The organism is Halopiger goleimassiliensis, assembly GCF_000455345.1.
GTDB classification, from domain to species: Archaea; Halobacteriota; Halobacteria; order Halobacteriales; family Natrialbaceae; genus Halopiger_A; species Halopiger_A goleimassiliensis.
In genome coordinates this window covers 444,217-669,855 of the sequence record NZ_HG315691.1, presented here as the reverse complement: position 1 = coordinate 669,855, position 225,639 = coordinate 444,217, and the positions used below count along the sequence as shown (strand labels likewise).

The window sequence follows — 225,639 nt, the reverse complement described above, 5'->3', positions numbered from 1 at the left end:
GTACAGCGTCGCGATTCAGGACCAATTAAGTAGCTTCCCGCAATATTCGCCAGCATGCACACGCTTCTTCTGGACGACGAGGACGTCGACGAGTACGCCGTTCTCGCGGACGTCATCGACGCCGTCGAGGAGGCCTTCGGCGCGTTCGAACGCGGAGACACCCAGATGCCGGTCAAATCCTACATCGAGTTGCCCCAGTACAACGGGGACTTCCGCTCGATGCCCGCCTACCTCGATACGGGCGAGTGGGACGCCGCGGGGCTAAAGTGGGTCAACGTCCACCCCGATAACCCCGCCGAGTACGACCTGCCGACCGTCCTCGGGACGATGATCTACTCCGATCCCGAGACCGCCTTCCCGCTCGCGATCATGGACGGGACGACGCTGACGATGAAACGAACCGGGGCGGCGGCCGCGGTGGCGACCGACTACCTCGCGGTCGAGGACGCCACCTCGATGGGACTGGTCGGGGCCGGCGTCCAGTCGTACACCCAACTCGAGGCGATCAGCGAGGTCCGCCCGATCGAGGAGGTCGTCGTCGCCGATCAGGACGACGAACGCCTCGAGGCGTTCGTCGACGCCTACGACGACGAGTTCGACGTCCGCGGCGGGTCCATCTCGGAGGCCGGCCACTGCGACGTGCTCTCGACGGTGACGCCGGTCAGAGAGCCGATCGTCGGCCGCGACGACGTCGCCGACCACACGCACGTCAACGCCATCGGTGCCGACGCGAAAGGCAAACACGAACTGACGGACGCCCTGCTCGAGGCGGCGACGATCGTCATCGACGACCACGACCAGTGTACCCACTCCGGCGAGATCAACGTCCCCTACCACGAGGGACGGCTCACCGACGAGGACATCTACGGCGAGATCGGCGAACTCGTCGTCGGCAGCCTCTCCGGACGGACCGACGACACCGGCATCACGGTCTTCGACTCGACGGGACTGGCGATCCAGGACGTCGCCGCGGCCCACGTGGTCTACGACCGGGCCCGCGAGAACGACGACGGGTACGCGTTCGACCTCGTCGGCGTGGGCGACGCGTAGCCGAATCGTCCCCCTGGTGGGGCTCAGACGCGACGCGGTATCGACCCCGTCATCGGCAACTCGCTGCAATAGTGGACGACCGGATCGTCCACCGGTGACGGCAGCCCGTTGACCTCGAGCATGGTGTTTTCGTAGATCGTCACGTCGGCCGGCTGGAGCGGCCACGGTTCGTGAGCGATCTCGCCCGCCAGGACGTGGCCGTCTCCGGGCGCGTAGAAGCGTCGCCGCTCGACCAGCCAGTGAGCGAGCGAGTCCGGGTCGGGCCGGAACGTCTCGCCGACAGGTTCGTAGGTCGCCTCGAACCGGGCCTGCGGACCGGCCCCCGATCGGCGTTCGTCGTCCGCGGATCGGGAGAACGGCTGTAGCGGCCGGTCGCACGAGAAGGCGACGTGATCCTCGAGCGCGCTGACCCGAATGCTGGCAGGGGAAACGGGCAGTCGCGTCGCGCGTGCGATCATCGTCGCGAACAGGCGGCGTCCGAGGTCGATACTGAAGAAATAGAGGCCGGGATCGCCCCGATACCGGACGTAGGTCCGGACGTTAAGTTCGGGGACCGCCAGTCGGGTGAACGACGGCGACCCCCGAATGCCGACGTCCACGAGGACGAACGGCACCACGCTCACCCACGCCCTACCCTCGCGCGTCTCGAGCGTCAGTTCCGGCGGGACGCGTGACGCGAGCGCGTCAGCATCGACCGGCCAGTGGACGAACAGTCCGTGTCGCCACGTCATCGACGCGGGGTGGGGCGCAGTCGGCGACGATCCGCCGCGAAATCGCCACCGATACGGATCGGAACGGGATCGAGTCATCGAGCGGGTCTCGCCGCAGTCGTACGTCGAGTGGGGGGATAAAACGGCCCACCAACTATCGGATCCGATGGTGAAATCGCGGGTCGATCACTCCGAAATCCAGCGGAGACCGACGCTACACATTAGTTACTTTTCCAACAGTTTAAATACAATAGCGAGTGAAGAGACAATCGAGAAGTAATTACCAATGGCAGAGAAGGGCTCGTCCGCAATCTGTCCCGAATGCAACGGCAACCTTCGCCAGGAAGGAACCGAAACGGTCTGTGAGGAGTGTGGGCTCGTTGCAGGCGAAACCGAGATCGATCACGGACCCGAGTGGCGATCGTTCGACGACGAGGGCGACACCGACCGTCGGCGGACCGGCGCGCCGCTGACGCGGTCCCGACACGATCGAGGACTCTCGACCGAGATCGGGTACGGGACCGACTCCAACGCGAACTACGACGTCCGAATGACCGGACGGAAGCGTCGACGGATCGCGAGACTCCGCCGCGAACACAACCGGAGCCGTATCGCCTCGAAAGCCGAGAGCAACCAAGTGTACGGGTTCACGGAAATCGGGCGCATCACGACGGCGCTGTCACTTCCCGAGTCGCTGGCCGAACGGGCGTGTGCCCTGTTCGACTCCGCCCAGTCGGAGGACCTCCTCCCGGGGCGCTCGATCGAGGGGTTCGCCGCCGCCACCGTGTACGCGACCTGTCGCACGAGTTCGAACCCACGAACCATCGGGGAGATCACGCACGTGGCCCGGGCCGACGAGAACGAACTCAAGGCGGCCTACGACGCCCTGAATCGGGAACTCGGGCTGCCGACGGGACCGATCGACCCCGGCCAGTACCTGCCCCGGTACGCCTCGAACCTCGAGGTCGGCCCCGACGTCGAACGCCGCGCCCGCGAACACGTCGAGCGCCTCCACGAGACGAACTCGATCGGCGGCCACAACCCGAGCGGCGTCGCCGCGGCCTGTCTCTACTACGCCGCCGGCGAACGCGAAGAGTGGCCGACGGTCACGCAGGCAGCGGCGGCCGAGATCGCAGACGTCGCCCCGGTGACGATCCGCTCGACGGTCACCACGCTGCGCGAACTCGAGACCAGCGGGTCGACGTCCTGACGGCGCTCCGAGCGAGTGAGAACGCCGCTATCCGCGCTCTACGACCGGGTCGTACTGCAACCGAGCGAGACACCCGCCGAATCGAATCCGAGAACCACTCACGATCGGGAACGGGGTAATAGCGGGGGTGTGTTGCCGGTCAACACGCTCGTCGACTCGTTACGTCGTCCGCAGGTGGTCGGTACTCGGCTCGTAGACCTCGCCTTTCTGCTTGAGTTTGTCGATCTCGTGTTCGGCCTTGGACTGGTCCATGCCGACCTCTTCGGCCCGCTCCAAGACGATGTCGACCGGCGCGCCGTCGTCGTACTCCTCCTCGATGTCCTGAATGAGGCCCTTGAGGTTCTTGATTCGGTCGCGCTGGGATTTGGAGGTGCCGGCCTCGACGATGTCGGCGTCGAACTCGCCGGTCTCGGGATCGACCCCGATGTCCTGCAGGCAGGACCGGACGATCTCGACGGATCGCTCGGCGTCGCGTTGCTCCACCGTGTCCGAGAGCCGAACGCGGGCGCTGGCCTCGGCGAGTCGAACCAGCGCCTCGAGCTTTCGTGCAGTGACCGGAACGGCGGCGTCCTCGTCGGTCCCTCGGGACCGAAGATCGACGTAGAAGTCCCGAATCGTCTCCCGGGCCTCCTCGGTCATCCGCGGGTGGCAGTTCTGCTTCGCGTAGGCGATGTACTTCCGCAGGAGTTCGGCGTCGATCTCGGGATCGACCTGTTCGGTCATCTCCTCGATCTCGCCCTGTTCGACCTCGAGGGAGGTCATCTGCTCGCGCTGTGTGGTCAGCTCCCCCGCGTAGTTGGTCGTAAGGATGTGCTCGGCGAGGTTCTTGTCCTTCTCCTCGTCGGGCTGGTCGGTGACCGTGAAGATGAGGTCGAACCGCGAGATGAGGGCGGGCTCTAAGTCGATCTGCTCGCCGATGGGTTCGTACTGGTCGAACCGGCCGTACTTGGGGTTGGCCGCCCCCAGCAGCGAGCAGCGGGACTTCAGGGTGGCGTTGATGCCCGCTTTGGAGACCGAGATTTTCTGCTGCTCTAAGGCCTCGTGCATGGCGGAGCGGTCCTCGGAGTTGTGAACGACCATGCCGTTGGCGATGAAGTTGTGGGTCCCCTCAACCGTTAGGTCATACACTCGGGGCTGGTTTCGCCGTTCGATCATCTCGAGAAGGTTCGAGATTCGACGGCGTTTCTCGTCGAGTAATTTCTCGCAGACGGATCGAACGGTATCGAAGTTTTCGACGTCGACAGCTCCGGAGAACCATCGCGAGACGGTCGATGCTGCGACATCCATCTCCGAAGCAATCTGCTGGAACGAGATGCCGTATGCCTCGAGCCGACCCCGGAGTTCATCCCACGTTTCGGCTGGTTCGTCATCTTCGAGCAGGGAACGTGCCTGTTTTCGAACCGAATCGACGTTTCCTGTACCGATTTCATCGGCGAGGCGTTGTTCGAGAACCCGAACTCGAGTGTCGTTGTGATCTCGCGAATCGATTTGTCGAACAGTTTCTACCCGCCGCCACTTCACGTCGCTCTCGATCAGTTCTCGAAGTGGGCTGAGATCGACCGATGCCGGTGTCTCGAGGATTTCGCGAAGTCGGTGGCGAACCCGTTCTCGGAGGTCGGCATCGCCTCCCCAGCAAGCCGAGAGTTGCTGCTGGGAAATCGACATCTCTGCGGCTACTTCCCGTTGCGAGATGTGGTACCGTTCACGGAGTTCGGAGAGACGGTCCCAGGACGCCTCTGTTGCAAGTTCGTCGTGATGTTCACTTGCCTCTGCTTTTCGATCCTCGAACCGTTCGAGGATCGTTTTGGAAAGACGAAGTGACGCGTTTGCATCCTCGTTTTCGAGGTTGCAGTACGTTGCATCACTCTCGAGACCGCACTCGGATTGGTGTAGACGGAGCGCTCCACGAGCTTGTTCGAGCAACCCACCACATTCTGGGAGTACATCTACGATGGTCCTGGTTCCCGTCGTCCGTTCACAGGCGCGTTCTAACGAACGCTGTTTCCGGTCGAGAGTGAATCTGATGTGTCGCTTGAACGCTTCGAGCGAGTGATCGGACGTAATCGCGAGCACGTACAGATCGCGCCCTTCATTCCGAGTTCGTGTTTGTATCTGACTCGAGATCCCGAACTCGAGTAATAACATTTTCGTCCCGAGCAGCAACTCGTAGCTCGAAGAAGAGATTCTAACCGCGCGCTCGCCGACAGTCCCCTCCGAATCTGCGAGAGCACGAACGAATGCAGCCTTCGTTTTTCGGGATGCATCAGTCACTTCCTCCGGAAGCCGTTTTCCGTCGTAGTTCTCGAGATTCGTCCCAGACTCGAGAAGTTCATCGACATACTCTTTCCCGTGTACGCGGACCGTTCCAACGCCGTCGTCTCGTTGTTCGCTCGGATGGCGAACCGGTTGTGTATCGAACGCGTCGACACATGCCCTTTCAAAGTCGGCCAACAATTCTTCTTCTTTGTTCGTAAAGCGGAACCCGTAGCAGCCCTCGTCGCGTTCGTAGAAGACGTTCCCATCACCGGCGATGTATCCCAAAATTGCCCCGTGTGAAGGGGTCAACTGTCGGGGTTCTGGTTCTGTATCGTACGAGGGCATTACGCTGACTCCACCATCCGTCACTTCTGATGGGATGTTCTTGGGAACGAATACCCAGTCGCCTTCGTGCAGTTCCTGTGCTTGGCGTTCGTCCCGCTTTCCGCCGTCCAAGACGAAGAATGGATGGTCGGCTGTCGTCGTTAACTGTTCTCCGCTCTCTAACGTGACCTCGTGGAGTTCGTCGGGGGAATCATACTCGTGAATCGCTTGAACGTCACGCTTGACGATGGTTCCGTCTTCGGCCATCGTCCAGACTTCCATATCGACGTCTCGAATCGTTCGTCCGTTTTCGAGTTCTTCGACCGAACCATCTCGTATCGCGCTGTGTGCGAGCTCACGAATTGGTATGATTCCATTACCGGTATGGACTAATGTGTTCCCAGTGACACACCGCATCTTGTCGAGTTCGTCGACCGCAGCGATACCCTGATCCGCGAGAACTAAAGCACCGGCTTCGAGCGTCCACTGCTGTCCATCACCGAAATCATCCCTCACAGCCGCAGCAGTGAGGCCCGCCGACGACGAGCCCTTACCGGAGGTATATACCGACCTAGGTGCAATATTTTGAATATACCCTAGCATCTGACTCTTTCCGGTACCCGGGTCCCCGATCAGGAGCATGTGCAGGTCGCCGCGGATGCGCGACCCGTCGGGGAGTTGCTTCGTCACGCCCGAGAACAGCTGGAGGATCATCGCGAGCTTCTCCTGCTCGTAGCCGTAGATCGAGGGCGCGATGGAGGCGACCATCCGCTCGTAGACGTCGTCCTGATTCGAGATCTCGACGATCTGTTGTTTGTCCTCGTCGGTGATGTCCATGTCCTCGAACTCCTCTTCCTCGATCTGGACGGACATCCCCTCCATGTAGAAGTCGAAGACCGGCGATTTGTCCTGGCCGTCGCCCTGCTGCTCGAGTCGCAACACGCCCGTCGCGGAGACGTGGTCGCCCGGCGTCACCTCGCCAGTAATGTCGTCCTCGACGTGGACGTCCAGCGACTGGGGCGTCTCGCCGCCCCGCAGTCCTTCGGGGCTCTCCTGGATGCGCAGTTTCTGGGAGTCGACGAACTCCGACTGGTCGAAGTTCACGCGGAAGGGACCCTGTCGTTCACAGCCCTGGCACTCGTGGGGTTCCTGGAAGTCGCCGCTGGACTGGGGAACGCGGGTGAGCGTGCCACAGAGTTGACACTCGAAGGCGGCCTCCTCGATCTTCGGGCGGACGTCGGTGGCCTTGCGGACGATGCCCCGGACCTGGACCAGCGTGTTCATGTCGCGGGCGCGGATCTCACGGATCTCCGGGGAGTCGGTATCGGGGAGGTTGTAGACCCGGACGTGGGCCTGTCCGAGGCTGACGTCGATCGGGAGGTCGTACAGCCGGAGCGCTTCCTCGGCGTACTGTTGCAGTTGCTCGGGCTGGTTCAGGAAGTCGTCCGCGAGGTCGGGATCGTAGCGATAGAGGTCCTGCCAGTCGACGCTCAGTGAGCGCTGTTCGTTCGGGTACCGCTGGGCGAGCTGTTTGATCTCGTTGTCGTAGTAGTTGCGGAAGAACTGCTCGAACGAGTCGACGAGTTCAGCGTTACCCGCTTGCGCCATTGCACCCTTCTACGGGAGCCATCGGGTATAAATGGTCGCAAAGCACGGCGAAACTGATCGCGGACAACGTACACAGACTGCCAGAACTGAACGGATCGGTCCGGGCCACGTCGAACCGACCGTTCGACGATCGTCCCCGCCGACCGGCGGGAACGAACACGCCGTATCCTGTATCCCTGTATCCGGCCGCCGTTTGCACGACAGCCGTCGTCGATCACGTGGCCACGACGGAGGTTTACACGCCTTCGCTTATAAAATAGCGGGCCGAAGACGCTCGCAGTCGGGCAGGTTCAGGAGTCGACGGCCCGCGGGACGGACGCGTCGTCGAACCGCGCTAGTCCGCCTGGCTCGCGGATTCGATCTAGAACAGTTCGAGTCCCTCAGCAGGACCACTCGAGCGGGACGTAGGAGTTGGGTTCCGCCTCGGACTCGCCGTCGATCGGCTGTTGCTGGACGAACCGGTGGACCGTGATCTCCTCGACGGCCGCGTCGTGCGTTTCGGCCGCCTGCTCGCAGGCCCACTCGCCGTAGCTTCGGGCGATGATACCGGTTTCGTCGCCCGTACCGGAGTCCCGGACGGACTCGAGGAACTTCCGCTCGCGGAAACTCTCGTACTCCTGGGCGGCGTCGGGCGGTCGATCGAACGTGAGTTCGCCGCCGTCGAAGGCGTCGACGCTCGCGCCGTTCGTCAGTTCGGCCTCGAACACGAACCAGCCGTAGGAGTCGCTGGGATCGGGTGCGTACAGCCCCCACCGCTGTTCGTCCAGGTGGGGAGAGTCCATCGCGTCCGGCACGTCGTACTCCGAGGCGTGGGCCGCGCCGAACAGCAACATCCAGGCGACGACGAGGACGCCGGCGACCGTCAACAACGAGCGGCCGTAGGTCGGCACGAACGACGCGAGCGACTCGTAGCCGCGTTCCCGGAGCGAGGCGAGCACGCGGTGCTCGAGCGGCGGCCGCTCGAGTGGCCCCAGCCACGACCGCTTCGGTCGCCACTGGGTCAGCCGATTCGGGGCGACTCGCTCGAGGGCGTCCCAGAACGGCCGCTGGATGAACGGCAACAGCGAGGCGGCGAGCACGAACGGGAACAGCCCCACGGACATCGAGAGGGCCATCCCCGCGAACGCCCCGAGATAAGCCCCGACGGCCAGCGCGCGCAACCAGCCACGCGTTCCGAGCAGGAACACCACCGATCCCGAGAGGAGGATCACCCAGCCCCAGGTGAGCGCCTCGAGGAGCATCGGGTACTCCGCCAGGTGATTCCCCAGCAGGATCGTCATCTCGTCGTCGGTCAGTGCGATCCCCAGCGCCTCGCCGCTGTACCAGGTCTCGCCCTGGTGTTTCAGGACCGCGTTCTGGGTGAAGACGACGACTGGCTGGAGGAGGACGGCGGCGGTAACGGTCCCGACGACGGTCGTGCGGGCGGTACCCCGGCGGAGCGCGTCGACCGACCACCGCTCCCCGAGCGGCGTCAACAGCGCGACGAACAGGACGACGCGAAGCAGTCGGTCCGCGCCGTTGAGCATCGCGGGGTTGCGGGCGTGCAGCGAAAACAGCAATACGAACGAGATCGCCCCGACGATGCGCGTGCGATAGCCGAGGATCAACGCGACCGCGAACGCGCCGGCGACGACGAACAGGAGTTGCTGGAACCACAGCTCGCCCGACCAGGCGTGGATCGAGAGGCCGGTAAACCGGGAGTACGTCGCCTCGTAGGCCGCCAGCGGGTACGCGCCGGCGTCCGTGTAGTACGTCTCGAGCGAACCCGCGCGGTGGAGCAGATCCGCGAGGATGATCGTCCCGAGCGCGATCCGCATCGCCGCCAGGGCGCGCGTGTCGACCTCGAGGCGGGCGCGAACGCCGCGGCGAACCGGCTCGAGGTGGGTCCACAGTCGCTGTGGCATTTCGGCGAGCCAGTCGGGGTTCCGTCGCTGATCGGTGGCCATGGCTGTCGGGGTCCCCGCGGCGACGGCGACCGATTGACGACGCATCGATCCGCACGGGCACCGATGCCGCGGTTCTGGAGGGCGGGTCGGTACATCGTGGCCACGGTGTCAGTATAAGTCTTGTGTCCTGATACGTTGCTGTGCCGGTCGGTCGCGGATCGGCCCAAGAAGTCCTCGAACGGATCGGTTCTCGAGTCGTTCGGGTACGACCGATCGTCAGTGAACTCGAGGGGAGAGGCCGCTACGGATCAGTCGCGAGCACGGAGTCGTCGCTCCCGGAGGCGAACACGAGGAGAAAGGGATCGCGCGGATTTGAACTACGGCCGAGAACCTGCTCACGCCGTTCGCAGAACCTCGGTCTCATTCAAATCCGCGCTCTTTCCAATTGCTGCTGCTCACGGATTGTTCGCAGCAGCAATATGGGATCGCGCGGATTTGAACCGCGGTCACGGGCACCCAAGGCCCGAAGTATACCAAGCTAACCCACGATCCCGTACCCGACCTTCGGGGCGGATCTCATAAAGGGTTTCGTTCCGGTCCGAACGGTTTTGTTCTCCCTCGAGGTAGGGTCGGCTATGGTTACAGGACTCGAGATCCTGCTGTTGGTCCTCGTGCTCGTCGCCGTCCTGGGTGCCTCCACGCTCATCCAGACGGTCAGGCCCTTCATCGTCAACGCCGCGGTCGGCTTGCTGGTGTTGTTCGTCGTCCAGGCGTTGTTCAACCTCTCGATCGCCGTCACGCCGGTCGCCATCGCCATCGTCGCGCTCGGCGGCGTTCCGGGGGCGGTGCTGGTGTTGCTCCTGTCGATGTTCGGCGTCGGGTTCGTCCCGTAACTGTCGCCTAGTCGGCCGCGTTCTCCCGACAAATCCGATCGAGGGCGGTCGTCCCCTGCTGGACGAATCCGCCGTGGTAACACAGGGTGCGCTCGAACTCGAGCGTCGACAGGGCCTCGATCGACTCGACGGCCCGCTGCTCGTCGCGCGGCCAGCGGGGGCCGTCGAGGTCCCCCTCGGGGGCGTGGAGCGCATCGCCGGACACGAGGAAGTCCGCGTCCTCGAAGTACAGCGAGACGTGTCCGGGCGCGTGACCAGGGGTGAAGAACACGTCCATCGGCCCGGCGGCGGTCTCGAAGGTCGTCCCCTCGGGAATCTCCACGTGGACCGGCGCGGCCGGGTAGCGTTCCTGATCGTCGTCGATCTTCACCGGATGCTTGCGACCGTCGACGTACGGCGCACAATCGGGATGGGCGAAGACGACGGGGTCGGCGCGGTCTATCACCGCAGCCAGCCCGCCGGCGTGGTCGACGTCTTGATGCGTGAGCACGACGCCCCAGACGTCGTCCCAGTCGAAGCCCGCCTCCGTCAGGTGCTCCTCGAGCTGGTCGGCGATCCCCGGACAGCCGGCATCGAGCAGGAGCAGCCCTCGATCGGTTTCCACCGCCGCCGGGTGCAGGACGATGTCTTGGTCCTCGGGTTCGAGCGTTACCGGAAGCTGGTAGACGTGGTCGATACGTGTCATCCGGCCCCTCAATTCAAATGACACCCCGATAACTGTTTTGCCGGTGTGGGTCGCCGTCCCTCGGTGACCGTCTCGAGTTCCGAAACCCCGTGCTCGAGTGCCGATACAGGCACCGACGCCGATTACAGGTCGGCGTCCCGAAGTTCGATGTCCGCGACGAGGTCGTAGGGGTGGGCGTCCTTCCGGATGCCGTCCAGGAGGGTAAAGGCCTCGCCGGGGTCGAGGAAGTGTTCCGTCACCACGCGACCCAGCGGCGTGGGTTCGAAGCCGTCGATGAACTCGTACTCGAGCAGTTTGCCGACGGCGTGTTTCGTGGGAACGTCGCCGATCATGCGGTCGTTGAGCGCCTTCGCGGCCTTGCCGCCGACGGTGACGTTCGCCAGGGTCTCCTCGACGGCCGCCGACTCGTCGTAGTGAGTCATCACCGACTCCATCTCGCCCTTGAGCAGTTTGAAGGCGACTTCGTCCTCGGTGGCCTCCATCGAGTTGTGGTAGGCGCAGTCGGGTTCGACGAGGACGTACACCGTCCCCTTGTCGTGGTAGTCGGGTCGACCCGCGCGGCCGAGCATCTGGTGGAACTCCTGGACGGAGAGCCACTCGATGCCCATCGCCAGCGAGTCGAAGACGACCTGCGAAGCCGGGAAGTCGACCCCGGCGGCCAGCGCCGCGGTCGTCACGACGGCCGCCAGATCCTGGTTGCCGAACTGGCGCTCGACGTTCTTCCGGCGCTTGTAGTCGAGGCCGGCGTGATAGGGTGCGGAGGAGTACTCGAGCTTTCGGGAAATCTCGTGACAGCGTCGCCGTGAGTTGGTGAAGATGATCGTCTGGCCGCGATAGCCCTTCGAGGACTCGGTGTCGAACTCGCGTTTGACGAGTTTGTTCTCGATGCGCATCTTTTCGCGGCCGTCGGCGAACGTGACGTGGCGTTCGATCGGCACCGGCCGTTCCTCGAACTCGATGAGTGTCGACTCGAGGGCCTCGGCCAGGTGCTCGGGGTTGCCGACGGTCGCCGAGAGGTAGATCCACTGCGCACCCTGGTAGTCCTCCCGGCGCTTCGCGCGTTGTTCACAGGTGTACTTGAGCCGCGAGATCAGGCCGTCGAGGCGGTGGCCGCGCTCCTCCTCTTTCAGCGTGTGGACCTCGTCGATGACGACGGTCCCGATGTCGCCCATCTCCTTGCCGGTCCGCAGGGCGTGATCGATCCCCTCGTAGGTGCCGACGATGACGTCGGCGTTGGGGTCGAACCGGTTGCCGTCGTCGTTGATGCGGCTCGCGCCGACGCGGATCGAGACGTCCACGAGGTGGCCGTACTCGTCCTGGAAGTCCTCGTACTTCTGGTTGGCCAGCGCGACGAGGGGCACGAGAAACAGCATCTTCCCCTTGCCGTTTAAGACGCGGTTGATGCCAGCCATCTCCCCTACGAGGGTCTTCCCGGTCGCCGTGGCGGAGACGACCATCTGGTCGTCCCCGTCGAACAGGCCGTTCTCCACCGCGAGGCTCTGGACCGGCAGCAGCGACTCGAAACGGTCCTCGAGCAGCCCCTGTAACCCGGGGTGCAGGTTCAGCGAGTCGACGGGGACGGGATCGATCTCGTCGGTCGTCGCCGAGATGGTATCGAACTTCGTCAGGTCGGGATCGAGCCGTCCCTTGAGCAGGTTGACGATCCGCTGGAGGTCCTGCACCTCGAGCATCAGTTCCTCCAGCCGTTCCTTCGCGGCACCGGTCACCTCGCCGGCACCCGAGTACGAGAGTTGCCGCTCGAGTTCCTGTCGGGCACAGTCCTTGCAGATCCAGTCCTCGTCGTCTTTGACCGCGGTATCGGTCGTAATCGGCGAGTACCGACCCGCGGAGGCGCAGTAGCGACAGGTCCGGACCGTCTTCGCTTTGTCCTCGAGCTGGTAGCCCGCGAGCATCCCCCGCAGTTCCGCCCGCGCCTCGGGGGAGGTCTGCTCGGAGATGCGGATCCGCTTCGCTCGTCGGGCGAGTTCGACGAACTCGTCGGGCTGGCGGGGCTCCTCGCTCGAGCCCTGTTTCAGGCGGAACTTCGCGGGCCGAGGGCCGGCCGACGTCTCCGAGAGGACGAGTCGCGCCCGGAACAGCCGCTTGCCGTCACGCTGGACGACGACGAGGTAGTCGCCGCCCGTCTCGTGACAGAAGATCGTTTCGACGTCCTGGACCTGCTTCGACACGAGACGGGATAGATCGGTCGCGTACTTGAGCGATTCGGACTGCGCTCCGGACGACCGGCGAGAGTGTGGGTACGCATACCATCGTACCGATTGGGTTCGATACGTAGGGATACGGAACCCTCTTACCAACATACATGAGACGGCTGGCGAATTCTCGACGCGATGGGGTTGAATCCGTGGGAGTTCGTTCCGATCGTTCGCCGTCGCTACGCGCTTCGGTTTCTCGTTGCACTCGCCGTCGTCGTGGTGCTCGTGGGGGCCTTCGGCGGGAGCATCTACGCGCACGCCGGAGCGGAACTCCAGTCAGACGTCGAATCGCAACTCGTCTCCGACGCCCAGAAGGACGCGAACCGGCTCGATACCTGGTTCGACTCGACGGAGCGGTACTTCGAGTCGCTCCCCCGGTCGACCGCGTTTCGGAACGACGATCACCTCGTCGTCGCCGACGCGTTACACCGCACGACGGACCGGGCGTCGTTCGCGGGGGCCTACTACGTGAACTACGAAACCGGGGCGGTCGACGCCGACGCCGGCACGGACGGGATCCTCGAGGAGGGCCGGCTGACTGACGCCGTCGACGATCGGCTCGCGACCGCCATCGACGAACCGTCCACGGTCACGTTCTCAGACCCGTTCGAGACGGCCGACGGCCGGCCCGCGATGCTCGTGGTCAGCGAGGTCCCCGGCGACTCCGAGCACGCGGTGGTCGGCCTCGTCGACCTCGAGTCGCTGTCGCGATACATGATCGGCACCGACGCCACCGACGACGTCGTCGTGGTCGACGACGGCGGAACGGTCGTTCTCGCCGGCAACCACTCGCTGTTGCTCGGGGACGACGCGCTCGATCCGGCGGCGTTCGAGAACGTCACCGGGACGACGTCGATCGACGCGAGCGCCGCCGAGAGCGACGACGACACCGTCGTCGGCTACGCCTCGCTCGAGACCGACGACCAGGACTGGACGCTGACCGGCCGCGTGCCGGCGTCGGAGGCGTACTCGCTGCAGTCGGCCATCTCGAACCGGATCCTCGCGATGATCGGCGTCGTCTTCGCCAGCATGCTGTTGCTCGGCGTGACCGTCGGCCGGAACACCGCGGGCTCGCTCCGGCACCTCTCCGAGCGGGCGGCCGCCATCGAGGACGGGAATCTCGAGACACCGGTCGAGTCCGACCGCAGCGACGAACTCGGCGATCTCCACCGTTCGATCGACCGGATGCGCCGCTCGCTGCGCGACCGCCTCGAGGAGGCCGAAACGGCTCGCGCCGAAGCCGAGCGGGAGCGCGAACGGGCCGAACAAGCCCGCGAGGAAGCCGAGCGGGCCCGCGCCGAGTCGGAAGCGTTCTCCCGGCACCTCGAGGAGACGGCCGACGCCTACGGCGAGACGATGCGGGCCTGTGCGGACGGCGACCTGACGCGCCGGCTCGAGCCGGACGACGAGAGCGAGGCGATGGCGACGATCGCGGCCGAGTTCAACGCGATGATCGACGACATCGAGGAGACGGTCGCGGCGACCCGAGCGTTCGCCGAGGCGGTCGACGAGGCGGCCGACGCTACGGCCGACGACGTCGTCGAGGTGCGCTCGGCGTCGGAACAGGTGGCGTCGTCGGTCCAGCAGATCGCCGCCGGGGCCGACCGCCAGAGCGAGCAGCTGTCGACGATCAACGGCCAGCTCGACGACCTCTCGACGACGACCGAGGAGATCGCGACGACTGCCTCCGAAGTCGCGACGCTCGCCGAGCGAACGGCCGAGACCAGTTCGACCGCCCGCGAGTCGGCCTCGAACGCCATCGAGGGGATGAACGCCATCGAGGACGAGGCCGACGCCGCGGTCGACGAGGTCGATCAGCTCGAGGCGGAACTCGAGGCCATCGACGACCTGCTCGCGTTCATCCGGAAGATCACGAACGAGACGAACATGCTCGCGCTGAACGCGAACATCGAGGCCGCGCGCGAGAGCGGCTCCGGGTCCGGGTCGGGCTTCGCCGCCGTCGCCGAGGAGGTCAAATCGCTCTCCGAGGACACCAAAGAGGCCGCAGACGACATCGAAGAACGCCTCGAGCGGGTGAACGAACAGGCCGAGCAGGTCGCCGCCGTCGTCCGCGAGACGGACGCGCGGATCGCGGCACACCGCAGCGAGGTCGAGGACGCGATCAGGTCGCTCGAGGAGATCTCCGAGTTCACCGCGGAGACCAACGTCGGCATCCAGGAGATTTCGTCGGCGACCCAGCAGCAGGCGGCCGCGACCCAACAGATCGTCGCGATGACCGACGACGTGACGGCGATCAGCGAGGAGACCGCCGCCGAGGCGGAGACGGCCGCGACGGCCGCCGAGGAACAGGCGTCGTCGATCCGCGACGTCTCGAGCGCGGCGACGGCGCTCTCGGAGCAGGCGCGGGAGCTCGCCGGGGCCGTGTCGGCCTTCGAGGTGTCGACCGATCTCGAGTCCGCCACCGAGACCGACCGCGAGGATCCGGTCGTGCTCGCTGGCGAGAACGGAACGGAAACGGACGAAAAGCGAGACGCGGATTCGACAGCCGGCGACGACTCGGAGTCGTTCGACCGGGGCGAGTGATCCCCTCGAGTTCGCGCCGAATCGCCGCCCCTCGAGCGCGTGAAACCGAGGGATTCGCCCCGTGATTCCTCGAGCAGGCGGACGCTTCAGACGAGTCCCAGGATGAACGCGAGTCCCATCCCGACGAGCGCGACGGCGGTGATCGTCGGCAGGTAGGGCGTGAGTCGCTCGACGCGTCCGCGGTAGCGCTCGTACCCCGCGATCAACAGCAGCGTCGGGACGACGATGGCGACGACGACCGCAAGCGAGTAGATCAGCATCAACTCGAGGCAAAAGTCGGTGCCGACGCAGATCGCGAGGATCTGGATCGGTTCCTCGTGGGCGAACCCGAGCAACAGGGCCGTCGTCCCCAGGGCCACCAGCCCGCGTTCGGCGTGTTCTTCGCGCAGGTGCTGGTGGCCACCGCCGCCCGGAAGGTGACGGCGAAGCCGTGCCAGCAGGCCGTCGTGGCCGTGATCGTGAGCGCGTTCGGAGTGGGCACCGTGGTCGTGCCCGTGAGTGTGCCCGTGGTCCACCCGGTCGTGATCGTGGCCGTGCGCTCGCTCGTCGTGATCCGCGTGATCGTCGCCGTGGTGGTGGCTCCCGTGTTCGTGGTGCTCGTCGATTCCGTGTCCGTGGCCGCCGTAGCGGTACTCGTGGAGGCCGAGCAGGATCAGGATCGTCCCGGCGACGTACCGCAGCCAGGGGCCTTCGGCGAACGCGGCGAACGTGTTGAACCCGAAGTACGCCAGCACGAGTACGACGCTGCTGATCAGGTGGCCGACGCCGAGGATCACCGCGGCGAGGAAGCCGTAGAACAGGCGTCGCCGCTTGTTCAGCGCGTAGGTCGCGGCGATCGGCCAGCCGTGGTCGGGCAGGACGCCGTGGACGAACCCGATCACGATCACTCCCAGGACGACGCCGACTTCCATACGTGTCGTCCACTACCGGGACGATAAACCGGTTGTTATGACCGGTCTCGGGACGGCGTAATACTGCTGCCAAGCTTTGGTAAGACCCGTTCGGAGAATGCTAGCCGAGCCGGCAGGGTCACCTCAGTTCCCGTTCTGGTACTCGTACTCGGCCTCGGGATCCTCGACGCCCTCGGTCCGGGAGCCGACCCAGGCACCGAGCGAGAGGCCGTAGACGAGGTGGCCAGCGTGAAACAGCGCGAGTTCGTCGCCCTCGAGTCGGATGCCGAGCAGTTCCTTCAGCATGACCTGTGACCCGAACGCGGAGAGGGCCATCCCGTAGACCGAGCCCCAGACGAGGCCGCGCTGTTCGGGCTCGATGGACCGTTCGGCGTCTTGGAGCGCGAACAGGCCGCCGAATATCGCGCCGGCCTGCATCCCGTAGACGAAGTGCAGGACCAGTCCGGCGAGCGGGTGATCGTCCGGATCGCCGCCGGCGACGTACTGGGACCAGAAGTTCGCCGACGGCGGCAGCGAGCGCATGATCGGCAGCCGAAAGGCGGTCATGATGAGGGTCGCGACGAACCCCGCCTGGATTCCGCGGAGGGAGGCGTAGGCGGCGTGCTCGAGCCGCGATCTGTCGTCGCCCGTCTCGGTTCGATCGCCTGGCTCGCCGCTCGGTCGGAGTCGGTCGAGCCGTTCGGATACGGACATGATAGTCGCGGGAACTACCACGAACGGCGGCTTAACGGTCCGGCCCGCGTCTGACTGCACACCGGCAGGCTTTTGCGGGCCTCCTCGAAATCGCGTTACCGAAATGTCAGATGCGTCACCGCTCGACGCCCCGGCCGTCCTGGCCGGCGTCTACTGCGGACTCCTCGCCGTCGGTGCCGCCTGGGCCGTCGGACTCCCACGGCCGGTGCTGGTGGTCGGGGGCCTGCTCGGCTGGTTCGCCGTGGCGCTCGCGCTTTCCGGACGACCGTCGGTGTGGGTCTCGCTGGGACGTCGACGACTCCTCGCGCTTCCGATGTACGTCCCGCTCCTGCCGTTGCTGGTTGCGACCGTCGCCCTCGAGAGCGAGTCGGCACCCGCGGTACCGCTCTCGTGGGTGCTGTGGCTACTCGGCCTCGTGATCGCCGGCTTCGGCCTCTGGACCGCGGGAATGAGCGCGTACGCCGCTCGAGTCGCCGGCGAGCGACGAGCCGCGTGGACGGCGGCCCCCGATCCCGTCGCGCGACGACGGCGGCGGGTCGGGGCAGTCGTCGCCGGACTCGGAGCCGTGGGTGCCGTCGTGGGGATGTTCGTCGGCCTCCCGGCGGTCTTCCTGACGCTGTGTGTCGTCGCGACGGCCCTGCTGTGGGTCTCGAGCGGGCGCTCGCGGTCGTACGAGGCCTGCGACGGCGGACTCCGCGCGACCGATAGCGGGGCGGCCGCCTCCCAGTTCGAACCGTGGACGCGATTCGCAGCCGTGCGCGAGACCGACGGGGCAGTCGTCCTCGAGCGTCGGTGGTGGCTCGACGAGCGGATGGCCGCCGCGGACGTCCCCGACGAGGCGCTGGAGACGCTCGAGGCGCTGATCGAGGGCGCGGGGAGCGGGTCCTGACGGAACCTGCATCGGACTCGAGGGACCACAACGCGGACGAATACCCGGGGACCATACAGTCGCTCGAAGCTAGATTTATAGGACGTCGGACGCGAGATTCGCGGGATGGTCTCGCCCCGTGACGGCTGGGACGACCGCGAGGAGGGCTACCGGCGGGACGACGTCGGCGTCTTCGTCGAACCGACGGTCGTCGACGGCGAGGACGCCAGGCGGGTAACGGAGTACGACGCGGCGAACGCCTTCACCGTCTCGCTGTGCCGCGAGATGGGGACGGAAGCGGAAACCCGGACGCCACTGGTCAGGTTCGACGAGCCACGGACCGCCTGGGAGTACGCCCACCTCGTCACCCACTACGTGTCGGCGTCGTTCGACCCGTCGTTCGCCGAGTCCGAACTGACCGGAACCGACGGTCACGATCCCGACCGCTGGCGACCCGAGGGGGTCGTCTCCGACCTGGACGCGGAGACCGTCCTCCGGAAGACCGTCGACCACCACGTCCACAAGGTCGAAGACGTCCTCGAGGGCGACGCACCCGAGCAGGACTGATCGGCCACCCCCTGGCCCGACGACGCCCCCTCGAGAAACGCAACGCGTTTTTGCCCGTGGACGCCCAATCCCGCGCTATGACATCGCTCGAGGCGAAACTCGAGGCCGCACGCGCGGACCTGGCCGACCGGGACGGCGTGCTCGTGGCCTTCTCCGGCGGGGTCGACTCGAGCGTCGTCGCCGCGCTCGCACACGACGCGCTCGGCGAGGACGCCGTCGCCTGTACCGCACGCAGCGAGACGCTCCCCGAGGCCGAACTCGAGGAGGCCAAGCGAGTGGCCGACGAGATCGGCATCCGCCACGAGATCGTCGCCTTCTCCGAACTCGAGGACGACCGGTTCGTCGAAAACGACGACGACCGCTGCTACCACTGCCGGACGATGCGGCTGGGTGAGATGCTCGAGACCGCCCGTGAGTTCGGCGTCGAGACGGTCTGCGACGGCACCAACGCCGACGATCCGGGTGCCGGCCACCGCCCCGGCCTGCAGGCCGTCGAGGAACTGGACGTCCACTCGCCGCTGCTGGCCCACGACGTCACCAAGGAGGAGGTTCGAGAGATCGCCGAGCGCTACGGCCTCTCGGTGGCCGACAAGCCCTCGATGGCCTGTCTCTCCTCGCGAATCCCGACGGGACTGGAGGTCACCGAAGAACGGCTGACCCGGATCGAACGGGCCGAGGCCCTGCTGCGACAGTGGGGCTTCGACCAGTTCCGCGTCCGCGACCACGACGGCCTCGCCCGGATCGAGGTCTCGGCCGACGAACTCGAGCGGGCGCTCAAGCTCGAGTTCGTCGAGACCGTCCGCGAGGAACTCTCGCAGCTCGGCTTCGACCACGTCACCCTCGACCTCCACGGCTACCGGACCGGTAGCGTCAGCCCGGCGGACGAGAACGAGCCCGCCGAAGACGAATCCGTCGTCGAGAACGTGTTCGCGGCCGAATCCGAAACCGACGACTGACGCTCGACCGCGGCCCCGCAGCCCCCGTCGTCTCGAAACGTTCGGAACGAGCGGGAAGGACCGAACGTTCTTCCAATATATAACCCAATTTCGACCGTCAAACCTCCCAGTAGTTGTATTTCTGCACCAACGTCCGATAATATTGCACAATACGATACGAACGTAGCACTGTAGTAAGTAGGAGTGGTCGATGGATGCGGACGTGCCGCCAGCGTGGAGTACCGAGACGTGTCGGACGTACACCCCCGCCGACACGGATCGAGAGATGCAGTATCGAACGTATCGTCACGAATCCGGCGACGTCCGACTGAAGGTCGCGCCGGCCTCGCTCGACGACGAGGACCACCCCGGGTACGCGCTGACGGCGACGACCTATCCCGGACTCGACTTCTCGGAGACGATCCGCATCAGAACGGTCCTGACGTTCGAACGCTGCGATCGGATCGCGAGGGACTTCATGGAACTGTTCGCCGCACGGTACGACGGCCCCGGATCGATCGAGGACGCCGTCGACTACGCCTACGAACGGACGCGGGAACACCGGTGACCGGTCCCCGCGGGCTCCCTCGAGCGAGGAGTCCCCGGATACTCGTTCACCGACGACCAGTCGGCGACCACTACCGTCGTTCGATCGCGACCGTCGTTTACCCGCGAGAATTCGCGTTTCGGACCGTTTTCCACACCGAGAGACTTTTTACTCGTCTCCGAGTAAGGACTTTCGATGATGTGGCAAGACCTCGTCTTCCTCGCCGGAAGCACCCTCTCGATCGTCTTTCTCGCCCCCACGATCCGCGACGCGACTGCCCAGGTACCGCTCGGCTCGAGCGTCCCCTCGATGACCATCGGCGCGGTCTACGCGCTCACGTACGCGACGATGGGAATGACCTTCTCCGCGCTCGGCTCGCTGGGGGTCGCAGCGATGTGGTCGCTGATCGTCTCGTACCGGGCACCCGGTCCGGAGACAGGGCCGAAAAACGTCCTCCGGTTCGTCAGGAGCACCGTACGGTTGGCGGATCGAACGGCCAAACGGGCCAGCCGACGCGGGCGACGGCTCGCGACCGACCGACAGGAGTCCTCCCACGGGGCTCAGTCCGGACACGGCCAGTCGTCCGACTAAACCCGTCTCGTCGTCGGCCGACCACCGGACGAGACCGTCTCGACGGCGATCAGTCGTCGGACGGCGCGGCGGAGCCGTCGCCGATCGCCGCCGCGGCCGACTCGCTCTCGGCGAAGGGATACCAGGATTGCTTGGCGTCGTCCATGTACGGCGCTTCGAAGTCCGTCTCCTCCGGCTCGCAGAACTCGATCAACTGTTCCTCGCCCGTCGCCTCGACCCACTGGCGGAACGTCTGGCCCTCCGTACGGTGAGCCGCGTAGGCCTCGAGCAGGTTGCGGATCGCGCCGGGGGCTTCGTCGGCCGGCACGCGCTGCTGGATCCACTCGACGAACGACGGCTCCTCGCCGACGCCACCGCCGACGCCGATGTCGAACGCTTCGACCATCTCGCCGTCCTTGCGGGCGCGCATGCCCTGCAGGCCGATGTCGGCGGTCATCGCCTGGCCGCAGTCGGCCGTACAGCCGGAGTAGTGCATCTTGATCTTCCCGACGTCGTCGGGCAGGTCGACGTTCGCGTTCAGCCAGCGCAGCATGCGGGCCATCCGCGCTTTCGTCTCGGTCAGCGCGATCGAGCAGAACTCGGTCCCGGTACAGGCCATCGCGCCGCGTTCGAACGTGCTGGGTTCGGGCGGATACTCGGAGAGTAACGGTTCCTCGAGCAGGTCGTCGACCGCCTCCTCGGGCACGTCGACGATGACGGGGTTCTGCCGGCGGGTCAGCCGGATCTCGCCGGAGCCGTACTCGTCGGCCAGATCGGCCAGTTCGATGGCGTCCTCCGCCGGCAGGCGGCCGACGGGAACGCTCAGGCCGACGTACTTCATGCCCGCTCCCTTCTGGTCGCCGACGCCGACGTGGTCGTGGGGTCCCTCGTCGCGGGGTCGGCCGGCGTTGTAGGTGTACTCCTCGCGGAGGTCCTCGCCGGCGGTGTGCAGTTCGAAGTCGACGTACTCCTCCTGGAGCGTCTCGCGGATCTTCGCCATGCCCCAGTCCTCGGCGAAGAAGCGAGCCCGGTTCTTCGAGCGGTTCTCGCGGTTGCCGTAGTCGTGGTAGAGTTCGACGAAGCCGCGACCGACCTCGTAGGCGTTCTCCGGGCGAACGAAGACGTCCAGCGGCGTCGCCGCACGCGGCTTGCGGCCGCCGAGGCCGCCACCGATGCGCACGTTGAAGCCTCTGACCTCCTCGCCCTCGATCTCCTTGACCGCCGGCTCGAAGCCGATGTCGTTGATCGAATCCTGCGCGCAGCCGACCCGGCAACCGGAGACGCTGATGTTGAACTTCCGGGGCATGTTCGCGAGGGCGTCGTCCCCGCGCAGCTCCTCCTCGAAGCGCTCGAGCAGCGGACCGGACTCGACGAACTCCTCGGCCTTCCCGTGGAGCGGACAGCCCGAGATGTTACGCATGGTGTCGCCGCCCGCCGAGCGCGAGTGGACGCCGACTTCCTCGAGTTGCTCCCAGATCTCGGGGACGTCCTCGAGTTTTAGCCAGTGGAGCTGGATCGACTGGCGGGTCGTCAGATCGATCCAGCCGTTGCCGAACTCGGGATTCTCGACGGGTCCCTTCGCGTACTCCTTGGCGACCTCGCCGATCCGGCGAAGCTGGCCCGGCTCGAGGATGCCGCTGGCGTTGGTCAGCCGCATCATGAAGTACTCCTCCTGGCCGGACCGTTGCTGGAACACGCCCCAGAACTTGAAGCGGGTGGTCCACGTGTCGACCTCGTCGTCGGGAATGGCCTCGAAGCCGCCGTTCGCGGCGAACTCCTCGATGTGCTCGCGAACCTCGTCGCCGTAGCAGTCGGCCTTCTGCTCTTCTTTCTTGTGCACCATCAGCCGACCACCCCGTCTCCGACCGAACGATCCGCGCGGGATTTGCGGAATTCCACTCCGAACATTGCGCGATTCACAGTACAATCGCATGCTCCTAAACCATATAATGCTGACCGTTTACGTATGTCCTATTACCCCCGTGTTTTAGGATTGTGCGTCGAATGTACAACGGAATATAATCTGTACTAGGCTGTATGTTCGAAGGAACGGGTCCGCGAGCGGGCGGTCACCGCCACAGGAGACGAGCGGCCGGCGGCGGAACGGATGGGCAGAACCGTAACGGAGCAGGATCGGCGGAGCCGAGGCGACGCCGGCCGATCAGGCGCTCGCTTCGGAGATCGCCTCCGCGTCGGACTCGCGGGGTGCCGCGAGGCGGACGGCACACTGCTTGTAGTGGGGCTCCTTCGACCGCGGGTCGACGTCGGGGAGGGTCAGTTCGTTGACCACGGGGTGGTGAATCGGGAGCCAGACGACGCCGTCCGGGATCGCGTCGTCGGTCTCGATCCGGACCTCGACCGACGCCCGTCGCGAGACGACCCGCCCCCTGACGTCCGCGTCGTCCTCCGGGATCCCGTCGATGTCGTTCGCGAGCGCGACGGCCGTCGCCGGACTGACCCGGGCGACCGGCGGTTCGTCGTCCCGGGTTCGGACCCCGGTGTTGTAGGCGTCGGGCCGACGTGCGGTCGTCAACGTCAGGGGATACGCCTCGTCGGTCGGCTCGGGCACCGGCTGGGCGTCGGCGCTCGAGAACTGCGCCCGTCCGGACGGCGTGTAGAACGACCACGACTCCGCGGGATCCGAGGCACCCTCGTATGCAGGCGCGTCGTCGCGCCCCTCCGGCCCCTCGTAGTACCGATAGCCGGCCGCGACGTCGGCCGACGGGGCCGGCCAGCGAACCGCGCGCTCGGCCTCGAGGCGGTCGTAGCTGATCCCCGAGAGATCCGCGGGCGTCCCGGCCGTCAGCGCCGCGAGTTCGTCGAAGACGGCCGCCGGCTCGAGCGGCGAGTCGAACAGCCCCGGAACGGTGCGGTCGGCCAGGTGGCGGATCAACTCGAGGTCGGTCCTGACGCCCGTGGGGGTCTCGGTCGCCGCTCGCACCCGCGAGACGGTCCGTTCCATGTTGATCGTCGTCCCCTCGGATTCGCCCCAGGTCGCCGCCGGCAACACGACGTCGGCGAGGTCGACGGTCTCGCTGCGGAAGGCGTCCTGCACCACGAGGAAGGCGTCCGCGAGCCGGTCCCGGACCCGGGTCGCATCGGGCATTCCGGCGACGGGATTGGTGGCGACCGCGTAGACGGCGTCGACCTCGTCGTCGATCGCGTCGACGATCCCGACCGGCCCGGGGCCGGAATTTTCGGGAAGCCGAGACTCGGGCACGTCCCACGCTTCGGCGACCGTCTCGCGGTGGGCAGGATCGGTAAACGGCCGGTGCCCCGGCCAGGTGCCCTTCGAGGAACAGACGCGCGTCCCCATCGAGTTGGCCTGTCCCGTCAGCGAGAACGGCCCCGAACCGGGTCGGAGGTTCCCCGTCGCCAGGCAGAGGTCGATCAGCGCGCCCGCGGCGGCGGTCCCGTTGACGCTCTGGTTGATCCCCATCCCCCAGTAGAGCAGCGTCGGGTCCCCGAACGCGGCCGCGAGTCGGTCGACGTCCGCCATCGAGACGCCGGCGCGGTCGGCGGCCGCCGCGGCGTCGGGCAGTTCGGCGCGCAGCTCCGCGAAGCCCGTCGTTGCCTCGGCGACGAACGACTCGTCGACCCGGTCGGTCTCGACGACCCGGGCGAGTACCGCTCGAGCGAGCGCGAGGTCCCCGCCCGGCTCGAGGGGGACGTGGTGGTCGGCGACCTCGGCGGTCTCGCTCTCGATGGGGTCGACCACGAGCAGTTCGGAATCGTCCTCGTCGGCCGACTGGGTGATCCACCGGAACAGGACGGGGTGGGCCGCGGCCGGATTGGCCCCCCAGACGAGGTGGGTCTCGGCCTCGGGGACGTCGTCGTAGGTCGGCGGCGGTGCGTCGCTGCCGAAGGCGTCGTAGTACGCGGTGACGGCCGAGGCCATACACAGCGTCGTGTTGGCGTCGTAGTAGCGGGTGCCGAAGCCGCCCCGGGCGAGTTTCCCCAGCGCGTAGGCGGCCTCGTTCGTTTGCTGGCCGCTACCCAGTACGGCGACGCCGTCGCCGCCGTCGCCGCTCTCGAGGGCCGCGGAGAGGCCCTCGGCGGCACGCTCGAGGGCGGTCTCCCAGGTCGTCGGCACGAGGTCGCCGTCGCGGCGCACGAGCGGGCGGGCCAACCACTCGCCGTCGGGAGCCGCGGTCTCGCGGATGCCGCGCTGGCAGGCGAGGCCGTTGTTGACCGGATGCGCGGCGTCACCGCGGACGACGTCGAGGCCGTAGCCCCGTTCGACCGGCCGCTGGACGTGCCCGCAGCCGACCGCACACCGCATACACGTCGTCGGAACGGAGTCGGTCACGGGAGCCACCTCCCGGGCCGTCGGGATCGGTTCGAACCCGTTTTACGATCGGACACCACTCCAGAGAATTCCAGGCCCATAGTTCACTGAGTCACGGGTATTGAGAACATATGAGGACACTAAACGTTGATCGTTTTCATATAGGAAGTTTTCAGGTGTGAAAGCACAGGTCCCGACGATATCCGAGGGAATACTAACAATATAATGCCGTAAAGTCGTCGCACGTGGGCGATCGAACGGACGGCTGTCCACGATAGCACCGGCTCCGAAATCCCACCGACGGAAGTAGGAGACTGGTTCGAGGAAGAGCGTCGCTCGAGGGGGCTACTCCCGGCCGACCCACTTGAGGATCGCCAGCGTCCCCTCGAACAGCAGGATCATCGTGATCGCGACGAGGATGGGTGCCATCATCGTCGGGTCCATCGTGAACATGAAGGACAGGCCGAGGAACGCCGCCCAGAAGTACAGTCGCTTCGCGGCGAGCCAGCGGCGGGTCGTCACGCCCATCATGATCGCGAGCATGATGAACAGCGGAATCTGGAAGACGATGGCGAGGAAAGCGGTCAGCGTGATGACGAGGTCGAACGTATCGCCGAGCGCGTACGCGATGCCCGCGCTACCGTCGGCGTAGTACGTGAAGTAGTAGAACAGCGCCGGCAGCACGAGGAAGTACGAGAAGAGCATCCCGATCCCCGCGAGGACGACGCTCGTCGGGACCGCCGCGAGGTAGTACTTGCGTTCGTGGGGGTACAGCCCCGGCTTCATGAACTTGTAACACTCGTAGACGAAGGTCGGGAGCGCGACCATGATCCCGAGCAGGGCGGCGACCTTGATCCGGGTCAGCCACGGCTCGAGCGGGTGGTAGACGTGCGGCGGCGGGATCCGGCCCTCCACCTCCATGTAGGGGACGACGTCGTGCCAGATGAAATCGATCGCTTCCATCGCCCACAGCAGGCCGATGGCGGTCCCGGCTGCGCCGAACAGCAGGACGACCGCCAGCCGGAGGATCATCTCCTCGATGTGATCGGCCAGCGGCATCTCCTCGTCGTCCGGCGGCGTCGAGATGCCCCCGACGTCCTCGTCGGGGTCGGGGTACTCCGGCGACGTCTCCTCGGAGCCGTGGCCGCCGCCGACGACGCCCTCGCCGTCGGTCTCGACGGGCTGATCGCGCAGCGCCGGCGGCCTGTCGATCTCCGGCTCGTCCGCCTCCGCAGCCTCGTCGGCATCAGTCCCGTCGTCCGCCGGTTCGTCCGCCTCCGCCCCGTCGGTTCCTTCGTCCGCGGGCTCCGCGTCACCGTCGGCGTCGCTCGAGTCGGCGGCCGAGACCGTCGACTCCTCGGGTTCGCCCGCCTCCTCGGGGTCCGATGGACCCTCGTCCGGCGCCGACTCGTCCGACATCTAACGCGATATAGATAGGCCGCCAGTTATAGGCCTTTTTCTTACGCGCATCGAACGAGAGGGGTGAGAACACCCGGTCGATCGGGCGAGATTCCGGGTACGGGGTTCGAGGCGACCGTCAGTCGGAGCTGACCGCAGTAGAATACGACACGTTGGCTCCCGTCGGTCAGCCCCCGTCGCGTCGCCCCCCTGGTCCGCTACCGCGAGTCGGTTCGAACCGGTCTTTTCCCTCGAGCGCGCGATGTGCGGCGTTTGTAGCGGACACGAAAGGTTGATAACCGGATATGGGATAACCACAACCAGTCAATGAGTTCTGCCGTCGACGAGGACACCGCTCGAGCGATCAACTCCGGGCGGGAAACCCTCGGCGCGATGTTCTCGACCGCCCAGGATCACCTCCAGAAGGTGTTTATCGTCTTCACGCTGGGCTTCGTCGGTACCTTCTACGCGCTACGGGTCTACATCTGGGACTTCCTCGAGGCGACGGCCAAGACGAATATGGACGGCGACCTCGCCGACGCGACCACCATCATTACGCGAACGCCGTTCGAAGTCATCCTGTTACAGGCGAAGATCGGCGTCTTGATGGGGATCATCCTCGCGATTCCGGCGCTCGTCTACTTCTCCCGCGGCGCGTTGCGCCGACGCGGCGTCGACTCCGTCGTCCCGATCTCGACGCGGTACAAGATCGGGTTCGGGTTCGCCTCCGCGACGCTGTTCGTGCTGGGACTACTCTACGCGTACGTGATCTTCTTCCCCTTCGCGTTCGAGTTCCTCGGGGCCGTCGCCTACGAGGCCGGGGTGAACCCGAGCTGGGGGATCACCGAGTTCACCGAGTTCATCGTCCTGTTGACCATCTCGTTCGGGCTCGCCGCCCAGTTGCCGCTGGCGATGAGCGTGCTCGCGTACACCGAAATCGTCTCCTACGAGACCTTCCGCGACAAGTGGCGACACGCCATCGTCGTCATCACCGTCTTCGGCGCGATGTTCTCCCCGCCGGACCCGTTCACGCTGCTGATGTGGGCCCTGCCGCTGGTCGCCCTCTACGTCTTCAGTCTCGGGCTCGCGAAGGTCGTCACCAACATGCGACGCCGCGGTGCCGCCGAACTCGATACGGGCAGCAAACTCGTCAAACGCCGGGTTCTGCAGTTCGTCGGCGGTATCGTCGTCGTCGCCCTCGGGACGGCCGCGTTCGTCAACCAGGACGGCTTCGACCGGCTCGAGGAGTCGGTCTTCCCGCTGTTTCCCGACTACGCGCGGCCGGACCCGAGCAGCCTGCAGGCCATCGCGACCGAGTACGGCCTCCTCGGTGACGTCGCCGTCGGCCTGATCGTTGCCCTCGTCGTGGCCGTCGTCGCCCTGCTCGTCTACACGCTACAGATCCTCCAGTCGCCGGTCTACCCGCGGGAAGACGACCTCCGTTCGGCGGAGACGCCCGACGACGTCGACTTCGAGACGCTGGCCGCCGACGACATCGAGGAGATTCCCGCGCCGGTGTTCCTCGCGATGGAGGAAGAACAGGCCCTCGAGTACTCCCGGCAGGCGATGTACGACGACAACCGGGAGAAAGCCCAGGCGATCCTCGACCGGTTCGACACCCTCGAGGAGCGGGCCGAAAACGCCGATGAAAGCGCCGACGTCGGGGGCAGCGACGCCGGCGGCGCGCCAGCCGAGGGAGCGGCCGACGAAGACGAGAGCGTCTTCGCCAGCACGGCCGCGGGGATGCTCGATCCGTTCACGGAAGAGGAGACGACCGAGGAGGACATCGGCGGCTACGCCTACGACCTCGCCTTCATCGTCGACAGCCTCACGTCGAAGACCATCTACATCGTGGGCGTCTTCATGGCGGTGCTGGGCGGGACCTTCCTCGCGCTGTACCAGGGCGGGTTCGGCTACGTCCTCGTGCAGTTCATCGATCGGGTGCCGACGGAAGTCCTGGACGAGGTCACCGAGGAGTCGATCCAGGGTCAGGAGATATCGGCGGACCTGATCAGCGATCTCGGGCTGGTCATCGCCTTACACCCCGTCGAGGTGTTGATCTTCATGGTGAAGGTGAGCACCATCCTCGGGATCATCGCCATCCTGCCGATGGTGCTGTACTGGTCGTGGCCGGCCGCCAGGGAACGCGGCCTCGTCAGCGGCGACTCGCGGGTCTTCCTCGTCTGGGGACTCGCGCTCTTCGCCGGGTTCGCGCTGGGCCTGTTCGTCGGCTTCTACTGGATCGCGCCGACGGTCATCTCCTATCTCATCACCGACGCCCTCGTCAACGGAATGGAGGTCACCTACCGGATCAACAGCTTCTCGTGGCTCGTGATCTACACGACCATCGGCGTCGGCTTCCTGCTGAACCTGATCGTCACGATGGCGCTGTTCCACGTCGGCGGCATCGTCCACTACCGGACGATGCTCGAGCGCTGGCGGCCCGTCGTCGTCGCCATCTTCGCGGTCGCCGCCTTCGCCAGCCCGAATGGCATCCTCACGATGTTTCTCGTGGCGATTCCGATCGCGCTGACCTACCTGCTCGGCCTCGCTGTCCTCTACATCCTTACCGCCGGCGGACGGCTCTTCGGCGGTGGTGGCGGCACCACCGCTCCCGAACCCGACCCCGAGGCGGACGCGACCGGGGACTGATTCCCGAACGATCGGCACGCTCGAGGTTGACACAGCCGGTTGGAGCCGAGTAGTGCATAGCCGATACGGCCTCGAGCCGCGGTCCAACCGCTGCAACACGTACCGGGGCTTAAGACCCGGGGCTTCGAACGACGACTACATGCCAAAGATCAGCGTCGAAATCCCGCAGGAACTGCTGGACGATCTCGACGAGCACGTCGGCGACGACGGGAAGTTCGTCAACCGCAGCGACGCGATCCGGGCGTCGGTCCGGAAAACGCTGGACCTCCTGGACGAGATCGACGCCCGTCACGACCGCCTCGAGGACGCCGAGGAGTAACGGCTAGTTCCGATCGAGTCGCTGTGCGAACCCGAAGTTCGGCTTGACATCGTCGACGCGGACCTCGACGACCTCGCCTGCCTCCGTCGCGGGGACGAACAACCGGTAGCCGTCGACGCTCGCGATGCCGTCGCCCTCGCTGCCGACGTCGACGATCTCGACCTCGAGTTCGTCCCCCGGGCGGACGGGGGCCGTGATGTGGTCCTTGCCGACGAAGTAGATCTCGGAGGATTCGTCGCGCGACGCGTCGGGACTGGTCGCTCGAACGTAGCGGAACTCCTCGTCGACCTCCGCGCGGAAGTCGTCGACGTCCGGCCCCTCGAAGACCTTCACCACGAAGTCGCCGCCGGTGTCGAGCAACTCGAGCGCGGTCTCGAACGCCTGGCGCGCGAGGTGCAGCGATCGGGCCTGATCGAGCGAGTACTCGCCGCTCATGTTGGGTGCCATGTCCGACACTACGGCGTCGACCGTCCCGTCGGCGGCGTCGACGACCCGTTCGCGCGTCTTCTCCTCGGTCATGTCGCCCCGAATCGTCTCGACGTGCTCGTTCAGTTCCTCGTCGTCGAACGGCTTGATCCGCTGGAGGTCGACCCCGATGACGGTCCCCTCGGGTCCGACCTCCTCGGCGGCGACCTGCAGCCAGCCGCCGGGGGCCGCGCCGAGGTCGACGACGGTGTCGCCGCGCTCGAGGACGTTCTCGAGGTCGTCCAGCTGTTTGAGCTTGTAGGCCGCTCGAGAACGGTAGCCCTCCTGCTTGGCCTTGTTGTAGTACATGTCGCGTCCCGTCATGGTACTCTCACCGCGGATGGCGACGCGTTGCTGCCCCGAATCGGGCACGTACGTCCGTTCATACGGACAGTGAGGTGGCCGAACGGGAAAGGCTCGTTGGATGGGAGTCGACCGGCGTTGGGTCCGGTTCCCCACAGTCGCTTCACGGTGCAGTTTCCTGCACGGCGCTTACGGACAGCGGTCCCAACGGATCGACCGACCATGGAACCGCCACCGCAGCTGGAAGCCGTCGCCAACGAGACGGACGCGGTCACGATCACGGAACGCGACTACGCGGACGAACACGTCATCGCCGTCGACTTCGGCCAGACGGGCGACAAACCCTCGCTCGACCGCCTCGAGGAGACGGCGATCGTCGTCGTCGACGGCGAACAGTACGAGTTCGACGTTCCGGAGGAGGCGACCGAGGTTACGGTCAACGACGGGATCCTGACGATTCGCTCCGACTCGTAGGCCGACGAACGAACGCAGGACGTGCCTCGCTACCGCCCTTCGTCCAGGTCGTGCTCCTCGCCCTCCGGCTCCTCGTCGTCCTCGACGTCCGGACCGGCTTCGGATTCGGTGGGCATCTCGGCGTCGATCGCGCCCGCGTCTTCGGTCGTCGGTCCCGACGACTCGCGGTCCACCGCAGGCACGTCGGCCCCCTCTCTGTTCGCCACGTCTTCTCGAGGGGAGAGTTCGGCTTCGGGGTCCCCGTCGGTCACTTCGCTCGGATCGACCTCGAGTTCTCGGCTCGCCTCGTCTTCGACCTCGTCGAGTTCGTCGGGATCCACGTCCGGCGGCTCCTCCGCGGGCGACGCCATCTCGTCGTCGGGATCGACGCGAGCGCCGCCCTCCTGGGCGTCGTAGAACTCGTCGTCTTCCATCATCGACTCCGACGCGTCGGCTTCGGTGCCGGCACCGGCTCCGGTCGCGTCTCCGCCCGCCTCCGTCGGGTTCGAGGCGATCGGGTCCCCCGGATCGTGGCCGATATCCTGCCGGTCGGACTCGTCGGGCCGATCCGCTCGCTCGGTTCCCGACTCGGCCTCCGCGGCGTCACCGCCGATGAGACTCTCCTCGGGGAACTCGGCCTCGAGCCGGATCGCGTCGGTCGTGATCTCGGCGACCGCGTCGTCGGTGACCAGGACGGTCGTCTCGAGGCTGCCGTCCCAGTCGAGTGCGGCCTTGATCGAGTCGGTGACGCCGGGATCGGGATCGACGTACGCGGTTTCGTCGTCGACCTCGACGACCGCACCGAGCGCGTCTCCCGCGTCGCTCTCGACGGTCTTGCCGATGTCGTCCGGGGTGAACGTACCCATACCAGTGGGTTACCCCGGTCGTGGGAAGCCCTTCGTGCCTGCACTCCCAGCCCGATCGATCGGGACGTGCCAAAACCGAACGCGGTTGCGTGGACGTCGGGATCTACAGGTCGCCGGTGACGATTTCGCCGACGCGCTCACGATCGAACAACTGCTCGTCGACGTCGTAGAGCTGCTGGGCGGTCCGTTCGGTCACGACGAGGTTGATGATCGGCCCCTGGTGGAGCGGGCCGGCCTGGTAGACGTCGTCGTTCTGGACGGCGGTGAGGTTGCTGGCGATGTTGTGGTTTTTCAGGTCGGCCAGCACCGTCTCCTCGAACTCCGTCGTCGTAAGGTGCTCGTGGCCCCGGAGGAGGAGGACGTCGGGATCGATCTCGAGGACGTCCTCGTAGTCGATTCGACCCCGGGAGTCGTGGAAGTCCGAGATGTTCGCGGCCGCGATCGCGTCGTCGACGCCGAGGTCGTTCAGGTGCTTGAAACTGGTCCCCTCGTCGATCGAGTACGGCAGGAACTCGTCGTCTTCCATCGGCCACAGGACTCCGACTTCGGGTTCCTCGCCGGAGACGTGCTCCGCGAGCCGTGACTGGAACTCGTCGTGAAGGGACTCGAACGCATCGTAACGCGCTTGCTCCTGGAAGACGTCCGCGAGCCGTTCGAACGCCTCGTACAGCGTGTAGTACTCGTATTCGCCGCGCCACTGGTAGTCCCGCGAGAAGATCGTGCTGCCGAAGATCGGACCGAGGTTCTCGATGGCGTCGATGTCGTCCTCGTCGATGGTGTCCGAGTAGCGGTTCTCCATGAAGTTCGGGTCCATGACGTGGACGTCGGCGTCGATCTCGTAGAAGTTCTCGAGGTCGACCCCGTCGTCGTAGAGGTCGATCATCCCGTCCCTGCTGACCTCGAGGCCGGGAATCTCGTCGTAGTACTGGGTGTGGTACCGGCCGGTCAGCCAGAGGCCCTCGGGCGGGTCCTGGCCGAGCGCGACCCCCATGTCGGCCCAGGTGCCGTTGTCGGCGACCCACGTCTCCGGGACCGCGTCGAACTCGACAGTACCGACCGGCTCGATCGACGCCGTGTGTCCGCCAGCGTCGTCCCCGTTTCCGTCGGTGTCTTCGTCGGTCGTGTCGTCGTCGCCGTTTCCGTTTCCGTTCCCGTCGCCGGTACCGTTCCCGGTGGTTTCGTCGCCGTCGCCGTTGCCGTCGCCGTTACCTTCCTCGCTCGTACAGCCGGCGAGTACCCCGGTGCCGGCGACGACAGCGCCGGTTCGCAGGAGTGTTCGCCGCGTGTAGTTCGGATCCGTGACCATATGTTTAGGCCAGCCTAAAAACACAAAAGCGTTCCGAAACGTCGACGACGATTACGTCCGATCCTTCGGCAGTGACCGTTTCGGCAACACCTGGAGTTCGGGGTCCTGAATGACGGTCGCCTCGATACCGAAGACGTCCGCGAGTAGCTCTTCGGTGACGACCTCCTCCGGCGGCCCCCAGTCGTACAGTTCGCCGTCGCGCATCGCCACCAGGTAGTCGGCAAAGCGTACGGCCTGTGAGATGTCGTGTAACACCACGGCGACGGTGATACCCTCGCGCTCGTTGAGTTCGCGGATCGTCTCGAGCACGCGGAACTGGTGGTGGACGTCGAGGAACGTCGTCGGTTCGTCGAGCAACAGGACGTCGGTGTCCTGGGCCAGCACCATCGCGATCCAGGCCAACTGCTTCTGGCCGCCACTCAGTTGGCCGAGTTCCGCGTCGCGCAGGTGTTCGATGCCGGCGAGTTCGATCGCCCGCTCGACGGCCTCCCGGTCCGTCGCGGAGACGCCCTCGAACATCCCCCGGTAGGGATAGCGGCCGTGATAGACGAGGTCCTCGACGCTGATGCTCCCGAGGGAATCGGTCTCCTGCATCAGCACGCCCACGTTGCGCGCGAACTCCTTGCGGTCGAACGAGTCGACGGACCGGCCGTCGAGCATCACCGTGCCCGCGTCGGGTTCCAGGTGTTTCGACAGCGACTTCAACAGCGTACTCTTTCCGCTGCCGTTCGGACCCACGAGCGCGGTGATCTCGGACTTGGGCAGGTCGATGCGTTCGCACTCGACGACCGGCTCGTCGGTCGTCGGATAGCCGACCTCGAGGCTGTCGCCGACGAGTGCGCTCTCGACGGCGACGCCGTCGGCGTCGGTGGCCCGTGTTTCGGCATCGATCCGTGGATCGGTCTCGGAGGGTTGGTTCTGTCGTGACATCAGAGCTCACCCATGGTGTGTTGCTTGCGCATCAGGTAGAGGAAGTAGGGGCCGCCGAGCAGTCCGGTGACGATGCCGACGGGCATCTGGGTTCCCTCGATCGCCAGCCGGGCACCGACGTCTGCAGCGACCATCAGCGCCGGTCCGGCGAACAGACAGCCGATCATCAGCTGTCGGTAGTCGCTGCCGACGACGTTGCGGACGATGTGGGGCACCACGAGTCCGAAGAAGCTGACGATGCCGGCGACGGCGATAGCGGTACTCGCGGCGAGAATGGCGACGCTCGAGAGCAGGAATCGGGTGCGTTCGACGTGCATTCCGAGCGCCTGCGCGGTGTCCTCGCCGAGCATCAGGACGTTGAGTTGCCGTGCGCCGGCGAGGGCGAGAACGATGGCGAAGACGGCGGGCAAAATTGCGATCCGGACCTCGTCCCAGCCGGTGCCCGTCAGCGACCCCGTCAGCCACGCGATGGCCGTCTGGACGACGCCGACGTCGTCGGTGAAGAAGAACAGCCCCTGCTGGAGCGACTGGAAGACCATGTTGACGATGACGCCGGCGAGCACGAGGCGCACCGGGCTGGTCCCGCCTTTCCAGGCGATGAGGTAGACGATCAGGAACGCGATCGAGCCACCCAGGGCGGCGAACAGCGGCAGCAACTGCGCGAAGCCGCTGAAGACGACCAGCGTCGCCAGCACGACGAATCCGGCCCCGGAACTCACCCCGAGGACGAACGGGCTCGCGAGTTCGTTCCGCGTCACCGCCTGGAAGATCGCACCCGAGACGGCCAGGGTGGCCCCGGCGATGATCGCGACGAACACCCGCGGCAGTCGGATGGTCCAGACGACGAGATTTGGAGTATCCATCTCCGGCAGGTCGGTATCGAACGCGAACGCCCGCCAGACGTCCGCGTCGAAGACGATCTCCGGATCGGCGAGTGCTCGCCAGGCCTCGGCAAACGACATCGAGTAGGAACCGAAACTGATCTGGACGAATCCGGCGGCGAGGGTGATCGCCGTACTCGCCAGACAGAACATCGCAAGCGTCCCCGTCAACCACTGCTCGCGCTCCCGAGGCGCGTTCCGACTCCCCGCCGCGTGCGAACCGTCCATATGGGTTTAGGTCTGCCTAAATAGGGTTTAGTAGTTGCGATACGAGGTCGTCGTCGACAACCCACCCCAGGGTCCGAACCCCCAGGCTACCGACGGCGGTCACCGCGCGCCCCCGTCAAGCCAACTCGAGCGCCGTCTCGAGGTCCGCTTCGATCGTCGCGACCTTGCTCCGGTCGTACAGCGCCGCCGCGGGGTGGAAACAGGGGACGATCGTACGCCCATCGGACGAAATTTTCCGCCCGTGCAGGTCGGTGATCGTCTCGTCGGCCTCGAGCAGTTCCTGCGCCGCGAAACTTCCCAGCGGGACGAGGACGGCGGGGTCGACCCGCTCGAGTTCGGCCTCGAGCACCGGCCGCCAGGCCTCGATCTCCGCAACCCGGGGATCGCGGTTTTCCGGCGGGCGCACCTTGACCAGGTTGGTGACGTAGAGGTCGCGCCGGTCGTAGCCGATCGCCTCGAGCGCGCGATCGAGTTGGTGGCCAGCCTGCCCGACGAACGGTTCGCCCTGGTTCACCTCCTGCTCGCCCGGAGCCTCGCCGACGAGCATCGCGTCCGCCGACAGCGGCCCGACGCCGGGGACGAACCGCTCGGGATCGCGGTGCTCGTCGGGCACCGCCTCGAGCGCGTCGGCGAAAACCTCCTCGAACGTCCAGTCGGTCGCCGCGTCGTCCGCGTCGCTCATAGCGGGTACTCCATCCGGCCCAGGAACCAACCTTTCCCTGCGTACGCACGCCGCGTCTCCACACGGTGACGGCGGCAATCGAGTCCGCTACCGGGCGTATTCAAGGTCGTCAGTTACGCGCCCGGCCGCCGGAGGGCGCGTATGGCGGACGCACCAGACGTCCACGCGGTAGAATCGGAGGACGATTACATCCACGTCCGGTTCCGGGACCCCGACCGGTACGACGAGATTCGAACGCCCGACTGGGCGGAGAACCCGGCCGAATCGGTTTCCGCGGGCAGCGAGGTCCGAACCGGCAAACTCGAGGGCGAGGACGACTGGGAGGTGACCAGCGTCCTGCTCCCGAAGACCGTCGGCGAGGAGAAGGCCGAGGAACAGGCCCGCGAGATCGTGGCGAAAATCGAATCGTAGCCGGCTCTTTCTCGGCGGAACGCGCCGGCTGTTGAGCGACCGGCGCGCCGTCGGTTGCGAACTCCGGGCCGGCAGTTATCCCCTCGAAGCGTGGACGGCCGACTATGAGCCAGGAGATCGGCACCGAAGACGGCGGCAAGCGCGTGATCGACAGCAACGGCGACGAGATCGGCGTCGTGATCGACGTCAACGACGAGGAGGGGACGGCCTACGTCGAGCCGAACCAGGAGATCGGCGGCGAACTCAAAAGTCGACTGGGCTGGGGACCAGACGCTCAGAGCGAGTACCCGCTTCGCAACGACGCGATCGGCGAGATTACCGACGAGGAGATCCGATTGCGCGACGAATACTGATCGGCATCGCGGACGACTGAGCAGCATCGGGGGCGGACGACTGAACAACATCGGGACCGGACCGGCAACGGAATCGGATCGGCGGGGTGTAAGCGATCCCTTCCCCCCTCGCGTCGGCCGTAAAGGGTGGCTTTTTAAGCCGACCGTCCGTACGGGAACGCATATGTTCAAGGCCATCGTGAGCGCGGAAACGCTCACCAGTGCGCTCGATTCGGTGAGCGTGCTGGTCGACGAGTGCAAGATCCACCTCGAGCCCGAGGGACTGGAAATTCGGGCCGTCGACCCCGCCAACGTCGGGATGGTCGATCTCTCGCTCGACGCGGCCGCGTTCGAATCCTACGAGGCCGACGGCGGGACGATCGGCGTCGACCTCACCCGACTCGAGGACATCGCCGGCATGGCCGAATCCGGCCAGCTCATCCAGCTCGAACTCGACGAGGAGACCCGCAAACTGCACATCCAGATCGACGGGCTCGAGTACACGCTCGCGCTGATCGACCCAGACTCCATCCGCCAGGAGCCGGACATTCCGGACCTCGATCTCCCCGCGGAAGTCGTCCTCGAGGGCAAGGACGTCAACCGCTCCGTGACGGCCGCGGACATGGTCTCCGATCACATCGCGCTCGGCGTCGAGGAGGGCGACGAGTACTTCTACGTCGACGCGGAGGGGGACACCGACGACGTCCACCTCGAACTCACCCAGGAAGACCTGATCGACCTGCAGGTCGGCCCCGCTCACTCGCTGTTCTCGCTGGATTACCTGAAGGACATGAACAAGGCGATCCCCGGCGACGCCGAGGTGACGCTGGCGCTCGGCGAGGAGTTCCCCGTCAAGATCTACTTCGGCTTCGCCGAGGGACAGGGCCAGGTCACCTACATGCTCGCGCCGCGCATCCAGAGCGACTGATCGATAGTTCGTTTCGGTCCCCTCCGAACCGGACGGAAGCCGACTCTTTTCGTCGTACCGTTTCGTTCCGTTGTGGCGGATACTGGCAGTTCTACCGAGTGATACGTGCGTCCAGATCACACCAGGGTGAGCGGCGTCTCCGGCAACTGAGCGTTCGAATTAACGATAATACACATAATAATATTCAATACGCTAGTATCAGTTGATCACGTATTTCTGCTTGAGGTATCTTTATTAGAGAATAATAGTACAGTTGGACTGTCAGTATTAATGAGAGACAGTCAGTACCTAACAAAGGCACTCGTCGTTACAGTTGCGCTGTTGATTGCGACCTCGTCGGTCGCTCTCGCCGCAGGGGGAACGGCGGGTGCAAATGGGGGGACGGACGTACAGGATTTCACAGTCGACGAACTGGAGACGCAGTCCGGAACGGACGTTCACGTTGAGTCGGAGCTCGAACAGGCGACAGCCCAGACGGACGTCGTCGAGGTATTCGTCCGGATGGACGCTGCCGAGTCGGAGACGTACACCCAGGCGACCGGGGACGTCCAGCCGACGACCGATTCGCAGACGGCACTGAAACAGGAAGCCGAGATCACCCAGTCGCAACTCGAGTTCTACGCCGAGGAACTGGGCGACGACATGGAGATCGTCAACGAGTTCTGGATTATCAACGCCGCGTTAGTCGAGGTCGACGCCGACCATCTTGAGGACCTCACGCGAATCGACGGTGTGACGGAACTGCACCCCAACTACGAGGTCGAGCGAGTCGAACCCGAATCGGCCTCCGGCGGTGAGACCGCGGCATCGGCGGCTGCCGACAGCCAGTACGGCCTCACGACGTATGGCCTCGAGCAGATCAACGCGCCGAAGGTCTGGGACGAGTACGGTACGAAAGGCGAGGGGACGTCGGTCGCCGTCCTCGACACCGGTCTGGACGCCGACCATCAGGAGTTCGACGACTTCGACGCGGAGAACAACTGGGCTCGGTTCGACGAGCACGGCGACCTGATGGAAGGCAGCGAACCGGTCGACTTCGATGGTCACGGGACTCACGTCGCCGGAACGGTACTCGGCGGCGACGACTCCGGAATCAACATCGGCGTCGCACCCGAGGCCGAACTGTACGCCGGGAAGGTCCTCGACGACGGCGGAACGCTGGCTCAGATCGTCGCCGGTATCGAGTGGGCAGTCGAGGAAGACGTCGACGTCGTCAACATGAGTCTCGGGGGTGGCGGCTACGCCGGCATCTACATCGACGTGATCCAGAACGCGGAAGAAGCGGAGACGATCGTCGTGACGTCGACCGGGAACGACGGCCCCACCGCCGAAGGCACGCCCGCGAACGTCTACAACTCGACCGCCGTCGGGGCGAGCGACGTCGACCGTCAGATCGCCGACTTCTCGACGGGTGCTAAAGTCGACACCGCCGAGGACTGGGGGTTCATCGCTCCCGACACCTGGCCCGAGAACTACGTCACGCCCGACGTCTCCGCACCCGGCGTCGACGTCTTGAGTAGCGTCCCGAACGGCCAGTACAGCGACGCGTACAGCGGAACCAGCATGGCAGCACCGCACGTGTCCGGCGTCGTCGCCCTGTTGCGGGCACAGGACGAGAGCCTCGAGCCGACCGAGATCAAGTCCGTTCTCGAGGAGACGGCCACGAAACCGTACCCGGAAGACATCAGCGCCAGCGTTCGAACCGACGCGGGAACGGTGTCGGGCGAGCAGGTGGCGAAGCTGTTCGACGACGACGTTCGCGACGCGCGATACGGATACGGCATCGTCGACGCCTACGCCGCGTCCGCGGCGATCGACGACCAGTCGGCCACGATCACGGGCGACGTCGTCGACGATCAGGGAGACGTCGTGGAGGAGCCGACCCGCGTCACTCTCGAGCAGGCCGACCGAGAAACGACGTACGCGGGTGACGGCTACGCGTTCGAGGTCCCGGCGGGGGCGTACGACCTCACCGCGACCGACGCCTTCGGCTACACCGACAACGCTACGACGGTAACCGTCGAGGAAGGCGACTCGGCGTCGGTAGACATCGGCGTCCAGCGAGAACTCGAGCTGGCGTTCGCGGGCGAGCAACCCGACGAGATCGAAGCCGGCAGCGAGTTCAGCCTGCCGCTCGAGGTCGCACACCTCGAGAGCCTGACCGTCGCGCTCGCCGAGGAGTCGACGGTCGCCGCGGAGAACGTCTCCGTCGCGTTCGACGGAACCGAACTGCCTCTCGACGAATCCCACGGATTCGAAGAGCCGGTGACCGCAGACACGACGCTCAACGTCACCGTCGACGACGGCGCGAACGGGAAACTCGTCCTCGAGCACACCTTCGAGGGACTGCACTCCGATCCGGAGGTGGTCGAAACCGGACCGACCGACGTCGTCGAGGAAGTGACCGACCTCGAATCGCTCGAGATCGTCGACCACGACGTGCTCGAGGAGGACCTGGTCGTCAATCAGATGCGAACCGGGAACATCACGGTCGCGAACCCGGCCGACGAACCGCAGAACGGAACGCTGATGTGGACCCTCCAGGGCGTCGGGTCGTTCACTGACGACCTCACCGTTCCCGCCGGCGGCGAGACAACCACGGACTTCGGCCTGAGTCTCGGCGACGATCCGGCCCCCTGGACGTACGCGTTCCAGGGTGGAGACACCGCTACGCAGGAACTGTACCTGATGGACGACGACGGAGACGAAGTCGACTACCAACTGTTCGAAACGGAGCTCGTCGTCGGATCGCTGTCCGGTACCGTGACCGACGCGGACACGGACGAACCGGTCAGCGGCGTCACCGTGACGGCCACCGACGGCTTCTCGGAGTTCGAGACCGTCACCGATAGCGACGGCAACTACACCCTCGAGCCGAACACTCCCGGCCAGTGGAACGTGACCGCCGAGTCCAGCAGCTACGGGCCAGTCCGGGAGACGGTAACCGTCGACGAGAACATGACGGCGATCGAGCAGGATCTCGAGATCGGTTCCACGCCGGAGTTCACCTTCTCCGTCGACGCAGGTGAGGCGGCCTCGATCGGGCTTCCGGCCGAGGTCGAGGGCGGTACCGTCGACGACGTCGTCCCGGCTGAAGCGAACGTCGTCGTCTGGGCGTACGACGGCGATTCGAACGAGTGGGACGCCGTCACCGGCGATCACGAGGTCAGTGCACTCGACGCGCTCGTCGTGAGTGCCGCAGAAGAGACCGAGCTGACCGTTCGCTTCGCCGGAACGCCCGGTGCAGACGACACCGCGACGCCGGTCGATCGACCCGTCGACGAAGGCTGGAACTTCGTCGCTCCGTCCACGTTCGACGATCCCGAGACGGCGTTTGCCAGCACCGAGGCGGTCCTTCGCGTCCAGCAAGTACAGGACGAGCCGCAGTCGGAGATGATGCCCGAAGGGACCTACGAGGGCGTTGAGACGCTCGAGTCGAGCGCCACCGTCAATCCGTTCGCCGGCTACTTCGTCTTCCTCGAGAACGACGCCACGATGGCCGGGGCGACCCACGAGGGGATGACGCTCGGGCAGGCCTACGATCACCTCAACGTGGACGGCGTCGACCCGATCGAGGGCACCGTTACCAGTACGGTGACTGACGAACCGGTCGAAGGGGCAGACGTGTCCGTGGAGGGCACTTCGCTGAGTACGGTGACCGACGAGAGCGGACAGTTCTCGATCCCAGCGGTGTTCGACAGTGGCCAGCACGTCACGGTCGATGCCGAGGGGTACGAAGCGACGACCGCTGACCGTCCCGATACCGGCGATCTCGACGTCAGTCTCCAGGACGAGGTCTACTTCAACGTGACCGACTTCTCCGTGAACGCGACCGATCTCGAGATCGGCGATACGGTCAAGGCCACCTATACGATCGAGAACGAAGGGAACCGGAGCGCCTGGCAGATCGTCTCGACCGAATTCGGTCTCGTGCCCGAACTGGCTCGAATCTCGGACACCACGTGGCAGATCGACGCGACGAGTATCGAACTCGACGCGGGTGAATCGACCGAGGTCACCGTCAGCGGTACCGTTGGCGAGTTCGTCGAGCCCGGAGAGCAATACCTCGGCGTCTTCACCGACGACGACGGCGAGGCGATCGAGGTTACCGTCACCGACCCGAGCGAATCGGCTCCGGGTGGAGAGACTGACGCTGACGGGACAGTGTCCGCTGGCGCTTGATCCGAATCCCATCCACGATCGCAATCAATGATCCAACAGATCCCTGCGAGGTGGTCGGAGTGAGCGACACCCGAAACCTGGTGAGTGTCATCACGTTCACGCTGGTGGTGGTACTCTCCGTGGTCACCGTCGGTGCCGCCGCTCCGGCACTCGCACACGAGGACGTCCCCGCCGCGTACTACGGCAACGTGACGATCGACGGCGAACCGGCCCCCGAAGGAACGACTGTGTCCGCCGTCGTGGACGGAGAACGACGCGGAACGATACTCGTCGAAGAACCGGGGAAGTACGGCGAAACGGTCCGTGATGGCGAGCGACTCGAGGTTCCCGGTTCGTCGGACGATGGCGAAGTCACGTTCCTCGTCAACGGCGAGGCGGCCGAAACCGAGCCGGCCAGCGTCCAGTGGGAGTCCGGCGACCTCCGACAGGTCGACCTCTCCGCGACGGACGTCGGCACGGCGAACTTCGCCGTCGAGATCGACGAGGACGAATCCAACGCGTCCGTCGCGCCGAACGACACCGCGACCGTCGTCGCCGACGTCGAGAACACCGGCGACGGCTTCGGCGAGCGGACCGTCGAGTTCGCCGTCGACGGCGACCGCGAGGACGCCGTCGAGGGCGTCCAACTCGAGCCCGGCGAGTCGACTCGCGTCTCGTTCGCGACCGAACTCGAGGGCGAAACGACGACCGAGGCGACCGTCTCGACCGGCGACGACGAGGCGTCGGTGACGCTCAGTTCCGATAGCGATGGCGGGGGTGGGGGCGGAGCACCCTCCGGACCGGGGCCGGGTCCCGCTCCGGATCCGACGCCGAAGCCGCCCTCGTTCGACGTGATCGACGGCGAACTGGGGAGCGACGACGTGCGCGTCGGCCAGTCCGTCGCGGTGACGGCGACCGTCGAGAACACCGGGCCGCCGGGCACCGAAACCGTCGCGGTGCTCGTCGACGGCGAGGTCGAGGCCGAACGGCAGGTTCGAATCGACGAGGGGGCCACCGAGGACGTGACCGTCCACCTGACCCTCGAGACGCCCGGCACCTACGAGATTGCCGTCGGCGAACGCGAGGTCGGGACGCTGACCGTCTCCGAGCCCGCGCCGGCCGAACTCACGGTCCGGAACGCGGACCTCGGTGCGTTCGAAGTCGGGGTCGGCGAGAGCGTCGCGGTGACGGCGACGGTCGAGAACACCGGCGAGACGACCGGAACGTCGACTGTCGAGTTGCTCGTCGATGGTGACGTCGTCGCGGAACGGGACGTGACGGTCGCGGGCGGCGAGACCGAACCCGTCTCGTTCGAGCACGCGTTCGACGCGGCCGGCAGGTACGAGGTCGTCGTCTCCGGCGTCAGTGCCGGAACGATCACTGTCGTCGAGGAGACCGAAGCCGACGGTGGCGACTCCATCCCGGGCTTCGGTGCCACGACGGCGATCGCGGCACTGCTCGTCGCCCACCTCGTACTGCGTCGCCGATAGCCGCCCCAGGCCTGGCGGTCCCCGGCTCGCGGCCGTTCGATTTCTTCGCGTGATCGTTGCGTCCGCGTTCGAGTAGCGACTGCGCTCGAGACCCGGCTTAAACGCGGCACATAGACAGGATCGGAACTACCGACCTCCGATCGAGGAAACGCGTATGCCCTCCGAAGACGACCATCTCGACCCGGCGGAAGACGAATACGTAACGACGTTCGATCCGGACGCCGGTGAGTCGGCGAGCGAGAGCGTTATCACGGCGGTCGCCGCGCTCTCCGGCACGCGGCCGGTCGATCTCCCGCCGCTGTACGAGGCCGTCGATCCCGACGCGCTGGACTCGCTGATCGCCCACGCTCGACGGACCGACGCCGGGACTCACGAACTGTGGTTCAGCTACGACGGCTTCGACGTCAGCGTCCGCAGCGACGGGCGAATCCGGATCGTCGGGTCGGAGACCCCGAGCGCGGGCGCGAGCGCCTGATCGAGCCGACGAGTCAGAGCGACCCCCCGGCGACTGGAAGCGTCAGCGTCGACTCGTCGTCGCGGACGGTCGCCGAGCCGCGTTCGTCCCGGTAGAACGGATCGCTCGCCGCGATGCGGAGTTCGAGCGCGTCCCCGTCCGGAACCGTTCTGACGAGCGGTTCGAGTTCGAACTCGAGGTCGTGGCTCCCCGTCTCCTCGAGACGGAACGGCGTCACCTGATCGTCGATTTGTTCGTCCCGGAACCAGCCGACGTGGTGGAGCCTGGCGAAACAGATCAGCGGCGCGTCGTGGGCCTCGATCGACAGCGAGAGCGCCGGCGTTCCCCGGATCGTGACTCCGTCCGACGCGACCTCGTAGCGGGCCGTCTCGTCTCGGAGGTGGCCCTGTTCGACGCTCGAGGTGGCCCCGTCGGCGTCCGAGAGCGCGAGGGTTCGGCGGTCGACGCCGGCCTCGAGCGACTCGTGGTCCTGCCACTCGTCGGCTCGTTCGTCGTACAGCGAGATCGGCGGTCCGACCTCGACGTCCGCACCGCGGACGTGGCGTTCGACCCAGTCGATGGCCGCCCGGTTGACGCGCCGATGCTGGGCGTCGTCGACCCCGATCTCGGCGGCGTTGTGGCCGCCGTCGTACATGACCAGCCGCGCGTCGACGCCCGCCTCCGTCGCCTGTCGGTAGTTCGCCACCGCCTCGCTCGGCGGGAACAGGGTGTCCTTCCAGCCCGAGAGCACCAGCGTCGGCGTCTCGAGGTCCGCGAACGAGGGCGACCGGTCGGCGAAGTACTCGAGCGCCGCCGGCGGCGCGACGTTGTCCCGCAGCGACTCGACGTACCACTCCGTAAGCCGGGGGTCGACGCCCTCGCCGTGGTTGCCCGTGAGCCGCGAGGAGACCGATCCGGCACCGACCAGCACTGTGAGCCAGCCGGACTTGATCGTGCCGTCGGGCATCAACGAGGCCGCGAGGTCGTTCCAGGCGATCCGGGGTACGATGGCGTCGACGCGGTCGTCTTCGGCCGCAGTGAGTAACTGGATGCCGCCGCCGTACGAAGCGCCGTCCATCCCGACCCGGGGATCGTCCCCCTCGGCGATGACGTCGTCGTGGTCGGCCAGCCAGTCGAGTAACCGCCGGGCGTCCTGGATCTCGTTCGGCCCGTTGACTCCGACCTCGCCGCCGGAGCCGCCGAACCCGCGGGAGTCGTACGCGAGGACGACGTACTCGCGCTCGGCGTACATGGCCGCGTAGCACCGCATGAACTCCTTGCTCATCCCCCAGCCGTGAGTCACGAGCATGGCCGGATGCGGCCCGTCCGCGTCGGGTTCGTACACCGTCGCCGCGAGTTCGGTCCCGTCGACGGACTCGACGGTCACCTCCCGGGTCGAGAACGACCCCGTCCCGCCGAGGAGACCGCCGAGGACGGAACAGTCCGGATCCTCGTCGCTTCCGGTCCTCGCACCGCCGGTCCCGCTCAGCCCGACCGTCGTGGCTGTTCCCGCACCGATACCCCTGAGCACCGTTCGTCGCCGTAGTGACATGCATGGTAGCAATCCACAAACCACTGCATAAAACTAGCCGATCAATTATGAGGAACAAACACTGTCAGCTCGCGACGAACGTGGGCGCGACCTCGGGCTCGAGCGCCAGGTACGTGCGCTGTGCGCCGTCGCTGCTCGCTGGCCGAGAGCCTCACGAGGGAACTCGCCGCCCGAACACGTCCCGCTGGTTACGCGTGGTCCTCGAGAAACGCCAGTAACTCCTCGTTGACCCGCTCGGCGTCCTCGATGAAGAAGCAGTGGGAGCCGCCCTCGATCAACTCGAGGCGAGCGTTCGGCAGTCGCTCGTCGAGTTGGCGGCCGTTCTCGACGGGGACGACGCGGTCGTTCGTCCCGTGGAGGACGAGCGTCGGGACGCGGATCTCGTGCAGGCGGTCGTGCAGGTCGAACTCGAGGACGGCCGCGGCCTGGGCCTCGCGGGCCGGGTCGTCGGCGTCCTGCTCGAGTCGCCACTCGATGATCCGGTCCATGAGATGCGGGTTCCGGTTGGTGAACCGGTCGTTGAACGCCGGTCGCATCCGGTGTCGAATCGTCTCGCGCTCGCTGGCCCCGCTCGGTACGTCGAACATCCGCTCCTGCGTCTCCTCGGGGACCGGAAGCGACTCGGGACCCCCGTGGGTGGTACACAGCAGCGACAGCGTCTCGGCGCGGTCGTAGTCGACGGCGTACTGCTGGGCGATCATCCCGCCCATGCTCGCGCCGACGATGTGGGCCGACCGGACGCCCGCGTCGTCGAGGACGGCCTCGAGGTCGGCCGCCAGCCCCGCGATCGTATACCCGGCGAGTTTGAGGATGATCGGTGCTCGTAGCTTCCTGGGAAGGCGGGAAACGAGCGGCGGCAAGCCGGCCTCGGAGCGGCCTGTCCCCCGATTGTCGGGGGCGATCACGCCGTACTCGCCGGCGACGGCCTCGCGTTGCCAGCGCCACATCCACCGACCGAAGCTCAGTCCCTGGACGAAGACGACCGGCGTTCCCTCCCCGTCGTCGCGTTCGTAGTAGATCGACACGCCGTCCCGCGTCGCCCGTGGCATACCCCAACGGACGTGTCGGATCCGCTTAAATTCGATCCTCTCGCTCGAGTAATGCAGTATTAGTTCGACAGTGAGTAACCAGCGCGTTTATCCCGCCGCGGTAATATCGTCTTACCGATGCAGCGACTGCACGCCCGGTACCCGTTTCTCGAGGCGGCCCGCGAGTCCGTCGCGAACGAGGCAGTCGACCTCGGGACCGTCGTCCAGCGGGATCCGGCGGTCGTCGAACGCGCGACACAACGCGTGATTACCGCGCTCGAGGAAGGGCGGACGGGCGAACCAGCACACGAGACCCGCACCGAGTTGCTCTCCTATCCCGTCGCGCGGGTGCTCGTCTCGATGGTCGACGAGCAGGTCCTCGTCCGGAAGTACGCCCGCGCCGAGGCCGCGACGGCCCACGACCGGTTCGTCGAGGACCTCGAGTCGACGACCGAACTGAAAAGCGTCGAGTCGACGGGCCTGGACCTGTCGGATCTCCTCCGGGAGTTCGACCTCGAGACCGCGATCGAACGCCGCGGCGACGACGCGTTCCGGATCGACGTCGGCACCTACCTGCCGCTGGCCGAGGACCTCTGGGGCGACGAGTGGCGACTCGTCAACCGCGCGCTGACCGACGGCGCGGTGCCCGTCGACGAGGAGGAACTCCACACCCTCCTGCGCGAGGCCATCCGCTCCCGGATCGAGGACGGCCTCCCCTTCGAGGTACCCGGAGCCATCGCCGACGAACTCGAGGCCGAGGCCGCCGAGATCCGGGACGTGCTCGCGGACCTCGAACTCACCCGCGAGATCGACACCGTCGTCCCCGAGCTGTTCCCGCCCTGCATGAAGGCGTTGCTGGACCGGATCCAGAAGGGCGAACACCTCCCGCACCACTCCCGCTTCGCCATCACTGCCTTCCTAGCGAGCATCGGGATGACGACCGACGAGATCGTCGACCTCTACCGCGTGAACTCCTCGTTCGGCGAGGAGATGACCCGCTACCAGACCGACCACATCCGCGGCGAGACGTCGCCGACGGAGTACTCGCCGCCCTCCTGTGCGACGATGCAATCCTACGGCGACTGCGTGAACAAGGACGACCTCTGCGAGCAGATCCCCCACCCGATGGCCTACTACGAGGAACGCATCGACGACGCCGACGACGAGGAGATCGAGGATTGGCGCGAAGGGCGCGGCGAGTCGGCCAGCGCCGAGTAACCCCTCGAACCCGTCGTTCCGTACTCGACGAGTACGGACTCGAGCGAGAGCGCTAGCGTGAGCAGGCAACGAAGGAGTTTCGGGAGCTGTAATCCAGAGTAGCCAGCAGTCACGGCGATCGATCGGAACCACCGTACGAACCTGGCGACCAGAATGGTGTTCTCGACGACTCTATCGTCTACTTTGTGTTGCAAAGTACTATTCTTGGCAAGTTTTATTGTGGTAGAGAGTAGAGCTGACTGTGAGGTCGATGACAACAACCAGTTCGCACGGACGGGCGGGGGCGGTCGAGAATCGATCCGGCCAGTGGCTCGAGCAGATGCGGGCGTTCACCTGGCGATACTTACGGGAACTGCTGCGGGACCGGACGGTGCTGTTCTGGACGCTCGGCTTTCCCGCGGGCTTCTATTTGCTGACGGTGAGCGTCTTCGTTCCCGAGATACCGGCGCGCGCCGAGCCGTACGTGCTCGCGTCCATCGCGGTGAGTTACGGCACGTTCGGGGCGCTGATCGCGGCGCTCAACAGCTTCAGCGAGCAACTCGGGAGCGACATCGAGGACGACCGCTACGTCCTCTTTCGGTCGCTGTCGATCGCGCCGTCGGCCGACCTGGCCGGGCGACTGCTCGCCGGTACCGGGCTGGCGGCCGTCGCGATGGCCGCCGTCGTCCCCGTCGGCGTCGTCACTGGTGCGAACTTCGGCCTGCGGTCGGCGCTGTCGCCGCTGGTCGTCGCCGTCGCCGTCGTGACGTTCGCGGTCGTCTGGATGACGGTCGCCGTCCTCGTCACGGTCGCGGTCCGGAACACCCGGTACGCGTCGATCGTCACCGTCAGCCTCGCCCTCGTGGCGTTCATGCTGTCGGGCTACAACGGGACCGATCCGTCGTTCTTCCAGGGTCCCGACGTCTTGCTTAACTGGCTGCCCCACACGCTCGCGACGCGGCTGCTCGCCCACCACCTCGTCGTCCCGCCCGCCGGCGTCGATGCCGGCCTCGCGCCGCCGGCGATCCCCAGCGCCGCGTTCGGGACGGCCGTACTCACCGGCTATGCCGTCATCTCACTGGTCGTCGCCGTCTCGACCGTCCGTCGCGTCCTCTACAAACGGGAGGTGATGCCATGAGCGGCGTCGCGCTCGACAGTCGGGGGGTTCGCAAGACCTTCGACGGGGATCGGGTCCTCGAGGGGACCGACCTGACCGTCCGCGAGGGGGAACTGCTGGTGCTCATGGGACCCAACGGCGTCGGCAAGACGGTGTTGCTGTCGATTCTTGCCGGCAGCGAGCGACCGTCCGACGGTACCGTGGAGGCCTTCGGCGAGCCAGTCGACGACGGCGGTCGAGACTCCCTCGGATTCATGCTGCAGGATTCCGTCGCCGTCGAGACCCTGACCGGTCGCGAGAACGTCGCCTTCTACGGCGGCCTCCGTCCGGCGTTTACCGACCGCTGGCGGGAGTACGTGGACACGCTCGGCATCGAGGACGACCTCGCGGACCTCGTCGAGCAGTACTCCGAAGGGATGAAGCGGAAACTCGAGTTCGCGCTGACGATGAGCGAGGACGTTCCCCTCTACCTGCTGGACGAACCCACCGCTGGCGTCGACCTGACGAACGTCCAGCGGTTCCACGACGTCGTGCTCGAACGCCTCGAGGCGGGCGCAACCGTCCTGCTCTCGAGTCATCGACCGATCGACGCCACCGTCGCCGATCGGATCGCCTTCATGCCCGACGGCCGCATCTCGGCGGTCGGCGACCCCGACGCGTTGCTCGCCGACCTCCCGCCGGTCGTCCGGATCAGCGGCCGGGAAGCGATGGTCGCGGCCGAAGACGTCGTTCTCGAAGGAGCGCTGTTCTCGCTCGGCGGCGAGGCCCGCGGGTTCCTCCCCGACGACGACGCGCTCGAGGAGCTCCGAGCGGCCGCCGACGGATCGTCCGGGACGACCGTCTCGACGGTCGAACCGAACTACACAGACCTGTTCAACTACCACGTCCACGTCCGACCATGAATCGAGAGCACACCCATCGTCCGCGTCGTACCGGTTCGAAGCAGACGCCCCGATCGTTCGATGGAGGTGACCAGCCGTGACCGAGACGGACGACGTCGACGTCGATGCCCTCGAGCGCGACATCGCCCAGATCAAGGAGGCGATGGGGCTACACGAGCGGTATCCGACGCAGTTCCGGCTCTGGCTGGTCTACGGTCTCCTGGTGTTGCTCGCCTCGTTCGGCTCGCAGGCGGTCGTCACGTTCGACCTCCCGGGGTGGGGCCACGCCGCCTCGTGGTTCGGGTTCATGGGTCTCGGCGCGCTCTACTCCTGGTACGTCGGTGAGGACTACAATCACCCCGAGACCGGCGATGACTACCCCGACACGGGCGTCCAGTTCCTGGGCATTGCCGGCTATCTCGTCGTCGTCCTCGCCGTCGTCACCCCGACGCTCGAGACGCTGACCCCGCTCGAAGAGAGCGCGACGCTCTTCGCGCTGGTGATCGGTGCCGTCGGAGCGACCTACGTCGTCCAGGCCAGCACGCTCAAAGCCTACCGTATCCGGGCCCGCGATCGGTACACGTTCTACGCCGGCGGGCTTGGGATGCTCGCGTACGCGGCCGTGATGGTCCACGTTCCGCTCTTGCTCGAGTGGGGCTACGCCATCTTCGGCGTTGGGTACGCGGCTTACGGCATCGCGGCGTACATGTACCTCGCGACCGAAGACGGCGAGTGACGATGGACGCGAGTTCCGGCGAGGACTGGGAGTTCGACAAGCTCGTCCACCAGCCGACGCGGCTGCAGCTGTTCGCCTATCTCTATCGCCACGGCGAGACCCCCTTCTCCGACCTCGTCGAGGACCTCGAGATCACCGAGGGGAACCTCTCGAGTCACCTCGGCCGGATGGAAGACGCCGACGCCGTCCGCGTCGAGAAGGAGTTCGTCGACCGTAAACCCCGCACGACCTACGAACTCACCGACACCGGCCGCGACCTGTTCGAAGACCACGTCGGCACGCTCGAGTCGCTGCTCGAGAGCCTCGACGAGTAACGCGTTCCGACCCCGCTCGAGTTCAATTCGACCCGATACCCGGACTCTTCCAGCGCTTGGGAGAGCCCAGCTAGGTACTGGAATCGTCGTTTCCAGGCAGTCGCTTCTGGGTCTCGAGCGACCGTTTCTCTCTGCGCGAATCGGTACGACCAACCATATCTAAGTCGATAGAAACTGTATTAGAGTTTCTATTAAATAAAACAATACAGTCTTCGATCCCGACTAGGTAGCACAACTATAACTGACATGATTATTTAATTTGGCTTGGATAGATAGCTACCAATCTGCCACTACTCCGTTCGTCTCATTCGTAGAACGTAGTTCTTTTACCCGATATTGGCAATACTCTCCAACTATTCCCTGGTGAAATAAACATTATTCGAAATATACAATAGATTCTCTGATTCCCGAATAAAATCGATCCAGATGTCTTGCGTGACGGGTGGTTCGGTTCCGGTCACCAAGTCCCAACGAACGTAAATGACAAACGTAACTCATGGTCAGATATCTTATCATTACAGTCGAGATAGTGGGTCAAAGGAAGAAACTGCAATAGAGTTTATACCAATGCCACGACGAAGATCAGTAGGGGATCGACGTGATTCGACCGACTACGAATCGCCTGCCAGCTAACGGCAGGTATGGTCATCGATACCGGAACCGTGTCGAGGGCGACGTCGGTCGGCGACCGTCGCGTCGATTTCGGAGTGCGGAATTCGCTTCCAGTCCGGCTACTGCGGCCTGAATCCGTACATTGAGACCTGGAGTGACCATACTAATTCCGTGCGGCGAAACCCACTCCCGTACCGTCACGATCCGTCGTGGGTCGAGATAGCGCCGTTTCCGAACTATCGTCGTCCGAAAACTGTCTCCCGTCGATGATCACGTCCTCTAGATGGAAAATTTCCCGAACGTAACTCGCGTTCACCCCGAACGAGTAGATCGTCGTTGCAGATTTGCGTTCACATATCCTAAATGGTTATCGGCGGCGTTTCGCCCATTACTTTACAACCATACGCCTGTAATAGTAGGCGAATAATGAGTCCGTCCTCGACCGAGTAGTGGTATCCACGCTGTGACCGAGGCGTTCACGATGTGTGAATTTGAATGCCGCAGTCCCACGAGTTTCTTGAATATCTGTGGAAAGATACTACATCTGATTGACTGATGTGTAGAACTAATACCTTTATTATACTCGAATCGTTCGATAGGAACATCGGAGCGAGACATCGCTAATGACAGCAACCAAATCGTACGACGTCGTCGTCGTCGGCTGTGGCATCGCTGGACTGAGCGCCGGCCTTCGGGCGGCCGAACAGGATCTCTCCGTGGCCATCCTCGAGAAAGCGCCCGAGGAGAACCGCGGCGGACACACGCAGTTCACCGAGTCGTTCCGCATCCCGACTGCGGACATCGACATGGACGTCGAGTTCAACGTCGAGGACTACTCCGCCTCGGACTTCTACCGCGACATCATGAAGGTCACCAACTACCGGGCCGACGACGACCTCGCGGAGGTCGTCACCCAGGAGTCCGCCGAGACCTTCGAGTGGCTCACCGACCGCGGCGACGACTGGGACTGGGAGTACCAGGCCCCACACCCCGGCTACACCGCCGGCCGCGTCTGGCTCGACGGCGAGGAGATGATCGACCACTACGTCCCCATCCTCGAGGCGGAGGGCATCGACTTCTACTACCGCGCCGACGCCCGCGGCGTCAACCGCGGCGACGACGGCCGCGTCGAAAGCGTGACGGCGTTCGTCGACGGCCAGCGCACCGAGTTCGAAGCCGACGCGACCATCCTCGCCGCCGGGGACTACGGCTCGAGCAAGGAGAAACGCACCCGCTACTACGGCCGCGGCTACGGCAACATGAAAGTCCGTGGCAGCCGCTACAACACCGGGGAGGTGATCGAGGCCGCGATGGACATCGGGGCCAAGTCCGAGGGCGAGTGGGGCGACGCCCACATGGCGCTGATCGACGCCGGTTCGCCCGACGTCGAGGGCGGCATCACCCGTATCGACGGCTACCAGTACGGCCTCATTCTGAATCACGACGGCGAGCGGTTCGTCGACGAGGGAGAAGACGCCCGTGCCCACACCTACGCGAAGTTCGGCCAACGTATCTTCGAACAGCCCTATCACGAGGCGTTCATCATCGTCGACTCGAAAGTCGTCGACGACGTCGCTCATATGGGTCCCTCCCGGGCCGTAACGGCGGATTCGATCGACCGTCTCGTCCAGCGGCTGGACATCGAAAACGTCGAGCAGGCCGTCGAAACTGTCGAGGAGTACAACGAGGCCTGCGATTCCGACGCCGCCGAACAGTACGACCCCGAGGTACTCGACGGGAACTCGACCGAGGGCCTCGAGCTGCCAAAGTCCAACTGGGCGCTCCCACTGGACGAACCGCCGTACACCGGCTATCCGGTCACCGGCGGGATGACCTTCGCCTTCGGCGGCGTCGCGATCACGCCCGACGCGGAGGTCCTGGATACGACCGACACGCCGATCGAGGGGCTCTACGCGGCCGGCAACGTTACCGGTGGCCTCTTCTACAACAACTACCCCGGCGGCACCGGCCTCACGAACGCTGCCGTCTTCGGTAAAGTCGCCGCAGAAAGCGCAGCCGAGTACGTCAACTCGGAGCAGTGAACTAGGGGAGACGACCACCCCCGAAACCGGTTCTCGTTCCGGCCACATAAAGTACCTAATTCAGAACCAATTCGAGTTTTCGTAGAATAGTATTGTTCCAAAATAACAATACCATATGCATAGACAGAACACGTGAAGTTAGATGCCTACTGTGCAATTTCTAATCCCGATAGTAACGGTACCGAGCCATATTTCGACTAATTCGAGATAATAAATTCAATAATTTGATTTAGGTCTACCTTCGGCGAATTGACTATATACAATCCAACTATCGAAACCACGAAGTATGCCGATAGTACCGTCTGATCACGAGGCCATACGTCGGAGAAACCGTTCTCGATACGGTGATTTTGTTCTATTATCGCAATACTACACCGCGTAGTATTTTATCTATATAGTTATAACATGGGCAGAAGGAATGCAACGTCGACCACGAACCTCGAGTAAAAATCCTCACTGGACGTTGTCGTACGACAACCGGAGCTCCAGTTCGTTGCTGATACCGAGTAAGAACTGTGGGATCTCTTCGTCGAACGCCGCACCCGAGAGGCGATGGCTCGGACCGGAGACGCTAATCGCGCCGATGACGGACTGTTCCTTCGTAATCGGGACGCCGACCGCGTGGAGGCCTTCGATCGACTCCTCTTCGTTCTGGGCGAATCCTCGCTCCCGGGTGCGGGACAGTTCGTCCCGCAACTCGTCTTCCGAGGTGATCGTGTTGGGGGTCAACGACGGAAGGCCGTGTCGTTCGATGGTCTCGGTGACCACCTGTTCGGGACTCCAGGCGAGGATCGCTTTGCCGGCCGCGCTGGCGTGGAGGTAGCTCTGTTTTCCGATCCGCGCGTCGACCTCGACCCCCTTCGTCCCCTTTTCGGTGTGAACGTGGATCGCCTTGCGACCTTCTTCGATGACGAACTGCGCTCGTTCCGACGTCTCCTCGGAGACCTGCTGGATCTTCTCGATGACGTGCTGGTAGCTCGGATGGCGGTGCCGAACTTGCCCACCCAGGGTCAGTAGTTCCGCGCCGACGTAGTACTGTCCGTCGACCTCGTGTACGTATCCGTCCTGCTCGAGCGTTTTGACGTATCCGTGGACGGTGCTCTTGGCGAGACCGAGTTCGTCGGATACCTCCGTGAGGGAGCACCCGTCGGCATCGGACAGGATATCGAGTAGCTCGATCGCCGTCTCGAGCGTTTTGAGACGGCGTCCGGTACGTGACATACTAGTCGGAGTGCGAGCGATGCCTAAATATCTCACCCACGTTCGTCGACTGCAGCGGGACCTGGAGGCCACATCCTGGAACGCGGGAGGACCCGACCCCACGATCCACCGGCAAATGACGGCCGGGTGTGAAGCGAGCCTGAAATCGTCGCCCCGAGCGATATCCCGTTCGAAGCCGTCCGTTCCGTATGTCGACCGACGCCGAAGGCCGACGGCTCCCCGATCGCAACAGGCTGCCGTGGGCCATCGCGTTCGTCGTACTCGTGAACGTCGTTGGAAGCGCCCCCGCCGTGTTCTCGAGGCCCGACAGCCCCTGGTTCCGGGCGCTCGAGAAGCCATGGTTCTACCCGCCGGGGATCGCCTTTTCGATCGTCTGGACGGCGCTGTTCGTCCTGCTCGGGGTGGCTTGCTGGCTAGTCTGGAAGCGCGACGCCCCCGGCCGACGGCTCGCGCTCGGAGCGTTCGCCGTCCAGATGGCGGTCAACGTAGTCTGGACGCCGGTCTTCTTCTCGCTCGAGGCACCGCTGGCAGCGCTTGGGATCATCCTCGTGCTCTGGGCACTCGTCGCCGCGACGATGGCGGCGTTCCGCCGGATCGATCGGCGGGCCGCCGCGTTGCTCGTTCCCTATCTGGCGTGGGTCACGTTCGCCGCCGTCCTCAACCTCGAGATCTGGCGGTTGAACGCCTGATACGGAGTGCTGTGCCGATGTCCCGGCACACTCGCCGTCCGGATCGCGGGTGCGTCGGAACTGACGTACAGGAACCGTCAGTCGGGACGCCACCGTACGAGGACGATCGCAGTGAGCAGGAGTACGTCCGGATCCAGATCGCCGCGACGACGGGGACGGTCAGTCCGCCCCCGGAGTTGCCAGGCCAACGCCGCGGCGATCACGCCGACGATCAGGTAGAGCACGCCGTTGCCGACTTCACCGGCGGCCACCGTGATCCCGATCGCAGTTCCCAGCTGCTCTGGGTCAAACGGGAACGAACTCGAGGACGGCGTACGCCAGCACGGCCGCGTAGATGGGGATCGTGAGGTTGTCGTCGACGACGAACTCGCCGATCTGTACCTTCACGCCGTCGGCGACGGTCGCGCCGAGGGCAGCCGCCACGACGGCCAGCGGCTGTTCGTAGAGGAAGGGAGCGGCCAGCGCGGCGCTCACGACGAACATCGTGACGAGGACCGTCGGCCCCTTGACGGTCCGCAGGCTGTCGTCCGACACCGCGCCGCTGATCGGATCGCCGATCGCGAGCATCAACATCGACGGCAGCGCGATCGCCGGCTCGAACAGCAGGACGACGACGGTCATGCTGAACATGTAGTAGCCGTAGCCCGCGAACTGGTCCCGTTCGTACTCGCGGGTGAGTTTGTCGTAGATCCACCACTCGAGACCGACTCCCAGTCGGAGCGCCTCGAGGCCGATCGTCCCGATCGCGAGGACGACCATCAGCGCCCGGAACAGCCCCCAGGTGAGCCCGAGCTCGAGCGACTCCGAGAGGAGCCAGAGGACGACCAGCCCGGAACCGCTGGCGTGGACGAGTCGTCGCTTGAGTTCGTCGGCCATCACCCCACCTCTCGAAGGAGACGACCTTCAGTCCGTCGGTTACGTTCCTCCCGGCCGGTGAATACGCGGTGACGAACGGGGTCCAGAACGAAAGCGGAACGCGAGGAAGGCGCTACTCCTGGCTCTCGTCGACGGTCCCGTCGGTCCCCGGCGGCGATCCCTCGGCGGCGACGCCCTCTTCCGTTTCGACGCCGCTGGCGGATTCGCCGACGGCGTCCTCGGACATCGTCTCCTCGGGAACGGAGGTGTAGCCGAGTTGCAGCCAGAGTTTCGCGGTGCAGTCGAAGGCCTCCTCGTCGAGTTCGGTCTCGTCTTCCCGCTGGTCGAGGTAGCCGTTACACCGGCCGTGTTTGACGACGTTCATCAGCGTCGCCGCGGAGCCACACTCCGGACAGTCGATGTAGTAGTTGCCCTCGTCGTTCTGGTGCCACGAGTCGGGCGTCAACTCGGTGTAGGCAGCGTCCTCGTGGTCGCGCTGGCTCATGTCCTCCACGTCGTCGCGGACGGCGGTAAAGTCGGACCCGGAGAACGCAACCCCGCGAGTCAGACCAGCGGTTCGACCAGTTCTTCCCCCGCTTCGAGCAACTCCTCGACCCGCGCTTCGTCGGACGCCTCGGCGTAGACGCGCAACACGGGTTCGGTGCCGCTGGGACGGACGAGCAGCCAGGAGCCGTCGGCCAGTTGCAGTTTGAATCCGTCGGCCGTGTTGACGTCCTCGACCGCCGTTCCCGCCACCGCATCGGGAATCTCGTCCTCGAGGGCGGCGAGCACCCGGGCCTTCTCGTCGTCGGGACAGGCGACGCTCACCTTGTCCTGGACGACGGTGCCGTGTTCCTCGAGCAACCGGTCGACGCGATCGTCCAGCGGTTCCGCGGCGTGCATCGCGGCCGCCAGCAGGGCCATGAGGACGCCGTCTTTCTCGCGGACGTGCCCGCGGACGGTGAAGCCGCCGGACTCCTCGCCGCCGACGAGTGCGTCGTGCTCGGCCATCGCCTCGGCGACCCACTTGAAGCCGACCGGCACCTCGTGGACGGTTTCGCCGTGGGCCTCGGCGATCCGATCGATCAGGAACGTCGTCGAGACCGTCCGCACCGCCGGCCCCGCGTCGCTCTCGAGCAAGAAGTCGTAGAGGGCGGCAAAAAAACGGTTCTCGTCGAGGTAACCCCGATCGGGCGTGACGACGGCGATCCGGTCGGCGTCGCCGTCGTTGGCGATCCCGAGGTCCGGTCCGTCGTCGTCGGTGACCCGCTCGATCAGCGTCTCGAGGTTCTCGGGGGCGGGTTCCGGCGCGCCGCCGCCGAACGCGGGGTCGCGCTCACAGCGCAGGCGCTCGACCGACGCGCCCGCCCGCTCGAGCAGGGCGTCGGTCGTGTCTCGGCCGCTGCCGTGCATGGCGTCGTAGGCGACCGACAGGCCCTCGAGGTCGGCCCCGCCCGTGATCGACTCGACCAACGCGAGGGCGTCGTCGGCGTGGGGACCGACGAGGTCGACCTCCTCGACGGTTCCGTGTTCCGCCTCGGGGAGGGGATCGGGTTCGGCGAGGCGATCCGCGATGGCGTCGGTGACCGCGGGCAGCGCCGGCGCGCCGTCGTCGGGGATGAACTTCACGCCGTTGTACTCCGGCGGGTTGTGCGAGGCCGTCACCGCGAAGCCGCCGACGAGGTCCCGGTCGACGATGGCGTGGGCGACCAGCGGCGTCGGCCGGTCCCGCTCGGGCAGGACGACGTCGAACCCGTTCGCACAGAGGACCCGGGCGAGTTCCTCCGCGAACCCCCGCGACGTCTCGCGCGCGTCGTAGCCGATCGCAACGGTTCCCTCGAGGCCCTCGTCCCGGAGGTAGGTCGCGACCGCCTGGCCAACCATCCGCACGCGGGGCGCGGTGAACTCCTCGAGCGTCGCCCGCCAGCCGTCGGTACCGAAACTAATCGTCTCCATACGGGTTCGCTCCACGTCGGCCGGGAAAAGTGCGACGGCGTTCGAGCGTTGGCGTGAGAGAGTTACGCGTCGTCGGCTCTCCGCAGCGACCACACCTGGATCGAGTGGTCCGCCGACAGCGGTTCGTCCGAGAAATCGCCGGTCGCGGACCACGAGTCGAACGGCGAGCACCGCGCTAATAACTCGAGGTGGCGTTTCGGGAGCAGGGAGAGCCGATCTTCGGACGCGAAGACGAGCGAGCCGTCCGCGTCGTAACACTCCGTCTCCACGAGGATGCGCCCCTCGAGTTCGTCGAGGACCTGCGTGTGCGTACGGACCTCGTAGGACTCGCCGTCGGTTTCGACCGATTCGGTCTGCCAGGTGCCGTACTCCTCGCAGATCACCTCGAAACTGGGGACGAACACGTCGAAGACGAACCGACCGCCCGGCGCGAGCGCGTCGTAGATCGACCGCAGCGCCGCCAGTTGCTCGTCGATCGACCCCAGGTGCATGACGGTGTTGAACGGACAGGTCACCAGCGCGTACCGACGGTCGGCCCCGACGTCGGTCAGATCCGCCTGCCACACCGACGGCTCGAGGCCGCGTTCGGCGGCGGATTCGCGCAGGATCTCGAGCATGTCCCGGGAGCGGTCGAACCCGTCCGCGTCGACCCCCGCCGCGAGCAGCTCGAGGTAGATGCGGCCGGTGCCACAGGCCGCCTCGAGCACCGGTCCGTCGGCACGCCGTGCCAGGTCGACGTAGAACTCGACGTCCTCCCGCTCAGCGGTGAGCAGCGCGTCGTACAGTCGGGCGCGTTCGCCGCGATGCCCCTCGATCCGTTCGGTCATTGGGCCGACAACGCAGTTCGCGCTGAAAGTTCTTTTGAACCGACAGAACGCGAGCGACGGCGGAACGGAACACCGGCCGATACCGACCCGTCGACTGTCAGACGACGAAGATTTACGGGCGGAACCAGTAGTGGCGGCCATGACTCGGACGCCCACCGTCCTCGCCGTCTCCGGCAGCCTCCGCGACGAGAGCTACACCCGGACCGCGCTCCGGTACGTCCTCGACGCCGCCGACGAACGCGGTGCGGAGACGACGCTGCTCGACCTGCGCGAGTACGACCTCCCCGTCTACGATCCCGATATCGAGGATCAGGGTGACGCCGCCGCGGCGACCCGTCTCGTTCGCGAGGCCGACGCCGTCGCGCTCGGCACGCCCGTCTACCACGGCTCGTACTCGGGTGCGCTGAAGAACTTCCACGACTACTGCGGGTTCGACGAGTACGAGGACACGACCGTCGGCCTGCTCGCGGCCGCCGGCGGCGGGAGCTACGGTTCGACGCTCGATCACCTCCGGATCACTGTTCGAGGCGTCCACGGCTGGGTCCTCCCCCATCAGGTCGGCCTCCGGAACGCGAGTTCGAAGTTCGAAGCCGACCCCGACGCGATCGACGGCCGTCGGTTTCGGGATCCGTCGCTCCAGGAACGCGTCGAGAAACTCGGCCGGAGTCTGGTCGAGTACGCCTTCATCGAGCCGAGCGTCACCTCCGCACGATCCGCTCCGGCCGAGGACTGAACGGCGCTTTCGGCGGCCCACTCAGACGGCTACTGTCCGTCAGTTCCGGCGCACCCGCGCCCGCGATCCGGGGCGGGCGTGCCGGGACATCGGTACAGCACACCGTATCAGGCGTCGACGGCGTCGAGACGCTGTTCGAACAGCCGTTCGCCGGTCTCGTCGCAGGTGACCGCGACCACGTCGTGGGAGGTACAGCAAGACTCGACGACCTCCTCGTCCATGCTCACCGAGCCGCCGGTCGGGCAGCGCTCGAGGAACATCCGGAGCGCGTTCAACACCTGCCCGCGCGTCTCTGGGTCGAACGCCGTCCAGTCGTCGACCCACGATTCGAGGGCGCGCCCGCCCGCGACGTCGGCGAGGATGGCCGCCCGGGAGGGCCACCGCCCGGCGACGCCGCTGCTCGAGAGCAGCAACTGGGCGTCGTCGCGTGCGTCGAGTTCCAGGTCCGCGGGGTCGACCTCGAACCCGAAGACGTCGACGATGGCCTCGGGGGTGATCCCCGCCTCGTCGACCGCCTCGATCTCGTCGAACCAGGCGTCCTCGAAGTCGTCGGTGAGACAGAGGTCGTCCTCGTCCGCACAGGGCTCGAGGATCCCGTGCTCGAGGAAATACCCCTCGAGGTCGACCGGTTCGTCGCGACTGCCGTCACCGTCGGCAGCGGTTTGTTCCCCGTCGCTACCAGCGTTTTCGGCGACATCGCTGGGTTCGGTGGCCTCAGCGCTGTCGGGGCCGCCGGACGCGTCGGCACCGGTTGCGTCGGTCGTCGAGTCGGGGCGATGCAGGCCGTCGTCGCCGACGCCCTGGAAACCGCTGGCGATCTCGGGGTCGGGTTCTTTGCCGAACCAGCGCAGGACTTCGGGGGGAAGGTAGCGCTTGGTCAGCGTCGGCGTCCCGGGAACGAGATAGCCCCGGAGGTAGATGACGACGACCGAGACGGCGAACGCGAGTACGCCGGCAACTCGGTGTTTGCGGCCGATGAGCCAGCCGACGACTGCGGCGATGGCCAGGTTGACGATCGTACACGGAAGACAACGGTTCTCGCCCGTATACTCGGGCTGTTTCAGTTCGTCGACGACGTCGGAATTCATTCCAGTTCGAAACACGTTGGAGGGAACCATCTATGTTTCGCCGCCGTCGAGCCGTCACTCGAGGCCGACGAGGCGTTCCTTCTGTGCCCGACTCAGTTGCTTGAGTTCGTACTCGCGGGACATCGCCGCCGAGCGGGAGTCGTAGCGTTCGTGGTACCGGAGTTCGACTGGCGTGCGCCCGCGCGTGTACTTCGCACCGTCGCCGGCGTTGTGTTCCGCGATCCGTCGCTGGAGGTCGGTCGTGTAGCCGGTGTAGAGGCTGCCGTCGGCACACTCGAGTACGTAGACGACGTGGTCGCCTGCCATCGACGACGGCTACGGAAACGACCACCAAAAAGCGCACGTCCAGGGGCTCGTGGGTAGGTGTCGGACGATACGGAATCAGGTACCGCGGCCGCGTTCCCGAGACACTTCCGCGATACCGGCGTTGGCCGAGCAACTGACGCACGCGTGAATTTCGCCGTTCTCGTCGGCGAAGACCCGTGCGAATCGCTCGGAGACGTGTGCATTACAGTGGTTGCACGTGGGCATTGGTGACACCGGCCGAAGCCGGTACTCGTTCGTACTCGAGGGGAACGTAAAAACGCTTTGCCAAACACCGTTTGGAATTTCTATTATCGGCTTCGTATTTCGCTCTATCAGAAATCAGTTTTGCGTTCCCGGTTCATCACGCCGTGCGCCGTCGATGGCACGAGCGATCAACGTCGCCTGTGACCCGGCGACGAATCCGGCGTCGACGTTGACGACCGACAGCACGGTACAGGACTGGAGCATGCCCGTGAGGGCCGCCTCACCGTCGCCGCCGAAGCCGTACCCGCTCGAGACGGGGACGCCGATGACCGGCGTGTCGACCAGTCCCGCGATGACCGTCGGCAACGCGCCTTCCCGCCCTGCTGCGACGATCAGGACGTCGGCCTCGCGCAGGCGATCGCGTTGATCCAGCGCCCGGTCGAGGGCCGCTACCCCGACGTCGTCGACGCGGTCGACCGTCGCGCCGGCGTCGACGCAGACCGCCTGTGCCTCGTCGCCGACCGCCTGGTCGACCGTCCCCGCGGTGACGATACCCACCGTGGCCTCGAGCGACGGCTGGTCGTAGTCGGACGTCACGATTCGAACCGTCGTTCCCCACCGTTCGAGCCTCGCGTCGGCGGTCGAATCGACCACTCGAGACTCGAGTGCCTCGCGTTGCTCGTCGTCGGTTCGGGTCACCAGCGCCCGGCCGGTCGTCTCCAGAGCCGTCTCGGCGAGCGAGACGACCTGTGGGGTCGACTTCCCCTCGGCGAGAATCGCCTCGGGGATACCGCGTCGCTGATCCCGGGCCGCGTCGAACCGGCCCGCCTCGTCGGTGACGTACCCCTGTAGCTTCGCTTCCGCCTCCGCCGGCGAGAGGCTGCCGTCGGCGACGGCCTCGAGGAGTTCGCGCATACGGTGGCTCCGTGGCGGGCGTACTCGAATCCGTCGACCCACCACGAGCGCGGATCGCGCGCGAGGGGATGCCAGAGCGCGCGCGAGCGCGCTTTTCCGCCGTCGACCCCGGATCGATCCGGTCCCGCCGTTCATCGGTCATATACTTTCCGGTCGAATCGGGCGTCGAATCCGTCGAATCAACCCCTGCATCCCACGTATTTCCATCTATAACCAGAACCTTTATACCACGGAAGGGGAAACGGATACACCGTATGGCAGACCTTATCGTCAAAGCCGCCGTGAAGGAAGCGCTCGATGACAAGAACGTCGCCTCGGACTTCTACGACGCTCTCGACGAGGAAGTCGACGAGCTGCTCGAGGACGCTGCCCGCCGCGCGGAGGCGAACGACCGGAAGACGGTCCAGCCCCGCGACCTGTAAGGTCACCCGATCGATAGTTTTTTAGTGACAATCCCGCCCAGCTACGGGTATCGTCCCGCCACTCGGTAGCCTCGAGCGCCGCGGCAACGCGAGGACGACGGGAAGCGACGGGTCGAACGAGAGTAGCGACTGAAAGTAATGGACACCCGATCGCACGACGAGAGCGTGGCTCGAGCAACGCGAGAACCCAGACGAGCGAGCAGAGAGAAACGGTGAGCAGTAGCCGCCACCGGCTCGGAGACGGTGAACGGGGAGAGCGACCCGTGAGCTGTACGATCGGTGGTGACTCGTTTCAGTTAGTACTGTATCGACAAGTCCGACTCTTCGAGTCGCCGGTCGTCACGCCCTCGGCTGGTCCGGCCTCCCGAACCGAATCCGGGCTGCCATCGGGTTCGCCGTCGGGTTCGTCGGACGGTTCGGCGATGAGATCAGCCAGTGCGGCTTCGGGGTCGGCGGGTCGAAGCGCCTCGACGTTCCCCGCGGGCTCGTCCGCCCCATCGGTCGGCTCGTCGAGCGACTCCAGGACGTCGTCGACGTTCTCGTCGGAAACGGTCCGCGTCGGGCCATCACCGGCAAGCGAGCCGAACTCGTCGTCGACGCTCGACTCGACCTCGTCGAACGAGGCGCGGTCGCTGTTTACCTCCGGAAGCGGCGTCGACGAACGGCTGACGGCGGCGTCGGACCGATCTCCCTCGTCGCCTGCGTCGCGTGCCCCATGCTCGGACGTTTCGTCGTTCACCTCGGCTTCTAGCTGTTCGAACACCTCGTCGATACCGGTCGTAGAGACCCGTCGGGTCGGCTCACCCGAAAGTTCGGAATCGTCATCGTCACTCCCTTCCTCGTCCATCTCGAGCGATTCGAAGACGTCGTCGACGCTCGAGTCGGAGACGTGCCGTCGGGGCCCGCTCTCGCGGAGTTGCTCGACGACGGTTCTGGTGTCCTGCTCCATCTCCCCCAGCAGTTCTTCCACCGACTCGGCGTCATCCGACGGGTTGGCCCATTCCCAACCGTCCTCGAACTGCCTGCCCATTGAAGATCGTATTCGACGACCGATCCGACCGTATTAATTCTGTCCGTTGTGCGTAAATTCAAGCAGCCATTGAACGTTCTCGAGAGGGACAACGGTCGTTCCATCGCACGGACCGCTCGAGCGCGTCCGTTCAACGGACTCGATACCGGGAGCGGTGAGCATGAAAACGGGAACCCGGAAATCGAGACCAGTTGGAAGCGTGCTACTGTATGCGTCCCTCGAGATACTCCTTCGTCCGCCCGAGGACGACGTACTCCGCCTCCCGCAACTCGGCGACCGACGCCGAGCCGGTGACGAACATCGCCGTGCGCAACTCGAGGGTGAGCTGTTCGATCAGGTCGACGACGGCGTCGGTGCCCCGACCCGCCGGACCGAGGAACGGCTTCGCGAGGCCGCCGGCCTGCGCGCCGAGCGCGATCGCCTTCGCGACGTCGAGTCCGGAGCGAACGCCACCGCTGGCGATCACGCAGTCGTGTTCGTCCGCGGCCTCGAGCGTGCTCACCGCCGTCGGAACGCCCCAGGCGCGGAACAGCCGCCCGACCTGTTCCTGGCGGTCGGCCCCGACCGCGGCGGCGCGATAGGACTCGATGCCGGACCACGTCGTCCCGCCCTGGCCGGCGACGTCGATCGCGTCGACGCCGGCGTCGGCGAGCCTGCGGGCGGTCTCCCGGGCGATGCCGTTGCCCGTCTCCTTGACGACCACTGGGACCGAGAGGCCGGCGGCGACCCGTTCGATGGCCTCGAGACAGCCCCGGGCGTCGACGTCGCCCTCCGGCTGGACGGCCTCCTGCAGGAAGTTCAGGTGGATCGCCATCGCGTCGGCGTCGATCATCTCGACGGCCTCCTCGACGTCCGCGAGGTCGTACTCGAGCAGCTGGGCCGCGCCGACGTTACCGTAGAGGAAGGCGTCGGGCGCGACGTCCCGGACGACGGTGTAGGACTCGAGTAAGGCCTCGTCGTCGAGTTCGAGGCCGGCCCGCTGGCTGCCGACGCCCATGGCCACGTTCGTCTCCTGGGCGGCTTCGGCGAGCGCCCGGTTGAGTTTCGTCGTGTTGGGGTGGCCGCCGGTCATGCTCTCGATGACGATGGGGGCCGCGAGTTCGTGCCCGAACAGCGTCGTCGTCGTGTCGATTTCGTCGCGGTGGATCTCCGGGAGCGCCTCGTGGACGAGTTCGACGTCCGCAAATCCTGTTCCCGTCGTTTCGACGTCCTCTTCTTCGATGATTCGGATGTGATCGTCTTTCCTGTCGGGTGTCTCGGGCATCGAATCGTCTCCGATCGAACGGTCGGAAAGCGGCGTTGAAAACCTGTCCATCGCCGGCCGCGACGACAGCCACTGCAACCGAACTCGAGTTTTTTGCCCGTCGACGGTGTCGACGGAGACATGTTGCGCAAACTGTTGATCGCGTTCGGCATCTTCGAAATCGCCAAGCCGGAGCCGGTCGTCGAGGCCTGCGAGCGCATCGGCCTCGAGAACCCCGACGCCACCGAGCGCCACGAGTGGGCGCTGTGGGGTGCCCGCCTCGAGGGCGTCGTCTTCGTCTGGCTGCTCGCCCGGCGGGAGTCCGGTTCCCGGCTGGTCACCCTCCTGCTGGGGCTGGCCGGCGCGATCCTCGTGGTCGTCCCCGGGCCGATCATCGAACTCAGCCAGCGGTTCGTCTACGCGAACACCGACGACCTCGAGTTGAAACCGTGGGTGCGACCCGCGGCCCGCCTGCTCGGCGCGCTCTACCTGCTCGTCGTCGCGCTCTCGATGCGGAGCGGCGACGAGGAAGCGGTGGCCGAGGACGGGACCGCAGAGGCGACGGCGTGACCGGCGGCCGACCTCGCTCTCGCCGGTCGCACGCTTTTCCCGAGGGTCGTCGTACGGCGGACCATGGCTGTGCTCCGGACGCTCGCGATGGGGATCGGACTGTTACACGTCGTCGTCCCGGGTCGGGTCGTCGATGCGGCCGAAGACCTCGCGTTCACCAACCCAGAGGCGGGACGGCTCCGACGGTGGACCCTCCCGCTGGCGCGCCTCGAGGGGCTGGCGTTCGTCCTGTTGCTGCGCCGGGGCGGGCTCCCGAGACCGTTCCGGACCTCGCTGGGGCTGTTCGGCCTCCTGCTGGCTGCGATCCCCCGACGGATGCTCGCGTTCGGCCTCGGGCTCTCCTACGAGAACCCCGAAGAACTCGAGGTGCGCCCGTGGGTGGTGCCGGTGACGCGACTCCTCGGCGTGGTGTACGCGGCCGTCGTGCTGTTCGTCGGGAAAGCGGACGCGCCCGAGGAAGGATAATCGCCGCAAGCAGCCGCATCAGCGGTAGTCGCGTCGGTCGACGCCGTCCTCGCGCCCGACGTAGGTCGCGTCGGCCAGATCGACGAACAGGCCGTGCTCGAGCACGCCCGGCAGCGCCGACAGTTCGGCCGCGAGGGCGGCGGGGTCGTCGATCGGCCCGAACTCGCAGTCGAGCACGAGGTTCCCGTTGTCGGTGACGACGGGACCGTCCTTCCCCTCGGCCTCGCGAAGCGTCGGCTCGCCGCCGAGGTCGCGGATCCGGTCGGCGACGACGGTGTGGGCCGCGGGCAGGACGGCGACCGGCACCGGGCGCTCGAGTCGGGTCGTCAGCTTCGAGGGATCGGCGACGACGACGAACCGCTCGGCCGCGCTGTCGACGAGTTTCTCGCGTGCGTGGGCCGCGCCGCCGCCCTTGATCAGCGCGCCGTGGGCGCTCGAGTCTGGGTCGTCGACCACCTGGTCAGCGCCGTCGATGGCGAGGTCGACGCTCTCGACCGCGTCGAGGTCCGTCAGCGGAACCCCGACCTCGAGCGCGAGTTGCCGGGACTGGAACGAGGTGGGGATCCCCCGGATCTCGAGGCCGTCGGCGACCGCCTCGCCGAGCGCCTCGATCGCGTAGGCGGTCGTCGAGCCGGTTCCCAGGCCGACGACGAAGCCGTCCTCGACCGCCTCGGCCGCCCGTTCGCCCGCCCGGCGTTTCGCGTCCGCGGAGCCGCCTGCCGTCTTCATGGTAGGCAGGGCGTCCGGCGACGGGAAAAAGGTACACGTCTCGAGCGGTCCCCGTCCACGTCGTCCCCGTTCGGCTGAACTTTTTTCCCCGCCCCTGTGGTCCGACCCCTATGGCTTCGGGTAGCGACGCGACGACGGGATCGGCGGTCGCCCTCGAGGACGTCCGCAAGACCTACCGGCTGGCCGAACCCGTCCACGCCCTCGACGGCGTTACGCTCGAGATCCCCCGCGGGTCGTACACGGCGATCATGGGGCCGAGCGGGTCGGGCAAGTCGACGCTGATGAACCTCGTCGGCTGTCTGGATACGCCGACCGAGGGGTCGGTCGTCGTCGACGGCCGGGAGGTAGCGGGACTCGGCGAACGCGAACGGACCCGCCTCCGGGGAACGACGGTCGGCTTCGTCTTCCAGACGTTCAACCTCATGCCCCGGCTGAACGCCCTCGAGAACGTCGCGCTCCCCCAGTTGTTCCAGGGCGTCGGTCGCAACGAGCGCCGCGAGCGGGCGCGGACGCTGCTCGAGCGGGTCGGCCTCGGCGATCGGACCGATCACATGCCCAACGAACTCTCGGGCGGCCAGCGCCAGCGGGTGGCCCTGGCCCGGGCGCTGGTGAACGACCCCGCGATCGTGCTGGCCGACGAGCCCTCGGGGAACCTCGACACGGAGACGGAGGCCGACGTACTCGACCTCTTCGCGGCGTTCCACGAGGGCGGGACGACGATGGTCGTCGTGACCCACGAGCGCCACGTCGCCGAACGCGCCGAACGGATCGTCCACCTGCTCGACGGCCGGATCGAACGGATCGAGGAACTCGAGCCGACGGATCGGGGAGCGGGCGATCCGCCGGAACCGGGCCGCTCGGACGGACGGCCGGGATCGAACCGCTGATGCGACCGCTCGCCTCCCTCCGGCTCTCGTGGCGGTCGATCCGCGGCCACAAACTCCGGTCGGCGCTGACGGCGCTTGGCGTCGTCATCGGCATCGCGGCGGTGATCGCGTTCGTCACGCTGGGCGCGAGCCTCCAGGCCGGCGTCGTCGCCGACATCAGCCCCGACGACCAGCGCAACGTCTACGGCTGGGCCGCCGACCCCGAGACCGAGGGCGGGCCGCTGGCGGGTGCCCAGCCGGTGTTCAGCGAGGACGACCTCGCGACGCTCGAGGAGCGCGACGCGATCGACGCGGCCTACGGCTACATGCCGCTGTCGACGCAGGCGCTCGTCCACGAGGGCGACGTCACGCCCCAGAGCGACGCGCTGATCGCGGCCGGCCCCTCCTACATCAGGGAGGAGACGCTCGCGGAGGGACGGCAGTTCGAGGCCGGCGAGCGCGAGGCGGTGATCAACCCCGCCGTGGCGGGCGGATTCGACGAACGGGTCGCCGTCGGCGACGAACTGACGATCGCCCTCCAGGGTGGCGGGCAGACCACCGTCACCGTCGTCGGCATCACGGATCGTTCGGAGGGGCTGAGCCCGTTCGAGGGGTTCGGCCCGTCGCCGCGAGTGTACGTCCCGACCGACCCCTACTACGCGGAGGCCGCCGGCGGGATCGTGTCCGGTCCGAGCGAGGACGACGGGGCCGACCCGGGCGGCGAGGGTGGAGAAGGCGACGATGAAACGGCCGACGACGAGACAGGAGACGCCGACGGCGGGGGTGGGGACGCCCTCGAGGCCATCGGCGACGAGGCGCTGTACCTCGCCATCGTCGTCGAGGCCGAGACCGCAGCCGACGAGGACGTCGACGCCGCCCGCGAGGCCGCCCTCGACTACCTCGAGAGCGACGCGTCGGACGCCGCCGCGTTGCTGGGCGAGGACCTCGCGGTGACCCTCCAGACCAGCGCCGAGATGCTCCAGCAACTCGAGGACGTGCTCGACCTGCTGCAGAACTTCATCGTTGGGATCGCGGCCATCTCGCTGGTCGTGGGCTCGATCGGCATCGCGAACATCATGCTGGTGTCGGTGACCGAACGAACCCGCGAGATCGGCATCATGAAAGCCGTCGGCGCGCAGAACCGGGACGTCCTCGGACTCTTCCTGACCGAGGCCGTCGTGTTGGGTGCGATAGGCGCGGTGCTGGGAACGGCGCTCGGTCTCGCCGCGGGCTATCTCGGCGCGTGGTACGTCGACCTGCCGCTGGTCTACCCCTACGAGTACGTCGCGCTCGCCATCGCCGTCGGCGTGCTCGTGGGCGTGTTCTCGGGCCTCTACCCGGCCTGGCGGGCCGCTCGGACCGATCCGATCGACGCGTTGCGATACGAGTGAGCGTCGACCGACTAGTTGGAGAAACAAGACATATACGGAATCGATCCCACGGCGACGGTATGCGACGCCGACAGGTCCTCGCAGCGGTCGGCGGCACCGGCATCGGCGGCATCGCCGGCTGTCTCGAGGACGAGTGCCCTCCACGAGCATCCCCGGAAACACCCCCGGACGGCTGGCCCGTGCCGGGATCGAATCCGGGAAACACGAGCGTCGTCCCCGACGGACTCCCCGCGCCCGACGACGGGTCGCCCGGCCGCGAGCGCTGGCACCTCGAGGGGTGGGACGTAACCGACGCGGTCGGTGCCGCGAGCGCGCCCGTCGTCGACGACGAGTTCGTCTACCTCGCGTACGGGTTGCCCTCCGGCTGGTACCGCGACGACGAGGAAGACGGTGCGCTGGTGGTCGTCGACGAATCGACCGGCGAACTCGAGTGGGAGTACCCGCTGGGCGAACGGGCCAGCGGCGCGCCCGCGCTGGTCGGCGAGAGCGTCCTTATCGGCGACGCTGACGGAATGCTCGCGCGTCTCGAGCGGGCCTCGGGGACGGTCGAGTGGGAACGCGACCTCGGCGCGGCGGTGCGAACGCCAGCGGTCGCCGACGGCTGGTGTTACGTCCAGTGTGACGACGGACGGGTCCACGCGATCGACGTCGAAACCGGCGAGCGCTGCTGGGACGCCGATCCCCGCGGCCTCCTCGAGCGCCTCGGCTGGGGCGACGACTACGAGACTACCGGCCGTCCAGCGGTCGCCGACGGGACGGTCGTCGTGACCACCGGCGTGAGCCGCGACTCGCGGACGACCGGTCTCGTCCGCGCCCTCGATCGAACGTCGGGCGAACGCCGCTGGTCGCAGGACCTCGAGGGACGGCTGTCCGGCCCGCCCCGATCGCCTGCAGTCGCCGACGGCAACGTCTACGTGACCGGCCGCGAACGCCTCGAGGCCTACGCCCTCGCCGACGGCGAACGCGAGTGGACGTTCACGACGGGCTATACGACGAGCGCACCTGCCGTGGGTGAGGACGTCGTCTACTGCTGCGCGAAGAACGTCTACGCGATCGACCGCGACGACGGCACCGAGCGCTGGCGTCACGTGAACCTCGCGCCCGAATCGTCCACCATCGGCGGCTCGGAACGGGTTCCGCTGACCGCCCAGCCGGCGGTCGCCGGCGGGTTCGTCGCCGTCGGCTTCGGCGCGCTCGAGCGCACGAGCGGCGAGCACCTGTGGGGCGAGGTCGGCAACGAGCCCGAGAGCGACTACTTCCACGCCGGGACGAGTCGGTTCGGGGAGGCGATGGCCGGCCACGCGATCGCCAACGGCGCGCTGTACGCGGCCACGAGCGAGGGCCGCGTCGCGAAGGTGGTACCGTGACCGACGCCGGCGACCCGACGGCGAGTCGGCGCGCGGTGCTCGCGACGGGCGTCCTCGGCGCGGCGACCGCGCTCGCAGGCTGTAGCGCGACGGGTGGCGGCCCGCTCGAGACCTTCGACGGCGCGGTCGACGTCGATCCGACGCTCGCGAGGGACGGGCCGTCGTGGCCGGTCGTCCACGGCGATCCGGCGAACACCCGGGCGGTGTCGGCGAGCGTCGCCCCGGAACCCCCGCTCTCGCTCGAGTGGAGCTACGACTACGAGACCCACGTCGGCCACGTCCATCCCGTCGGGCGCGACGGGGCGGTCGTCGGATCGAACCTGGTCGACGACGTCTTCGCCGTCGACGCCGGGAGCGGCCGTCACGACTGGCGGATCACCGACGACCAGATCCTCGAGGCGGAGTTCGAACCCCGGACGAACCCGGTCGTCACGGACGACGCCGTCCTGATCGGCACCCGATCGAGGCTGTGGTCGTTCGACCAGGAAGACGGGAATGTCCGGTGGAACGCCGACGAGTCGATCGACCTCGGCGTGCTCCGCTCGGGGCCGACCGCCGACGATCGATCCGCGTTCGTCGGCACGACGGTCGGTGTCGCCGCCCACGACCTCGAGTCGGGCGAGCGCGAGTGGGAGCGGTCCATCGGCCTCCGACTCGGGGGCGTCCCCGCCGTCCGCGACGACGCGGTGTATCTCGGCGGGAACGACGCCACCCTCCACGCGCTCGAGCGCGAGAGCGGCGACGTTCGCTGGCGGCGGAACGCCGACGGTGCGATCGAAGCCGGGCCCGCGGTGACGGCCTCCGGGATCTACGTCGGGACCGCGGCCGGCACCGTGATCGCGTACGATTTCGACGGCACCGAGCGGTGGCGCACGGCCGTCGACGGCGCGGTCGAGACCCTCGCGGCCGGAAACGGGATCATCTGTGCGACCACCGACGACGCGCTCGCGGTGCTCGACCCCGAGACAGGTGATCGCGCCTGGCGATCGACCCGGTACCTGGATACCGTCGCGGCCGGCGTCGCGATCTGCGGTCGGTGGCTCTTCGCGACGATCGAGGACACGTCGGAGGGCGTTCACGTCGGCCACGCGGGCCGAGTGGGCGCGTTCGACGCCGAGACCGGTCGCCTCGAGTGGGAGAGCGACGAGAGCGGCTTCGTCGCCGGCCCGGCGGTGATCGACGGCGCACTCTACCTGACCGGCCGCCTCGGCGACCCCTCGGCGGTCGTGAAGCTCGCCTAACGGCTCGCTGGGACGGGAGCGACTCCCCTCTCGAGTCGAGCGCACTCCCGTTCGCGGTCCGGGTCCAGTCACTCCCGGTCGCGCTCGGAATCGAGATCCCGTTCGCGGTCGCGGTCCCGATCGCGTTCCCAATCGCGGTCGTACTCCGGGTTTTTCTCGCGGTCCGCGTCCCGCGTTTCGGACCACCGCGTCTCGTCCGTCCGATCGGTCGCCTCCCGGCCGTCCGCGTCCGATCGCTCTCGAGCGTCGCGAGCGGGCCGTCGGTCTCGAGGCTGTCGTCCGGCTTCGCGCTCGCGATTCCACCGCCCTCGCTCCGGCTCTCGATACGTCCGCTCACCGGCGGGTTCTCGCCACCGACCGTCCCGGTACTCGCCTCGAGCGGCCGTCTTCCGGGGTTCGAATCCGATCGAACGACGCGTGGTCGCGTGGTGGTCCGGATACTCGCGGGCGAGATACGCGCCGAGATAGCCACCCAGCAGCCCCAGGCCGACGGTATAGAACAGCGCCATCGCTCCCACGAGGCCGAACAGCGCCAGGACGAACGCGAACCCCTCGAACGGCAACGCGGCGACTCCCATCCCGAACCCGACGATTCCGAGGACGAACATGCCGATCGCAGCGATGGGGACGAACGCGATAGCGCCCGAGAAACCGCCCGCGATCGCCCCCCGACGTCCGTTCGGTCCCTCGAGGAAGCCCGCGACGGCACCGCCGATAATCGTCGAGAATGGGATAAACGAGAGGACGATGCTCACGATCGCCCCGACGAGCGCGTAGACGGCGGTCCGTCCACTGACCATACGGCCGATACCACGGGGAACGACAAATAAGCCGGCGGTGGCCGAACCCGTCCTCCGCGGTCTATCGGCCGTGGAACGATGGTCTCAGTCGTCCGCTGGGCGCGTTCCGGAGTCGTCGTACGTCGTCACTTCGGGTTCCCCTTTCGGCCCGGGTGGCTCCTCGGGCGGGCCGTCCTCGGACTCGGTGGGGTCCACGAAACTGACGTCGGTGTTGACCTCGTCGGCCAGCAGGTCGACGGACTCGACGAAGACGGCCACGATCAGCGGGCCGACGACGATGCCGATCGCGCCCAGCGTGAACAGGCCGCCGGTGAAGCCGACGAAGTAGAGGCTCCCCGGGAGCCGTGCGGAGCGTCGGGCCAGTCGCGGCCGGACGACGATGTCGGGGAACCACGCGATCAGCGTGATGCCGAGGGTACCGACCAGCATCGCCGCCCCGAGTTGACCGGCGACGACGTGATAGAGCGTGATCGGCACGACGAGCATGCTCGGGCCGATTATCGGGACGAACTGCAAGATCGCGGCGATCAGCGCGAGCGTGAAGGCCATCTCGTAGCCGAGCAGCCAGAACAGCGGATAGGCGATCACCAGCGTCGCCACCGACGTCGCCAGTTGGAGGACGTAGATCGCGTACAGCGTCTCCCGTGCCCGCGTGGCCAGCGCGTAGACTACGTCGCGGTACTCCGGCGGCACCGGCGCGACTGCCGCCTGTCCGGCCGCGTCGCCTTTCAACACCAGCGCGAACAGGAGGATGACGAACAGCGCGAACTTGATCGCCAGCACCGGCAACTGCGTCGCGCCCGATACCGCCATCCCGGAGAGCACGTCGATCGCGACCGCTTGCACCTCCGCCACGTCGATCGTGTAGGTCATCTCGAAGGCCGTGATCGGAATCTCCGCCGGAATGCTCTCGAGCAGGCCGATCACCTGATCCAGCCGGACGTACAGCGCCACGAAGATCGGCGAGAAGACCGCGATCGCACTCACGAAACCGATCACCGTCGCCGTCGCCGCCGCGGTCCACTCCGAGAGGCCGCGTCTGACGAGCCAGCCCTGGACGGGGATGAGCACGTACGCGACCGTCAGCGCCAGCAGAATCGTGCCGAGCACCTCGAGCAGGATTGCGCCAGTCAGGATCCCGAGCGCCACCACGACGCCCGCGAGAACGTACCGACGGGTCCGGTCCGCGTTCCGGGTCGCTGTCACAGCCGGGACTCTCACTCGCACGATAAAGTTCTTCGGTCCGACGGGTCACCGTGGGGACACGAGGCTTAAGCCGCTCAGGCGTGAGATACGGACAATGAGACGGCGGACGTACGTCCGTTGTGCTGCCGGTGGGTCGATCGCCGGGCTCGCGGGCTGTTTCACCACCGACGATCCCGAGCCCGAACCGGAGCGCGAGGAGGAAGAGCCGGTCGACGCCGAGGCCGACGGCACCCTCCGGATCGCGACGTACGAATCGATGGTGACCGGCGACGACCCCGCAGGCGCGTGGCTCGCCGAGCGCTTCGCGGAGTCGTTTCCCGACGCCGAACTCGAGTGGACGGTGCCCGACTCGGGGATCGACCACTTCGTACAACGCTACCGGCGCGACGCCGAGATCGACGCGGACGTCTACCTGGGGCTGACCGTCGGCGACCTCGTGCTCGCGGACGGCCGCGGGGCGAGCCGGCTGTTCGACTCCATCGACGTCGACCGACTCGAGCACGCGGATCGCGTCCGCGACGACCTCGCGGTCGACGATCCGGACGACCGAATCGTCCCCGTCGCGACCGGCGAGGTCGCGCTCGTCTACGACGAAACGACGATCAGACCCCCCGCCACGCTCGAGGCGTTGCTCGCGGACGAGTACGCCGACGCCGTTCTCGCGGAGGATCCCCGCTACTCGCTGCCCGGACGGGCGTTTCTCTGCTGGACGGTCGCCGAGTACGGCGACGAGTTCGCCGACTACTGGGCGGACCTTTCGGCGAGCGGGCTCGAGGTGGCCGACTCCTGGACCGACGCCTACGTCGACCGCTACCTCGAGGGTGAGGGGTCCGTCGTGGTGTCGTACACGACGGACCCGGTTGCCGCGGCGAGCTCCGATCGAGCGCCGGAGCGCCACCGCGTCGCGACGCCCGAGGGCCGGGCCATCGGAAGCACCGAGGGCGTCGGAATCTTCGCCGGGACCGAGAACGTCGACCTCGCCCACGAGTTCGTCGATTTCGTCCTCTCCCGGGACGCACAGTCGGCGATCGCCGCGCGGAACTACCAGTTCCCGGCAGTCGAGGACCCGTACGTCGACCGCCCGGACGCGTTCGATGCGGCCGCCGATCCCGAGGAGACAATTGCGGTCACGTACGACGACCTCTCCGGCAGTCTCGACGACTGGCTGACGGAGTGGGAAGCCGTACTGGCCCCCTGACCGGACCGGGCGTCGGTCCGCCCGGCAAACGTGGGCGCATATCCCGCGTGCAGCTTTAAGGCCGGGAACGTGGTACGTCGCGGCGCATGGCGTTCAAACGGCTACTCAGCGGCGACCCATCGAGAACGTCGAAACTCTATCTCGGAATCGGGATCCTCTCGCTCGTCAAGGCGATCGCGGTCCGCGACGACCGGGAGCGGTTCCGACGGGAGCTGGTCGACGCCGGGCTCTTCATCGGCATCGGCGTCGTCCTCCGACGGTACAGTCAGATGAAAGCCGAGAAGCGCTCGGAGATCGAATCGCAGGTCCCCGACGTGTTGCTCGACGTGGCGAAATCCGAGACGGCACGCAGAGGGATTCGAAACGCAGCGCAACGACGGTTCGGGAGCGAACCGGAGCCCGAACCGGGCATCCGCGATCGGGCACGCGCGCTCGTCGCGCGATTCTAACCGCCGCCAGCCTCCGTTCTCCCCGTCGACGGCCTACCATTCGGTCCGGTTCCCCCGCGTCGGTCACGCCAGCGGCTCGAGTTCCGCCGTGAAGTGACGCAGTTCCGGGACGGCCGGGTCCGTCGCGACCTCGAGACCAGACACGGACTCGGGCGACTCGAGAGCGGCCCCAGCGGTCTCGGCGACGTGTTCGAAGTGTTCGCGGTGATACGTCCGACGGGGGACCGCCAGCCGAACGAGTTCCGGTCGCTCCGTATCGGGAAAGGCGAAACTGCCCAGTTCGACGCCGCGGACGCCGCCCTCCCGGTAGAGTTCACAGACCAGCGCCTGCCCGGGGAAGGCCTCGGCCGGAATGTGCGAGAGCGCTTCGCCGGCGTCGATGTAGACCGCGTGGCCGCCGATCGGACGATAGACCGGGACGCCCGCCTCCGCGAGCAGCCCACCGAACTCCCGGACGGACGCGATGCGCTCGCCGACGGTCGAGCCGTCGACGGCTTCCCGGAGGCCGACGGCCATGGCGGCGAGGTCGCGGCCGGCCATCCCGCCGTAGGTGGGGAACCCCTCGTAGAGGATGGCCCGCTGCTTGCACCGGTCGTAGAGGGCCGGATCGTCGGTCGCGACGAAGCCGCCGACGTTGACGAAGGCGTCTTTTTTCCCGCTCATCACCACCGCGTCGGCGTAGCCGAGTTGTTCGCGGGCGATCTCGCCGATCGAGCGGTCCTCGTACGCTGGATCCCGGCGCTTTACGAACGCGGCGTTCTCGGCGAACCGACAGGCGTCGATCACGAACGTCGCGTCGATTTCGTCGGCGAACTCCCGGACTCGCCGGGTGTTCTCCACGCTGACCGGCTGACCCGCCGCCGAGTTGTTCGTGATCGTCTGGATCACCAGCGGAACCCGGTCGGCCCCCACCTCGTCGACGACTTCCCGGGCGCGCTCGAGCGAGAAATTTCCCTTGAACGGCTCCTCGAGGTCGGGATCGAACGCGCCCGACACCGGACAGTCGACCGGGTCGGCCCCCTGGTTGGCGACGTGTGCCCTGGTCGTATCGAAGTGGGTGTTGTTCGGGACGGCGTCGCCCTCCGACAGCAGCGAACCGTAGAGGACGTTCTCCGCGCCCCGTCCCTGGTGGGTCGGCACGACGTGTTCGAACCCCATGACGTCCCGGACCGCCGACGCGAGGCGATCGAAGCTCTCCGAGCCGGCGTAGGCCTCGTCGCCGGCCATCATCGCGGCCCACTGGTCCTCGCTCATCGCGCCCGTGCCGCTGTCGGTCAACAGATCGACGAAGACATCCGACGACGAGAGGTTGAACACGTTGTGCCCGGCCTCCTCGAGCGCGCGCTCGCGGCGCTCTCGAGAGGGTAACGAGATCGATTCCACGACTTTCGATTTGTAGCCGACCATGCCACAGCCACACGATGGCCGGACAGTTCAAATCGAGTGACGGGAGCTGTCGTCCGGGGACAGCAACCGCGGTATATCGGGCAGATTCGAACAGTAGCGAGCGGATCCGTCACCGGCTGATGCCACCACCGGGACCGTCGCCGGCGGCCCGACTGCTCAGCAACGATCCTCGAGGAGCCCGAACTCGAACCCGGTCGTACCGAAGCTCTCGTTCGAAACGCGATCGGCCGTCGGCTCCGGCCCGACCAGTTCGAGGTCGTCCGCGGTTCGAACCGTCAACGTCGAGCCGGCGTCCTCGTGCTCGTCGGTTCCGTCCGACTCGTCGGCCGCCACCGAGGCGGGCGATCGGTCGCTCGAGCGTCGTCGCGTCCGGGCGACGTCGGCCGCCGTGGCGTCGACCGGATCGTCTTCGCGGACCGTCCGTTCGGGCTCGCCGACGAACGACCAGTCGACGTCGATGGCCGCGAGTTCGTCGGGTTCGTCCGCCGTCTCGGAGTCGGAGGGCTCGACGGGATCGGTCGAGACCGTCTCGAGGTGATCGAACAGATCCGCGGCGGTCGTATCGTCGGCATCGATTTCCTCGTCCGTCGTCGGGTCGTGGGCACCGTCGCCGGCCAACTCGTCCGGCGAGTCGATGCCGTGGGCCTCGAGCACGGCGTCGGGGTCGGGGTCGACGTGCTGGAACACTTCTCTGCCTGCGGAGTCGGAGGTCATGATCGTGAGCGCCCCGTTCACACCCTTCGTTACGCGTCCGTTACCGCCGAATCGATCGCGTACTCGCGGACGGCGTGACGGCGATCTCGAGGGGTAACGACCGGTTACCCGCACCCAACGGCAGGGATCCGTCCTCGCGCTCGGGGGCGCGCCCGGGCGTATCGGACGACCCACCGTTCGACGCCCTCCCGGCGGACAGGTTCGATCGCGACACTGGGGATTCTTTCCTTCCGAAACTCCTAACCGTATTCCGCAGTGACGTGTTGTGAATGCAAGGTGTGAAGATCAGCCTGCTGGGTATCAACCTCGTGCTGGTGGCGAACGCGCTCGAGTCGTCCGCCTGGGCGCTCGCGTATCTGGGTGCGTTCCTCTCGTTCGCCGGCATCTTCGTCGGCTCCGGCCACGTTCCGTCCGGAAGCGAGTAGCGGTACCGCGGCGGATCGTCAGAAGAGTTCCTGCGTCAACTCGAGGGCGCGTTCGCCGTCCTCCCAGTCGACGAACAGCGCGACGCTGGTCGCGCTGGTGACGACGTCCTGGAGGTGAATGCGCTCCTCGGCGAGCGGGGAGACGATCTCGCTGATGATGCCGGGCTGGTTGGGTATCTCGCCGCCGGTGATCCGGACGACGGCGATGGGCGAGTCGACGGTGACGGAGGAGAGTTCGTCGCGGGCGATGACCTCGCGGTGGAGGATGTTCTCGGCGCGCTCGGCCTCCTCCTCGTCGATGTAGAACGTGACGGTGTCCATCCCGCTGGCGACGGCGTCGACGTTGATGTCGCTCTCGGCCAGCGCCTCGGAGAGGTGGTAGAAGACGCCCGACTGGTTGCGGATCGCTCGGCCGGCGACGGTCAGACAGGCCAGGGGCCGCTCGCGCAGGTCGACGAGGTTCTTGAACTCGCCCTCGATGCTGGTTCCCCCCGAGAGGAGGTCGCCGTGCTGGTAGTGGACGACCCGGACGTCCAGGTCGGCGTCCTTGTACGACAGCGCCGACGGGGCGACGACCTCCGCACCGCGGAACGACAGGTTCCGGAGTTCGTCCACGGAGATCTCGCCGACGTTGCGCGCGCCCTCGACGACTCGCGGGTCGCCGGTCATGACGCCCTCGACGTCGGTCACGATGACGACCTCGTCGGCCTCCATGTACTTGCCCATCATCACGGCGGTCGTGTCGCTGCCGCCCCGCCCGAGCGTCGTGATCGAGCCGTCCGGACCCTCCGCTAGAAATCCGGTGATAACCGGGACGACCTCGTCCATCTCCTCGGCGACCTCGAGGGCGCGCCGTTGGGTCTCCTCGACGTCGACTTCGCCGTACTCGTCGGTGACGACCGGCCACTGTTCGTTGCCCGGTTCGAGAAACGTGGCGTCGATGCCACGAGCGGAGAGCGCGGCCTTCAGCATCCGGACCGACGTGCGCTCGCCCATGCTGACGATCTGGGCGCGGTCCGCCTCGTCGGTCTCGAAGGTAATGTCCTCGAGGAGGTCGTCGGTGGTCGATCCCATCGCCGAGGCGACGACGGCGATCTCGTGGCCGTCCTCGACGGCGTCGGCGATCGAGTCGGCGGCACGGTTGATTCGGTCGCCGCTGCCGAGACTCGTCCCGCCGAACTTCGCTACTACACGCATACTGACACCTCGCACAGTTCGGTTCCTGCGCGCATGCCGGTGGTGTGGCTCATACCCTCTGGGTAACGAGAGCGGGCAGATAACTGTGTCCCATTGGGGGAATTTTACACACCGTCTCGAATCCGTGACAGTTCGAATCGACTGACGAACCGCCGGCCGCGACCGGGATTTATGGTCGTGCACACCATTACCACACGACGATGAACGTTCGGGACGCGCTCGAGGCCGACGCGGACGCGCTGGCAGCGATCGCGGACTCGCCGACCGACGTGATGCGAAACCTCGTCCACGACCGGACGGTTCGCGTCGCGGAGGACGGCAGTCACGATCCAAACGCCGACGTCTCGAGTTCCCAGTACGACGGCTCGGATCCGGAGGACCTGCTCGGATTCATCAGCTTCGACGCCCGCGAGGACACCGTCCACGTCACCCAGTTGGACGGGACGCCCGAGGCCTGCGAGCGACTGCTGGCCGAACCGGTCCGGTTCGCCGAGCGGGAGTCGATGGACGTCGAGGTCCTCGTCACGCACGACAACGACGCGATCGAAAACGCGGTAGAGTCACTCGGGTTCGAACGCCACGGCCGTGGTCCCCGGTTCGAGGGGTCGCCAACCGTCCGGTTTCGACTCGAGTCCTGACGCGGTACTAGCGGAAGCCCACCCCTGAGGGGTGGGCGGAAGTCAAGGAGGCCGGTCTCGGCGGATCGACGTCCCGACCACAGAACTCGAGGCCGGTCGAGGAACGTCCGGACGCTGCTGGTCGGCGATGCCGACGGATACTGCCAGCTCGCCAGCGCGTTCCGTTCATCCTGCAGTTCCTGCAAGCAACCGTTGCAATTATTGCCACTATCGGTGGCGTTCGGCATATGGTATCGGAACACAATATGCCGAAGTACGAGCAGGTACGGGACGGGTTCACGTGGAACGACGTCTACGAGGCGGCCGACTGGGACGCACCCGACGCGCTGAACGTCGCTCACGAGGTCTGCGATCGCCACGCCGAGAACCGGGAGAAAGTCGCGCTGTATCAGGTGAGCGAGGACGGCGAGTTGACCACGACGACGTTCTGGGAACTCGCCGAGGCGACGAACCGGTTCGCGAACGTCCTCGAGGACCTCGGGATCGAGCGGGGCGACCGCGTGTTCTCGTACATGCCCCGGATCCCGGAACACTACGTCGCCCTGGTGGGAACGCTCAAGCGCGGTGCCGTCTTCGGCGGGATCAACGAGCGATTCGGACCCGACGGCATCTCCTACCGGCTGGCCGACTGCGACGCGACGGCGGTCGTGACCACCGCGGCGAACCGCGAGGCCATCGCCGACGCGCTCGAGGACGCCCCCGCTGTCGAGCACGTGATCGTCGTCAGCGACGACGGGACCGGCATTCGACGGGGTGACGTCAGTTACCGCGCCGCGATGGAGACCGCGAGCCGGGAGTACGAGCCCGCCGACACCGGCGGCGAGGACGACGCCCTGCTGTACTACACCAGCGGAACGACCGGCCCCGCAAAGGGCGTCCTCCACGAGCACCGCTGGGTCGCCGGCGTGGCAGCCACGCAGCAGTACGCCGTCGACCTGCAGGAGGGGGACCTCTACTGGTCGACGGGCGACCTCGGCTGGCTGACCGGGCCGATCAACACGCTGGGCGCGTGGTTCTGGGGAGCCGCGCTGTTCACCTACGAGGGCGAGTTCGACCCCGAGGCCTGGGTCGATCTGCTCGATCGGTACCCGATCACCGTCCTGTTTTCCGTGCCCACGGCCTACCGGATGCTCCGCGAGCACGACCACCTCCTCGAGGACGTCTCGCTGGACCTGCGCCACGCGCTGTCGATCGGCGAACCGCTCTCGGCCGGCGTCGTCGAGTGGGGCGAGAACCGACTGGGCGTGACGATCCACGACACCTACGGACAGACCGAGACGGGCAACATGGTCATCAACAACTATCCGGCGATGGCGGTCCGGCCGGGTTCGATGGGGAAACCGCTGCCCGGCATCGAGGCGGCCGTCGTCGACCCGGAAACGGGGGAGGTGCTCGAACCGGGTCAGACCGGTGAGATCGCCCAGCGCGGGGACTACCCCTGTTTCTTCGCGGAGTACTGGGAGAAACCCGAGAAGACCGAGTCGAGTTTCGTCGACGGTCCCGACGGCAGGTGGTACCTCTCGGGCGATCTCGCACACGTGGACGAGGACGGCTACTTCTGGTTCGAGGGGCGGGCCGACGACGTCATCATCTCCTCGGGCTACCGCATCGGCCCCTTCGAGGTGGAGAGTTCGCTGGGCGAACACGACGCCGTCGCCGAGGCGGCGGTCGTTCCCAAGCCCGACTCCGAACGCGGGAACGTCGTGAAGGCGTACATCGTTCCCAGCGAGGGCGCGTCCCCCTCCGCGGCCCTCGAGGAGGACATCAAGAGCCACGTCAAGGAAGACCTCGCGGCCCACGAGTACCCACGCGAGATCGAGTTCCGCGACGAGTTGCCGAAGACGGTGACCGGAAAGATCCGTCGGACGGAACTCCAGGACGAAGCCCAGAAGGAAGCGGAGGCGACCTGACGATCGTCGGAGTCGCCGATTTGCCCACCGTCGCCGTCGACCGCCGGATCGTCAACTGAACTTCTGGACGGTCACGTCCAGCGTATCGAGGTCGACGATCGGTGCGAACCCGGCGTCGGGATCGATGTTGACGCTCTTCTGGAAGTCGGTCTGGGCCTGCCAGCAGCCGGAGTTGATCGCGAGCACGTCGTGGTACTTCCCGAACCCGAGCTTGTGGACGTGGCCCGTATGGAAGATGTCGGGTACCTCGTCGATGACCAGATAATCCTTCTCCTCGGGAGCGAGGCGGGTGTGGCCCCCGAACTGCGGGGCGACGTGGCGTTTCTTCAGCAACTGGTACATCGCCTTGTGTGGCTCGTCGTAGCTGGCTTTCTCCTCCGGGAGTTCGGCGATGACCTCGTCGAGCGAGACGCCGTGGTACATCAGCACGGAGACGCCCTCCACCGTCACCATCGACGGATTGCTCACGATGCGTGCGTCGTGGGCCGACATGATCTCCCGCAGTTCCTCGTCGAACCCCGGCTGGGGTTCCGCGAGTCGCACGGCGTCGTGGTTGCCCGGGATCATGACGATCTCTACGTCGCCGGGCACGCGTTTCAGGTACTCGCTGAAGGCCTCGTACTGCTCGTAGATGTCCACGATGTCGAGTTCCTCGTCCTGATCGGGGTAGACGCCGACGCCCTCGACCATGTCGCCGGCGAGCAGCAAGTACTCGACGTGGCCCGCCTCCTCGGTGTGGAGCCAGTCGGCGAAGCGGTTCCAGGCGTCGGCCATGAACTCCTCGCTGCCGACGTGGACGTCGCTGATCAGCGCCGCCTGGACGTGTCGGTCCGCCGTCGACGGCTCGTGGGTGCGGGGCACGTCCGGGAAGTGCATCGAGTCGACGAAGGCGATCCCCGAATCGTCCGAGAGGGTCCCCTCCATCGCCAGCGCCTCGTCACAGAGCAGTTCGTCGACCAGGTCGACGTACTCCCGGTCTTTCATCACGAGCCACGGGAAGGTCCCGGTAGCGTCCTCGAGTTCGATCAGCCAGTGGCCGCTGGCCGTCGATCGGACGTCGTTGACCAGGCCGACCATCGCGACCTCCGATCCGCCAGGCATGTCCTCGATCGCCGACGCCGGTCGGTGGTTGACCCGCCCTTTGAGTTTCGAGCCCAGTTTCTCGAGGCGGTCCCGGAAGACGGCGACGAAGTCCTCGTACTCCCCCGTCCCGGTGCTCTGGCCGGTCATGTCGTTGCTGATCTCGAGCGATCGTACCTCGGGATCGACCGCTCGTCCCCCGGCGGCGTTCGACCCCCCTGTTTCAACTGGAGATCGGGCCGTCGATCCGCCCGACGGGGTCGGTTCGGTTCCAGTCGAAACGGAGGGGTCGTCGGTCGTCGACGGCGGCGTCTGCGACGGGGACGACGGCTCGGTCGTGGAGCGGGCCGCGTCGGTTCGGCCACCGTCCGCCCCGTTCGCGAGCACCGCTTCGACGTGGTCGGCCCGAACCACCAGCGCGTCCTCCGGCAGTTCCTCGAGCACCCGCTCGAGGGCCGTCGCGGGATCGTTCGCCGCGGCGAGTTTCGTCACGGCTTCGCGTTCGGCGTTGTAGCCGCGGCTCGTGAGTTCGCTGACGATCCGGGCCGGAGCCTCGAGTGGCACACGACTCGCATTCGCGAGCGGGCAAAAAAGGATAGCGAATCCCCCGCCCGCGTAACGAGAGTCGGGGTCGCCGTCGGGACGGGGATAAGCATTGATTACGGGGACCGTCGAATCACGTACCGATGACCGGCGTAGGTTCGGACCCCGACGGGTCCGACCGATCGACGACCGCTCGAGGCGACGTTTCCGGCCAAACGACGACGACAGAACACGGAGACGCGGAGGACGACGACCCGTCGCTCGTCAGGGACGTCCTGACCGTCCTCGCGATCGTCGCGGCCGTCTTCTTCCTGCTGGTCGGCGTCAGCGGCGTCTGGCCGCCGCTGGTCGCCGTCGAGAGCGGGAGCATGGAACCGAACGTCCGGATCGGCGACCTCGTGTACGTCGTCGACGACGACCGATTCGTCGGCGGCGAATCCGCCGCCGACACGGGCGTCGTCCCTCTCGAGGCCGCACGGAACGACCACGAACAGTTCGGCGCGCCAGGCGACGTGATCGTGTTCGCACCCAACGGCGACCGGTCGGAAACGCCGGTGATCCACCGCGCACACTACTGGGTCGAGGACGGCGAGAACTGGGTGGAGACGAAGGCCGACGCCAGGTACGTAAACGGCTACGACTGTCACGAACTGGTCTCGTGTCCGGCACCCCACGACGGCTTCATCACCAAGGGCGACGCCAACCCGGGGTACGATCAGATCGGCGGCGTCGGTGCCCACACGACCGTCGTCGCGCCCGAGTGGATCAGCGCCAAAGCCTCCTTCCGAGTTCCGTGGTTGGGCAAGGTCCGCCTGGCAGTCGAGTCCCTGCTCGGTCTCGCCGTCCCGATCCGTCCGGCACGGCACGCGACACGCCGTCTAGCATCCGGCGATCCGGGACCGCGAGCAGAAAGTTGATTGGGTCCCCCGCCAAACCCCGCCACAATGAGCGGTCCCGATCCCGGCGACCACGACGAGACCGACGGTCCCGACGACGATTCGTCGGACGGTTCGGATCGATTCGGCGATCCGAATTCGCCGGCCGATCGACGCGATTCCGACGCCGACTCGAGGCGAGCGGATTCCGGCGACCCCGGCACCGACGATCGGTTCCGGGCCGACGGAACGGACTCGAGCGGTCCGTCGACGACCGACGGTTCCCCGGGCGGCACCCGATCCGCAAACGCGAGTACGCGTGACGATCAGGTGACCATCGAGGACGACGGCGTCGTGCGCTGGTTCCTTCGCAGCGAGGACGAGACCGTGGTGTTCGTCCGTGACATCGTCAGCAGCATCGCCATCGTCGCCGTCATCGGCCTGCTCCTGTTCGCCGTCAGCGGCGTCTGGCCACCGTTAGTCGCCGTCGAGAGCGGGAGTATGGAGCCGAACATGCAGCGTGGCGACCTGATCTTCGTCGTCGACGACGACCGCTTCGTCGGCGACGACCCCGTCGAAGGCACCGGCGTCGTGCCCCTCGAGCGCGGCGAGGAAAGCGGCGACGAGTCGTTCGGCCAGCCCGGCGACGTGATCATCTTCAAACCCGCCGGCACCGATCGAACCCCGATCATCCATCGCGCCCACTTCTGGGTCGAACAGGGGGAAGACTGGGTCGAACGCGCCGATCAAGACGTCGTCGGCCGGGTGACCTGCGAGGACGTCCACACCTGTCCCGCGGAACACGCCGGGTTCATCACGAAGGGCGACGACAACGATGGATACGACCAGTACGGTGGCGCGAACACGGACGTCGTCAAACCCGAGTGGATCACCGGCAAAGCGACGTTCCGCATCCCCTGGCTCGGCCACATCAGGCTCTTCTTCGACGACCTCCTCGGCGGCATGGTCCTCCCGCCGGGATCGATGCAGAGCATCGCCGGCCTCGAGTCGGCGGCAGGGCTCTTCGGACCCGCCGGCATCGCGGGTGTGGGGACCGTCGCCGCGGCCGGCGGCTACCGGTCCCGCGACTGACGTAACATCGGACGTGCAGTCGGTACCGCTTCGCTGTCGTCATACCCCTTCGGTTCGACTCGAGAACGATCACGATCGATCGTGTCGTGCCTTCGAAGGACTGACGCGGGTGTATCCCGACCGTTCGTCGGACGGCGTCTCGAGGTGAAACGGGGGCATCGACCGCCGTCGGAAAGAGATCGGGCGCTGACCGAACGGATTTCGACTGCGACGCCTACGCTCCCGTCGTGATCTCGAGACGGAGTTCGTCCCCGTCGTAGAGTTCGACAACGGTCGGATCGACCGCCTCGCCGTCGCGTTCGAACGTGAGTTCCGTCTCCGGGTCGCCACCGTCGTATCGGGTGCCGTCGTAGCTGACGACGTGGTCGCCGTCGTCGTTCTCGTACTCGAAGTGGGGGATGTGGCCGATGGCCTCGGCGAACGTGAGCCGTTCTTCGCCTTCCATGTACCACTGGTCGTCGAACTCGTGGAAGTGAAAATCGATCGAGGAGTTCTCGGCGTGCTCGGACTGGAACCGATCCGCCGTCAGATCGACCGGTTCGCCGTCGATGACGACCTCGAGGTCTCCGGCCTCGTAATCGTGACCGCCGTCCGATCCCGACTCATCGAAGAGACACCCAGCCAACGAAGCGATGCCAGCACTGCTCACGGCGAGCACGACGGTCCGTCGTTTCATGGGTATTCGAAAGGGGGTATCGTATATCGGCGTCGCGTCGATTCCCAGTCGGTTGGAACCGGACGACGGGATCGAGCCGACCGTGGAAAACGTCGGGAGCGGATCATCAGTTCTCGAATCGTGCCTGGACGAACGGCTGGATGTCGTCGATGTCCGAGAGGCGCGAATCCGACAGGAGGACGGCTTCGGTCTCCTCCTGCGGGACCGAGAGGCTAATCTCCTTCGTGCGACCGTACCGACCCTTCGAGACGACGACGGCGTTGACGATGCCGAGCATGTCGAGTTCGCTGATGAGGTCCGTCACCCGACGCTGGGTGAGGACGTCGGCGTCGATCTCCTCGCAGAGCCGCTTGTAGATGTTGTACACCTCGCCCGTGTTGATGCTGTGGACGCCGTTTTTCTCGAGCAAGATGATCGCGAAGAGGACGAGTTTCGACTGCGTGGGAAGCGTCCGGACGACTTCGACGACCCGATCGAGTTCGATCTTGTCCTGGGCCTGCCTGACGTGTTCCTCGGCGACGGTCTCGGCCTGGGAGCGTTCGGCGAGTTCGCCGGCAGTTCGTAGCAGGTCGAGCGCGCGACGGGCATCGCCGTGTTCCTGCGCCGCGAAGGCCGCACACAGCGGGATCACGTCGTCCGAGAGCGCGCCGTCCTTGAACGCGACGTCCGAGCGATGCTCGAGGATGTCCCGGAGCTGGTTCGCGTCGTACGGCGGGAAGACGATCTCCTCCTCGCCGAGCGACGATTTCACGCGCGGATCGAGGAAATCGGTGAACTTCAGGTCGTTCGAGATACCGATGATCGATACCCGGGAGTTCTCGAGTTCGGAGTTCATCCGCGAGAGGTTATAGAGGGTGTCGTCGCCGCTTTTCTCGACGAGTTTGTCGATCTCGTCTAACATGATGACGACGACGCGTTCGTCGTAATCGACGGCGTCGAAGAAGACGCTGTAGACGCGGTCGGTCGGCCAGCCGGTCATCGGGACCTCCTCGAAGGAGTCTCTGTCGTCCTCGAGTTCGTCGATTTTGGATTCTACCTCCGCGGGCGAGTCGAACTGCGTCGACGCGAGGGGATGGGCTGGCCCCTCGTCGCGACCGACGTCAGGGCCGTCGGCGTCCAAACCACCCGTCGAATCGAACCCCTCAATTTCACCTGGAGAACCACCAGACCCCATCCTTGTATCCGAGTTATTTCCTCCATCCGAAATATTGGTCGACCCGGGGTCTGTTTCGCCCTCCACGTCCGCACCGAACTCGAACGGTTCCGTCGACCGATCCGTCCGATCGGTCGTCGATTCGTCCTCGAACTCGTCGACGCGCTCGAGCAACGACTCCAGCGAGTCGATACGGTCGTCGATGCGCGACTGGTTCTTCTCGATAAACTTGTTCGCGAGCTGTGCGAGCACCCGGTACTGCGTGTCGGTGACCTCGCAGTTGATGTACTCGACGTCACAGGGGACGCTGTACTTCTGGGAGGTGCTCTCGAGTTCCTTGCTCACGAACTTCGCGCTGGCGGTCTTGCCGGTCCCCGTCTTCCCGTAGATCAGGATGTTCGACGGCGTCTCGCCGCGGAGCGCAGCCACGAGAATCGTCGCCATTTTGTTGATCTGATCGTTCCGATGGGGGAGTTCGTGGGGCGTGTAGGACGGCCGCAACACCTCCTTGTTCTCGAAGATTGGTTCGCCGCTGAGCAGATCGTCGAACAACCCCTGGTTCGACTCCTCGTCGCCCAGATCCGATTCCTCGAGGTGCGTCGAGAATCCCGACGTCGTCTCCGAATCGTCCCCGCCGTCGAGATCGATGTCGCTCACACCGTCGACGTCCAGGTCGTCCGCACGTGATGAGTCCGTATCGTCGTCTGACATTCGTCGTACTCGTACCCCCTCATTTCGACTGGAATCCGCGACCGAGACGAGGAGTATGAGCGAGTAGATGGCCCAGAAGAGCCAAATTCCGCCTATCGATACTCGGCTCGGATCCAGTTGATGCAAACGAAGCAGAGGAACACCGTGATATTAAATTCTTCCCTTCGATTCACGCGTTGTTCTCGTCGCTGGGGCCAGCCGGCTCGAGGGGAAACAACGGGCATCGGCGGGTGGGGCGTCGTTTCGACTGGACTATGTCCGAACCACAGGAACGAGTTCGAGAGAGTATGTATATAGATTCCCGCGCGTTGGGCTCGCACACGGGACGGTCCACGAAACTCGTCGGCAGAGCGGAGACAGTGGAAGTCGCTGCGAGATCGAATGCAGGTAGACCGATCCGGGACTAGTTGGGAGATCGGATCGACACGGGTTCAGGAGGGGACGAAGGGATGTGATGACGGGAGTACGAGGGGTATGATGACGATTCCGATCGGATACGGCCTGATAACACACTGCCGTCCTCAGTCGAACGGCAGATCGCCTCGAGAATCCTCCGTGGAATGTCACCAACTACCACCACCCCTCCCCCACCCCTTCATTTCAGGTGGAACAGGACGACGGAGGGGGTGGGGGAGGGGTTTCTCTAGAACAGCAGCATTTATGATTGTGGGTGAGAAACAGTATCCGCACTGCAGTTAATAGATTTAGAGTACTAGAGTTTGGTTGTAGTGTTACTAGACCTTACTAGAGTTTTCAGCCCCGCTACTGGCAGTTCCGTCGTTCAGCTTCCCGAGCGAATCAATCGCTCGAGAGTCACTGAACGTCCCGTCTATCCGTCCACTCGTCAGTTTTCGGCCCTATAACGACCGAAGAGAGCTATCATCCCATCGTCAGCATCCAGTGTTCCTACCCGGTTCGTCGTCCGTCTCCAGTTGAAACAAAGGGGTGGGGGTGGTGCGGTCCTCTGTTCCCGTCACGGCCGCGTCGATCTCGCGGAAAGATCGTGCGGGTTCATCCCACGTGAGGTAATGCCACAATTCTCTGTTCAATATCTTCCCCCACTACCGACCCTGTCAAGAGTCACGCTGCAGTCGTCGTCCTCCTTACCACCGTTTCCGAGTACTCGATCGGCGGCTCCGTCCCGACTGGATCGTCGACCCCTTCGTTTCAACTCCATCGATCCGTCCAGGAACGGCCGTCGTTCTTTCATTTCGGCTCCCGTCGCTTCGCTCACATGCCATCGCTTCCCCTCGAGTTCTGGACTCGTCGCCCCGTCTCGAGGATATCTTCCATTACCGGTCGGAGACTCTGTTCTCGGGCGGGACCGATGGGTCCGTTCGAACGGAATCGGTCAGCTGTCAGCGGATCGTCCATTCGGGGAACCGATCTCTCGTGAGTCCGGGCGAAACGTGTCTCATCGGCAACGTATTTAACGTAGGCTTAAGTGAGTTCAGTGCAGTAGTACGCGCAGACACACCCCGTGTGCTGGAGGCCCTACTATGGGACTGTTCACAGAACTCAAAGATAGTATCTCCCGGGTGACGGATCGCCTGTTCTCGGAACAGGAGCCGAAACGAATCGGGATCTACGGACCGCCGAACGCAGGAAAGACGACGCTCGCGAATCGGATCGCTCGTGACTGGACCGGCGACGCAGTCGGTACGGAGAGTCACATTCCACACGAAACGCGGCGCGCGCGCCGGAAGGAGAACGTCGAGATCGAACGCAACGGCAAGTCGGTGACGATCGACATCGTCGACACCCCCGGCGTGACGACGAAAGTCGACTACGAGGAGTTCACCGACGAGATGGAGGAGGACGACGCCATTCGTCGGTCCCGCGAGGCGACCGAAGGCGTCGCCGAGGCGATGCACTGGCTCCGCGAGGACGTCGACGGCGTCATCTACGTGCTCGACAGCGCAGAGGACCCGATCACGCAGGTCAACACGATGCTGATCGGCATCATCGAATCGCGCGATCTCCCCGTTCTCATCTTCGCGAACAAGATCGACCTCGAGGAATCGAGCGTGAAGCGGATCGAGGACGCCTTCCCGCAGCACAAGACCGTCCCCCTCTCGGCGAAGGAAGGCGACAACATGGACGAAGTGTACGACTCGATCGCGGAGTACTTCGGGTGATCACCGATGCCAAAGGCACAGAACACCGACGACCCGGACGACGGCATCCAGATCGATCTCATCAGCGGCGAGCGGATGGAGCAGATGGCGACGATGGAGAAGATCCGGATGATCCTAGACGGCGTCCACGACGGCAACATCGTCATCCTCGAGGAGGGATTGACGCCGGACGAAGAGAGCAGACTGATCGAGACGACGATGGCCGAGATCAGCCCTGACGAGTTCAACGGGATCGAGATCGAGACCTATCCGAAGTCCGAGGCCAACGACTCCTCGTTGCTCGGCCGGATCATGGGCCAGGAACAGTCGACGGCGAAGCTGACGGTGATCGGGCCGGCGAACCAGATCGAGACGCTACACAAGGACGAAACGCTCATCAGCGCCCTCGTGTCCCGACGAAACTAATGCCCCACGAATGCACGAACTGCGGCCGGACGTTCCCCGACGGCTCCAAGGAGATGCTGTCGGGCTGTCCGGACTGTGGCGGAAACAAGTTCCAGTTCACCCCGTCCCGGTCGCTATCGGGCGGGACGAGCGACGGTTCCAGTGGAACCGCTCCCTCGAGCGAGGACGCGGCGGGGACCACCGAATCGACACCTGCGGAGTCGTCACCCGGGGCCGACGCGGACGCCGCGGCCGTCGACGACCCCCCACCCGGGGACTGGGACGACGACTCGAGTTCCGGCTGGGGCTCCAGCGTCTCCGACGCGACCGAGACCGTTCGGGAGTGGGTCTCCAAACGGGAGGCGGAAAACGACGCCGGGACGCAAGACGAGCCCACGGATCGCCAGGCGATGTCGGCCGACGACTTCGAAGAGTGGCCCGATTCGGCCCGGCGGCCGTCGGATCGATCGTCCGCACCAGATACGTCCGACACCGGGGCGGCGAACTCGGGATCGACGCCTCGGCCGAAGTCCCGGGAGGAACCGACTCGAGCCACGATGGCCGACGACGAGAACTCGGCCCAGGCCGACGCCCGGAGCGGCGTCGTCTCGGAGGACGACCTTCCGACCGGAACCGTCGAGGGAGCCACGCGAAACGACCGCGGTCGGTCGGCGCATTCGACACCCGATCGGGACCGGTCCGACACTGCCCGCGAGCGAGTCGACTCCGACCGACAACCGGCGGCGCGTTCCGGGACCGACGAGGTCGATGGTGACGCACCGACGGACGAATCGCCCGACGAGAGGGTGGCCACGGACGACGAGGAGATGGCCGCCGAACCCGATCACGGCCGCGTCGTCAGCGAACCCTCCGGGGAACGTCCGTCCATCGAGGAACTTCGGGAGGAACTCAACGAGCAGTTCGAGAGCATCAAAATCGTCCGTCCGGGGCAGTACGAACTGAATCTGATGGAGCTGTACAACCGCGAGGAGTACATCATCTCGCTTCAGGAGGACGGCCGCTACGTCATCGAGGTTCCGGACGCCTGGCGGGACGGCGAGGAGTGATGCGGGTTGCTGTACCGATGTCCCGGCGCGACCACCGCCGGATCGCGGTTTCGCCGGAACTGACGTACAGCAGACCCGTATGACCCACAGGCCCGCGATCTCCAGTTGAAACGGAGGGGTCCAATCGGCCACGGACGGCGAGAGGGATGGTTTTAAGCGATGGGGGTGATAGCCCTCGCATATGAGCACTGCAACCAAGATCGTTCTCGCCACGCTCGTCGGAGCGGGAGTGCTGTCTGCGCTGGTCATCTTCCAGACCGCGTTCGTCTGATGTTCGAGGCTCGCGAACTCTCGGCTCCCCTCGAGGCCGTTCGCGAGGAGCACGCACCCGAAACGCAGGTGTTCGACTGCGAACGGGACTTCGAGACGCTGCCCCCCGAGGCGGCCGAAGATCTCGGACTCGTCGTCGACTCCCTCGAGCCGGCCACCTACCCGTCGTCGTGGGTGCCCGAGGACGCCCCTGCACTCCTGTCGCGATACGCGGGATCGGAGTTCACGATCGGCATGCCCGGCGACGGCAGCGTCGTCTGGACGCGACAGACCGAGCCGCCGCTCGTCATCGTCAAGCCGCGCGTCCAGGGCTCCCCCGAGTCGTTCGTCGACTTCCTCGTCGCGGAGGCGTTCGTCCAGCTCGGGCTCGAGGTACCCGAACAGTTTCTGGGCTTCTTCGAGGACGGCTATCGCGAGTTGAACGAGTCGGCCCCGCTCGATCCGACCAGTACGTATCAGATCGCCGCGGCGCTGTACGACGCCTGGCTCGGCCTCCAGACGCGAGCGGTCTTCGCGACGTGGCACGATACCCATCCCGACCTCGCGGACGCGTGGCAGGACGCCGGCGACCGACTCGAGGGGCGGGTCTCGTCGCTCCCCGGCGAGGTCGCCCGCGGCGAAACCGACTTCGCCGACGCGACGGAGTTGGCCTGTGCCGCGATCAAACACGCCATCGAACTGCCGGCCCCCTTCGCAGCGCTCGATACCGAGGCCTACCGCGACCACGGGAGCGAGTACGCGATCAGGTGGGCCGAGAAGACCTTCGAGTCGCTCGAGGAGTAACCACCCTCGGCTCGTCCGCCACGAACGGAGCCGACCGCGATTGCGAACCGAACCGGGCGTCGATTCGAAATCGAAAATTCGTCCACAGGCCCGGAAATTCGTCCGTCGTCGTGTAAGTTCGCTCGACACTCGGTCGTCGCTGAACAGGATTTACCGTCTTCTATGCCAAACGTTAACGCATGACGGGGAACGGCATGCAACTGGTACCGCGTCGAACCGTCGTGGCGATGACGGGTGGAACGGCAGCGGCCGCGCTGTCGGGATGTCTCGGTGGTGGTGATTCGGACGAAGAACGCGAGGGAGACGGGGAGAGCCCGACGTCCGAGTCGGCCGTACTCGAGCTCTGGGATGGGATCGAGGAGATTCGGCTCGAGACCGGTATCGCGGTCTGGATCGGCGTCGATCCGGAGCCGATCGCGGGCGAGGAGAACCCGACGCTCGTGTGTGTCGACGGCCGGGAGTACGCGATTACCTGGGAGAACGCGGACGGCTTCTTGCACAACGTCGAACTCCGGGACGAAAACGACGAGGTCGTCGACGAGTACGCGACCGATGCGACGGCGACCGAGGGCGAGACCCGGACGCTCACGTTCGAGGCGACCGAGGAACTCCACGAGTACGTCTGTGAACCCCACGAACCGACGATGCGTGGTCCGATCGAGATCGTCGACGCCGGCTGAGTGGGACGCCGCCCGAATCGAGGACCGGACCCGAACCCAGCTGGTGTCGGAATCCGGACCGGAATCCGTCGCCGTCAGTCCTCGGTCGTCAGCGAGGCGGCGCGAATCTCGAACGTAGTTCCCGGGTCGATCCTGACGACGGTGTCGTTCGTGTTGAACGTCAGCGACGTATTCTCGGTCCCCGACTCGCGGAAGAGGGCGTCGAGCGAGTCGGGATCGACGTCCTGAAAGAGGGCACACTCCTCCGGATCGAGATCCGCGTTCTTCGCCTTCGCGATCGCGCTGACGAGGGCGTCGCTCAACTCGCGATCCCGGCGCGGATCGTACCAGATTCGCACCTCGTCGTTTTCACTGGCTCCCATGGAACCGTCCGTACACCGACGGATGGGATAACGCTACCAGCCCGTCACTTTCGAACTCGACGGCTTCCCGACGGAGTCGAACCCTAGAAATCGGCGTCGGTACTGCCGTCCTCGTCGAGATCGATCACGCCGTCGAACAGCGCCCGGAACTCGTCGACGATCGCCTCGTCGTGGGGGTCCTCTGAGAGGTGAAAGAGCCCCACTGCGTCGTGCTCCTCGAGCAAGGTGAGGATGCGCTCGACCGTCTCGAGGGCGTCTTCCTCCCCGGCGTAGTAGGCGAGTTCGGTGACGGAGTCGAAGCTCAGCCGGAGTTTCCCGTCGTGGGCCTCGAGGAAGCCGTCGATGTGTTCGACGATCCCATCGAGGTCGTCCGGGGCGGCGACGTAGTGGACGGTGTCGCTCTGACGGCGCGAGTAGCCCCGTTCGATCGAGAGCGTATCGAGAATCTCCGCGCGCTCCTCGTCGACGTCGTAGTGCTCGAGTTTCTGTTTGACCTCGCGGGCGGTGGTTCGGGTGGAGACGACGAGGAACTGGTCGGTGTCGGTTTTGAGAAAATCGGTGTCGATGCGATCCGTCTCACCGGTGCTCGGATGGAGCAAGAGGACGCCGGTTCCCCCCGGGATCGTCTCCGGCGCGTCGTCGATCTCGAGCCTGTAATCCATGCTGGTGTGAACAACTTTCGACTCCCCCTTAAGCGTGCGGATGTCCACGGCTTCGGGCCGAACGCGACCGCAACGGCGACTCGAGTCGAACGGGTTTTCAGAAATCGGACCGAAGATCACGTATGAGCGTTCGCGAGGAGTTCGACGAGTGGGCCGCGACCGGCCGCGACAAGGGCATGGAGGAACGACACTGGCACACGGCGAAACACGCACTCGCACGAATGCCGGTCGAACCCGGCGATACCGTCCTCGACCTGGGTTGTGGCAGCGGGTACGCGGGTCGTGCCCTCCGCGAGACGAAGGACGCGGGTCGGGTGTACGGACTCGACGGCGCGCCCGAGATGGCCCGCAACGCCGCGGGCTATACGGACGATCCGGAGGTCGCGTACGTCGTGGGCGACTTCGACCACCTGCCCTTTGCCGACGACTCGATCGACCACATCTGGTCGATGGAAGCCTTCTACTACGCGGCGGATCCCCACCACACCCTGGCCGAAGTCGCCCGTATCCTCCGGCCGGGTGGGACCTTCTACTGTGCGGTCAACTACTACGAGGAGAACGTCCACTCCCACGAGTGGCAAGACCGCATCTCGATCGAGATGACCCGCTGGGACCGCGAGCAGTACCGTGAAGCGTTCCGCGAGGCGGGCCTGCACGTCGCCGAACAGGACAACATCCCCGATCGGGAAATCACCATCCCCAGCGAAGCCGAGTTCCCCACCGAGGAGTGGGACACCCGCGAGGACATGGTCGAACGCTACCGCGAGTACGGCACGCTGTTGACCGTCGGCGTCGCTCCGTGACTGACTCTCGAGGCTCCCGTCGCCGCGTCGGACACCTCGTCCTCGACGCCCGCCGTTTCGACTCGAGTCGTCGACCCCGTCGACCCCTCCATTTCCACTCGAGTCGCCATGCAGTCGTGCGATTCGTCCGGTCGTTCTCGAGGGGAAGTGTCCCTCTGAGCCCTCGTAACCGAGTTCGTGCGATCGTTCCTTTCGCTGATTCGACGCGTTCGATTGGGTCGTCCCGTAGTCCCGACTCGGAGGGAAACACCACGCTCCCGGCTTCCGATCAGGTGTACATCGACCTGCAGTGGTTCCGTTAGACGAGACGTTCGATCTCCAGTCGTTCGGACGGTCCGGAAACGTCGAAATCGCTATCGGACGCGACGAGTGGTTCGTCGAGTTCGACCGCTGCACCCGCGATAAACGCATCACGAGCGGCGCGCGGATCGCCGTGATGGCGGAGTTCGTCCTGTAGTTCGCCCGCAGCGCGTGCAAACGCCTTCGTCTCGTCGACGATCGGTAGCCACTCGAGCGCACTATCGACGGCGGCGAAGTCCGTCGGATCGCTCTTGAACACCTCGCCCTGATAGATTTCGAACAGAACGAGCGAGGGTGCGACGGCGCGTTCGTCGATGTGGTCGTCGACGTAGGCGACAGCGTCGTCGTCGCCCTCCAGATAGTCGATGAGGACGCTGCTATCGTACACCGTCATCGATCGCCGACGCTGCGCTTCATCTCCGATCGCGCCTCACGAGCTTTCTCGGCGGCGTCGGTGTCGTTCCAGAGGCCCGCGCCTTCACGGGCCGTTTCGCGACGCTCCTCGACCAGCCGCGAGAGGAGATCGTCGAACGTCTCATCGTCGCCTTTCAGCGACTCGAGCGCCGCGTGGATTTCCTCGTCGACGCGAATGAATTTGCTCACACGCGTCCGTATACTACAAGGTCCTTTCCCGGGTCGCCATCCATCCGTCAGAACGGACTGGAGCCGTCCCGATCCTCGGGTGGACCCCACGCGTTTCAGTTTCGCCGCGGTACGGGAATCCTTATTCACGGCGGCGATGAACCTCCGTCGATGGCAGCCCAGGACGAGGAACCGCCGTCGATCGAGCATCCGTTACTCGAGTCGAACTTCCTCGAGCGACGACTCTACCAGCTGAAACTCGCCGGCACGGCCGCGAACGACCACACGCTCGTCTGTCTCCCGACGGGGCTCGGGAAGACGACCGTGAGCCTGCTGGTGACGGCCCGTCGGCTCGAGGAGGTCGGCGGGAAATCCCTGATGCTCGCGCCGACGAAACCCCTCGTCCAGCAACACGCCGACTTCTACCGCGAGGCGCTGCAGGTCCCCGACGAGGAAATCGTCGTCTTCACGGGCGACGTCAGTCCCGACGACCGGGCCGCGCTGTGGGAGGCGGCGACGGTGGTGCTGGCGACGCCGCAGGTCATCGAGAACGACCTCGTCGGCTCACGGATCTCGCTGCGGGACGTGACGCATCTGACCTTCGACGAGTGTCACCGCGCGACCGGCGACTACGCCTACAACTACATCGCCGAACGCTACCACGCCGACGCCGCGGATCCGCTCGTGACGGGGATGTCGGCCTCGCCCGGCGGCGACGAGGAGGCGATTCTCGAGGTCTGTGAGAACCTCGGCATCCAGGAGGTCGAGGTGATGACCGAGGACGACGCCGACGTCGCCGAGTACACCCACGACACCGACGTCGAGTGGGAGCGCATCCAGCTTCCCGAGGAGGTGCTGGAGATCCGCGACGCGCTCAACGAGGTGATCAAAGAGCGCCTCGAGAAGCTGAAGGAACTCGGCATCGCGGACTCGACGCAACCGGATCAGTCCCAGAAGGACCTGAACAGGATGCGCGCGGAGCTCCAGCAGTTGATCAACAACGACCAGTCAGAGGGGTTCGAGGGGATGTCGATCCACGCCGAGGTGATGAAGCTCCGCCAGGCGGTCACGCTGGTCGAGACCCAGAGCGTCGAGGCCGTCCGCCGGTACTTCGACCGCCAGCGCAACCAGGCCCGGTCCTCGGGCGCGTCGAAGGCCAGCCAGCGACTCGTCTCGGACCCCCGCGTTCGCGAGGCGATGCGGAAGGCCGAGGACTTCGACGAGATCCACCCCAAATACCGCAAGACGCGGATGCTGCTCGCCGAGACGCTGGGATTGGAGGACGGCGAGCGCGTGATCGTCTTCACCGAGTCCCGCGATACGGCGGAAGCACTCACGGACTTCCTCTCCGATAGCTTCGACGCCAAGCGGTTCGTCGGCCAGGGCGACCGCGAGGGCAGCGACGGGATGACCCAGACCGAGCAACAGGAGGTCTTGGACGAGTTCCGCGCGGGCGAGTTCGAGGTGCTGGTCTCGACCTCGGTCGCCGAGGAGGGCCTGGACGTCCCGGAGGTCGACCTCGTGCTCTTCTACGAACCCGTACCGACCGCGATCCGCTCCATCCAGCGCAAGGGGCGGACGGGTCGCCAGTCGGAAGGTCGGGTCGTCGTGTTGATGGCCGAGGACACCCGCGACGAGGCCTACTTCTGGATCTCCCGACGCCGCGAACAGGAGATGGAGGACGAACTCCGCGAGCTAAAGGGGATGGCCGACGACCTCGAGGAGGAACTCGACGACTCCCAGCAGGCGCTGACCGACTTCGAGGGCGATCCCGACGAGAGCGGGGTGAACGTAAACGGCGGGGCGGGTGACACCGACGCAGTCGGCGATTCGTCCACCGGAAACGGGGGGGTTGCCGACCAGCCGGGACTCCAGACGTTCGGCTCGGAGCACTCGGATCCGAGTACCGATTCCGACGCACCTGGGGGGGACGAGGACGTCGAGACGCACGCTCCGTCGGCCGAGGGCGACGCTGTCGCGATCGTCGCCGACCAGCGCGAGATGGACGCGAACATCGCGCGTGAACTCTCACGGCGCGAGGAGTACGAGGTTCGCCTCGAGACGCTCGACGTGGGCGACTACGTCCTCTCCGATCGCGTCGTCGTCGAGCGGAAATCGACCGCGGACTTCGTCGATTCCTTGGTCGGCGGGGACCGGTCGGTCTTCGAGCAGGTCGGCGCGATGACCAGACACTACTCGCGGCCGATCGTCGTCGTCGAGGGCGAGGGGCTGTACGAACAGCGCGATATCCACCCGAACGCGATTCGGGGTGCGCTCTCGAGTCTGGCCGTCGACTTCGGCGCGAGCGTGTTGCGAACCGAGAGCGAGGAGGACACCACCGAACTCCTGGCGACGATCGCCGGCCGGGAACAGGAAGTGGCCGACCGCGAGGTCTCGATCCACGGCGAGAAGCAGGCCAAGACCCTGGCCGAACAGCAGGAGTACGTCGTCGCCTCGATCGCCGAGATCGGTCCCGTCACGGCGCGCTCGCTGCTCTCGGAGTTCGGCACCGTCGAGGAAGTGATGATCGCCAGTGAGGAGGAGTTGCAGGAAGCCGACGGCGTGGGTCAGGTGACGGCCGAACGGATCCGCGAGGTTATCGGCACCGACTACGCCGGTCCGGGCTGAACCGCGGGGCGTGGTCGCCGAGTGCGTACGGAGTCGGATCTCCTCGGGCGCTCGAGCGTCGTCTCGGCTCGGAGGATCGACCGTCGTCTCGGGTCGGACGGTCGGCGACCGGGGACGGCCGCCGAACTGCCGACGCGTTCGTGTCGTGGAGACAAGACCTTTGGTCCGAGCGATGGTATCTGTCGTCGGGTACTACACACGTGTCCCCGCTTACGAGTCCCGGCGGTACCGAATCCCTCCGGCAGTTTCGGGTCGCCATCCTCCTCGGAATCGCTTCGATTCCTCTTACAGTCGGGATCAACTTGGCGTATACCCCCGATCCCGTTTCGGCGACGCCGCTGTTCGCCGCCTGTATCGTGTCGGGGTATCTGTATCGGCCGCGGCCGGTGATCGGAATCCGCGCAGGCGTAGTTACCGGCCTCGCGGGCGGGGTGCCGATTCTCGTCCGGCAGGGTGTCGCCGCTGTCGGCGACTGGTGGGGTAACGCGATACTCGTCGATCTCGTCGGTGACTCGTGGGGGATGGCCCTCTCTTCGGCTGGCGCGGGCGTGCTCACGGTCGCGATCCTGACGATCGTCCTGGTAGTCGTCGGATCGGTCGGTGGCTTGGTCGGCGGGTGGCTCAACGACCGTCTCGGTGGACGCGGGGCGCTCGGGACGAACGCCTGACCGGAACGGTCTTTCGATCCGGCGGCCGCGACCGGAATTCTGAACACGACGCGCCCCCTACGATCCTCCCGAATGGCCGACGAGCAGTCACCGACGGACGCTGCCGACGACCCCCTCGAGATCGACGACCCGATCGTGCTCTTCGACGGGGTCTGTAACCTCTGTACCGGCTTCGTCCAGTTTCTCGTCCCGCGGGATCCCGAGGGACGCTTTCACTTCGCGTCGCTCCAGTCCGACGTCGGCGAGCGGCTGTTGACCACCCACGGCCTCGCCGGCGACGAACTCGACTCGATCGTTCTGATCGAGGGCGAGGACGTCTACGTGAAGTCCGCGGCCGTCATCCGCATCGCGTCCATTCTCGGCGGGATCTACGCGCTCGCACGTCCCCTTCGATACCTCCCGCGTCGGCTTCGGGACTGGGGCTACGACCTCGTCGCAGCCAATCGCTACCGGCTCTTCGGGAAGAAAGAGCAGTGCATGATGCCGAGCGAGGACGTCCAGTCGCGGTTTCTCGACTGACCGGCGGTCTCGAGTCGCGTCGAACGTGAGGAATTCGGCCGTAAAAACCCGTTTCAACCCTCGTAGCCGGCGTAGGACATCACATCCGCGAAGATATCGGTGTCCATCGCTTCCCGGTAGACGATGCCGTTGACCATCCCGCCGGGGTAGACGTTGCCGTTCATGGCGTGGTCGACCTTGTGGCAGTGGGCCAGGTAGATGCCGGGGTCGGCGTCGGCCTCGAACTCGACGGTGTGGCGCTCCGCCGGAGCGATGTTGGTGACGTCCTGTTCGTACTGGGCCGCCTCGGGAACCTGGCCGCCGTCCTTCTCGACGAGGCGGAAGCGGTGGTTGTGCGTGTGCATCGGGTGGGACATATAGCCCGCGTTGACCATGTGAAGGCGAACGGTGTCGCCGTGGTCGACGATGATCGGCGAGCCGTCTTCGGGGTGGAGCGTCCGCGGGAGGCTCTTCCCGTTGATGGTGAACACGTCGGGGTTGCGCTCACGGGGGCTGTACGAGACGTCCTCGCCGTCGAGCTGGCGGTTCAGCCGGGAGTCCCAGTCTTTGATGGTGAAGAAGTACTCCTTGTCCGCCGGCTCGTACCCCTTCGGATCGACGCGAAAGATGCCGTACATCCCCATGTCGATGTGACGGTGGGTCTGGTAGTGGCAGTGATAGAGGTGTGTACCCGGGACGTTCGCGGGAATCGTGTAGGTGTGTTTCTCGCCGGGTTCGACGGTGATCCCGGTCGTGGTCGGGACGCCGTCGTTCTCCCAGGTCTTCTTCGCGCCGTGGAAGTGCAGCGTGTGGGGGTGGTCGGCGTCCGTGTTATCCAGGGTGACTTCGATGTCGTTGCCCTCGGTCGTTCGGAGAATCGGTCCCGGAACGCTGGGATCGCGGTCGTCGGCCTGGAACGCCCAGACCCGCGGGAGTTCGACCGGACCGCCCATCGAATCCAGCGGGTGGACGGCGTGACGGGAGGTCACCGAACGCAGCGTCACGTGGCCGCCCTGTTCGTCGACCTGGACGACCTCCGGAGCACTCGTCCACGGGAGGTCCGACCCGTCGTCGTCCTCGTCCGTATCGTCGTCGGTCTCGTTCGTCGGGGTCGATCCGGGATCGGAACGGCCGGTACAGCCCGCCAGGGCCGCCGCGCCGCCGGTCGCAATGAGCAGTTCGCGTCGAGAGAGTCCGTTGCCGGGGGCACCAATACGATCGGTCATAGACGATTGAACCTAAGAAGAGCCGGCGTATAGGGGGGGAAGGTGATTCCTGATTCCCGGGAAGTCCCGAGAACATGTTCCCCGACACGGATAGGATACGTGAACCGAAACTGAATCGGGTCCGTCGACGGCGGTCGCGACTCGAGCGCGTCCGTTGCGGGTCCCGACGGCGCTTACCGGAGGGCGTTCAGCGTCTCGCTCGCCTCGCGCGCGGCCTCGAGACACTCCCTGGCGTATCCGGGATCGTCCGTCGCGGCCGCCTCGGCCGCGAACTTCTCGAGGGCCTGCCGCAGCGAGTCGCGGGCACCCTCGAGGTCACTCGTCGCGTCCCCCCGCGACCGCCCGCCAGCGTCGGTTCGTCGCGGCGAACGACGGCTCGAGCGTTCGGGCGTCGACTCGGGAGGCGAGCGATCGCCCCCGGACCGGGCGTGATTGCCGGTCGGCTCCGACCGTGCCGATGCAGGGTCGGTTGCCGCCCCATCGCCAGCCTTCGGGCTCGCGTCGGCGTCGATGCGGGCCGTCCCGCCCCGACGGTCGTCGTTCGCGTCGTCGACGGGTTCGGCCGCAGACGCAGAACCGGCGTCTACAGTTGCGTCGGCGTCCGCAGTTGCGTCGGCGTTCGTTGGAGTCCCGTCGGCGTCGGCCGCCGCCTGGTCACCGTCGGCCCCCTGACCCGCCGTCTCGACCTCGGTTCCTTCGACGGCTTCGGGACGGCCGTGACAGGACGGGCAGAATGTCGTCCCGTCCTGCTGGAAGAGGGGATCGCCGCAGGTGCCACAGTGGGCGTTGGTCATCGTCGCGCCCTTGAGCAGGAGGTCGCTCATCCGCTGGGTCGCCTCCCGTTCCCGTTCGTCGCGTTCGTACTTCTCGCGTAGTTCCTCGCGCAGGGCTTCCTTGTCGATCCCCCCGTCGTCGCCTGCGTCGCTGTCGCTCATATCCACAGCCACGGGCTACACCGTCGAAAAAGCTACGACACGACGGATCCGTGCGGGGCCATCGCTGTACTCGGCCGTTCACTCGGTTCTGCGGTACATCCCCTTCGACGCCGGGCGGGTCTCCTCGTAGCCGAACCGTTCGTAGAAGCCGTCGACGTCCGCGAGCAGATTGACGTACGCGTCCGGGGGTGCGGTCTCGTCGATGTAGCCCTCGAGGGCCTCCATGATCCGCGTCCCGAGCCCCTGGCCCTGATGGGCGGGATGGACGGCCATATCCGAAATCTGGTAGACGGTCCCGCCGTCGCCGACGATCCGACCCATGCCGACGACCTCGCCGGTCGGCTCGTGGACCGCGACGACGCCGAACAACGAGTTCGGGAGGCCCCGTTCGATCCCCTCGAGCGATCGGGGCGACATCCCGGCCGCCTCGCGCAGCCGGGCGAACGTCTCGGGATCCGGTAGTTCCTCGCGGAGGGCGTAGGGATCGTCCGAATCTCCCTCGGGGCCAGAGTCGCCTTCGCCGCCGCTCATGGCTCGAGCGCCGCCTCCACGGCGTCGACCGCGGCTTCGGGCGTCTCGACGGTCTCGATCTCGAGGTCGGCGACCTCGTGGGTCTCGAGGCCGACGATGGGCCGGTCGTAGATCCCCGCGAAACCGATCTCCGAGAGGGTGCCGACGCCGCCTGTGAGCGCGATGACCGCGTCGCCGTTCAGCGGCACGAGCGCGTTTCTGGCATGGCCGAGTCCCGTGGCGATCGCCGTATCGACGTACTCGTTTGCGGCGTGGCGCTGCTCTCCGGGGAGGATGCCGATAGTGGTCCCGTCTTCGGCTTTCGCGCCGCGACAGACGGCCTCCATCGTGCCGCCGCGGCCGCCACAGACGACCGTGTGGTCCCGGGAGCCGAGTTCGCGACCGACCGCGACCGCGCGTTCGCGTGCCTCGTCGGTGATCCGTCCGCCGCCGATGACGCTGACGCGATATCCCATACGGAATGGGCGGCGCGCGGTCCCAAGATCGATTCGATATTCCGTTCGCCGATCGTCGACTGCGTCGCGTGTGGATCACGCCGGTACCGGCGACAGCGGTTCCGATATTCTGACAGATATATTAGTCGGAATTTTCGACGATCGACGTGTTTTTCATCGTCAGTATCAGGCTTGCGTGGGGATTCCGACGGATTTAACGCAGGGGCTGCTCGAGTTTTACGTGGTATGACGAAAGTTAGCGTGGTCGGCGCGGCCGGAACGGTCGGGGCCGCCGCTGCCTACAACATCGCGCTTCGTGACATCGCGGACGAACTCGTACTGGTCGACATCCCGGACAAGGAAGACGACACGATCGGCCAGGCCGCCGACGTCAACCACGGCGCAGCGTACGATTCGAACACGACGATCCGACAGGGCGGCTACGAGGACACCGCCGGTTCGGACGTCGTCGTCATCACCGCCGGCATCCCGCGCCAGCCGGGCCAGACCCGCATCGACCTGGCGGGCGACAACGCGCCGATCATGGAGGACATCGGCTCCTCGCTGGCCGAACACAACGACGACTTCGTCACCGTCACTACGTCGAACCCCGTCGACCTGCTCAACCGACACCTCTACGAGTCGGGCGACCGTGCCCGCGAGAAGGTGATCGGCTTCGGCGGCCGCCTCGACTCCGCGCGGTTCCGCTACGTCATCTCCCAGCGCTTCGACGCGCCCGTCCAGAACGTCGAGGCGACCATCCTCGGCGAGCACGGCGACGCGCAGGTCCCCGTGTTCTCGAAGGTCCGCGTCAACGGCCAGGACCTCGAGTTCTCCGACGACGAGAAGGAGGAACTGCTCGAGGAACTGCAGACCTCGGCGATGAACGTCATCGAGAAGAAAGGCGCGACCCAGTGGGGTCCCGCCACCGGCGTCGGCCACACTGTCGAGGCCATCCTCCGCGACACCGGCGAGGTGTTGCCCTGCAGCGTCACGCTCGAGGGCGAGTACGGCCACGAGGACACCGCCTTCGGCGTCCCCGTCAAACTCGGTTCCGAGGGCGTCGAGGAGATCGTCGAGTGGGACCTCACGGAGTTCGAGCGCAACCAGCTGGGCGAGGCCGCCGAGAAGCTCTCCGAGCAGTACGACGAGATCGCGTAAGACAGCGCCAGCGACTACTTTTCCCGTCGCGGCCGGACGCGAACCGCCGCCGGACCGGGATCGATCGTCACCCCGAGCGACGGCTCGAGCGCGTCGGCGACGGGATCGAACTCGACGCGACGAACGATCGTCGCGAGCGCGAGTTGCAGTTCGGTCATCGCAAAGCGCATCCCGAGACAGTGACGGGGGCCGCCGCCGAAGGGGAAGTAGGCGTACTCGGGTCGGTCTGAGTCGTCCTCGAGCGTCCAGCCGCCGTCCTCGGTCCCGGTTCCCGACGCCAGCCACCGCTCGGGTCGGAACGTCGCCGGCTCGTTCCACCAGCGCTCGTCGCGTTGAATCCCGTAGACAGAGAGTTGCAGGGTCGTCCCGGCCGGAACGCGATAGCCGCCCAGTACCACGTCGGACGTCGGCTCACGGTAGACGCCCGTCGCCGGCGGATAGAGCCGTAGCGCCTCCCTGACGACCGCCTCGGTGTACGCGAGGTCGCCGAGCTTTCCGACCGTCGGATCGCGGTCGCCACAGACGGCCGCGAGTTCGCGCTCGAGTTCGGCCCGCACGGCGTCGTCACCACCGAGTAGCCAGCACGCGACCGTCAGCGTCGTCGCGGTCGTCTCGTGGCCGGCGAACAGGAACGTGATGAGTTGATCCCGAACCGCCTCGGGGGCGAGCCGCGAGCCGTCGGGATACTCCGCGCGGGCGAGCAGCGAGAGGAGGTCGTCGCCCGTCGCGTCCGCCGCGCGTCGCTGCGCCACCAGATCGGCGACGAGGGTCTCGAGGTCGGCCATGGCGTCCTCGTACTCGCGTTCGACGCGATCGGGGAACCACGACGGCAGGAGCCCGCCGATCGCGAGTCGGCGAGGCGAAGCGTACCGGTTGACGGCGTTTGCGGCGCGGATAACGGTCGCGGTGCGGTCGTCCTCGAGTGGCAGGTCGAACAGCGACCGGGCGAGAACGCGAAGGGAGTATCGCGATAGCTCCTCCCGAAGCGAGATCGTCTCGCCGTCGTCCCAGCCGTCGACGAGCGTCGCCGCCTCGTCGACCATCACTTCGGCGTACGAGCGGATTCGAGCCGGCGTGAACGACGACTGCAACAGCTGGCGCTGGCGACGCCACCGCTCGCCCTCGGTGAACGCGACCCCGGACGGGGCGATGAGCTCGCCGAAATCGGTTTCGAACTCGCCCTTTCGGAACGCGTCGGCCCGGGAGACCAGCACCGACTCGACCACCTCCGGATCGAAGACGAGCGCGGACTCGGTGCCGTACGCATCGTAGGCGACCACGTCGCCGGTCTCGCGCGCCGTCTCGAGGAAGCCGAACGGGTCGCGAGCGATCGACAGCGTACTCCCGACCAGCGGGAGCCCGCCCAGTCGCGGCGGCCGCGGCGCGTTCGCGGAATCGGCCGTCGTCGATGCCTCGGCGTCGACTCGCGGTGGCTGCGTATCGGACATGATCGAACGTAGCCCCGGAACTAACGTCGTCTCTCGGGCGAAGCACTGAACTTCTTTATAACTGGCGACGAGACGAGGCGTATGCAATCGGCGGATCTGACGCTTCGCTTGCCGAAGGGGATGCGACTCCCCGTACCGACGCCGCCCGCCATCGAGTTCGAGCGCGAGGAACTGCTCTCCTGGCACGTCGATCCCGAGACCGAGCGCGTTCGGTTCCTCTCGCTGATCGTCGGCGATCGCGACGCGATCCGAGAGACGGCACTCGACCTCGAGGTCGTCCACCGGTTCGATCTCACGCCGGTCGACGAGGACACCTTCTACGCGTACGCCGTGATGGACGTCCGCGCCGCCGACGCGGCGCTGATGGGTGCGTTCGACGATCCGGGACTCGTGATCGTGCCGCCAATCGTCTACACCGGTCGCGAGACCGTTCACGTTACGGTCCTCGGGGAATCCGACGCGCTTGCCGGCCTGCTGGATCGCTTCCCCGACGGTATCGGCGTCGAGGTCGAACGCGTGAGCGACCACCAGCGGAGAGCGGAGACGCTCGCGGGACGACTCACCGCGCGACAGTTCGAGGCCCTGGCGACGGCCCGCGAGTTGGGCTACTACGACGTCCCGCGGACGGCGTCGCTGGCCGACGTGGCGGCGGCGCTCGAGTGTTCGGAGAGTGCGGCGTCGACGCTGCTCCGGACGGCCGAATCGGAACTGGTGGATGCGGCGGTGCGACGGTGAGGAGAAGGAAAACTGCCGGCGTCTGTCAGGGGATCACCTGCTCGCCGTCGTCGTCGTAGATCGTGATCGCGTCCACGGGACAGGTGCGCGCGGCGAACTTCGCGTCGAGTTCGGCGTCGTCGGGCACCTCCCGGACGAACACGCCGTCCTCGCGTTCCTCGCTGTCCTCGAGGATGGCCTTCCCCCTGGATTCGTCCTTCACGAACGCGTCCCACTCGGCCACGCACTGGAACATCCCGATACAGGTGTCCTCGTCGAACTCGACCTTCATGGGCGGGGCTTGGGCCGATCGGCGTAAATCGTTAGCGGTGGGAGCTCAGGCGCGTTTGATCACCCACAGCGCGGCGGCCCCGCCGAGGACGATCACGAACCAGTAACTCGCCAGCCGGTAGACGGTCGTGACCGCGAGCGCGTCGGTCGTCGACAGCACGGTCATGACGGGCAGGAGCGCGACGAGCGTCCCCTCGATGGCCGCCAGCCCGCCGGGCAGCGGCGTCGAGCCGGCGATGACGGAGATCGGCACGAGCACGCAGACCAGAAGCACCGAGACCGGCGTCTCGAGCGCGAGCCCGGCGAAGTACAGCGGGAGTGCAAACAGCACCCAGCCGACGTACGTGAACGCGATGGCGATCACGAGCTCCCGAGGGGAGTCCGCGATCCGCTCGAGCGCTTCGAACAGCCGGTCGATCCGCTCGGCGATCGACTCGATGGTAATCCGCTCGGTCCGGGTGGCGATCGGCTCGAGCAGCCGGAGGACGATCTCGCGGAGGCGGTAGCGGGTCCACCACGTGATCGCCATGACGAGCGGGAGGATCACCGCGACCGCGACGAGGACGACGACGAGGTTCTCGAGCGCCCCCGGGAGCCCGGCCTCGAACAGCAGGTAGCCCAGCCCGAGGCCGCCGGCGGTGAAAAACGGGAGCAATCGCAACAGATCGGCCGTCACGACGCTCGCAAGGCTCTGTTCGTAGGTGGCACCCGTGTCGCGGGAGAGGATGTACGCGACGAACGGTTCGCCCCCGGCCTGCCCCATCGGGGTGACGTAGTTCGCGAAGGCTCCCGCGAGGAAGGTTACGAACAGCCGGCGGTAGGAGACCGAGACGCCGACCGCCTCGAGGACGACGTGCCAGGTCTTCCCCCACGCGGCGAGACACAGCAGCGTCGAGACGCAGGCCGCCACGACCCACCCGAGGTGGGCCGTCCGGAGTCGCTCGAGCGTCCCCTCCCAGCCGACGGCGGCACCAAGCAGGAACAGGAGTATCACGGCGACTGCGAAGCCGAGAGCCGTCTTTCCGACGGTTCTCCGGTCCAGCCAGCCCCCGCGTACCCGTTCGTCGCTTCCGAACACTGCTGTTCGTTCGTCGTTCGAAGCGGTTGGGATAAAGCACCATCGATCGGTTGCCGACCGTCCCCAGCCTTGGACGAACGATCTACGCCAGTAGTCCCGGTGTCGGGGTCGCTCGAGCCGCTTTTCTCCGAACTGTGCTACGTGTTACACGGAACCATACTTCAATACGGCTTTTCGTCCCTGCACCCGTTTCGTGGGGTATGACGGACGCCGGACGCCGGCCGATCGAATCGCGTGAATCGTCCGATCCGCTCGGACGAGCCATGCTCGCGTTCCGCCGGGGCGATCCCGGAACCCTGCTGTACCGCGACGGACCGGAGACCGGGGACGGGCGCGTCCGCGAGCACTACTTCCAGCCGCCGGAAGCGTGGAGCGACGGCACGATCGCCGTCCTCGAGCGACTGGCCGACCGCGAGACCGTCCTCGACGTCGGCTGTGGCAGCGGCCAGTACGCCCTGTGGTTGCAGAACCGGGGCGTCGACGTGACGGCGATCGACGCGAGTCCGGGGGCCGTCCGGACGGCGACCGAACGCGGCGTCGACGACGCCCGCGTGATGGACATGTTCGACCTCGCGTTCGATCGCGACCGGTTCGACGCCGTCTGCTGTCTCGGCACGCAACTCGGCCTGGGCGGCTCCCTGGCCGGCGAGCGGGACCTCCTCGCTGCGTTCGCCCGCGTCACCGCACCGGGCGGCCTCGCGATCGTCGACAACTACGATCCGACCCGCCTCGGACCCGAGTTTTTGGGCTACCGACCGGATCCCCGCGAGGGGCTTGCGCGGCGGTGTTTCCACCTCGAGTACCGACGCGACGGCGACGCGGCCGAAATCGACGAGACGGACGGCGAGGACGCCTGGGAGATCGGCCCGACGCTGCAGTTCCTGCTGTGTTCGCCTGACAGATTGCGTGACGCAACTGTCGGGACGCCGTGGCGGGTGACGGAGGTCCACCGGGCCGAAGGCGACGCCCACTACAGGGCCGTGTTGCGTGCGCGATCGGACGGAGACTGATACGGTTTACTGTACGTCATTTCCGGCGCACCCGCAGCCCGGGTCGCGGGTGCGCCGGTACATCGTTACAGTAATCCGTACGACGCGACCGGAGGTACGCTTTTCCACGGGTTCGTTGAAGCACACGGACGGATGGTCGCCGCCTCGTTCGCCGTGCTCGTCGCGATTTCCGTGCTCACCTGTCTGCTCATGGCCTGGGTGCTCGGCGCGAACAGCAACTCGCCGCCCTTTGCCCCGGCGATCGGTGCGAACGCCATCTCGACGATGCAGGCGGCATTCGTCATCGGCCTGCTCGCGGCCGCGGGAGCGCTCATGCAGGGCGGGAGCATCTCCGAGACGGTCGGTGCGGACCTCATCGACGGCGTCACGATCACGCCGCTGGCGGCCACCGCCGGGCTGTTGACGGCCGCGGCGTTCATGGGGGTCGGCATCTACACGCGGTATCCGATCCCCGCCGCGTTCGCGACGACTGGCGCGATGATCGGCGTCGGTCTCTCGCTGGGCGGCGATCCGGCGCTCGCGACCTACCGGCGACTCGGCACGTTCTGGGCGCTGGTGCCGATCATGTCCGGCGGGCTGGCGTACACCACCGCAGTCGTCCTGCGGCGCGACGACGTCCCCGAGACCGTCGGCGTCCCGTTGCTCGCGGGCGTGGTCGGGGCCATCGTCGCCAACGTCCGCCTCGGCGTGCTCCCCGATCCGGTCGCCGACCAGGGGACGCTCGCCCGAACGCTCTCCCGGCAGGTCGGTGGCGGACCGACGCTGGTCGGGAACGCGGACCTCGGGACCGTCGTCGTGACGGTCGCCGTCGGCGCGCTCGCGTTCGCCTGGGTTCGTCGTCGCGTTCGCGTCTCCGTCGAGGGCGGCATCCGATCGTTCCTGCTCGTGCTCGGGGGGATCGTCGCGTTCTCCTCCGGCGGCTCGCAGGTCGGCCTCGCGACCGGGCCGCTCGAGAACCTCTTCCGGGTCGAACTCGGGCTGCCGGGGATCGTCCTGCTGTCGATCGGTGCGGCCGGCATCCTCGCCGGTGCGTGGATGGCCGCGCCGCGACTCCTGCAGGCGACCTCACGCGAGTACGCCCAGCTCGGCGTCCGCCGTTCGATCGCGGCGCTCGTCCCCGGGTTCGTCATCGCCCAGCTAGCCATCGCGCTCGGGATTCCGATCTCGCTGAACAACATCATTCTCTCGGGAGTCATCGGCGGCGGTCTGGCGGGCGGCTCGGCCGGCGTCTCGACGCGCAAGATCGGCGTCACGATCACCTTCTGGCTGCTGACGCTGGCCAGTTCGACGGTCGTCGGCTACGGACTCTACCGGCTGTTCGCGGCGGTCATCGGTAGCTGACCAGCGGTCTCGGTCGGTCCGGTCGCCGTTTGAACCGGGCAGTGGCGAGCCGGTTCAGTCGACGACGGTCACCGGTGCCGCGGTCCGATCGACGACCGTCGTCGCGACTCCACGGCCCAGGACGCGCCGGACGAGTCCCGACGTCCGTCGGTCGTGGCCGTACATAACGACGTGATCGACGCTTTCGTCCGCCGCGTACTGCGGGATAACGGTCCCCGGACGCCCCTCGGCGGTCTCGATCCGAACGCGGTCGGAAGCGCCGTCCACGGCGTCGACCAGTTCACTGGCGTGCTCGCGCGCCTGTGCCGTTCGCTCCGCGTCCCGTTCGAGCACACCGCCTTCGCTGAGCGGAGCGTCGAGCGGCGTCACGACGGCGAGGAGCACCACGGCCGCGTCCGAAAACGTCTCGAGAGCGTACGCGAGCGCCTCCGGATCGCCGGGACGACCGAGTGAAGGGACGAGGACGGCGTCGGGATCGGCCATGACGTGACCTACTATCGCGACGGCAATCGGTCTGTCGGCGACCTCGAGCAGGCTGTCGCTCGCGTGTGGACCCGATTCGGTTCCCGGACGGTCGAGTGCAGAGCCACTGTCTGATTATTGAGCAGTCCGTCTCGGTCAGATACAGTCAGTCGTGCGGTTCCCTTTCGTCGCTGATTTCGCTATACAGCCACTCGGAGAACGTATCGGCGACCAGTTGCGGGGTCGCGTCTTCCTGGTAGCGATACACCGGTGGATCGTCCCCTTCTTCGGTGTCGAAAACCCAGAAGGCGGACCCCTGTAGCCCACGAAAGACGAACTCGGTTTCCTCGAGCGAGGCGTCGAGATCCCACCGCTCGATGCAGTCCTCGAGGAAATCCCGCTGATACTTCGGGGCGGGGTAGGTGAACTCGCTGCCCCGAAGAAACCCGTTGGTTCGTCTCCCGATGTGACGCAGACAGGACTTGTACGCGTCGGGGAGTTCGACGTCGAATTCGGCTTCCAGCTGTGCGAGTTCCTCGTCAGTACAGCCGTCGATCTCTCGTTTCGGTCCATAGCCGTACTCGACCAGCAATTCCAGGGCGCGTTCACCGACTGCGTGTGCGTTTTCGGACATCTTCGGCCTCCTTCAGCTCCGGGTCGTCACTCGGCGTTATCTCGACGCCAGGGAACTCGGACTCGAATCGTTTGCGGAGTTCTTCACAGCCTGTCGCAGGGAGCGTCCCGTAAAGAGGAACCCCAGTCGGCCGTTCCAGGATCGTGCTCTCGAGCCACGTGATTTTTCGTCGGCCTCGAGCGGTAACTGCGATCGGGTCTGGTTGGCGGTCCGCGTTCTCCGTAGGTATCATCCTCATCTCTGCTGGCGGACGTGAGCGGCTCCGTGACCAGCAGGTACTGTCGCAACTCGCTACCCGACGATCACCGATTCCAGTCGTTACGTGGCATCCTCTAGTTGCGCTGCCGCTTCGGCCGCCGCGTCCCGTAGTTCCTCGTCGCCGATATCCCACGAGTCACGGAGCGTGGGGTCTTCACAGTACGCGTCAGCTTCGCGAAAGAGGGCCTGCAGTATTTCGAAGGTAGCTTCGGAGAGACCGGGTTCTTCGTTCTTGAATTCCTCGAGGTACGTCTCGGAGAACTCCGTCGCAGAGAGTTCCCCTTCGAGGAACGATTCTATCAGCGATTCGTACTTCTCGATAACGTCTCGTTCAGTCATTGGAGTCGCTCGTCGATAGTGATCAGGTACGTTCCTGGTCCTCGCTACGTCCGTCCCGATACGAAAACCCTCCGTCGCTCGAGGGCGGGTTCGAGGGAAGACGAGAGACGACAGTTTAAACCGCGGGACGCGCCAAGCGCGGGTAATGAACATCGAGGAGCTGTCGGGGCTCCCGCCCGGGGCGATCGAGCACTTCCGGGACGAGGGGATCGAACGACTGTACCCGCCCCAGGCCGAGGCGGTCGAGGCCGGCGCGACCGACGGCGAGAACCTGGTCGCGGCCGTCCCCACGGCGAGCGGCAAGACGATGATCGCCGCCCTCGCCATGCTGTCGGCCGTCCAGCGCGGCGGGAAGGCGCTGTACATCGTCCCGCTGCGAGCCCTGGCCAGCGAGAAGAAGGCGGAGTTCGAGGCCTACGAGGCGTTCGGCGTGACGACGGGCGTCGCGACGGGTAACTACGAGTCGACCAGCGAGTGGCTCGCCACGAAGGACATCGTTGTCGCCACCAGCGAGAAGGTCGACTCGCTGGTCCGCAACGGGGCCGACTGGCTCTCCGAACTCACGTGCGTCGTCTCCGACGAGGTCCACCTCATCGACGACGGCGAGCGCGGCCCGACGCTCGAGGTGACCCTGGCGAAACTCCGACGGCTCAACCCGACCATGCAGCAGGTCGCGCTCTCGGCGACGGTCGGCAACGCCGACGAGATCGCCGACTGGCTCGACGCCGAACTCGTCGACACCGACTGGCGACCGATCGACCTGAAGATGGGCGTCCACTACGGGAACGCGCTACACTTCGACGACGGCTCGACCCGCGAGGTCCCCGTCGAGGGCAGCGAGAAGCAGGAGGCCGCGCTCGTCCGGGACATCCTCCAGGAGGGCGGCTCCTCGCTGGTGTTCGTCAACTCCCGGCGCAACGCCGAGGCCGCGGCGAGCCGGCTGGGCCAGGTCGCGAGTCGCGAACTCACCGACGGCGAGCGCGCCGATCTGACCGACCTCGCCGCGGAGATCCGCGAGGACAGCGACACCGAGACCAGCGCGGATCTCGCCGACTGCGTCGAACGCGGCGCGGCCTTCCACCACGCCGGCCTCTCTTCCACCCAGCGCTCGCTCGTCGAGGACGCGTTCCGCGACCGCCTGCTGAAGGTGATCGCGGCGACGCCGACGCTCGCCGCCGGCGTGAACACGCCGGCCCGGCGCGTGATCGTCCGTGACTGGCGGCGGTTCGATCCCACCGCCGGTGGGATGGCTCCGCTGGACGTCCTCGAGGTCCACCAGATGATGGGTCGTGCGGGTCGCCCGGGGCTCGACCCCTACGGCGAGGCCGTGCTGCTCGCGAAGAGTCACGACGAGAAGGACGAACTGTTCGACCGCTACGTCTGGGCCGATCCCGAACCCGTCCAGTCGAAACTCGCCGCCGAACCCGCACTCCGGACCCACGTCCTCGCGACGATCGCCTCGGGCTTTGCCCGCACCCGCGAGGGCCTGCTCGAGTTCCTCGAGGCCACGCTCTATGCGAGCCAGTCCTCGGAGTCGGGCCGCCTCGAGCGCGTTACCGACGACGTGCTCGACTACCTCGAGCGCAACGACTTCATCGAGCGCTCCGGCGGCGGGGGAGGCGACGATTCGGCCGGCGACGCGTTCACCTCCGCCGCCGACCTCGCCGAGGGCGGCTCGAACGGCCCGGACGAGGACCTCGCGGCGACCAGCCTCGGTCACACCGTCTCGCGGCTCTACCTCGATCCGATGAGCGCCGCCGAAATCGTCCACGGCCTCGAGAGCGCCGACGAGCGACCGACCGCGCTCGGCCTCTACCAGCTGGTCTCGCGGACGCCGGACATGTACGAACTCTACCTGCGCTCGGGCGAGGACGAGACGTTCGGCGAGCTCTACTACGAGCGCGAGGCGGAGCTGCTGGGCGACGCGCCCAGCGAGTTCGAGGAGAACCGCTTCGAGGACTGGTTAGCGGCGCTGAAGACCGGGAAACTGCTCGAGGACTGGGCGAACGAGGACGACGAGGAGCGCATCACCGAGCGGTACAAGATCGGCCCCGGCGACCTCCGCGGGAAGGTCGACACCGCCGAGTGGCTGCTGGGCGCGGCCGAGTCGCTCGCCCGCGAGATCGACAGCGAGTGGACCGTCGCCGTCCGGGAGGCCCGCGCCCGCGTCGAACACGGCGTCGGCGAGGAACTGCTCGAACTCGTCTCGGTCGGCGGCGTCGGCCGCAAGCGCGCCCGTCGGCTCTACGAGGCCGGCATCGAGGAGCCCGCGGACCTGCGGACCGCCGACAAGGGCGTGATCCTCGGCGTCCTCAAGGGCGAGAAGACGGCCGAGACCATCCTCGAGAACGCCGGCCGCGAGGATCCCTCGATGGACGGCGTCGAACCGGTCGACCCCGACGGCACTGCGGCGACGACTGCCACCGGGAGCGAATCGGACGCCGAAACCGACCCCGCGGCTCGAGCCGACAGCGCCGACTCGGACGAGAGCCAGTCCAGCCTGGGTGATTTCTGATGGAGCTACTCGAGTGCCGACTCGCGATCGACGACCTCGACGCCTTCGTCGCCGAGTTGGGCGAGATCGGCGACCGCCACGGCGTGACGATCCAGGCCTTCGACGCCCGCTACGTCGCCGACCACGCCCACCTCGACCGGGCCGTCGAACTGGCCGACCGGGCCATCGACCGCGGCGAGAACGTCGCCCGCGACCGGGCCGTCGAGATCCTGCTGTACGCCGCCGGCCGCCGGCAGATCGATCGCGCTCTCGAGATGGGCGTCGACGAGGGCGAGACGGAGGCCGTCGTGCTGCTCGACGCCGACCCCGCGAGCGAGACCGACGGGGAGCCTGCCCAGCGAGAAGCCGCGGCGCTCGAGGCCGTCGCCGACCTCGCGGCGGTCGTCGCCGAGGAACCGACGCTGGCCTCGAGCGACGAACCCGTCCTCTGCGAGTTCTTCGACGTTACCGACGCCGAGCGGGCGGCCACCGACGCCTCGTTGGGTGCGCTCGTCCGGGAACGGGTGGCCCTGCTCGAGGTCGAGAAGTGACCGATTTGAATGACCGGCTAGTTTGAGCGATCGACTAGAGAGGTAGTATCGGACCGGAGCGTTCCGCTATCGTGGACTCGAGGAGTGGCCACGCCGCTCACGGGTCACTTGCTCACGGGTCACTGCGTTCCCCGTTCGGTCTCCGAGGGATTCGCTTCGCTCATCCCTCGCGTTCGTTCCCCGTTCGCGTTTCGAGGCGCTCACTCCGTTCGCGCCTCGTACTCCCCAGCCGATTCACTCGCTCCCGTCGTCTGCTCACGGGCACGGCGGGGCGGCTGCGCCGCCCCGACATCGCGGCGCGTAGCGCCGCGCTCTGCCCGTTCGCATGGTATGCGGGACCTCGGCCCCGCACTAGTCGCTCGTTCATCCCTCTCGCGGTTTCGCCGGCCAGCCTCACAGTCGTTCGGCTGGCCGACAGCGCGCGCCACTGCATGACGGATGGTGGCGGACGGTACGTACACTGTATGAGTGGGCCGGCGACGACGTCTCCGCAGACAACCGGGACACTTCGCGGTTCTGCGTCACCGACGAGCGGCCATCGGACCGAGCCGATATCCCCGAGGAGACCGACTCTCGAGCCGGTAGAGGCGGGTACCGTGAGTCCCGGGAAATACAACACCTATAATATCTTTGGGTTCCAGAAATCCGGACATGTTCGGAAAGGTGGCGAAGATCGGGCTGGCGCTCGTCCTCTGTAGCGGCGTCGCGATCGGCGGCCTGTTCGCGACGGGCGTCCTCGGGATTCCCGACGCCGGCCTCGCGGACAACGAGTGGGGCGAGGTCGACGACGAACGGATCGAGGTGATCACGACTGCCTGGATCGACAACCCCAATCCGGGGATCGAACTCGACGGGGTGACCGTCGACTACGACCTGGCGATGAACGACGTCGACCTCGCGGCGGGAACGGTCGAGGACGTCAGCGTCCCCTCGGGCAACTCGACGACCGAAATCCGCACCGACCTCCGCTACCAGCAGTTACCGGACTGGTGGGTCGCCCACGTGCAGAACGACGAGCTGAGCGACCTCGAGGCGGACGTGACGGCCCACGTCGCACTGGGGCCGCTCTCGGGTTCTCCGTCCTATACCCACACCGACGAGGTCGAGACCGACCTCGAGCCGATGATCGCGGAGGCGATGGGCGCGATGGAGGGTACCCACTCGCTGTCGCCGGTCGGAACGGGCGAAGGTCCGCTGGGCGAGTTCGTCGAACCGACCGTCGAGATCCGGGACACCGACGCGACGTGGGGGAACGTCACCGAGAACCGGACGGAGCTACACCTGACCTACGAGGTACACAACCCGAACGCCTACCCGCTGCCGACGCCCGCGCTGACCGGCGAACTCGAGTTCAACGACCGCTTCGTCGCCGAGTGGGACGCACACGACGTCGAACTCTTGCACGGCGGCTACGACGCCGTGATTCCGCCCCGGACGAGCCGCGAGATCACGTTCGTCGCCGACCTGGAGAACGACGACGTCGTCGATTGGTTCGCCACCCACGTCGACAACGAGGAGTTCACCGACGCCGAACTCCGCGCTCAACTCGCGATGAACGTCAACGGCGAGACGCTGACCATCCCCGACGACGAGGACGCGATCCAGTGTTCGTTCGACATGCGGACCGACATCTTCGTCGACCAGGACGCCGGCATCGACCGAACCGACTGCGACCTCGTGCCGTGGGTGACCCCCGATCGGTCCGACTTCGAGGACCTCGGTGCGACGCTCTCGCTCTCCGAGGACACCCTGCTCGGCCTCGAGGACGGCGACGACTCGAGTGACGGGACCGACGATACGAGCGATGGAATCGACGGCTCGAGCGTCGATTCGGACGAGGGCGACGATGACGACGGCGGCCTCTCCTCGGCGTCGGGTTGATCGTCCGTCGAACCCGGACGCCACGCTCTTGTACGATCCCGTGAAAGCGTGGGTATGGCGACCCTCGAGGAGCCGCTCGAGATCGGCGGCGTGACGGTGCCCAACCGGCTCTATCGCGCGCCGGTGCTCGAGTGTGCGGGCAACGGCCCCGACGCCGTCGACGCGCTGATCGAGGAACTCGAGCCGACGGCCGCCTCGGGCGTCGGCCTCGTCTGCCAGGGGGCGACGATCGTCCGCGGCGAGGGCGGCTGTGCCGCGCCGGGGATGACCCGCGTCCACGATCCCGCATTCGTTTCCCGGCTGTCGCGACTGACCGACCGCATCCACGACCACGGGAGCAAGATCTTCGCCCAACTCGAGTACGGCGGCCTGCGGAGCATGGAGACCTGGCACGCCGAGTACCGCCGGAATCACCCCGACCTCGAGCAACTCGCGGTCTCGGACCTGCCCTGGCAGCTGCGGCTGCTCGATCGTGTCGGATTCCTCTCGTACGACCCCCACGTCCTCTCGACCGACGAGGTCTACGAGTTGGCGGCGGACTTCGGCCGGTCGGCCGCCTACTGTGTCGAGGCCGGCTACGACGGCATTCACCTCGCCGGGGCCAATATGGGCATCGTCCAGCAGTTCCTCTCGCCGTTCTACAACCGCCGCGACGACGAGTTCGGCGGCTCGCCCGAGGCGCGCCTCGAGTTCCTCGCGCTCGTCCACGACGAGATCCGCGACCGGGCCGGCGACGTCCCCCTGATGACCAAGGTCCCCGCCGAAACGGAGGCCCCGCCCAGCCCGATCGTCCAACGCAAGCTCTCGCTCGAGGACGGCGTCGAGATCGCCCGTCGCCTCGAGAAAATCGGCTACGACGCCGTCGTCCCCGTCCAGGCCTCCGTCGCCTGGGACATGAGCATCGTCCGCGGCGAGTACCCCGACCGCGCCTGGGACCTCGAAGACCTTCAGGACGACTACGAGACGGTCTTCGGCGGCCCGCTCCGAAAACGGCTGGTGGCCGTCGGCAACTGGCTCGAGTCGCTCGTCTACGACTTCGACCCCGCCTGGAACGAGTCGTTCTGCCGCCGGGTTCGCGAGCAGGTGTCCATTCCGGTGCTTGCCGAGGGTGGCATCCGCGAACGCGGGCAGATGGACCGCTTGCTCGGCGACGGCGACGCGGACCCGGCCTGCGACGCCGTCGGGATGGCCCGCCCGTTCTACGCCGAGCCGCGACTGGGGGCGAGACTGCTCGAGGCCGACGACGAGACACGCGTGATCTGTGAGAGCTGTAACAACTGCGTCGTTCCGCAGGTGACGGGCGAGCCGGGTATCTGTCGCACCCCGGATGTGTTACGAGAGCGAGGCAAACTCGAGCAGGATGGGGCGTACGAGCGGGAGTGATTCGACGCCACAGTTCCGATCGACTCGAGAACGTCGTTCGATCGACCCCTTCGTTTCAACTGGAAACCGCCACCCGTGACTGGAGAACGACTCGAAATGAACCGCGAGGAGTAGTCCCGGCTGGATTCGAACCAGCGTCGAAGCCCCCAGAAGGCTTCAGGATTGGCCACTACCCTACGGGACTTGACATGTTTCGTCGGATTCCAGTTACCGACGACGTACTCGGTAGTATGGGGGATGCGTATTAGAGTGTTACGAACTGGGTCGAACCCGAAACGCGTGATGCAGGCAACTCGCGGATAGCACTCACGTGGAATCGCTTCCCGGTGGTTCGTAGTGTTCGCGTCGATGGCAGTTCGCACAGAGAACGATACAGCGGTCGATTTCGTCCCGAATGCTCGCTTTGGAGGGTCCGTTGACGACCATTCTCGCGATACCGCGCTCCTTCTCGCCGGGGTGGTGGAAATCCAGACACGCCGGTCGGGTCTCCCCGCAACGGACGCACTCGCAGTTCTCCGCCTTGTATTCGTGGAGCCACCGTCGAATCTCCTCCCGACGACGGTCCTTTCGCCGGAGTCGTTCCTCGCGATTTTTGTAGTACCACCGTTGTTGGCTCGTGAGTTCCTCCCACTCGACGTCGTCCGGTAGTTCGACCCACTCGGGTTTCGGCTTCACGTCACTGTCGCCAGTTGCACCTCGGTCGAACGTTTCTAACCCCGCGCGTTCCTTGGCTACGTTCCAACCGCCGAACACCTTCATGATCGTCGCCGACGCGGGCGTCAGCCCCAACGCCTCGTACTGTGCCTTCGTCGGCGATTCGCCGAGTCGGTCTGCCGCCTCGAGCAACGCCTCGAGACACTCCCGTTCCGTCGCCATGCCTCGCTTGGCCGGCCCTTCCGATATGAACTGACGGACCCGAGAACCGACACGCCTTTTCCCCTCTCTCGCGCACTCCCGAGCATGTACGTCGGACGCTTCGTGATCGTCGGCCCCGATGTCGGCGCGTATCGCGTCTCCTCGCGATCGTTCCCGAACCGCGAGATCAGCGCTCGAGACGAGGCGCTCACTGTCGGTCCCACCGCGGACGCTTCGGAGACGGACAACCCCTACGTCTCCTACAACTGCCTGCGGATCGTCGAGACGCCGACGGGCGAGACGGCCGCCTTCGGCAACGGCTCGCACGTCGATCCGATCGCGGAGAAACTCGAACTCGGCTACCCCGCTCGCGACGCGCTCGCCGAGAGCCTGCTGGCGCTGGACTACGAGAAAGACGACTACGACACCCCCCGGATCGCGGCGACGATCGGGGCGGACGGTGAGGCGCTGATCGGCACGGTTCGGAAGGACGCCCTGCTGGTCGAGACCGTCGACGAGCCGACGCTGGTCGCGACCTACGAGAAGAACGCCCCCGAGGCGTTCGCGTTCGCGGCCGACGACGCCGCCGAGGCCGCCAGCGAGGCCTACGGTCTCGAGTTCGAACACGCGGTCTGTGCGGCGGGCGTCGCCCGGACCGACGACGGGTTCGAGACGGCGGTCGAGAACGGCGAGTAGACGGTAGCCGGTCGATCGTCGTCGGGCGAACGGATCGATCGGACGACCGGTCGTGCGTCGGCAGCGGTTGGCCCGGAGGGAAGTATTCGCTCGCTTCGCTCACGAATAGCTCGCTGCGCGCCTCACTCGCTGTGCTCGTTTCGGTGTCTACTCACGGGCGCTTCGCGTCCGTTCGCACGGGCGGAGAGACCTTCGATCCCTCGCGGCTTGCGTCGCCCGTCTTCCCGGATAGCGCCGAGGGAGCACAGCTCCTTCGAGGATCGCGAACGCGAAGCGTTCGCTCAACGCCAGCCCCCTTTAGTCCCACCCGTGTCGGCTGACCGGTCGGGCCACGCAGGGTGGGATTGAACGGGGCTGGCTCGGTCGTATCCTTCCCGGGCGTAGGAAGGACCGCAACGGAGTGAGGGCCGTGGTTCGAGAGACCTTCGGTCTCTCGTCATCTCGCGGAACGGAGTTCCGCGACGACTCATCGGGGTAGCTTTACTACCTCGAGATCACGAAAGACCCTTCGCGTCTTTCGAACGACAGCAAGCCCCGGAGGGTCGAGCGGGCGGTCGGCAGAGCCGACCGACTTTAACGTGGCGGCGAAGCCGCCACGCGAGCCAGGGGCTTTCGTGGTAGTCTCTCTCATTTTGCTGTTGGAGGCGCGCTATCTGAACACGACCGGCCCGGAGCCGCGATACGCTTTTCACCTTCGCTCCCGTCTGCTGGTTCACCGACGACGAGCGACCGGCTTTCAACGATGAACCCGTTCTCACAACCCACGGAACGTGGAGGCGATTCATGACCGAGAAACTCACGGACCACGATCACGGGTTCGATCCGTCCGTTTCCGAGCGCCGGTTTACCGCCGCCGGATCTGCGTTCGATGTCCGCGGCCCCGTCGAACCGATCGAGAGCCACGAGGACAACGACCACTTCGCGCTCATTTACGAGGATCGACGCGAACAGTTCGAGACGGTCGTCCCGTTCATCAGGGAGGGGCTCGAACGCGGCGAGCGGTGCGTCTACGTCGCCGACGACAACCCCGTCGAGAGGGTGTTCGACGCGATGCGAGCCGGCGGCATCGACGTCGAGGCGCGCCTCGAGTCGGGAGCGCTCGCGGTGTACACGGAGGCCGAGACCTACCGGCGAACCGGCCAGTTCGACCGCGAGGCCATGGTCGAGTTCTGGGAGGACGCCCTCGCCGACGCGACGGCCGACGGCTTCGCCGGACTCAGGGCCGCCGCGGAGATGACGTGGGCGCTCGAGGCAGACGAGACGGGGCTCGACGACCTCTGCGAGTACGAAGAACTGCTCAATCCGCTCTACGACGGCGAGGAGTACGCCGTTCTCTGTCAGTACAACCGGAACCGGTTTCCTGCGGAGGTACTCAACGACGTCCTCAAGACGCATCCGTTTCTCGTCTACGACGACGCCACGGTCTGTCAGAACTTCTATTACACGCCGCCCGAGGAGTACTTCGGGCCGGAGCAGCCGTCGCGCGAACTCGATCGAAAGCTCGCGACGCTGTTCGACCGGATCGACGCGCGAACGACGCTCGAGACCCGCGAGCACTACCAGCGAGCGCTCTACGAGACGATCGCCGATCCGAACGCCTCCTTCGACGAGAAGGTCGAGGAACTGCTGCGTCTGGGACGTGAGCGACTCGGTCTCGAGATCGGCTACTTCACCAGGACCAACGGCGACGGTACGTTCGAAATCGTCGAGGCCGTCGGCGACCACGACCGGATCGAGTCGGGCGTGACCGACTCGCTCCGTGATACCTACTGTGAGAAACTCCTCGCGTCGAACGGGTCGATCGCCGTCCGTGACGCGGCGGCGGCAGGCTGGACCGACGACAACGCCTACGAGCGGTTCGGGTTAGACGCTTACTTCGGGACGACTCTCGAGGTGGGCGGCGAGGAGTATGGAACGCTGTGTTTCGCCTCCGAAACGCCGCGACGGGAGCCGTACACTGACGCCGAGCGGACGTTTTTGAACTTGACGGGCCAGTGGATCGAGTACGAACTCGAACAGCGGCGTCGCGAACGCTTCCTCCGGGAGAGCTACCGGATCACGGCCGATCCCAACCGCGACTTCGAGGAGAAACTCGAGCAGTTGCTCGAGTTGGGCCGGGAGTGGTTCGGCCTCGAGATGGGCGGCCTGAATCACCTGCCGTCGTGGGGTGGCGAGTTCCGACTGGAGAAGGGAGTCGGTCTCGGCGTCGATTCCGACGAGGAACTGTGGTCGAACCCGGGGTACGGCCACTTCTGCCGGCGGACAATCGAAACCGACGAGCCCGTCGCCATGGCCGACGTGCGCGGCACCGACTGGGAGACCGACCAGATCCACCGCGAGTTCGGCCTGACGAGCTACCTCGGGACGCGCGTGACCAACGGGGCGACGCCGTACGGGACGTTCTGGTTCGGGAGTACGGAACCGCGCGACCGACCGTTCACCGAGACCGAACGCACCTTCATCGAGTTGATGGGCCAGTGGATCAGCTACGAACTCGAGCGCGAACAGCGGGAACACCACCAGCAGACGTTGAGCCGGGTCGCCGCCGATCCCGATCGTGATTTCGAGGGGAAACTGGCGGACATCTTCGAACTTGGTTGCGAGCGCTTCTCGCTCGAGATCGGCGGTCTCGCCCGGATCGACCCGGCGACGGACTCCTTCGAAGTCGAGGCGATCCGCGGCGACCACGACAAGCTTCGGCCCGGCGCGGAGGTACCGCTCTCGGAGACGTACTGCCGGGCGACCGTCGACGACGGACCGATAGCCGACGTCACCGATCCGGAGCGGGCCGGGTTCGGGAACACGATCGCGTACGAGGAGTTCGGCGTGGAGACGTATCTCGGCACGCGGATCGACCTCGAGAACGCACCGGACCGGACGTTCTTCTTCGCGTCGACGGACGCTCGCGACCGGTCGTTCACGGACGCCGAACGGACGTATCTCCATCTCATGGCGCAGTGGATCACGTACGAACTCGAGCGAAAGCAACGCGAACGGGCGCTCGAGGAGTCGAACGAGCGCTTGGAGCAGTTCGCCTACGCGGCCTCCCACGACCTGCAAGAGCCCTTGCGGATGATCACCAGCTACCTGCAACTGCTAGAGAATCGGTACGAGGACGCGCTCGACGAGGACGGCGAAGAGTTCCTCGAGTTCGCCGTCGACGGGGCCGACCGTATGCGCGAGATGATCGACGGCCTGCTGGAGTATTCGCGGGTCGAAACCCGTGGCGATCCGTTCGAGCCCGTCGATTTGGACGAACTGCTCGCGGCGGTTCTGGAGGATCTACAACTCCAGATCGACGAGAACGATGCCCGGATCACGGTCGAGGACCTCCCCCGCGTCGAGGGCGACGCGAGTCAACTGCGGCAGGTCTTCCAGAACTTGCTCACAAACGCCATCCAGTACAGCGGTGAGGCCCCACCCCGAATTCGCGTCGATGCGACGCGACGCGGTCGGGAGTGGGTCATCTCGGTTGCCGACGACGGGATCGGCATCGATTCGGCGGATCAGGACCGCGTGTTTACCGTCTTCGATCGGCTCCACAGCCGCGAGGAATACGAGGGGACGGGCATCGGATTGGCGCTCTGTCAACGGATCGTCGAACGCCACGGCGGCGACATCTGGGTCGACTCCGAGCCCGGCGAGGGGTCGACGTTCTCGTTCACCCTTCCCGTGCGGCGAAACGCGTCAGACCGCTCGTAGACGGTCGTACGGATGCCGTCCGGCTCCCACGAATACTGGGGCACGGACGGTCGGCGTCGTTCTCGCCGTGATCGGCCTCACCAGCCTCCGCATACGGATTGCCGTACCGATGTCCCGTCGCACCTCCGTCCGAGTTCCCGGAGCGCCGGACAGGCCACGCTCGAGCGTCGGTCGTACCCTCGCCGCTCGAGCCGGCTTTATTACGCCAGCCGGGCTACGTCGGCGTATGAAGGTCGGGCTCATCTCCGACGTCCACGGGAACCGGGTCGCCCTCGAGACCGTCCTCGAGGAGATGCCGTCGGTCGATCGCCTCCTGTGTGCCGGCGACGTCGTCGGCTACAACCCCTGGCCCGCCGAGTGCGTCGACGAACTCCGCGAGCGGGACGTGCCGACGGTGATGGGCAACCACGACGCCGCGGTCGCCGGGGAGACGCCCTCCCGGTTCAACGGGATGGCCCGCGCTGGCGTCGAATACGCCGAAGCACAGCTGTCGGACGACCAACTCGCGTGGCTCGCCGACCTCCCCACTGAGCGCCACGCCTGTGACGGCCGGGTGAAACTCGTCCACGGCCATCCCGACGACCCCGACCGGTACACGCGCTACACCTACCCCCGGGAGTTCTCCCCGCGCTTGCTCGAGGACGAGGACGTCCTCGTCCTCGGTCACACGCACGTCCAGGGCGTCCGCAAGTACGCCGAGGGGATCGTCGTCAACCCGGGCAGCGTCGGCCAGCCGCGGGACGGCGACCCGCGGGCCGGCTACGCCGTGGTCGACCTCGAGGCGATGGCCGTCGACACCTACCGCGTCGAGTACGACGTCGACGCCGTGCAGGAGGCGGTCAGGGAGGCCGGCTTGCCCGAACGGATCGGCAGTCGGCTCGCTCGTGGAAAGTGACCGCCGACCGCACTGGCCGCCGGTCCGGTCGGGGTCTCGTCCCCGTCCGCCGCTCCCCAGGCGACCGGAAACGAACCTTTTACGCACCCGGATTCGGTAGATCCAGCCATGAACGACACCGGTCGATCCGGGCGTACCGTGTGGAAGCGACGGTCGGACGTCGGAGGCCGGTGTCGCTGTCGTCCTCGCGCCGGTCACCAGTCGCTTCGCCTCCGTGCCGATCCCGTTCGATCGGCCGAGACGCTTCCCCTCTCGTTCCCCTCGAGGTCGATCCATGCTCCGGCGACTGCGTGAGGACACGCGGGCGATGTGCGACCGCGATCCCGCCGCGCGGGGGTGTCTCGAGGTCGCGCTCACTTATTCCGGCGTCCACGCCGTCTGGGGACACCGAATCGCACACCGCCTCTGGGAGGCCGAATTTCGCCTCTTCGCTCGCCTGTTCTCGCACCTCGTGCGGCTGCTGACGGGCGTCGAGATCCACCCGGCGGCGACGATCGGTCGCCGGGTGACGATCGATCACGGGATGGGCGTCGTCATCGGCGAGACGGCCGAGATCGGCGACGACGTCCACATGTACCACGGCGTCACGCTCGGCGGCGACCGCAACGAACCGGTCAAGCGCCACCCGACGCTCGAGGACGGCGTTCGCGTCGGGGCGAACGCGACGCTGCTTGGCGACATCACCGTCGGCGAGGACGCCACCGTCGGGGCGGGCTCGGTCGTCACCGACGACGTCCCGGCCGGTGCGACGGTCGCCGGCGTTCCGGCCCGACGGGTCGACGACTGAGAGTGGATTCAACTCCGACTCACTCTACAGGGTGTACGAATTGAGCGCGTGATTCGAAGCGTGGATAGCTGCTCGAATACCGTCCTGCTATCGTGGACTCGAGGAGTGGCCACGCCCTCCCCAGCCGACTCGCTCGGTCACTACGTTCCCTCGCTCATCCACTGGAAGACGCAAGCGTCTTCCAAGCCTTCACTCACTCCGTTCGTGAAGACCTCGCGCGGCTTCGTCGTCCGGTCTCGAAGGTGCTCACGGGTCACTCCGTTCCCCGTTCGCTCTCCGAGGGATTCGCTCCGCTCATCCCTCGCTTCCCTCGACCGGACGACAGCGCGCGCCACTGTAGACCGGATCAGCCACAGCCGACCTGTACTGGTCGACCTGGAGTAACCGGGAACCCGATCCGGACGATGGATCGCCGGTTTCCCTGACGCCTCGTCGCTCCGTGTCCCACGATACCACGCCGACCGCCGGGCGGGAACTTTTTCTCGCTCCGGTTTGTTACGCCGCTCGAGAAGCATGGACCTCGAGGAGATTCCGGGCGTCGGCGCGAAGACCGCCCGGGCGCTGTCGGAACTCGACGATCCCGAGCGCGCGCTCCGGGCGGGCGACGTCGCGGCCATCGCGCGAGCGCCCGGGATCTCGCAGGGGCGGGCCGCCCGGATCGCCCGCGGAGCCATCCGGATGGAACACGACGACCCCGGTGGGTTCCTCGCGACCGACCGCGCTCGCGAGGTGTACCGCGAGGTCCTCGCGTTGCTCAAGGAGCGGACGGTCACCGACTACGCCGCCCAGCGCCTCGAGACGATCTATCCGAGCCCCCGCCGCTCGCGCATCGAGGAGGTCCGGGAGTTCGCGAGCGAAGCCGTCGACCGGGACCCCGATCCCGCCGTCCTCGAGGCCCTCGAGGACGTCGAACCGCTCGCGGAGCCGGGCGACGTCCGGGTTCGCGAACGGTGTCTCGCGACCGCGGACGCGGAACGCTACAGCGAGGCCCGGGAGGCGATTCCCGAACTCTCCGTCGAGGTCGTCGAGGACGCCCAGGGACTCGCGGAACTCGCCCGGGGCTACTCCACGGTGATCGCCATCGACGAGTCCTTCTCGGGCGTGACGATCGAGGGCGACGTCCGGGTCCGGCCCGACGCCCTCGAGACCCCCGCCGAAATCGTTCCCGAGCGGCCGCTCGCCTTCTTCGCCCGCAACCGCGATCGGTTGCGCGCCGCGATCGAGGTCCACCGCACCGCAGCCCTCGCGTCCGACTGCGACCTCGAGGCGCTCGAGTCGGGTCTCGAACGGCTCGACTCCGATGGGACCGTCGCCGGCGACGACGAACTCGACCGGTTGACGCGGGCCGTCGACGACCTCGACGCGGCCGTCGGCACCGCCGAGAGCGTCGCCAACGACCAGTTACGGGAGGCGATCCGCGAAGAGGACGTGACGATCGAGGGCTCGGACCTGCTCTCGCTGGTCGAGCGCGGCGCGGGCGTCGACTCGCTGCTCTCCCGGGAACTGGCCGACGAGTACGCCGCGGCCGTCGAGGCCGCCCGCGAGCACCTGATCGAGGCGCTGGACCTCGACCAGGGCGAGGCCGAAATCGCCCGTCGGATCTTCGGCGACGAGCCGACGTTCCCCGTCGAGCGCGACGAGGACGCCCTCTCGCGGCTGCGCGACGAACTGACGGCGGCCAAGGAACGCCGTGCGGGGCGGCTCAAACGCGACCTCGCGGCCGATCTGGCCGACCAGCGGACGGCGGCCGAACGGCTCGTCCGGGACGCCCTCGAGCTGGACGTCGAACTCGCGGTGGCCCGCTTCGCCGACGAGTTCGCCTGTACCATGCCGACGTTCGTCTGGCCGGACGACGCCGACGGCGGAGACGGCGACGTCGGCTTCGCCATCGAGGGCGGCCGGTCGCCGCTGCTCGACGAACCGCTCGAGGCGATCGATCCCGTCGACTACGCGGTCTCCGGCGTCGCGCTCCTCTCGGGGGTCAACAGCGGCGGGAAGACCTCGACGCTCGACCTCGTGGCGAGCGTCGTCGTCCTCGCGCACATGGGGCTGCCGGTCCCGGCCGAAGACGTTCGCCTCCGGCGGTTCGACGACCTCCACTACCACGCCAAGACACAGGGGACCCTCGACGCCGGGGCCTTCGAGTCCACCGTCAGGGAGTTCGCCGACCTCGCACAGGGCGGGGAAGGATCGCTCGTGCTCGTCGACGAACTCGAGAGCATCACCGAACCCGGCGCGTCAGCGAAGATCATCGCGGGCATCCTCGAAGCCCTCGAGGAGAACGGCGCGACCGCCGTCTTCGTCTCCCACCTCGCCGACGAGATCCGCGAGATGGCCGACTACGAGGTGACCGTCGACGGCATCGAAGCCGTCGGGTTAGTCGACGGCGAACTCGAGGTCAACCGCTCGCCGGTCAAGAACCACCTCGCGCGCTCGACGCCGGAACTGATCGTCGAGAAACTGGCGACGGAGGCGGGCGACGGCGAGGCTCGTGCAAACGGCGGCACCCCCGGCGGTCCCGAGCCGGGGTTCTACGAGCGACTGCTCGAGAAGTTCGAGTAACGACCCCGTCGACGACTGTAAGGGATCGTCGTGGCGGCACGCCCGGCAATTCGGGTTCTGACCCGTACCTTCAACAGTCACCATCCCGTCATCGGCGCGTATCAGCATGACGTCGCTTCGTGATCGGCTGGTCGACCGGCGGGACGTTCTCGCGAGAGCCGCCACGGCTCTGGGGTCGATCGGCCTCGCTGGTTGTCTCGACGCGCTCGGTACGAACGAGGAGTCGGCCGACGACTCGAGCGGCGACGACTCGTCGGAACCTGCGGACGACGGTTCGAGCGAAGACACCGGCGACGGTCGTTCGAACTCCAGTGACTCCGACGACGAGGAATCCGACGGCGACGGCGAGGAGGTTCACGCGGAGTACGACTCGACCGAGGTTCGCGTGGAAACGCCCGACGGCGAGGAACTGGGGTCGGTGACGGCAGCGATCGCCGACACCGGGGAGCTGCAACGGCTCGGGTTGAGCGACACCGAACACCTCCCCGAAGACCGCGGGATGCTGTTCGTCTACGACTCAGTCGCGGAGCGGACGTTCATCATGCCGGAGATGGACTTCGGGATCGACATCGTCTTCGCCGACGACGAGGGCGTCATCACCGAGATCCACCACGCACCCCAGCCCGGGCCGGACGAGGACGGCAGCGAACACCGCTATCCCGGCCGTGGTCAGTACGTCCTCGAGGTCAACTACGAGTGGACGGCCGAACGCGGGATCGAGGAAGGCGACGTGCTGGCGTTCGAACTCGAGGGGTAGTCGACTCCGCCGACGGCAGTCCCAGTCCCATTCCCGCTTCTCTCACTCGAGCGGTTCGAACCGGTGCAACACGGCGGTATCGTCGTCGTCCCACTCGAGGTCGTGCGCGCGTTCGATCCGCCGTTTGTACGACTCGAGGTCGGGCGATCCCTCAGCGCGGGCGTCCTCGTCGGTCAAATCCCCGAGACGGCGTTCGGTGACCTCCAGGAGTTCGAACGTCGTTCCCTCTATCTCGAAGGTATCGCCCACCGAAGCGTGTCGGTCGCCGCGGTGGATCTGCGTGATCTCCCCCTCGAGCACGCTCGCTCGCAGTCGTTCGGCCGGTAACAGGTCGCTCGCGTCGATCGTTCCCATACCCGGACCGAACGGGTCCGGGTTAGTAACTGTGCCGGGTGCGTTACCAACTCCCGCCGGGGAACGGCTCACTCGAGCGCTCGGGATGGGTTTAGATACCTCGTGGACGAGGCTCCGATATGGACGTCGCGATCACGGAGACGCTGGCGGTGACGATGGCCGACGACCGCCTCGGGATCCTCGAGGACGCGACGGTCGCCGCCGAGGACGGCGAAATCGCGTTCGTCGGTCCGTCGTCGGCCTTCGACGGTGATCCCGACCGGACGATCGACGGCTCCGGCCGGGTGACGATGCCCGGGCTGGTGAACGTCCACGCCCACACCGATCTGACGCTGCTTCGCGGCGGGGCACAGGACGTTCCCGAAATCGAGTGGATGAACCGGGCGCTCGGCCCCCTCTCCGAGGCGCTACACCCCGCGGATCGAATCGCGGGGGCGCGACTGGGCGTCCTCGAGGCGCTCCGGTCGGGCGTGACGACGATCGGCGAGTACGCCGGTGACGTCTCCCGCCTCGTCGAGGAGGTGTACGACCCGATGGGCGTCCGCGTCGTCGCTGCGGAGACGATCAACGCGGTCGCCGACGACGGTACCGACGGCGGACCGGACGACCCGTACACCTTCGATCCCGATCGGGGGTGGGCGGCGCTCGAGCGGAACGAATCGCTGTTCGACGAGTACGGCGATCACGACCGCGTTTCCTGCCTGTACGGCCCGCAGGCGCTCGATATGGTCCCGCCCGAGCTACTCGAGGCGATCCGCGACCGCGCCAGCGAGCACGACCGGGGAATCCACATGCACGTCGCCCAGGGTGACCGCGAGCGCAGACAGATCGAAGCCCGATACGGGGACGGTGAGACGACCGTGAGCGTCCTCGAGGACCTCGGGCTGGTCTGCGAGCGGCTGCTGGCGGCCCACCTCCACGGGGCCACGGCGTCAGAGCGGGAGCGGCTGGCCGATGCGGGGGTCCGGATGGCCGCGAACCCGAGTTCGATCGCCGCCATCGACGGCGTGACGCCACCGATCGTCGAGTACCGCGACCACGGCGGCATCGCCGGACTGGGCACTGATCAGGCCCCGGGATCCGGCGGCCACGACTTCTTGCGGGAGCTTCGGACCGCGGCACTGCTCGCGAAGACCGACCGCACGGATCCGACCGCGTTCCCGGCCTGGACCGCGCTTCGGGTCGCCACCATCGATGGCGCTCGAGCGCTCGGCGTGGCCGACCGCGTCGGTTCGCTCGAGGAGGGCAAACGCGCCGACGTCGTCGTCTACGACCTCGATCACCCCTCGACGGCACCTACCGTGACTGACCCGCTGCGAACGGCCGTCCCGAACCTCGTCTACGGAGCCAACACCGGACTGGTCGAACACGTGCTCGTTGACGGCGAGGTCGTCGTCGACGGCGGCGAGATCCGGACGGCCGACGAGTCAGCGATCCTCGAGGCTGCCAACGACCGTGCGGCGACAATCTTCGACCGAGCCGCCGACGAGTGGTGGGCGGCCGATTCTACCCTCGTCGATCGCGTCGCGGACGGCTGGCTGTGACGCCCCTGGGGGGCTCCCGTCGTCGTTCACCCGAGCTATGCAAGTAGTACTCCTACCCGACGACGCGACGAATGCTGTGGTATGACATACCAGTTCGAGTGTGAGCGCGGGAACTGCCAGTTCCTGGTGCGCTCGAGCAGCAGCGAGGAGGTAAAGCAACTGGTACGTGCCCACGCACGGACGGTTCACGGCGGGCGGATCGATCCGGTGGACATCGAACGTGGCATGGAGCGGATCGAGACGGCCTGAGCGTTCGGGCTCGCATCTCGGTGCGGGGCCGACGACAGGTCCGCACCTTTTTCACGGAGAGCGCACCACACTCGGCTATGACCGGGCCGGTTCCCGACCTCGCCGATCGCGCCGTCACGTGTGCGGACCGTCTCCTCGAGGCCGATCGCGTCCTGCTCGCTTCGCACATCGACGCCGACGGGCTGACTAGCGCCGCGATCGCCGCGCAGGCGCTCGAGCGGGCCGGGCTCCCCTTCGAGACCGTCTTCGAGAAACAACTCGACGAGGCGGCTATCGCCGCCATCGCCCGGACCGACTACGAGACCGTCCTCTTCACGGACTTCGGGAGCGGCCAGCTCGACGTCATCGCCGACCACGAGGATCGCGGCGCGTTCACGCCGGTGATCGCCGACCATCACCAGCCCGCCGACCGGGACACCGAGTACCACCTCAACCCGCTGCTGGTCGGCATCGACGGTGCCTCGGAACTCTCCGGCGCGGGCGCGAGTTACGTACTCGCCCGGGCGCTCGCCGAGCGCGTCGACGAGCACTCCGTCCGAGCCGACGGCGGTGCGGCGGTCGCCGGCCCGGCCGACGGAACCGCTTCGGATAACCGCGATCTGGCCGCCCTCGCCGTCGTCGGTGCCGTCGGCGACATGCAGGCCTCCGGCGGCGAACTCCACGGGGCGAACGAACGGATCGTCGAAGAGGCCGTCGACGCGGGCGTCCTCGAGACCGGTACCGACCTCGCGCTCTACGGGAAACAGACCCGACCGCTCCCGAAACTCCTCGAGTACGCCACCGACGTCCGGATCCCCGGCATCTCGAACGACGAAGCCGGGGCGCTCCGGTTTCTCGAGGACCTCGACCTCGAGTTACAGTCCGACGGCGAGTGGCGTCGCTGGGCCGATCTCACCAACGAGGAGAAGCAGGTCGTCGCCAGCGCGCTGGTCAAACGCGCCGTCTCACGGGGTGTCCCCGCCTCGAAGATCGACCAACTGGTCGGGACCAGCTACGTCCTCTGTCGCGAACCCGTCGGCACGGAACTGCGGGACGCAAGCGAGTTCTCGACGCTGCTCAACGCGACCGCCCGCTACGAACGGGCCGACGTCGGCCTGGCCGTCTGTCTCGGCAACCGCGACGGCGCGCTCGAGCGCGCCCGGTCGCTTCTGCGGAACCACCGCCGAAACCTCTCGGAGGGGATCGACCTCGTCACGCAGGACGGCGTCACCGAGGAGGACCACGTCCAGTGGTTCCACGCGGGCGATCGCATCCGCGAGACCATCGTCGGCATCGTCGCGGGGATGGCGATGGGCAACGAGGGGATCAGCCGGTCGAAGCCGATCATCGCCTTCGCCGACAAGAACGAGGACGAAATCAAGGTGTCCGCCCGCGGTACACACAGCCTCGTCCGGCAGGGACTCGACCTCTCGACCGTGATGACCGAGGCCTCCCGAGCCGTGGACGGGGACGGCGGCGGGCACGACGTCGCCGCCGGCGCGACGGTCCCACGCGGTGCGGAACGGGAGTTCGTCGACTACGCCGACGACATCGTCGGCGACCAACTCTCCTGATACTCCACTCGTTCTCGTCACACCGTCCCGGTGTTCGTCGACGACCCAGTGTGCCGATCGCTGCGTCTCGAGGAGACTCGATACCGTCCCATAGGACGGACACTGCCCTGGATCTGTATTCGACGCTGTCGATCGAGGGGACGGATTCGAGCCAATTCTGTATCGCGGCATGTGCTTTATTCCTCACTCTCCCTTCGATTTCTCTCTCTCTCTACGGACCAGCTCCTCGATCGGCCGTTCCAGTCGGATAGAACCGCCAACTCGTCAGAATCGACGAACGAACGTGAACGTCTGGTCGACTCCACTGTGACTGTCTGTTTCGCCAACGAGCTATCGATCGGTGTCACGCTCGAGGGCTGGAGTTCGCTCGTCCGAAGCAGCGTTCGCGAGATTCCACACGTGCGCGTAGGATTCGAGGCTGCTGGTGTACGATGGGTGCGCCCACCGGCCGTCCGGTGGGGGGCCGTCCGTTCGACCCCAGTTACTCGAGTTTCTCGAACCCTGTCCCCTGGGTTAGAACGGGACTAGTCGTCGTGCGTCTTCCTGGCCGGTATCCCTCGGGTCGAAACCAGGGTGTTCGTGTTCGCTCGTGACCGAACGCCGCCGAACCCCCCGATAGAATCGATCTACTCGACTGCGAGCGTGACGCGACGGTCCTGTGGACGTGGCAGTAGTCGGGTCGATCGAGGCTGTCTTCCACAGTTCACCCCTGCGGGGGAACCCGACGGTAGCGACCGGGGAATCCAGTGTTCGGATGGCCCACCGTGACGACTCTCTCGAAGGTGTTCGAGGAGGTGGGTCCACTGTCGTCGGCCACGAACGTCGGTGCGTGGGCGTTCGCAGTCAGGCCCCGCTCCGGGAACTCGAGCCATCGATTCTCGACGCTCACAGATCTCCAGCGGTAAGCCACTGCCGAATGTGTGCACGGCTCGAGTTCCCGATTCGACGGGTTCTGACGCCGCTATCGACTGTGTGGGGATTTCGGTCTGTGCTGGGGATAAATCATATTCTGCTATACAAAATATGGTTCATCTGGTCTTCAGCGAGACCACTTGCCGTTCGGAACGAAGTCCGAGAACGAGACGTCCTCGAGGACGGACGCTACCTCGATCGGATCGGACGGTTCGTCGACGGCGTCGTGGACGCGTTGCATGCACTCGTGCAAGCCGTCGATGGCAGCGCGACGCGTCGAGACGCGACCGAGTACGTCCATGATCGACTGATCGGCGAGCGAGTATCGGCACCGCAGTTCCCAGTAGCACTCGAGTCCGAGCGACGGATGACACCGATTCGCCGTCGTTCGGTCGGCGACGAGTTCGATCGGAACTCGTCTGCAGCGGTAGGCGAGACGGCCGTCACACAGCTCGGACGGCCCCCATCCTGGCGGGAGCGCTTCCCGCGGGATGGGTTGCTGATCGGGGTGCATATACCTCGATATCGACGGTCGCGGGGGTGGGGGTTCCGCTTGCGTACGCCTGCTCTCTAATAAGTAACCGATCGTCTGTCACGGATCCTGAGGGTGTGATCGCGCGCACGCGTGAGTGATCGATCGTCCGACTTTTGTCTTCGCTCGGCGTTCGATCGGATATGACCGATTTCGACCCGGAGAAATTCGAGGACAAGTACGTCCACTACTTCCCCGAACTCCAGCAGGCCTACAAGAACGCGTTCAACCGGATGAACGACCGCTACGACTCCGAACTCGTCCACGCCATCGACCAGCAGGTGTTGAACGAGAGCGAACCGTTCTACGAGGGCGACGGCGAGTTCCGCGTCGAACTCCCCGACGACCCCTACGAGCGCGTCTCGGGCGTGATCGTCGAGGAGGAGAAGTTCGACCAACTGCTCGAGAAACACGTCGCGGAGATCGAGTCGGAACTCCAGCGCGTGTTCGGGTTCGCGTGACGGCGAAGGCGGTGTGCGGGTCACGAACATGGAGGACGGAAGGTTTAGGGGCACTGACGCCTAACGACCTCCCATGAGCACCGAAACTCAGGACGGGGACGACCTCGAGGAACGCGTCTCGAACTTCCTCCGACGCAACTTCCCGCAGATCCAGATGCACGGCGGCAGCGCAGCGATCCAGGACCTCGATCGGGAAACCGGCGAGGTCTCCATCGCACTCGGCGGTGCCTGCAGCGGGTGCGGTATCTCGCCGATGACGATCCAGGCGATCAAGAGCCGGATGGTCAAGGAGATCCCCGAAATCGAGAAGGTCAACGCCACCACCGGCATGGACGGCGGCAGCGGTGGCATGGGTGGCGGCGGCATGAGCCCGTCGTTCCCCGGCGAGACCGTCGACGACGGTGAGGAAGACGAAGGCCCCGAAGCCCCGTTCTAACTCCGCGAGTCGCGTTTTCGATTCTGTTTTCGTTCCCTCGAGCCGATCGGCCGTCGATTCGAGGGCTGGTTCCGCGTTTCGGTAGTGGTCGGTAGGTTCGCTCGAGCGGACTGAGATCGGCTCCCCGTGTCGGGCAGTTCGGCGTCTCTGCGGTGATGTCCCGTTTGCACGCTTTCGAAGCCGGACGATCGGCTGCTAGTTGCGGAACTCGGTTGTTCGATCTCGATCGGGTGGCTGCCCACAGATCTATCGTAGACGCTGGGTGTCGGCGTCCGAGAACGCCGTCGGTTTGCGGGTTCCAGCACATTTGGTATAGCGATATATGATTCATCCGGGTGTCTGCGTCAAATACGGCCCGTTCCTCCTGCAAAATGATTTCCTCTTCTCAGGGCGTCTCAAAGGCATATTTGACGAACGAGGAAGAGGCGAGTATTCGTCCGACCCCGGTCGTCGACGACGCAGCCGTCGAACGGCGCAACTGGGTTTCCGATCTCGAACCGGGCTATCGGAGCCCGCGTTCCCGTTCCCAGGACCGGACGAGTGCGGTCAGCGTCCGGTTCGTGGGGGCCGCCAGCCCGTGGTCGGCCGCGCGCTCGAGGACGTAGCCGTTGATCGCGTCGATTTCGGTTCGGCGGCCTCGCTTTCGGTCCTGACGCATCGAGGACGTATTGGCCGCGGTGTCGGTCGCGACGCGTTCCATCGCCTCGATCGCCTCCTGGTCGGACAGCGACACGCCACACGCTCGAGCGACGCGAGCTGTCTCGCGTGTGGCCGCGCGCGAGGTTTCGTTCGTCGGGGACTCGACGACGGCCCCGTTGTCGACGTCGGCGAGCGCCGTCACCGGGTTGATCCCGGCGTTGACGGCGAGTTTCTCCCACAGTCGGCGGGGCATGTCGTCGGCGACGGTCGTCTCGAGGCCGACACCGTCGAACGCCCGCCCAACGCGGTCCGCGAGTGTCGATCGCCCGCCGCCTCGCGGCCCGAGGACGATCTTACCCAGTCCCGTACACGCGACGACCCCGGGCTCGCGCAGCACCGCGCCGTAGGTCGCCGTCCCGGCGAGGACCGGCGCGTCGACGTGGTCCGCGAGACGCTCCTCGTTTCCCATCCCGTTTTGCAGCGAGAGAACGGCTTCGAACGATCCCGTTGCAAGCGTCTCGGCCGCAGTGGGGGTGTCGAAGGCCTTGACGGTGACCAGCGCCAGGTCGGCCTCGAGGTTGCGGCCGTCGGTCGTTGCATCGGGGAAGACGTGTCGGTCGACCGCGTCGGTGATCTGCAGGCCCGCATCGGTGACGGCCGCTGCGTGGTCGCGTCTGGCGACGAGCGTCACGTCGTGGTCGCGTGCGAGCAGTCCGCCGACGAGGCTCCCCAGGCTTCCGGCCCCGAACACGACCGTGTCCATGCCGAACAGTGGCTCGAGCGCCGTCAAAATCCTTTTCTTCCTGATTTACTCGATTCTGGCTCGTTCGGCCGATGTTCGGCTGTTTCCGTAGTGTTTCGATGGTGTCGGTAGATCGGCGCTCGTTCGCTGATAAACCCCATAATGCGATACAAAATTACTTCGCCGTAGAAGTTGCGACTGCTTCGCTCGCCACAGACCGAACCGTCCGTCGCTGTGAGAGTTACTCTCGATTTCTATGTGTTGTCTGTCATCTAATGTCATTGGACGTGCTCATCCGACACCTATAAGAAATTAACCAGTGTTGGCTGACTCAGGTCCGTCCTATGACCCACTTGGCTGCACGCCGATTCATTCCTCTCGTTGCAGTCGTCGCAACCGCGTAGCGACGGCCGGATAGCAGCAGCACTCGGGTCGCCTCAGTTCACTACGGGTTCCGTAGTCGCATTTACTCGACATGAACACTACCACAGATGCAGACCGCCACCAGGTCTCTGGTCGTCACCGATCAGACGCTCTCTGGACGCCGAATCGGATCGCCCCACGAGCCAGCACCAGTCGATCGCCTATCAGTAGTTCTCTCTCCCGCCGCCCGGACCCACAGCTGTAATCCCTGCTGGGATGGAACGTCGCTCGCCTTTGCCGATAGCTTACTGCTGTATTTCCCGTTGGAGGGGTGGCCATGAGCCAGCAACAGGACGCAGTGACCACTGCAGACACGGAGCAATCGTCGCTCTGGAACAACCGGGATTTTCTCCGTCTGTTGTTCGGGCGGTTCGTCACGAACGCTGGCGATAGCCTCTACACGATTGCTGGTACGTGGCTCGTATATGACCTCACGGGGTCGAGTTTCTATACAGGTCTCGCCGGAGCGTTGCTTCTCTTGCCACCAGCACTTCAGTTCGTCTCTGGGCCCCTCGTCGACCGATGGCCGCTCATCCGGACTCTCGTCTGGACGCAGCTACTTCAGGCCGTTCTCATTTTATCGATACCCGTTGCGGCCTACTTCAATCGCCTCACTGTCGAGTTGGTTCTGCTGACGATTCCGCTCCTCTCGTTTCTGAATCAGTTCGTGTATCCCGCTCAGAACGCGGCACTTCCGCGAATCGTCGATAAGAGCCAGTTGACTCGTGCCAACTCCGCGTTCTCGTTCGCCAATCAGGGAACGAACATGGTGTTCGATGCACTCGGTGGTGTCCTCATTGCGCTGCTCGGGGCGGTTTCGCTGTTCGTTCTCGATTCAATCACGTTCGTCATCGCGGTGCTCTCGTTCGTCGGTGTTACCGTTCCCGAGCGGTCCGAGACGACCGACGAAGGGCCTGCAATCGACGTCTCCGGATATCTATCCGACCTCCGAGATGGAGTGCAGTGGCTTCGAGGGACGGTGTTCACCGAAATGATGCTCACCACAGCGGTCACTAACTTCGGCACCGGAGTGATGCTCGCTGTACTCCCAGGGTTCGCAGCTGCTCGTGGTGGCTCGATACTCTATGGGGCCTTACTCGGGGCAATCGGGGCCGGGGGGCTCATCGGCGCGCTGGTCGCCTCCCGACTGACTCACATCAGGTACGGCCTCATCCGGATCTTCGGACTCGGAATCGGATTCGTCACGTGGCTCGCCGCGGTCTACGCACCTTGGCCGGCACTGACGGTCGTTTTGTTTGCTCTGACGGGCGTGCCGATGGGTGTCACGAACGTGATGGGTCAGACGCTCCTCCAGACGGTTGCCCCCGAGGATCTCCTCGGCAGGGTCACGTCTGTCGACGCGAGCGTAGCAACCCTCACGGTGCCGCTCGGGTCGCTCCTCGGTGGCGTTGCAGGGAGTGCCTTCGGAGTCGTTCCGACGATGGCAGCCGCTGCGTTCAGCTTTGCGTTCGTCAGCCTCTATTTCGGCTTCCGACCTCGCTTACGCCGCCTCCCAGCAGTTGACAATATTACAGAAGAGAGGTTTCTCCGCCGCGAGACGGCCCCATCGTCGACGGATAGCTCCGAGTAGGACGGTAGGTCTCCTCTCGTCTTACTTGGCTCGGCAAAAGCCCTCGGAGGGAGTCCAAGCATCCCGAACCGCGCTGCGCGATGGGTTTCGCGCCCTCGCGGAAACCTCGTACGACCACTGGCTGGCGTATCGGTCGATCACACTGTACGATCGCCAGTCGCTCCCACCCCTCGAAGACGACGTCTGCACCGTTTCCAGCGGGTAGTCGCACACGGAGCGAGCGCTTATCCATTCACCGACGGACGCGATACGACCCGCGTATTATGTTCGGTCGATCCCTACAGTACGTATGCGCGAACTCGCCTTCGCACTCGAGTACGAGCCCGGCTGCAACAGGGTGGCGGATACCCTCGCCGATCACCCCGACGCCCGGATCCGATCGCTGTCGTTACACGCCACCGCCGAGTGCCTCTGGCGGGTCGACCACGCTACCGGCGAGCCTGCCGCCCTCGAGGCTATCGAGGACGCCTTCCTCACTGCCGACTACTACGCGGACTGTCTCGCGACCGGTGACTGCGGTGCCGTCCAGACTACGCGCGTCCTCGAGCACGCCGAGGACACGCTCGTGCTCTACTCCTACTGGGAGCGGACCGCCAACTGTGCCTCCGTCCCCCACATTGCGCTCGAGCACCTCGGAACCGGCGTGTTGTTCGAGACGCGCCACGAGGGTCGCCACTACACCTGGCGGATCATCCACTCCGGCGAGGGCGACGCGGGGGCATTTTTCGACGACCTCGAGGCTGCTGTCGGCGACTGCGCGCGGATGGAGATGCTTCGGACCGCCGACGCCGAGCCGTCGGGGCGCGAGTCGGCCGCCGACGCGAGCGAACTGCCGCCCGAACAGGACGCCGCGCTCCGGGCCGCCGTGGAACACGGCTACTACGAGTCGCCGCGGGCGGTCGACGTCGGCGATCTCGCCGACCACCTCGACGTGCCGCGATCGACGCTCACCTACCGACTGCGACGCGCCGAGGAGTTCCTGGCAAAGCGGTACGTCGCCGACGAGCAGTTCGTGAGTGAGTCGTCGCAACCGCTCTAACGGCGTCGGTCCGACGGGTTCGGTATGCACAACTGATCGACTTCTTCCGTGTGATAAACTCCGGGTTAGCGAGTAACACCGGCGCTAGTAGCCGACATCCGTGTCCGCGAGCGCTTATGGGGCCGCTCTGACTATCGACTGGTGTCGATAACCCGCGCGATCCACTATGTCACAGCAGAAACCCGACTACGTAGACGAAGCCGACATCGACGAGTCGCTGGACGAACTGCCCGCCGAAGCGGACGTCGAGGAGACCGTCGCGAACCTCGAGGCCAACGGATTCGACGTCGTCGTCGTCGACACCGCCGAAGACGCGCTCGCGGAACTGCAGTCGCTCATCCCCGCCGGCGCGTCCGTGATGAACGGCCACTCGACGACCCTCGAGGAGATCGGATTCGTCGAGTATCTAAGCGAGGGCGACCACGAGTGGGAGAGCCTCCCCGACGAGATCTGGAGCATCGACGACGACGCCGAGCGCCTGGCCGCTCGCCGCGAGTCGCAAACGGCCGACTACTTCCTCGGCGGCGTCAACGCCATCGCGAAGACCGGCGAACTCGTGGCGGCCGACCGCTCGGGCAGCCGCATCGGCGCGTATCCCTTCGCCGCCGGGAACGTCGTCATCGTCAGCGGCGTGAACAAGATCGTCCCGACGCTTTCCGACGCACTCGACCGACTCGAGACGGTCGCCTACCCCCTCGAGAACGAGCGCGCCAAGGAGGCCTACGGCGTCGAATCCGCGATCGCGAAGCAACTCATCTTCCGGCAGGAACTCGAGGAAGGACGTACTACCGTCGTTCTCGTCCGCGACCGCTTCGGCTATTAACTGACCCAGCGGTTCCGAAAAAACGCCACTGTTGGAATCGCGGTTGGTTCTGGCGGTGACTACCGGGATCGGAAAACGAGTTCCGTCGGACGCCTGCCGACGGCGAACTCGACGGTCGTCGTACGTGTCGAAACGTTGAACTCGTTAGCAGACCGAATTCCGCTACAACCAACCGCCGATCACCCCATGTCCTCCTGGCAACGAGATTTCTCCCGCGGACTGATCGTCCTCGCTCCGATCCTCGTCAGCGGCTACCTCTGCTACGTCCTGTACGGGTTTATCGACGGATTCACGCCGAACGCTCTCGGCCTCGAGTGGCTCCTCGAGTCGGTCATCGAGAACGAAACAGTACGCGCCAGGCTGCTGGCGTTGCTCCGGGTCGCGCTCTCCGTGGGGGTGTTCCTGGGTCTGCTTTACGTGGCCGGGGCCGTGGTGCGGACGGCGCTGGGTACGGTCGTCGAGCGAGCGATCGATACGAGTGCGAACGCCCTCCCCGGCCTGCGGGTCGTCTACAACGCGTCGAAGACGGCCGCCGAGACCGCGGTGAACGAGCAGACGGAACTCCGACAACCGGTCAAACTCGAGGTCTGGGACGATATCCGCCTGACGGCGTTCCAGACCGGTCACTCGACGGAGAACGGGAACACGCTCTACTTCGTTCCGACGTCGCCGAACGTGACGAGCGGTTTCCTCGTCGAAGCCGATCCCGACGAAGTGATCCACCTCGACGAATCGTTCGACAAGGCGCTCGGTCGCGTACTTAGCGGTGGGTTCGGTACCGGCGCGGGGACCGACCGAGATGACGGTAGCTCGATCGGGATCGTCGACGGTACCGGTCGGATTCCAGACGGAGACGACGACCGATAGTTCGACCCGCCGAACGAGATCTCGGCCGCCATCGTCCGTCTCGAGTGTAGTGCTTGCCAGCGGTACCGATCACCGATAGCGGGCGTTCACGTTACCGGTCTACAAGGCACCCGATTGCTACGGGACGTGGCTCCTCGAGTACGAGGGCGTCGAGTCTCTCACCGCTGTCGACTGGTAGCGATCGACGGACGTGACCGCTTGCGCCCGGGGAGATGCCGAACCGGATGACCGCTACCGTCGACTCCCGACGGTTGGAATACTCCAACGAAGGCTTATCGAGAGACGGTTGGAATACTCCAACGAAGGCTTATCGAGAGACGGTTGGAATACTCCAACGAAGGCTTATCGAGAGACGGTTGGAATACTCCAACGAAGGCTTATCGAGAGACGGTTGGAATACTCCAACGAAGGCTTATCGAGAGACGGTTGGAATACTCCAACGAAGGCTTATCGAGATGAGCCCCCTACCTCGAGGTGATGACAGACGACGCAACTGCCGGACGGACGGGCGGGGGCGGTCAGCAGACGCAAACGCTGACCGCTCGCCTCGCAGTCCCCGAGATGGATTGTCCGTCCTGCGCGGGCAAGGTCGACACGAGCCTCGAGCGCGTCGACGGGGTCGTCGAGACCGAACTCGATCCGACGACCGGGACGGCCACCGTCACGTACGATCCCGACCGCGCCGACGAGAGCGACGTCGTCGCGGCGATCGAAGGCGCGGGCTACGAAGTGACGGGCGGCACTGGGGCCGACGCCGGTGACGAGGGCGCGGACGCCGGCGTCGACGTCGCCCCGCCGTCGGAGGTCTGGACGAGCCCGCGTGCGAAAAAGACCTGGATCGGCGCGGTCTTCGTCGTCCTCGGACTGCTCCTCGAGTTCGTCCTGACGGCACAAAACGTCGTCGTGGCGAGCGTCCTCGAGTATCCGCTCTCGATCGCCGACGTGCTGTTCCTCGGGGCCGTGGCGGCCAGCGGCATCCCGGTCGTCCGGGGCGGCTACTACTCCGCGAGAAACCGGAGTCTCGACATCGATCTCCTGATGGGAACGGCGATCATCGCCGCGACGGGTATCGGTTACTTCGTCGAGGCGGCGACGCTGGCCGTCCTCTTTAGCATCGCCGAACTGCTCGAGGACTACGCGATGGACAGGGCACGCAACTCCCTGCGCGAGTTGATGGAACTCTCGCCCGACGAGGCGACGGTCCGCCGCGACACCGGGGCGGAAGTGACCGTCCCCGCGGAGGAGGTGGACGTCGGCGAAACGGTGATCGTCCGCCCCGGCGAGAAGGTGCCGCTGGACGGCACCGTCGTGGAGGGCGAGAGTGCGGTCGACGAGTCGCCGATCACCGGCGAGAGCGTCCCCGTCGACAAGACCCCCGGCGACGAGGTTTTCGCCGGCGCGATCAACGAGGAGGGTTACCTCGAGGTCGAGGTGACGTCGACGGCGGGCGACTCGACGCTCTCGCGGATCATCGAGATGGTTCAGGGCGCACAGGCAAAGCGGACCGAAACCGAGCAGTTCGTCGACCGCTTTGCCGGCTACTACACCCCGCTGGTGGTCGTACTCGCGATTCTGACCGCCGCCATCCCGCCGCTGGTCATCGCCGATCCGATCTCGGCGGGCGTCGCTGGCTACGAACTCACCTTCGCCGGCGACTGGCAGACGTGGTTCATCCGCGGGCTCACGTTGTTGGTGATCGCCTGCCCCTGTGCGTTCGTCATCTCGACGCCCGTTTCGGTGGTGTCGGGGATCACCAGCGCCGCGAAAAACGGCGTCCTGATCAAGGGTGGCAACTACCTCGAGGCGATGGGCGAGGTCGACGCCGTCGCGCTCGACAAGACCGGGACGCTCACGAAGGGTGAACTCGCGGTCACGGACGTCGTTCCGCTGGGCGACACCGGCGACGCCGAACTCCTGCGGTACGGTGCCGGGCTGGAACGGCGCAGCGAACACCCGATCGCCGACGCGATCCTCACCCGCGCCGACGAGGCGGACGTGGGCGATCTGCCCGAGCCGTCGTCGTTCGAGAGCCTCACCGGCAAAGGAATCAAAGGCGAGATCGACGGCGAACTCTACTACGCGGGCAAACCCGCGCTCTTCGAGGAGCTCGGCTTCGATCTCTCCCGTGCCCGCCGTGCGACCGAGACCGACGGCGGCGTCGTCGCCGCTGACGCAGCCGGCTCCGACGGCGGCGCGTTCAGCGAGGACACGTTGGCCGCGCTCGAGCAGGAGGGGAAGACGGTCGTCCTCGTCGGGACGGAGTCGAAGCTGCTGGGCGCGATCGCCATCGCCGACGAGGTTCGTCCCGCTTCGAAACGGACCGTCGCGCGCCTGCAGGAGTTGGGCGTCGACCGCGTCGTGATGCTCACCGGCGACAACGAGGGGACCGCCCGCGCGATCGCCGAGGAGGTCGGCGTCGACGACTACCACGCCGAACTCCTGCCGGACGAGAAGGTCGACGCCGTCGAAACGCTGCAGGCGGAGTACGGCGACGTGGCGATGGTCGGCGACGGGATCAACGACGCGCCCGCGCTCGCCACCGCGGAAGTCGGCGTCGCGATGGGGGCTGCGGGGACGGACACGGCCCTCGAGACCGCCGACATCGCGCTGATGGGCGACGACATCGGGAAGCTTCCGTACCTGTACGCGCTCTCGCACAAGGCCAACGGCGTCATCCGGCAGAGCATCTGGGCGAGTCTCGGCGTGAAGTTCCTGCTCGCACTCGGCGTGCCGCTGGGGCTGGTGAGCGTCGCGATCGCGGTCGTCGTCGGCGACATGGGGATGAGCCTCGGCGTCACCGGGAACGCAATGCGCCTGTCGCGGATCGAACCCGACCGGTTCGAGTGACCGCCGGTCCCCGCTCGGGCTCGTCGCGGGTTCACGGTACGTTCGGTTACAGCGAACTGGACCGACGGCTCGATCGACCGCGCTCGAACGTCTCCGGTGGGGGCTTCGGGCCGGACCGCGGATCGGAACGGTTTAGTGTGGCTCGTCGCACCCACGAGTATGGAGGCTGACAGGATGGATCCCCAGGCGAAAGCCGTCGTCGACCGGCGCGCCTGGATTTCCATGCCGAAACACCGTTACGCGCTGAAATGCTTCCGACTGCTCTCGAGGCCAGTCTCGTGGCTTCGGAACCGGAACGTGCCGAGCGTCGGACGGACGGTCGACGGCACGGTTCCCGGACCGGCGGGCGACGTCGACGTGCGGCTCTATCTCCCGGACGCGGACGGGCCATTCCCGACGGTCGTCTTCTTCCACGGGGGCGGATTCGTCATCGGAAGCATCGCCAGCCACGACTGGTTCTGTCGACACCTCACGCGCGAAAGCGGCTGTGCGGTCCTCTCGGTGGGCTACCGACTCGCGCCCGAACACCCGTTTCCCGCGGCGGTCGAGGACTGCTACGCCGCCCTCGAGTGGGCGGCCGAACACCCCGACGCGATCGCCGGAGACGGACGACTCGCCGTCGCGGGCGACTCGGCCGGCGGGACGCTCGCCGCCGTTACCGCCCTGATGGCGGCCGAACGCGACGGCCCCGAACTCGACTATCAGCTGTTGCTCTACCCGAGCACGGGTGCGAAACGGGAGCACGAATCCGTCCGCACACACGCTGGTATCGTCCTCGACGAGGCCGACCTGGAGTGGTTCCGGGACTGTTACTACGAGAGCGAGATCGACGAGCGAAACCCCTACGCCGATCCGACGAACGCCGGCGACGTCTCCGGCGTCGCGCCCGCGACGGTGCTGACCGCCGGTTTCGATCCGCTGCGGGACGGCGGCAGGGCCTACGCCGAAAAGCTGGTCCGCGATGGGGTTCCGACCCGGTACGAGAACTACGCGGACATGCCCCACGGCTTCCTGACGATGCGCGGGATCGACCGCGCCCACGACGCGATCGCAGACGTCAGTGACGATCTCGCCGACGCGTTCGGCCTCGCTGCGTAACGTCCCTCTCCTGCGTTCCGGTGTGGTACCGGATTACCGGGATTGGCCCGCCATCGTCGAGTTCGACCGCCGGTGAGAGATGGCGTCCGAGAGCCGCTGGACCACGTCCGCCCGCACGACGAGCACCGCCAGTGCGAGCGTCCCGACGTACGCGACCGGCACGAGCAGCAAATGCCAGAGTAGCGTCACCGGCAGGGCGAAGTCGCCGACCCCGAGGAATTTGGCCGTCTCGTCGAGACTGTAGAGGACGATCGGGTGGGCCACGTAGATGAGGACCGCGTTGGCTCCGATCTCGGGCAGCCGGGTCGTTCGACCGAGGCTGGGACTCGAGAGCAGAAACACGAACAGCGCGGCCACGAACAGCGCGGTGGCGAGCGTGTACTCGGGTTCGTAGACGCCGTGGCGCATCGAGGCATCCCCGAGGACGTAGCCGAGGGCGTAGCGCTCGAGGAGGTGAACGATCCCGAACAGGACGGCCAGGGCGAGGTACCGTCCCCGACGGCTCGGGTCGGGCGACCAGTCCCAGGAGCGAAGACAGTAGCCGAGACTCGTGTAGAAGAAGCCGAAAAACAGCGCGTCCCGGGTCTCGAGCGGGACGTGGACGCCGGTGGTCTCTCCGAGGATGCCGACGGCGTGAAACGCGATCGCGACCGGAAGGAGGTACCGCGTCTTCTCCGTCGCGACGAACGCGTAGACGAGGGCGATCGAGATCACCAGTGCCGGCAGGAACCAGAGGTGAAACGCCACCGAATCGCCGTAGTACACCAGGCCGAGCGGCGAGGCTGCCTCGAGACCCCGTTCGATCACGGCGTTCGCGACTCCTCGTTCGCTCCCGACGGCCATCCCCGCGGCGAGGACGAGCGCGATCGGCGCGTACACTACCAGTGCCCGGCCGTAGAGGGACGTCACTCTGGTGACGTATTTGCTGACGTATCGGCCGTCGGTACGACTCCGCTTGGCGGCGAAGAGGTAGCCCGCCGTCACGAAGAAAAACGGGACCGCGAACCGCCCGGTCGACTCGATGACGAAGTTGGCGGCGTTGCCGTACGTGCCGATCCCTCTGAACGGGTCGGCGTGAATGGCGACGACGAACACCATCGCGATCGCACGCGTGCTGTCGATGCTGTAGATTCGATCAGACATGTGGGCGTCCCTCCTTCGGGTACTGGCTCGGTCGACCGATACCGAGGGAAGCGTTGATCACGATACCTTATCTACGCACCGGTTTTCTCGACCTGGAACCACTCGCCGTCCCACGAGAGGAAGTACTCGAACGCACACCGTATCGTCACCAGCCCGAATCCGGGGTAGATCAGCGGTGCGAACACGAGCGTCGGCGAGAGCCGCTGGACGTGGCCGAGTTCGTAATCCCGATAGAGGATCGGCAGTACGGTTATACAGACCGGAACGACCGACAGTACCGCGATCCCGCCGAACCCGTAGTAGACGAGTACCGCGACTTTCGACACGAGACTGACCATGAAGACGCTCGCGAGCAGACTCACTGCGAGGCGAATCGTCGACGCCGTACCGCGCAATCCACTCGGTTCGAACCCGCCCGTGATGGCCTTCTGGAACACCTGAATGTGGCCGATACGCCAGCGCTTTCGCTGGCCCCAGAGGTCGCGGAGGCTGTGTGGCGCTTCCATCTCGTTCGTCACGTAGCGGGCCTGATGGACGTCCAGGCGCTTCCGGAAGCAGGTGTGAGCGAAGTCGATGTCCTCCGTCAGGAGGTCGTCTAACCCGCCGACCGTCTCGAAGGCCTCCCGCGTGAACGCGACGGACGACGTTCGGCAGTACGTGAACCCGAGCGGTTCGACGAGTTTGTAGCTCGCGTGAAACAGCAGTCGTTCGCAGTACGCGAGCATCTCGACGGGTCCGTTCGCTCGCGGGACGCGCCGCGCCTGGAACACGTCCCGGTCCGCTTCGACTAGCTGGTACATCGCGATGGGAACGAACTCCGGATCGACGCGCTCGTCGGCGTCGAGCGAGCAGAAGTAGTCCGCGTCGACCCGTGCGACGGCCCGGTTGATCGCCGAGGCTTTCGACCCCGGTCGATCGTTGAGGAGCACCCGGACCTTCGGGTGGTCGGCCAACTCACGGGCGACCTCGAGCGTCGGTTCGTCGTCGGGTTCCGCGGCGATTACGACCTCGAGGTCCCGGTAGTTGGACTCGAGCAGCGAGTTGACGCTCGCCCGCAGCACGTCGCCGTCCCGGTAGACGGGGACGATGGCAGCGACCGACGGTCCCTCGTGCAGTCGCGGCGCTGCGTCCTGTGAGCGAAACACCTCTCGAATGAGTAGCAGTCCCGAGATCGTCGCGAGCACCACGAACGCCAGAATCGCGAGCACGGCGCTCCTGACGGCCGCGTCGATGACGACGCCTCGCAGCGCCACTACCTGGGTGAACTGCTGGCTCCCCTGGTAGGCACCGATTCCGAGACAAAAACCCACACACGAGATGGAACCGGTCCACTCGATCGCTTTCTGGAGGGCCGAGGTCATCACCTAAGAGATTTCAGCCTAACATGATAAAGCTATCACATTTGCACCGATCGACGGTCACAACCCTTGAGCAGGCGCGTCTCAGGAGTGTCCCGCGAGAGGTAGCGACCGATGGACGGATTCCATAGCCGGGCGTCGCCGCCCCCGGCCGCCCACTCTAACGAGTCAGTAGTGGCACCGCTCTCGAGGACGTATAGAGCGAACGCGGTCGGTGGGTTCTCACGCTCACCACTCCCGTGTACGCAGGTCAGACCGTGCCACGCGCTCCGTATCCACGACTGACCGCACTCCCTCGAAACGACCGGTCGAAAACCGACGGCGGCGACTCGCTCAGTCTTCCGTCCAGTACATCAGGTTCTCCCGTTCGGTATCACAGTTCGGACACTGTTGGGGGAGGCCGTCGTCGATTCCGCCCATCTCGCCACACTCCATACAGCGCCACATCAGGTGGGCTTCGCCGAACTCGTGGCCCGAGCGTGCGTGTTCGACGCTCATCCCTTCTGCTCCCTCGCGGGTCGTGACGAAAAAGCCGCTCTGCTCGAAGCTCCGAACCCGTCCGAGCGCGTCACCGTTCTCGTCGTAAACCAGCTGGCCGGATCTGACCTCGTGGACCTCCTCGAGCGCCTCTTCTTCGCCCTCACTCGCCGGTGTCTCGCCCGTTTGTACCATACCGCTGGCTACAGTGTCACCTTCGATAAAGCCCCACCGCGCATTGTGCGGGGGGCGGCCGTGGCCCTTGCTACGGGTTCCGTTACCCGGTTCGTGCGTGGCTTTTCGGTCTCACTCCCGCGGCGTCGACTCCTCCGGGAAGATTTTCCCCGGGTTGAGGATCCCGTTCGGATCGAACGACCGTTTGATCGCCCGCATCGTCGCGATCGCCGCCTCGTCGTGTTCGGTCGCGAGGTACTCCCGTTTTCCCAGGCCGATCCCGTGTTCGCCCGTCGCGGTTCCGTCCAGTTCGATCGCGCGTTCGACGATCCGTTCCGAGAGGTCTTCCCCTTTCGCGACCATCGCCGGGTCGTCGGGGTCGACCAGCACGGAGTAGTGGACGTTGCCGTCACCCGCGTGGCCGAAACAGGGAATCATGAGGTCGTGTTCGGCCCCTACCGCCTTGATGTACCGAACCATCTCCGGGAACGCGTCGATCGGAACCGTCACGTCGCCGGGCTTGTGCGGCGACAGGTCCGGATCGTACGCCCGTACCGCGGCGGCCAGTTCGCGTCGGGCCTCCCAGAGGTCGGCCATCTCCTCGTTCCGCCGGGCCACCTCGAACGACTCGACGTCGTGGGCCTCGAAGATCGTTCGACAGAACGCCACCTCCGCCTCGACGTTCCGGTTGGCGTGGAACTCCAGGAAGATCAGCGGCGCTTTCGGGAGGTCCGTCCCCAGCGTCGCGTTCGCCATCTCCGCACTGAGCGGGTCGATCAACTCGATTTTGGCGACGTCGACCCCCGACCGGACCGCGTCGAAGACCGCCTCGGTCGCGTCGTGCAGGTCCGCAAACGTCGCCCGGCCCGCCGCAACCTGCTCCGGCCGACCGGTCAACCGCAGCGTCAGGCGCGTCACGACCGCCAGCGTCCCCTCGCTGCCGACGAGCAGGTCGAGTAAGTTGTAGCCCGACGACGTCTTCACGGCCTTGCTTCCCGCGGTGATCACCTCGCCCGTCGGGAGGACGGCCTCGGCCTCGAGCAGCCAGTCGGCGACCTCGCCGTACTTCACCGTCTTCATCCCGGCCGCGTCGTTCGCGATCATCCCGCCGATCGTCGAGATGTTGCCCGATGAGGGTAACGACGGCAGCATGAGGCCGTACTCCTCGAGCGCGTCGTTGATCTCGCTCCCGTAGATGCCAGGCCCGACGTCGATCTGGAGGCCGTCGGGCCGGATCTCGTGGACGTCGTCCATCCGCGTGAGGTCGAGGCTGATCCCGCCGCGAGCTGGGACGGGGTTGCCCTCGAGGCTCGTTCCCGCGGCGTACGGCGTCACCGGGACGCCCCGCTCGTTCGCCGCCGCGAGGACGGCGGAGACGTCCTCGGTGCACTCCGGCCAGACGACCAGATCCGGCGAGACGGCGTCGGCGTCGTCTGTCCCCCAGTCCTGCGAGTGCTCGCGCCGATCCCCGTCGGCGAACGAGTACTGGTCCGGATCCAGTCGCGAACGAATCTCGTCTAACTCCGTCGACATACACCCCGGTTCGTTAAAAATGAAGTTAAGCGTGCTGGGGTGCCGGAGAAGGCTGTCTACCGTAGCGTAACGGAAGCGGCCGAGCAAGGGTGAATTGGTGGTTCAGTACTGTTCGGCCGTATGATTGAGAAGGCTCGCCAGCAGGAAGTATTGTAGCGGGGCGCGACGGGTATTACGATCGGATCAGATGTTCACTGACTGTTTCGGTAGTATTATCCGCAAATGGTTCCTGCTACATCGCTGGGTGCACATTGCCATTCAGTGTCCTCACAGCCTAAACAGTTCGAACCAGTAATACCTGCTGCAAAGGCTGTGGTCGCACACCAGAGACAGATTTGCCAGCTCAGACTTGTAACACAGGACGAACATCCTTTAATTGCGCTTCCTGCCGAAGTAGCTATCGTAACCATACAATCCCAACTGGGGGCGCAATCGACGCCCGTATGTACCAGACAGGTACCACACCCTCCACCTCCGCCGCAATCGGGAGCTAACTGATCTTCTGTGCAGGGCATGACTTGATCGGGAGCGATATCCGAACTGATGCTCTCCGTAACGACTTCGTTGCGTTCGACGTGTAACGCATTCACGTCCTCCGCGTTCGAATCACCGACAAATCCGATAACATCGGGGACCGAGGTCGCCATTTCGAGTTCCGATCGGTCGGACAACATGTCGAAACCATTGTACTGTATAAATGTGGTTCCCGATGTGGTCTCGGCTGGGGCCTTGACGACATATCTGACCGAGTCCTCGAGTTCTTCTTCGACCTTGAGTATCGTACTCGAATCCCAATCTACTGTCGTTCGTTCGTTCGTTTCGATATAATCTCTGAGTACCGCAGCCTCTTCGCTCATAGCCCGCTCGATCGCCCGCTCGCGTTCGGATCCAGTAACTTCAGTGATCTCAATATCTACATCAACCGCTTTTACGTACTCACTGGCGCTCTTTCCGGAAGCTACTCCGATAGCACTCATTCCGACACCGGCAACACTGGCTGATTTTAGTACGTTTCTCCTCGAGAAATGGTCGTTCCTTAACGTCATAATTGATAATGGTGTATAATGGGGCATAAGTATTTGTCCTTGACTCTAATTATGAGAAACCAAGTATCGGTATCCTCTCAGGTTAGTAGATTTGTAAGCTTTTGAGGGTCTTATTCTATTTCGTTCGACATCGATAGATACTACAAATTCTGCACCTATTCGGCTGGTACCCGGCTATATATCGTTTGGTTCGGTCGATATCGGTACAGGGGTGTCCAAAGTATCCGGGCTTATTGGCACAAAAATATTAATTTACTCAATACTACGGGAATAACTATGCAGGCGGATACCTATTATTTACTTATGGAACCTATTCGTGAGTGGCTGGCACCACGGCCGCCGACGTGGCGAGAACTAGTTATTCCCGGCGTTTTGACCCTGTTGTTCGTCTGGATTTTTGTGATATATAGTGAGGTGTGGTGGCCAGGACTCCTTCTTGGCGGGACCACATATTTCATCGTATATCTACTGGATATCTTCACCAAACCGTTTCCGAGACTGCGTACCCGTACCGGAACCGGTGTCAGAGTGGGTTTCGTCGTCCTCCTCGCCGGCGGAGCAGTCGCCATCGGTATTATCGCCGGTCCCGTATTGGCCGGTGTCCTCGGCGGATCGATTATCGGATTCGGCCTTGCACAGGTGGGACATACAGTCGGGGTAGCAGCCTGGTTCGGCAGCCTGGACCAACGACAACCGGACGACAAGAGCGTGTTTTATACCCCGTTCTCGAAACGTGCGATGGATGACGAAACGGAGTAATCGGACGGTTCCGGACGTCCGTTCGTCGCAGTCACATGAAATCCTCGATACCTGACTGCTTGTTCTTGTCGTTCTCGAAGATGCTCTCGAGCGACCGCTCGAGGACCTCCAGACGCTGTTTCGTGTAGTCGCGGCAGTCGTACTCTTCGGCGACCTGGATCGCGGTCTGCATGTACTTGTTGACCGAGCCCTGGTGGACGGTGAGGTTGACCTGGCCGCCACACTCCCGACAGTCGCCGGTCAGGGGCATCCGGCGGAACTTCTCGCCGCAGTCGAGACACCGGGTCTCCTGGCGGGAGAACGCCCGGAGGTTGCCGATCAGGTCCGGCAGGAAGTGGTACTCGATGACACGCTCGGCGACGTCGGTCTCGTCGACGGCCTCGAGTTTCCGCGAGAGCTCGAGTTGGGCGTCCATCTTCTCCATCATCGAGCCAAGCGTCTTGTAGGCCGAGAGGTCCGGCCCCATCGCGATGTCGGTGGTGTCGTGGGTGTGCTCGAAGCCGGTGTACTCGCCGTCGGTGCCGAGGGTGTCCTCGGCGATCTGGATGTCGACCGCCTCGGGGTCGGCCTGCTCGCGGGTGGCCTCGTAGAACTCGCGGGGGTACTGCGAGACGATGTCCATGTTGTGGGCCTCGTCGTCGATCTCGGAAGGGTCGATGCGGGAGGACATGACGAGCGGCGCGTCCATCGAGTTGTGCGCGTACAGCCAGTTCGCCGTGAAGATCGGATCGCCGCCGACCTGCAGGTCGTAGAGGTAGCCGTCGTATTCAACCCGCTCGATGTCCGTGATCCGGAGATATGAGAGGTCGCCGTCGACCAGCGGTCGGATCGCTTCGAGTTTCGCCTCGGCTTCGTCCGGCAGATCGCGACGGTCGAGTTCGTCGACGATCTCCTCGAGTTTCTCGAGCGAGATGTTGTCGCGCCGCTTCAGATATTTCGGGATCAACTGTTTGACCCCCTCGATCTCCATCTCGCGGATTTCCATCAGTTCGTCGGGAATGGAGACGATGAGACTCTTCGGCTGGTACGGTTCGTCCCCGTCGAGAATTTGCTCGAGCGGATTGCGTGACGCACCGCCGGAGACGGAGACCGTATAGATCGATTGCCGCGACGGATCTCGCTCGCGACGCGAGACGTTCGCGACGAGTCCGAGGCGGTGACAGCAGAAGACGATCCCGTCTTTGACGTCTTCGCTCGTCGTGTGGAATCCGATCGACGTGTGGTTGTCGTCGCTGGATTCGGAGCCATCGCCGGCGATGAACCCTCGCAAGAATGCGAGGACGACGTCGCGCTCGGCTCGCAGGATACAGTCGGGAACGATCTTTTCGCTCGAGTTGTAGGAATCGCAGTCCTCGAAACCGAGCTCGTGTAACACGTCGAAGAAGACGGCCGGGAACGCGACCTCGTAGGCCTTGTTCGACCACCGAACGCTCGGCTCGCAACCGAGTACGGACTCGGTCGCCTCTACGACTCGATCGACGAGATCCTCGTCAGCGTTGTGAATAGCCGGTCGAGTTCCCGAAAGCGTACCCTCGGCGACGAACATTCCGATCAGCCACGCGAAGTCCTCGTCGACGTCGATATACCGATCGATACAGTCCGAGGACCCCTTCCAGCCGATCGAACAATCGATGGGGAGATCGGCGTCGCCGTGTTCGGTTTCGATTTCTTCGAGCGTTTCTCGACAGACTTTCTTCTTCGAGAGTCGGTACGAGAGGCCATCGTCGAAGGCAACGCGTGTGTCACCGCCGCGTTCCGCGTCATTCCAGACTTCGGTCAGCCACTCCTCGTGCTCGTCGTCGAGCAACACGTACGGATCGTCGACGCACTCGAGCGCGTCGATCGTCGTTTCGACCGGTTCCACGTCGAGGTTTTGCGGTGCGACGATCAGGTCGCCTTCTTCGAGGTCCGATCCGGCGATCTCCTCGATTCCGTCGTCGTACCGGAAGAGGCTGTGATCGGTCGTGATCTCGAGTTCGCGTCCGAACTGCGTGGAGATTCGCAGTAGTTCCTCGTCGTCGTCAGCCTCGTACCGGATCGCCTTCTCGATCGGCTTCGGTGACGCCTCGTGGTCGTCGTCGAACGCGTAGGTCGTCCACCCCTCGAGCGCAGCGGTCTTCTTCTGGAACTTGCCGTCGATCTCGATCGGTACGTCGAGTTCGTCCCAGAACTCGTCGAAAGTCATGAACCGCAGGTTCCCGTCGGGATCGAACGCGATCAGCCGGGAGTCCTCGGCGACGCTGCCACCGCGCTTGTCGGGCAGGTACGACCGCGAGAAGTTCAAGAGGCCGTCCATGAGCAACATTACACAGTCCTCGTCGCCGTCGCACTGGCCGACCGACAGTCCGTTCGCTTCGAGGATGTGCGTATCCGAAACCGTGAGACAGTAGGTGTACTCGACATCGGATGGGACGATTTCGGTCCGTTCTACCATATCAACCTCCGGACGACCGCCGTCAGCAACGCTCTCCCGTTGTACGGACACAGCTGATTCATCCGTTGAATCGGCTCGAGCCGGCGTCGGAATCTCGTCGCCAGCCTCGAGTTCGCTCGCCGGAATCCGCTCGAGGCCATCGTTCCAGACGATCATCGTGTGATCCGGAGTTACCGTCAGCGACTGTCCGTTGCGCGTTTCGATCCGGATTAGATGATCGGGTGCGGGATGCTTGGAAACGGACTCGACCGGTCGGTTCACGCGTCGTCCGTCGTCGTCAATCGACGGAACTGTGAGCGAGGCCTCGAGGTCCTGAACGAGGGCTCCGAAGTCGTCTTCGCGAGGATCGGTTAATCGCGATTCGACGAACGTTTCGATGGACTCCTCGCAGACGCTTCCGGACTCGTCCTCGTAACGAATCGTGGTGTCAGGGTGGAAGCAGTTTCGGCGCTTCGCTGCGTGGAAATACGGATGTGCGTACCCGACCGCCGCGCTTGTGAACCCGACGATCCGGCCGACAGTTGCCGCGCTCGTGTGCGGTGCCATCCCGAACACCAGTTCGCCGACCAGGTCGTCGCGATCCTCGAGTTCGTAGAACGGCTCGAGGCCGTAGTACTGCTCGAGCAGGTCGTCGATGAAGTCCGCCGTTTTCATCATGTGCTCGGCGGCACCGTCGGAGAGGACGATGTCCTGCACCTTGAGTTCGACGAGCTGGTCCTCGTGGGTCAGCGGTTCGCCGTGGATGTCCTCCTCGTAACCCAGCGCCTGCAGTTGGCCGACGTCGACGTCGAGTTCGCTGGCCCGGACCGACGTCACGGGCAGGTCGGTCATGTCGTAGCGGACGGTGCCGTCCTTGAACGCCGAGACGTCGTGTTTGGCCCGAAGGACCCCCTTCTCGATGGGTTCGGGGATCTTGTTCGTCGAGGAGAGCCCTTTGACGCCTTTCAGGATGTCGAAGGCGTTCTCGCGCTCGCCGACCGACTCGAGGGCGCTCCGGAACTCGTCGTTGACGTCGATCTCGCGGGTCTCGACGCAGGTCCCCTCGATTTCACAGCGGTCGCACTCGACGCGGCCGGCGTCGTCGGGCTCGAGCGACTCGTCGCAGTCGGGACACCGATAGTCCGGTTCGGTCCGGGCGTTGCAGTCGGGACAGCGGTTCTTGAACGTCTCCGTATCGCAGTCGGGACAGCGCTGGCGGCCGACCTGCACCTCGACGACGCCGGGGGTGTCCTGCATCGTCTCGGCGTGTTTGGCCGCGTCGGCGACGTTGCGCTGGGAGCCGCCGGCCTCGCCGATCGGGAACAGCGTGTGGACCGGCGGGCTCAGGTCGCGGCGCTCGGACTTCTCGGGACGACCCATCCGGTTACCGATCCGTGTGGGCGCGCGCTCGCGGACCTCGAAGGGGGCGACCTCGTTGACCGCCTCGATGGCGTTGTCGCCCTCTGCCTCGTGGCCCCAGGTGCGGGCACGTTCCGAGAGGTCGTCGTCGGTCCAGGTGCGCTCGAGTTCGATGGTCGGCTCCTCGGGTTCAGGGTCGGGTTCGGGGTCCTCGCCGCGACCGTCGGGATCGGACTCTCGCGGTGGCCCGCTCGAGTTGTCCGAGGCGCGTAGCGCCTCGCTCTCGAGTGCCGCCCCGTCGGCGACCGCCTGCCGGGGTTCGCAGCCGACGGTGCGGACGAACGGCCGCCAGTCGTCGATCTCGACGCGATTCTCTCCCTCGCGCTGGCGATGCTCGATGACGATCGTCTCGAGCGCGTCGGCGACGCGCTCGTCGTACTCGAGGACGAGGATGCTGTCGTCGCCGTTCCCGTTCACGCTCCCGTCGCCGTCTTGCTCGATTCGCCCGTCTGCAACCGCCGCCGCGAGGTCGCAGAACGCGTCGACCGAGAGGTCGTGCCAGAGGTAGGTGTACTCCGGATGGAGGGGTGCGTCGTATTCCGTGGTCCACTCGAGGGCCTCCTCGGGGTCGGGGAACTCGAGGTCGATCCGCGGGTCGTCCTGCAGGGCCTGGACGTCCGCGCCGGCGGCCGCCAAGTCCTGCACCCACCACTCGTAGGTGTAGGAGGCGGGCGCGAGCGGGTGGTTGTTTTCGACGAACTCGCCGTAGTTGACGAGGTACTCGCCGAGGTCTAAGATCTTCTCGACGCCGTTGCGGATCTCGAGGGCGTCTTCGGGGTCGTCGATCCGGCGGACGTCGCCGTTGGCGAGTTTGACGGTCGGTCCCTCGATGGAGTCGACGGGGACGACGCCGGCGGCCTTCCCGGGCCGCTCGGTCTTGATCTGGGTGCCGGTCGCGAGGAAGTCGTCGACCAGGTGCATCGCGGCGGGGTGGACGCCGGCGGTCGCGAACCCGTGGTTGCGCGCGCGGCCGTAGCGCAGTCGGAAGCCGCCCTTCGCACAGGGATGCGAGAAGACCGGGCGACCGGCAATCAGGTCCCGGAGGAACTTCTTGGACTCGTCGACGCGCGGGGGACCCTGCGGTTCGTCGTCGGATTCGGCGTCCTCCTCGGCGGCTTCGGCGTCCGCGCCGCCCCCATCGTCGGCTGACTCCTCGTCACCGTCGTCAGCCTCGTCTTCGTCGTCCTCGTCGCCCGCGTCGTCGTAGTACGTGCCGTCGATCAGGTCCTGCAGCCACGGCCAGTCGACCTCGTCCAGGTTGCGGGTGTAACGCTGGATCTTCGGGGCCTTGAGGGCGATCCCCTCCGCGAGGACGAGACACATCCCGCCGCGGGCGCTGTTGGTGTCGACCCGCTCTAAGTCGCGGAAGCCGGAGACCTCCTCGTCGCCGGTGGCCTCGCCGTCCAGCATGATCGGCATGTGCTTCGCGATGAACTTCGTCTCCTTGTCCTTGGGCGTGTACTGGAGGCCGGTCTCCTTGTCGTAGAGGGCGATCTCTTCGGCGTAGCGCTCGATCTCGTCGTCGCGGGCCTTGTACTGGTCGATGCCGACGAGCGCGCGGGTGTAGTCGGCCACGAGTACGGAGAGAGCCTGCGCCGTGCCACCCGCAGAACGGATCGGCCCCGCGTAGTAGACGTTGACGAACTCGGTGCCGTCGTCGTTCTCCAAGATTTCGACCTTGTCGATCCCTTCGATGGGGGCGGCGACGACGCCCTCGGTCAGCAGGGCGACCGCGGTGCGAACCGCGCCCTCGACCTTGCCAGCCTTGGTCTCGTAGTCGCCGACCCGGCCCTCGGCGAAGTCCTCGGCGAGTTCGAGCGCGGCTTCCTCGCGGGACATCTCCCCCTCGAGTTCGCGGACGCGCTCGGCGACCCCGTCGATGCCAAGGATGTTCTCGACGCGGTCGGCCATGTCCCGTGCGGTCGGAATCTCGACCTCGGGTTTCGGGTCCGCGCCGCGTTCTTTGGCCTCCTCGGCGACGTCGAAGGCGTCCTCGAGCTGGGATTCGAGCCGTTCGAAGTACCGTTCGTCTGCCTCGCGCATGCTACAGCCAGAGGTCCAGTTCGGTCGTCTCGTCGTACTCCCGCTCGAGCGGCTCCTCGAAGACGCGCATGTGGACCTCGCCAGCCCAGACGGTCGCCTCGTTCAGGTGGCCGGCGTAGGTGGTGCCCTCGTCGTCGGAAAGCACCGCGTGGGTGTGGGCGAAGCGGTCGTCCTCCAGCCACGAGACGTTACCCACGCAGCTGGCGACCTCGAGCGGTTCGTCGAACGCGATCGGATAGTACTCGCACTCCTCCTGATCGTAGAACCAGAGTTCCGCGTCCTGTACCGCCCCGAGCGCCGTGAACCACGCCGCCTCGGCCTCGACCTCCTCGGCGAGCGTCTCGATCTCGGCTCGCCACTCGGCCCCCGTCTCGAGGCGGGCGACGTACTCGCTCGTGGCGTCGACGGCTCGGTAGTGCATACGCAACTACTGTGGGGGCAGGGGAAAAGAATTCATTGGTTGGGGCACGCGAGTACGAATCCAGTCGTTCCTCGCGAGGATGCGTCTCCCCCAAAGCTTTACTGACACTCCATTGATTGATCGTGGTGATGGCCAGTGGCTATCTCACGAGCGTTCGTCGGCACCACCAACCCGTGCTGTAGAGGGTGATTTCAGTGAGCGACAGCTCTAGCACCGAGTACGATCCCACGTTCTACCACCCTGGGGTGGTCCAACTGGACCAGCGGTTCGAGTTACGGATCGAAGACGTTCCGTCCGACGAACCCGTCACGCTTTGTGCGCGGCTTGATGACAAAAACGGCGTCACGTGGACGTCGAGAGCAGTCTACGACGTAGAAGATGGGATCATTGCGGTTGAAAGGGACGAACCAGTAGACGGAACGTTCAGCAACCCTGATACGATGGCGCTGATTCAAACGATGGTGCCGGAAGACGGAACCGACCCGTACTTGATCGATGACGATACGGTCCTCGAGTTCGAGGTGAGGGCCGACGGAACGAGGCTTGGCACGTCGGAACTACTACGAACGTACGGCGATCCTGCGGTTACTGTTACCAAAATCGAGGAGCACTTCGACGGATTGCTCTACGAACCACCGGGAGACGAGCCGGCACCCGGCGTCGTCACGTTTCACGGAACGAGTGGGACACCCATGTACGAAACGAGTCGAATGCTCGCTTCGAATGGATTCGTCGTGCTCGCGCTTCACTGGTTTACCTTCTCCGAACACGCAACGGCGTCGGTTCCGAACAACGTAGTCGAAATCCCGGTCGAATACGCCGTCGATGCGGTCGAGTGGCTGCTCGACCACGAACGTACAGCCGGATCCCAGGTCGGGGCCGTGGGGGTTTCGAAGGGGCCGGAACTCGCTCTCCTGGCGGCCACACAGACCGACGGCATCGGTGCTGTCGTTTCTCTCGGCGGATCTGCGGTAGTGTGGGAAGGGTTCGGACTCGAGGTGCCCGGTTCGTGTTCGTCGTGGACGATCGATGGCGAACCCGTTCCATATCTCCCGTTTCGGGACGATCTAGAGTGGGATATGGAGCCCCCCATGGATCTGTGGTCGAACTATACGAAGTCCTACGAAGCGGCAACACCCGAACGGATCGACGAAGCGACGATCCCCGTCGAAGAGATCGACGGGCCGCTTCTGTTTATCTCGGGTGCAGACGACGCACTCTGGGACGCGAAACGGTTCTGCAAACCTGCCATTGATCGGCTGGACGAACGCGGCCACCCCTACGAATACGAACAGCTCGTTCTGGAGGACGCCGGGCACGCAGTGACGGTCCCGTACCAGCCAACTGCCAACCGTACGGACGGACTCTGGACGTTTGGGGGTACCGCCTCCGGATACGCAAACGCCGACGAAGTGTTCTGGAGGCGAACGACGGAAACGCTCCGTTCGATAACGGAGTAACGCGTGATCACGTTCGACAGCGGGGGATCCCGTTCACACGGGCAAGCCTTCCTGACGAAACCGGGCCGGTGTACTGGACCGATACAGGGATAGTATCTGTCCCCTACGCCCGAAATTATTTATGTTATTGCGTAGACAGCAATGCCGGATGCACCTAGAGATAGATTCCCACCACGGGAGGACGGAAGCCAGAGACAAAATCGGAATCGACAACGAACACGCAAAACTGAGGGAAGAGGCCCCCAAGAAGATGGGTATGGATTCCAAAGCGTTCGCGACGAATACCTGTGGCTGCTGTGCCTGTGACAGTTGTTGCTGTACTGGAATCCAATTCTAACGGCCGCAACTCCGGCCGAACCCGGTTTTTCCGACCTCTTCAGTCACTCGGAGTCACGTCTACGAACGACACGCGTCAGGTTTCGAACGCAGTACACCCGTGAATAACGCGGCTGAGGCTCCGGGACCGACAGGTCGCGAATTCGACATAACGTATCTCAGCGCCCGTGTTAGGGGTACGGGTGTGGAGCCTCGTTTTCGATCCGACCGTCGAGTTTTGGGTGCCGATCGAACGGAAACGACGGATACGATAACTGTAGCAGCTCCGGAATGATGACTTTGGTAACGTTCACTCCGATGTCCTCGACGTCCGGCGTCGTCAGGTCGAACGCGATCGGAGTAACACCTTCGGCAGCGAGCCTGTCGAGCACGAACGATAGCTCCTCGCCTGGCCCATCGAATTCGTGATTTCCGTCGATCGAACGCATCGATCTCGAGGGACCGTCGAGCAAAAACTCCAGGTGATCGAAATTGTCGGTGTCGTAATAATAGTAGACGTTGTCCTCGAGATTGTCGATCCCTCGAGGATCGATATCGTCGACGACGTCGCGTTTCTTGTGGCCGGATATCAGTTGGATACACTGTGTGGCTTCGAACGATGCCCCTCGTATCGCTGCCCGATACGTTTCGCCAGCACCGCCGGAAAAGAACGGGTACGACGTATTGCTTTCCGATAGAATACCGAGACAGCCAACGGTTGGAAGGTCGACCCCCGTCTCGTACTCGAGCAGGTGTAGTCGAACTTGTTCCGTTTCGGTCGGGAACTCGTCGGTTTGAATTCGATTCGGTGTCGTTTCCGTAAACCACGTTTCCATGAACGCGTCACGTTCGATCTGCTCGTACAACGAGGCGAGCACTGATTGTGGTATCGTTTCGTGACAGGCGAGTCCGTTCGTCGTCGTCGGGATGATCGGATTCCAGTCGGTTCCCGACGTTCCGTACACGAACTCGAGCGGCAGGTACGTCTGCTCCCCTGTGAGGAGATTCGTCCCGGCGATCCAGGGACGGACGTCGGACGGATCGAACTCGTCCAGTTCACCGAAGTATTCTGCCGCTCGTTCTCGGGCCGACGGGCTATAGAGGCGCAGATATTTTGGATCGATCATCTCGTAGTCGGCGGCGAGTTCGGTATAACGTGCATCGTTGCTATCGGGGTGGGTTATCTGGGGCACGTATCGCTCTACGGTTTCGCCTAACAGGGTAACCGTCCCCTCGCGAACCGACCCGCCTTTTCCGGAAGACTGTATGAACCCGTTCGCGTTTTCGTCGTCGAACAACGTACTGATATCGGGTTTATCTCCACGGACGACTACGCCATCCGCCGGATCCGCTCGTAGCGGAAGCGTATAGACGACGTTGGTGCAGAGCCCGGTTTTCTCACCGAGTATTCGGGACAGCGGCAACGTTACCTCTCCGTGTTGCTCGTGTTCAATCATATTTGAACGCTTCAGGATCGATTAACCGTTGCCAATTTTCGCTCGAAGCCCCGCACACGTCACAGCGCGGCATTTTCATGATCTCGTTCGTCTCCATATTCATAGAGACCAGATCGATATCGAGCGTTCGTCCAACGACGTACCCGTGGCCAGTGAGCAGTTGCGTCGTCGCTTCTTTCGCTACCAATCCCCCGACGATTCGCGAGTGAGAGGGTAAATGTACCCGCTGTTGATCAGGGACACTCTCGATGAACGCCTGGTAGTTCTCACTCGCCGTTTGGTTCATACGCCATCGTTCCAGCAGACACGAAAGACACGGCGTTTGCCCCGGTACAATCGTTGGTCCGACGATCGCTTCGATACCGAGTACGTGTCCGACCGTCAGCGGTGTGTCGGTTTCGACTGCCCGCTCGTTGACTCGCTTGGCGAAATCCATTCCCGGCGTGTTGTCTGCATACACCACGTACTCGACGTTCGATACGAGCGAGTCGACAGTATCGGTGTGGGTCACGACTCCGTCGATCGATTCGACGATCCCGCGTCGGTCGTCGTCGACGTCGAGTAGCTGGACCCGGTCGACACCGGTTTCGGCCAGGTCTGCTGCGACCATCGCCCCGATTCGGCCGCGGGTTACGACGCCGACCGTCGCCGTTCGGAGACGATCGAGCTCCTCGTCAGAAACCCGGTCGGCCAATGTACTGTAACTCCAGAGGCTGTTGGGGTCCCGGTCACTAACGTCGATAAGGGCCTTCTTTTCGAGTAACGTGGCTACTACCGACCGAATCTCCTCTCGATGCTCCTCGTCGAACTGGTCGAGTATCTCCGAGACGGTACTCCGTCCGTCGATATACTCGAGCAGTTCCGCAATCGTTCCCTCCTCGTCGGAGTCTTTGATCGTGTGTTTTGCCCCCGCGAACGGACCAACGCGGAATTCGATTTCGTTGTCGGAGATCTTCAGGGGGACGAAAATGGGATTTATCGCCGGGTGTACGCCCTCCAGATTCTCAGCCATCGGTATCACCCGTCTCGGCAGGCTTACCGACGAAAAACCCGTACACGGTCGATTCGTCTACGCCATTTACCTCGAGTACCTCGTCGACTTCGCTCTCCCTCAACCCGCCCTGACTTACCGTTCCGAACCCCATCGCTGCTGCAACTAACTGGACGTTCTGGGCCATGTGCCCGGCTTCTAACAGCGCGAACCGATACCCTCGTGGCCCGTACTTAATTTTCGTTTTCCAGAACGCTCCAGTCATGAGGAACAGCAATGACGCCGCTGCAAGGTTCGGTGGACAGTCGTCTAAAAACGCGTCCAGTCGTTCCAGAATGGTCTCTCGGTCGGCCTGCTCGATAACTCGAAGGCCGTGTTCTCGGGCGGAGTAATAGTAAATTCCCGAATCGATCCGGTCCGCGTCGAGGAGAACGATATACGGTTCGATGGGGTACAGTGCCCCTGCTGAGGGATACCCCCGTGCCCGATGCGTGTGCTCTCCGAACTCGAACATCACGTCCCGAACCATTCCGCAACCGTACTGTAACAGCGTACTCAACTCGTCAGGAGGGACCTCGTATCGTTCGAAATTCTGCACCGATCGCCGTTCGAGGATTGCATCCGAAACTGCTCCAGTCGGTTTGTCTCCGTCCGGGAGGTCCACCAGCGGTCGCTCTCGATGATCCGTTCCGGCGATAAATGCAGTAGCCGTCTCCTCCGAAAACCGCTCGAATTGCTCGATAGATCGGTTGAACTTCGGATTCACTTGGTCTACTTTCGTGGACTCGTGAAATATCTCGCTGATATCACCGGTGGTAGATTCTTTCTGGGAGAACTCCTGGAAGTACGTGACCGGCCGTACGGGACGTGTATTTACGTTCGCCTCTTGGGAGGTCGCCTTTTTTAATATCTGTATGTGGTCCATACAACGTCCCCACCGAGATTATATTTAAAATTTTCCGAGATTATAGTACAGTGTGAGAAAACAATCGAAAACACAACCGGGTCCCGTCAGTAATGTCCTAAAACTCCTAATTTGCGTGCTCGTCGCTGGGCCAGTCCAAAGAAGGCTACGCCGATCGTAAGGTATCCGACGGCACAACCGAGCAGAATCACCAGTTCGGCGACTGGGAACTGCCAGAGACGTGTCCCCTCTTGCATCGCCTGTCGTAGCAGGTAGCTACTCTGGGTCAGTGGTAACCCCCGCAAAACTGGGACCGAACTGACCGGAGCAGCAATGAGGCCTACCAGCCCGAACGACAGAATCTGAAACACGTTTTCGATTCGTTTGTAGATGATCGCCAACCCGCCAAAGATAAACCCGATCCCGAGTATCGAGGACAGGCCCAGAAGGACTATCGGAACAATAGTTATCAGATCCAGGTGTACCGTCTCTCGAGTCGTCAGCAACATCAGCAGTAGAATCAGCGCGCCGGTCAGGAAACTCAGGACGACGTTCGTGTACGATTTGACGAGCATGACGTATTCGAAGCGATGAACGGACATGTATAGCTGTTCGAGCGTCCCCCACTGCGCTTCGCGAGTAATATTCCACGTGAGGTCGGCAAACGCGCTCCACGCCATCGACCACAGGAAAAACCCGATGATGATGCCTTCCAGGTTGTCGGCGAGTGCTTCCCCGGCTATCGTACTCCCTCCATAGAAGATCATCAGGAAGAAGAGGTACATCGTCAGCAATCCGGAGAGCAAATTGAGGGGGTATCGGAGCATCAATATCACTTGTTTCTTAAAAATACCCCGAACGAGCGTCAGCGTCGTACTGAACGGTACTTCTGACGTATCGCTCGGACGCACTAGTTCTCACCACCTGCTTCGCTCGGCCGTTCATCGTCGGGTCGATACTGCCGTCGTGCCGTCACGTCTTTCTTCGACGGCTGCCCGTCGTCCGCTCTCTGTCTGGTGCCCTCTTCACCAGTGGCTGCGGACGGTTCGTCCGTTTTCTGCCCCGTAATCTCCAGGAACGCCGTTTCGAGATCCGGGTCGGTCGAGTCGATCGACTCGATCACACGGCCGCTTTCTTCGAGAGTTTCGACCAGATCGTACAGTAACTCGGCCCTGGCGAGTACGACCGTAAACGTCTCCTTGCCATCGGCCGTTTGCGTCCACTGTTCGACCGTGTGAGTGCGTTCGATCGATCGGCGCACCCCCTCCGGTAGCGGTTCGTTCATCGTTACGTCGTACGCCTGGGATTCGAAGATCGCGGTGAGTTCCTCGATAGTACTATCGGCAACGATCCGTCCGTCGTTGAGAACGATGATTCGATCGCAGAGGGACTCGATGACGTCCATATCGTGACTCGAAAGAACGACGGTCAACGACTGACGGTCGACCAGGCGACGAAGTTCTCGCCGCAACTCGAGGGAACTCTCTACGTCCAGTCCGAGGGTCGGTTCGTCCAGAAACAGGACGGAACAGCCACGGGAAAGCGTGGTTGCGAGCGAGACCTTCTGTTTCATCCCCCTCGAGAGTTCCCTGACGGCCACGTCGGCTTTCTCCGTCAACCCGAACAGTTCGAGCAGTTCGTCGTGTCGATCACGTACTGCGTCTGGGGAGTGGCCGGCAAGGGTTGCGAAAAATTCGAGGTTCTCCCGGACAGTTAACCGCCAGTAGATATTCCGTGCCCCTTCTAACATCGCACCAGCGTGCGAATAGACGTCAGTGCTGTCGTCGGTTACGGTGATTTCGTCGATGACGACGTCACCCTCCGTCGGAACGATAAGTCCCAACATCGATTTGATCAGCGTCGTTTTGCCTGCCCCGTTCGGGCCGAGAATACCAACTACCTGTCCCGGATCGATACGAAACGAGACGCCGTCGAGAGCCCGAACCTCACCCTCGGGTCCGTCGTATCGTTTGGTCAAACCGGAAACCGAAACTGCGGCAGAACGTGTGTCCTTCCTCCCCATACTCGTGGTCGAAAATGTACCTCGGGGAACAACGTAATTGTTCTGCCCGGAAAGTAGAATTAATAGTCGACTCTGGAAATCAGTATCCCTTCGATCGACGGTCGGTAAGACGAGGCACAGCACCTCGCCGACGCAAAACGCCGATCGCCCGGATCCAGCAGTTGGTGCACCTCTTTCTCTCGATCGTCGCGAAAGCCCTCTTGCAGTCCGAGTTGAACAGTGGGAGTCGTCTGCCACGATCGTTCGTCGCGAAAACCCTTATCAGGGCCGCGACGTTGTTTACTCGTGTATGAGTAAACTATCTCACCAGCTGACGACAGTGACGGAAACCGGACGGAAGGTCAAGCGGACGATCGACCACTCTCCCGAGTTCGGCGAGGACTCCACCGAGGGTGATTCCCCCACCGGTCGCATTCCACCGGGCGGCTTCCTTACCGGGTGAGGTCCCTCGCCGCGTCTACTCATCCGTCTGTGATCGCTCACTCGAGTACTGACGTCGGGTTCTTGAGGTAGACGTCCTGGTCCGTGACCCGCCGGTAGAGGTCGTACAGGGTCTCGACGGCGTCAGGGTCGGGGTCGAACCGGACGTGGGGTGTCGCGTGATAGCTCCGACACGCGATCAGGAAGAGGTACAGCGTCCGGTGGTGGGCCGGCGTCGCGTCGACGACGGCCATCGATCGACTCCCGAGGTCGTTCGAGAACGTCGTCAGCATCGCCTCCACGTCGTCGTGTAGCTTCTCGTCCGGTCGATACTGCGGAGTGCCGAACGTCCGTTCTACGTACTCCCGCGTCGCCGCGAACAGCGGGTTCGCGTCGAGGCCGGTCGGATCGACCGCCTGAAAGGTCTCGTACAGGTCCAGCACTGCCGAGAGTTCCGCCCGCGTGACGGCGATGGGCATCACCGGATCGCCACGCGGCAGCGAGTACTCCGGGAGCGTGAACGATGCCGGATCGGGAACGCGGTCGAACACGCGCTCGAGGGACATGTGCGCCATCACGTGACACATCGGGAAAACGGTTGGCGCGGGTCGGCGGCTACCGAACGCGTCGCTCGTGCTGATACTGAGCCGGAACGGCAGTCCGATACCGCACTCGAGAGCAGTTGCTCCTCGCCGATACGAACCGCACCGGCGACACCCCGGGTCCCCACACCCCCTATCGCCAGGCCGGCAGCGTCGGTGCGTCTTCGGCCTCCATCGACAGCCACGCGTCGTCCGCGGAGATGTCCGCGATGACGTACTCGTCGCCGTCGCTCGCACTGCTCGAGTCGATCGAACCGACGATCGTGTCGGCGTCCGCCATGGCGGGGGGGTTCGTCGCCATGTATGTGACTCTCACTCAGCCACCTATAAACTCGTCGAATCGGACTGTCCGTTTGCCCTGATCGATCGTCCGCGACGCGGCGCGCGAAACACTGGGTTTATACGCATTTTCGCCCTACCCTGGGGATATGAACGTAGCCGACGCCATGACGCCCCGCGAGGACGTGGTGACCGTCGATCTTCCGGGGACGCGGTCCGACGTCCTCGAGTACCTGCAAGAGCAGCCGTTCTCGTCGGTGCCGATCGTCAACGACGGCGACGACGGGCCGGAGTATCGGGGACTCATCTCGCGAGACGCCCTGATCGAACAGCCGGACGAGGACCAACTCGTCATGCTGATGGACGAGAACGTCCCGACCACGACTGCCGACACTACTCTCGAGGACGTCGCCCGGACGATGGTCGAGGAGAACGCGCGCCGCGTCCCCGTCGTCGACGGCGAGTTCGAGGGGATCGTCACCGTCACCGACGTGATCCACGCGATCGCGACCGGCGATCAGGAGACCGACGGGACGGTCGAGACCTACGCCAGCGAGAACGTGAACACGACCTACGACGGCGCGCCACTGACCGTCGCCGAGCGCGAACTCTCCTACGCGAACGTCCCCTATACCGTCGCACTCGACGACGACGGGGAGATGAGCGGCGTCCTCACGGAGGTCGACATCATCGACGTGGCCCGCATCGTCGAGGGCGAGGAGGAGACCGGCGACAACTTCGACGATCAGGACTCCGAGTGGTCCTGGGAGGGGATCAAGGCCGTCGGGAGCCGCTACCTCCCGACCCGCGACATCGAGATCCCGAACGGTCCGGTCCGGGAGTTCATGAGCGACGACGTGGTGACGGTCTCCGGCGGGGCCTCGATCCAGGAGGCCGCCCAGCGGATGATCAGCAACGACATCGAACAGATCCCGATGGTCACGGGCGAGCAACTGGTCGGCATCGTCTGTGACGTCGACCTCCTCGAGGCACTCTATGAGTGAACACGACACCACCGAACGGACGGACGCGACGACCGAGAAACTCGTCGAACTCGCGAAGCGTCGGGGCTACTTCTTCCAGTCCTCGGGAGCCTACGGCGGCGTCGGCGGCTTCTACACCTTCGGTCCGCAGGGCGCGGCCCTGAAGGGCAACGTCGAGGACGCCTGGCGCGACCGGTTCGCCGTCGCCGAGGGCAACATGGAGATCGACGCGCCGACGATCATGCCCGAACCCGTCTTCGAGGCCTCGGGCCACCTCGAGGGCTTCGACGACATGCTCGTCGAGTGTCCCGACTGCGGCGAGAGCCACCGCGCGGACCACGTCGTCGAGGACAACACCGAGTACGAGGACGCCGAGAGCCTCCCGATCCCCGAGGTCGAGGAGGTCATCGCCGAGTACGAACTCGTCTGCCCGAACTGCGGTGCTGGACTCGCGGGCCAGGCCGTCGAGGCCTTCAACCTCATGTTCGACACCAACATCGGTCCCGGTGAGTCCCAGCCGGGCTATCTCCGCCCCGAGACCGCACAGGGCATCTTCGTCGAGTTCCCCCGCCTGAAGGAGTACGCCCGGAATCAACTGCCGTTCGGCGTCACCCAGATCGGCCGCGCGTACCGCAACGAGATCAGCCCCCGGCGCTCGATCATCCGCGTCCGGGAGTTCACGCAGGCCGAACTCGAGTACTTCGTCGACCCCGAGGAGGACGAACCGGACCTCGAGTCCGTCGCCGACGTCGAGGTGACGCTGTATCCGGCCGACGAGCAAAACGCCGAGGACGGAAGCGAGATCGCGATCACGATCGGCGAGGCTGTCGAGGAAGGAATCATCGCCAACGAGTGGGTCGCCTACTTCCTCGGCGTCGCGAAACCGTGGTACGAGTCGGTCGGCGTCGACATGGACCGGTTCCGGTTCCGCCAGCACCTCTCCGGCGAGCGCGCTCACTACGCGGCGGACTGCTGGGACGCCGAGAGCGAGATCGACGGCAACTGGATCGAACTCGCCGGCTTCGCCTACCGCAGCGACTACGACCTCTCGAAACACGAGGAGCACTCCGACGACCGCTTTACGATCTTCAAACAGTACGACCAGCCCAAGACCGTCGAGCGCGCCACGGTCGACCCCGACATGAGTTATCTGGGGCCGGAGTTCGGCGGCGACGCCCAGGCCGTGGTGTCGGAACTCGAGGCGCTGGCGGCCAGGGACCGGTCGGCCTTCGAGGGTGAGACCGTCGAGATCGAACTCGAGGGCGAGACTCACGAGATTCCCGCCGAGAAGACCGGATTCAGCGTGGAAGAGCAGACTGAGGCGGGCGAACACATCACGCCCCACGTCGTCGAACCCTCCTTCGGCGTCGGCCGACTCGTCTACACCGTCCTCCACCACGCCTACCGCGAGGACGAGGTCGACGGCGAAGAACGGACCTACCTGGCGCTCGAGCCGGAGGTCGCGCCGACGTTCGTCGGCGTCTTCCCCCTCCAGAGCGACGACGAACTCGTCGACGTCGCGCAGGAGATCGTCGACGACCTGCGCGAGGCGGGGCTGTCGGTCACCTACGACGACTCGGGCAACATCGGCCGGCGCTACCGCCGCCAGGACGAGGTCGGCACGCCGTTTTGCGTGACGGTCGACTTCGAGACGATCGAGGAGCGCGAGGCGCAACGCGCCTCGGAAGACGCGAGCGGCGATGAGCCGCGAGCCGAGGAGACGACCGTTACCGTCCGCGAGCGGGACACGACCGAGCAGAAACGGCTGCCGGTCGACGACCTGGCCGAGACGCTCGCGGCGATTCGGGAAGGCGATCTCACGTTCGACGACGTCTAGGCGCACTGTCGGAAAACCGCGAACGTACTCTTTGTCAGGTTCCGACCGATCGGTCGTTGTCCGACGCGGTGGTGTGTTTCGACGCAGTCGATCGGCTCGAGTTCCGCACCGTCCCCCGTCCGCCTGCCAGCAGCCGTGGGGACGAACCGATCACTCGAAGCCGTAGACGCCGTCGTGGCCGGCACCGAACAGTCGATCCTCGGTGACGACCAGTTCGGAGATGATCGTTCCGTCCTCGAGGAGATCGCTCGAGACCGACGCGTCGCCGGTGTCGAGGTCCACGCCTCGAAGGCTACCGTCGGTCACGACCCAGACGCGACCGTCCGCGACGACCGGTGCAGTATCGATCGACGACTCGAATTCGGTCCGCCACTCGATCTCGCCCGACTCACCGTCGATGGCGGCGATCGTCGGTTTCGTTCCGTCGATTCCTCCGCCGGCCGTGAAGACGGAGCCGTCGGCGACCGCCGTCGACCGCATCGATACCCCGTCGGTGACGTCGTGGACGGTCGTGGTCCACTCCGAGGCCCCCGAGCCGGCGTCGTACGCGCGCACCGTGCCGTCGTTGACGGCAGTGACGACCAGATCGTCCAGCACCGATGGACTCAGTGCCGGATATCTCGAGGGGTTGTCCGCCCAGAGACGGCGTCCGTCGTTCGAAATCGCGGTCAGACTGCCGTGAGAGACGAACAGCGTTCCGCTCGAGACCGCCGGAGCGATCGTCGTTCCCGAACCGACGGAGCCGACCACCTCGTGATCGCCGCTCTCGGGATCGACTTCGTACACGTCACCGTTCCGCTCGACCCCGTAGACGACGCCGTCGGCGGCGACGAACGGCGCACTGAACTCGCCGCCCGTGTCGAGTTCCCACGCGGTAGTGCCGTCGTCGACCCGAACGCCGAAGATGGCACCCTCCGACGTCCCGACGATCGCCAGGCCGTCGACGACCGTCGGCGTCGTCGCCGGGAACGACCGGTCCGGCCCGACAGACGTGCGCCACCGGACGTCGCCGGTCGTGGCGTCGATTCCGAACAGCGCACCCCGCTCGCTCGCGATCGCGACGCCGTCCGCGACGACCGGCGGCCGCGGATCGCTCGCCGGGACGGCCCACGCCCGCTCGAGGTCGTCCCGCGGCGGCGTCGCGTCGGGGTTTCGCCGGGAGTTGCCGCGATCGTATCCGGCCGTCGGCCAGCGGCCGACGTCCGCCGCGGCGTCGAGGTCGCCGGACGAGAGCGCGGTGATCCCCCGATCGTGTCCGACGAAGACGTCCGCGGACGTGACCGCCGGTTCGGCGGTCGTCCGCCCGCGATACCAGGCCTCGCCGACCTGGTCGCCGCTCGAGGCGTCCAGCACGTAGAGCGTTTCGTCCATGCCCAGCAAACAGACCCGATCGTCCGCGACGACCGGCGGCGCGAGTACGCTCGTCTGAAGCGTCGTCTCCCAGACGCCGTCGTCCTCCGCGAGGGAAACCGCCCGGACGTGCGCCTCGTCCGACTCGCTGACGTGTGCGGCTCGCTCGTTGTCGACGAAGACGGCGATCTCGTCCGTCACCGCGGGTTTCGGCCCGTCGACCGCCTCGTCCTCGGTCTGCCAGAGGACGTCGCCGCTCGCCGCGTCGACGACGAACCCGGTGTGTTCGTGGACGTAAACCACGCGATCGTCGACGAGCACGGGGCTGTCGCGGTCGTTGACGACAGACGTCAGCTCCGTCTCCCACTCGAGGTCGCCGCTCGAGGCGTCGATCCCGACGAGGCGGTCGCCGGGGACGGCCACGACGATGTCCCCGTCGGTCGCGACGCTTTCGGTGTAGCTGCCGACGTCCGACTCCCAGAACCCGTCGCCGGTCTCCGCGTCGAGCGCGTAGACGGTCCCGTCGCCCGAGACGTAGACGGTCCCGTTCGCGACCGCCGGCGCGCCGCCCACGTCCCCCTCGATCGTCGTCGTCCACCGCGCGTCGCCGGTGTCGGTCTCGAGCGCGAGCACCGCGTCTGGGTCGTCGCCGGGCCGGTTCGCGCAGACGTAGAGCGTCTCTTCGACGACGGTTCCGGGATCGAACGCGCTCGGTACCCTCCCCGGTTCGTCGAAGACCCGGAGGGCGTTCGTCCACTCCACGTCGCCGGTGTCGGCATCGAGCGCGACGACTGCGCCGCCGTGGGGCGGCTCCTCGAGCACACTCGGGTCGAACTCCTCGCGGTAAGAGAATACGCGTCCGTCCGCGGCGATCGCGCCGAACGACTCCGGGTCGATCGCGTCGGTCCGGTGTCCGACCGTCCACCCGTGGTGCAGTGTCTCGATCGACGCGTCCGCCCCGGACACGGACCCGGAGTTACCGAGGTCGCCGCCGAGCGTCGGCCATCCGCCCGCGGATCCGTCCCGGAGATCCGTCTCTTCGGTCGATTCATCGGCAGCTGCCTCTCCGTCGCTTCCCCCGCTCGCGAACTCCGCCGTATCGTCTTCACCCGGATCGGTGAACGCGTCGAGTTCGTCCGAACAGCCGGCGATCCCCGCCACTCCCCCGGCAGCGAGCCACTGAAGGTAGCGTCGCCGCTCGACTCGGTTCGACATAGGCGACCAAGACATGTACGGTCAATATGCCTTGTGGCTGACGCGATCTCGAACCCTGCTCGATACCCGGCACAGTTCAGGGCGGCCGCGGTGGAGCCGACCGCTTGGTCTCCTCCTTGCGCGCTCCGGGCGCGTCGTTATCCAGCCGAGTCGGCAAGCACGGGTATGCCGATCGGCAAACTCCTCGGGTCGAAAACGACCCGCTCGCTGACGGTCGTCTCGGTACTCGCAGAAGCCAAGCGCGCCTTCAACGGCGGGAACCGGACCCGTGCAATCCTCTTGCTCGGAGTCGCCGTCCTCGCCTGGAAGTGGGCGGTGATCGGGCTGGCCGCACAGGGCGTCATCAAACTCGTCCGCGGCGGCGGCTCCGCCGGCTCGAGTCCCGCTTGAGCCTCGGACTACCGGACGAACGCCAGTAATCCGGCAGCATCAGTCGCCGAACTCCGCCTCCTCGAACTGTTCGTTCGCGAGGTCGTCGATCAACGATTCGACGTCCTCGGCTTTCTCGTCGTCGAGGTCCTCGACCGCGCCGACCCCGCGGCCGCCGCTTTTGGCCGTCGCGAGCGCGTTCTTGTTCAGGTTCCCGTCCGGATCGACGACGGGCAGTTTCAGGTCCGTGAAGTTCTCCGGCGGGAAGCCCGACGCCGAGAGGACGAAGTGCTCGGCCACCTCGCTCAGGTCGTCCGTCTCGAAGTCCTCGAGTTGGGGGTCGTCCCACTCCTCGGTCGTCGTCCCGGAAAACGAGGGCTCGTGGTACTCGTAGTCGATCATACGTGAGTGATCGACGGTGTCGTCCATCGGGGTCGGCCCTGCGATTTCAACTTGCTCGAGGGTCCCGCGACCCTCCCGTGCATCGCCGCGTTCGGTATCGTTTTTCGCGCCGCGACCGAAGGCCCTCGCGATGACGGAGTCGATGCTGGTCGTCGTCCGCAACGAGGTCGATCCGGACTTCGACTACCACTGCGACGCGATCGCCGACGCCCTCGAGTCCGTGCCGGCGACCGTTCGGGAAGTGGACTACCCGGCCGGGGAGCGGCCCGACCTCGCACGCGCCGACGGCGTCGTCCTCTCGGGGTCGACGGCCGGCGTCTACGAGGCCGACGAGCGGCCGTGGATCGACGACGAGGCGGCGCTCGTCCGGGCATTGCTCGAGCGGTCGGTCCCGACGCTCGGGATCTGTTTCGGCCACCAGCTGGTCAACGCGGCCCTCGGCGGGACCGTCGAAGCCGCCGAGACGACCTGCCGTCCGGTCCGCGCCGACCTCGACTCCGACCCGCTCTTCGCGGAGGTCCCGCCGACCGTTCCCGTCGCCCACGGCGACGTCGTCACCGAAACCGGAGAGGGGCTCGAGGTCGTCGGCAGGGCGGACTACTACCGTGCGTTCGCGACGCGACACCGCGACGCGCCGCTGTGGACGGTGCAGTTCCACCCGGAACTGACGGCGGCCCACCGGGACCGACTCGTGGCCGACTTCGGCTGGACGGACGGCGAGTCCGGCTTCGCGGCCGTCGACGCGAGGCGGATCTTCGACAACTTCGCCGACATCGTCGCTGAACGGGCGTAATTCGTCGCTCGAGCGTCGACTCTCCTGGGGATTCAGGGATGATCGGGTGGTCGTCGGCGAAAGGGGGTGAAAAGCGGTCGCGCCCGGGTTCGGGACGCGACCCGCTCGAACGGCCACCGGACGGTTCCGGTGGCCCGACCGCCTGAGGGGGTGTCGATCGGAGCGGGGGCGAGTGCCGAGTCGGTCCGGTGCCGTTCCGTGCCTCTGACGTCGCGTCCGACTCGGCTGTCGTGAGGCAGGGACCGACGGCAATAACGGTTCCGCGGGATCGACTCTCATCCGCCGCTCGAAGACCGAACTCGTTCGGTCTCCCTACCGGGCTGTAAGCGATCCGTACCCGGGTACTTTCCCCGTTGCTCGATCCGAACGGAGCCGGGTCGCGCGCGACGGACTCCCGACCGCGTCGAGGACGAACTCACTCGGAGACCGTGACGGGATCGCCGACGCTGAGACGCGCCCCGCGGTCTCCCTCCGGAATCCGGCTGATGAGCATCAGCGTGTAGTAGTGGTCGAACGCCGACGGGTCGGCCCACTCGGGGAAGGTCTCCTCGCGTTTCTCGACGAACCGCTGCTGGAACTCGGGTATCGGTTCGCCCGTGTCGGGGTCGCGCTGGGGGACGACGCAGCGACCACACGGCGTCACCCCTTCGAACGTGATCCCGTCGGCGGCGAACGTCGGTGCGTCGTCGCCGACGAAGCGGTCCTCCCAGAACGCCGGGACGCCCGACACCTCGACGTTGGCCCGCAGGCGTCGCCGAGCGCTCTCGACGGTGAGGTCGTCGAACCACGAGGCGACCGCCTCGAGGCTGGCGGTGCTGATCACCGAGGGTCCCATCTCGCGGCGGTCGACGTACCCCAGCGTCCGGTCCCGCTCGAGCGAGGGGTTCTCGACGCCGAGGTGGTCGCCGAGCCAGGTCGCGGCCCGGTCGCGGTCGTCGGCGTCGTCGAGGTCGAAACGGCGCTCCCCGCCGTCGGGCGCGACGACGGACAGCGTCGTCGTCTCGGGATCGAAGTCGGTCTCGAACTCGTGGATCCGCGCCGTTCGCTTCCCGTTGACGACCTCTCCCTCGCTATCGAACAGCGCGAACTCCCGGTCATGTGCGAGCGTGCCGCCCTCGAGAATACTCGCCGACTCGAGGTCGATGCCGTCGAACCCCTTCACGGGATAGACCCGAATCCGCTCGATACGTGCCATTGGCGGTGACTCTCGTGCCAGCCTCCTATACGTATTCGTTCGAACACGTTCCGCAACGGGCGACGCGAACTCGCGACTATCGGGTGTCGGCACGCTCGCGCCACGCGACGGCGATCAGTCCGGCCGAGATCAGGACGAACGCGAGCAGGGAGAGCCGCGGAATGGTGAAGACGCCGAAGCCGCGCCAGTCGACGCTGCCGCAGCCGGCCCCGACCCCACAGATCATCCCGGCGTCCGCGGTCACCTGCAACAGGCTGTGGTAGGCCGCGACGACGACGCCAAGCCCCGACAGTGGCAGCGCGCTCTTCCAGACGCCGCCCCGGTTCTCGAGGGCTGCGACTCCGAGGACGACCACGAGCGGGTACATCAGGATCCGCTGGTACCAGCACAGTTCGCAGGGGATGTAGCCGACGACCTCGCTGAAGTAGAGGCTGCCCGCGGTCGCGACGACCGCGACGAGGGTACAGCCCGCGAGCAGGCGTCGTTGCATGCCGCTCGCTGGGTGCGCAACCGTGTTCAATGTTGGGTTACTGACTAGCAGTTCGCCTCGAGGGGCGAGGTGGTTCCATCGGGACACACTTACGGGGTCAGTCGGACGTCGATCGGACTCGAGCCGTCCCGGCGGTCGTCGCGTCGTCGACCGTCCGGTCGTACAACTCGAGCAGCCGGTCGACGACGACCGTCTGGCTGACCTCCTCGACGGCTTGCCGACCGTTCGATCGCTCGTCGCGCGCCAGGACCTCGATGAGGCCGTCGACGAGTTCGTCGTCGGTCGTCGCGACGACCGAGGGGTCGACATCGGCGAGTCGCGTGCGGACGTCGCCGACGTCCAGCGAGACCACCGGGAGGTTGCAGGCCATCGCCTCCTTGACCGACGTCGGCGATCCCTCGTGTTCCGACGTGAGCAAGAGCGCGTCGGCCGCGTTCATGTACGTCGAGACCTCGTCGTGGTCGACGCCGTGGACGACCTGCAGGGTCACCGACTCCTCGAGCAGGTTGTCGACCGTGGCGACGACCTCTCTGGCCCGAGGGTAGTTCTTGACCGTCCGCTCGGGCGAATAGGGGAACAGGACGTGACGCTCGTCCTGGGCCCAGCCGACTCGTTCGCGCGCCCGGCGTCGATCCGTCGGCTGGAACTTCTCGAGGTCGATGCCGAACGGCAGGACGGTCGCCGAGGTGGGGAGCCGATCCGCCATCCCCTCCGTCATCACGACGACTTCGTCACACAGGGGTGCGCAGGCCCGCGAGATCGGTCCGCCGGGTCCGGCGAGGTCGGTCCCCCACAGCGAGCAGACGACCGGCAGTCGCCGCTGGGCGAGCGCCATCGGCGCGGTCAGTCCGTAGTGGGCGTGGACGAGGTCGTAGCCGTTGCGAGCCTCGCGGATCACCTCGGGGACGTACCGGAGGTAATCCCAGGGCCGACGCGACTGCCCCGCGCCCACGTCCCCGGGTACGGGCAACGTCGTGGTCGAGACGCCCCGCTGCTCGAGCGCCTCGAGTTGCTGGCACAGGAACGGCGATTCGTCGTAGGTCGTGAGTACGAGGACGTCCATCTGGATACCCGTAGCTGAACGGGACACGGCCATTGTTAATTCGAGCGCACAGCCGGACCCCCGAAGCCGCTCGCTCGAGTCGACAACCGTACGGAGGTCGAACGACGGCTGGGTCGTCAGTACGGGCAGGAAACGTGGGATTGCTAGACGGCCAACGAGCGGTAGAGCGGGCGTAGGGAGAGCTAATACCCTCCGCGGGGCTGTAGCGTTCGAATTACAAAGCCCGGACGACCGGTCAGCGCGACCATGACGACACTCGAGGGGGCGACCGTGCCGACGACCGGTCGCACCAGGGGTGTGGACGATGCGTGATCGCGTCGGTGTCCTCGGGGCGTCGGGCTACGTCGGCGGCGCGGTCGCGTCGGTCCTCCGGAACCGCGGCTACGACGTCGCTCCCGCGGCTGGCTCGAGCCACGAGACGTATCCGACCGTCGACCTCCGGGACCGGGCGGCCGTCCGTTCGTTCGTGGCCGACGTCGACGCCGTCGTCAACGCCGCCGGACTCGTCGGGACGGACGCCTGCGCGGAGCGCCCCGACGACGCCTTCGAGATCAACGGAACCGGCGCGGCGACCGTCGCGTGGGCGTGTGCCCGCCGGGACGTCCCGGTGGTCCACCTCTCGTCGGTCGCGACGATCGGTCGTCCCGAGACGGTGCCGCTCACCGCCGACAGCGAGCGCATCCCGGAGACGACATACGGGCACACCAAACTGCTCGGCGAACGCGCCGTTCGGACGGTCACCGACGGCCGCGTGCCGTCGGTCACGTTCTGCCTCTCGAATCCCTACGGAAGCCTCGAGGAGACGACCCTCGGCGACTCCGTCGTCGATTTCTTCCTCGAGCGAGCGCTCGCGGGCGAGGCGCTACCGGTCCATCGGCCCGGCACGCAGGAACGGGACCTCGTCCACGTCCGGGACGTCGCGGACGCGATGGCCGCCGCCGTCGGGGACCTTCTCTCCGAGGCCGACCCCGTCGCCCGAACCTACGTCCTCGGCAGCGGCGAGAGCTACAGCGTCCTCGAGGTGGCCGGGCTGATCGCCGCCGCGCGTCGCGACCTGGTCGGTTCGAGCCCCGACCTCGAACTCCGCGAGCGGCCGTCGTCCGCGGGGCCGGTCCTCGAGCGGTTCGCGGTCGATCCCGCCTCGATGCGGTCGGACCTGGGCGTCGAACCGACGCGGGACCTCGAACGGTGGGTTCGCGAGGTGCTCGAGGCCCGCGACGCGTCGACGGCGGCCCAGGCGTAACGGGTCGCCTACTCGGTTCCGTTCGGACGAACCCCTCGGAGAGTCTCGAGCGCCGACGCCAAGACTCGAACAGGTGCGAGACGAAGACCGGCGTGTTCGAGTCCTGTTGGCTCGTGTTTGCGGAACCCGGATTCGCTCGGAGCTACCGCTCCTCTCGAGATGTGGGTTCCGCAAAAACACGCCGAAGCCAGGACTCGAACCTGGGACAACCTCGTTAACAGCGAGGTGCTCTACCATCTGAGCTACTTCGGCTCATCATCTGGTAGCAGGGTGTATTTGATAGGGCTTTCGCTTTGCCGGCCCGTGTTCGATACCCTTTCACGCGCGCCTCGAGTAGGCACACGCGATGAGCGAAGAGGACGCCGACAGCGAGCGCGACGCGGTTGCGGCCGTCGTCGAGGCGGCCAGGGACCGACTCGACCCTGACGAGGAGGAACGCGAGCAGCTCCGCACCGTCGCCGAACGGCTCCTCGAGCGGGCCGAGACGGCCGCACGGGAGCGGTGTGACGGGGCCGACGCGACCCTGGTCGGCTCGAGCGCCCGCGGGACGTGGATCAGCGGCGACCGCGACATCGACGTCTTCGTCCGCTTTCCATCCGACGTCGACCGGGAGACGCTCGAGGAGTACGGCCTCGCGGTCGGCCACGAGACGCTGCCCGACGGCCACGAGGAGTACGCCGAACACCCCTACGTCAAAGGCGAGTGCGAGGGGTTCGACGTCGACGTCGTCCCCTGCTTTCGACTCGACTCGGCGACGGAGATCCGTTCGGCGGTGGATCGGACGCCGTTTCACGACCGCTACCTGCGGGAGCGACTCGACGACGACCTCGCGGCCGACGTGCGGCTCACGAAGGGCTTTCTGAAGGGGATCGGCGTCTACGGCAGCGACCTCAAGACGCGGGGGTTCAGCGGCTACCTCACCGAACTCCTGGTCGTCGAGTACGGCGGCTTCCTGCCATTGCTCGAGGCCGCGGCGGAGTGGCAGCCACCGGTCGAACTCGACCCCGAGGATCACGCGCCCGCCGACCAGTCGTTCGACGATCCGCTGGTCGTCGTCGATCCGACCGACCCGGAACGCAACGTCGCGGCCGTCTGCTCGGCGGCCAACGTGGCCCGACTGCAGCACTACGCCCGCGCGTTCCTCGACGAGCCGTCCCTCGAGTACTTCGAGCCCCGGGAGCCCAACCCCCTCTCTGAATCGGAACTTCGCGAGCACCTCGAGCGCCGCAAAACGACGCCAGTCGCCGTCCGGTTCGACGCGCCCGACCTGGTGGAGGATCAGCTCTATCCGCAGTTGTACAAGTCACTCTCGGGAATCACGCAGGGGCTGGACGATCGCGGTTTCGACGTCTTCCGCGGAACGACGTTCGCCGACGACACTGCGGTGATCTTCGCCGAACTCGCGGTCGCCGAACGGCCGGCCGTCGAACGTCACCGCGGCCCGCCGGTCCACGTCCAGGGCCACGCGAAAGGCTTCTACGAGACGTACGCCGACGATCCGGACGCGTACGGCCCGTTCGTCGAGGGGAACAGGTACATCGCCGAACGCACTCGTGAGTTCACCACTGCTCGCGACTTCCTGGCGAGCGACCGCCTCTTCGACGTCGGCCTCGGTGCCCACGTCGAGACGGCCCTCGAGGACGGTTACGAGGTCCTGGTCGGCGACGAGGTGACGGCGCTGTGTGGTGAGTTCGGGCCAAAGCTCAGGCGCTACTTCGAGCCACGACCCTGAACGGGTCCCGCCGGTCGTACTCTCTCCGGGACCGTCTCGAGTCCGCGGCTCCCGTCAGTCGCCGGCCCGGTTGTCCGTCTCCCCGCCGACGCCAGCGACGACCGTCGAGAGCTGTTGTCGCCACCGAAGCTGCTCGGCGAGGTCGCGCTCGACGGCCCGAAGCCGCTCCTCGAGGTCGTCGACGTCGCCCTGGACGTCGTCCGTCGTCGCCGCTACGTCTCGCTCGAGGTCCTCGACTGCCCGTTCGAGCTCCGTCGTCGACGCCGCGGTGGTCTCGAGTTCGTCGAGCCGATCGCGCATGGCCGCTCGCTCCTCGCCCGCGGTGTCGAGTTCCTCGCGGACGGCGTCGAGGTCGGCTCGCAACTCCTCGAGCAGCTCCCGTCCGGTGCCGTTCTCGTCGACGAACTCCTCGAGCGCGTCGGTGTACGCGGCGAGTTCGTCCATGCGAGCCTGGACGTGGCTGAGCCGGACGTCCAGGCTCTTTCCGGACCCGCTCTCGAGGTGGTCCGCGAGCGTTTGGATCGCGTCGGGGTCGGCCGACCCCGCCTCGAGTTCGGCCGCGAGTGCCTCGACGAGCGAGCCGTCCGTCGCGGGTTCCGGCGCGGTCTCGGGCGATGGTTCGACCGGCTCCGGCTCCCGATCGGGTTCGGACTCGGACTGCCGCTCGTCCTCGGTTCCATCCGCGTCGCCGTCGTTCATCGACGCGACGAGTTCGTCGAACGTGACCTCGTCGTCGGCCGACTGGACGGCGGTCGGATCGACGTCCGCGGCGTCCTCGCCGTCGGATTCGATCGTCGCTGGATCGTCCCCGTACGCCTGTTGTAGTTCCTCGAACGCGCCCGCTCGCTCCCCCGACGCGCGGTCGTTTGCCACCCTCGACTCGAGGTCGACGTGTTCCGGGTCGAGTTCCTGCCAGTCGACGTCCGAGAGGCGGTCGTCACCGACGACGTCGACGATCACGTTCTTCGTGGCCGCCGTCGTCGTCAGGATTCGCACCGTCTCGCTGGTTTCGACCTCCTCGGGTCCGGGATCGATCCGGATCGTCTCGAGGACGTCGTCGAGTCGCTCGACGATCCGCCGTTTCGCCGCCGGCGATTCGTCGCCGAACTGCAACCGCAGACAGTAGAGTTCGTCGCCGCCACCGTTCGAGGTCGTGGTGACGAGATTCGAGACTGCCCCTGTGCCCTCCTCGGCCGCACGTCTCCCGTTCGGAACGTCGTTGGTCACGTTCTACCCTCTCCTCGAGGTATTTTTCGCCCCTCGACATATATTTTAGTGTACGTGTTAGGGTAAATATGGGTTGGTGGCCGACCGGTGTGTCCAGGCCGTCTGCGACGTATACGGAGCGCTGTACCGATGTTCCGGTACACCCGCGACCCGGACGGCGGGTACGCCGGAACTGACGGACAGAAAATCGTATCACCCGTGGCGCTCGCCGGCCGGGATGGCGACCTCGAGCCAGTTGTCCTCGGGCGGGAGCGGACAGTCGAAGGTCTCGCTGTAGGCGCAGAAGGGAGTGTACGCGAGGTTGAAGTCGACGATGATCTCGTCGCCGTCCTCGAGGTCGCGTTCCGGCGCGAGTTCCATGTAGCGGCCGCCCTCGTAGGTCTGCTGGCCGGTGGTCTTGTCCCGGAAGGGGACGAACAGGGGTTCGTCCTCGGGACTCTCCATCCGGTAGGCGTCGAGTTCGAACGTGCCGTCCTGAAGCTCCTCGTCGCCTCGGCTGAGGTCGAACTCGAGCGTCGCGACGCGGAGGTATCGCATCTCCCGACCTGCCGTCGTGTCCATCAGCACGACCTCGGGGTCGTCGTGGACCGTCGCGGTCGCCTGCACCCGATAGTCGGGGTCGGGATCGAAGTAGTCGAGGCCGTCGAACTCGTCGCGGTCGTCCGGCGGGATCGGCGACTGGGCGTGCTCGGCGAAGAACCGGTCCTTCTCGGCGCGTTTCGCCTCGAGTTCCTCGCGCCACTGGTCGACGTCGACGCCGGAGTCGGCGCTCTCGTTCATACTCTCAGTATCGGTCCAGGACGGGAATGGGTTGCGCTTCCGCACAGCGGCTGGCGATTACTCCTCGATCGTCAACACGCCGTTTTTCGCCGTGACACCGCTAGCTTCGGGGGGTAGCTCGAACTCGACCTGTTCCCCGTCGGCGACGATGATGGCGGTCGAGCCGACGACGTCGATCTCGATGTCCGCCGCCGAGTTACCGAAGTCGACTGCGATGACGCTACCGTCGTCGTACTCGAGCGTCCGCACGACCGCGCCGAACCGATCGACGTCGCGGAGTGATTCGGGTACCTGCACGTCTCAACCGAGGCACCCACCGCTGGTAAGGGGCAGGCTGGCAGCGTCCGGGCGGACGAAACCGTTATCATGACCCTTCCAAACTGTTCGATACATGTCAGTCGAGCCGGACCCGACCGGGAATGCGACGACGATCGACGCCCGATCGATAGCTGTCTTTCTCGGCTCGCTCGCGGCGCTCTCGAGCGGGTTCGTCGTCGTCTCGTGGCTGCTCGAGGTGAGCATGATCGCCCTCGCACCGGGCTACATGTTCACGCCGCTGCTGGCCGGCGTCGTCACGTCCGTCGTCGGCTCGAAGTCGTTCGACCGGGCGGGACTGCGGGTGCCCTGGGATCGGCTCCGCTGGCTGCCGATCGCCGGCGTCGTTCCGATCGGCCTCGTCCTGCTGGGCACTGCCATCGCGCTCGGCCTCCCTGGCGTCGAGTTCGTCCCGGACGCTAACCCGCTCACCGGCGAGGGGAGCGACCTCGCGAGCCAGGCGGCCGACGCGCCGGCGGGGTCGGACCTCCCCGGCTGGCCGTACAACCTCGTCGTGGCCGTCGTCGCGTCGCTGGTGATCGGCGCGACGATCAACGCCGCCTTCGCGCTCGGCGAGGAGGTCGGCTGGCGCGGCGTCTTCCTGACGGAACTCGCCCCGCTCGGCTTCTGGGGAGCGTCAACGGTCGTCGGCCTCGTCTGGGGGCTGTGGCACGCGCCCGTGATCCTCGAGGGGTACAACTTCCCGGGCCACCCCGTCCTCGGCGTTGGGGTGATGACCGTCGCCTGTCTGGCGATGTCGCCGGTCTACACCTACGTGGCGCTGTCGGCGCGGTCGGTGCTCGCGCCGGCGATCTTCCACGGCACGTTCAACGCCTTCGGTGCCACGATGCTCGTCTTCGCAAGCGGCGGCTCGGAACTGGTCGTCAACCCGGTCGGCGGCCTCGGCATCCTGGTGTTCGCCCTCGCGGCGGTCGCGATCACGATCACTGGCACGCCGTCGCTCACCCGCGAGTGGGCGGTCGCGGACGGCGAGGATCGGCCGGCCGACGCGGAGCCGTCGCTCCGGACGGACGAGACCTGAGCGGCGAAAAAACCGATCGAGCCGTCGAACCAGACGACTCGAGTGCTCTTATTCGATGATCGATTCGGCGACGCTCACCAGGTCGTCGGTCTCGAGGTCGCCGCTGACCGTGTAGGTGAGGCCGTCCTGTTCCCACTCGATCGACGTCATGTCGCTACCGGGTAGCTCCTGGACGACTGCGTCGACGCCGTCGATCTCGATCGTTTCGCCGTCGGCGTCGAAGACCGGTTCGTTCCCGGCTTCGGAGACGCTGACGCTCAGCAGGGAGCCGTCGTCGGCCTGGTACTGCATCGAGGCCGTCCAGCCGGGAAGGGCCTCGTTCGCCGTGACGGTCTCGAGGCTGTACTCATCGGGCACCTCGGGGCGAGGGGGGTCGAAGGGAACGGCCTCTTCGGCCGCCTCGATCGAGTCGTACTGCTCGGGCCCGAGTTCGCTCATCTCGACGACCTCGGCGTCGTCGGGGACGTCGAAGGTGAACCGCTCGTCGTCGATCGGTTCGTCGAAGGTGACCGTTTCGAAGGTGACGGTCGTGGTCATCTCCTGGAGGAACGACGTCGTGGCCTCCTGTTTCAGCGGGTAGTGGGTCTCCTGGTCGACCCACAGCGTGGCCGACTCGTAGAGAGCGTCGCCGTCGCCCTCGAGTTCGAGGACGTAGACGTCGCGGTCGGCGACGGTGTCGGTGCCGTCGACGGTCGCGGACATGTTGGCGAAGATTGCGTCCGACAGTTCCTCGCCGAACGCCTCGAGCGCTTCGGCGTCGAGACCGAGGTCGGCGAGGACGGCGCGGTTCTCGTCCTCGTCGTACATCCAGGTCTCGGAGCCGTCGACGACCATCACGTCGAACTCCTCGGGGTTTTCGGTCTCGAGGAGTTCGGCGCGGTACTGATCGCCGCTTTGCCACACTTCCATCTTCGTTTCGACGGTCTCACCGTCGGTCGTTATCGTCGTCGTCTGAACGCCCTGCAACGTGTCGACGTTGGACTCGGCCTCCATCGACTGCTCCAGCAGTTCGTCGCCGTCGGGCAGGTCCTCGGTGTCTCCGGGGTCTTCCTCCGTAGGACCGAAGCCACCGAGACAGCCGGCGGTCACGACGAGCAACGCGACTGTGAGGGCGGGGATGAGTTTGCGGGCGGTCATCTGCCTACAGCTATCAATTCGACAACAGGACTTAAATAGATACCGAAACCCCTGGACGACGCCGCGGCCCGCTCCCTGCTGGCCGTCGATCGGCACCATCCGCAGGTTTACGTATCGGGACGGGGCAACGAGTCCGTCAACGCTATGGACGCCCGACGACGACTACCGGAGACATGACGAACTGGCGGGCGATCTTCGGCCACGCCGAACCCTACGACGAGCAGGTCGACGGCATCGAGACCGCGATCGACACTGCTCGAGAGGGGGGCTACACCGTCATCGAGGGGGCCTGTGGCACGGGGAAGACGATGATCGCGCTCACCGCCGGGATCGACCTCGTACGCGATCCCGACACCGACTTCGAGCGCGTCTTCGTCCTCACGAGCGTCAAACAGCAGCTCCGCCAGTTCGAGGCGGACCTGGAGACGATCAACGAGAACCTCCCCGACGATGCCGAACCGGTCTCGGGGCTCACGCTGGTCGGGAAGGCGGACGTCTGTCCGTACAACCGCGAGAACCTCGCGGGCATCGACGACGGCAACGTCTACGACCGCTGCGAGACGCTGCGCGATCGGACCCGCGACCTCACCGGCGAGGGCGGGGAGACGACCGCGGACTCGCTCGCGGGGCAGGCCCGCAGCCAGCAGATCGGCCTCGCCGACAGCGGGAGTCGCGGCGGCACCGCTACCTACCTCGAGACGGCGGGCGAACCGACGCCGTACCCGCGCAACCTGCCGGAGTACAGCGAGCCCGGCCCCGTCGGGGGCGAGACCGAGTACTGTCCGTTCTACGCGCAGTACCTCGCGGACCTCCCGGAGGAGGGCAGCGAGGGCGACGCCGCCGAAGCCGTCCCCTACGACTTCACCGAGGCGGGGATGGTCACGCCCGAGGACCTCGTCGCCCGGTCGGTCCGCCACGGCACCTGCCCGCACTCGGTGATGGGCGCGGTGCTCGGCCACGTCGAGGTCGTCGTCGGGAACTACTACCACGCGTTCGACCCGCGGACGACCGGCTCATTCACGGGTGCCCTGCTCGACGACTCGACGTTCGTCGTCTGCGACGAGGCACACATGCTCGAGCCCCGCGTCCGCGATCTGGTCAGCGACGGCATCGCCGACGCGACGCTCCGGGACGCCGAGACGGAACTCTCGCGGGTCATTCAGCCGATCAAGTTCGAACGCGAGGGCCGGACCGCGCAGGGCGGGTCGAAGACCGCCGACGCCGACCTCGTCCGCGCGGAACTGAACGACAGCGACGTCTCCTACGAGGAACTCAACCGGACGCTCGAGTTCGTCCGGGACCTCCGGAGCGAACTCGACCGGCGGGTGACCGCCCACCTCGACCGGAAACACAGGGGGTGGCAATCGAACCTCACCGACCTCGCTGACGAGGAGATTCCGCTGCGCGATCCCGCCGAGCCCGCCGAGGACGAACTCACCGAGTGGGCCCGCCGAGAGGGATACGGCGACGCCGACTGGGTCCGGGCTGAGGCCGTGGGCGCGGTCGTCGCCCGCATCCTCAATGAAGCCGAGGACGAGGAGCGCACCCGCGCCGCACCCGCGGTCGGCCGCGTCCTCGGGGAGTGGTACCGCCGCGACCACACCGACTACTTCCGCGAGATCGAACTCGAGCGCACCTGGGACGACACCGAACCGGCCGACTCCTGGCGGCGGGCCTACAACGCTAGACTCGCCCTGCACAACTGCGTCCCCAGCGACGCCATCGGCGAACGGCTGGGCGCGTTCGGCGGCGGCATCCTCATGAGCGCGACGCTCGAACCGCTCGAGGCGTTCACCGAGGTGACGGGACTCGAGTACCTCGAGCGCGAAGAAGATCGGCCGGTCGTCGAACGCCGCTACGGCCTGCACTTCCCCGCGGAGAACCGCGAGAGCTTCGCGGTCGCCGCGCCCAAGTTCACGTACGACAATCGCGGCCGACCCGGGGAGGCCGACGGCTCGAGCGGCGCGGGCGAGGAGTTCCAGAACCCGACGCGCAGACACTACGCCGACGCCCTGGCGAAGATCGGTCGGCTCCCGGGTAACGTCCTCGTCGGGATGCCCAGCTACGCCGAGGCGGAGTGGGCTGCGGGCGTCCTCGAGGACCGCCTCGAGAAACCCGTGTTGGTCGACGCCTCGAGCGACGACGAGACGACCGAATCCCTCAAGAGCGACTTCTTCGCCGGTGACGGGAAGGTGCTCGTAACGAGCCTGCGGGGGACGCTGACCGAGGGCGTCGACTACAGCGGCGACCGTCTCGCCGCGGCGGTCGTCTGTGGCGTCCCGATCGTCAACACCTCGAGCCCCCGGACGAAGGCGGTTCGGCGGGCCTACGACGACGCTTTCGGCGACGGTTTCGAGTACGCGCTGACTATCCCGGCGGTGCGGAAGGCCCGCCAGGCGATCGGTCGGGTCATCCGCTCGCCGGAGGACGTCGGCGTTCGCGTCCTGCTCGACGAGCGCTACGCCCGCGAGAGCTGGGACTCGGTGCGCGAGTACCTCCCCGACGACGGCGAGTTCCAGGCCGTCAGCCCCGACATGCTCGAGATGGGGCTGGATCGGATCCGGCCGCGCCTCGAGTCGGCCCACTCCTCCTGATACCGCCGCTCGACGCCGGTCGGTGCCCGATCAGCGCCGTTCGATCGTTCGTTCGCGACCGGGATCGGTGTCGGCGACTCCCGCCCTCGTCGCATCCGGGGCCGAATCGTCCGACTCCGCCATGCGGGCCTCGATCCGGCGCTCGAGTTCGTCTTCGGAAAGCTCACCGCGTTCGTACATCGCCTTCAGGTCCGCGAACGGATCGTCCGCCCGGTCGCTCGTTCGCTCGCCGGCCGTGGATTCGGGCGTCCGAACGCCACCCGCACTCGAGCCCGAAACCGCAGAGGAGTCGCTCGCCCCCGTGCTGGCCCTGCTCGATCCGGGTCCGGCATACGCCTCGGTCGACTCGATGTTACCGATGAGCGAGAGGTACAGCGGCCAGAGGACGAGGGCGGCGAACGCCACCAGCGGGACGCCGACGGCGAGCAACGTGGGTGCCCAGAGCAGCGCCGACAGCGTCAGCCCCCAGCGAGGAATCTCGAACAGCAGGGCCGCGAGAAGCCAGAGGCCGACGGTTCCGGTGATCGATCCGAGGAGGACCCGCCCGAGGGGACCGTCGGGCGTGTACCGCTCGAGGAGGGCGTGCCAGCGGCCGAAGCGACCGCGCGGGCGACGTCGGTCGTTCATACTGTTGTCGACTGAACAGGACGGGATAATTCTACCGTCTCTTGCGCTTCCCGTTTCGTCGACTGCCCCTCGACTGGTCGATGAGAATTATCGCGTCGCGTCGGCCGGCCGACGCTCGCGGATCCGGCGTTTGATCGCGCTGCTCGAGAGCAGTTCCCCGCCGTCGGGATCGCGGGCCGCGGCGCGTGCGACCCGGCAGTCGATGCCCCAGTCGGCGAGCATCCTCTCGACCGCCGCGTCGTCGTGGTGCTGGTCGTAGCCCAGCACGAGCACGTCTGGATCGATCGCCCGGATCGGCAGGGAGTAGTCGGTCGGGTGGCCGACGCGGGCGTGGTCGTCCTCCGTCCCGTCGACTGCTGCGGCGGGATCAGTCATCGCCCTCACCGCCGTGCCTGCGATCCCGGCGATAGGTCTCCGTCGTCGCGGTCTCCGTGTAGAGCGAGTACAGCAGGATGGCGAAGCCGCCGGCGGTGGCGAAGCTCTGGAGGGCGACGCCGAGGGCGATGTCGTCCCACAGCAGGTGGACGAGGCCCCCGACGACCGATCCGGCGACGATGACGGCGAACCCGAGCGCGACGGCGCGGAGGGCCGCCGAGCCGGTTCGCCGGAACGCCCGGTACGCGAGCGTCGCGACGGCACCGCCTGTGGCCAGCGTCGCGGCGTTGCTCGCCACGATCGTCAGCGTGTATTCGTTCATGGCTCGAGGGTGTCGATCGGCCGTCGTCGACGCCGGTGGGGCCGACTGGAGGCAGTCGAGCGCGGCCGAGTTCGGTTCGTCGCTCGACGACGAGTCACTTCAGTGGGGCCACCGCTTCCCACACGCTGGGCATTCGCTGAACACGTTCGGTCGCGCGCCCTCTCAGCCGTCCGCATCGTGGTCGTCGACGGTCAGGACGCCGCGGTACCGCTGGTCGTCGATCGGCTCGACCGCGAACCCGAGCGCGTCGTAGAAGGGCCGGACGCCGTCGTCGAACCGGGCCGTGAGCCGCCGTTCCCGCTCGAGTGCCCGCTCGATCAGGGCGGTCCCGATCCCCCGTCCGCGGTGGCGACGACGGACGCCGATCGCCGAGACGTGCGCGCCGTCCTCGCAGGGCTCGAGGACGACCGTTCCGAGGAGCCGTTCGCCCGCCGTCGGCCTGTCCGGGGTCTGATCGCCGCTCGAGCCCCGATAGTCGCCCGCGACGAGGACGTCGTCCGCGCCGATCCGCGCCTCGACGTCGCCCGGTTCGAGCATCGCGCCGTCGAGAATCCGGCGGACCTCGAGCGCGTCGGTGCGGTCGGCTGTCCGTACGAACATTCATCGATGCTTCCGTCGGCGGCCGCCAACAACCCCTCGGTTGCAGGGGCGCGGTCGCGTGGCCGCTCCGTCGTCAGCCACCCTTGATCAGCCGCAAGACGGTCACGTGGTCGGCGTCGACCGGCTGGTCCTCGGGCACCGGTCGGCCGTCGACGAGCACGCTCACCTCGTGGGGGCTCAACTCGACTGCCCCCAGGAGGTCGGCGTAGGTCGGCTCCGCGTCGGAGTCGGCCGCGAAGTCCTCGAGATCGACCTCGTGGGTGGTCTCGCCCTTGACGTCGACGGTGACGCGCATAGTCGGTCTCGTCGGTCCGCGGACTTGAACACGTCGCTCGCGGGCTGGGAAGTTCCCAAAGCGCTATTTCTCACCGGTCGCAACTGTGGTCCATGTACACGCTTCTCGTTCCGGCGAAATCCGACCGCAGCCTCGAGGTCGTCGACTACGTGACAGGGCTCCCAGCGGCCGATACCGCCGTCGAGGTGATCGTCTGTAACGTCTTCGAAGAGTTCGAGGTCGCCGACGATACCGTCGTCCGCTCGGACGACGTCTACGACGACACCGAGCTGCCGGACAGCGTCCGTGACGTCGCCGACGCCCTCGACGCGGCGGACGTGGACGTGACGGTCCGTCGCGAACACGGCGACCCGATCGAGGAGATCCTGACGATCGCCGACGAGGCCGACGTCGACGAGATCGTGATGGTCAGCCGTCAGCGCTCGCCGACCGGCAAAGCGGTCTTCGGCAGTACCACACAGCAGGTGTTGCTCGAGACCGAGCGGCCGGTGACGGTGCTGACGAGCGAGTGACGACCGTCGGGACGCCCCCGGACGCTCCCCGCTTCGGTCGATTTATCTTCGGTCCGGCCCTTGGGCCGGTATGAGCGAGGCCGACGCCGAGGCGGCGGAGCCGACTCCCGGCAAGACCGAGGTCTGGATCGAGAAATATCGTCCGGAGCGACTCGAGGAGATCGAGGGCCACGAGAACATCGTCCCGCGGCTGCAACGCTACGTCGAGCAGGACGACCTGCCCCACCTCATGTTCGCGGGGCCGGCCGGAACTGGCAAGACGACAGCGGCCCAGAGCATCGCTAGAGAGATCTACGGCGACGACTGGCGCGAGAACTTCCTCGAACTCAACGCCTCGGACCAGCGCGGGATCGACGTCGTCCGCGACCGGATCAAGGACTTCGCACGCTCTTCCTTCGGCGGCTACGACCACCGCATCATCTTCCTCGACGAGGCCGACGCGCTGACCAGCGACGCCCAGTCCGCGCTCCGCCGGACGATGGAGCAGTTCTCGAACAACACGCGCTTTATCCTCTCGTGTAACTACTCGAGCCAGATCATCGACCCCATCCAGTCGCGGTGTGCGGTCTTCCGCTTCACCGAACTCGGGCCGGAGGCGATCGAGGCCCAGGTTCGCAAGATCGCCGACAACGAGGGGATCGAGGTCACCGACGACGGCGTCGACGCCCTGGTCTACGCGGCCGACGGGGACATGCGAAAGGCGATCAACGGCCTCCAGGCCGCCGCCGTCATGGGCGAGACCGTCGACGAGGAGACGGTCTTCGCGATCACCTCGACCGCCCGTCCCGAGGAGGTCGAGGAGATGGTCGAACACGCCATCGACGGCGACTTCACCGCCGCGCGCGCGGCCCTCGAGGATCTGCTCATGGATCGCGGCCTCGCCGGCGGCGACGTCATCGACCAGCTCCACCGCTCGGCCTGGGAGTTCGACCTCCCCGAACAGGCGACGGTGCGGCTGCTCGAGCGACTCGGCGAAGTGGATTACCGGATCACCGAGGGCGCGAACGAACGCCTGCAACTCGAGGCGATGCTCGCGGCGCTCGCGCTCGAAGAGGAGTGAGGGTCCCGACACGAGGATCACGTCGGAGACCGCGGCTCCGACGCGGACTCGTGTCGACCGTCAGTCGGCTGCGTCGAATCGAACGAGTGCGACGCAGGCGATCCAGCCACCGTCGTCGGGGGCTGGAACGCTGATTTCGGCGGCATACAGTCCGGGCTCGAGATCGGCGTCCGGGTCGACGGACTCCACGACCTCGACGAACGACCACGAGTGTGTCTCGCCCGGCGGGACGGTCACCGTTCCATCACCCGAAACCCGTCGCTCGAGTTCCTCCCAGTCGGTACCCGACTTGCGTCGGAGCCGCCAACTGTGGGGGTTGAAGGTCAGTTCGTCGGACGATCGATTGTGAACCGTCACCGTGACCGCCTCGATCGGGGAGCCGTCCTCCACGGGGCTCCGTTCGGGACTCGGTTCGAGGGACACCGGAGCGTCGTCCGGCTCTCCCGTGTGTGAACAGATCGTCCGTTCGACCTCCGTTTCGTACGGCGGACACGGTTGCTCCTCGAGCGTCGTCTCCGTGCTCTCGGCACCGACTTCGTCCTCGTCCCCCTCGTCGGTTGGTTCTCCGGTAGCCGTTCCGTCGCCACCGGTTTCGCCGTCGGTATGCTCGAGGCAGCCGACGAGAGTGGGTGTGAGGGCCAGTCCAGTACTGGCGATGAGCCGTCTACGTTTCATACGGATGAATAGTAGGGTCGGTATGATAGGGGCTCGGCAAGTTCAAACAGTCGTTTGAGCGTGCCGGTCACCCGACCCTGTCTCGCGGGCAAGCAGACACAGGCCAGTGACGCCGTCTCCGCCCGTCACCGACGGCGGGGTCGCGGCCACCGTACTCGATCGAGCACCGTTCGTCACTCGAGGACGTCCACGCCGCGGAAGGCGATGGCCGTGCCGTCGTCGTCGGCGGCGACGCCGACGTCCCAGCCGTGGGCGTCGGCGATCCGCTCGACGAGCTCGAGCTGGAACTCGCTGCCGTCGGCGTCGTCGAGGCTGCCCGGCTCGGGGTCGGAGTCGTCGCCCGGTCGGCTGCCGGCGACGTAGAAGCCGTCGTCTGTCGCGCCGACCGAGACGGTGATCGGGTCGGAGTCGTCCTCGACCGCCTCGAGTTCGATCGTCGTCCGCAGGACGTGCTCGAACAGTTCCCGGAGGCCGCTGCGGTTGGCCTCGAGGAGGGCGTCGTCCTCGGTGACGAGGGTCGCGCCGCTGGTGTCGGCGGCGATCCAGGCCCGGGTCGCGGCGTCGGCGAGCGAGACGGGTTCGGCCTCGACGGTGTCGCCGGTCGCCAGTTCGACGAGTTCCTGCAGTCTGACGGAGAGTTCCTCGTGAGCGCCGTCGACGACCTCGAAGTGTTCCGCATCGCCGGTCTTCTCCGCGAGTTCGAGGTAGCCCCGGGCGGTGTTCAGCGGCGTCCGAACGTCCTCGTCGATCCGGTCGGCGAGCCGCTCGAGGCGGTGGGTCGCGGCGAGCAGTTCGCGCTCGCGCCGTTTCCGGTCGGTCACGTCCTCGTAGACGAGCAGGCCGCCGGTCTCCGTGCCGCCCTCGGTGACCGACAGCGGAACGACGGTGACGACGAAGTCCCGGAGACCGTCTGGCGTCTCGCGGCGGACCTCGAGTTCGGTGCGCTCGTCCCCGCGGATGGCGTCGGCCAGCGCGGCGGCCTCGCCGGCGAGGCCTTCCGGTAGCGCGACGGCGTCGACGGGGTCGCCGACGATCTCCTCGCGGTCCACGTCGAAGACGGCCTCGAAGGTGGCGTTGACGCCGGTGACGACGGCCTCGCCGTCCTCGAGGTCGTACCGGACCGTCGGTTCGGCCACGTTCCGGAACAGCGTGAACAGGGCGTCGCGCTCGTCCTTGAGCCGGTTGTACTGCTCGACGACCCGCTCGCGCTCGCGCTGGAGGCGATCGCGTTCGTTGACGATCCCGCGTTCGGTCCAGTTGCGCTCGAGGATCGTCGCCGCGAACCCACAAAGTCCCTCGAGCAGGGCGAGGTCGCGGCCGTCGATGGCGTCTGCCGACTCGGAAGCGACGTGTAACACGCCGACGTCCCCGACGGGGACGCTACACAGCGAGCGCGCCCCCTCGAACGGCGGCTCGATCCACTCGTAGGTCGCGAGGTCGGCGATCCGGATCGGTTCCCGGGCGCGGAAGGCGACGCCGAGCGGTTCGTCGAGCGAGGCGGGCGCGAGCGCTTCGTCGGGTACGGCGGGGGCCGCCGCCCGTGGCACGAGTTCGCCGAAGTTGATGGTCGTGAGCCAGCAGTGGTCGAACTCGAGCACCTCGACGGCACCGTCGACCAGTCGGCGAAAGAGGCGATCGCGGTCGCGACAGTCGACGAGACCGGCGGTCGTCTCGAATACGGTCGCCGCCGTTCGTGCGTCCAGTTCCGGATCGTCCTCCGGTTCCGGCTCCGAGGACTCGGCCGGCGCGTCGTCGATGGGGTCGGCCGGCGACGCGCCCGCCGTCTGACAGACGCGGGCGATCTCGTCGACGAGGTGGACGTGTGCGTCCTCGGTGTCCCGTCGCACGTAGCCGTCCACGGCCTCGTTCGACGGCTGCGTCGCGTCGTACGGACCCGTTGCAAAGACGATCAGCGGCGTCGCCGCGGCCGCTTCGACGACCGTCGCGAACGCGTCCTCGTCGGCGACGAGGTCGCCGTCGACCACGACGCAGTCGGCGTTTGCCGCTCGATCGGCAGCCAGCTCGGCCGAGTCGACCGGGTGAACCGTTCGCTCGTGGCCGTCGCCGACCCCCTCGAGAGCGGTTGCTCCGGCCGCGGCCGCGTCGTCGGTCGCGGCGACGTAGAGGATCAGTCGCGAGTCCGCGTGCGCCGTCGAGTGTGCCTTCGATGTCATCGAATCCGAATCTATGCTCTGTCCCACAGTCTGCATTCCATACTAAAGATTCTGCTGGGCGTTTCGGCGAACGCTCGATTATCGCCAAATCGCGCCCGGGAGTGCCCCCAGATAATTAAATTATCTCCGATGCTCGTGGGTTAATAGCGTGACCGATCCCGCGGCGCGACCCCCACGAACGGGGGGTGGTCGAGACCGTTTCGGAGGAGGTGTTCCGTGTTCGAGTACGACCGGCCACGCTTCGTCACAATGGCGGCTCGTCGTCGCGGCGAATCCCGTCGCGTCGCCCTCGCTCTCGCGCGATGAACGTTGCGGAACTGTTTTAGGCACTGGCTGGCCAACAACGGTATAATGAGCGACTTGGCGGACGAGTACCGCCTCGAGTACTTCGAGGAGGAAGGGTTCGTGCGGAAGGAGTGTTCCGACTGCGGGAACCACTTCTGGACGCGCGACGAGGACCGGGAGATCTGTGGTGAGCCGCCCTGTGCCGAGTACGACTTCATCGACGACCCCGGTTTCGAGGAGGCGTATAGCCTCGAGGAGATGCGCGAGGCCTTCCTCTCGTTCTTCGAGGACCACGACCACGAACGGATCGAGCCCTACCCCGTCGCCGCAAACCGGTGGCGCGACGACGTCCTGCTGACGCAGGCGTCGATCTACGACTTCCAGCCGCTGGTGACCTCCGGCGAGACCCCGCCGCCGGCCAATCCGCTGACCGTGAGCCAGCCCTGTATTCGGATGCAGGACATCGACAACGTCGGCAAGACCGGACGCCACACGATGGCCTTCGAGATGATGGCCCACCACGCCTTTAACGCCCGCGAGGACGCCGACGCGGAGTACGCGTACGAGGGCGAGGTCTACTGGAAGGACCGCACCGTCGAACTCTGCGATACGCTGCTCGACTCGCTGGGTGCCGACATCGAGGAGGTCACCTACATCGAAGACCCCTGGGTCGGTGGCGGCAACGCCGGCCCCGCCATCGAGGTCATCTACAAGGGGCTGGAGCTGGCGACGCTGGTCTTCATGTGCATGGAGCAGGACCCCGACGGCGAGTACGAACTCAAGGACGGGAACACCTACTCGTTCATGGACACGTACATCGTCGACACGGGGTACGGCCTCGAGCGCTGGACCTGGATGAGCCAGGGGACGCCGACGGTCTACGAGGCGATCTACCCCGACATGATCGCCTTCCTCAAGGACAACGCCGGCCTCTCCTACACCGACGAGGAGAGCGAGATCGTCGGCCGCGCGGCCCGCCTCTCCGGGAACCTGGACATCGACGACGTCGACGACGTCGAGGCGGCCCGTGGCGACATCGCCGACCGGATCGGCGTTTCGGTCGAGGAACTGCGGGAGCTGGTCGAACCCCTCGAGGACGTCTACGCCATCGCCGACCACTGCCGGACGCTCGCGTACATGCTCGGCGACGGCATCGTCCCCTCGAACGTCGGTACGGGCTATCTCGCGCGGATGGTGCTCCGGCGCACGAAGCGCCTCTGTGACAACGTCGGCGTCGACGCGCCGCTGGACGAACTCGTCGACATGCAGGCCGAGCGGCTGGGCTACGAGAACCGCGATACGATCCGCGACATCGTCCGCACCGAGGTCGAGAAGTACCGCGAGACGCTCGAGCGCGGCGGCCGCCGGGTCGAGAGCCTCGCCGAGGAGTACGCCGAGACGGGTGAGCCGATCCCCACGGAAGAGCTGATCGAACTCTACGACTCCCACGGGATCCAGCCGGACATGGTCGCCGAGATCGCCGAGCAAGCCGGCGCGGAGGTCGACGTCCCCGACGACTTCTACAGCCTCGTCGCCGAGCGCCACGACACGCCCGATGGAACGGAGACGGTGACCGACGACGCAGACGAGCGCTTCGAGGACCTCCCCGAAACTGAAAAACTCTACTACGACGACCAGCAACGCACCCAGTTCGAGGCGGTCGTACTGGACGTCTTCGAGCGCGACGAGGGCTACGACGTCGTGCTCGACCAGACGATGTTCTACCCCGAAGGCGGCGGACAGCCCGCCGACACGGGGACGCTCTCGACCGACGACGTGACCGTCGAGGTCGAAGACGTCCAGATCGAGGACGGCGTCATCCTCCACCGAACCGACGAGAACCCCGGCAAGGGCGAGTTCGTCAACGGTCAGATCGACGCCGCCCGTCGCCGCCAGTTGATGCGCCACCACACCGCCACGCACATCGTCATCCACTCCGCGCGACAGGTGCTCGGCGAACACGTCCGCCAGGCCGGTGCCCAGAAGGGCGTCGACTCCTCGCGGATCGACCTGCGCCACTACGCCCGCATCGACCGCGAGGACGTCAAGGAGATCGAACGCCGTGCCAACGAGATCGTCATGGACAACACCGCGGTCAGCCAGGAGTGGCCCGACCGCCACGACGCCGAGGCCGAACACGGCTTCGACCTCTATCAGGGCGGCATCCCGCCGGGCGAGCAGATCCGCCTCATTCACGTCGACGAGGACGTCCAGGCCTGCGGCGGCACCCACGTCGCCCGTACCGGCGACATCGGCGCGATCAAGATCCGCTCGACCGAACGCGTCCAGGACGGCGTCGAGCGCATCACGTTCGCCGCCGGCGAGGCCGCGCTCGAGGCCACCCAGGCCGCCGAGGACGCCCTCTACGAGGCCGCCGACGTGCTCGACGTCGACCCCGAGGACGTCCCCGAGACCGCCGAGCGCTTCTTCGAGGAGTGGAAGGACCGGGGCAAGCAGATCGAGGACCTGAAAGAACAGCTCGCCGAGGCCCGCGCCGGCGGCGGTGGCGACGCCGAGGAGATCGACGTCGGCGAGACGACCGCAGTCGTCGACCGACTCGATTCGGACATGGACGAACTCCGGGCAACGGCGAACGCCATCGCCGAGGAGGGCAAGATCGCCGTCCTTGGCAGCGGGGAAAGCGGCGCGCAGTTCGTCGTCGCCGTCCCCGACGGCTCGGACGTCAACGCCGGCGAGGTCGTCGGCGAATTAGCGTCGAAAGTCGGCGGCGGCGGTGGCGGCCCCGCCGACTTCGCGCAGGGCGGCGGCCCCAACGTCGAGGACCTGGACGACGCGCTCGAGGACGCGCCCGACGTGTTGCGGCAGTTGCAGGACGCCTGATCGGTACCTGCCTCGATTCTCGCCGGCTCCCTGTCCGACGCAATCGCGACGAAACGTTCGTATGCGATGGTGCCGACGGGTATCGTATGAACTCGAGTTGCGAGCGGGCGCTCGACCGGCTCGCGGACGGCGAGATCACGTTCACTCGAGGCGCTGAACTCACGGAAAAATCTCCCTGGGGGTTCGCGTCGCTCGTCGACGACCGCGAACTTGTCTGGGTTTCGGGCGATCACATCGAAACGGACCTCGAGGAGCTGTAACTCCCGGCGCTTCGACGCTGCTAACCGATCGGTCGCGTCCGGAACCGAAACCGTCGCCTTCCTCCGCCCGCTCTGCTCGAGTATGCCCACCGCAACGAACGGGAGTACCTCGCTGTACTACGACCGCGAGGGCGAGGGCGTCCCCGTCGTCTTCGTCCCCGAGGCCGGCCTCGGCGGCTGGCTCTGGGGCTGGCAACACGCCGCCCTCGCGGGTCCCTTCGAAGCGATCGTCTGGGACCTCCGGGGGACCGGCCGGTCGGACGCCCCGCCCGGCCCCTACGACCTCGAGACGCTCGTGGGTGACCTCGAGGCCGTCCTCGCCGACTGCGGGGTCCGCAACGCCCACCTCGTCGGTTGCGGCCTCGGCGGGGCCGTCGCGCTCCAGGCGGCGCGGACCTCGAGTCGGGTCGCGACGCTGACGCTGTTCGGCACCGCCGCACAGAGTGGGGAGTTCGACCTCGAGCCCCTGTTCGCACCCCCCGACGACCCCGACACACTCCGCGAGTCCTTGGAGGCGGCGTTCTCCGACTCGTTCCGCGAGCGACAGCCGGAGGTTCTCGAGGGGATCGTCGACTGGCGAGCCGACGGCGACGCCGATCGCGAGGGCTGGGACGCCCAGGTCGCCGCCCTCGAGGGGTTCGACGCGAGCGAGTGGCTCGTCGAGGTGACCCAGCCGACGCGGGTGGTCCACGGGACGGGCGACGCGCTCGTCGTTCCCGAGGCCGGCCGCGCCCTCGCTCGCGGCCTTCCTCGAGGGGAGTTCGTCCCGGTCGAAGACGCGGGCCACCTGTGCTTTATCGAGCAGTCGCGGGCGGTCAACGATCGGCTGCTCGGCTTCCTCGAGGCGCAGACGGACGAGGACCGCTGAGAGCGCACGTCCGAACGCGCTCTCCCGTCGCCGAACGGGTCGGCGATCGTCGACTCTTATTCTCCCGGCTCCGCCGCGTCCAGGTGATCGAACAGCCCGTCGAAGACCGCTTTCGTTCCCTCGGGGCCGGTGATCGTCAGGCGCGTCTCGTCGTACGGCGGCGAGACGTCGATCGCGTACTCGGCGAACGAACAGCACCGCCGTTCGTTCGAGACGAACGCTGCGACGGCGGACAGCGCCTCGTCACTGCCGTCGAATATCAGGGTGTAGCCGTCGTCGCGCTCGAGGCCGTCTTCGTACCGTTCCGCGAGAACGGTCCGAACGCGCTCGTCGCGGTCCGTTCGCCGTTCGTCGGTGAGCGTACAGGCAACCGGCGGCGTCGAGTCGTGTTCGCTCATACGCGCCATAGCTTTTCGTAGCGAAGTGCTTAAGCTGTCGAGTCCGAAGTATAGCAGTAACTTCGCTCGAGCGAACCGATGTCCGGAAATCCGAAATCGACCGACACCGACCGCCGGTCCTCGTCCGAGGACGTCCGCTGTTACTGTCCGGTCGGAGGAATGATCGACCTGTTGAGCCGGAAGTACGCGATCCAGGTGATCTGCGTCGTCGGCGCGTTGCAGCCGGTTCGCTACGGCGAGATCGAGGACGCGTTCGGCGACGTCAGCAGTTCCACGCTGTCGGCTCGGCTGAGCGAGTTGACCGACGCCGGACTGCTCGAACGCGAGCAACACGATACGATTCCGCCGCAGGTCGAGTACGCCCTTACCGCGGACGGGACGGAACTCTGTGAGTTGCTCGAACCGCTGCTCGAGTGGGCCGAGAACCGGACCGGCACGGAACGGGACTAGCCCGCCGTGACGCGATCCGCGTCGTCCGGCGCTGCTTGCGAGTGACTCCCGCCGTATTACGGACGCGAGCGTCGTATGCGCGGTCGTGACCCTCTCGCTTGCGCGACGCGCCGAGCGCTTCCCCGAGCGAACGGCGGTGGTCGACATCTCCGAGGAGCGACTCTACGCGCCCGCCGAAACCGTCCACGAGGACCGCGTCTCCTACGCGACGCTCTCGCAGTTGGCCGACGAGACGGCCGCCAGGCTCGCCGCACTGGGAATCGACGCCGGCGACACCGTCTGTCTCCTCACGCGAAACCGGGTCGCCTCGCTCGCGCTGGTGTTCGCCTGTCGACGGCTGGGCGCGACGCTCGCGCCGATCTCGCACCTGCTGACGCCGGTGACGGTCGAACGACCGTTCGACGCCCTCGAGCCGGACCTGGTGGTCGCCGAGGCGGCCCAGCGGGACCTCGTGCGGTCGATCCCGTTCGATCGAACCGTGACGCTCGACGACCTGGCGGACGTCGATCCCAACGGCGACGCTCCCGTCGATAGTCGGACCGGCGACGCCGACGGTTCACGCGGCGCGTCGGTCGACGCCGACGGCCCGCTGCTCGTCCTCCACGGCGAAGGCGGCCGCCCGCTCGTGGCTTACGACGAGCGCGCCCTCGAGTACAACTGCCTCACGGCCGTCGTCGCCTGGGGGCTCTCGACCCGCGAGACGGTGCCGGTGACCTCGCCGCTGTCGGCCTACGACGGGCTCGTCCGGGTCGCGCTCCCGGCGCTGTACGTCGGCGCTCGACTCCTTCTCGATCGGGCGTTCGACCCCGGCGACGCGCTGACGGCGATGGCGAACGAGGACGCGACGCTTCTCGCGGCTCGCGAGCGGACGATCCGGGACCTGCCCGACGAGGCGGGATTCGACGAGGCGATCGACGCCCTCGAGCGGGTGCTCGTCGACGGCGACCCGGACGACGAGACGCGGACGGCCTTCCTCGAGCGCGGCGTTCCGGTCGCGCGGGTCTACGGCCGCCTCGAGTGTCCGACGGCCTGTAGTCAGCCCGTCGGCGTCGGGACGGACGAAAACGCTGCCGCGACCGACGATGTCGGGCCGCCGGTCCCGGACTGTCGGGCCAGGCTGGTCGACGACGGCGTCCTCGAGGGAGCGGGGACGGGACGACTCCACCTCGCGGGACCGGTGCTCGCGGACGACTACGTGGACGAACCGACTGCTGAAGAGCCGGCGACAGACGACGCGTCTGCACTCGCAGACCGAACGAACGACCAGTCGAACGCCACCGCCGATCGGGGCCGGTTCGTCGACGGCTGGCTCGAGACGGGACAGCGGTTCCGCCGCGACGCGGACGGCGCGTACGCTCCCGTCCGGGACGAGTAACGCCGGCTTATCGCCGCCGACGGGAATTCGTGTAGGCGGTGACTTCGCCTCTGACGGGCGGTTCGGCGGCCGTTCACGGTCCCGGCAACGCCGGCACGGTACAGAAGGTCTATCCGTCAGGAGTCGCCACTAGCGCTCGATGGATCAACTTCGGATTGCCGTCCTGAACGCGGCCCATCGGGACGAGAACACGACGCGGAACTTCCGACGCGAACTCGACGCCTCGCTGTCGGAGTACGACGTGACCGAGGGAGTGGTGCCCGACGGCTTCGAGTTCGACGCCGTCGTCGTCACCGGCTCCCGGTCGTCGGTCTACTGGGACGAGGACTGGATCGAGACCACTAAAGCGTGGGTCAGCGACGCGATCGATCGCGGAATCCCCTGTCTCGGTATCTGTTGGGGCCACCAGCTGCTGGCGGACGTCTGCGGCGGCACCGTCGAGGACATGGGTGCCTACGAGGTCGGCTACAGCGATATCGAGCGAACGGCCGACTCGCGACTCTTCGAGGGCATCTCGACGGAGTTCACCGCCTTCACCAGCCACTCAGACGAGGTCTCCGAACTTCCGCCCGACGCGACGGCGCTCGCGGAGAACGAGTACTCGAACCACGGCTTCCGGAAGGGGCACGTCTTCGGCGTCCAGTTCCACCCCGAGTACGACACGAAGACGGCCCGGGAACTCGTCCATCGAAAGGAACTCTCCGACGAACGCCTCGAGTCGGTCCTCGCCGAGATCACGGAGGCGAACTACCGCGAGGCCTGTGAGGCGAAACTCGTCTTCGAGAACTTCCTCGAGTACGTCCGCCGGGAGCGTGCGGACGCTAGTGCGGCGACGAACGAAGTGTCGGTCGACGCCGACGCGAACGCGGCCGCGAACGTCGGCCACTCGGACTAGTGTCGTCGAGACGCCACGGGCCCGAGGACTCGGACCCGGGTTGTGGATAGCCGACAGTGGCGAGGAATTGCTCGAGCGTTAGCTCGTGATGTTCGCGCAGTGTGTAGGCGATCCCGGAGTAACCCGCTTTGGTTATTTCCTCATAGGCCGGTCGCGGCGAGAGGTCGATCCCTTCATGGGCGAAGTCCGGTTCCAGAGATGGATCTGTTACTGTTCAGAAAGACATATTCTGCGAGTGATTTTAACGCGTCTGTGAAGGTCGGGGTAGGATGTTGATATAGAACTATTTTCCACACCTATCAGGGCATTGTAAAGACAGATGTGAGCAAGAATTCGAGATCTACTTCGAATTGTCCTTCGTCAGATTCAACGGTGACTGTACTTTCGAAAGAATAGTTACAAGGGGGTGTTCCTGTCTGTAACTGATCGTTACCTGCTATAAGAACGTGTTCGCCACCGATTTCTTCGCCAGGATCAAGTGTGACAGTTTTAGTAGTTTGTGGCGGATCAAAGGATTCAGTTACTTCCCAGTAATCTTCGCTGCGTTTGTAGTCTGGAATCCCATCACCCGGTTGTTCAAAGTCAGCATCGAAGACTGGAAGCACAAAAACATCAACCACGTATGATTCTGCACAGTCATACGGATCTGTTGCTTGGGCGTTCGGAAACGGAATGTAGCCGTCGAACTCCACTGTCCGTGGATCGTCAGCTTCGTTCGCTAGTATGAGATCAATTTTTGCAGGTTCAGCCTCACCCGCGTCATCTCTTTCGGGAGGGATATGATAATTTCCCCAAACACCGTCAACGGTGAATCGAATCTTCCTTTCGACTGTGCTGCCACCCTCCTCTAAACTGAATGAAAAATGAGTCGACCGTCGTTCTGAGGTTTCATCTCCTTCATTCCCTTTATTTTCGTCATCGCCCGCCATTTCGGCGTCCTCGTCACCACTATTATTCATACATCCAGTAACTACTGAGAAGGAAGGAGCTGATATGGCACTGATAAAACGACGTCGGTCCATATTTAGTCCTTATTCTAAGACTAATTAAGACTTATTTAATTAAACTGGCTAATGTGAATTCAAATTCTCCAACTATTCTAAGACCACTACATACCCGTAGAAAATAGTACATCGAATGCGGCTGACCGATACACCTTATTGAATACGCGGACATTAGGCAATTCTCGCACCGACGGCAGCGTATCCTGCAGCCGCCCGTGCTCGCTCGCGAGGTGTTGCTCGTTCCCAATTTGGTTGTCGACGAACACCACGTCACACGCCGGACGCCGGTAGCACTCGTCGGGCCGCGGACGATTGACCATCACGAGAGCGTAGGTAAGAGGTCGTAATCAGCGCCTCGGTACCGCAGGCCCACTGTCTCAAGCTCTAATTTCGCCAGTGGGTTTATGTCGTTCATATTGGATGGTAGAGCATAATGTCCGAATCTGGAATCATAGCGGCGCTGTCGAACTGGCAAGATGGGATACTGTTTGTGTTCGGGTGTTCAGTCGCCGGATTTCTCACGATGGTCGTCGGTAGCAGAGCGTTGACTCTGAGCGCACCCGGACTGCTGCTGGCATTTTTCGGCGGTGGTGTGGCGACGTTTCTGCTCATCTCGCTTCTGCTATACGGTAGGTAACGCCCTCGAGAACCCGTCTGTCGAACGATTCCTTATTTCTATTATTCGCGTATCCAATAATAACACATGGCAGTCACAACTACAGCCGCCGAGACGGCCGTCGAACAGTCCGAGAACCTGCTCGAGCGTCTCCAGTCCGACGACATGCTGAAGTGTCGCTCGGCGTTGGTCCCGAAACCCTGATACTACGGGCTCGAGGACGGCGAGTTGGTCCGGGACCCCCGCTCGAGAAGCATCACTCGGAGGGAACTGTCGATACCGAGCCCACGCGAGCGACCGTCAGCGCCGGCGCTCGAGGATGCGTTTCAGCAGGGCCGTCGCGGTCGCGTCGTCGCTCGCGGTCGATTCGTCGCCGTTACCCGTTCGTTCCGCGAGCAGTTGCTCGTACCGGGTGACGATCGATCGACGACGGCGCTCGCTCGCCCGCAGTTCGCGCTCGAGTGCGGCCACCTGCAAACGGAGTCGCTGGCGTTCGATGCGGTCGGGAAGGGATTCGGCTGGTGCGGCTCTCGGGCGATCGTCGTCGGATCGCGGTTCCGAACGGAACTCGAGTTCGACGCTTCGAACGGCGTTTCCGGAGGACGGCGTGGTCGAACCCGCGTCGACCGCGCCGGACGCGTCGTCGAGGGATGGATCGGGATCGGGTGATCGTTGCTCGGCGGACATGAGCCGAAATTCGATACAACAGTATCGGGCAAAAAACTCAGTCAGTCGCGCGTCAGACTGTCTGACGCCGGTCGGACGCCCGTCGGCTCCCGTCAATTCTCCTGGAGATGCTCGAGGACGCCCGCCGTATCCGCGGGTACCGGCTCGGGATCGTTGCCGGCGGCCGCGGCCGCGTCGGGATCCTTGAGCAGGTGGCCGGTCGTCAGGCAGGCGACGCGCTCGTCGTCGTCGACGATCCCCTCGGCGCGCAGCTTTCGCAGGCCGGCGACGGAGGCCGCGGAGGCGGGTTCGACGCCGATACCCTCGCCCGCGAGGTCGCGCTGGGCGTCGGTGATCTCCTCGTCGGAGACGGCGACGGCGGTGCCGCCGGTCTCCCTGATACCCGGCAGGGCTTTCGGCGCGTTGACCGGGTTGCCGATCCGGATCGCGGTCGCGCGGGTCTCGACGTCGTCCCACCGCCGGATCTCGTCGGCTCCGTTCTCGATGGCCTCGACCATGGGCGCGGCACCTTCGGCCTGGACGCCGGTCAGTTTCGGCACGTCGTCCTCGGCGAGTTCGCCCGCCTGGACGAGTTCGCGGAAGGCCTTGTACAGCGCCGCGGTGTTGCCCGCGTTGCCCACGGGGAGGACGATCCGGTCCGGGACGGTTCCGTAGTCCGCGCGGAACCCCTCCAGAATCTCGAGGCCGATCGTCTTCTGGCCCTCGAGACGGAAGGGGTTCAGCGAGTTGAGGAGGTAGGCCTCCCCGCCCTCGGCCAGTTCCTGGACGATGTCCAGGCAGGCGTCGAAGTTGCCGTCGACCTCGAGAATGCGCGCGCCGTGGAGGCTCGCCTGGGCCACCTTGCCGGCGGCGACCTTCCCCGATGGCAGGAGGACGAGCGTCTCCATCCCGCCCCGCGAGCCGTAGGCCGCCAGCGCCGCGCTGGTGTTGCCGGTCGACGCGCAGGCGAGGCGGTCGACGCCGAGTTCCTTCGCGACGGCGACGCCGACGGTCATCCCGCGGTCCTTGAACGACCCCGTCGGGTTCATTCCCTCGTGTTTGATCCGCAGCGCCTCGACGCCGACCGACTCCTCGAGTCGGGGCACCTCGTACAGCGGCGTTCCGCCTTCCTGGATCGTCACGCCCTCGGCGAGCGGCAAGGCGTCGGCGTAGCGCCAGACGCCCTCCCCCTCGAAGTCGTCGAACGTCGGCAGGTCGGCGTAGCGCACTTCGAGCAGGCCGTCGCACGCGTCGCAGGTGTAGCGGACGTCCTCGAAGGGCGCGAAGGTGTCGCCGCACTCGATACACTCGAGCCAGACGCCGTCGTCGGCGTCGTCGGGTACCGCCGGTTGCTCGGCGGAGAGGTTGAGACTCATTGTCACTCGAGAAGCGTGGCAGGGAGAAAAAGGACGTGGATTCGCGGGTGTCTCCCTGCGTTCGTTCGAACGGCGACCGCTGGTCGCAAACCGATGCCCCTCTCCCCGTATCCACTACGCCACGTACAACAGCACCAGTGCTGCTGGTCCCAGCAGCATCATGAGCGTAGCGAGCAGTACCCGGAACGACATCAATTGCTATCAGCGAAAACTGCGGTATAATTATGAATTTACTGAAGATGTATAATGTCTCGTATACCTACGGTTAACGCGATATTTCCCGGTTTCACGGCTTGGCGAGCTATCGGAAAACGAAGCCTGTGGCGGCCGAGTTGGCCGAGTCTACTCGAGCAGCCAACTCAACAGCGCCTTCTGCGCGTGGAGTCTGTGTTCGGCCTGCTCGAAGACGACCGAGCGGTCGCTCTCGATGACCTCGTCGGTGATCTCCTCGCCGCGGTGGGCGGGGAGACAGTGCATCACCGACGCGTCGGGAGCGTGCTCGAGCAAGTCTGCACAGACCTGGAACCCCTCGAAGTCGTTCATGCGGACGTCGCGTTCGTCCTCCTGGCCCATGCTGATCCAGACGTCGGTGTAGATGACGTCGGCGTCGGTCGCGGCCTCGACGGGATCCGTCGTGAGCGTGGGATCGCCCCCCAGGTCGCGGGCGCGCTCGAGGACGTCGTCGTCGATGCCGTAGCCTTCGGGCGTCGCCACTGTCAGGTCGATATCGGTCAGCGCGCAGCCGACGGCGAACGACTGGGCGACGTTGTTCCCGTCGCCGATCCAGGCCGCCGACACGTCCTCGAACCCACCCTCGAGTTCGCGGATCGTCTGGAGGTCCGCGAGCGTCTGGCAGGGGTGGGCGTCGTCGGTGAGGCCGTTGACGACCGGTACCGACGAGTACTCCGCGAAGACCTCGATGTTCTCGTGTTTGAACACGCGGGCCATCACCGCGTCGACGTACCGCGAGAGCGTCCGCGAGGTGTCTTTCAGCGGTTCGCCCCGCCCCAGCTGGATGTCGTCCTCGCCGAGGAAGACGGCGTGGCCGCCAAGCTGGGTCATCCCCGTCTCGAAGGAAACGCGGGTACGGGTGCTGGGTTTCTGGAAGATCATTCCCAGCGTCTGCCCGTCGAGGTCCTCGTGGTCCTCGCCGTTGCGCTGGGCGCGCTTGTACGCGTCGGCGCGATCGAGGATCGCGTGCAACTCGTCGGTCGAGACGTCGTCGATCTCGAGGAAGTGGCGTGGCTCGCTCATTCGTCGTCACCTCCGGAGAGGGTGGTCGCGACGCGCTCGAGCACGTTCACCGAGCGGTCGAACTCCGCCAGCGAGAGGCGCTCGTCGGGCGCGTGGTCGAGTTCGGAGTTGCCGGGGCCGTAGGTGACCATCGGGCAGTCCCAGACGCCGGCGTAGAGGTTCATGTCGCTGGTGCCGGTCTTGCGCAGCAGTCGGGGCTCGCCGCCTTCCTTGCGGATCGCGGCGCGGAAGGCCCGTGCGGCCTCGGTCCGGGGGCTCTCCATCACCGGCGGGATCGGCTCGTCCCAGGAGACGGTGCCGATCTCGAGTTCGGCTTCCGCGGTCTCGCGGACCGTCTCGGCGTCCAGCGACGGCGGAATGCGCAGTTGGACGTCCAGCGTCGCCTCGACGGAGAGCCCGTCGTCGCTGATCCCGCCGTCGATGTCGACGGGTTTAGCGGTGACGCGCTCGAAGACGGGCACTTCGGCGGCTTCGCCGCCTTCGTCTCGTCGGCCTGGAGGACCGACGCCGTACTCGTCGTTCTCGAAGGCGTCCTCGACGCTCGTCCACCACTCGGTCGCGTGCTGGATCGCGTTGGGTTCGGGACGCGAGGTGTGGCCCGACTCGCTCGTGGCGACGTAGGTGCCCGCGAGGAACCCGCGGTAGCCGAGCGTGATCCCCGTCGTGCCGCTGGGTTCGCCGTTGACGACAGCCTCGGGCGCGTCGCGGTCGTCGACCAGGTGGCGCGCGCCGCGGGAGTTCGTCTCCTCGCCGACGACGCCGACGAACGAGACGCCGGTGCGGACGGCCGCGACGGCCATCGCCGCCAGGGGGCCGGTCGCGTCGACGCTGCCCCGGCCCCAGAGGACGTCCTCGCCGGTCTCCGCGGCCACGTCGGCCGCGACGTCGTCCTCGTCGGCGGGCTTCTCTTCGACGGGAATCTCGCCCGGCACGGTGTCGACGTGGGAGGTCAGCAGGACCGAGTCGTCCGCCGGCGCGCGGACGTTGCCGACCTCGTCGATCCAGGCCTCGCGGTCGTGGGTCTCGAAGAACGCGACCAGCCGTTCGGCGGCTTTCCGTTCCTCGCCGCTCGGCGACGGGATCGAGACGAGATCGATCAGTAACTGGCGAGCCGTTTCCGCCGAGACGTCGGCCGTGGGATGGGTCGTTGCGCTCATGATTCAGTCGGTGGACGCGAGGACCGCTTCCAGGGCCGTCACCAGGCGGTCGGCGTGGGACTCGTCGATCACGAGCGGCGGCAGCAACCGGAGGACGGTCCGTCCCGCGGGCAACGCCAGCACCTGGTGGTTCATCGCCAGGTCGCGGGCGGCGCGGTTGGCCCCGCGTTTCAACTCGAGACCGACGAGCAGTCCCTCGCCGCGGACCTCGCGGATCTCGTCGCCGACCGCGGCCTCGAGTTCCGTCCGGAGGTAGTCGCCCATCGCGGCGGCGTGGGCGTGGTACTCCTCCTCGACCAGCGTCGAGACGGTGGCGTGGACGGCCGCGGCGACGACGGGGCCGCCGCTGAACGTCGAGTTGTGCGAGGCCGCCCCGTCGGCGATCCACTCTTGGACCGCGACGCCGCCGACGGGCAGGCCGTTCCCCAGTCCCTTCGCAGTCGTGAGGACGTCGGGCGTGACGCCGGCGTTCTGGCAGGCCCACATCGAACCGGTGCGGCCCATGCCGGTCTGGACCTCGTCGAGGACGAGCGCCGCGCCGACCTCGTCGGTCAGGTCGCGGGCCGTCTCGAGGTAGCCCGCGGGCGGGACGTTGATCCCGCCCTCGCCCTGAATCGGCTCTAAGATCACGGCCGCTGTCTCGTCGTCGACCGCGTCGGCGAGTTCGTCCGCGTCGCCGTAGGGAACGAACTCCACGTCCCCGATCAGGGGCTCGTAGGGCTTCTTGTACTTGTCCTTCCAGGTGGCCGCGAGCGACCCCATCGTGCGCCCGTGGAACGAGCGGGTCGCGGCGACGATCTTCGACTCGCCGGTCGCCGAGCGGGCGAACTTCAGCGCGGCCTCGTTGGCCTCGGTGCCGGAGTTGCAGAACCACGCGGACTCGAGGCCGTCGGGCGTCGAGGCGACGAACGCGGCGTAGGCGTCCTCGCGCGCCTGGACGGGGAACGAGGAGTCGACGAACGTCAGCTCGCCGACCTGCTCCTGGACGGCCTCGACCACGTCGGGGTGGCAGTGCCCGAGCGGCGTGCAGGCGAAACTCGCACCCGCGTCGAGGTACTCCGTGCCGTCCGCAGTGTAGAGGAACGGCCCCTCGCCGCGCTCGAGGGCGATGGGCTTGCTGCCGGAGACGAAGTCGAGGTCGCTCATCGCGCTTTCCCCTCCGCTTCGGCCTCGGATTCGTCCGCGAGCACGCCGGGCTCGAGCGTCGTGCCCTCTCCCTCGAGCGCGCTCGTGATCGGTGCGTCGGCGTTGGCCGTCGCGACGGTCACGGAGGAGGCACCGCCCTCGAGGGCCTCCTCGGCGGCCATGACCTTCTTCGTCATGAAGCCCTCGGCGGCCTCTTTGACGGTCTCGAACTCCTCGGGCGTCGCGGCCGAGTCGATCTTCGTCGACTCGTCGTCGGGGTCCTCGTAGATGCCCGAGACGTCCGTGAGAACGACCAGATCGGCCTCGAGCGCGCCCGCGATGGCCGCGGCCGCGCGGTCGGCGTCGGCGTTCACGGCGGTGTAGCCTCCGTCTTTCTCCTTCCCGAGCATCGGGACGGAGACGACGGGCGTGTAGCCGCCTTCGAGGGTCGTCTCGAGCAGGTCCGCGTTCACGGACTCGATCTTCCCCGAGTGGTCGCCGCGCTTGATCTTCTTCTTGCCGTCCTCCTCGACGCGGACGGCCGACTTGCGCTTGCCCTCGAGCAGTTTGCCGTCCGTGCCCGAGAGGCCGACGGCGTCGACGCCCTCGTTGTGCAGGCTCTCGACCAGGTCGGTGTTCAACTTGCCCGGCATGACCATCTTGAAGACGTCCATCGTCTCCTCGTCGGTAAAGCGCCCGACGACGCCGCCGGGGGTCTCGACGTAGGTCGGCTCCTTGCCGAGTTCCTCGAGCGTCTCGTCGACGGCGGTCGAGCCGCCGTGAGTCAGGACGACGTCTTCGCCGTCCTCGACGAGACTCGCGACGTCGGCGAGCGCACCCTCGGGATCGACGGCTCGTGCGCCGCCGATCTTGACCACTACGGTCACGCGAGACACCTCCAGTGCGTCATCTCAGGGTGCCTTGCTGAGCGAAGCGAGTTCATGGTGCCCCCACGGGGTGCAGCCCCGTGAACTCGAGTCCGGCGGTCTCCTCGAAGCCGAGCGCGACGTTCGCGGCGTGGACGGCCTGCCCGGCCGACCCCTTCATCATGTTGTCGATCGCCGAGAAGACGACGACGCGCTTGTTCGAGGGGTCGAGTTCGAAGCCGACCTCGGCGAGGTTCGTCCCCGCAACGGCCTTCGGCTCGGGGTAGCGGTAGACGCCGGAGCCGCCGGCGGCCATGCGGACGAACGGCTCGTCCTCGTAACACCCGCGGTAGGCTTGCCAGAGGTCGCCCTTCGAGACGGGGCTCGAGGGGAAGACGTGGCTCGTCGCGCTCGCGCCGCGGATCATGTCCACGGCGTGGCAGGTAAAGGCGACCGAGGTACCGAGGAACTGCTCGATCTCGGCCTCGTGGCGGTGGCCAGTCGGCGCGTAGGGGCGGACGACGCCCGAGCGCTCGGGGTGGCTCGACGCTTCGCCACCGCCTGCGCCGCCTTCCGACGATCCCACTTTCACGTCGACGACGATCTGCTGGTCGCCGTCGACGATACCCGCTTCGACGAGCGGGTAGAGCCCGAGGATCGTCGCGGTGGCGTTACAGCCGCCGCTCGCGATCAACTCGGCCCCCTCGAGGTTCTCCCGATTAATTTCGGGGAGCGCGTACTCGGCCTTCTCTAAGTACTCCGGCGCGTCGTGGCCGTCGTACCACTCGTCGTACTGCTGTTCGCTCTCGAGGCGGAAGTCCGCCGAGAGGTCGACGACCGTATCCGCCACCTCGAAGAACTCGTCGATCTGCCCCATGCTGACGCCGTGGGGCGTCGCCGCGAACAGGACGTCGACGTAGTCGAGGTCTTCGGGCTCGGTAAAGCGCAGGTCCGTACCGCGCAGCGGCGGGTGGACGGAGCCGACGCTCTTGCCGGCCTTCGACCGGCTGGTGACCTCCGCGATCTCGACGTTCGGGTGGCCGGCGAGCAGGCGCAGGAGTTCGCCGCCCGTGAAGCCGGAGCCGCCGATGACCGTCGCGGTGACCGTCTCGGCGCTCTCGTCCGCGCCGGTTTCGGTGCCGACCGCCATCAGGCGCTCACCTCCACTTCCTCGGCCGCCGTGGCGGCTTTCTCCTCGAGCCAGTCGACGACGGTGGCGGCGACGTCGGTCTCGACGGCACCGTCCAGCGCCTTGAACTCGACCGTGTGGTTGACCTCGTGGACCGTGTACGAGTCGCCCGTTTCCATCAGGTCGACGCCGAGCAGGCCGCCGCCGACGGCGTCGCTGGCCTTCCGCACGAGGTCGCGCGCCTCGTCGTCGATCTCGAAGGGCTCGGTCTCGGCACCCTTGGCGGCGTTGGTGATCCAGTGGTCCGACGACCGGACCATCCCCGCGATGGGGTCGCCGTCGATGGCGACCACGCGGATGTCGCGGCCCGGCTTCTCGACGAACTCCTGGACGTAGAACACCTTGTGCTCGTAGTGGCCCAGCGTCGCCTTGTGCTCGAGGATTGCCTCAGCGGCGTCCCGGGAGTCGATCTTGGCCATCAGGCGACCCCAGGAGCCGACGACCGGCTTCAGCACGCAGGGGTAGCCGAAGTCCTCGATGGCCTCCAGCGCGGACTCCTTCGTAAAGGCGACTTTCGTCTCCGGCGTCGGGACGCCGGCCTCCTCGAGCGCGAGGCTGTTCTTGACCTTGTCGGCGCAGATGTCCGCCGTCTCGTGGCTGTTGACCACGGGGATCCCGTACGCCTCGAAGAACGTCGTGGCGTACAGGCTCCGGCTCGTGGCGAGACAGCGGTCCACGACGACGTCGAGGTCCCCGAACTCGTCGGGCGCTGCGCCGACGTCGAACTCCTGCTTGCGGACGTCGATCTTTTCGACCTCGTGGTCGCGCTCGCGCAACTCGTTCAACAGCAGCTTCTCGTCCTTGCGGATCCGTGAGTAGAGTATTCCTACCTGCAAGGTCACTCACCCCAGTCCTCTTCGAGCTCCGGGGCTCGCTCGAGGACTGGCGGCTCGGTGTCGACGACTTCCAGCTCGGCACCGCAGGTCGTACAGTCGACTATCTCTCCCACTTCCAGATCGTCGTGCAGGGACACGTCCGCCCCACACTCGACGCATTCGGTCATTGTACCCCTAACTCGGAGCCGATAACCCTTAAAGGCTTCGAAATTATCAGAACAATTATACGACGCAGACTATCCACTACGGGTATGAAAAGGCCATTTTCCGGCAGATTTTGTTTTACATATCATCTGATAGGTAGTCCGTCCCCTCGCGGGGACGGCGGGAACGGCGGTCGCGGTTCCGGGCGTCGAGCGTCACACATACCCGTTCACCTCCTCGCGCAGGGCCGCGTGTGCGTCCTCGAGCGCGTCCTCCGTCGCCGCGAGTCGATCGCGGTCGGCCTCGAGCGACGCCGTGGCCGACTCGAGCTGGTCGGCGACGGCCGCGGGCGCGGGGCCGCCCTGCGAGTCGCGGCTCGCGACGCTTTCCGCGGGATCGAGGGCGTTCTCGACCGCCTCGGGGTCGACGAACGACTCGAGGGGTTCTCCCAGGACGTCCTGGGCGGCGGCCTCGAGGGCGTCGTAGTCGGCCCCGTTTTCGGCCGCGACGGCGACCATCTCGTGGGCCGTGCGGAAGGGGAGGCCGTTGGCCGCGAGCAGGTCGGCGACGCCGGTCGCCGTCGAGAACCCCTCGCCGGCTTCCGCCGCGAGGGTTTCCTCGTTCCACGTCGCGGTGGCGACCGCGCCGGCCGCGACCTCACTGGCCTCGGTCACCGCGTCGACGGTCTCCCAGGCGTGGCTCGTCGCCCGCTGGAAGTCGATGTTGTACGCGCGGGGCAGCCCCTTCAGCGTCGTCGTCAGGCCCTGGACTCCGCCCGCCGCGTCGCCCGCCGTCGCGCGGACGAGTTCGAGCGTGTCCGGATTCTTCTTCTGGGGCATGATCGACGACGTCGAGGAGTAGTCGTCCGCGATCTCCACGAAGCCGCGGTTCGCGAAGACGATCAGGTCCTCCGCCAGCCCCGACAGCGTCGTCGCGTGCGTCGACAGCGCCTGGACCGTCTCGAGCAGGAAGTCCCGGCTCGAGGAGGCGTCCATCGAGTTCTCGACCACGCCCTCGAACCCCAGCAACTCGGCGGTGCGCTCGCGGTCGATATCGAACGTCGTCCCGGCGAACGCGGCCCCGCCCAGCGGCGACTCGTTGATCCGATCGTACGCCTCGAGCAGTCGCGCCGTGTCACGGCGGACGGCGCTTTCGTAGGAGAGTGCCCAGTGAGCGACGGTGATCGGCTGAGCGGGCTGGAGGTGGGTGTAGCCGGGCATGATCGTCTCCTGGTGTTCCCGGGCTAGCTCGAGCAGCGACTCGCGCAGCGCGAGCGTGGTCTCCACGGCCTCGAGGACGTCCTCGCGCAGGCGGTAGCGGATGCAGGCCGCGACCTCGTCGTTACGCGAGCGCGCGGTGTGCATCTTGCCGCCCTGTTCGCCGATGCGTTCGATGACGGCCGTCTCGATGGCCTCGTGGACGTCCTCGCCGTCGGGTAAGGAGCCGTGGCCGTCGACCTCGATGGCGTCCAGGGCCGTGAGGATGTCGCCGGCCACGTCGTCCTCGATAATGCCCTGTTCGGCGAGCATCACGACGTGCGCGCGATCGACCTCGAGATCGGCCTCGAAGATCCGCCGGTCGGCCTCGAGCGAGGAGAGGAAGCTCCGGGCGGGGCCGCCGCTGAACCGGTCCCGCCGGACGACGCCCTCGCCGTCGCCGTCGGCCGCGAACCCGTCGTCGTGAGCGCTCTCCTCGGTCATCGTTACTGCTCGTCTTCGGTACCGCTACCGTCGGTAGCGATCTCGGGTTTCTCTGCGCTCTCGGCGTTCGCAGCGATCGCTTCGTTGGCGAGGCGACGCTGGAAGCCGTGGTACTTCGCAACGCCAGTGGCGTCCTCCTGGGTGATCTTGCCGACCGTCTCCGTGTCGAAGGAGGCGTGCTCGGCCGAGTAAGCCGCGTACTCGCTGTCGCGAGCGACCGGACGCGCCTGGCCGCCCTCGAAGCGGATCGTGACGGTGCCGGTGACGCGTTGCTGCGTTTCGCCGATGAAGCCCTCGAGCGCGTCCACCAGCGGCGCGTCGATCAGGCCTTCGTAGCCCTTCTGGGCCCACTGCTGGTCGATCTGTTGTTTGAACTGACGTTCCTCCTGCGTGAGGACGAGCCCCTCGAGGGCCTCGTGGGCGTTCAAAAGCGTCGTCGCCGCGGGGTGCTCGTAGTTCTCGCGGACCTTCAGGCCGAGCATACGGTCTTCCATCGTGTCCGTGCGACCGACGCCGTAGGCCCCGGCCACGCCGTTGAGGTGCTCGATGAGTTCGACGGGCTCGTACTCGACGCCGTCGACGGCGACGGGATATCCCTCCTCGAAGGTGATCTCGATCTCCTGTGTCTCGCCGGACGGTGCCTGCGTCCAGGCGTAAATCTCCTCGGAGGGAACGTAGCTAGGATCCTCGAGGTCGTCGCCCTCGACGGAGCGGCTCCAGAGGTTGGTGTCGATCGACCAGTCGCCGCCGCTGCCGCCCTCGACGGGCAAATCGCGCTCGGCGGCGTACTCCTGCTCCCACTCGCGGGTCAGGCCGAGTTCGCGCACGGGCGCGATGACCTCCAGATCGGAGTCGCGCCAGACGGCCTCGAACCGGAGCTGGTCGTTCCCCTTGCCCGTACAGCCGTGGGCGATGCCGTCGCAGTCCTGCTGTTCGGCGACCTCGAGGATCGCCTTTGCGATCACCGGGCGCGCGAGCGCCGTACCGAGCGGGTAGCCCTGGTAGGTCGCGTTCGCGCGAACGCTGTCGAGACAGAGTTCGGCAAATTCCTCCTTGGCGTCGACGACGTAGTGCTCGAGATCGAGCGCGTCGGCGGTCTCCTCGGCCTCCTCGAACTCCGAGGCCGGCTGGCCGACGTCGACCGTGACGCCGACGACTTCGTCGTATCCGTACTCCTCCTCGAGCAGCGGAACGCAGACGGTCGTATCCAGCCCACCCGAGAACGCAAGTGCCACGCGTGTCATGTCGTACTCGACTCCAATCCAAGAACAGACTTAAATTCGTCGGTTTTGGTTTAGAAATTAAAGAATAGAGCGTATGCTAACCGAGAAATTTGCATTCTCGGGAACTGTGGAACGGTTCGATCGACCGGCGATGAGAGTGTAGTATAGTACGGGCTCAAAGGCCCGGTCGTCGCGGTCGCCGCGGCCGCCGCGGAGAAACAGTCCCGTCGGTATCGGAGCCGGCAAGCGCGGGTCCGACGACGCGACTCATTACCGGCGTTGTTGGGAGCGATCGCTATTAAGTCCTTCTGCACGGCAAGTATTGCGCCTCCGGCCCGGATTTCGCTCGGTTGCCTCGTCCGGCGGTCACGAGCGGGTCCGGCGAGACACGTCGTCAGTCGTCTTCGTCGTCTTCGCCCGCCAGCGTCAGCACGTTCTCGCGGCCGATCCGGAAGACGTCGATCTCGTCGTCCTCGCGGAGATTGCTGACCACCTGGCTCGTCTTGGCCTCGGTCCACTCCAGTTCCGAGACGACCTCCTGTTGTTTGATCCGGCCACCCTTGCGCTCGAGCAACTGAAGGACGCGTTCTTCGTTGCTCAACAGTTCCGGCGGGGGGCCGTCGTGGTCACCGTCGGTGACCGCGTGGTCCGCCGTCGTCGTCCCGTCGGCCGCCGTCTCGGGCGGACGTCGCGTGGCTCCATCGCGCCGGAGCCACCAGCCCACGACGCCGAGGGCCGCGAGGCCGCCGAGCGCGCTGGCGACGACGAGCCAGGCCAGCGTCGGGTCGTCTTCGGTCTCCGTCGTCTCGACCGACGTCCCCCCGTTCTCGATCAGGACGAGCCGTGGCTGCTCCTCGGCGAACTCCGTGTTGTCGCCCTCCCAGAAGACCGAGCCGTCAGGGGGGTTGCTCGGCGCTGGATCGACCTCCTGGACGGTGTATCTGTCGGGCCAGGAGAGCTGTAACGTCGTATCGTCGACGAGGGTGAACCCGACGAGGGCGTCGCCGACCTCCATGCGGTTCAGGTGGACGTAGGCGAACGACGACCACCTGAACGAGAACTCGACGTGACCGAGGTCGACCGGCGTCGTACTGGTTTCGGTGGTCACCGAGACGTTCGACAGTTCCATCTCGCGGTCGGTCTCGTTCATCCCTGCCTCGAGGGTCTCGTTCCAGTCTGCCGCTTCGGCGGCGGCGTAGGCCTCGGGGTTGGCCTCGACGTCCTCGCTGAGGATCGCCCACTCCTCGCTACCGTTGTCGAACCGGTAATCGACGGTGAACGTCGCCGAGCCGTTCTCCTGGATGGCCACCTCGATGTGTATCTCGTCGGCGTCGTCGAGGAGGTGACTCTCCGCCGCCGTCTCCTGGGTCGTAGCGTTGCCGCCGCCATCGACCTGATCCGTCCCGTTGGCGTTCTCTTGAGCCGCGACGCTCCCCGCGCCGAAGCCGTTCCCCACGGCCGCCGACGCGAACGGAACGAACACCACCAGGCACCCAGCCACCACGAGCACGCAGATCAGGGCCCGTTGCCCCCTCGTGTCCATTACGTGGACATGTCGTAGCTGACTAAATAGGTCTTTCCGACGGCCGGGACCGAGCCCTTTTGTGTCGGCCGTTCGTACGCTCGTTCATGAACGACGAACGCGGAAAGTTAGCCGTGGAGACTCTCCTGAAGATCGTCCTCGGCCTCGTGGCAGTGTTGCTCGCCCTGCACGTCCTCGAGATCCTCGTCGGTGCCATCGTCAGCCTCATCGTGAAGATCGTGACGCCGATCCTCCTGTTGCTCGTCGCCGCCGTCGTCGTCCTCTGGCTGCTGGACTACCTGTAGCGCCAGACTCATACGTCGCTCCGTCCTAGCTCGCGTACGCGAAGTGACTTGCAGTGTACAGCGTCACCGTCCCCGTCCCCGGCCGCGTCCGTACCCTCGCGAACGACCTCTATCCGGAACTCGTCGGCTTCGACAGGGTCCGTGACGATCTCTCCTGTTTGCTCAAACGCCTCGGCGACGCCGACCACGTCTCCCACCTCCAGCAGCGAACCCACCGCGCGCTCGAGGGATCGCCCGCCGTCGAGGCCCGCATCACCGGGATCGACTACTTCGAGGACCCGCCGGTCGGCTCCGCGCCCGTCGTCTACCTCGCCGTCGAGAGCCCCGGTCTCGAGTCCATTCACCGGTCCTTGCTCGAGCGGTTCGACGCCGTCCCCGGTCTCGAGGGCACCGATTACGTCCCCCACGTGACGCTCGCCCGCGGCGGCGACCGTGCGACGGCTCGACGGCTGGCCGACCGCGAGATCGAGCCGATCACGTGGACCGTCACCGAACTCGAGTTCCGCGACGGGAGCTACGACCTGCCGGTGAGTCGCGTCTCCCTGCCGGCCTGACACGGATCGTCCGTACCGCAAGCGGCCACAAGCTATTCGACTCCCCTCTCGCTATTCGCGTTCATGCACCGACGCGCATTCGTTTCGCTCGCGGCAGTCGTCCCCCTCGCGGGATGTTCCGGTCTCCTCGGCGGTGGGGGCGTCGACACGACGCTCTCGGACGACGAACGAGTCGGGTTCGACGCGGAAGAGGGAGCCGAACTGACGGTGACGGTCGAGGTACAGGAACTCGACGAACTCGGGGACGACATCGACCTCGAGCGCCAGGCCGTCAGCCTCCGGATCGACCACGACGAGCACGGCCTCATCGACGCCTGGAACGTGGAGGACTCGGAGACGTTCGACCTCACGATCGAACACGGTGGGGCCCACACGGCGATGATCACCGGAGGGACGGCCGACCTGACGATCGAGTAGCCCCTGTACTCGGTGGCGTCGGTCCACGTCGTAGGCCGTCGACCCGGACATCGGGTCGATTTCCCGGTCACCGACCCAGAGCGTGGACTGTCGATCGCTCCTGACGGAGAAATCACAACTCCGTTTCGAAGTATTTTTACCGATTCTGTCAGTCGTTCCACACTCCGCATGGCAATCGAGATTGTCGATTTCGCGGTCGGCGACGAGACGTACGAGGGGCGGCTGAACGTACAGTCCGAGGACGCCGACGAGGGGGTCGTGATCGTCCCCGGGGCCGGCCACGGTCCGTTCGGGAACATCTTCGACGTCGTCGCGTACGAACTCGCCGGTGCCGGCAAACAGGTCTTCCGGTACGATAGCTGGGAGAGCCACGACGAACTCGAGGAGAAGACCCTCTCGGAACTCCACCGGGAGCTCGAGGCCGCCGTCGACTACCTCCGGTCGAACGGCTGTTCCTCGGTGGCGGTGATCGCCAAGAGCTTCGGCGGCGGCATCGCGCTGACCCACGACGGCGACGGGATCGAGGGCCTGCTCCTGTGGGCTCCGGCCGTCGAACTGACCGACGATCCCGCGGTCGTCGACGAACCCGACGCCCGGATCGGCGACAGCGACGAGCTCGCGATCGGCATCCCCGACCTGGACCACGTCGACGTCCCCGTGCGGATCCTCGTCGGCGACGAGGACCGGGGCGTCTCGCCCGAGGACTGCCGCCGGATCGTCGACGCCGTCGGCGAGGGCGAGGTCACGACGATCCCCGGCGAGAACCACGGGTTCAACGCGAACCGGACCGCTATCGTCGACCACACGCTCGAGTACCTGGCCGGCGAGTAGGCGACGCCCGCGTCACGGCGACGGCGGGTCGCCGTCGTAGGCGTCGTGATCGCCGTAGAAGTTCAACATCGCGAACTTGAGTTTGTCGGGCTCGATGTCGATGAGTTCCTCCCGCTCCTCGTGGGGGAACGTGCCGTTGACGCTGTACTTGCCCAGATCCGACTTCGCCGACCGGGAGTAGCGTCGATCGAGCAGCGCGCGGACGCCGACGTCCTCCGGCGATCGGAGCACCCGACCCAGCGCCTGGCGCGTCTTCCGGACGGTCGGAATCTCGACGGCGTACCGCCAGCCCGTGTCGGTTCCCTCGAACGCGGCGTCGTAGGCCTCCTGGACCGCCTCGGCCCGGTCGTCGAGGTGGGGGTAGGGGACGCCGACCACGAGGACGGTGTGAGCGTCGTCACCGTCGAAACTGACGCCCTCCGCGAGCGTCCCCCACAGCGAGGTACACAGCACCGCGCCGTCGTCGGCGACGAACTCCCGTCGGAGCTTCTCGACGGCGACGCCGGGTTCGTCGCGGTAGACCGTCGCGTCGCTCCGGCGCTCGAGTCGATCGGCGTAGCGCTCGGCCTCGCCGTAGTTGGGGAAGAACGCGAGCGTGTTCCCGGGGGTCATCCGAACGGCGTCGTAAATCGCGTCCGTGACCTCCTCCTGTACCGCGGGATCGTCCCGGTCCGACGAGAACAACGGCGGCGTCTCGACGGCGTATGTGCGCCGGTTCGCCTCGGGAAACTGGAGCCCGAAGGCCATCGTGACCGGCTCCTCGAGGCCGAGTACGTCCTCGGTGACGTCGAACGGCTGGAGGGTGGCGCTCATCAGGACCGACGCGGACACCTCCTCGAACAGCCGTCCCGTCACCTGCCGCGGGAGACAGGTGTAGAGTTCCGCGCGGCCGTAGACCTCGTCGGTGCCGGCGTCGCGGGTCACGGAGACGACCGGATACTGCCCCTCCTTGGCACCTTCGTTCATCCAGGCGCTGACGAACGCCGCCGCCTGGAGGGTCTGACACTCCGTCCGGGTGGCGGTCTCGCCCTCCCGGTAGGCTTCCTCGTACTGCTCGTCGAGGTCCTGGCCGACCTGCATGGCGGCCTCGAGGTCGTCCTCGATCCCCTGGCCCGAGTAGCGCTGGAGGAACTCGAGCGTGAGGTCGTCGCGCCGGTCCTCGTTGGCGATGGGGACGTCCTCCCAGTTCTCGCCGATCCGCTCGCGCGCTCGCGGCCCGCGGCCGCTCGCGTTACCCGCGGCGCGTTGCGCCGCGCTCTCCCCGAACCCGAACGACTCCTCGTAGGTCTCGACGAGCGCCCGGTGGAACGCCGAGAGGACGTTCGCGGCGTCCTCGGATCGGGGATCGTCGGTATCGGCGAGTTCGTCCAGCGCGGACTCGAAGGTGCGTTCGGAGCAGGTCCGTGTCGCGTGCTCGCGGGCGGCGTCCTCGACGTTGTGGGCCTCGTCGAAGACGGCGATCACGTCCTCGGGGTCGCGGCCGAGCCAGCGGAAGAACTGTTCTCGAATGGTGGAATCGAGCAGGTGGTGGTAGTTACAGACGACCAGATCGACGCCCTCGATGCCCTCCTTCAGGAGTTCGTAGCCGCAAAAGCCCTCGCGCTCGGCGTACTCGTAGATCTCCTCGGGGGTTCGGACGTCGTCGTAGAGCCAGGCGAAGAAGTCGTCGGTATCCCGCGTGAGGTTGTTCCGGTAGTACTCGCAGACGTTCGACTCCTCGAGATCCTCGAGTCGCTCCTCGATGGACTCGAGTTCGTCCATGACGGCCGAACGGGCGTCGGCCGCCGAGCCGTCGCCGTCCTGGCTCTCCGCCAGCAGTTCGCGCTGGCGGCGCTCGAGCTGTTGCTTGTCGCGTTCGGCGTCGACGAGCGCCCGCGTATTATCGCGCAGCGTCTGGCACTCCTCGTAGCCGACGTCGATGTGGCACATCTCGCCTTTCCCCTTGAAGACGATCGCCCGCAGTCGTTCCTCGCGGGTGATCGCCCGCGCCTCCTCGACGAACTGGCGCATCTGCTGGTGGACGTTCGTCGTGATGACGACCGTCTTGTCCTCCTCGCGGGCCACCTCGAGGGCGGGGACGAGCGACGACAGCGTCTTCCCCGTACCGCAGGCCCCCTCGAACAGCACGTCCTGCCCCCGGGACAGCGAGTTGTAGATGCGGTCCATCGCCTCCCGCTGGTTCTCGTAAGGCTCCTCGTAGGGGAAAAAGCGCATGTAGCCGCTCGTCTCGGACACGATACGTGATAGGTTCCCGCTGGAGTAAAAGCGTTCGTCTCCACGGGGCGGCCCGATTTACGGGCACCGGTCCGAGCGGACGCGCCCGGCGCGCCGTCGGTCGATACCGACCGTGGTGGGGGACGTCAGCCGGCCAGCGTACGCCTGCTACAGCGACATACCGATCGAGTTCGACGCCTCGAGTATGGCCATCCCCGGATACGATTCGAGCAACGTCGCGGAGTACACACTCGAGTCCGCCGGTGCGCGCGTCGCCGTCGTCGCGGGGGTCGTTCCCGAGGCGTTCGGCCTCGAGCGCAGCGCCCGCGAACCGCCGGTCGACGCGCTCTCGAGTCCCGTCGATCTCCGCGGCTTCGAGGAGCTGAAGGCGATCGAGGCCGTTCGGATCCGACTCGGCTACGACCCGTCCGCCCTGCCGCCGGGTGCGAGTCCGACCGACGTCGCCGTCGCGGTCGAGACGGACGCGGGCTGGGAGCCGCTGCGCTCGACCGTCGATCTCGAGGAGACGACCGTCGAGGCCGTGCTGAACGATCGACCGCCGGGATCGACGGTCGTGGCGGGCTACGACGACAGCGACGACGACTGACGGGACGACCGTCAGATCGCCGCCCAGAGCGCCATCGTGACGATCGCCGCGGCGACGGCACCGATCGCGGCCCGTCCAGTTGCGAGGCCGTGGGCGCGCGAGAGCCCGTGGACCCAGATGTAGACCGCCCAGACGGTCGTCGCGATGGGAAGGAGGCCGGCAACGAGCGCGAGCACCGTCGGCGGCTCGACGGAGATCGCGTCGGCGAGCGCCGCCGGATCGTCGGCCGGCACCGTCCCCTCCACGTCGACGAACGGGGTCGTCGCCAGCATCGCGAGGACGCCGAGTATCTGCGGGGCGAATCCCCAGGCCGCGACGACGCCGGTCGCGCTGAACGCGCCGTCGCCGCCGACCAGTCGTCCCATCACGAACAGGATCGCCGTATCGACGGCCCAGAGGAGGAGGACGACGACGGCGACGAGGAGCGCGACGACCGGCGCGGCGGCCGCGAGGGACCCCTCGAGGTCCCCGTGGACGACCAGTTGCCGGGTGAACGCCAGCAGGAAGGCGACCGCCGCGAGCCAGAAGCCGGCGACGGCGGCGAGCGCGTCCGTCGCGTTCGAGAGCGAGAGCGCGTTCGGTCGATCGAAGTACGCGGCGGGGTCGAAAAGCGGCGTCATCGGGGTATAGACGGTAGTAGTGGTGCTTGGTTTGGTAACTATTGTGATGCCGCTTATTCCGGCACTCCGATACGTTTCCGGACGATAGCGTCTGCCACTCCGGTGGTTCGACGGCGTTTCCGTTCGAAGCGACGGATGCCACCGCCTCACTCACTGCCACACCGTCGCAGCTGGGACCTGTTCTCGATCCAGAACGCTATCGACATTATTTAGGCGGACGGGTGACAGCGGAATACGATAATGGAACATGCAGACACGCGTCGGGAGTGGTTGACGCGGTGTGGGGCCGTAACGACCGGACTGTCGTTGATCGGTGGGTGCCTGGACGACGTGGGAACCCCCGTCGGTAACGGAAGCGACGACGCGTCGACGTCCGACGACTGGCGAATGTACGGTGGTGACCTCCAGCACACCGGGTATCGCTCCGGTATGCAAGGACCGACGGGTGACTCGGTCGAAGCGGAACCGATGGTCGAGTTCGAGCAACCGGGCGAGTCCGGACCGACGCTCGTCGACGGAACCCTCTATTTCAACACCGGGGATGGGTACGTCTACGCGATCGATCTCGAGAGCGGCGAGCAGGTGTGGCGATACGACCTCGAAAACGCCGGGTACTGGGGGCCGACGGTCCACGACGGCGTCGTCTATACGACGTTCCAACACAAGCTGTTCGCGATCGACGCCGCCGAAGGCGAACTGATCTGGGAACGCGAGGTGCTCTCGTCGTCGGTCCGGGGACGCCTCTACTCACCCCGACCGACCGACGACGGGTTGATCGTCCAGGGCGGCAACGAACTCCACCGCGTCGAGTACGAGGCGGGCGATGTGACGTCACTCGCGGAACTCGATGACGGGTGGACGAACTCTCTCAGCGCCGTCCCCGCGATCGACGACGACGCGGCGTACCTCGCGAGCGACGAAACCGTCTACGCGATCGATCTCGCGACCGGCGACGTACGGTGGGAGTTCCAAAACGAGGAGGCGATAGACCTCAGGGACTACGATCCGGTCGTGGTCGACGGGACCGTCTTCGTCGGTCCGTATGCTCTCGACATCGCAAACGGGTCGAAACGCTGGGAACTCGAGGCCGGGACGCCGCACAATCCGAGCCCGTCGGTCGACGGCGAGCACGCCTACTACAACGTCGCCGGAACGTGGCTCGCAGCCGACGTCACGACGGGTGAGACCGAGTGGACGGTCGACGTCAACCCCGATCCGCGCGGCGCGAAACCGGTGGTCACGGACGATCTCGTCTACTTCTGTCGGGGGCTCGACCTCGCCGCGATCGAAACTGATAGCGGGACGGTCCGGTGGGAGTACTACACTGACGACGTCGACATCTCCTTCTGGAATCCGTTCGTCGTCTCCGACGGCGCGTTGTACGCACTCTCTTCCGGGGGTACCTGCTACGCCTTCACGTCCCCCACCGAGGAGTGAATCCGGGGACGGATCGCGAGACGAAAGGAACCTTCCCTTGCCCGCCGAAGCGATCGATATGATCGCGATCTTCTCGGACACGCACAGCGAGCGCGACCACGACCTCGAGGGCGAGGCCCTGACCGCCGCCCGGGAGGCCGATACGGTCGTCCACGCGGGCGATTTCACGAGCGAAGCGGCCTTCGAGGCGTTCCAGGCGGAGTGCGACCGCCTGTTCGCGGTCCACGGCAACGCCGACGACGCGGCGGTCCGGGATCGATTGCCGACGAGTCGCGTCCTCGAGCGCGAGGGGGTCCGGATCGCCGTCACCCACCGCAGCGACAGCGGCGAACTGGGACTGGCGATGCTCGGGCGCTCGCGCGACGCGGATCTGGTCGTCTTCGGGCACAGCCACCGGCCCGCGGTGATCGACGCGGAGGACTGCCTGTTGCTCAACCCCGGTAGCCACGCCGATCCGCGCGGGAACCGGCCGGGCTTTGCCGTCCTCGAGGAGGGCGCGGACGGACTCGAGGGCGCGATCCGCGAACCCGACGGGACGCTGATCGAGTCGGTGACGATCGATCGAGCGTAACCGCGCTGGGTTCGAAGCGGTCAGCAGCAGGAATCGATCGGAAACAGGGTGGTCGAACGACGATGGAGGGCCGATCGGGGTGTCATGGAAGGCGGAGCGCCAGCGGAACCCACGGCAGCGTCGGGGGCCGACGTTCGGGGGCTGACGTCGGGCCGCGAGACGCAGTTACTCGTAGGTGTTCCCTGCCGTTATAGTCAGCGTAAGGTGAAAAACCGATTTTAGCTACCGACGTCTCGCCTCGAGCGACGGTCGAACGACGGCCACGTCCCGGCCCGACCGATCGGTGTCGAAACGGTTTTGCGGGCCGCCCGGGTACCGCCCCCGTATGGTCGACCTGATCCCCGACGATCCCGTCATCATCGCGATCGTCCTGATCCTCCTCGCGATTATCTTCTTCTCCTACCTGCTGCTCCGGAAGACGATCCTCGAGTTCCGCGACGGGATGCGCGGGAACCAGTAGTCCGGCTCAGGGCGAGAGCGACGCCTCGATGCGCTCGAGCGCCGGCTCGACGTCGTCGTCGGCGACGTCGCGGTGGGTGACCAGCCGGATCGTCGTCGGGCCGAACGCCGTCGCCAGCACGTCGCGCTCGCGCCAGTCCGCGAGGATCGTCTCGACGTCGAGCCCCGTTTCCGACACGTCGACCAGCACGATGTTCGTCTCCGGTTCCTGCACTGCGAGGCCGTCGATCTCCCGCAGTCCCGCCGCGAGCCGACTGGCCTTCTCGTGATCGCGCTCGAGGGAGTCGGCGTTCTCGAGCGCCCGGAGCGCGGGCGCGGCGACGATGCCGACCTGGCGCATCCCGCCGCCGAACAGCTTGCGGGTGCGTCTGGCCCGCTCGACGAACGCCTCGCTGCCGGCCAGTAGCGACCCGATCGGCGCGCCCAGCCCCTTCGAGAGCGAGCACATGACCGAGTCGACGGGGTCGGTGAGCTCCGCGACGGGCACCTCGAGCGCCGCCGCGGCGTTGAACACCCGTGCCCCGTCGAGGTGGACCGGCACGTCCCGTTCGTGGGCCGCCTCGGCCGCGGCGGCGATCCGCTCCGGTTCGATGGCGAGGCCGCCGCGGGCGTTGTGGGTGTTCTCGAGACACAGCAGGCCGGTGCCAGGCCGGTGGAGATCCTCCGCGACGTATCCCTCGGCGACGGCCTCGGGAGAGGGGACGCCGCGCTCGGCGTCGTAGGTCCGAAGTTGCAGGCCGGAGTGTTGGGCCAGCCCGCCGAGTTCGTACTTCACGACGTGGCTCTGCCGGTCGGCCAGCACCTCCTGGCCGCGCTCGGTGTGGACCCGCGCGGCGACCTGGTTGGCCATCGTTCCCGTCGGGAAAAACAGCGCATCCTCGAAGCCGAGTCGCTCGGCCGCGCGCGCCTCGAGGTCGGCCACGGTCGGGTCCTCCTCGTAGACGTCGTCGCCGACGTCGGCCGTGCGGGCCGCCTCGCGCATCTCCTCGTCCGGTTTCGTGACGGTGTCCGATCGCAGATCGATCATGGCTCGAGGTCGGTGCTAGGGGCTAAAATAGCCGACGACAGCCGGGCGGCAACTGTCGCCGAGTGGTCATCTTTTACGAGGGCTCGATTCGTGCGGGGCGTATGAACGCCGACGGCGGTCCCTCGAGCGCGGCCGGAGCCGTTCGGGAGGTCGAGACGACCGACGGTCGCCTGACGATCCGGTCGACCCATCCCGGCGGCAACGGTCGCGTCCTCGAGGTCGACGGCGACGGCTCGGGACCGACGGTCGTCTCCCTCGAGCCCGAGACGCGCGATTCGACGCGACGCTGGTTCTACTGGGACGTGGACGTCGAGTGCGAGTTCGCGGGCGACCTCGAGTTCCGCTTTCCGAACGACGAGGTAGTGGGACCCCGCGGCCCCGCCGTCCGATCCGCGATGCCCTGCGGGAGTCCGACGGCCGCGGGCGCGTGGGAGGCGTGGCGCTGGCTCGGGGCCGACGCTCGACTGGACGCCCGCGGCTTCCGGTACGCCGTTGAGGCCGGCGAGCGCGTCCAGTTCGCGCTCTCGTTTCCCTACCAGCGGGCCGATTTCGACGCGCTGGTGCTCGAGGTCGAGTCCGACCCCCGCGTCCGTCTCGAGACGCTGACGACCACGCCGTCGGGTCGCGACGTGCCCGTACTGCGACTGGGGCCGTCTGGCGAGGGAACGGCCGACGAGCCGACGGGGAACGTCGCCATCGCCGCCCGCCATCACGCCTGCGAGTCGATCGGCTCGTACGTCCTCGAGGGGGTCGTTTGCGGGCTACTCGAGAGCGATTCACTGCTCGAGACCCACCGCATACACGTCTACCCGTTCGGGGACCTCGACGGCGTCGAGCGCGGCGATCCGGGGAAACACCGCGCGCCCCACGATCACAACCGCGATTACGTCGGCCGAAACGCCGTCGCCGACCTCGAGCCGCTGTACCCGACGACCGGAGCCGTCGCCGACGACCTGCGGTCGCTCGGGGGCCTCGACCTCGCGCTCGATCTCCACTGCCCGTACAAGTGGGGCGGCGACGTCAACGATCGGCCGTTTCTCGTCCGCGAACCGTCCGACGCGAGCGATCGACTTCAGCGACTGGCGACAGCGCTCGAGACCGAAACCGAGCGGGACAGGCTGACGTTCGACGCGTCGCCGGGGACCGGTCTCGCCGCCTTCGACGGCCAGTCCGGCCTGCTGCATACCTTCTCGCGGTTCTGCGATCTGGAGGGTGCCGATCCCGCCGTTTCGCTCGAGGTACCCTACGTCGGCACGGACGCCGATCCGGTGACGCCCGCGAGTGCGCGACGGTTCGGTCGGTGTCTCGCACGGGCGTGCTGTCGGGTACTCGAGCCGGACCGAACGACTCGTACTTAAACGGCCGATATATTTCGCGAGCAGTCCTTCCTCGAGCGCGGATCGAGGAACGCGTATGACCACCGACGCGGAAGCCGGACGGGAGTCGAGCGATCGGGACACGAGTAGCCCAGGCGATTCGGTTGGAGTTGACGCGACCGATCGCTCCGAGCCCGACGGAGCCTACGAGGCCCACCTCGAGCGCAGCCGACGGAAGTGGGACCGCTGGAGCGACTGGTACGGGATGAGCGAACGCGACTTCGAGCCGATGCGCGAGGACGCGATCGATCGCCTCGAGATCGAACCGGGCGACCGCGTGTTGGACGTGGGCTGTGGACCGGGCGTGAACCTCGCGCTCCTCCGAGAGGCGGTCGGTCCGACCGGCGGCGTCGTCGCGGTCGACTACAGTCCGGAGATGGTCGCGAAAGCGCGCGAGCGGGTCGACGAGCACGGCTGGGAGAACGTCGAAGTGGTCCGCGCCGACGCGACGCGAGTCGCGTTCGACGAGCCGTTCGACGCCGCCATCGCGTCGCTCTCGCTGAGCGTGATGCCCGACGTTCGACGCGCGGTCGAGAACGTCCACCGCCTGCTCGTACCGGGCGCGCCGCTGGTCGTCTTCGACGTCAGACCGTTCCCGTCGGGGCCGGCCCGGGTCCTGAACCCGCTAGTGTGGCGGTTCCTCCGCTGGTGCGCCAACTGGAACCCGGACGACGACGTTCTCGAGGCGTTGCGGGCCACCTTCCCGGAGTGTGAGGTGTTCGAGACCTACACCGCCGGAACGACCTACACGGCGCTGTGCCGGGCGGCGGAGCCCCCGTCCTGACCGCGTCGACGCTTCCCGGGGGCCGTGGCCGTCCCCGTCAGTCCTCTCGGATCACCGCTAACCGGAACTGCTCGAACGACCGAATGACCTCGACGAACTCTCCGGGGTCGACCGGTTTTTCGAGGATCGCGTCCTCGTCCGCGTCGTGATCGAGGGCTTTCGGCGGTCGTACGCGATGGCGCTCGAGGGTGGCGACTACTTCTGGTTTGCCATCGCTCACGCGCTGGTCGCCGCCGTCACCTCGTTCGTGCTCTCGTTGCTGCTCAGTGCCGGGGGGATGGGCGTCTTCGTTGCGCTCGCTATCGCGTCGCCGGTCGCCCTCGTGTTGAGCGCGGCGACGGTTTCGTTCGTCGGCGACATCGTCGATTCGGGTGCGGGAACGCCAGGCCGACCGCCGTCTAGCGCCGTCGGCGGTGGCCCGTTCCGTCGGACGCGGTGACGGCGCGACGGTCGCCGTTCGGCTCGTCGAATCGCTCTCGTGGGCTGCTCGGGGGCGTCGATCGTCGATCGGATTTCGATTCGAAAACGGTATCCCGGCCCTCCGACACGTCTGGTGTATGGATCCACGCATTCGCGAACACGCCGAGATCATCGCGAACCACTCGGTCGACCTCCAGTCGGGCGACAACGTCGTGATCGACGCCCATCCCGTCGCCGAGGACCTCGTGGTCGCGCTCCACGAAGTGATCGGCGAGAAGGGTGCGAACCCGCTCACGACGACCAAACGAGCCGGCAAGCGCCAGACGCGTGCATACCTCCGTGCGTCCGACGCCGACGACTTCGAGACGCCCGAACACGAACTCGCGCTCATCGAGGAGACGGACGTCTACATCGCGGTTCGGGCCACCGACAACGCCACCCAGACCAGCGACGTCGATCCCGAGATTCGATCGGCCTCTCAACAGGCCTACAGTCCAATTCTCGAGGAACGACTCTCGAAGCGCTGGTGTCTCACCCAGTTCCCCGCGCCCGCGAACGCGCAACTGGCCGAGATGAGCACGGAGGCCTACGAGAACTTCGTCTGGGACGCCGTCAACAAGGACTGGGAGGAACAGCGCGAACACCAGGAGAACATGGTCGAAATCCTCGACCCTGCCGACGAGGTCCGCATCGTCAGCGGCGACACGACGGACCTGACGATGTCCGTCGACGGCAACCCGACGATCAACGACCACGGCGAACACAACCTGCCGGGCGGCGAGGTCTTTACCGCGCCGCGACCCTCGACCGTCGAGGGGGAGGTCCTGTTCGACATGCCCCTCTATCATCAGGGTCGCGAAATTACGGACGTCTACCTCGAGTTCGAGGGCGGCGAGGTCGTCCAGCACTCGGCCGCGAAGAACGAGGACGTCCTCTCTGAAGTCCTGAACACCGACGACGGTGCCCGTCGACTTGGTGAACTCGGCATCGGAATGAACCGCGACATCGACCGCTTTACCTACAACATGCTGTTCGACGAGAAGATGGGCGACACCGTCCACATGGCTGTCGGCCGCGCCTACGACGACACCGTCGGCGAGGGCAACGAGACCAACGACTCGGCGGTCCACGTGGACATGATCGTCGACATGAGCGAGGACTCGTTCATCGAGGTCGACGGCGAGGTCGTCCAGCGGGACGGGACGTTCCGGTTCGAGGACGGCGAGGTCTGAGCGTAGCGAAGACCTCGAGTCGGAACGGCGAGCATCGCGA

209 protein-coding genes, 3 tRNA genes and 1 pseudogene are annotated in these 225,639 nt (G+C 66.0%); 106 read left to right on the top strand and 107 right to left on the bottom strand.

Features of this window, described 5'->3' with window-relative positions; translation table 11 throughout:
• The first annotated feature begins 54 nt into the window (after positions 1-54).
• A complete protein-coding gene (locus TX79_RS17920) occupies positions 55-1,050 on the top strand; it encodes an ornithine cyclodeaminase family protein (protein WP_049929013.1) in 996 nt (331 codons plus the stop codon).
• A 23-nt stretch (positions 1,051-1,073) separates the two neighbouring features.
• On the opposite strand, the gene TX79_RS17915 is transcribed toward TX79_RS17920, so the two are convergent.
• Positions 1,074-1,859 carry a YqjF family protein gene (locus TX79_RS17915; protein WP_049929012.1) on the bottom strand — a complete coding sequence of 262 codons (786 nt, stop codon included), beginning with the start codon at positions 1,857-1,859 and terminating at the stop codon, positions 1,074-1,076.
• Between the two features lie 187 nt (positions 1,860-2,046).
• On the opposite strand from TX79_RS17915, the gene TX79_RS17910 reads away from it, so the two are divergent.
• Positions 2,047-2,970 carry a transcription initiation factor IIB gene (locus TX79_RS17910; protein ID WP_049929011.1) on the top strand — a complete coding sequence of 308 codons (924 nt, stop codon included), beginning with the start codon at positions 2,047-2,049 and terminating at the stop codon, positions 2,968-2,970.
• A 159-nt stretch (positions 2,971-3,129) separates the two neighbouring features.
• On the opposite strand, the gene TX79_RS17905 is transcribed toward TX79_RS17910, so the two are convergent.
• From TX79_RS17905 to TX79_RS17895, 3 genes are all read right to left on the bottom strand, one after another.
• A complete protein-coding gene (locus TX79_RS17905; protein ID WP_049929010.1) occupies positions 3,130-7,158 on the bottom strand; it encodes an LAGLIDADG family homing endonuclease in 4,029 nt (1,342 codons plus the stop codon).
• A gap of 380 nt (positions 7,159-7,538) precedes the next feature.
• Complete coding sequence (locus TX79_RS17900; protein ID WP_230198615.1) at positions 7,539-9,149, bottom strand: HTTM domain-containing protein; 1,611 nt, start codon at positions 9,147-9,149, stop codon at positions 7,539-7,541.
• Between the two features lie 375 nt (positions 9,150-9,524).
• Positions 9,525-9,597: transfer RNA gene (locus TX79_RS17895), tRNA-Pro, on the bottom strand.
• Between the two features lie 82 nt (positions 9,598-9,679).
• Between TX79_RS17895 and TX79_RS17890 the strand changes: the two genes are divergently transcribed.
• A complete protein-coding gene (locus TX79_RS17890; protein ID WP_049929265.1) occupies positions 9,680-9,937 on the top strand; it encodes a pro-sigmaK processing inhibitor BofA family protein in 258 nt (85 codons plus the stop codon).
• A gap of 7 nt (positions 9,938-9,944) precedes the next feature.
• On the opposite strand, the gene TX79_RS17885 is transcribed toward TX79_RS17890, so the two are convergent.
• Both TX79_RS17885 and TX79_RS17880 read right to left on the bottom strand, forming a co-directional pair.
• Positions 9,945-10,622: an MBL fold metallo-hydrolase gene (locus TX79_RS17885; RefSeq protein ID WP_049929008.1), complete on the bottom strand. Its 678-nt coding sequence runs from the start codon at positions 10,620-10,622 to the stop codon at positions 9,945-9,947.
• 122 nt (positions 10,623-10,744) lie between these two features.
• Positions 10,745-12,811 (bottom strand): DEAD/DEAH box helicase, encoded by a 2,067-nt coding sequence (locus TX79_RS17880; RefSeq protein ID WP_049929007.1) that lies wholly within the window; start codon positions 12,809-12,811, stop codon positions 10,745-10,747.
• A 162-nt stretch (positions 12,812-12,973) separates the two neighbouring features.
• Here TX79_RS17880 and TX79_RS17875 point away from each other — a divergent pair, with 162 nt between their 5' ends.
• The gene (locus TX79_RS17875) at positions 12,974-15,382 is read left to right on the top strand and encodes a methyl-accepting chemotaxis protein (RefSeq protein WP_049929006.1); all 2,409 of its coding nucleotides are present in this window, start codon (positions 12,974-12,976) and stop codon (positions 15,380-15,382) included.
• Between the two features lie 86 nt (positions 15,383-15,468).
• Here the strand turns inward: TX79_RS17875 and TX79_RS17870 are convergent, their stop codons facing one another.
• Together TX79_RS17870 and TX79_RS17865 are read right to left on the bottom strand one after the other, a co-directional pair.
• Complete coding sequence (locus TX79_RS17870; RefSeq protein ID WP_049929005.1) at positions 15,469-16,293, bottom strand: hypothetical protein; 825 nt, start codon at positions 16,291-16,293, stop codon at positions 15,469-15,471.
• Between the two features lie 123 nt (positions 16,294-16,416).
• Positions 16,417-16,986 (bottom strand): DUF6789 family protein, encoded by a 570-nt coding sequence (locus tag TX79_RS17865; RefSeq protein ID WP_049929004.1) that lies wholly within the window; start codon positions 16,984-16,986, stop codon positions 16,417-16,419.
• A 103-nt stretch (positions 16,987-17,089) separates the two neighbouring features.
• Between TX79_RS17865 and TX79_RS17860 the strand changes: the two genes are divergently transcribed.
• From TX79_RS17860 to TX79_RS17840, 5 genes are all read left to right on the top strand, one after another.
• Positions 17,090-17,875, top strand: a complete 786-nt coding sequence (locus TX79_RS17860; protein ID WP_049929003.1) for a hypothetical protein — start codon at positions 17,090-17,092, stop codon at positions 17,873-17,875.
• 105 nt (positions 17,876-17,980) lie between these two features.
• A complete protein-coding gene (locus tag TX79_RS17855) occupies positions 17,981-18,421 on the top strand; it encodes a hypothetical protein (protein WP_049929002.1) in 441 nt (146 codons plus the stop codon).
• A 77-nt stretch (positions 18,422-18,498) separates the two neighbouring features.
• Positions 18,499-19,377 (top strand): ATP-dependent sacrificial sulfur transferase LarE, encoded by an 879-nt coding sequence (larE, locus tag TX79_RS17850; protein ID WP_049929001.1) that lies wholly within the window; start codon positions 18,499-18,501, stop codon positions 19,375-19,377.
• Between the two features lie 190 nt (positions 19,378-19,567).
• The gene (locus TX79_RS17845) at positions 19,568-19,924 is read left to right on the top strand and encodes a hypothetical protein (RefSeq protein ID WP_049929000.1); all 357 of its coding nucleotides are present in this window, start codon (positions 19,568-19,570) and stop codon (positions 19,922-19,924) included.
• A gap of 177 nt (positions 19,925-20,101) precedes the next feature.
• Complete coding sequence (locus tag TX79_RS17840) at positions 20,102-20,494, top strand: hypothetical protein (protein WP_049928999.1); 393 nt, start codon at positions 20,102-20,104, stop codon at positions 20,492-20,494.
• Between the two features lie 49 nt (positions 20,495-20,543).
• Here TX79_RS17840 and TX79_RS17835 read toward each other — a convergent pair whose 3' ends face one another.
• The 3 genes from TX79_RS17835 to TX79_RS17825 all read right to left on the bottom strand — a co-directional run bounded on the left by TX79_RS17835 (position 20,544) and on the right by TX79_RS17825 (position 26,180).
• Entirely contained in the window at positions 20,544-22,316 is a 1,773-nt protein-coding gene (locus tag TX79_RS17835) for a nitrite/sulfite reductase (protein ID WP_049928997.1), read from the bottom strand.
• Positions 22,317-22,634: 318 nt separating this feature from the next.
• A complete protein-coding gene (gene nasA / locus TX79_RS17830) occupies positions 22,635-24,755 on the bottom strand; it encodes an assimilatory nitrate reductase NasA (protein ID WP_049929264.1) in 2,121 nt (706 codons plus the stop codon).
• A 351-nt stretch (positions 24,756-25,106) separates the two neighbouring features.
• Positions 25,107-26,180 carry a twin-arginine translocase subunit TatC gene (locus tag TX79_RS17825; protein ID WP_049928996.1) on the bottom strand — a complete coding sequence of 358 codons (1,074 nt, stop codon included), beginning with the start codon at positions 26,178-26,180 and terminating at the stop codon, positions 25,107-25,109.
• 306 nt (positions 26,181-26,486) lie between these two features.
• On the opposite strand from TX79_RS17825, the gene TX79_RS17820 reads away from it, so the two are divergent.
• Together TX79_RS17820 and TX79_RS17815 are read left to right on the top strand one after the other, a co-directional pair.
• On the top strand, positions 26,487-28,811 hold the full coding sequence (locus TX79_RS17820) for a twin-arginine translocase subunit TatC (RefSeq protein WP_049928995.1): 2,325 nt from the start codon (positions 26,487-26,489) through the stop codon (positions 28,809-28,811).
• A gap of 139 nt (positions 28,812-28,950) precedes the next feature.
• Positions 28,951-29,130 carry a ribbon-helix-helix domain-containing protein gene (locus tag TX79_RS17815; protein WP_049928994.1) on the top strand — a complete coding sequence of 60 codons (180 nt, stop codon included), beginning with the start codon at positions 28,951-28,953 and terminating at the stop codon, positions 29,128-29,130.
• 3 nt (positions 29,131-29,133) lie between these two features.
• Here TX79_RS17815 and TX79_RS17810 read toward each other — a convergent pair whose 3' ends face one another.
• Positions 29,134-29,919 carry a 23S rRNA (uridine(2552)-2'-O)-methyltransferase gene (locus TX79_RS17810; RefSeq protein WP_049928993.1) on the bottom strand — a complete coding sequence of 262 codons (786 nt, stop codon included), beginning with the start codon at positions 29,917-29,919 and terminating at the stop codon, positions 29,134-29,136.
• A 201-nt stretch (positions 29,920-30,120) separates the two neighbouring features.
• Between TX79_RS17810 and TX79_RS17805 the strand changes: the two genes are divergently transcribed.
• On the top strand, positions 30,121-30,372 hold the full coding sequence (locus tag TX79_RS17805) for a hypothetical protein (RefSeq protein WP_049928992.1): 252 nt from the start codon (positions 30,121-30,123) through the stop codon (positions 30,370-30,372).
• Positions 30,373-30,401: 29 nt separating this feature from the next.
• Here the strand turns inward: TX79_RS17805 and TX79_RS17800 are convergent, their stop codons facing one another.
• The 5 genes from TX79_RS17800 to TX79_RS17780 form a co-directional block, all read right to left on the bottom strand.
• Positions 30,402-31,217: a hypothetical protein gene (locus TX79_RS17800; RefSeq protein WP_049928991.1), complete on the bottom strand. Its 816-nt coding sequence runs from the start codon at positions 31,215-31,217 to the stop codon at positions 30,402-30,404.
• Between the two features lie 103 nt (positions 31,218-31,320).
• Positions 31,321-32,523 carry an ABC transporter substrate-binding protein gene (locus tag TX79_RS17795; protein WP_049928990.1) on the bottom strand — a complete coding sequence of 401 codons (1,203 nt, stop codon included), beginning with the start codon at positions 32,521-32,523 and terminating at the stop codon, positions 31,321-31,323.
• Positions 32,524-32,574: 51 nt separating this feature from the next.
• A complete protein-coding gene (locus TX79_RS17790; protein WP_049928989.1) occupies positions 32,575-33,453 on the bottom strand; it encodes an ABC transporter ATP-binding protein in 879 nt (292 codons plus the stop codon).
• Positions 33,453-34,562, bottom strand: coding sequence for a FecCD family ABC transporter permease (locus TX79_RS17785; RefSeq protein ID WP_049928988.1), 1,110 nt, complete (start codon positions 34,560-34,562; stop codon positions 33,453-33,455). Before TX79_RS17785 ends, TX79_RS17790 begins: the two co-directional genes overlap by 1 nt.
• A 115-nt stretch (positions 34,563-34,677) precedes the next feature.
• Positions 34,678-35,244 (bottom strand): uracil-DNA glycosylase, encoded by a 567-nt coding sequence (locus tag TX79_RS17780; protein WP_049928987.1) that lies wholly within the window; start codon positions 35,242-35,244, stop codon positions 34,678-34,680.
• Between the two features lie 141 nt (positions 35,245-35,385).
• Here TX79_RS17780 and TX79_RS17775 point away from each other — a divergent pair, with 141 nt between their 5' ends.
• The 6 genes from TX79_RS17775 (at position 35,386) to TX79_RS17750 (ending at position 43,041) form a co-directional block, all read left to right on the top strand.
• Positions 35,386-35,655 (top strand): hypothetical protein, encoded by a 270-nt coding sequence (locus TX79_RS17775; RefSeq protein WP_049928986.1) that lies wholly within the window; start codon positions 35,386-35,388, stop codon positions 35,653-35,655.
• 104 nt (positions 35,656-35,759) lie between these two features.
• Positions 35,760-36,008, top strand: coding sequence for a hypothetical protein (locus TX79_RS17770; RefSeq protein ID WP_049928985.1), 249 nt, complete (start codon positions 35,760-35,762; stop codon positions 36,006-36,008).
• Positions 36,009-36,171: 163 nt separating this feature from the next.
• The gene (locus TX79_RS17765; RefSeq protein WP_049928984.1) at positions 36,172-36,915 is read left to right on the top strand and encodes a DNA polymerase sliding clamp; all 744 of its coding nucleotides are present in this window, start codon (positions 36,172-36,174) and stop codon (positions 36,913-36,915) included.
• Positions 36,916-37,185: 270 nt separating this feature from the next.
• Entirely contained in the window at positions 37,186-41,097 is a 3,912-nt protein-coding gene (locus tag TX79_RS17760) for a S8 family serine peptidase (protein WP_081655639.1), read from the top strand.
• Positions 41,098-41,156: 59 nt separating this feature from the next.
• The gene (locus TX79_RS17755; RefSeq protein WP_154660585.1) at positions 41,157-42,566 is read left to right on the top strand and encodes a CARDB domain-containing protein; all 1,410 of its coding nucleotides are present in this window, start codon (positions 41,157-41,159) and stop codon (positions 42,564-42,566) included.
• Positions 42,567-42,720: 154 nt separating this feature from the next.
• A complete protein-coding gene (locus TX79_RS17750; protein WP_049928981.1) occupies positions 42,721-43,041 on the top strand; it encodes a HalOD1 output domain-containing protein in 321 nt (106 codons plus the stop codon).
• Positions 43,042-43,054: 13 nt separating this feature from the next.
• On the opposite strand, the gene TX79_RS17745 is transcribed toward TX79_RS17750, so the two are convergent.
• Both TX79_RS17745 and TX79_RS17740 read right to left on the bottom strand, forming a co-directional pair.
• The gene (locus TX79_RS17745) at positions 43,055-44,572 is read right to left on the bottom strand and encodes an alpha/beta hydrolase family protein (RefSeq protein WP_049928980.1); all 1,518 of its coding nucleotides are present in this window, start codon (positions 44,570-44,572) and stop codon (positions 43,055-43,057) included.
• A gap of 188 nt (positions 44,573-44,760) precedes the next feature.
• Positions 44,761-45,621: an alpha/beta fold hydrolase gene (locus tag TX79_RS17740; protein WP_049928979.1), complete on the bottom strand. Its 861-nt coding sequence runs from the start codon at positions 45,619-45,621 to the stop codon at positions 44,761-44,763.
• 117 nt (positions 45,622-45,738) lie between these two features.
• On the opposite strand from TX79_RS17740, the gene priL reads away from it, so the two are divergent.
• The 6 genes from priL to tcuA all read left to right on the top strand — a co-directional run bounded on the left by priL (position 45,739) and on the right by tcuA (position 52,499).
• Complete coding sequence (gene priL / locus TX79_RS17735) at positions 45,739-46,818, top strand: DNA primase regulatory subunit PriL (protein WP_049928978.1); 1,080 nt, start codon at positions 45,739-45,741, stop codon at positions 46,816-46,818.
• 250 nt (positions 46,819-47,068) lie between these two features.
• A complete protein-coding gene (locus tag TX79_RS17730) occupies positions 47,069-47,935 on the top strand; it encodes an ABC transporter permease (protein WP_154660584.1) in 867 nt (288 codons plus the stop codon).
• Entirely contained in the window at positions 47,932-48,816 is an 885-nt protein-coding gene (locus tag TX79_RS17725; RefSeq protein ID WP_049928975.1) for an ABC transporter ATP-binding protein, read from the top strand. Before TX79_RS17730 ends, TX79_RS17725 begins: the two co-directional genes overlap by 4 nt.
• 76 nt (positions 48,817-48,892) lie before the next feature.
• Positions 48,893-49,531 (top strand): hypothetical protein, encoded by a 639-nt coding sequence (locus tag TX79_RS17720; protein ID WP_049928974.1) that lies wholly within the window; start codon positions 48,893-48,895, stop codon positions 49,529-49,531.
• Between the two features lie 2 nt (positions 49,532-49,533).
• Positions 49,534-49,845, top strand: a complete 312-nt coding sequence (locus TX79_RS17715; RefSeq protein ID WP_049928972.1) for a winged helix-turn-helix domain-containing protein — start codon at positions 49,534-49,536, stop codon at positions 49,843-49,845.
• Positions 49,846-51,080: 1,235 nt separating this feature from the next.
• Positions 51,081-52,499 carry an FAD-dependent tricarballylate dehydrogenase TcuA gene (gene tcuA, locus TX79_RS17710; protein WP_049928971.1) on the top strand — a complete coding sequence of 473 codons (1,419 nt, stop codon included), beginning with the start codon at positions 51,081-51,083 and terminating at the stop codon, positions 52,497-52,499.
• Positions 52,500-52,952: 453 nt separating this feature from the next.
• Here tcuA and TX79_RS17705 read toward each other — a convergent pair whose 3' ends face one another.
• Positions 52,953-53,720: an IclR family transcriptional regulator gene (locus TX79_RS17705; RefSeq protein ID WP_049928970.1), complete on the bottom strand. Its 768-nt coding sequence runs from the start codon at positions 53,718-53,720 to the stop codon at positions 52,953-52,955.
• A 188-nt stretch (positions 53,721-53,908) separates the two neighbouring features.
• Here TX79_RS17705 and TX79_RS17700 point away from each other — a divergent pair, with 188 nt between their 5' ends.
• Positions 53,909-54,409 carry a TspO/MBR family protein gene (locus TX79_RS17700; RefSeq protein ID WP_049928967.1) on the top strand — a complete coding sequence of 167 codons (501 nt, stop codon included), beginning with the start codon at positions 53,909-53,911 and terminating at the stop codon, positions 54,407-54,409.
• A gap of 77 nt (positions 54,410-54,486) precedes the next feature.
• On the opposite strand, the gene TX79_RS19480 is transcribed toward TX79_RS17700, so the two are convergent.
• The 5 genes from TX79_RS19480 to TX79_RS17680 form a co-directional block, all read right to left on the bottom strand.
• Complete coding sequence (locus tag TX79_RS19480; protein ID WP_154660583.1) at positions 54,487-54,660, bottom strand: hypothetical protein; 174 nt, start codon at positions 54,658-54,660, stop codon at positions 54,487-54,489.
• A 34-nt stretch (positions 54,661-54,694) separates the two neighbouring features.
• The gene (locus tag TX79_RS17695) at positions 54,695-55,285 is read right to left on the bottom strand and encodes a dolichol kinase (RefSeq protein WP_049928966.1); all 591 of its coding nucleotides are present in this window, start codon (positions 55,283-55,285) and stop codon (positions 54,695-54,697) included.
• A 112-nt stretch (positions 55,286-55,397) separates the two neighbouring features.
• On the bottom strand, positions 55,398-55,769 hold the full coding sequence (locus TX79_RS17690; protein ID WP_049928965.1) for a hypothetical protein: 372 nt from the start codon (positions 55,767-55,769) through the stop codon (positions 55,398-55,400).
• A 59-nt stretch (positions 55,770-55,828) separates the two neighbouring features.
• Positions 55,829-57,220 carry a phosphoglucomutase gene (locus TX79_RS17685; protein WP_049928964.1) on the bottom strand — a complete coding sequence of 464 codons (1,392 nt, stop codon included), beginning with the start codon at positions 57,218-57,220 and terminating at the stop codon, positions 55,829-55,831.
• 62 nt (positions 57,221-57,282) lie between these two features.
• On the bottom strand, positions 57,283-58,047 hold the full coding sequence (locus tag TX79_RS17680; RefSeq protein WP_049928962.1) for a class I SAM-dependent DNA methyltransferase: 765 nt from the start codon (positions 58,045-58,047) through the stop codon (positions 57,283-57,285).
• A 139-nt stretch (positions 58,048-58,186) separates the two neighbouring features.
• Here TX79_RS17680 and TX79_RS17675 point away from each other — a divergent pair, with 139 nt between their 5' ends.
• Positions 58,187-58,780: an NADPH-dependent FMN reductase gene (locus TX79_RS17675; RefSeq protein WP_049928961.1), complete on the top strand. Its 594-nt coding sequence runs from the start codon at positions 58,187-58,189 to the stop codon at positions 58,778-58,780.
• A 107-nt stretch (positions 58,781-58,887) separates the two neighbouring features.
• On the opposite strand, the gene TX79_RS17670 is transcribed toward TX79_RS17675, so the two are convergent.
• The 4 genes from TX79_RS17670 to larB form a co-directional block, all read right to left on the bottom strand.
• On the bottom strand, positions 58,888-59,868 hold the full coding sequence (locus TX79_RS17670; protein WP_049928960.1) for a hypothetical protein: 981 nt from the start codon (positions 59,866-59,868) through the stop codon (positions 58,888-58,890).
• Between the two features lie 54 nt (positions 59,869-59,922).
• The gene (locus TX79_RS17665; protein WP_049928959.1) at positions 59,923-60,174 is read right to left on the bottom strand and encodes a GIY-YIG nuclease family protein; all 252 of its coding nucleotides are present in this window, start codon (positions 60,172-60,174) and stop codon (positions 59,923-59,925) included.
• Positions 60,175-60,249: 75 nt separating this feature from the next.
• Positions 60,250-60,399: a DUF7563 family protein gene (locus TX79_RS20155; protein WP_449271623.1), complete on the bottom strand. Its 150-nt coding sequence runs from the start codon at positions 60,397-60,399 to the stop codon at positions 60,250-60,252.
• 114 nt (positions 60,400-60,513) lie between these two features.
• Entirely contained in the window at positions 60,514-61,293 is a 780-nt protein-coding gene (gene larB / locus TX79_RS17660; protein WP_049928958.1) for a nickel pincer cofactor biosynthesis protein LarB, read from the bottom strand.
• A gap of 254 nt (positions 61,294-61,547) precedes the next feature.
• On the opposite strand from larB, the gene TX79_RS17655 reads away from it, so the two are divergent.
• A complete protein-coding gene (locus TX79_RS17655; protein WP_004267503.1) occupies positions 61,548-61,715 on the top strand; it encodes a DUF1931 family protein in 168 nt (55 codons plus the stop codon).
• A 292-nt stretch (positions 61,716-62,007) separates the two neighbouring features.
• On the opposite strand, the gene TX79_RS17650 is transcribed toward TX79_RS17655, so the two are convergent.
• Positions 62,008-62,745 (bottom strand): hypothetical protein, encoded by a 738-nt coding sequence (locus TX79_RS17650; RefSeq protein ID WP_049928957.1) that lies wholly within the window; start codon positions 62,743-62,745, stop codon positions 62,008-62,010.
• A gap of 202 nt (positions 62,746-62,947) precedes the next feature.
• On the bottom strand, positions 62,948-64,009 hold the full coding sequence (fni, locus tag TX79_RS17645; protein WP_049929263.1) for a type 2 isopentenyl-diphosphate Delta-isomerase: 1,062 nt from the start codon (positions 64,007-64,009) through the stop codon (positions 62,948-62,950).
• Between the two features lie 120 nt (positions 64,010-64,129).
• Between fni and TX79_RS17640 the strand changes: the two genes are divergently transcribed.
• Together TX79_RS17640 and TX79_RS17635 are read left to right on the top strand one after the other, a co-directional pair.
• On the top strand, positions 64,130-64,558 hold the full coding sequence (locus TX79_RS17640; RefSeq protein ID WP_049929262.1) for a hypothetical protein: 429 nt from the start codon (positions 64,130-64,132) through the stop codon (positions 64,556-64,558).
• Positions 64,559-64,621: 63 nt separating this feature from the next.
• Positions 64,622-65,023 (top strand): hypothetical protein, encoded by a 402-nt coding sequence (locus TX79_RS17635; RefSeq protein ID WP_326544641.1) that lies wholly within the window; start codon positions 64,622-64,624, stop codon positions 65,021-65,023.
• Between the two features lie 18 nt (positions 65,024-65,041).
• Here TX79_RS17635 and rpiA read toward each other — a convergent pair whose 3' ends face one another.
• Entirely contained in the window at positions 65,042-65,752 is a 711-nt protein-coding gene (gene rpiA, locus TX79_RS17630) for a ribose-5-phosphate isomerase RpiA (RefSeq protein WP_049928956.1), read from the bottom strand.
• Between the two features lie 110 nt (positions 65,753-65,862).
• Between rpiA and TX79_RS17625 the strand changes: the two genes are divergently transcribed.
• Genes TX79_RS17625 through TX79_RS17610 form a run of 4 tightly spaced genes read left to right on the top strand, consistent with a single transcriptional unit; the run spans position 65,863 to position 70,617 of the window.
• The gene (locus TX79_RS17625; RefSeq protein WP_049928955.1) at positions 65,863-66,639 is read left to right on the top strand and encodes an ABC transporter ATP-binding protein; all 777 of its coding nucleotides are present in this window, start codon (positions 65,863-65,865) and stop codon (positions 66,637-66,639) included.
• Positions 66,639-68,009 carry an ABC transporter permease gene (locus TX79_RS17620; RefSeq protein WP_049928953.1) on the top strand — a complete coding sequence of 457 codons (1,371 nt, stop codon included), beginning with the start codon at positions 66,639-66,641 and terminating at the stop codon, positions 68,007-68,009. The genes TX79_RS17625 and TX79_RS17620 overlap by 1 nt, the downstream gene beginning before the upstream one ends.
• A gap of 59 nt (positions 68,010-68,068) precedes the next feature.
• Entirely contained in the window at positions 68,069-69,376 is a 1,308-nt protein-coding gene (locus tag TX79_RS17615; protein ID WP_049928951.1) for an outer membrane protein assembly factor BamB family protein, read from the top strand.
• Complete coding sequence (locus tag TX79_RS17610; RefSeq protein ID WP_049928950.1) at positions 69,373-70,617, top strand: outer membrane protein assembly factor BamB family protein; 1,245 nt, start codon at positions 69,373-69,375, stop codon at positions 70,615-70,617. Before TX79_RS17615 ends, TX79_RS17610 begins: the two co-directional genes overlap by 4 nt.
• A 68-nt stretch (positions 70,618-70,685) precedes the next feature.
• On the opposite strand, the gene TX79_RS17605 is transcribed toward TX79_RS17610, so the two are convergent.
• Together TX79_RS17605 and TX79_RS17600 are read right to left on the bottom strand one after the other, a co-directional pair.
• On the bottom strand, positions 70,686-71,417 hold the full coding sequence (locus TX79_RS17605) for a DUF5518 domain-containing protein (protein WP_049928949.1): 732 nt from the start codon (positions 71,415-71,417) through the stop codon (positions 70,686-70,688).
• 84 nt (positions 71,418-71,501) lie between these two features.
• Positions 71,502-72,623, bottom strand: a complete 1,122-nt coding sequence (locus tag TX79_RS17600) for an AI-2E family transporter (protein ID WP_049928948.1) — start codon at positions 72,621-72,623, stop codon at positions 71,502-71,504.
• 94 nt (positions 72,624-72,717) lie between these two features.
• Between TX79_RS17600 and TX79_RS17595 the strand changes: the two genes are divergently transcribed.
• Together TX79_RS17595 and TX79_RS17590 are read left to right on the top strand one after the other, a co-directional pair.
• Complete coding sequence (locus tag TX79_RS17595) at positions 72,718-73,821, top strand: thiamine ABC transporter substrate-binding protein (RefSeq protein ID WP_049928947.1); 1,104 nt, start codon at positions 72,718-72,720, stop codon at positions 73,819-73,821.
• A gap of 86 nt (positions 73,822-73,907) precedes the next feature.
• On the top strand, positions 73,908-74,270 hold the full coding sequence (locus TX79_RS17590; protein ID WP_049928946.1) for a hypothetical protein: 363 nt from the start codon (positions 73,908-73,910) through the stop codon (positions 74,268-74,270).
• Positions 74,271-74,333: 63 nt separating this feature from the next.
• Here TX79_RS17590 and TX79_RS17585 read toward each other — a convergent pair whose 3' ends face one another.
• Positions 74,334-75,677, bottom strand: coding sequence for a tryptophanase (locus TX79_RS17585; RefSeq protein ID WP_049928944.1), 1,344 nt, complete (start codon positions 75,675-75,677; stop codon positions 74,334-74,336).
• A gap of 156 nt (positions 75,678-75,833) precedes the next feature.
• Positions 75,834-76,391 (bottom strand): hypothetical protein, encoded by a 558-nt coding sequence (locus TX79_RS17580; RefSeq protein ID WP_081655661.1) that lies wholly within the window; start codon positions 76,389-76,391, stop codon positions 75,834-75,836.
• Positions 76,392-76,660: 269 nt separating this feature from the next.
• Between TX79_RS17580 and TX79_RS19475 the strand changes: the two genes are divergently transcribed.
• On the top strand, positions 76,661-76,816 hold the full coding sequence (locus TX79_RS19475) for a hypothetical protein (protein WP_154660581.1): 156 nt from the start codon (positions 76,661-76,663) through the stop codon (positions 76,814-76,816).
• Between the two features lie 18 nt (positions 76,817-76,834).
• Here TX79_RS19475 and TX79_RS17575 read toward each other — a convergent pair whose 3' ends face one another.
• Positions 76,835-78,013, bottom strand: a complete 1,179-nt coding sequence (locus TX79_RS17575) for an aspartate kinase (RefSeq protein WP_049928942.1) — start codon at positions 78,011-78,013, stop codon at positions 76,835-76,837.
• A gap of 200 nt (positions 78,014-78,213) precedes the next feature.
• On the opposite strand from TX79_RS17575, the gene TX79_RS17570 reads away from it, so the two are divergent.
• The gene (locus TX79_RS17570) at positions 78,214-78,651 is read left to right on the top strand and encodes a hypothetical protein (RefSeq protein ID WP_049928940.1); all 438 of its coding nucleotides are present in this window, start codon (positions 78,214-78,216) and stop codon (positions 78,649-78,651) included.
• A gap of 227 nt (positions 78,652-78,878) precedes the next feature.
• Complete coding sequence (locus TX79_RS17565; protein WP_049928938.1) at positions 78,879-80,561, top strand: acyl-CoA synthetase; 1,683 nt, start codon at positions 78,879-78,881, stop codon at positions 80,559-80,561.
• A gap of 51 nt (positions 80,562-80,612) precedes the next feature.
• Here the strand turns inward: TX79_RS17565 and TX79_RS17560 are convergent, their stop codons facing one another.
• Entirely contained in the window at positions 80,613-82,205 is a 1,593-nt protein-coding gene (locus tag TX79_RS17560) for a DNA-directed DNA polymerase II small subunit (protein WP_049928936.1), read from the bottom strand.
• A 122-nt stretch (positions 82,206-82,327) separates the two neighbouring features.
• Between TX79_RS17560 and TX79_RS17555 the strand changes: the two genes are divergently transcribed.
• On the top strand, positions 82,328-83,101 hold the full coding sequence (locus TX79_RS17555; protein WP_081655638.1) for a S26 family signal peptidase: 774 nt from the start codon (positions 82,328-82,330) through the stop codon (positions 83,099-83,101).
• Positions 83,102-83,128: 27 nt separating this feature from the next.
• Positions 83,129-84,151, top strand: a complete 1,023-nt coding sequence (locus tag TX79_RS17550; protein WP_049928935.1) for a S26 family signal peptidase — start codon at positions 83,129-83,131, stop codon at positions 84,149-84,151.
• 214 nt (positions 84,152-84,365) lie between these two features.
• On the opposite strand, the gene TX79_RS17545 is transcribed toward TX79_RS17550, so the two are convergent.
• Positions 84,366-84,827, bottom strand: a complete 462-nt coding sequence (locus tag TX79_RS17545) for a hypothetical protein (RefSeq protein WP_049928933.1) — start codon at positions 84,825-84,827, stop codon at positions 84,366-84,368.
• Positions 84,828-84,933: 106 nt separating this feature from the next.
• A complete protein-coding gene (locus tag TX79_RS17540; RefSeq protein WP_049928931.1) occupies positions 84,934-86,691 on the bottom strand; it encodes a Cdc6/Cdc18 family protein in 1,758 nt (585 codons plus the stop codon).
• Positions 86,692-88,190: 1,499 nt separating this feature from the next.
• Here TX79_RS17540 and TX79_RS17535 point away from each other — a divergent pair.
• The 5 genes from TX79_RS17535 (at position 88,191) to TX79_RS17515 (ending at position 92,013) form a co-directional block, all read left to right on the top strand.
• Positions 88,191-88,829: an Era-like GTP-binding protein gene (locus TX79_RS17535; RefSeq protein WP_049928929.1), complete on the top strand. Its 639-nt coding sequence runs from the start codon at positions 88,191-88,193 to the stop codon at positions 88,827-88,829.
• 6 nt (positions 88,830-88,835) lie between these two features.
• On the top strand, positions 88,836-89,234 hold the full coding sequence (locus TX79_RS17530; RefSeq protein WP_049928928.1) for a DUF2073 domain-containing protein: 399 nt from the start codon (positions 88,836-88,838) through the stop codon (positions 89,232-89,234).
• Positions 89,234-90,280: an OapC/ArvC family zinc-ribbon domain-containing protein gene (locus tag TX79_RS17525; RefSeq protein ID WP_049928927.1), complete on the top strand. Its 1,047-nt coding sequence runs from the start codon at positions 89,234-89,236 to the stop codon at positions 90,278-90,280. Before TX79_RS17530 ends, TX79_RS17525 begins: the two co-directional genes overlap by 1 nt.
• A 270-nt stretch (positions 90,281-90,550) precedes the next feature.
• Positions 90,551-91,333 carry a DUF7089 family protein gene (locus TX79_RS17520; protein WP_049928926.1) on the top strand — a complete coding sequence of 261 codons (783 nt, stop codon included), beginning with the start codon at positions 90,551-90,553 and terminating at the stop codon, positions 91,331-91,333.
• Positions 91,334-91,512: 179 nt separating this feature from the next.
• Positions 91,513-92,013 (top strand): cupredoxin domain-containing protein, encoded by a 501-nt coding sequence (locus tag TX79_RS17515; RefSeq protein ID WP_230198614.1) that lies wholly within the window; start codon positions 91,513-91,515, stop codon positions 92,011-92,013.
• A gap of 74 nt (positions 92,014-92,087) precedes the next feature.
• Here TX79_RS17515 and TX79_RS17510 read toward each other — a convergent pair whose 3' ends face one another.
• Positions 92,088-92,375, bottom strand: a complete 288-nt coding sequence (locus TX79_RS17510; RefSeq protein WP_049928925.1) for a HalOD1 output domain-containing protein — start codon at positions 92,373-92,375, stop codon at positions 92,088-92,090.
• A gap of 83 nt (positions 92,376-92,458) precedes the next feature.
• Positions 92,459-93,037: a DUF7090 family protein gene (locus tag TX79_RS17505; protein WP_049928924.1), complete on the bottom strand. Its 579-nt coding sequence runs from the start codon at positions 93,035-93,037 to the stop codon at positions 92,459-92,461.
• Between the two features lie 122 nt (positions 93,038-93,159).
• Between TX79_RS17505 and TX79_RS17500 the strand changes: the two genes are divergently transcribed.
• The gene (locus TX79_RS17500) at positions 93,160-93,840 is read left to right on the top strand and encodes a class I SAM-dependent methyltransferase (protein ID WP_049928923.1); all 681 of its coding nucleotides are present in this window, start codon (positions 93,160-93,162) and stop codon (positions 93,838-93,840) included.
• A 298-nt stretch (positions 93,841-94,138) separates the two neighbouring features.
• Here the strand turns inward: TX79_RS17500 and TX79_RS17495 are convergent, their stop codons facing one another.
• Together TX79_RS17495 and TX79_RS17490 are read right to left on the bottom strand one after the other, a co-directional pair.
• Positions 94,139-94,534, bottom strand: a complete 396-nt coding sequence (locus TX79_RS17495) for a PIN domain-containing protein (protein WP_049928922.1) — start codon at positions 94,532-94,534, stop codon at positions 94,139-94,141.
• Positions 94,531-94,743: an antitoxin VapB family protein gene (locus tag TX79_RS17490; protein ID WP_049928921.1), complete on the bottom strand. Its 213-nt coding sequence runs from the start codon at positions 94,741-94,743 to the stop codon at positions 94,531-94,533. The genes TX79_RS17495 and TX79_RS17490 overlap by 4 nt, the downstream gene beginning before the upstream one ends.
• 150 nt (positions 94,744-94,893) lie before the next feature.
• Here TX79_RS17490 and TX79_RS17485 point away from each other — a divergent pair, with 150 nt between their 5' ends.
• The 3 genes from TX79_RS17485 (at position 94,894) to TX79_RS17475 (ending at position 98,537) form a co-directional block, all read left to right on the top strand.
• Positions 94,894-97,350: a DEAD/DEAH box helicase gene (locus tag TX79_RS17485; protein ID WP_049928919.1), complete on the top strand. Its 2,457-nt coding sequence runs from the start codon at positions 94,894-94,896 to the stop codon at positions 97,348-97,350.
• Between the two features lie 140 nt (positions 97,351-97,490).
• Complete coding sequence (locus TX79_RS17480) at positions 97,491-98,018, top strand: DUF5518 domain-containing protein (protein ID WP_394325000.1); 528 nt, start codon at positions 97,491-97,493, stop codon at positions 98,016-98,018.
• A 72-nt stretch (positions 98,019-98,090) separates the two neighbouring features.
• Positions 98,091-98,537 (top strand): thiol-disulfide oxidoreductase DCC family protein, encoded by a 447-nt coding sequence (locus tag TX79_RS17475; RefSeq protein ID WP_049928916.1) that lies wholly within the window; start codon positions 98,091-98,093, stop codon positions 98,535-98,537.
• A gap of 53 nt (positions 98,538-98,590) precedes the next feature.
• Here TX79_RS17475 and TX79_RS17470 read toward each other — a convergent pair whose 3' ends face one another.
• From TX79_RS17470 to TX79_RS17455, 4 genes are all read right to left on the bottom strand, one after another.
• Positions 98,591-99,742: a multicopper oxidase domain-containing protein gene (locus TX79_RS17470; protein ID WP_049928915.1), complete on the bottom strand. Its 1,152-nt coding sequence runs from the start codon at positions 99,740-99,742 to the stop codon at positions 98,591-98,593.
• 173 nt (positions 99,743-99,915) lie between these two features.
• Positions 99,916-100,677: an Sjogren's syndrome/scleroderma autoantigen 1 family protein gene (locus TX79_RS17465; protein ID WP_049928914.1), complete on the bottom strand. Its 762-nt coding sequence runs from the start codon at positions 100,675-100,677 to the stop codon at positions 99,916-99,918.
• 78 nt (positions 100,678-100,755) lie between these two features.
• Positions 100,756-101,208, bottom strand: coding sequence for a GNAT family N-acetyltransferase (locus TX79_RS17460; RefSeq protein ID WP_049928913.1), 453 nt, complete (start codon positions 101,206-101,208; stop codon positions 100,756-100,758).
• On the bottom strand, positions 101,205-101,663 hold the full coding sequence (locus TX79_RS17455) for a TIGR00725 family protein (protein WP_049928912.1): 459 nt from the start codon (positions 101,661-101,663) through the stop codon (positions 101,205-101,207). Before TX79_RS17455 ends, TX79_RS17460 begins: the two co-directional genes overlap by 4 nt.
• A gap of 225 nt (positions 101,664-101,888) precedes the next feature.
• On the opposite strand from TX79_RS17455, the gene mdh reads away from it, so the two are divergent.
• Complete coding sequence (mdh, locus tag TX79_RS17450; RefSeq protein WP_049928911.1) at positions 101,889-102,803, top strand: malate dehydrogenase; 915 nt, start codon at positions 101,889-101,891, stop codon at positions 102,801-102,803.
• 14 nt (positions 102,804-102,817) lie between these two features.
• Here mdh and TX79_RS17445 read toward each other — a convergent pair whose 3' ends face one another.
• Positions 102,818-104,251 (bottom strand): cytochrome P450, encoded by a 1,434-nt coding sequence (locus tag TX79_RS17445; protein ID WP_049928910.1) that lies wholly within the window; start codon positions 104,249-104,251, stop codon positions 102,818-102,820.
• Positions 104,252-104,332: 81 nt separating this feature from the next.
• Here TX79_RS17445 and TX79_RS17440 point away from each other — a divergent pair, with 81 nt between their 5' ends.
• Positions 104,333-104,986, top strand: a complete 654-nt coding sequence (locus tag TX79_RS17440; RefSeq protein WP_049928909.1) for a helix-turn-helix domain-containing protein — start codon at positions 104,333-104,335, stop codon at positions 104,984-104,986.
• Between the two features lie 25 nt (positions 104,987-105,011).
• Here the strand turns inward: TX79_RS17440 and TX79_RS17435 are convergent, their stop codons facing one another.
• Both TX79_RS17435 and TX79_RS17430 read right to left on the bottom strand, forming a co-directional pair.
• Positions 105,012-105,257 (bottom strand): ferredoxin, encoded by a 246-nt coding sequence (locus tag TX79_RS17435; protein WP_049928908.1) that lies wholly within the window; start codon positions 105,255-105,257, stop codon positions 105,012-105,014.
• Positions 105,258-105,302: 45 nt separating this feature from the next.
• Complete coding sequence (locus TX79_RS17430) at positions 105,303-106,334, bottom strand: lysylphosphatidylglycerol synthase transmembrane domain-containing protein (RefSeq protein ID WP_049928906.1); 1,032 nt, start codon at positions 106,332-106,334, stop codon at positions 105,303-105,305.
• A gap of 200 nt (positions 106,335-106,534) precedes the next feature.
• On the opposite strand from TX79_RS17430, the gene TX79_RS17425 reads away from it, so the two are divergent.
• Positions 106,535-107,344 (top strand): class I SAM-dependent methyltransferase, encoded by an 810-nt coding sequence (locus TX79_RS17425; RefSeq protein WP_049928905.1) that lies wholly within the window; start codon positions 106,535-106,537, stop codon positions 107,342-107,344.
• 132 nt (positions 107,345-107,476) lie between these two features.
• Positions 107,477-108,685: an inorganic phosphate transporter gene (locus TX79_RS17420; protein WP_049928904.1), complete on the top strand. Its 1,209-nt coding sequence runs from the start codon at positions 107,477-107,479 to the stop codon at positions 108,683-108,685.
• Between the two features lie 54 nt (positions 108,686-108,739).
• On the opposite strand, the gene TX79_RS17415 is transcribed toward TX79_RS17420, so the two are convergent.
• The 3 genes from TX79_RS17415 to TX79_RS19770 all read right to left on the bottom strand — a co-directional run bounded on the left by TX79_RS17415 (position 108,740) and on the right by TX79_RS19770 (position 110,378).
• Positions 108,740-109,168: a universal stress protein gene (locus tag TX79_RS17415; RefSeq protein ID WP_049928903.1), complete on the bottom strand. Its 429-nt coding sequence runs from the start codon at positions 109,166-109,168 to the stop codon at positions 108,740-108,742.
• 145 nt (positions 109,169-109,313) lie between these two features.
• On the bottom strand, positions 109,314-109,781 hold the full coding sequence (locus TX79_RS17410) for an SMI1/KNR4 family protein (RefSeq protein ID WP_049928901.1): 468 nt from the start codon (positions 109,779-109,781) through the stop codon (positions 109,314-109,316).
• Positions 109,782-110,099: 318 nt separating this feature from the next.
• The gene (locus tag TX79_RS19770) at positions 110,100-110,378 is read right to left on the bottom strand and encodes a colicin immunity domain-containing protein (RefSeq protein ID WP_049928900.1); all 279 of its coding nucleotides are present in this window, start codon (positions 110,376-110,378) and stop codon (positions 110,100-110,102) included.
• 145 nt (positions 110,379-110,523) lie between these two features.
• Between TX79_RS19770 and TX79_RS17400 the strand changes: the two genes are divergently transcribed.
• From TX79_RS17400 to TX79_RS17385, 4 genes are all read left to right on the top strand, one after another.
• On the top strand, positions 110,524-112,893 hold the full coding sequence (locus TX79_RS17400) for an ATP-dependent DNA helicase (protein ID WP_049928899.1): 2,370 nt from the start codon (positions 110,524-110,526) through the stop codon (positions 112,891-112,893).
• Positions 112,893-113,423: a KEOPS complex subunit Cgi121 gene (gene cgi121 / locus TX79_RS17395; RefSeq protein WP_049928898.1), complete on the top strand. Its 531-nt coding sequence runs from the start codon at positions 112,893-112,895 to the stop codon at positions 113,421-113,423. The genes TX79_RS17400 and cgi121 overlap by 1 nt, the downstream gene beginning before the upstream one ends.
• A 651-nt stretch (positions 113,424-114,074) precedes the next feature.
• Positions 114,075-115,304: an LEA type 2 family protein gene (locus tag TX79_RS17390; protein ID WP_049928897.1), complete on the top strand. Its 1,230-nt coding sequence runs from the start codon at positions 114,075-114,077 to the stop codon at positions 115,302-115,304.
• Positions 115,305-115,358: 54 nt separating this feature from the next.
• The gene (locus TX79_RS17385; protein WP_049928896.1) at positions 115,359-116,687 is read left to right on the top strand and encodes an oxidoreductase; all 1,329 of its coding nucleotides are present in this window, start codon (positions 115,359-115,361) and stop codon (positions 116,685-116,687) included.
• A 111-nt stretch (positions 116,688-116,798) separates the two neighbouring features.
• Here TX79_RS17385 and TX79_RS17380 read toward each other — a convergent pair.
• Positions 116,799-116,871, bottom strand: a tRNA-Gln gene (locus TX79_RS17380).
• A 122-nt stretch (positions 116,872-116,993) separates the two neighbouring features.
• On the bottom strand, positions 116,994-117,563 hold the full coding sequence (locus TX79_RS17375) for a homing endonuclease associated repeat-containing protein (protein WP_049928895.1): 570 nt from the start codon (positions 117,561-117,563) through the stop codon (positions 116,994-116,996).
• An 84-nt stretch (positions 117,564-117,647) separates the two neighbouring features.
• On the opposite strand from TX79_RS17375, the gene TX79_RS17370 reads away from it, so the two are divergent.
• From TX79_RS17370 to TX79_RS17345, 6 genes are all read left to right on the top strand, one after another.
• The gene (locus TX79_RS17370) at positions 117,648-118,238 is read left to right on the top strand and encodes an IMP cyclohydrolase (protein WP_049928894.1); all 591 of its coding nucleotides are present in this window, start codon (positions 117,648-117,650) and stop codon (positions 118,236-118,238) included.
• 783 nt (positions 118,239-119,021) lie between these two features.
• On the top strand, positions 119,022-121,940 hold the full coding sequence (locus TX79_RS17365) for an MEDS domain-containing protein (protein WP_049928893.1): 2,919 nt from the start codon (positions 119,022-119,024) through the stop codon (positions 121,938-121,940).
• Positions 121,941-122,166: 226 nt separating this feature from the next.
• Positions 122,167-122,835 carry a metallophosphoesterase family protein gene (locus tag TX79_RS17360; protein ID WP_049928892.1) on the top strand — a complete coding sequence of 223 codons (669 nt, stop codon included), beginning with the start codon at positions 122,167-122,169 and terminating at the stop codon, positions 122,833-122,835.
• 274 nt (positions 122,836-123,109) lie between these two features.
• Positions 123,110-123,622 carry a serine O-acetyltransferase gene (cysE, locus tag TX79_RS17355; protein WP_049928891.1) on the top strand — a complete coding sequence of 171 codons (513 nt, stop codon included), beginning with the start codon at positions 123,110-123,112 and terminating at the stop codon, positions 123,620-123,622.
• Between the two features lie 513 nt (positions 123,623-124,135).
• A complete protein-coding gene (locus TX79_RS17350) occupies positions 124,136-126,184 on the top strand; it encodes a MutS-related protein (RefSeq protein WP_049928890.1) in 2,049 nt (682 codons plus the stop codon).
• 106 nt (positions 126,185-126,290) lie between these two features.
• Positions 126,291-126,941, top strand: coding sequence for a DUF192 domain-containing protein (locus tag TX79_RS17345; protein ID WP_049928889.1), 651 nt, complete (start codon positions 126,291-126,293; stop codon positions 126,939-126,941).
• 42 nt (positions 126,942-126,983) lie between these two features.
• Here TX79_RS17345 and TX79_RS17340 read toward each other — a convergent pair whose 3' ends face one another.
• Positions 126,984-127,295, bottom strand: coding sequence for a hypothetical protein (locus tag TX79_RS17340; protein WP_049928888.1), 312 nt, complete (start codon positions 127,293-127,295; stop codon positions 126,984-126,986).
• A gap of 119 nt (positions 127,296-127,414) precedes the next feature.
• Here TX79_RS17340 and TX79_RS17335 point away from each other — a divergent pair, with 119 nt between their 5' ends.
• From TX79_RS17335 to TX79_RS17330, 3 genes are all read left to right on the top strand, one after another.
• Positions 127,415-128,839 carry an amidohydrolase family protein gene (locus TX79_RS17335; RefSeq protein WP_049928887.1) on the top strand — a complete coding sequence of 475 codons (1,425 nt, stop codon included), beginning with the start codon at positions 127,415-127,417 and terminating at the stop codon, positions 128,837-128,839.
• Positions 128,840-128,920: 81 nt separating this feature from the next.
• Entirely contained in the window at positions 128,921-129,088 is a 168-nt protein-coding gene (locus TX79_RS19115; protein WP_081655636.1) for a DUF1059 domain-containing protein, read from the top strand.
• A 77-nt stretch (positions 129,089-129,165) separates the two neighbouring features.
• Positions 129,166-130,641 carry a single-stranded-DNA-specific exonuclease RecJ gene (locus TX79_RS17330; protein WP_049928886.1) on the top strand — a complete coding sequence of 492 codons (1,476 nt, stop codon included), beginning with the start codon at positions 129,166-129,168 and terminating at the stop codon, positions 130,639-130,641.
• Positions 130,642-131,680: 1,039 nt separating this feature from the next.
• Here TX79_RS17330 and TX79_RS17325 read toward each other — a convergent pair.
• Entirely contained in the window at positions 131,681-132,067 is a 387-nt protein-coding gene (locus tag TX79_RS17325) for a hypothetical protein (RefSeq protein ID WP_049928885.1), read from the bottom strand.
• Positions 132,068-132,228: 161 nt separating this feature from the next.
• On the opposite strand from TX79_RS17325, the gene TX79_RS17320 reads away from it, so the two are divergent.
• Together TX79_RS17320 and TX79_RS17315 are read left to right on the top strand one after the other, a co-directional pair.
• Complete coding sequence (locus TX79_RS17320; RefSeq protein WP_049928884.1) at positions 132,229-132,546, top strand: DUF5783 family protein; 318 nt, start codon at positions 132,229-132,231, stop codon at positions 132,544-132,546.
• A gap of 73 nt (positions 132,547-132,619) precedes the next feature.
• Entirely contained in the window at positions 132,620-132,982 is a 363-nt protein-coding gene (locus TX79_RS17315; protein WP_049928883.1) for an iron-sulfur cluster biogenesis protein NfuA, read from the top strand.
• A gap of 502 nt (positions 132,983-133,484) precedes the next feature.
• Here TX79_RS17315 and TX79_RS17310 read toward each other — a convergent pair.
• Positions 133,485-134,384: a ketopantoate reductase family protein gene (locus TX79_RS17310; RefSeq protein WP_049929259.1), complete on the bottom strand. Its 900-nt coding sequence runs from the start codon at positions 134,382-134,384 to the stop codon at positions 133,485-133,487.
• Positions 134,385-135,063: 679 nt separating this feature from the next.
• Here TX79_RS17310 and TX79_RS17305 point away from each other — a divergent pair.
• From TX79_RS17305 to TX79_RS17280, 6 genes are all read left to right on the top strand, one after another.
• Complete coding sequence (locus TX79_RS17305) at positions 135,064-136,377, top strand: MFS transporter (protein WP_049929258.1); 1,314 nt, start codon at positions 135,064-135,066, stop codon at positions 136,375-136,377.
• Between the two features lie 289 nt (positions 136,378-136,666).
• Positions 136,667-137,416 (top strand): helix-turn-helix domain-containing protein, encoded by a 750-nt coding sequence (locus TX79_RS17300; protein ID WP_049928882.1) that lies wholly within the window; start codon positions 136,667-136,669, stop codon positions 137,414-137,416.
• A gap of 166 nt (positions 137,417-137,582) precedes the next feature.
• Entirely contained in the window at positions 137,583-138,239 is a 657-nt protein-coding gene (locus TX79_RS17295; RefSeq protein ID WP_049928881.1) for a lactate utilization protein, read from the top strand.
• Positions 138,240-138,425: 186 nt separating this feature from the next.
• Complete coding sequence (locus tag TX79_RS17290) at positions 138,426-139,106, top strand: DUF502 domain-containing protein (RefSeq protein ID WP_049928880.1); 681 nt, start codon at positions 138,426-138,428, stop codon at positions 139,104-139,106.
• Positions 139,107-139,583: 477 nt separating this feature from the next.
• Positions 139,584-141,953 carry a heavy metal translocating P-type ATPase gene (locus tag TX79_RS17285; RefSeq protein ID WP_081655635.1) on the top strand — a complete coding sequence of 790 codons (2,370 nt, stop codon included), beginning with the start codon at positions 139,584-139,586 and terminating at the stop codon, positions 141,951-141,953.
• A gap of 159 nt (positions 141,954-142,112) precedes the next feature.
• The gene (locus tag TX79_RS17280) at positions 142,113-143,051 is read left to right on the top strand and encodes an alpha/beta hydrolase (RefSeq protein ID WP_049928879.1); all 939 of its coding nucleotides are present in this window, start codon (positions 142,113-142,115) and stop codon (positions 143,049-143,051) included.
• 33 nt (positions 143,052-143,084) lie between these two features.
• Here TX79_RS17280 and TX79_RS17275 read toward each other — a convergent pair whose 3' ends face one another.
• The 5 genes from TX79_RS17275 to TX79_RS19470 form a co-directional block, all read right to left on the bottom strand.
• Positions 143,085-144,194, bottom strand: a complete 1,110-nt coding sequence (locus TX79_RS17275; protein ID WP_049928878.1) for an acyltransferase — start codon at positions 144,192-144,194, stop codon at positions 143,085-143,087.
• 71 nt (positions 144,195-144,265) lie between these two features.
• The gene (locus TX79_RS17270; RefSeq protein ID WP_049928877.1) at positions 144,266-145,555 is read right to left on the bottom strand and encodes a glycosyltransferase; all 1,290 of its coding nucleotides are present in this window, start codon (positions 145,553-145,555) and stop codon (positions 144,266-144,268) included.
• A 330-nt stretch (positions 145,556-145,885) separates the two neighbouring features.
• The gene (locus TX79_RS17265; RefSeq protein WP_049928876.1) at positions 145,886-146,224 is read right to left on the bottom strand and encodes a DUF7130 family rubredoxin-like protein; all 339 of its coding nucleotides are present in this window, start codon (positions 146,222-146,224) and stop codon (positions 145,886-145,888) included.
• 111 nt (positions 146,225-146,335) lie between these two features.
• Entirely contained in the window at positions 146,336-147,736 is a 1,401-nt protein-coding gene (locus tag TX79_RS17260) for an FAD-binding oxidoreductase (protein ID WP_049928875.1), read from the bottom strand.
• Between the two features lie 212 nt (positions 147,737-147,948).
• Entirely contained in the window at positions 147,949-148,782 is an 834-nt protein-coding gene (locus TX79_RS19470) for a hypothetical protein (protein ID WP_154660580.1), read from the bottom strand.
• Between the two features lie 276 nt (positions 148,783-149,058).
• Here TX79_RS19470 and TX79_RS19465 point away from each other — a divergent pair, with 276 nt between their 5' ends.
• A complete protein-coding gene (locus TX79_RS19465) occupies positions 149,059-149,541 on the top strand; it encodes a hypothetical protein (RefSeq protein WP_154660579.1) in 483 nt (160 codons plus the stop codon).
• Between the two features lie 31 nt (positions 149,542-149,572).
• Here TX79_RS19465 and TX79_RS17250 read toward each other — a convergent pair whose 3' ends face one another.
• Positions 149,573-155,416 (bottom strand): DNA-directed DNA polymerase II large subunit, encoded by a 5,844-nt coding sequence (locus tag TX79_RS17250; protein ID WP_049928873.1) that lies wholly within the window; start codon positions 155,414-155,416, stop codon positions 149,573-149,575.
• 1 nt (position 155,417) lies between these two features.
• On the bottom strand, positions 155,418-155,837 hold the full coding sequence (locus TX79_RS17245; RefSeq protein WP_049928872.1) for a PPC domain-containing DNA-binding protein: 420 nt from the start codon (positions 155,835-155,837) through the stop codon (positions 155,418-155,420).
• Between the two features lie 194 nt (positions 155,838-156,031).
• On the opposite strand from TX79_RS17245, the gene TX79_RS17240 reads away from it, so the two are divergent.
• On the top strand, positions 156,032-157,297 hold the full coding sequence (locus TX79_RS17240) for an acyl-CoA thioester hydrolase/BAAT C-terminal domain-containing protein (RefSeq protein WP_195892533.1): 1,266 nt from the start codon (positions 156,032-156,034) through the stop codon (positions 157,295-157,297).
• A gap of 506 nt (positions 157,298-157,803) precedes the next feature.
• Here the strand turns inward: TX79_RS17240 and TX79_RS17235 are convergent.
• The 5 genes from TX79_RS17235 to TX79_RS17215 form a co-directional block, all read right to left on the bottom strand.
• On the bottom strand, positions 157,804-159,069 hold the full coding sequence (locus TX79_RS17235; protein WP_049928870.1) for a YcaO-like family protein: 1,266 nt from the start codon (positions 159,067-159,069) through the stop codon (positions 157,804-157,806).
• Complete coding sequence (locus TX79_RS17230; RefSeq protein ID WP_049928868.1) at positions 159,062-160,081, bottom strand: TOMM precursor leader peptide-binding protein; 1,020 nt, start codon at positions 160,079-160,081, stop codon at positions 159,062-159,064. Before TX79_RS17230 ends, TX79_RS17235 begins: the two co-directional genes overlap by 8 nt.
• Complete coding sequence (locus TX79_RS17225) at positions 160,074-160,985, bottom strand: SagB/ThcOx family dehydrogenase (RefSeq protein WP_049928866.1); 912 nt, start codon at positions 160,983-160,985, stop codon at positions 160,074-160,076. Before TX79_RS17225 ends, TX79_RS17230 begins: the two co-directional genes overlap by 8 nt.
• Before the next feature lie 86 nt (positions 160,986-161,071).
• On the bottom strand, positions 161,072-161,875 hold the full coding sequence (locus TX79_RS17220; RefSeq protein ID WP_049928865.1) for a hypothetical protein: 804 nt from the start codon (positions 161,873-161,875) through the stop codon (positions 161,072-161,074).
• Positions 161,875-163,224: an ABC transporter ATP-binding protein gene (locus tag TX79_RS17215; RefSeq protein ID WP_230198612.1), complete on the bottom strand. Its 1,350-nt coding sequence runs from the start codon at positions 163,222-163,224 to the stop codon at positions 161,875-161,877. Before TX79_RS17215 ends, TX79_RS17220 begins: the two co-directional genes overlap by 1 nt.
• A gap of 52 nt (positions 163,225-163,276) precedes the next feature.
• Between TX79_RS17215 and TX79_RS19765 the strand changes: the two genes are divergently transcribed.
• On the top strand, positions 163,277-163,429 hold the full coding sequence (locus TX79_RS19765; RefSeq protein WP_195892531.1) for a hypothetical protein: 153 nt from the start codon (positions 163,277-163,279) through the stop codon (positions 163,427-163,429).
• A gap of 37 nt (positions 163,430-163,466) precedes the next feature.
• Here the strand turns inward: TX79_RS19765 and TX79_RS17210 are convergent, their stop codons facing one another.
• Together TX79_RS17210 and TX79_RS19760 are read right to left on the bottom strand one after the other, a co-directional pair.
• Positions 163,467-163,973, bottom strand: coding sequence for a hypothetical protein (locus TX79_RS17210; protein WP_049928864.1), 507 nt, complete (start codon positions 163,971-163,973; stop codon positions 163,467-163,469).
• Between the two features lie 169 nt (positions 163,974-164,142).
• On the bottom strand, positions 164,143-164,310 hold the full coding sequence (locus TX79_RS19760) for a DUF7556 family protein (RefSeq protein ID WP_195892530.1): 168 nt from the start codon (positions 164,308-164,310) through the stop codon (positions 164,143-164,145).
• 127 nt (positions 164,311-164,437) lie between these two features.
• Between TX79_RS19760 and TX79_RS17205 the strand changes: the two genes are divergently transcribed.
• Positions 164,438-165,292 (top strand): CBS domain-containing protein, encoded by an 855-nt coding sequence (locus TX79_RS17205; RefSeq protein WP_049928863.1) that lies wholly within the window; start codon positions 164,438-164,440, stop codon positions 165,290-165,292.
• Positions 165,285-167,108: a glycine--tRNA ligase gene (gene glyS / locus TX79_RS17200; RefSeq protein WP_049928862.1), complete on the top strand. Its 1,824-nt coding sequence runs from the start codon at positions 165,285-165,287 to the stop codon at positions 167,106-167,108. The genes TX79_RS17205 and glyS overlap by 8 nt, the downstream gene beginning before the upstream one ends.
• A gap of 150 nt (positions 167,109-167,258) precedes the next feature.
• On the opposite strand, the gene TX79_RS17195 is transcribed toward glyS, so the two are convergent.
• Positions 167,259-169,673, bottom strand: coding sequence for an outer membrane protein assembly factor BamB family protein (locus TX79_RS17195; RefSeq protein WP_049928861.1), 2,415 nt, complete (start codon positions 169,671-169,673; stop codon positions 167,259-167,261).
• 165 nt (positions 169,674-169,838) lie between these two features.
• Between TX79_RS17195 and TX79_RS17190 the strand changes: the two genes are divergently transcribed.
• The gene (locus TX79_RS17190) at positions 169,839-170,063 is read left to right on the top strand and encodes a hypothetical protein (protein ID WP_049928860.1); all 225 of its coding nucleotides are present in this window, start codon (positions 169,839-169,841) and stop codon (positions 170,061-170,063) included.
• Between the two features lie 39 nt (positions 170,064-170,102).
• Here the strand turns inward: TX79_RS17190 and TX79_RS17185 are convergent, their stop codons facing one another.
• Positions 170,103-170,444 (bottom strand): hypothetical protein, encoded by a 342-nt coding sequence (locus TX79_RS17185; protein ID WP_049929256.1) that lies wholly within the window; start codon positions 170,442-170,444, stop codon positions 170,103-170,105.
• Positions 170,445-170,574: 130 nt separating this feature from the next.
• Between TX79_RS17185 and TX79_RS17180 the strand changes: the two genes are divergently transcribed.
• Positions 170,575-171,237 carry a type 1 glutamine amidotransferase gene (locus TX79_RS17180; RefSeq protein ID WP_049928859.1) on the top strand — a complete coding sequence of 221 codons (663 nt, stop codon included), beginning with the start codon at positions 170,575-170,577 and terminating at the stop codon, positions 171,235-171,237.
• A gap of 415 nt (positions 171,238-171,652) precedes the next feature.
• On the opposite strand, the gene TX79_RS17175 is transcribed toward TX79_RS17180, so the two are convergent.
• The 3 genes from TX79_RS17175 to TX79_RS17165 all read right to left on the bottom strand — a co-directional run bounded on the left by TX79_RS17175 (position 171,653) and on the right by TX79_RS17165 (position 174,018).
• A complete protein-coding gene (locus tag TX79_RS17175) occupies positions 171,653-172,432 on the bottom strand; it encodes an MOSC domain-containing protein (protein WP_049928858.1) in 780 nt (259 codons plus the stop codon).
• Positions 172,433-172,508: 76 nt separating this feature from the next.
• Positions 172,509-172,922: a disulfide bond formation protein B gene (locus TX79_RS17170; RefSeq protein WP_049928857.1), complete on the bottom strand. Its 414-nt coding sequence runs from the start codon at positions 172,920-172,922 to the stop codon at positions 172,509-172,511.
• Positions 172,923-173,019: 97 nt separating this feature from the next.
• The gene (locus TX79_RS17165) at positions 173,020-174,018 is read right to left on the bottom strand and encodes a glycosyltransferase family 4 protein (RefSeq protein ID WP_081655631.1); all 999 of its coding nucleotides are present in this window, start codon (positions 174,016-174,018) and stop codon (positions 173,020-173,022) included.
• Between the two features lie 271 nt (positions 174,019-174,289).
• Between TX79_RS17165 and TX79_RS17160 the strand changes: the two genes are divergently transcribed.
• A complete protein-coding gene (locus tag TX79_RS17160; RefSeq protein WP_049928855.1) occupies positions 174,290-175,228 on the top strand; it encodes an NAD-dependent epimerase/dehydratase family protein in 939 nt (312 codons plus the stop codon).
• Between the two features lie 179 nt (positions 175,229-175,407).
• Here TX79_RS17160 and TX79_RS17155 read toward each other — a convergent pair.
• A tRNA-Asn gene (locus TX79_RS17155) sits at positions 175,408-175,480 on the bottom strand.
• A gap of 94 nt (positions 175,481-175,574) precedes the next feature.
• Here TX79_RS17155 and cca point away from each other — a divergent pair.
• Positions 175,575-176,960, top strand: coding sequence for a CCA tRNA nucleotidyltransferase (gene cca / locus TX79_RS17150; protein WP_049928854.1), 1,386 nt, complete (start codon positions 175,575-175,577; stop codon positions 176,958-176,960).
• A 54-nt stretch (positions 176,961-177,014) separates the two neighbouring features.
• Here cca and TX79_RS17145 read toward each other — a convergent pair whose 3' ends face one another.
• From TX79_RS17145 to TX79_RS17135, 3 genes are all read right to left on the bottom strand, one after another.
• Entirely contained in the window at positions 177,015-178,187 is a 1,173-nt protein-coding gene (locus TX79_RS17145; RefSeq protein WP_049928853.1) for a hypothetical protein, read from the bottom strand.
• A gap of 192 nt (positions 178,188-178,379) precedes the next feature.
• Positions 178,380-178,967 (bottom strand): DUF1684 domain-containing protein, encoded by a 588-nt coding sequence (locus tag TX79_RS17140; protein ID WP_049928852.1) that lies wholly within the window; start codon positions 178,965-178,967, stop codon positions 178,380-178,382.
• A 57-nt stretch (positions 178,968-179,024) separates the two neighbouring features.
• Complete coding sequence (locus TX79_RS17135; RefSeq protein WP_049928851.1) at positions 179,025-179,264, bottom strand: DUF7127 family protein; 240 nt, start codon at positions 179,262-179,264, stop codon at positions 179,025-179,027.
• Positions 179,265-179,358: 94 nt separating this feature from the next.
• On the opposite strand from TX79_RS17135, the gene TX79_RS17130 reads away from it, so the two are divergent.
• Positions 179,359-180,324: a CPBP family intramembrane glutamic endopeptidase gene (locus TX79_RS17130; RefSeq protein ID WP_049928850.1), complete on the top strand. Its 966-nt coding sequence runs from the start codon at positions 179,359-179,361 to the stop codon at positions 180,322-180,324.
• Between the two features lie 48 nt (positions 180,325-180,372).
• Here the strand turns inward: TX79_RS17130 and TX79_RS17125 are convergent, their stop codons facing one another.
• On the bottom strand, positions 180,373-181,560 hold the full coding sequence (locus TX79_RS17125; RefSeq protein WP_230198611.1) for a DUF4367 domain-containing protein: 1,188 nt from the start codon (positions 181,558-181,560) through the stop codon (positions 180,373-180,375).
• Positions 181,561-181,634: 74 nt separating this feature from the next.
• Here TX79_RS17125 and TX79_RS17120 point away from each other — a divergent pair, with 74 nt between their 5' ends.
• Positions 181,635-184,055, top strand: a complete 2,421-nt coding sequence (locus TX79_RS17120) for an ATP-dependent DNA helicase (protein ID WP_049928847.1) — start codon at positions 181,635-181,637, stop codon at positions 184,053-184,055.
• Between the two features lie 30 nt (positions 184,056-184,085).
• On the opposite strand, the gene TX79_RS17115 is transcribed toward TX79_RS17120, so the two are convergent.
• The 5 genes and pseudogenes from TX79_RS17115 to samp2 all read right to left on the bottom strand — a co-directional run bounded on the left by TX79_RS17115 (position 184,086) and on the right by samp2 (position 186,274).
• Positions 184,086-184,682: a hypothetical protein gene (locus TX79_RS17115; RefSeq protein ID WP_049928846.1), complete on the bottom strand. Its 597-nt coding sequence runs from the start codon at positions 184,680-184,682 to the stop codon at positions 184,086-184,088.
• 87 nt (positions 184,683-184,769) lie between these two features.
• Positions 184,770-185,018: pseudogene (locus tag TX79_RS17110) on the bottom strand (adenylyltransferase/cytidyltransferase family protein); the annotation flags it as partial.
• 31 nt (positions 185,019-185,049) lie between these two features.
• Entirely contained in the window at positions 185,050-185,379 is a 330-nt protein-coding gene (locus TX79_RS17105; RefSeq protein WP_049928843.1) for a DUF7521 family protein, read from the bottom strand.
• A 162-nt stretch (positions 185,380-185,541) separates the two neighbouring features.
• Positions 185,542-185,979, bottom strand: a complete 438-nt coding sequence (locus TX79_RS17100) for a GNAT family N-acetyltransferase (protein ID WP_049928842.1) — start codon at positions 185,977-185,979, stop codon at positions 185,542-185,544.
• Between the two features lie 73 nt (positions 185,980-186,052).
• A complete protein-coding gene (gene samp2, locus TX79_RS17095) occupies positions 186,053-186,274 on the bottom strand; it encodes a ubiquitin-like small modifier protein SAMP2 (RefSeq protein ID WP_049928841.1) in 222 nt (73 codons plus the stop codon).
• Positions 186,275-186,366: 92 nt separating this feature from the next.
• Between samp2 and TX79_RS17090 the strand changes: the two genes are divergently transcribed.
• Together TX79_RS17090 and TX79_RS17085 are read left to right on the top strand one after the other, a co-directional pair.
• Positions 186,367-186,786: a universal stress protein gene (locus tag TX79_RS17090; RefSeq protein WP_049928840.1), complete on the top strand. Its 420-nt coding sequence runs from the start codon at positions 186,367-186,369 to the stop codon at positions 186,784-186,786.
• A 70-nt stretch (positions 186,787-186,856) separates the two neighbouring features.
• Positions 186,857-187,846, top strand: coding sequence for a replication factor C small subunit (locus TX79_RS17085; protein WP_049928839.1), 990 nt, complete (start codon positions 186,857-186,859; stop codon positions 187,844-187,846).
• A 60-nt stretch (positions 187,847-187,906) separates the two neighbouring features.
• Here TX79_RS17085 and TX79_RS19460 read toward each other — a convergent pair whose 3' ends face one another.
• Positions 187,907-188,521, bottom strand: coding sequence for a hypothetical protein (locus tag TX79_RS19460; RefSeq protein ID WP_154660578.1), 615 nt, complete (start codon positions 188,519-188,521; stop codon positions 187,907-187,909).
• A 173-nt stretch (positions 188,522-188,694) separates the two neighbouring features.
• Positions 188,695-190,695 carry a GAF domain-containing protein gene (locus TX79_RS17075; RefSeq protein ID WP_049928838.1) on the bottom strand — a complete coding sequence of 667 codons (2,001 nt, stop codon included), beginning with the start codon at positions 190,693-190,695 and terminating at the stop codon, positions 188,695-188,697.
• A 351-nt stretch (positions 190,696-191,046) separates the two neighbouring features.
• On the opposite strand from TX79_RS17075, the gene alaS reads away from it, so the two are divergent.
• The 3 genes from alaS (at position 191,047) to TX79_RS17065 (ending at position 194,949) form a co-directional block, all read left to right on the top strand.
• Positions 191,047-193,821 carry an alanine--tRNA ligase gene (alaS, locus tag TX79_RS17070; RefSeq protein WP_049928837.1) on the top strand — a complete coding sequence of 925 codons (2,775 nt, stop codon included), beginning with the start codon at positions 191,047-191,049 and terminating at the stop codon, positions 193,819-193,821.
• Positions 193,822-193,907: 86 nt separating this feature from the next.
• Entirely contained in the window at positions 193,908-194,081 is a 174-nt protein-coding gene (locus TX79_RS19455; RefSeq protein WP_154660577.1) for a hypothetical protein, read from the top strand.
• Between the two features lie 82 nt (positions 194,082-194,163).
• Positions 194,164-194,949 carry an alpha/beta fold hydrolase gene (locus tag TX79_RS17065; protein WP_049928836.1) on the top strand — a complete coding sequence of 262 codons (786 nt, stop codon included), beginning with the start codon at positions 194,164-194,166 and terminating at the stop codon, positions 194,947-194,949.
• A 56-nt stretch (positions 194,950-195,005) separates the two neighbouring features.
• On the opposite strand, the gene TX79_RS17060 is transcribed toward TX79_RS17065, so the two are convergent.
• A complete protein-coding gene (locus tag TX79_RS17060; protein ID WP_049928835.1) occupies positions 195,006-195,347 on the bottom strand; it encodes a hypothetical protein in 342 nt (113 codons plus the stop codon).
• A gap of 78 nt (positions 195,348-195,425) precedes the next feature.
• Here TX79_RS17060 and TX79_RS17055 point away from each other — a divergent pair, with 78 nt between their 5' ends.
• From TX79_RS17055 to TX79_RS17045, 3 genes are all read left to right on the top strand, one after another.
• On the top strand, positions 195,426-195,797 hold the full coding sequence (locus TX79_RS17055; RefSeq protein ID WP_195892529.1) for a winged helix-turn-helix transcriptional regulator: 372 nt from the start codon (positions 195,426-195,428) through the stop codon (positions 195,795-195,797).
• An 85-nt stretch (positions 195,798-195,882) separates the two neighbouring features.
• Complete coding sequence (locus tag TX79_RS17050; protein WP_049928834.1) at positions 195,883-197,172, top strand: AMP-binding protein; 1,290 nt, start codon at positions 195,883-195,885, stop codon at positions 197,170-197,172.
• A 139-nt stretch (positions 197,173-197,311) separates the two neighbouring features.
• Positions 197,312-198,067 carry a type 1 glutamine amidotransferase gene (locus TX79_RS17045; protein WP_049928833.1) on the top strand — a complete coding sequence of 252 codons (756 nt, stop codon included), beginning with the start codon at positions 197,312-197,314 and terminating at the stop codon, positions 198,065-198,067.
• A gap of 299 nt (positions 198,068-198,366) precedes the next feature.
• Here TX79_RS17045 and TX79_RS19450 read toward each other — a convergent pair whose 3' ends face one another.
• The gene (locus tag TX79_RS19450; protein ID WP_154660576.1) at positions 198,367-199,089 is read right to left on the bottom strand and encodes a hypothetical protein; all 723 of its coding nucleotides are present in this window, start codon (positions 199,087-199,089) and stop codon (positions 198,367-198,369) included.
• Between the two features lie 415 nt (positions 199,090-199,504).
• Between TX79_RS19450 and TX79_RS17035 the strand changes: the two genes are divergently transcribed.
• Entirely contained in the window at positions 199,505-199,708 is a 204-nt protein-coding gene (locus TX79_RS17035) for a hypothetical protein (protein ID WP_049928831.1), read from the top strand.
• 279 nt (positions 199,709-199,987) lie between these two features.
• Here TX79_RS17035 and TX79_RS19935 read toward each other — a convergent pair whose 3' ends face one another.
• The 12 genes from TX79_RS19935 to TX79_RS16975 all read right to left on the bottom strand — a co-directional run bounded on the left by TX79_RS19935 (position 199,988) and on the right by TX79_RS16975 (position 212,766).
• Complete coding sequence (locus TX79_RS19935) at positions 199,988-200,374, bottom strand: hypothetical protein (protein ID WP_154660575.1); 387 nt, start codon at positions 200,372-200,374, stop codon at positions 199,988-199,990.
• Between the two features lie 92 nt (positions 200,375-200,466).
• Entirely contained in the window at positions 200,467-201,729 is a 1,263-nt protein-coding gene (gene thrC, locus TX79_RS17025) for a threonine synthase (protein ID WP_049928830.1), read from the bottom strand.
• A 342-nt stretch (positions 201,730-202,071) separates the two neighbouring features.
• Positions 202,072-202,983: an ornithine carbamoyltransferase gene (gene argF, locus TX79_RS17020; RefSeq protein ID WP_049928829.1), complete on the bottom strand. Its 912-nt coding sequence runs from the start codon at positions 202,981-202,983 to the stop codon at positions 202,072-202,074.
• Positions 202,980-204,140 (bottom strand): [LysW]-lysine hydrolase, encoded by a 1,161-nt coding sequence (locus TX79_RS17015; RefSeq protein WP_049928828.1) that lies wholly within the window; start codon positions 204,138-204,140, stop codon positions 202,980-202,982. Before TX79_RS17015 ends, argF begins: the two co-directional genes overlap by 4 nt.
• Positions 204,141-204,143: 3 nt before the next feature.
• Positions 204,144-205,286, bottom strand: a complete 1,143-nt coding sequence (locus TX79_RS17010) for an aspartate aminotransferase family protein (protein ID WP_049928827.1) — start codon at positions 205,284-205,286, stop codon at positions 204,144-204,146.
• Positions 205,283-206,152: an acetylglutamate/acetylaminoadipate kinase gene (locus TX79_RS17005; RefSeq protein WP_049928826.1), complete on the bottom strand. Its 870-nt coding sequence runs from the start codon at positions 206,150-206,152 to the stop codon at positions 205,283-205,285. The genes TX79_RS17010 and TX79_RS17005 overlap by 4 nt, the downstream gene beginning before the upstream one ends.
• A 52-nt stretch (positions 206,153-206,204) precedes the next feature.
• Positions 206,205-207,281, bottom strand: a complete 1,077-nt coding sequence (gene argC, locus TX79_RS17000; RefSeq protein ID WP_049928825.1) for an N-acetyl-gamma-glutamyl-phosphate reductase — start codon at positions 207,279-207,281, stop codon at positions 206,205-206,207.
• Positions 207,281-208,162, bottom strand: coding sequence for a lysine biosynthesis protein LysX (gene lysX / locus TX79_RS16995; RefSeq protein WP_049928824.1), 882 nt, complete (start codon positions 208,160-208,162; stop codon positions 207,281-207,283). Before lysX ends, argC begins: the two co-directional genes overlap by 1 nt.
• Positions 208,159-208,323: a lysine biosynthesis protein LysW gene (gene lysW, locus TX79_RS16990; protein WP_049928823.1), complete on the bottom strand. Its 165-nt coding sequence runs from the start codon at positions 208,321-208,323 to the stop codon at positions 208,159-208,161. The genes lysX and lysW overlap by 4 nt, the downstream gene beginning before the upstream one ends.
• Positions 208,324-208,515: 192 nt before the next feature.
• On the bottom strand, positions 208,516-210,000 hold the full coding sequence (argH, locus tag TX79_RS16985; RefSeq protein ID WP_049928822.1) for an argininosuccinate lyase: 1,485 nt from the start codon (positions 209,998-210,000) through the stop codon (positions 208,516-208,518).
• A 2-nt stretch (positions 210,001-210,002) separates the two neighbouring features.
• A complete protein-coding gene (locus tag TX79_RS16980; RefSeq protein WP_049928821.1) occupies positions 210,003-211,244 on the bottom strand; it encodes an argininosuccinate synthase in 1,242 nt (413 codons plus the stop codon).
• A gap of 373 nt (positions 211,245-211,617) precedes the next feature.
• Positions 211,618-212,766 carry a helix-turn-helix transcriptional regulator gene (locus TX79_RS16975; RefSeq protein ID WP_049928820.1) on the bottom strand — a complete coding sequence of 383 codons (1,149 nt, stop codon included), beginning with the start codon at positions 212,764-212,766 and terminating at the stop codon, positions 211,618-211,620.
• Between the two features lie 86 nt (positions 212,767-212,852).
• On the opposite strand from TX79_RS16975, the gene TX79_RS16970 reads away from it, so the two are divergent.
• From TX79_RS16970 to TX79_RS16955, 4 genes are all read left to right on the top strand, one after another.
• On the top strand, positions 212,853-213,050 hold the full coding sequence (locus TX79_RS16970; RefSeq protein ID WP_049928819.1) for a DUF7554 family protein: 198 nt from the start codon (positions 212,853-212,855) through the stop codon (positions 213,048-213,050).
• A gap of 53 nt (positions 213,051-213,103) precedes the next feature.
• The gene (locus tag TX79_RS16965) at positions 213,104-213,604 is read left to right on the top strand and encodes a 2'-5' RNA ligase family protein (protein ID WP_049928818.1); all 501 of its coding nucleotides are present in this window, start codon (positions 213,104-213,106) and stop codon (positions 213,602-213,604) included.
• A gap of 63 nt (positions 213,605-213,667) precedes the next feature.
• Entirely contained in the window at positions 213,668-214,021 is a 354-nt protein-coding gene (locus tag TX79_RS16960; protein WP_049928817.1) for a hypothetical protein, read from the top strand.
• 168 nt (positions 214,022-214,189) lie between these two features.
• The gene (locus TX79_RS16955; RefSeq protein WP_049928816.1) at positions 214,190-214,852 is read left to right on the top strand and encodes an alpha/beta hydrolase; all 663 of its coding nucleotides are present in this window, start codon (positions 214,190-214,192) and stop codon (positions 214,850-214,852) included.
• A 12-nt stretch (positions 214,853-214,864) separates the two neighbouring features.
• Here the strand turns inward: TX79_RS16955 and TX79_RS16950 are convergent, their stop codons facing one another.
• Positions 214,865-217,066: an ATP-dependent DNA helicase gene (locus TX79_RS16950; protein ID WP_049929251.1), complete on the bottom strand. Its 2,202-nt coding sequence runs from the start codon at positions 217,064-217,066 to the stop codon at positions 214,865-214,867.
• Positions 217,067-217,271: 205 nt separating this feature from the next.
• On the opposite strand from TX79_RS16950, the gene TX79_RS16945 reads away from it, so the two are divergent.
• A complete protein-coding gene (locus TX79_RS16945) occupies positions 217,272-217,673 on the top strand; it encodes a hypothetical protein (RefSeq protein ID WP_049929250.1) in 402 nt (133 codons plus the stop codon).
• 11 nt (positions 217,674-217,684) lie between these two features.
• Here TX79_RS16945 and TX79_RS16940 read toward each other — a convergent pair whose 3' ends face one another.
• Positions 217,685-218,293 carry a YIP1 family protein gene (locus TX79_RS16940; RefSeq protein ID WP_049928815.1) on the bottom strand — a complete coding sequence of 203 codons (609 nt, stop codon included), beginning with the start codon at positions 218,291-218,293 and terminating at the stop codon, positions 217,685-217,687.
• A 240-nt stretch (positions 218,294-218,533) separates the two neighbouring features.
• On the opposite strand from TX79_RS16940, the gene TX79_RS16935 reads away from it, so the two are divergent.
• The 3 genes from TX79_RS16935 (at position 218,534) to TX79_RS20050 (ending at position 220,761) form a co-directional block, all read left to right on the top strand.
• On the top strand, positions 218,534-219,730 hold the full coding sequence (locus TX79_RS16935) for a PQQ-binding-like beta-propeller repeat protein (protein WP_049928814.1): 1,197 nt from the start codon (positions 218,534-218,536) through the stop codon (positions 219,728-219,730).
• A gap of 58 nt (positions 219,731-219,788) precedes the next feature.
• Positions 219,789-220,301, top strand: coding sequence for a metallophosphoesterase (locus TX79_RS16930; protein ID WP_049928813.1), 513 nt, complete (start codon positions 219,789-219,791; stop codon positions 220,299-220,301).
• Positions 220,302-220,626: 325 nt separating this feature from the next.
• Entirely contained in the window at positions 220,627-220,761 is a 135-nt protein-coding gene (locus tag TX79_RS20050; RefSeq protein ID WP_268257998.1) for a DUF7859 family protein, read from the top strand.
• A 6-nt stretch (positions 220,762-220,767) separates the two neighbouring features.
• On the opposite strand, the gene TX79_RS16925 is transcribed toward TX79_RS20050, so the two are convergent.
• Positions 220,768-221,787: a threonine aldolase family protein gene (locus TX79_RS16925; RefSeq protein ID WP_049928812.1), complete on the bottom strand. Its 1,020-nt coding sequence runs from the start codon at positions 221,785-221,787 to the stop codon at positions 220,768-220,770.
• A gap of 101 nt (positions 221,788-221,888) precedes the next feature.
• Here TX79_RS16925 and TX79_RS16920 point away from each other — a divergent pair, with 101 nt between their 5' ends.
• The 4 genes from TX79_RS16920 (at position 221,889) to TX79_RS16905 (ending at position 225,599) form a co-directional block, all read left to right on the top strand.
• Complete coding sequence (locus tag TX79_RS16920; protein WP_049928811.1) at positions 221,889-223,145, top strand: M14 family zinc carboxypeptidase; 1,257 nt, start codon at positions 221,889-221,891, stop codon at positions 223,143-223,145.
• A 55-nt stretch (positions 223,146-223,200) separates the two neighbouring features.
• Positions 223,201-223,947, top strand: a complete 747-nt coding sequence (locus TX79_RS16915; RefSeq protein ID WP_049928810.1) for a class I SAM-dependent methyltransferase — start codon at positions 223,201-223,203, stop codon at positions 223,945-223,947.
• A 145-nt stretch (positions 223,948-224,092) separates the two neighbouring features.
• Positions 224,093-224,386 (top strand): hypothetical protein, encoded by a 294-nt coding sequence (locus TX79_RS19440; protein ID WP_195892528.1) that lies wholly within the window; start codon positions 224,093-224,095, stop codon positions 224,384-224,386.
• 118 nt (positions 224,387-224,504) lie between these two features.
• Complete coding sequence (locus TX79_RS16905) at positions 224,505-225,599, top strand: aminopeptidase (RefSeq protein WP_049929249.1); 1,095 nt, start codon at positions 224,505-224,507, stop codon at positions 225,597-225,599.
• Positions 225,600-225,639: the final 40 nt, after the last annotated feature.

What these genes read in the sequence shown, in the direction of transcription:
- TX79_RS17920 (WP_049929013.1), top strand. Translation starts at nt 55, where the DNA reads ATGCACACGCTTCTTCTGGACGACGAGGACGTCGACGAGTACGCCGTT.
- TX79_RS17915 (WP_049929012.1), bottom strand. Translation starts at nt 1,859, where the DNA reads ATGACTCGATCCCGTTCCGATCCGTATCGGTGGCGATTTCGCGGCGGA.
- TX79_RS17910 (WP_049929011.1), top strand. Translation starts at nt 2,047, where the DNA reads ATGGCAGAGAAGGGCTCGTCCGCAATCTGTCCCGAATGCAACGGCAAC.
- TX79_RS17905 (WP_049929010.1), bottom strand. Translation starts at nt 7,158, where the DNA reads ATGGCGCAAGCGGGTAACGCTGAACTCGTCGACTCGTTCGAGCAGTTC.
- TX79_RS17900 (WP_230198615.1), bottom strand. Translation starts at nt 9,149, where the DNA reads ATGCGTCGTCAATCGGTCGCCGTCGCCGCGGGGACCCCGACAGCCATG.
- TX79_RS17890 (WP_049929265.1), top strand. Translation starts at nt 9,680, where the DNA reads ATGGTTACAGGACTCGAGATCCTGCTGTTGGTCCTCGTGCTCGTCGCC.
- TX79_RS17885 (WP_049929008.1), bottom strand. Translation starts at nt 10,622, where the DNA reads ATGACACGTATCGACCACGTCTACCAGCTTCCGGTAACGCTCGAACCC.
- TX79_RS17875 (WP_049929006.1), top strand. Translation starts at nt 12,974, where the DNA reads ATGGGGTTGAATCCGTGGGAGTTCGTTCCGATCGTTCGCCGTCGCTAC.
- TX79_RS17870 (WP_049929005.1), bottom strand. Translation starts at nt 16,293, where the DNA reads ATGGAAGTCGGCGTCGTCCTGGGAGTGATCGTGATCGGGTTCGTCCAC.
- TX79_RS17865 (WP_049929004.1), bottom strand. Translation starts at nt 16,986, where the DNA reads ATGTCCGTATCCGAACGGCTCGACCGACTCCGACCGAGCGGCGAGCCA.
- TX79_RS17860 (WP_049929003.1), top strand. Translation starts at nt 17,090, where the DNA reads ATGTCAGATGCGTCACCGCTCGACGCCCCGGCCGTCCTGGCCGGCGTC.
- TX79_RS17855 (WP_049929002.1), top strand. Translation starts at nt 17,981, where the DNA reads ATGGTCTCGCCCCGTGACGGCTGGGACGACCGCGAGGAGGGCTACCGG.
- larE (WP_049929001.1), top strand. Translation starts at nt 18,499, where the DNA reads ATGACATCGCTCGAGGCGAAACTCGAGGCCGCACGCGCGGACCTGGCC.
- TX79_RS17845 (WP_049929000.1), top strand. Translation starts at nt 19,568, where the DNA reads ATGGATGCGGACGTGCCGCCAGCGTGGAGTACCGAGACGTGTCGGACG.
- TX79_RS17840 (WP_049928999.1), top strand. Translation starts at nt 20,102, where the DNA reads ATGTGGCAAGACCTCGTCTTCCTCGCCGGAAGCACCCTCTCGATCGTC.
- TX79_RS17835 (WP_049928997.1), bottom strand. Translation starts at nt 22,316, where the DNA reads ATGGTGCACAAGAAAGAAGAGCAGAAGGCCGACTGCTACGGCGACGAG.
- nasA (WP_049929264.1), bottom strand. Translation starts at nt 24,755, where the DNA reads ATGCGGTGTGCGGTCGGCTGCGGGCACGTCCAGCGGCCGGTCGAACGG.
- TX79_RS17825 (WP_049928996.1), bottom strand. Translation starts at nt 26,180, where the DNA reads ATGTCGGACGAGTCGGCGCCGGACGAGGGTCCATCGGACCCCGAGGAG.
- TX79_RS17820 (WP_049928995.1), top strand. Translation starts at nt 26,487, where the DNA reads ATGAGTTCTGCCGTCGACGAGGACACCGCTCGAGCGATCAACTCCGGG.
- TX79_RS17815 (WP_049928994.1), top strand. Translation starts at nt 28,951, where the DNA reads ATGCCAAAGATCAGCGTCGAAATCCCGCAGGAACTGCTGGACGATCTC.
- TX79_RS17810 (WP_049928993.1), bottom strand. Translation starts at nt 29,919, where the DNA reads ATGACGGGACGCGACATGTACTACAACAAGGCCAAGCAGGAGGGCTAC.
- TX79_RS17805 (WP_049928992.1), top strand. Translation starts at nt 30,121, where the DNA reads ATGGAACCGCCACCGCAGCTGGAAGCCGTCGCCAACGAGACGGACGCG.
- TX79_RS17800 (WP_049928991.1), bottom strand. Translation starts at nt 31,217, where the DNA reads ATGGGTACGTTCACCCCGGACGACATCGGCAAGACCGTCGAGAGCGAC.
- TX79_RS17795 (WP_049928990.1), bottom strand. Translation starts at nt 32,523, where the DNA reads ATGGTCACGGATCCGAACTACACGCGGCGAACACTCCTGCGAACCGGC.
- TX79_RS17790 (WP_049928989.1), bottom strand. Translation starts at nt 33,453, where the DNA reads ATGTCACGACAGAACCAACCCTCCGAGACCGATCCACGGATCGATGCC.
- TX79_RS17785 (WP_049928988.1), bottom strand. Translation starts at nt 34,562, where the DNA reads ATGGACGGTTCGCACGCGGCGGGGAGTCGGAACGCGCCTCGGGAGCGC.
- TX79_RS17780 (WP_049928987.1), bottom strand. Translation starts at nt 35,244, where the DNA reads ATGAGCGACGCGGACGACGCGGCGACCGACTGGACGTTCGAGGAGGTT.
- TX79_RS17775 (WP_049928986.1), top strand. Translation starts at nt 35,386, where the DNA reads ATGGCGGACGCACCAGACGTCCACGCGGTAGAATCGGAGGACGATTAC.
- TX79_RS17770 (WP_049928985.1), top strand. Translation starts at nt 35,760, where the DNA reads ATGAGCCAGGAGATCGGCACCGAAGACGGCGGCAAGCGCGTGATCGAC.
- TX79_RS17765 (WP_049928984.1), top strand. Translation starts at nt 36,172, where the DNA reads ATGTTCAAGGCCATCGTGAGCGCGGAAACGCTCACCAGTGCGCTCGAT.
- TX79_RS17760 (WP_081655639.1), top strand. Translation starts at nt 37,186, where the DNA reads ATGAGAGACAGTCAGTACCTAACAAAGGCACTCGTCGTTACAGTTGCG.
- TX79_RS17750 (WP_049928981.1), top strand. Translation starts at nt 42,721, where the DNA reads ATGCCCTCCGAAGACGACCATCTCGACCCGGCGGAAGACGAATACGTA.
- TX79_RS17745 (WP_049928980.1), bottom strand. Translation starts at nt 44,572, where the DNA reads ATGTCACTACGGCGACGAACGGTGCTCAGGGGTATCGGTGCGGGAACA.
- TX79_RS17740 (WP_049928979.1), bottom strand. Translation starts at nt 45,621, where the DNA reads ATGCCACGGGCGACGCGGGACGGCGTGTCGATCTACTACGAACGCGAC.
- priL (WP_049928978.1), top strand. Translation starts at nt 45,739, where the DNA reads ATGCAGCGACTGCACGCCCGGTACCCGTTTCTCGAGGCGGCCCGCGAG.
- TX79_RS17730 (WP_154660584.1), top strand. Translation starts at nt 47,069, where the DNA reads ATGACAACAACCAGTTCGCACGGACGGGCGGGGGCGGTCGAGAATCGA.
- TX79_RS17725 (WP_049928975.1), top strand. Translation starts at nt 47,932, where the DNA reads ATGAGCGGCGTCGCGCTCGACAGTCGGGGGGTTCGCAAGACCTTCGAC.
- TX79_RS17715 (WP_049928972.1), top strand. Translation starts at nt 49,534, where the DNA reads ATGGACGCGAGTTCCGGCGAGGACTGGGAGTTCGACAAGCTCGTCCAC.
- tcuA (WP_049928971.1), top strand. Translation starts at nt 51,081, where the DNA reads ATGACAGCAACCAAATCGTACGACGTCGTCGTCGTCGGCTGTGGCATC.
- TX79_RS17705 (WP_049928970.1), bottom strand. Translation starts at nt 53,720, where the DNA reads ATGTCACGTACCGGACGCCGTCTCAAAACGCTCGAGACGGCGATCGAG.
- TX79_RS17700 (WP_049928967.1), top strand. Translation starts at nt 53,909, where the DNA reads ATGTCGACCGACGCCGAAGGCCGACGGCTCCCCGATCGCAACAGGCTG.
- TX79_RS17695 (WP_049928966.1), bottom strand. Translation starts at nt 55,285, where the DNA reads ATGGCCGACGAACTCAAGCGACGACTCGTCCACGCCAGCGGTTCCGGG.
- TX79_RS17690 (WP_049928965.1), bottom strand. Translation starts at nt 55,769, where the DNA reads ATGAGCCAGCGCGACCACGAGGACGCTGCCTACACCGAGTTGACGCCC.
- TX79_RS17685 (WP_049928964.1), bottom strand. Translation starts at nt 57,220, where the DNA reads ATGGAGACGATTAGTTTCGGTACCGACGGCTGGCGGGCGACGCTCGAG.
- TX79_RS17680 (WP_049928962.1), bottom strand. Translation starts at nt 58,047, where the DNA reads ATGACCGAACGGATCGAGGGGCATCGCGGCGAACGCGCCCGACTGTAC.
- TX79_RS17675 (WP_049928961.1), top strand. Translation starts at nt 58,187, where the DNA reads ATGACTCGGACGCCCACCGTCCTCGCCGTCTCCGGCAGCCTCCGCGAC.
- TX79_RS17670 (WP_049928960.1), bottom strand. Translation starts at nt 59,868, where the DNA reads ATGAATTCCGACGTCGTCGACGAACTGAAACAGCCCGAGTATACGGGC.
- TX79_RS17665 (WP_049928959.1), bottom strand. Translation starts at nt 60,174, where the DNA reads ATGGCAGGCGACCACGTCGTCTACGTACTCGAGTGTGCCGACGGCAGC.
- TX79_RS20155 (WP_449271623.1), bottom strand. Translation starts at nt 60,399, where the DNA reads ATGCCCACGTGCAACCACTGTAATGCACACGTCTCCGAGCGATTCGCA.
- larB (WP_049928958.1), bottom strand. Translation starts at nt 61,293, where the DNA reads ATGCGCGAACTCCTCGAGGCCGTCGCCGACGGCAGCCTCTCGCCGGCG.
- TX79_RS17655 (WP_004267503.1), top strand. Translation starts at nt 61,548, where the DNA reads ATGGCAGACCTTATCGTCAAAGCCGCCGTGAAGGAAGCGCTCGATGAC.
- TX79_RS17650 (WP_049928957.1), bottom strand. Translation starts at nt 62,745, where the DNA reads ATGGGCAGGCAGTTCGAGGACGGTTGGGAATGGGCCAACCCGTCGGAT.
- fni (WP_049929263.1), bottom strand. Translation starts at nt 64,009, where the DNA reads ATGCCCGAGACACCCGACAGGAAAGACGATCACATCCGAATCATCGAA.
- TX79_RS17640 (WP_049929262.1), top strand. Translation starts at nt 64,130, where the DNA reads ATGTTGCGCAAACTGTTGATCGCGTTCGGCATCTTCGAAATCGCCAAG.
- TX79_RS17635 (WP_326544641.1), top strand. Translation starts at nt 64,622, where the DNA reads ATGGCTGTGCTCCGGACGCTCGCGATGGGGATCGGACTGTTACACGTC.
- rpiA (WP_049928956.1), bottom strand. Translation starts at nt 65,752, where the DNA reads ATGAAGACGGCAGGCGGCTCCGCGGACGCGAAACGCCGGGCGGGCGAA.
- TX79_RS17625 (WP_049928955.1), top strand. Translation starts at nt 65,863, where the DNA reads ATGGCTTCGGGTAGCGACGCGACGACGGGATCGGCGGTCGCCCTCGAG.
- TX79_RS17620 (WP_049928953.1), top strand. Translation starts at nt 66,639, where the DNA reads ATGCGACCGCTCGCCTCCCTCCGGCTCTCGTGGCGGTCGATCCGCGGC.
- TX79_RS17615 (WP_049928951.1), top strand. Translation starts at nt 68,069, where the DNA reads ATGCGACGCCGACAGGTCCTCGCAGCGGTCGGCGGCACCGGCATCGGC.
- TX79_RS17605 (WP_049928949.1), bottom strand. Translation starts at nt 71,417, where the DNA reads ATGGTCAGTGGACGGACCGCCGTCTACGCGCTCGTCGGGGCGATCGTG.
- TX79_RS17595 (WP_049928947.1), top strand. Translation starts at nt 72,718, where the DNA reads ATGAGACGGCGGACGTACGTCCGTTGTGCTGCCGGTGGGTCGATCGCC.
- TX79_RS17590 (WP_049928946.1), top strand. Translation starts at nt 73,908, where the DNA reads ATGGCGTTCAAACGGCTACTCAGCGGCGACCCATCGAGAACGTCGAAA.
- TX79_RS17585 (WP_049928944.1), bottom strand. Translation starts at nt 75,677, where the DNA reads ATGGTCGGCTACAAATCGAAAGTCGTGGAATCGATCTCGTTACCCTCT.
- TX79_RS17580 (WP_081655661.1), bottom strand. Translation starts at nt 76,391, where the DNA reads ATGACCTCCGACTCCGCAGGCAGAGAAGTGTTCCAGCACGTCGACCCC.
- TX79_RS19475 (WP_154660581.1), top strand. Translation starts at nt 76,661, where the DNA reads ATGCAAGGTGTGAAGATCAGCCTGCTGGGTATCAACCTCGTGCTGGTG.
- TX79_RS17575 (WP_049928942.1), bottom strand. Translation starts at nt 78,013, where the DNA reads ATGCGTGTAGTAGCGAAGTTCGGCGGGACGAGTCTCGGCAGCGGCGAC.
- TX79_RS17570 (WP_049928940.1), top strand. Translation starts at nt 78,214, where the DNA reads ATGAACGTTCGGGACGCGCTCGAGGCCGACGCGGACGCGCTGGCAGCG.
- TX79_RS17565 (WP_049928938.1), top strand. Translation starts at nt 78,879, where the DNA reads ATGGTATCGGAACACAATATGCCGAAGTACGAGCAGGTACGGGACGGG.
- TX79_RS17555 (WP_081655638.1), top strand. Translation starts at nt 82,328, where the DNA reads ATGACCGGCGTAGGTTCGGACCCCGACGGGTCCGACCGATCGACGACC.
- TX79_RS17550 (WP_049928935.1), top strand. Translation starts at nt 83,129, where the DNA reads ATGAGCGGTCCCGATCCCGGCGACCACGACGAGACCGACGGTCCCGAC.
- TX79_RS17545 (WP_049928933.1), bottom strand. Translation starts at nt 84,827, where the DNA reads ATGAAACGACGGACCGTCGTGCTCGCCGTGAGCAGTGCTGGCATCGCT.
- TX79_RS17540 (WP_049928931.1), bottom strand. Translation starts at nt 86,691, where the DNA reads ATGTCAGACGACGATACGGACTCATCACGTGCGGACGACCTGGACGTC.
- TX79_RS17535 (WP_049928929.1), top strand. Translation starts at nt 88,191, where the DNA reads ATGGGACTGTTCACAGAACTCAAAGATAGTATCTCCCGGGTGACGGAT.
- TX79_RS17530 (WP_049928928.1), top strand. Translation starts at nt 88,836, where the DNA reads ATGCCAAAGGCACAGAACACCGACGACCCGGACGACGGCATCCAGATC.
- TX79_RS17525 (WP_049928927.1), top strand. Translation starts at nt 89,234, where the DNA reads ATGCCCCACGAATGCACGAACTGCGGCCGGACGTTCCCCGACGGCTCC.
- TX79_RS17520 (WP_049928926.1), top strand. Translation starts at nt 90,551, where the DNA reads ATGTTCGAGGCTCGCGAACTCTCGGCTCCCCTCGAGGCCGTTCGCGAG.
- TX79_RS17515 (WP_230198614.1), top strand. Translation starts at nt 91,513, where the DNA reads ATGACGGGGAACGGCATGCAACTGGTACCGCGTCGAACCGTCGTGGCG.
- TX79_RS17510 (WP_049928925.1), bottom strand. Translation starts at nt 92,375, where the DNA reads ATGGGAGCCAGTGAAAACGACGAGGTGCGAATCTGGTACGATCCGCGC.
- TX79_RS17505 (WP_049928924.1), bottom strand. Translation starts at nt 93,037, where the DNA reads ATGGATTACAGGCTCGAGATCGACGACGCGCCGGAGACGATCCCGGGG.
- TX79_RS17500 (WP_049928923.1), top strand. Translation starts at nt 93,160, where the DNA reads ATGAGCGTTCGCGAGGAGTTCGACGAGTGGGCCGCGACCGGCCGCGAC.
- TX79_RS17495 (WP_049928922.1), bottom strand. Translation starts at nt 94,534, where the DNA reads ATGACGGTGTACGATAGCAGCGTCCTCATCGACTATCTGGAGGGCGAC.
- TX79_RS17485 (WP_049928919.1), top strand. Translation starts at nt 94,894, where the DNA reads ATGGCAGCCCAGGACGAGGAACCGCCGTCGATCGAGCATCCGTTACTC.
- TX79_RS17475 (WP_049928916.1), top strand. Translation starts at nt 98,091, where the DNA reads ATGGCCGACGAGCAGTCACCGACGGACGCTGCCGACGACCCCCTCGAG.
- TX79_RS17470 (WP_049928915.1), bottom strand. Translation starts at nt 99,742, where the DNA reads ATGACCGATCGTATTGGTGCCCCCGGCAACGGACTCTCTCGACGCGAA.
- TX79_RS17465 (WP_049928914.1), bottom strand. Translation starts at nt 100,677, where the DNA reads ATGAGCGACAGCGACGCAGGCGACGACGGGGGGATCGACAAGGAAGCC.
- TX79_RS17460 (WP_049928913.1), bottom strand. Translation starts at nt 101,208, where the DNA reads ATGAGCGGCGGCGAAGGCGACTCTGGCCCCGAGGGAGATTCGGACGAT.
- TX79_RS17455 (WP_049928912.1), bottom strand. Translation starts at nt 101,663, where the DNA reads ATGGGATATCGCGTCAGCGTCATCGGCGGCGGACGGATCACCGACGAG.
- mdh (WP_049928911.1), top strand. Translation starts at nt 101,889, where the DNA reads ATGACGAAAGTTAGCGTGGTCGGCGCGGCCGGAACGGTCGGGGCCGCC.
- TX79_RS17445 (WP_049928910.1), bottom strand. Translation starts at nt 104,251, where the DNA reads ATGTCCGATACGCAGCCACCGCGAGTCGACGCCGAGGCATCGACGACG.
- TX79_RS17440 (WP_049928909.1), top strand. Translation starts at nt 104,333, where the DNA reads ATGCAATCGGCGGATCTGACGCTTCGCTTGCCGAAGGGGATGCGACTC.
- TX79_RS17435 (WP_049928908.1), bottom strand. Translation starts at nt 105,257, where the DNA reads ATGAAGGTCGAGTTCGACGAGGACACCTGTATCGGGATGTTCCAGTGC.
- TX79_RS17425 (WP_049928905.1), top strand. Translation starts at nt 106,535, where the DNA reads ATGACGGACGCCGGACGCCGGCCGATCGAATCGCGTGAATCGTCCGAT.
- TX79_RS17420 (WP_049928904.1), top strand. Translation starts at nt 107,477, where the DNA reads ATGGTCGCCGCCTCGTTCGCCGTGCTCGTCGCGATTTCCGTGCTCACC.
- TX79_RS17415 (WP_049928903.1), bottom strand. Translation starts at nt 109,168, where the DNA reads ATGGCCGATCCCGACGCCGTCCTCGTCCCTTCACTCGGTCGTCCCGGC.
- TX79_RS17410 (WP_049928901.1), bottom strand. Translation starts at nt 109,781, where the DNA reads ATGTCCGAAAACGCACACGCAGTCGGTGAACGCGCCCTGGAATTGCTG.
- TX79_RS19770 (WP_049928900.1), bottom strand. Translation starts at nt 110,378, where the DNA reads ATGACTGAACGAGACGTTATCGAGAAGTACGAATCGCTGATAGAATCG.
- TX79_RS17400 (WP_049928899.1), top strand. Translation starts at nt 110,524, where the DNA reads ATGAACATCGAGGAGCTGTCGGGGCTCCCGCCCGGGGCGATCGAGCAC.
- cgi121 (WP_049928898.1), top strand. Translation starts at nt 112,893, where the DNA reads ATGGAGCTACTCGAGTGCCGACTCGCGATCGACGACCTCGACGCCTTC.
- TX79_RS17390 (WP_049928897.1), top strand. Translation starts at nt 114,075, where the DNA reads ATGTTCGGAAAGGTGGCGAAGATCGGGCTGGCGCTCGTCCTCTGTAGC.
- TX79_RS17385 (WP_049928896.1), top strand. Translation starts at nt 115,359, where the DNA reads ATGGCGACCCTCGAGGAGCCGCTCGAGATCGGCGGCGTGACGGTGCCC.
- TX79_RS17375 (WP_049928895.1), bottom strand. Translation starts at nt 117,563, where the DNA reads ATGGCGACGGAACGGGAGTGTCTCGAGGCGTTGCTCGAGGCGGCAGAC.
- TX79_RS17370 (WP_049928894.1), top strand. Translation starts at nt 117,648, where the DNA reads ATGTACGTCGGACGCTTCGTGATCGTCGGCCCCGATGTCGGCGCGTAT.
- TX79_RS17365 (WP_049928893.1), top strand. Translation starts at nt 119,022, where the DNA reads ATGACCGAGAAACTCACGGACCACGATCACGGGTTCGATCCGTCCGTT.
- TX79_RS17360 (WP_049928892.1), top strand. Translation starts at nt 122,167, where the DNA reads ATGAAGGTCGGGCTCATCTCCGACGTCCACGGGAACCGGGTCGCCCTC.
- cysE (WP_049928891.1), top strand. Translation starts at nt 123,110, where the DNA reads ATGCTCCGGCGACTGCGTGAGGACACGCGGGCGATGTGCGACCGCGAT.
- TX79_RS17350 (WP_049928890.1), top strand. Translation starts at nt 124,136, where the DNA reads ATGGACCTCGAGGAGATTCCGGGCGTCGGCGCGAAGACCGCCCGGGCG.
- TX79_RS17345 (WP_049928889.1), top strand. Translation starts at nt 126,291, where the DNA reads ATGACGTCGCTTCGTGATCGGCTGGTCGACCGGCGGGACGTTCTCGCG.
- TX79_RS17340 (WP_049928888.1), bottom strand. Translation starts at nt 127,295, where the DNA reads ATGGGAACGATCGACGCGAGCGACCTGTTACCGGCCGAACGACTGCGA.
- TX79_RS17335 (WP_049928887.1), top strand. Translation starts at nt 127,415, where the DNA reads ATGGACGTCGCGATCACGGAGACGCTGGCGGTGACGATGGCCGACGAC.
- TX79_RS19115 (WP_081655636.1), top strand. Translation starts at nt 128,921, where the DNA reads ATGACATACCAGTTCGAGTGTGAGCGCGGGAACTGCCAGTTCCTGGTG.
- TX79_RS17330 (WP_049928886.1), top strand. Translation starts at nt 129,166, where the DNA reads ATGACCGGGCCGGTTCCCGACCTCGCCGATCGCGCCGTCACGTGTGCG.
- TX79_RS17325 (WP_049928885.1), bottom strand. Translation starts at nt 132,067, where the DNA reads ATGCACCCCGATCAGCAACCCATCCCGCGGGAAGCGCTCCCGCCAGGA.
- TX79_RS17320 (WP_049928884.1), top strand. Translation starts at nt 132,229, where the DNA reads ATGACCGATTTCGACCCGGAGAAATTCGAGGACAAGTACGTCCACTAC.
- TX79_RS17315 (WP_049928883.1), top strand. Translation starts at nt 132,620, where the DNA reads ATGAGCACCGAAACTCAGGACGGGGACGACCTCGAGGAACGCGTCTCG.
- TX79_RS17310 (WP_049929259.1), bottom strand. Translation starts at nt 134,384, where the DNA reads ATGGACACGGTCGTGTTCGGGGCCGGAAGCCTGGGGAGCCTCGTCGGC.
- TX79_RS17305 (WP_049929258.1), top strand. Translation starts at nt 135,064, where the DNA reads ATGAGCCAGCAACAGGACGCAGTGACCACTGCAGACACGGAGCAATCG.
- TX79_RS17300 (WP_049928882.1), top strand. Translation starts at nt 136,667, where the DNA reads ATGCGCGAACTCGCCTTCGCACTCGAGTACGAGCCCGGCTGCAACAGG.
- TX79_RS17295 (WP_049928881.1), top strand. Translation starts at nt 137,583, where the DNA reads ATGTCACAGCAGAAACCCGACTACGTAGACGAAGCCGACATCGACGAG.
- TX79_RS17290 (WP_049928880.1), top strand. Translation starts at nt 138,426, where the DNA reads ATGTCCTCCTGGCAACGAGATTTCTCCCGCGGACTGATCGTCCTCGCT.
- TX79_RS17285 (WP_081655635.1), top strand. Translation starts at nt 139,584, where the DNA reads ATGACAGACGACGCAACTGCCGGACGGACGGGCGGGGGCGGTCAGCAG.
- TX79_RS17280 (WP_049928879.1), top strand. Translation starts at nt 142,113, where the DNA reads ATGGAGGCTGACAGGATGGATCCCCAGGCGAAAGCCGTCGTCGACCGG.
- TX79_RS17275 (WP_049928878.1), bottom strand. Translation starts at nt 144,194, where the DNA reads ATGTCTGATCGAATCTACAGCATCGACAGCACGCGTGCGATCGCGATG.
- TX79_RS17270 (WP_049928877.1), bottom strand. Translation starts at nt 145,555, where the DNA reads ATGACCTCGGCCCTCCAGAAAGCGATCGAGTGGACCGGTTCCATCTCG.
- TX79_RS17265 (WP_049928876.1), bottom strand. Translation starts at nt 146,224, where the DNA reads ATGGTACAAACGGGCGAGACACCGGCGAGTGAGGGCGAAGAAGAGGCG.
- TX79_RS17260 (WP_049928875.1), bottom strand. Translation starts at nt 147,736, where the DNA reads ATGTCGACGGAGTTAGACGAGATTCGTTCGCGACTGGATCCGGACCAG.
- TX79_RS19470 (WP_154660580.1), bottom strand. Translation starts at nt 148,782, where the DNA reads ATGACGTTAAGGAACGACCATTTCTCGAGGAGAAACGTACTAAAATCA.
- TX79_RS19465 (WP_154660579.1), top strand. Translation starts at nt 149,059, where the DNA reads ATGCAGGCGGATACCTATTATTTACTTATGGAACCTATTCGTGAGTGG.
- TX79_RS17250 (WP_049928873.1), bottom strand. Translation starts at nt 155,416, where the DNA reads ATGCGCGAGGCAGACGAACGGTACTTCGAACGGCTCGAATCCCAGCTC.
- TX79_RS17245 (WP_049928872.1), bottom strand. Translation starts at nt 155,837, where the DNA reads ATGCACTACCGAGCCGTCGACGCCACGAGCGAGTACGTCGCCCGCCTC.
- TX79_RS17235 (WP_049928870.1), bottom strand. Translation starts at nt 159,069, where the DNA reads ATGATTGAACACGAGCAACACGGAGAGGTAACGTTGCCGCTGTCCCGA.
- TX79_RS17230 (WP_049928868.1), bottom strand. Translation starts at nt 160,081, where the DNA reads ATGGCTGAGAATCTGGAGGGCGTACACCCGGCGATAAATCCCATTTTC.
- TX79_RS17225 (WP_049928866.1), bottom strand. Translation starts at nt 160,985, where the DNA reads ATGGACCACATACAGATATTAAAAAAGGCGACCTCCCAAGAGGCGAAC.
- TX79_RS19765 (WP_195892531.1), top strand. Translation starts at nt 163,277, where the DNA reads ATGAGTAAACTATCTCACCAGCTGACGACAGTGACGGAAACCGGACGG.
- TX79_RS17210 (WP_049928864.1), bottom strand. Translation starts at nt 163,973, where the DNA reads ATGTCCCTCGAGCGCGTGTTCGACCGCGTTCCCGATCCGGCATCGTTC.
- TX79_RS19760 (WP_195892530.1), bottom strand. Translation starts at nt 164,310, where the DNA reads ATGGCGACGAACCCCCCCGCCATGGCGGACGCCGACACGATCGTCGGT.
- TX79_RS17205 (WP_049928863.1), top strand. Translation starts at nt 164,438, where the DNA reads ATGAACGTAGCCGACGCCATGACGCCCCGCGAGGACGTGGTGACCGTC.
- glyS (WP_049928862.1), top strand. Translation starts at nt 165,285, where the DNA reads ATGAGTGAACACGACACCACCGAACGGACGGACGCGACGACCGAGAAA.
- TX79_RS17195 (WP_049928861.1), bottom strand. Translation starts at nt 169,673, where the DNA reads ATGTCGAACCGAGTCGAGCGGCGACGCTACCTTCAGTGGCTCGCTGCC.
- TX79_RS17190 (WP_049928860.1), top strand. Translation starts at nt 169,839, where the DNA reads ATGCCGATCGGCAAACTCCTCGGGTCGAAAACGACCCGCTCGCTGACG.
- TX79_RS17185 (WP_049929256.1), bottom strand. Translation starts at nt 170,444, where the DNA reads ATGATCGACTACGAGTACCACGAGCCCTCGTTTTCCGGGACGACGACC.
- TX79_RS17180 (WP_049928859.1), top strand. Translation starts at nt 170,575, where the DNA reads ATGACGGAGTCGATGCTGGTCGTCGTCCGCAACGAGGTCGATCCGGAC.
- TX79_RS17175 (WP_049928858.1), bottom strand. Translation starts at nt 172,432, where the DNA reads ATGGCACGTATCGAGCGGATTCGGGTCTATCCCGTGAAGGGGTTCGAC.
- TX79_RS17170 (WP_049928857.1), bottom strand. Translation starts at nt 172,922, where the DNA reads ATGCAACGACGCCTGCTCGCGGGCTGTACCCTCGTCGCGGTCGTCGCG.
- TX79_RS17165 (WP_081655631.1), bottom strand. Translation starts at nt 174,018, where the DNA reads ATGGCCGTGTCCCGTTCAGCTACGGGTATCCAGATGGACGTCCTCGTA.
- TX79_RS17160 (WP_049928855.1), top strand. Translation starts at nt 174,290, where the DNA reads ATGCGTGATCGCGTCGGTGTCCTCGGGGCGTCGGGCTACGTCGGCGGC.
- cca (WP_049928854.1), top strand. Translation starts at nt 175,575, where the DNA reads ATGAGCGAAGAGGACGCCGACAGCGAGCGCGACGCGGTTGCGGCCGTC.
- TX79_RS17140 (WP_049928852.1), bottom strand. Translation starts at nt 178,967, where the DNA reads ATGAACGAGAGCGCCGACTCCGGCGTCGACGTCGACCAGTGGCGCGAG.
- TX79_RS17130 (WP_049928850.1), top strand. Translation starts at nt 179,359, where the DNA reads ATGTCAGTCGAGCCGGACCCGACCGGGAATGCGACGACGATCGACGCC.
- TX79_RS17125 (WP_230198611.1), bottom strand. Translation starts at nt 181,560, where the DNA reads ATGGTGCCGATCGACGGCCAGCAGGGAGCGGGCCGCGGCGTCGTCCAG.
- TX79_RS17120 (WP_049928847.1), top strand. Translation starts at nt 181,635, where the DNA reads ATGACGAACTGGCGGGCGATCTTCGGCCACGCCGAACCCTACGACGAG.
- TX79_RS17115 (WP_049928846.1), bottom strand. Translation starts at nt 184,682, where the DNA reads ATGAACGACCGACGTCGCCCGCGCGGTCGCTTCGGCCGCTGGCACGCC.
- TX79_RS17105 (WP_049928843.1), bottom strand. Translation starts at nt 185,379, where the DNA reads ATGAACGAATACACGCTGACGATCGTGGCGAGCAACGCCGCGACGCTG.
- TX79_RS17100 (WP_049928842.1), bottom strand. Translation starts at nt 185,979, where the DNA reads ATGTTCGTACGGACAGCCGACCGCACCGACGCGCTCGAGGTCCGCCGG.
- samp2 (WP_049928841.1), bottom strand. Translation starts at nt 186,274, where the DNA reads ATGCGCGTCACCGTCGACGTCAAGGGCGAGACCACCCACGAGGTCGAT.
- TX79_RS17090 (WP_049928840.1), top strand. Translation starts at nt 186,367, where the DNA reads ATGTACACGCTTCTCGTTCCGGCGAAATCCGACCGCAGCCTCGAGGTC.
- TX79_RS17085 (WP_049928839.1), top strand. Translation starts at nt 186,857, where the DNA reads ATGAGCGAGGCCGACGCCGAGGCGGCGGAGCCGACTCCCGGCAAGACC.
- TX79_RS19460 (WP_154660578.1), bottom strand. Translation starts at nt 188,521, where the DNA reads ATGAAACGTAGACGGCTCATCGCCAGTACTGGACTGGCCCTCACACCC.
- TX79_RS17075 (WP_049928838.1), bottom strand. Translation starts at nt 190,695, where the DNA reads ATGACATCGAAGGCACACTCGACGGCGCACGCGGACTCGCGACTGATC.
- alaS (WP_049928837.1), top strand. Translation starts at nt 191,047, where the DNA reads ATGAGCGACTTGGCGGACGAGTACCGCCTCGAGTACTTCGAGGAGGAA.
- TX79_RS19455 (WP_154660577.1), top strand. Translation starts at nt 193,908, where the DNA reads ATGAACTCGAGTTGCGAGCGGGCGCTCGACCGGCTCGCGGACGGCGAG.
- TX79_RS17065 (WP_049928836.1), top strand. Translation starts at nt 194,164, where the DNA reads ATGCCCACCGCAACGAACGGGAGTACCTCGCTGTACTACGACCGCGAG.
- TX79_RS17060 (WP_049928835.1), bottom strand. Translation starts at nt 195,347, where the DNA reads ATGAGCGAACACGACTCGACGCCGCCGGTTGCCTGTACGCTCACCGAC.
- TX79_RS17055 (WP_195892529.1), top strand. Translation starts at nt 195,426, where the DNA reads ATGTCCGGAAATCCGAAATCGACCGACACCGACCGCCGGTCCTCGTCC.
- TX79_RS17045 (WP_049928833.1), top strand. Translation starts at nt 197,312, where the DNA reads ATGGATCAACTTCGGATTGCCGTCCTGAACGCGGCCCATCGGGACGAG.
- TX79_RS19450 (WP_154660576.1), bottom strand. Translation starts at nt 199,089, where the DNA reads ATGGACCGACGTCGTTTTATCAGTGCCATATCAGCTCCTTCCTTCTCA.
- TX79_RS17035 (WP_049928831.1), top strand. Translation starts at nt 199,505, where the DNA reads ATGTCCGAATCTGGAATCATAGCGGCGCTGTCGAACTGGCAAGATGGG.
- TX79_RS19935 (WP_154660575.1), bottom strand. Translation starts at nt 200,374, where the DNA reads ATGTCCGCCGAGCAACGATCACCCGATCCCGATCCATCCCTCGACGAC.
- thrC (WP_049928830.1), bottom strand. Translation starts at nt 201,729, where the DNA reads ATGAGTCTCAACCTCTCCGCCGAGCAACCGGCGGTACCCGACGACGCC.
- argF (WP_049928829.1), bottom strand. Translation starts at nt 202,983, where the DNA reads ATGAGCGAGCCACGCCACTTCCTCGAGATCGACGACGTCTCGACCGAC.
- TX79_RS17015 (WP_049928828.1), bottom strand. Translation starts at nt 204,140, where the DNA reads ATGAGCGCAACGACCCATCCCACGGCCGACGTCTCGGCGGAAACGGCT.
- TX79_RS17010 (WP_049928827.1), bottom strand. Translation starts at nt 205,286, where the DNA reads ATGAGCGACCTCGACTTCGTCTCCGGCAGCAAGCCCATCGCCCTCGAG.
- argC (WP_049928825.1), bottom strand. Translation starts at nt 207,281, where the DNA reads ATGGCGGTCGGCACCGAAACCGGCGCGGACGAGAGCGCCGAGACGGTC.
- lysW (WP_049928823.1), bottom strand. Translation starts at nt 208,323, where the DNA reads ATGACCGAATGCGTCGAGTGTGGGGCGGACGTGTCCCTGCACGACGAT.
- argH (WP_049928822.1), bottom strand. Translation starts at nt 210,000, where the DNA reads ATGACCGAGGAGAGCGCTCACGACGACGGGTTCGCGGCCGACGGCGAC.
- TX79_RS16980 (WP_049928821.1), bottom strand. Translation starts at nt 211,244, where the DNA reads ATGACACGCGTGGCACTTGCGTTCTCGGGTGGGCTGGATACGACCGTC.
- TX79_RS16975 (WP_049928820.1), bottom strand. Translation starts at nt 212,766, where the DNA reads ATGGACACGAGGGGGCAACGGGCCCTGATCTGCGTGCTCGTGGTGGCT.
- TX79_RS16970 (WP_049928819.1), top strand. Translation starts at nt 212,853, where the DNA reads ATGAACGACGAACGCGGAAAGTTAGCCGTGGAGACTCTCCTGAAGATC.
- TX79_RS16960 (WP_049928817.1), top strand. Translation starts at nt 213,668, where the DNA reads ATGCACCGACGCGCATTCGTTTCGCTCGCGGCAGTCGTCCCCCTCGCG.
- TX79_RS16955 (WP_049928816.1), top strand. Translation starts at nt 214,190, where the DNA reads ATGGCAATCGAGATTGTCGATTTCGCGGTCGGCGACGAGACGTACGAG.
- TX79_RS16950 (WP_049929251.1), bottom strand. Translation starts at nt 217,066, where the DNA reads ATGCGCTTTTTCCCCTACGAGGAGCCTTACGAGAACCAGCGGGAGGCG.
- TX79_RS16945 (WP_049929250.1), top strand. Translation starts at nt 217,272, where the DNA reads ATGGCCATCCCCGGATACGATTCGAGCAACGTCGCGGAGTACACACTC.
- TX79_RS16940 (WP_049928815.1), bottom strand. Translation starts at nt 218,293, where the DNA reads ATGACGCCGCTTTTCGACCCCGCCGCGTACTTCGATCGACCGAACGCG.
- TX79_RS16935 (WP_049928814.1), top strand. Translation starts at nt 218,534, where the DNA reads ATGGAACATGCAGACACGCGTCGGGAGTGGTTGACGCGGTGTGGGGCC.
- TX79_RS16930 (WP_049928813.1), top strand. Translation starts at nt 219,789, where the DNA reads ATGATCGCGATCTTCTCGGACACGCACAGCGAGCGCGACCACGACCTC.
- TX79_RS20050 (WP_268257998.1), top strand. Translation starts at nt 220,627, where the DNA reads ATGGTCGACCTGATCCCCGACGATCCCGTCATCATCGCGATCGTCCTG.
- TX79_RS16925 (WP_049928812.1), bottom strand. Translation starts at nt 221,787, where the DNA reads ATGATCGATCTGCGATCGGACACCGTCACGAAACCGGACGAGGAGATG.
- TX79_RS16920 (WP_049928811.1), top strand. Translation starts at nt 221,889, where the DNA reads ATGAACGCCGACGGCGGTCCCTCGAGCGCGGCCGGAGCCGTTCGGGAG.
- TX79_RS16915 (WP_049928810.1), top strand. Translation starts at nt 223,201, where the DNA reads ATGACCACCGACGCGGAAGCCGGACGGGAGTCGAGCGATCGGGACACG.
- TX79_RS16905 (WP_049929249.1), top strand. Translation starts at nt 224,505, where the DNA reads ATGGATCCACGCATTCGCGAACACGCCGAGATCATCGCGAACCACTCG.